Origin of the sequence: Janthinobacterium kochi, assembly GCF_051380715.1 — a bacterium.
Lineage (GTDB): Bacteria > Pseudomonadota > Gammaproteobacteria > Burkholderiales > Burkholderiaceae_D > Janthinobacterium.
Genome location: NZ_JBNYXO010000008.1, coordinates 1 through 230,686, shown reverse-complemented (window position 1 = coordinate 230,686; position 230,686 = coordinate 1). Strand labels below are relative to the sequence as shown.

Here is a 230,686-nt window from a genome sequence, read left to right as displayed (position 1 = left end):
GGGCAATTCGGCGCTCATCGGCAACGCGGCCGGATTAACAGTAAACACGACCACCTGTGGCGCTTGCTGCGCGCGAGGTGCTTCCTGTTTTTTACTGCAGCCGGCCATGATTACAGTGGCGCACAGAACGGCAATAGCGCCGCTCGTACGCGGCGACGTCAATGAAAAGGTTGGTTGCATCTTGGACTTTCTGAAAAAGAAGCTGGCTAGTGTCGTTAGAAATGACTAAATTTATTAACGCAGATCAAAGAATGAACGATCATTCTAAAATCGTCAAGCATCGTTACAATTGAAACATAGCAACTAACAAGCGAATTAAATTATCAATGAGGCAATAAAATGAAGACAGCGACAGCGTCGGCACGCCAGCTGGAACAAGAAGCTGGCGGGCGACGGCAAAACGGCAATGCGGAAAGTTGGATGGAGTGATTACTGTAGCAGGGTAATACGTTTTTTGCTGAAGCCGTGATCGCGCACGCAACACAGCCTTGCGTACAGACGCCCGAGGCCATGAATATTTACCAACGGTATCGAAAAGACATGGCGCGACGGACGCGCTAGTATATTGGCCACAGCGTGGCAAAGCGGGGGGGGGGCGCAACGATGACAGCACCGGTGCGAAACATAAACCAGCAGGATGGCGGGCGGCTTGCTGGCCGAGCGCCTGTACCTGGTCGAAGGCGTGCCCGGCACAGGCAAGACCACCCTGGCGCTGCAATTTCTGGCTGAAGGCGCGCGCAGCGGCGCGCCCGTGCAGTATATCGCCCTGCTCAAACACCTGTTCCCGGCATCCAAGCAGGTCGGCAAGGTGAGCGACGTGATCGAACGCCAGGTGACGCACCTGACACGGCTGGTGGATGACTTGCTTGACGTGGCGCGCATTACCAGCGGCAAGGTGTTGCTGCAACGCAAGGAGTTTAAGTTACAACAAGTGCTCGACCATGTGAGCGAACTGTGCCAGCCTGCGGCCAGCAAGCGGCACATCAGCATCGCCCACGATATGCCGACGCAGGCCGTGATGCTGCACGCCGACTATGCCAGGATGGTGCAGATCTTTGCCAATATCGTCTCGAATGCCGTGAAGTTCAGGCCGGACGGCGGCCACATCCACATTTCGGCACGTCAGGCGCAGGGGCAGCTGCAGGTGGCGGTCGAAGACAATGGCATCGGCATCGAGCCGGACGCCATCGCGCGCATCTTTTCCATGTTTGAACAGGGACGCACGCTGGCGGGCCAGATGACCAGCGGCCTGGGCATCGGCCTCAGCCTGGCGCGCCAATTAGCCGAACTGCACGGTGGCGGCATCGACGCCTACAGCTGCCGGGAGCGAGCCGCCCGCCAGCGCGCACCAGCCCGTGCAAGTACTGGTGGTGGACGACAACCACGATGCGGCCGATTCATTGCAAAGCCTGTTCCAGCTCGAGGGCTATGCCGCCAAGGTCGCGTATGGCGGCGTGCAGGCGCTGGCGGCCGTCGATATGGCGTGACCACAACTGGTCGTGATGGACCTGGGGATGCCGGACATGGATGGCTATGAAGCGGCACGCCAGATACGCCAGCGCGCGCAGGGACGCGAGGTGTTGATGATCGCCTTGACGGGCTGGGGCCAGGTCGAGGCCCGCTCGCGCACGGAGCAAGCCGGTTTCGAGCATCACCTGACGAAACCGGTGGATTTCGCCGCCATTGCCGCCCTGCTCGACGCGCACCTGGCACAACGGGCGCGAGCCGTTACGCGAGAGGAATGACGCTTATTTCCACTTGCCGCGCAATTCCTGCACCTTTTGCTGCAGCAACTCCGGCGTGGCAGCCTCGGGCGCCACGGGCATGCCCACGGCCAGCGACAAACGCGAGCGCAAGCCCGCCTTGAAGGCGCGCTCGAACAGATGGCCATTGCGGTGACTCAACAGATGGCCCCACAAGCCGCGCAGCGCCAGCGGAATCACAGGCACCTTGCTGCGTTCGATAATCTTGGCGATGCCGCCTTTGAATTCACTGATCTGGCCCGTGCGTGTCAGCTTGCCTTCGGGGAAGATGCACACAAGCTCGCCTTCATGCAGCGCTTGCGCGATATCGATGAAGGCTCGTTCCATCAGGAAAGGATCTTCCTTGGCGGGCGCGATGGGGATGGCCTTGGCCGTGCGGAAAATCCAGCCCATCAGCGGCATCTTGAAGATGCGGTGGTCCATGACGAAACGGATGGGGCGCGGGCTGGCCGCCATGATGACGATGGCGTCCACATAGCTGACGTGGTTGCACACCAGCACCGCCGCGCCTTCCGTGGGGATGCGTTCGCCATCGACGACTTTGACCCTGTGCACGGTCTGGATGAGTATCCACGCCAGGAAGCGCATGAGGAATTCCGGCACCAGCGAGAAGATGTAGGCCGCCACCAGCGCATTCAAGATGGCCGTGACGAGGAACAACTGGGGTATGGTAAAGCCTTTTCCCAACAGCACGATGGCCACGCCGGCCGCCGCCACCATGAACAGCGCGTTCAAAATATTCATGCCGGCGATCGTGCGCGAAATGTGTTTCGGGTCGCAACGCGTCTGGATCAGGGCGAACAGGGGCACGATGAAGAAACCGCCGAACACGCCGATCATGACGATGTCGAGCAAAATGCGCGGCACGCCCGCCTGGCTGACAAACGCCAGTGCGTCGACCACTTGCGTATTCGCATACGCATTGCTGGCGAAATACAGGTCGATGCCGAACAGCGACAAGCCGATGGAGCCGAACGGCACCAGGCCGATCTCGATCTTGTGGCCAGACATCCGTTCGCACAGCAGCGAACCGGTGCCGATGCCGACGGAAAACACGGTCAGCAGCAGTACGAACACGCTGTGGTCGCCATGCAGGAAATCCTTCGAATACACGGGGAACTGTGCCAGGATCAGGGCACCGTAAAACCAGAACCAGGAATTGCCCAGCATGGCCAGAAACACGGGACGGTTCTTGCGCGAGAAATTCAGGTTGCGGAACGATTCGGCGACAAAGTTCAGGCTCACTTTCAACTCCGGCTCGGGCGCGGGCGTGCGCGGCACGCGGTAGCTGGCGACCAGGCCGAACAGCGCCACGGCAATCGTCGCGCCGGCTACCAGCTCCACGCCCAACGGCTTGTGCACGATCAAGACAGCACCGAGGATTTCGCCCAGCAGGATACCAACGAAGGTGCCCATCTCGATCAGACCATTGCCACCGACCAATTCCTCGGGTTTCAGCTGCTGCGGCAGATACGCATACTTGACGGGGCCAAACAGAGTCGAATGCACGCCCATGCCCACCACGGCGGCCACCAGCAGCCACAGGGTATGCGTCATCCAGCCGGCGGCAGCGATCGCCATGATGGCCAGTTCCATCCATTTGACGAAACGGGCCAGGCCCGCCTTTTCAAACTTGTCGGCCAGCTGGCCCGCCGTGGCCGAAAACACGACGTAGGGCAGGATGAACAGGCCGGGAATCAGGTTGGTGATGGTGGACGGGTCGAACGTGGTCCAGCTCAACGCATCGTAGGCAAGGATCACCATCAGGGCCGTCTTGAACAGATTGTCGTTGAAGGCGCCAAAGAACTGGGTCCAGAAAAAGGGCCCGAAACGGCGCTGCGACAATAAGGAAAACTGGCTGCTTTGACTCATGGCATGGGGAACCGGCAATTAAGGAATTGCTAAAATACAGCACTATCTTGCGCACGACAATCTGAATGTCGTCATCTTGCTTGGCGTCAATACGGAAAACGGCCTGCCGCGTCATGCTCGCCTTGCCGCTGCACGCGCTTCCTGGCACTTGCCCTGACACAACAGAAATCGCTTGTTTCTTAATAATAAGGTAATGTGCGCATACCGCTGGCGCCCTTGCCCGCCCCTCCCGGAAAGCTGCCTCCATGTTTGGAATGACATCATTGACCATCCTGGCCTTGCTGGTCACCGCCTTCGTGCTGGTGCTGCAGCACCGCAGGAAAGTAGCGGATCTGGAGTTGCTGACGGCGCGCCTGCGCAAGGAAGTCGACGGCATGCAGCAGCGCCTGCGAGCGCTGGAAGGCCATGCCGAAGCGCCGGCGGCCACGCCAGTCGTGCCTACCGTATCCGCCGTGCCCGATAGCGCGGCGCCAGTGACAGTGCCGGCCCCCATGCCGCCGCCCACACCCGTGCCGCAAGCGGCCTCGATCAAGGTGGCCGAGGTGGAGCAGCTCGCGCCGGCAGCAGAGCCCGCACCCGCAGCACCCTTGCCGCCGAAACCAGCCCCACCGGTTCCCGCCAAGCCAGCCCCTGCCGTACCCAACACCCCTTCCTGGATCGCGCACCCGGACGGCCTCGTTGCCAAGGCGAAGAACTGGCTATTTACCGGCAACCTGGTTGCCAAGCTGGGCTTGCTGATCCTCTTCCTCGGCGTCAGCTTCCTCCTCAAATACGTGTCGGCGCAGGTCACGCTGCCAATCGAACTGCGCCTGGCCGCCATCGTGCTGGCCGACATCGCGCTGCTGGCCTGGGCCTGGCGCATCCGCATCAAACGTCCCGGCATCAGTTTGCCGCTGGAAGGCACGGCACTGGCGATATTGATGCTGGTGACGTTCGGCGCCTTCCGCCTGTATGAACTGATCCCGGCCGGCCTGGCTTTTGCCGTGCTGTTCGTGCTGACGGCGTTCACCTGCCTGCTGGCCGTGCTGCAAAACGCCGTCTGGCTGGCCGTCTTCGGCATCGTCGGCGGCTTTGCCGTACCCCTGCTCGTGTCGACGGGCAGCGGCAACCATATCGGCCTGTTCAGCTATTACGCGCTGCTCAATGCGGGCGTCTTCGCCATCGCCCTGAAACGCGCCTGGCGCGTGCTGAATGTGCTGAGCTTTGGCTTCACCTTCGTCGTCGCCACCACCTGGGGACTGCTGCGCTACACACCCGAGCACTACCTGTCGACGCAGCTGTTCCTGATCCTGTTCGTGCTGTTCTATATCGGCATCGCGATTGCCTACTGCGCGCGCCAGGCGCCGCGCCTCAAGCATTACGTGGACGGCACGCTCGTCTTCGGCACGCCGCTGGCGGCCATGGGCTTGCAATACGGCCTGGTCCGGCACTTCGAGTTCGGCCTGGCGTTTTCCGCGCTGCTTGCCGGCCTGTGCTACACGGGTCTGGCCGTGGCCCTCTGGCGCAGGAACGGCTTCCGCCTGCTGGCCGAAGCCTTCCTGGCGCTGGGCATCGTCTTTGGCACCCTGGCCATCCCGTTCGCCCTCGACGGCCGCTGGACGTCGGCCGCCTGGGCGCTGGAAGGCGCGGGCATCGTCTGGGTCGGCTTGCGCCAGCGCCAGACCCTGGCCTGGGCCTTCGGCCTGCTGGTGCAGGGGGCCGCCTGGATCTCCTTCCTCATCGCCATGCAGGAACTCAATACGGCAGCGGCCCTGCACGCCAACATCTGGCTCGGCTGCGCGCTGCTGGCCGCCGCCGCGCTGGTGATGGCCTACAATTTCCGCCGCCACGGCAGCCACTTGCATCCGGAGTTCATGAGCAGCCTGTCCGTGCTGTTTCTGACCGCCGCTGCGGCCTGGCTGCTGGGTGGTATCTGGAGCGAAATCCTGCTGCGCACGGATGCCGCCACGCAACTCAACCTGCTGACCGTCAGCGCCCTGGGCGTGGCCGCCTTGCTGGCGGCGCTGGCGCGGCGCGAACAATGGCATGCGCCGCGCGCCCTGCTGCTGGCCGTGCAGGTGCTGGCCGGCATGGTCATGCTGAGCCGCGCCAGCTGGGCCTGGGACCAGCATCCGGCCAATCTGTTCGACGGTTCCTTCCTCAGCGCCCTGCTGCTGGGCGCCGCCGCCTTTGCCAGCGCCCGTTTCCTGGCGCTGCGCGCGCGCGGCGGCGACGCGCTACTGGCCCTGGTCGCGCGGCCCCTGCTGGTCTGGAGCGGCTTGCTGTGGTTTGCCGCCATCCTCGTGCCGCTCGTCAGCTGGCTGCTGCACCTGATCGACGGCGACCTCGCCATGCAGCCGCATGCGGGCGAGCACTGGCTGGCGTTGTACCTGATTGCCGTGTGCGTCACGACGCCCGTGTTCGCCATCCTGGCGCGGCGCCTCGATTGGCCGCAGTTGCGCTGGTTCAGCGTGGCCGCCTGGCTCGGCCTTGGCTTGTGGAGCGCCAACCTGCTGCTGGCCTTGTACCTGCACGATTATCTGCCGACGGGCTTGAGCTGGCTGGCCCTGGCTGGCGCGCTGGCGGCCGGCGAATACCTGCTGCTGGCGTGGCCGCAAGCGGGCTGGCAACTCGATGTGCGGGCGCTGCGTTTCTTGCATACGCTGCGCACGGCCGCGCCATGGCTGATGCTGTGGCCCGTGGGCGCCATGCACGTCAACGCCTGGCTGGCACAGCATGAAGAGCGCGTCAGCCCCGCCTGGGCCCGCTACTTGCCGGCCTGGGCCATGATGCTGGCGCTGGCCTGGCTGATCCGCCGCTGCAGAACAGGGGCCTGGCCGGTGACGCCGATTGCCGCGTGGTACCAGCGCACCCTGATACCGCTGGGCGCGCTATGGTCGCTGCTGCTGATCGCCGCGTGGAATATTGTCGACGATGGCGCCATGGCGCCCCTGCCCTATGTACCACTGCTCAATCCGCTGGACTTGAGCACGGGCTTTGTCATCTTGCTGGCCATTGCCAGCTACCGCTTGCTGCCAGCGAAACAAGTGCCGCTGCCGGGCCTGTGGCAAGCGCGTTTGCCGGCCGTGGCCGCCTGCTGCGCGTATGTCTGGTTCAACCTGATGCTGCTGCGCACGGTGTCGAATTACCTGGGCGTGCCCTACCGCTTCGATGACATGCTGGCCTCGCAATTCGTGCAAGCCATGCTATCGCTGGTGTGGAGCATCACGGCCCTGCTGCTGATGCGCCACGCGGCGCGCCAGCAACGGCGCCAGCAATGGGGCATGGGTGCCGTGCTGCTGGGGCTGGTCGTTCTGAAACTGTTCCTGATCGACCTGTCGAACGTGGGCGGCATCGAACGCATCATCTCCTTTGTCGGTGTCGGCTTGCTGATGGTCTTGATCGGCTACCTGGCGCCTTTCCCCAAGGCTGCCGCGCCAGCGCCAGCCGAACCCCAACCGGGAGCAGCATGAAAACCACACTCATGTTCGGCATCGTGTTGATGGCAGGCGCCGCGCTGGCAGCGCCTGGCCAGGACCGGCCGCAGGACTATCGCTGGAGCATCGCGTTGACGCCGCAGCCCGGTACCGGCCTGAGCCGCATAAGCGTCCCCACCGACGTGTACCTGCATGCGCGCTCGGCCAGCCTGGCCGACGTACGCCTGTTCGACAGTACCGGCAAGCCGCTGGCCTTCGCCCTGACGGCCCCGCCCGCGCAATCGCGCACGCAGCGCGACACGCTTGCCATGCGCATCTTTCCCGTCACCGGCAAAAACATCGGCTACTACGAACTGGACAACGTGGATATCCGTACCGGCAATGACGGCCGCCTGCTGTCGGTCACGGCGCGTGGAGGCAGTACGCTCGATGCGGCGCCAGGCTTGCAAGGGTTGATCCTCGATGCGGGCCCGCCCGCCAAGGATAGCCGCATCGGCGCCCTGCATTTTACCTTGCCGCCAGGAACCGATAACTACAATGCGCAGGTACTGCTGGAGGTAAGCGACGACCTGAAACAATGGGATGCCATCGCCACCACCACCCTGAATTGGCTGCGCAACAGCGACACGCAAACCCTGGCCAACGACCGCATCGAATTCGCGCCGCGCGCTTTCCGCTACGCGCGCCTGAGCTGGCAGTACGGCGATCCCATCACCTTCGCCGGCATCGCCGCGCAGCAGGTCAGTGTCACGGCCGTTGCCTCGCCGCGCGCCACCATCGCATTGAAAGGGACGGCGGGCAAGAACGTCGACGAGCGCCTGTATGCCACGCCAATCGCCATTCCCGCCGACAGCATCGGCTTGCAGTTGGCTGAGGGCAACACGTCCATGCCTGTCACCTTGGGCGTGTATCACCCGGCAAGCGAGGCGCCGCGCCAGCGCCAGCGCCTGCATCTGGGTCCGCGAGCACGCGCCACGCAGGCGGCCGATTTCGAACCACTGCTCAACACGACGTTCTATCGTATCAACATGGATGGCAAGGAACGGGTCTCCGGCGACCTGGCCATGCCCGTCGTACAAACGGCGCAATGGGTGCTGCGACCGCAGTATTACAGCGGCACGAACCCGAACCTCAACTCCGTCTTGCGCCTGAGCTGGACACCGGCCAGCCTGGTATTCCTGGCCAGCGGCAAGGGGCCGTATCAACTGGTCTTCGGCAGGAATGGCGCAACGCCGGCAGCGCTGCCGCTGTCGCAGGTCGCGCCCGGCTTCACGCAGGAGGAATTGCTGGCGTTGCCTGTCGCCACGGCGGCCAGGGTGGTGACGCTGACCAGTGACGCCCCCGTCGAGAAGACGCCGGACGGCGCAGGCTTGCGCCTGGCCGCACTGTGGGCCGCACTGCTGCTGGGCGTGGCCGTGCTGGGCTTTTTTGCCTGGCGCTTGCTGTCGCAGATGAAAGAGGAACAAGGCAGTACCGACAAGCACGAGCATTAGCCTGGCCGCGACATCGCTGCCGCTACTGCCGCAGCAGCGCCTTGAACGTCTGCGGCATCCACGGCCGCGCCGCCAGCATGAAGCTGATGGCCAGGCGCTCATCGCCAGGCAGGCGCGCGTCTTCCTGGTGTTGCTGCGAGAATTCCACGGCCACTTGCTTCAGGCGTTCCAGCAAGGCGGCCGTGGATTTCTTCGACAGCATCACGTTCACCAGACGCAGCAGTTCGGTTTCGCCATCGAATTGCGAATTCAAATAGTCGCCATACGCTTCCTTTTTGAAATACGTGTGGATGGGGCCATTCGGTATCCACGCAAACGTGCGCGCCACCAGCAGTTTGACCCGGTTATTCGGCAGCAGTTCCAGAAAACCGATCTTGTCGAGGCGCAGCAGGTATTTCACGGCTTGCGCCTCGCTGATGTCGTAGATGGCGACGATCTGTTCCAGCGGCAACAGGTTCAGGGCGGACACGGCCACCACGAACAGCCGGGTGTCTTCGATGATTTCCTTTTCCTGCGCATACGTCAGCCCGGTGATCAGGGTGGGCGCGGCCTGCGATGCCTGCACGGCCAGCGCCAGCTGTTGGAAATCGCTGCCGATGGCCACCAGGATCTGGTCCAGGCGCTGCAGCGTAAATTGCTTTTGCGAAAACATCCGCTTGACGCTGGCTTCGGATACGCCGATGCGCTGGGCCAGCTCGGCATACGTGACGGCGCGCGCTTTCAACAGGCGTTTCAAGGCTTCGATCAAGGCGTGGGTTTGCGGCATGCACTTCCTTTATAAAAAATAGCATCGGTTCCGGCGGCAGTAGCGCAATACGCTACCTGCAGTATGCCTGCCCGCTACGAGTAGCGTTTTCATTGACCAATTGCCCACAGTCTACAATGATGGCGCTGCCACTTGGCACACTTGAAGGAGAAACACATGAAACGCTTGCTGCCCCTCTGCCTGTCCCTGTCGCTGTTGACGCTCTCCGTGGCCGCTCCCGGCCTGGTCCATGCCGCCGCCTCGGAGAACCTGTCGAAAGGCTCGCAGAACCTCAGCCAGGGTTCCGCCGTCGTCGTCGCAGGTTCCATGTCGATGCTGGTCGCTTCCGGCCAGGTGGTCGTCGCCAGCGTGGAAACGGTGGGTGAAGGCATCGTCATCGTCTTGAAAGGGGCCTCCGAAGCGGGCGGCGCGTCCATCCAGATGAGCGCGCAAGCGGCCAGGGGCCTGTCGCTGGCCGCCGGCACGGTGGTCAATGTGGTGGCGCTGTCCACCGGCCATATGCTGGTTCTTTCCGGCAAGGCCATCGCCTTCATCCCGAACGAACTGGGCAAGGCCCTGCTGCACCACTCCAAAGTGTAATGCCCCCATCAAGAAGAACAGGACCACCATGAAACACGTATTCGCCATTACCCTGCTATGTGCCGCCAGCCTGACGGTCCAGGCCGCCAACTCCGACACCACCAACGCCTCCGACAACGCCAGCATGGCCTCGGCCATCGTACTGGTCGGCTCCATGTCGGTGCTGGCCGCCGCCGGTGAAATCGTCATCGACAAGGTGGAAGACGTGGCCGACGGCAGCGTCCTCGTGCTGAAAAGCGCAGCCAGGGGCGCATCTTCCGCCGCCACGGCCTCCGTCAAGCTGAGCCAGAAAGCCACGCAAGGCCTGTCGCTGGCAGCCGGCACGGTGGTCAAGGTGGTGGCCGTCTCGACGGGCCACATGCTGCTGCTGTCGGGCAAGGCCATCGCGTATGTGCCGAACGCGGCCGGCAATGCCATCCTCCACCATTCGAAAGCGTGAACCCATGAAACGCCTGACTGCCATGATCATCAGCCTGGCCCTGGCCGGCACCGCCCATGCGGGGCGCTCGTGCGAGGAAAAACCAACGGATGCGAGCACCCTCGTCAAATCGATGGAGCTGGCGCAAAAGACCTTGCTGGCGCTCGATGGGTCCGGCGCGCAAGTGGCGCTGGTGGCACGCGCCGGGCAAGACCTGTCGAAGTACCATTTGCGCTATTCGCACATGGCGCTGGCCTGGCGCGACCACCCGAAAGGGCGCTGGCTGGTGGTGCATGAACTCAATGAGTGCGGCACGGCCCAATCGTCGCTGTACAACGAGGGACTCGGCAATTTCTTCATGGATGATGTGTTCATGTATGAAACCCTGATCCTGATTCCCGGCCAGGATACGCAGCAGCAACTGGTGCGCCTGCTGACCAGCAACACCCCCAAGCGCCTGCATGAGGCGCACTACAATATGCTGGCCTACCCGTTTTCCACCAAGTACCAGAATTCGAACCAGTGGGTGCTGGAAACCCTGGCCGCTGCCAGCAACGAGCCTGGCAAGATCGAAACGCGCGCCGAAGCGCAAGGCTGGCTGCGCAGCGCCAGCTACGCGCCGCAAACGCTCAGCATACCCGCCGCCACGCGCCTGGGCGCGCGCATGTTCCGTGCCAATATCGCTTTCGACGATCACCCGTTCGAGCGCCGCATGACGCGCCAGATCGATGTCGTCACCGTCGACTCCATCGTGCGCTTCATGCGCCAGCGCGAACCGAAGGTGCAGGAAATCGTGGTGCGGGGCAATTAAGGACGCGGCAGCACGGACGAGATGGCCACGATGGCCACCTCGTCACCGTTAAAACACCCAGAGCTTATCGGCCGGCATGTGCAGCCAGTACTTGCCCGCTTCGAGCTTGTGGCGCGAATACGCGCGCAGGCTGATGTTCTCGGCGCCAGCGCGCTCAAACAGGCATTCCCAGCGGTCGCCCAGGTACATGCACGTCAGCAGCGGCAGTTCGATGGCGTTGTCCACCTGCGTGGCGCTGATCTTCACTTCCTCGACGCGGATCATGGTCGTCACGTCCGTGCCCACGTTGGCGCCGCGCGCCACGCCCTGCATGGACGCGCCGTCGACCAGCAGGCGCACCTGGTTGCCATCGCGCTGTACCACCTTGCCTGGCAGGCGGTTGTTACTGCCCATGAATTCGGCCGTAAACAGGGTGTCCGGCGTTTCATACATGCTTTGCGGCGTGCCCTGCTGCTCGATCTTGCCGTTATTGAGCAGCAAAATACGGTCAGAAATGGCCATCGCCTCGCCCTGGTCGTGCGTCACCATCAGGGCCGACAGGCCAAGGCGCACGATCAGTTCACGCAGGAAGGCGCGCGCTTCCTCGCGCAGCTTGGCGTCCAGGTTCGACAGCGGTTCGTCGAGCAGGATCACGGGCGGGTTGTACACCAGTGCACGGGCGATCGCCACGCGCTGCTGCTGGCCGCCGGACAGCTGATGCGGATAGCGTTCGCCCAGGTGCCCCAGGCCCAGCTGCGTCAGCACTTCCTTGATGCGCGCGGCGATTTCCGTGCTGCCCATCTTGCGCAATTTGAGGCCGTAGGCGACGTTGTCGAACACGGTCTTGTGCGGCCACAGTGCGTACGACTGGAACACCAGGCCCAGGTTGCGGTGCTCAGCCGGCATCTCGAAGTGTTTCGCGCCATCGTAGACATTGCGCTCGCCGATCTGGATGGTGCCCGCCTTCGGGCTTTCCAGCCCGGCGACGGCGCGCAGCAAGGTGGTCTTGCCGCTGCCCGAAGGCCCCAGCAAGGCGACCACTTCGCCTTTTTTCAGGTGCATCGAAACACCCTTCAGTATCTGGTTGGCGGCAGCGCCGGTACCGTAGTCCAGGTGCAACTCATTGACGGTCAATTCATTCATGATGTGGTCTCACTCTATTTTTAGTTATGCAGCTCAGTTATGTAACTTGACGCCGAAGCGCAGCGCGATGCCCAGGCCGATGGCCACCAGGGTGATATTGATGAAGGACAGCGCCGCCACTAGGTCGGTCGAGCCGCCGGCCCACAGCGATACCAGCATGGCACCGATCACTTCCGTACCCGGCGAAAGCAGGTACACGCCCGTCGAATATTCGCGCTCGAAGATCAGGAAGACCATCAGCCAGGCGCCCAGCAAGCCGTATTTGATCAGCGGCAGAGTCACGTCGCGCGTCACCTGGCCGCGGCTGGCGCCGACGGCGCGCGCCGCCTCTTCCAGTTCCGGCCCCACCTGCAGCAGCGCGGTGGAAATGAGGCGCATGCCATAGGCCATCCACACCACCGAATACGCCAGCCACAGGGCGAAGATGGTCGAGCGCACTTCGCGCAACACGGGGATCACATGGCCGCTCAGCCACAGGGCCACGCCGTTGTCCATGCCCTTGAGCATGCCGTCGAGCCAGGCCGGCACGAACAGGAACACCCACAGGAAGGACAGGCCGGCCAGGAGACCCGGCACGGCGCGCGGCACCAGTACGCTGTAGTCGAGCAGGCGCGTGATGCCGTCCTGCTTGCGGTGCATGGCCAGCGCGATGAAGCTGTAGCAGCCCACGGCCAGCGCGCCGCCGACGACGCCGATCAGGATGGTGTTGACGATGCCGCGCACCAGCGAGGGCTGGTCGAAAATGTCGCGGAAATGCTGCAGGGTCAGCACGTCGGCCAAATGCACGCCTTCGCCCCAGTACTGCACGAAGGAGCGCAGCACGATGCCCGTCAACGGCAGGATGATGGTGAAGATCAGCCAGCCCGCCAGCAAGGCAAACGCCAGCCACTTCCAGCGGCCCAGCGGCATGGCCTTGCTGCGCGCGCCCTTGCCCTTGATCGACACATACTTGTTGGCCGACTTGAGCAGCCAGCGCTGTATCATCACCAGCGGCATGGTCACCATCACCAGGCAGACGGCGACGGCGGCCATCAGGTGATACGACGGCGTACCGAGCTTGTTCGTCAGCTTGTACAGATAGGTCGGCAGCACCAGATGGCCTTCCGGATCACCGAGCACCAGCACCAGGCCGAATACTTCGAAGCCGAGGAAGAACACCAGCACGCCCGCATACGCCAGCGCCGGCATGATCATCGGCAGCGATACATTCAGCATCACCTGGATCGGCGAGGCGCCCGCCACGCGGGCCGCTTCTTCGACGTCCGAGCCCAGGCTTTTCAGCGCTGACGAGGCATACAGATAGACGTGCGGCACGTGCGTCAGGCCGGCGATGATGACGATGCTGGTGAAGGAATAAATATTCCAGGGCACGAAGCCGAGCAGCTCCTTGGCCCATATCGAGTAAAAGCCCACAGGCCCCATCGACACGACGTAGCCAAAGCCCATCACCATCGGCGAGACAAAAATGGGGACCAGCAGCATGGGCGCCACCCAGCCGCGGCCCGGCAAATCGGTGCGCACCATCAGGAAGGCCAGCATGCCGCCCAGCGGCACGGCGATGACGGTCAGGCCGAAGGCCAGCATCAGGCCATTCTTGAAGGCCATCGAGAAATCGGGATCATCGAAGATGAAACGATAGGAGTCAAAGCCGAATTCGCGCACAGGCATGAAAAACGGCGCGTTCAAAAAGCTCTGATAAAAAATCAGGAACAGCGGCAGGAAAATGGCGATCAGCGTGATCGTCACAACCACGCCGCGCGACCAGTTCAGGCGCGACAAGGGAGAGCGCGACCGTGCAGGCAGCGGCAAGATGGCAGTTTGCATGATGAATCCAATGAATGAAGGGTGCGGCGTGCGCCCGCAAGCCAGGCTCGCGGGCGGCCAAGACGGCGTTGGCTATTCCTACTTCTTGCCGGCGGTCTCTTTCCATTGTTTCAGGAACGCCATGCGCTTGGCAGGTCCCAAAAATTGCAGAATGATCGGGTGCACGGGGATCGGCTTGACGTTGGCCGCGCCGATGACCTTGATCAAGTCGGCCGACGTGGTTTCGCCCGTGACATCGGCGCGGATCGCGAACAGCTTGGCGCCGTTGGCGATGATGGTCTGGCCGCGGTGCGACAAGATGTAATCGAGCCACAGCTTGCTGGCGTTGACATTCTTCGCATTCTTGTTGATGAACTGCACGCGCGACAAAATCAGGGTGTAATCCTTGGGCAGCACCACGCCGATCGACGGGTCGGTCTTGGCGCGCACCAGGGCGTAGGAGCCCAGCACGTTGTAGCCGATCAGGTTTTCACCCGAGGAGATACGCTCCATCATGGTGCCCGTCGACGACTGCACGCGGACCTTGGCCGCACCAAACGCGTTTTCCAGCGCCAGGAATTGCGGGTATTCCTTGGCATCCTGCGCCATGAACATGAAGCCCACGCCCGATTTTTCGATGTCGTAGGTGGTGACCTTGTCCTTGAATTTCGGCGTGGCGATCAGCTTGACAAAGTCATCGTGGTTCTTCGGCACTTCCTTGGCATCGAGCAAACGCTTGTTGTAGACGATGGCAGCCGGCTCGAACGTGGTGCCGTAAGCCTGGTCGTCCCACATGGCCCAGCCGGGAATCTTCGCCGCTTCGACCGACTTGTATTTCAGGGCGTAGCCGTCCGAGGCCAGGCGCATCTGCAAGTCCATCGCCGACGACCACATCACGTCGGCCGTATTGCCGCCTGCGGCCACTTCGGAAATGAAGCGGTTATACACTTCGGTGGAATTCATGTCGTTGTATTCGACCGAGATGCCCGGATACAGGGCGCTGAAATCCTTGATCAGCGGCGCGGCGGCCTTGCTGTCGGTGGCACTGTAGATCACCACCTTGCCTTCCTTCTTGGCCGCGTCAATGATCTTCTGGTAGTCGGCTGGATAGCCGGTCGGCACTTGCGCGAAAGCGGCGCCGGCCAGGCTGGCAAACGCGGTGGCAAGGGCGGCTTGAAGCAGTGTCTTGGTTTGCATGGGGTTGTCTCCGTCTATGAATAGGTTTTTTAATAGGATGTCGTTCAGCGCATCAGGCCAAGCTCATTCGCCTGCCTGGCATACTCGTCGACCGCCTTCTTGACATACGCGGTCAGCTTCGGCCCCGTCAGGGCGAATGGGTACAAGCCAGCCTGCGCGCGCCACTCGGCAAACTGCGGCGTGGCCATGGCGCGCTCGAACGTGGCCACCCAGCGCTGGTAGTCCGCCTCCGGCACCTGGGGTCCCATCCACACGCCGCGGATGATGGGCCAGACCACGTCGAAGCCCTGCTCGCGCGCCGTCGGCACGTTCGCCAGCACGCCGGGCAGGCGTTTTTCCGACAGCACAGCCAGTACGCGCGCATGGTTGGCGCTGGCGTTCAGCGTGGCCTCCGACGTGTCGCCCGAGACCACCTGCACGTAATCGGCCTGCATCGCCGTAAACACTTCGCCGCCGCCTTCGAGTGCGACAAAACGCAGCACTTTCGGATCGATGCCGGCATGGCGCGCCAGCAGCGCCATCTTCAGCCAGTCCTGGCTGCCGATAGTGCCGGAGACACCGATCAGCACCTTGTCCGGATGCTGGCGCAGCGCGGCGATCAGGTCGGCCAGGGTCTTGTAGGGCGAATCGCTGCGCACGGCGATCATGCCGTAGTCGGCGCCCAACGCCGCCACCCAGCGCACATCGCCCGCCTTGGCATTGCCGAACTTGCCCTGCGCCAGATTGAGCAGCGAGCCGCCCGAAAAGGCCACCAGGGTGTTGGGCTCCGCGCGGCGCCGTTGCGATGCCATCGAATGCCAGGCCACGGCGCCGATGCCGCCAGGCAGATAGCTGATGCGCATCGCCGATCCTGCAGACGTGGCTGCCACGCCCTCCTGCGCCAGGCCTTTTTTCGCCAGCTTGCAGGTCAGGTCCATGGCGCCGCCCGGCTTGGAAGGCACCACGCACTCGGCCGGCGTGGACACCTGCGCCGCCACAAGGGCAGGCAGCAGGCACAGCAGCGACAGGAACAGGGAGCGCAGCATCGTCATGGCTTAGAAGCGGTGCTGGATACCGGCGATCAGGCCGCGCTGCGTGTCGCCGAAACCGGCATCGTCACGCGACAGGCTGACCAGCTGATTGTGCTTGGCCTTGGCGTAGGCGCCGGCCACGTACAGGTCAGTGCGTTTGGACAGCGCATAGCGCACGCGCGCCACGTACATGATCGGGTCGGCATCGAGATTGGCGGCCACGTTTTTCACGTCCTGGTAGTAAATCACGCCCGTCAGGGTGATGACCGGCGTGGTCTTGTAGCTGACGCCGCCCCAGTACAGGGTGCCGCGCACGTCGGCCTTGCCGGAGGCAACCGGATCGAGCTTGTAGTCGCGCGCCGCCGCCTGCACTTTCCACGGGCCGTCGTCATACATGGCGCCCAGGTGGTACACGGTGGTCTTGTCGCGCGCGCCGCCGGCGATGGCAATGCCGTTCACCTGTTCATACGTGGCCAGCAGGCTGACAGGACCGGTCTTGTAGGTGACGGCCGTCGACAGCTTGGCGCTGTCCGAATTACCCGTCGTCTGCTCGCCGAAACCGTACGACGCGCCGTAGCTGAAGCCGCCCGTCTTGCCCGAGTACTTGACCATATTGTCGAAGGCCGTCGTCATGCCGTACTGACCTTGCACAGCCTTGCCGCCCGCTGTCGCCCACGAATAGAAAGGCGCGTAGCCCATCGGATCGAACGGCAGCACGAAGTCATACACGGTGGTAAACGAGCGCCCCAGCACGACGCGGCCAAACGCGCCTTCCAGGCCCACGTTGGCCTGGCGCTTGAACAGCGCGCCATCGGCGGCGCCCGTGTCGACCAGAATGCCGCCTTCCAGATTGAACACGGCCTTCAGGCCGCCACCCAGGTCTTCGCTGCCCAGGATGCCCCAGCGCGACGTGTTCATGCCACCCGAACTGACTTGCGTCATCGAGCTTTTGTTCGGACCGGCGTTGCTGGTGTTGCTGATACCGGCGTCCAGGCGACCGTACAGGGTGACGTTCGACTGGGCGTGGGCACTGCCGGCTGCGGCGAGCACCGCCATGGCGGCCAGCGAGAATGCAGTTTTGTTCATGTAACGTGTCTCCCTTAGATATATTTATTGGTGATATGCCTGATCCATTTCATGAATCAGGATCACACTATATGAGTGCCATCCTTTCAATTCGCTTTCAGACTGACAGGTGTCGCCCGCCAGCCACAAGGGATATCAACATATTCATCGCCTCCCCTGCCGGCAGGCTTACACTGCATCATTTCAACGAATGGCGGAGACCATGCGCATATTATTAGTGGAAGACCATCTGGAGCTGTCGCACTGGCTGGCAAAGGCCCTGCGCGACGCGCACCTGACGGTGGAGACCGCCCACAATGGCGCCGATGCCGACGCCCTGCTGCATACGCAGGAATACTCGTTGGTGCTGCTCGACCTGACACTGCCGAAGATGGACGGCCTGGACGTGCTGCGCCGCCTGCGCGCGCGTGGCGGCACGCGTGGCAAGACTCCCGTCATGATACTCACGGCGCGCGGCGGCCTCGATGACAAGGTACAGGGCCTGAACCTGGGCGCCGACGACTACATGGCCAAGCCGTTCGAACTGGCCGAACTGGAAGCGCGCGTAAAAGCCCTGCTGCGCCGCAGCCAGGGCAACGAAGCGCTGGTGCACACCTGCGGTACGCTCAGTTTCGACACCGTCACGCGCATGTTCAGCTATGCCGGCGCCCCGTTCCCCCTGACGCCGCGCGAACACGCGGTGCTCGAGGCGCTGATCACGCGCTCCGGGCGCGCCGTATCCAAGGAAAAGCTGTTCGACGAAGTCTTCGCGCTGGCCGACGACGTCAACCTGGACGCCATTGAACTATATATCCACCGCGTGCGCAAGAAGTTGGAAAACAGCGTGGAAAACGGCGTGGAAAACGGCACGCCCGACGGCGCCGTCATCACCACCCTGCGCGGCATCGGCTACCTGCTGCAGCCGCGCAGCGCCACGGCGCCGGCCACGCCAAAATGAGCGTACGCGCCCCACGCCTGCCCCTGTTCGAGCGCCTGCGCCGGCGCTGGGCGCTGGGCCGGCCGCTGGGCAGCCTGCGCAGCCAGTTGCTGCGCTGGCTGCTCATCCCGCTGGTGATGCTGGTGCTGCTCGATGCCGTCTTTGTCTACCGCAACGCGCTCGACGCGGCCGACATGGCCTACGACCGCTCCTTGCTGGCGTCGACGCGGGCGCTGGCCGAGCGCGTCTCCATCGTCGGCGGCAAGGTGGTGGCCGAAGTGCCCTACGTGGCGCTCGACAGCTTCGAGACCGACACCCTTGGCCGCATCTACTACAAGGTCACGGGCATCAATGGCGAACTGGTCTCGGGCTATGGCGATTTGCCGCCCGTGCCGAAAAACGTGCCCCGCTCGCAGAATTATCCGGCTCTGGTGCGCTTTTACCACGCCGATTACCACGGCAAGCCGATCCGCATCGCCGCCCTGCTGCAACCCGTCTACGACGACTCGATGCGCGGCATCGCCCTGATCCAGGTGGCCGAAACGCTCGATGCGCGGCGAGGATTGTCGAACCAGATCCTGTTCGATACCCTGAGCTGGCAGGCAGCGATGATACTGGTGATGGGCGCCCTCGTGTGGTTTGCCGTGCGCCTGGTGCTGCGGCCGCTGATGCGCTTGAAAACGGAAGTCGAGACGCGCACCCTGTCGGACCTTTCCGACGTCGATCCCACGCTGGTGCACAAGGAAATGCGCCCGCTGGTGAGCGCCATGAACGGCGCCATGTCGCGCCTGCAGCAGCTGATCGCCAGCCAGCGCCGTTTCATCGCCGACGCCTCGCACCAGCTGCGCACGCCGTTGACGGTGCTGAAAACCCAGGCCGAACTGGCCATGCGCGAATGCGACCGCCAGGCCGGCACGCCGTCCGACATGGCCGCCCTGCGCGACATCGTGCGCTCGATCGCCGCCACCACCGATTCGACCGTGCTGCTGGCCAACCGCCTGCTGACCCTGGCGCGCATCGAGCATGGCGGCGACAGCCTGACCATGGATACCGTCTCGCTGCGCGACGTGGCGCAGCAGGTAGGACTGGAAATGGCCATGGCTGCCGTCGGCAAGCATATCGACCTGTCGCTGGAAGCGCCGGACGACGCGCCCGTGCATGGCCAGGCGTTGCTGCTGCACGAACTGCTGGCGAATCTGGTCGACAACGCCCTGCGCTACACGCCGCAGGGCGGCAGCGTGATCCTGCGCGTGCGCGCGGGCGGCCATGGAAACGAAACGGTGCTGGAGGTAGAAGACAGCGGCAAGGGCATCCCGCCGGCCGAGCGCGAACGCGTGCTTACACCGTTCTACCGGGTCGGCGCGGCGCTCGAGAGCAACCCGGGCGGCGCCGGGCTGGGCCTGGCCATCGTGCGCGACATCGCCGCCCTGCACGGCGCGCGTCTGGAACTGGCCACGGCGGCCAACGGACGCGGATTGAAGGTCAGCGTGCATTTCGCTGCAGCGCAAGTCGATGCTAAGATCACGCCCTGAGATTTTAATGAAGGCCAACCGCCATGATGACCAAAGAAGACGTAACCGAACTGTTCGCCAATATCGCCGAGAACGCGCCCTGGGACCTGTCCCAGCCGCTGCTGTGGGGCTATTACTTCACCAACCCGACTTCCGAACCGCTGGAGCAGGCCGCCACCCTGCTGGCGCTGCAGGGCTACCGCCCCGTGGAACTGTACCAGCCGGAACTCGACGACCCGGCCGCCGCTCCCGTGTGGGTGCTGCACGTGGAAAAAGCGGAAGTGCACAGCGTCGACAGCCTGCATGCGCGCAATGGCGAACTGATGACGTTTGCCCAGGAAAACCAGCTGGCCAGCTATGACGGCATGGATGTCGGCCCGGTCGGCGCGCCCGACGTGCCGCAGCTGTAAGACAGTCTGCCCATGAAAAAACGGCGCCCGCGGGCGCCGTTTTGCATGCAGCCTTGTGAAAATCAGCTCAGGTTTTCCAGGCGGATCTTGGTGACCGTGCCCACGACGCTATTCAACGCTTCCATCTTTTCGATGGCGGCGGTGACGTTCTTTTCCTGCGTCTGGTGCGTCAGCATGATGATGTCCGTATGCGTCTCGCCCTCGGCCGGCTCTTTTTGCAGCATGGCGTCGATCGAGATGCCGCGTTCGGCCAGGATGCGCGTCAGGTCGGCCAGCACGCCCGGCTGGTCGGCCACGTGCATGCGCAGGTAGTAGCTGGTGGTGATTTCCGACATCGGCAAAATGGCGATATCGGTCATCGCGTTCGGCTGGAACGCCAGGTGCGGCACGCGGTGTTCCGGGTCGGCCGTGGCCAGGCGCGTGATGTCGACCAGGTCGGCGATCACCGACGAGGCGGTCGGCTCGGCACCCGCGCCGCGGCCCGAGTACAGGCTGGCGCCGACGGCGTCGCCGTGCACCAGCACCGCATTCATGGCACCTTCCACATTGGCGATCAGGCGCTTGGCCGGGATCAGGGTCGGATGCACGCGCAGCTCGATACCTTCCACGCCATTCACGGTGGCGCGCTTGGTGATGCCCAGCAGCTTGATGCGGTAGCCCAGCTGCTCGGCATAGCGGATGTCGACGGCATTGAGGTTGCTGATGCCTTCCACGTAGGCCTTGTCGAACTGCACCGGGATGCCGAAGGCGATGGCCGACATGATGGTGGCCTTGTGCGCGGCGTCGACGCCCTCGATGTCGAAGGTGGGGTCGGCTTCGGCGTAACCGAGTTCCTGCGCCTGTTTCAGCACGGTGGCGAAATCGAGGCCCTTGTCGCGCATCTCGGACAGGATGAAATTGGTGGTGCCGTTGATGATGCCGGCGATCCATTCGATGCGGTTGGCCGTCAAGCCTTCGCGCAGCGCCTTGATGATGGGGATGCCGCCGGCAACGGCCGCTTCGAAGGCCACCATCACGCCCTTGTCCTGGGCGGCAGCAAAGATTTCGTTGCCATGCACGGCCAGCAGGGCCTTGTTGGCCGTGACCACGTGCTTGCCGTTGGCAATCGCCTGCAGCACCAGGGTTTTTGACAGGTCGTAGCCGCCGATCAGTTCGACAACGATATCGATCTCGGGATCGTTGACGATCAGGTGCGGGTCATTGACGACCTTGCAGGCACCGGCGACCAGCGCTTCGGCGCGCGCCACGTCGCGCACGGCGACGGCGACGACTTCAATGCCGCGTCCCGCGCGGCGCTTGATTTCTTCCTGGTTGCGTTTCAGGACGCTGAACGTGCCGTAACCGACATTACCCAGGCCCAGCAGGCCGATCTTGATGGATTTCATAGTTGTGCTTGACTGCTCATAAGTGGCGCCCCCTTGGGCGGCGCCAGGTTGATCGGTATGGTTGATCGAGATTGCTGCTGGCGGCTTTAGCCCCGGCCGTGACGCTTGCGGTAACCTTCGAGGAAGCGCGCAATGCGTCCCATGGCATCGGTCAGGTCATCGGAGTTGGGCAGGAAGACGACGCGAAAATGGTCGGGCGCGATCCAGTTGAACCCCGTGCCCTGCACGATCAGGACCTTGGCCTCGGCCAGCAATTCATAGGCAAACTGCTGGTCGTCGGCGATCGGATAGATCTCCGGGTCCAGGCGCGGGAACATGTACAGCGCGGCCTTCGGCTTGACGCAGGTGACGCCCGGGATATCGGTCAGCAGCTTGTGCGCCAGGTCGCGCTGTTTCAACAGGCGACCGCCAGGCCCCACCAGGTCTTGTATGCTCTGGTAGCCGCCTAGCGCCGTCTGGATGGCAAATTGCCCCGGTGCATTGGCGCATAGCCGCATCGAGGCCAGCATGTTGAGGCCCTCGATGTAATCTTTTGCGTGGCGCTTTTCGCCCGACACCACCATCCAGCCGGAACGGTAGCCGCAGGAGCGGTAATTCTTCGACAGGCCGTTCATGGTAATGAACAGCACGTCGTCGGCCAGCGAGGCGATCGACACGTGCTCGGCTTCGTCGTACAGCACCTTGTCGTAGATCTCGTCGGCGAAAATGATCAATTGGTGCTGGCGCGCCAGTTCGACGATCTGCAGCAGCACGGAAACCGGGTACAGCGCGCCGGTGGGATTGTTCGGGTTGATGACGACGATGGCTTTCGTTTGCGGCGTGATCTTGCGGCGCATGTCCTCGATATCGGGATACCACTCGTTCTGCTCGTCGCACACATAATGCACGGGATTGCCGCCCGACAAGCTGACGGCGGCCGTCCATAATGGATAGTCGGGCGCCGGTACCAGCACTTCGTCGCCACTGTTGAGCAGCGCATTCATCGCCATGACGATCAGCTCCGAGGCGCCGTTGCCCAGGTAAATGTCATCGATGGTCACGCCGGCGATATTCTTGCTCTGCGTGTAGTGCATGACGGCCTTGCGCGGCGCGAACATGCCTTTCGAATCCGTATAGCCGGCCGCATTCTGCAGATTGAGCATCATGTCGCGCACGATTTCATCGGGCGGATCGAAGCCGAATACGGCCAGATTGCCGATATTGAGCTTGGTGATCTTGTGGCCTTCTTCTTCCATTTGCCTGGATTTTTCCAGGACCGGGCCGCGGATGTCGTAGCAGACGTCCGCCAATTTATTCGATTTCTGAATCGGTCGCAAAATAAATCCCTGTCGTGATGCGGCGCGGCCGGCCTACGCTTGCAGCATGAAAGCCGCGCCAGAACTGTGAACCCGTGAAACTCCAATGCGAAAGACTGCAAGGCGAAAACAATCATTCTCGCCGAAAACAGGCCATTTTATCAAATTAAACATGGCGAAGCCCGGCATTTGACGCCGATTCTGCCACGCCGGACCATCCGGACGACAATCCGGCAGGCGCCATCTTCATCTTCCCTTAATCTTGCAGCATTACCATGGCGCAAGCATGCACCGCCACTGTGGCGCCGAACATTGCAATTTGGAAAGGATATTGCTTTTCAATCGCTCTTTTCTGTCATTTATGGCATGCTTACGCCCTTGGCCGCGGCACGCAGTTTTGGCCGCGCGCGTACCGATCAACCGACACGACCAGCCCCCCGATATCGCCATGAAACTCCATGCCAGCAGCACCCAACAATACCAGACTGTCACCGGCTATGACGAAAACGGCGTCGAGATCAATGCCCAGCCCTACAACTACAGCCTGATCGTCATGCCGGAAATGCCGCCACGGGCGTGGGAAGTGGGCAGTTTCGAACAGCTGAGCGAGGCGCATTTCGCGCAAATCCTGGCCGATGCTCCCGACGTGGTCATCCTCGGCACGGGCGAGCGCCAGCGTTTCGTGCATCCGAAGCTGACGGCCGCGCTGACCATGCGCCGCATCGGCGTCGAATGCATGGATAGCCAGGCCGCCTGCCGCACCTACAACATCCTGATGGGCGAAGGCCGCAAAGTCACCCTGGCCCTGATCCTGGCTCCGGGCGCAGGCAGCGCTGCATGAAAATCAATGTCAACGAACTGCACAGCTCGCGGCTGCTGATGTGGTCCCTGCTGGGCATCTTCATCGTCGTCACCCTGTATGCGCTGGGCGTACGCACCCTGGTCCCGCCCGACGAGGGCCGCTATGCCGAGATGGCGCGCGAAATGTTCGTCACGGGCGACTGGATCACCACGCGCCTGAACGGTATCAAGTACTTTGAAAAACCGCCGCTGCAAACGTGGATGAATGCGCTGACCTTCGCCGCCTTCGGCCTGGGCGAATGGCAGGCACGCCTGTGGACTGGCCTGTGCGGCATCATCGGCGTGTGCATGACGGCGTACGCAGGCAAGAAAGTGTTCGGTCCGCGCGTGGGTTTGTATGCGGGCCTGGTGCTGGCGTCGAGCCTGTTCTGGCTCGCCTCCGGCCAGATCAATTCGCTGGACATGGGCCTGTCGGGCATGATGACCCTGACCTTGACCAGCCTGTTGATTGCCCAGCGCGACGACGCCACGGCGCGTGAGCGCCGCAACTGGATGCTGGTATGCTGGGCAGGCATGGCGCTGGCCGTGCTGGCCAAGGGCTTGATCGGCATCGTCTTGCCGGGCGCCGTGCTGGTACTGTATTCGTTGTGCGCACGCGACTGGCGCATCTGGACGCGTTTGCACCTGGTCAAGGGCTTGCTGGTGTTCTTTGCCATTGCCACGCCCTGGTTCGTGCTGGTCGCCTTGCGCAATCCGGAGCAACCGCACTTCTTCTTCATCCACGAACATTTCCAGCGTTTCCTGATGAAGGGCCACAAGCGCGAAGGCGCCTGGTACTACTTCCTGGTGCTGCTGATTCCCGGCATGCTGCCATGGATAGGCGTGCTGCCGCAAAGCCTGGCCGCCGCTTTCCAGCGCCAGGAAGGCGCCTTCCAGCCCCGTTTGATGCTGCTGGTCTGGGCCGTCTTCATTTTCTTCTTCTTCAGCTATTCGACCTCGAAGCTGCCTGGCTATATCGTGCCCATCTTCCCGGCGCTGGCATTGCTGGTGGGGCTGTACCTGGAATCGGCATCGCGCCGCCAGCGCATGCTGGCCGCCGGCCTGCTGTGCGTGCTGGGCGCGGCCATCCTGATCGGCGGACCGATCGCGTTCGGCAAGGCCAGCGCACGCGACGCGGAAGCCTTGATCGCGCTCAAGGGCTACCAGCCATGGCTGATGGCGGCCGGCTTCTTCGTTCTGGCCGGCGGCGCACTGGCCTTGCTGCACGCGCGCCAGTTGCGCCGCGACATGACCGTGCTGACGATCGCCGGCGCCGGCTTCCTGGCCACGCATTGCATCCTGGCCGGTTCCGAACTGTATGGCCAGAACCGCGCAGGCTCCGACATGCTGCCGCAGATCCAGGCCGAACTGACAGCCGATACCAAGCTCTATTCGGTAGGCATTTATGAACAGTCGCTGACATACTATCTGCAGCGGCCGGTGATCCTCGTCGATTACTGGGATGAGTTCACGTTTGGCCTGAAACAGCAACCTGAACTGTCTATTCCGACCATCGAGCCTTTCATCACACAGTGGACGAACGATGCCAACGCCGGCGTGCGCGACATGGCCATTATCAGCCTGAATCGTTACAAGGACTTGCAACAACGTGGCGTGCCCATGCGTGTCATTGCCGAAGATGCGCGCCGCATGGTCATTGCCAACAAGTAAATATTTAAAGGGCGCGGGACAGCACGGATCGCCCCCCGGTCAGCGTGCCCCGCCCCCGCACCAGCAGGATTTTTCACCGTTGAAGGGGCTGCGCCGTCATACTGACGATATAAAATAGCCATGCCTGCCGGCGGCCTTTGACCGCATTGGCAACCTCGGCAACGCCGATACCCTGACACAATACAGACCCAAGAACCGCGCCCATGACCTCTACCCTGCCCTTTTTGCCTTTTTCCAAACCCACCATCGATGAAGCGACCATCGCCGCCGTCGGCGAGGTGCTGCGCTCGGGCTGGATCACCAGCGGCCCGAAAGTGCAAGCCTTCGAAGCCCAGCTGTCCGAGTATTTCGGCGGGCGCCCCGTGCGCACCTTCAATTCGGGTACTTGCACCATGGAAATCGCGCTGCGCATCGCCGGCATTGGCCCCGGTGACGAAGTCATCACCACACCCGTGTCGTGGGTAGCGACGGCCAACGTCATCATCGAAGTGGGCGCCACGCCCGTGTTTGCCGACATCGACCCCGTCACCCGGAATATCGACCTCGACAAGCTCGAAGCGGCCATCACGCCACGCACCCGCGCCATCATCCCCGTCTACCTGTCGGGCCTGCCTGTCGACATGGACCGCCTGTACGCGATTGCTGAAAAGTACAATTTAAGGGTCGTGGAAGACGCGGCGCAAGCGTTCGGCTCCACCTGGAAGGGCAAGCGCATCGGCGCGTTTGGCGACTTCGTCTCGTTCAGCTTCCAGGCCAACAAGAATATCACCACGGGCGAAGGCGGCTGCCTCGTCCTCAACAACCTGGAAGAAGCCAGGCTGGCCGAGAAATACCGGCTGCAAGGCGTGACGCGTAGCGGTGTCGACGGCATCGACGTCGATGTGCTCGGTGGCAAATACAATATGAGCGACATCATGGCCGCCATCGGCCTGGGCCAGTTCGCCAATATCGACGCCATCACGGCCCACCGCCGCGCCTTGGCACGCCACTATTTCGCGCAATTCGGCAGCGATTTCGAAGCTGCCAGCGGCGCCCAGTTGCCAGTGCAGGACTTTGAAAACAGCAACTGGCATTTGTTCCAGATCATCCTGCCCGACAACGGCCCCGGCACGCGCGCCGCCTTCATGCAGCAAATGGCGCAGCAAAACGTGGGAACGGGCTATCATTACGCACCGATCCACTTGTTTACCATGTACCGCGAACGCGGCTTTACCGAGGGCATGTTCCCCGTCTCGGAAAAGATCGGCCGCCTGACCGTGACCTTGCCGATGTTTTACGCCATGACGACACAGGACGTGGAACGCGCCGTCGCCACCGTCAAATCCATTCTCATCAAATGAGCAGCGCGCCGATGAAACCTGAACTGTCCATTATCATTCCGATCTATAACGAACAGGATGGCCTGGCCAGCCTGTTCGCCCGCCTGTATCCTGCCCTCGATGCCCTGCAGACGAGCTACGAGATCATCTTCGTCAACGATGGCAGCCGCGACAATTCGGTGGCCATCCTGGCGGAACAGTTCCGCCAGCGCCCCGACGTCACGCGCGTGGTCTTGTTCAACGGCAATTATGGCCAGCACATGGCCATCCTGGCCGGCTTTGAAGCTTCGCGCGGGCAAATCATGGTCACGCTCGACGCCGACCTGCAGAACCCGCCCGAAGAAATCGGCAACCTGGTGGCAAAGATGCGCGAAGGCTACGATTACGTGGGTTCGATCCGGCGCAAGCGGCAAGATTCGGCCTGGCGCACGCTGGCCTCGAAAATGATGAACCGCCTGCGCGAAAAGATCACGAATATCAAAATCACCGACCAGGGCAACATGCTGCGCGCCTATGGCCGCAATGTGATCGACCTGGTCAACCAGTGCGCCGAAGTCAACACCTTCGTGCCTGCCCTGGCCTACACGTTCTCCCGCAAGCCCACGGAAATAACCGTCGAGCACGAGGAACGCTCGGCCGGCGAGTCGAAATATTCGCTGTACAGCCTGATCCGCCTCAATTTCGACCTGGTCACGGGCTTTTCGCTGATTCCCCTGCAAATCTTTTCGATGCTGGGCATGCTGCTGTCATTCAGTTCCGCCGTACTGGTGATCTACCTGCTGGCGCGCCGCTTCCTGTTCGGCGCCGAGGCGCAAGGCGTGTTCACCCTGTTCGCCATCGCCTTCTTCCTGATGGGCGTGATCCTGTTCGGCATCGGCCTGGTGGGCGAATACGTGGGACGCATCTTCCAGCAAGTGCGGGCCCGTCCCCGCTACGTGGTGCAAACCATCTTGCAGGACGGCATGGTCCAGGCGGAAGCCGAGGCGACATCGTACGTGCGCCTGGAGAAGCGCCAGGTGGGCCGCTGATGGGCGCCCCGCGCGCCGTCGTCTTCGGCTACCACAATGTCGGTGTGCGCTGCATCAAGGTGCTGCTGGCCGGTGGCGTCGATATCGCCCTGGTCGTCACGCACGAAGACAGCCCCACGGAAAACCTGTGGTTCGAATCGGTCGCCAGCCTGTGCCAGGCTGAAGGCATCCCCTGCATCACGCCCGGCGACGCGCACGCGCCGGAACTGCTGGCGCAAGTGCAAGCCGCGCGGCCGGACATGCTGTTCAGCTTTTACTACCGGCACATGTTGCCCGCTAGCATCTTGGAAGTCGCGCCCGCCTACAATATGCACGGCTCGCTGCTGCCGCAGTTCCGTGGACGCGCGCCCGTCAACTGGGCTGTGCTGCATGGCGCCACGGAGACCGGCGCCACCCTGCATGAAATGACGGTCAAGCCCGACGCCGGCGCCATCGTGGCGCAAACGGCCGTGCCCATCCTGCCCGACGACACGGCCTTTGAAGTCTTCGGCAAGGTCACCGTGGCGGCGGAACAAACCCTGTGGGGCGTGCTGCCAGCCTTGCTGGACGGCACGGCGCCACGCCATTTGAACGATTTGCGCCAGGGCGGCTACTTTGGCGGCCGCAAGCCGGAAGATGGCCGCATCGACTGGAAGTTACCTGCGCAACAGGTATACAACCTGCACCGCGCCGTCGCGCCGCCCTATCCCGGCGCCTTCACCGAAGTCAATAATGTCATTTACACCATCGAACAAGCCCGTTTGAGCAAGCATTCGGCAGGAAGTTTGCCACCGGGCTTGGCGGTAGTGGATAATTGCATCTTTGGCGTCTGCGGAGACGGCCGCATGCTGGCCATTTCCGCGCTGAGGGCTGCCGGGGAGCCGATTTCGGCTCAGCAATTGCAAGCAAGTCTGACCACCCGCGTCAGCACACACTGATATCACTCAAGAGAATCTCACATGAAAAAAGTCCTCATCTTAGGCGTCAACGGCTTCATCGGCCACCACCTGTCCAAGCGCATCCTGGAAACCACCGACTGGCATGTCTACGGCATGGACATGAACACGGACCGCATCACGGAATTGCTGGAAGATGACAACTACAAGTCGCGCATGCACTTCTTTGAAGGCGACATCACGATCAACAAGGAATGGGTCGAGTACCACGTCAAGAAATGCGACGTGATCCTGCCGCTGGTGGCCATCGCCACGCCGTCGACCTATGTCAAGCAGCCGCTACGCGTGTTCGAACTGGACTTCGAAGCCAACCTGCCCATCGTGCGCTCGGCCGCCAAGTACGGCAAGCACCTGGTCTTCCCGTCGACCTCGGAAGTGTATGGCATGTGCCATGACGAGGAATTCGATCCGGAAAACTCGGAACTGATCTGCGGCCCGATCAACAAGCCGCGCTGGATCTATTCGAACGCCAAGCAGCTGATGGACCGCGTGATCTGGGGCTACGGCATGGAAGGCTTGAACTTCACCCTGTTCCGTCCCTTCAACTGGATCGGCGCCGGCCTGGACTCGATCCACACGCCAAAAGAAGGTTCCTCGCGGGTGGTGACGCAATTCTTCGGCCATATCGTGCGCGGCGAAAACATCTCGCTGGTCGACGGCGGCGCGCAAAAACGCGCGTTCACCTACATCGACGACGGCATCGATGCGCTGATGCGCATCATCGCCAACAAGAATGGCATCGCCAGTGGCAAGATCTACAACATTGGCAATCCGACCAATAACTACTCGATCCGCGACCTGGCCGGCATGATGCTGACCCTGGCCACCGAGTATCCGGAATACGCCGAAGGCGCGAAACACGTGAAAATCGTGGAAACGACCTCGGGCGCCTACTACGGTGCCGGCTACCAGGACGTGCAAAACCGCGTGCCGAAAATCACGAATACCTGCGAAGAACTGGGCTGGGCGCCAAGCACCACCATGGCCGATTCCCTGCGCAATATTTTCGACGCCTACCGCAGCCAGGTAGCCCAAGCCAAAGCCTTGATGGATTAATGTTGAGCAAGCCGTTCCTGACCCTAAAGATCGACGTCGATACCTATCGCGGCACCCGTGCAGGCATGGGCAATCTGGTGCGCATGCTGGCCGCGCACCAGGCCAAGGCCACCTTTCTGTTCTCGCTCGGCCCCGACCACACGGGTTGGGCCCTGCGGCGTGCCTTGCGGCCCGGCTTTTTCAGCAAGGTGTCGCGTACTTCGGTGGTCGAGCACTACGGCTTGAAAACATTGATGTATGGCACCTTGCTGCCGGGACCCGATATCGGCAAGCAATGCGCGGCGCAATTGCGCGCCGTGCGCGATGCCGGTTTCGAGTGCGGCATCCACACCTGGGATCACACCCTGTGGCAAGACAACGTGGCCAAGCGCAACGCTGCCTGGACCATCAACATGATGCGCAAGGCCGCCAAGCGCTATGAACAGGTGCTTGGCGTAGCGCCGCACACGCATGGCGCGGCGGGCTGGCAAATGAATGTCAGCGCCTTTGTCGAACACGACACAGCTGGCTACCGCTTTGCGTCCGATGGCCGCGCCATGCTCGACGCGCGCGGCGCCATGCTGGATCCGAGCAATGGCCCGCACCGCGTGCGCAATGGCAACACCATCCTGCAATGCGTGCAATTGCCCACCACCCTGCCCACCCTGGATGAGTTGCTGGGCTGCGAAATCGACGGCAAACTGATCACGACCGGCAATGTTGCCGCACATATATTGTCGCTGACGGCGGACAATCCGCGCGATCACGTGTATACCTTGCATGCGGAACTTGAAGGACAGAAACTCGCCCCCATTTTCGAACAACTGCTGGCTGGCTGGAAAGCCCAGGGCTACCAGTTTGCGGCGATGGGCGATTATTATGAAAAGATAAAAGAGTCAGACTTGCCCGTTTGCCCCATCACCTGGGATGAGTTGCCCGGGCGTTCGGGACGTCTGATTGTGCAGGGCAAAGCGGCCTGAATGCTGTATCGTTGCACCTGGATGCGTTGCCAGATAAAAAAACAGCGCTGATGATCACCGTTCAGGAGAAAACCTGTGGCTGATAGCCAATCCCTCGTTAGCATACCCGACTTTAGCGCTGCCATGACCAGCGGCAAGACCTTTCAGTTGCTGGGCCGACCGGCCAAGGCCACGGTGCTGTTTTTCTACCCGAAGGACAACACCCCCGGCTGCACCACGGAAAACATCGCCTTCCGTGACGCGTATGCGCAATTCGTTGCTGCCGGCGTGGAAATCTACGGCATCAGCCGCGATTCCCTGCGCTCGCACGAAAGCTTCAAAGCCAAGCTGGAACTGCCATTCGAGCTCATTTCCGACCCGGATGAAGCCGTATGCCTGCTGTTTAACGTCATGAAGATGAAACAGATGTACGGCAAGACGGTCCGTGGCGTCGAACGCAGCACGTTTGTGATTGACGCCCAGGGCCGATTGGTGAAAGAATGGAGAGGCGTGAAGGTCGCAACTCACGTGGAAGAAGTGCTGGAATTCGTAGCGCATCTGAATTGATCGTCCATTTTGATCCAATGCGCGTTGTCGGCTTCCAGCGAGCCTGGTTCAACCGCAGTTCAGTTCACGGTACCTATCGCCATTTTGAGTCAACGAAGCGCCTCCACCCACTCCGCCAGGCGGGCCTGCAGCCCACCGATGGCGTCCATGACCGGCCATGCTGCCGGCCTTCCGGCAGTTTCTCGTCCTGTAGCATTGTTGTTCCCCCGCATCCCCCCCATGAGAAGTGCCGCCAGAAGCTGGCTGCCCATGGGCGATTCATTCCAGAAATTTTTTGATTGAGATCCTGATGCCACTGCCAAAATTACCGAGCAAGCCAGCCACCATCCTGGCCACCCAAGATTACCCAACCGCAGGCGCAGTGCGCCCGGCGACGAAAACCCCGGCAGCCAAGAAAGTGGCTGCACCCATTATTGAAGCGGCGATCGCCGAAGTTGCCAAGCCGGTCCGCAATGCGGCCACGAAGATCAAGCAAGTGGCGGCCCTGATGGTTGCCAAGCCGGCGCCGGCGCCAGCCGTTGCCGCGCTGGCGTCCGCCCCCGCTGCCCCTGCCAAAGCCGCGCCAGCGGCAAAAGGCAAGGTCACGCCGATCAAATCCGTCAAGCAGGTCGAGCAGCCACATCCGGCCAAGCACAAGGCGGTCGAAGTGCAGCTCAAGTCGTCGGCCAGCCGCGCCGCCGACCAGCGCGGCATCAGCAAGCTGTTCGTGCTCGACACGAACGTGCTGATGCACGATCCATCGTCGCTGTTCCGCTTCGAGGAACACGATGTGTACCTGCCGATGATGACACTGGAAGAGCTGGACAACCACAAAAAGGGCATGACGGAAGTGGCGCGCAATGCACGCCAGGTCTCGCGTACCCTCGATGCGCTGATCAGCAATACGGATGACGACGCCATCGAACACGGTATCTTGCTGTCCAAGCTGGGCAACAAGGATGCCAAGGGCCGCTTGTTCTTCCAGACGCGCTTGCAAAGCGCGGACTTGCCCGCTGGTTTGCCAGTCGGCAAGGCCGACAACCAGATCCTGGCCGTCGTGCGCTCGCTGGAGTCGGAACAGGAAGGCCGCCCCGTCGTGCTGGTGTCGAAAGACATCAACATGCGCATCAAGGCGCGCGCCCTGGGCTTGCCAGCCGAAGATTACTTCAACGACCATGTGCTGGAAGACACGGACTTGCTGTACTCGGGCATCGTGCAATTGCCGGACGACTTCTGGAACAAGCACGGCAAGGACATGGAGTCGTGGCAGGAAAGCAAGAACGGCTACAGTTCCACCTTCTACCGCGTGACGGGCCCCTTCATTCCATCGCTGCTGGTCAACCAGTTCATCTATTTGGAACCGAAAAACGGCGAAACGCCGTTCTACGGCCAGGTCAAGCAGATCAACGGCAAGACGGCCGTGCTGCAAACCCTGCGCGACTTCAGCCACACGAAGAACAATGTGTGGGGCGTGACGGCACGCAACCGCGAGCAGAACTTCGCGCTGAACTTGCTGATGAATCCGGAATGCGACTTCGTCACGCTGCTGGGCCAGGCCGGTACCGGCAAGACCCTGCTGGCCCTGGCCGCCGGCCTGGCGCAAGTGCTGGAAACCAAGCTCTACAACGAAATCATCGTGACCCGCGTGACGGTGCCGGTGGGCGAAGACATCGGTTTCCTGCCAGGCACGGAAGAGGAAAAAATGTCGCCATGGATGGGTGCCTTCGACGACAATCTGGAAGTGCTGAACAAGTCCGACTCCGATGGCGGCGAATGGGGCCGTGCGGCAACGCAAGACCTGATACGCTCGCGTATCAAGATCAAGTCGCTCAACTTCATGCGCGGTCGCACGTTCGTGAACAAGTTCCTGATCATCGATGAAGCGCAAAACTTGACACCGAAACAAGTCAAGACCCTGGTCACGCGCGCCGGTCCCGGCACGAAGATCCTGTGCCTGGGCAACATCGCCCAGATCGACACGCCGTACCTGACGGAAGGCTCCAGCGGCCTGACCTACGTGGTCGACCGCTTCAAGGGCTGGACCCACAGCGGCCACGTCACCCTGGCGCGCGGCGAACGTTCGCGCCTGGCCGACCACGCCAGCGAAGTGCTGTAATTTGATCGGGCGGCGCAAGCTGCCTCAGTCATTCGAAGCCCCGGCTGCAGCGATGCAGGCGGGGCTTTTTCATGTGCGCGACTTTTCACTGCGACATGTTCTAATACCGCTCTCTTTCTTCCTGGACACTTCGCACCATGCATCCCGCCATTCAGTTGCTGCTCTGCCTTATCCTTTTCATGCTCATCCACATTTCCGTCATGGCCGTGTGCGCTCGCGCATGTGGCATCACCGTACGCAGCATCAGCTACGGCGTAGGCCCCACCTTGCTGACCTGGGGGAAAGTGCGCGCCAAACTGCTGCCGCTGGCCGGCAATGTGGCGTTAAAGGATACACGCGAGGAAACGCTGTATGACGACGACCCCTGCCTTGACAGCTACAACTTCCAGCCGTTGTGGAAGCAGGTGCTGCTGCCTCTGAGCGGCGTGGGGGTGCTGCTGGCCCTGGCGTTCGGGATACAGGGCGCACCGGGCTGGGAGCACTTTGTCGCTGCCTTCGGGCAAATCATCCACGGTGCGCTGGCACCGCTGTCGACGGCGCAGGAATTGCTGGGTGAAGGGGAAACGTTTGCCCGTACGCACGGCTTTGCACTGGTGTTCGCCCTGTTCTCATTGAAACTGTGCGCGTTTAACCTGCTGCCGTTTGCCGGCTTGAACGGGGGACAGGCACTGCTGGCCATCGCACGCGGCGGACGACCTTTTGTGGCGTGGGAAGAAGCGCTGACGAAGTGGATGCTGTTGCCGGGGCTGGCGATCTTGCTGGCGTGGGTGGCAGCGTTCGGCTGGTATATATGGCAAGCGCTGGCAACGTAAGGCGGCGCCTGCAGCTTGGCCAGTTTGACCTAGTCGACAGTTCGGGGAGAAACATGGCGAGGGGACAAGTGAAGAATAAAGCAATTGCCCTGCAACTGATGATTGCATATCACAAATGAAATATTCATTCATGAAATGAATAACACCTATCGCCACTGTGAATTGGCTGGAAACGGGTCTGCGGCCTATACTCAAGCCGTCTCCCCTACATTGTTTCCCATGCACACCCTGCTCAGCCCGCATACATCGCGGGCTTTTTGTTCCCGGCATTTGCCATTCCGTCTTTCCACCCTTACCGATCATCAGGCGCGCGTTTCCCCGCCAGCCCAACCCCCGACAGGGAGCACCGCATGATCGTGCGCGAACGTCCGTCGGCGCTACGACTGTTCCTGGTGGTGCGCGGCTCCGTCCTGCCGCGCATCCGCACCACCCTCATCGTCAACACCCTGATCGCCACCCTCGTCACCTGGTGCCACGGCACCCTGTTCGACCACAAGATCATCCTCACCACCATCCCGTTTACCCTGATTGGCTTGCCGCTGGCCATCTTCTTGGGCTTTCGCAACACGGCCGCCTATGACCGTTACTGGGAAGCGCGCAAGCTGTGGGGAGAACTGGTGTTGCGTAGCCGTAATTTCTCGCGCCAGTGCCAGACCATGATACGCAGCGATACGCCTGCCCACGCCCGGCTGGGCTTGGACGATGTACGCGTGCGCATGATCTACCGCGCCATCGCCTTTTGCCACGCCCTGCGCCACCAGTTGCGCGACACGCGCGGACCGGCCGACTTGCAGCCGCTGCTGCGCCCGGCCGAATGGGAAGCGGCCTGCAAGGCCGCGAACCCGTCCGACTACCTGATGCTGCAGATGGGCCACGACCTGGCCGACTGCGTCCAGCAGGGCCGTATCGACAGCATCCTCACCGCACAGATCGATAACACGGTCTCGGCCATGGTATCGGCGGGCGCCTCGTGCGAACGCATCCGCAGCACGCCGATTCCCTTCTCGTATTCGCTGCTGCTGCACCGCACGGCTTATCTGTACTGTTTTCTGCTGCCCTTCGGCCTGGTCGACTCGCTGGGCTTCATGACGCCCTTTGTCGTCGCCATCGTCGCCTATACCTTCTTTGGCCTCGATGCCCTGGGCGACGAAATCGAGGAACCGTTCGGCGAAGATGCCAACGACCTGCCCCTGTCGGCCATGTGCCGCGCCATCGAAATCAGCTTGCGCGAATCCGTGCAGGATGAGAACGTGCCACCGCCCATGCAAGCCGACGACTTTCTGCTGAATTGATCGGCTCGCCAGCTTTTCCCTTGACCTTACCATCGGGGGAAGGCTTACAGTGGGTGCACTTAATCATTCAAGGAGTGCTTGCCATGTATCAGTTACAAGTTGAAAACATGAGCTGCGGCCATTGCGTCGGCTCGGTCACGAAAGCGGTGCAAGGTATCGATCCACAAGCCCAGGTGCAGATCGACCTGGCCAGCAAGCGCGTCACGGTGGAGTCGCCCGCCGATCTGGGCGCCATCAGCGCCGCCATCGTGGAAGCCGGCTACCCCGTCACCAGCGCGCAGTAACAGTAGCAGCATCAACAGGGCAGCCGGCCTTCGCGCCGGCTGTTTTTTGTTTACCCATCGAGCTCGGGGTAGTGGCGGAAGATGCCTTCCTGATTGAAGGCAATCCGGCGTGTCGACTTCAGGTAGCGGGCGATGTTCGGCCGCGCCGCCACGGCGTCGTGCAGCGCAAACAAGGCGGGATACTGGGGCGCCAGGCGCGCCATGGCTTGCGGAAACGCATAGCGCAGGCCGGCCAGCATCTGGAACAGCGACAGGTCGCCATACGTGAGTTTTGCGCCCAGCAGATACTGGCCGCGGCTGTTCAGCAATACCTGCGTGAAATAATCGAGGTATTTGGGCAAACGTGTTTCGCGGAAATCCGCGCTGCGCAGCAAGGCCGCCTGTTTCTGCTCGTCATAATATTGGTTCATCGACAGCGGGTGGTGCGTGTCGTGCACTTCCGTGAGCCAGTCGGCCATCGTCAGCTGCAACTGGTTCAGCCACAGGCGGCCGCTTTCCGCGCGCGGCGCCAGGCCCAGGCGCCGGCCCAGGTACAGCAGGATATTCGTGGTCTGGCCGATCAGCACCTCGCCATCGCGCAGCACGGGCGGCGCGTAGGCGGCCTGTGGCGTGCTGTCGCCATCGAGGCAGGCCAGCACGGCGGGAACGCCTTGCCCCTTGCGTGCAGGCAAACGGGCGACATCGCGATAGTCGGCGCCCGCCTCTTCCAAGGCCAGCCGGATGAATTCTCCGCGTCCCTGTATCGTGGGCCAGTAATACAGTGCATACGCCATGCCAGCTCCTTGGATTTATATCAATGGCAACAGGCTTTCGCTTCCGTGTCACCGGCCAGCCCCAGGCTTTGCAGGATGGGACAATCGGGCTTGTCATCGCCGTGGCACGATTGCGCCAGGTGAGCCAGGGTATCGCGCATTTCCGTCAGTTCGGCGATGCGTGTATTCAGATCGGCGACGTGCGCCAAGGCGATGCCTTTCACGTCCGCACTGGCACGCTGGTCGTTTTGCCACAGCGACAGCAGTTCGCGGATTTGCTCCAGCGAAAAACCCAGCCCCCGCCCGCGCTTGATAAAACGCAAGGCGTGCAAGTCGTTCGGCGTGTAGATGCGGTAACCCGCGTCGCTGCGCGCGCTGGGTTTTAGTAAGGCAATGCTTTCGTAGTAGCGTATCATTTTTGCCGATACGCCCGTTTCACTGGCTGCCTGGCCGATATTCATCCTATGACTCCTTGGTATGCGCACTGCGGGCTTTCCACCGGCGCAGCAACAGGGCATTGCTGATCACGCTGACGGAACTGAAGGCCATCGCCGCGCCCGCCACCATGGGGTTGAGCAAGCCGAAGGCGGCCAGCGGAATGCCGATCATATTGTAGATAAAAGCCCAGAACAGATTCTGCCGTATTTTGCCGTAGGTGCGGCGCGAGATATCGATGGCGTCCGCCACCAGGGCCGGATCGCCGCGCATCAGGGTAATGCCGGCCGCGTGCATGGCCACGTCCGTGCCCGTCGACATGGCGATGCCCACGTCGGCAGCGGCCAGCGCGGGCGCATCGTTGATGCCGTCGCCCACCATGGCGACTTTCGCGCCCGCGCCTTTCAGCGCGACAATTTTAGCGGTTTTATCAGCCGGCAGCATTTTCGCCGCCACCGTGTCGATGCCCAAGAGCTTGCCGACGGCATCGGCGCTACCCTGGTTATCTCCCGTCAACATCACCGTGCGGATGCCCAGGCTGTGCAGATGGGCAATGGCCGCCTGCGCATTCGGCTTGACCTGGTCGCTGAAGGCGAACAAACCCAGCAGTTGTGTTCCCGAAGCCAGCCACGAGATCGTGTTGCCCGTATTTTCCAGAGACAAAGCCTGGGCCGCCAGCGGCGCCATGTCCACCTGCAACTCCTGCATCAGCCGTGTGCTGCCCAGTTTCAGTTCCAGGCCATCGACGTGGGCCGCCAGGCCGCGGCCCGGCAAGGCCGACAGGGCCGTGGCTGGCAAGGGTTCGATGTGGCGCGCGCTGGCCGCATCCAGCACGGCGGTGGCCAGGCTGTGCTCGCTGCCGCGCTGGATGCTGGCCGCCAGTTGCAGCAGCCGTGCGTCCTCGATGCCGTGCGCATGCAGGGCCGCCAGCGCAGGTTTGCCGATGGTCAAGGTGCCCGTCTTGTCAAACACGACGGTATTGACGGCGTGCGCCACTTCCAGCGCTTCCGCATCCTTGATCAGAATGCCGTAGCGGGCGGCCACGCCCGTGCCGGCCATGATGGCCGTCGGCGTGGCCAGGCCCAGCGCGCATGGACAGGCGATGACCAGCACGGCCACGGCATTGATGATGGCGTTCTCCAGCTCGCCGGTAGCGAACCACCAGCCCAGCATGGTCAGCAGCGCCAGCACCAGCACCACGGGCACGAAGATGGCGCTGACCTTGTCGACCAAGTGCTGGATGGGCGCCTTGGCCGCCTGCGCATCTTCCACCAGACGGATGATGCGCGACAGGGTCGTCTCGCCACCCACGGCTTGCGTGCGTACCAGCAACAAGCCATCGGCATTGATGGCGCCGCCCGTGACCTTGTCGCCCACATGCTTATCCACGGGCAAGCTTTCACCCGTGATCAGCGATTCATTGATCTGGCTGGCGCCTTCCACCACCACGCCATCGACGGCCACCCGTTCACCAGGGCGGATGAGCACCAGGTCGCCCACTTTTACCTGTGCCACAGGCAAGTCGATCTCGACGCCGTCGCGGCGCACGCGGGCCGATTCCGGACGCAGCACTTGCAGCGCGCGGATGGCCGAGGTCGTCTGGCGCTTGGCGCGGCTTTCCAGCCATTTGCCCAGCAACACCAGGGTGATGACGACAGCCGACGCCTCGAAATACAGGTGCGGCAGCATCTCACCCGCCGTCAACCATTGATAGACGGACAAGCCATACGCGGCGCTCGTTCCCAGCGCCACCAACAAGTCCATATTGCCGCTGCCGGCGCGCGCCGCTTTCCAGCCCGCCTTGTAAAATCGCGCGCCAAAGTAAAACTGCACGGGCGTGGCCAGGGCGAATTGCAGCCAGCCGGGCAGCATCAAATGGATGCCGGCCCACTCTAGCAGCATGGGCAACATCAATGGGAAAGCCAGCACGGCTGCAAAAGCCACTTTCATGCCATCACGGTTGGGCGCGGCAACAGGCGCGCTGGCCTGACTGACGGCGGGCACCGTGGCGGCATAGCCAGCCTTGTCGATGGCGGCGATCAGGGTGCCTGTCTCCAGGCCGCCCGTCACCTTGATGCGCGCGCTTTCCGTAGCCAGGTTGACGCTGGCGGCCAGCACGCCCGGCACCTTCAGCAAGGCTTTTTCCACCCTGCCCACGCACGAGGCGCAGGTCATGCCGGCAATGTTCAGGTCAATCTCGCGCTGCGCTACCGTATAGCCAGCCTTTTCCACGGCCGCCTGCAAGGTGGCCAGCGGAATTGGCGTGCTGGACGTGACCTTGGCCACTTCGGTGGCCAGGTTGACGCTGGCCTGGGTCACGCCGGGCACGGCGACCAGGGCCTTTTCCACGCGGCCCACGCACGAGGCGCAACTCATGCCTTCGATGGCCAGTGCCTGAGCATGCGCGGCGGCGAGATGAGATGCGGCGGGAGCGAGTGCACTCTGGTTCATGGCAGATCCTGTACGAAAGATTAACGAATAGGGTCAGGATCTGCTATCCCATGATGGGAAGGTCAAGCCCTATTTGTCAGGTGTGCCGGATTTGCTGGAAACAGCTTAGCGCACCACGCAGTCGATGGCGGCAGGCTTGCTGCCGCCTGCAGCGCTGCCTGAGCTCGATGGTGAGGCTGAAAAGACTGGCGGCGGCGTGAACTTGATGCCGGGATTGACGGGCAGCAACACGGGCGGCTGCCTGATGTTGGGCGTGAAACCGAACTGGCCGGCGGCGATATCGAGCGTGCCGCCTGGATTGCTCACCACGATTTGTCCGGTGGTCACCGACGTGTACAGCCCTGGCGCAAGGGTCGGCCCTGCCGGTGATCCCGTTTTGGGTAGCGACGAGCCTGGTGCCGCATAGCCACCGGCGCTGACATACTCGGCAGTGAAATACGTGCCGCGGATGCCGATGGTGGCGACCGGCGTCTTCATCTCGAAGCGCTCCTTGTTGCGCTTGCCCAGCAGGCCCGACAGCGAACGCAAGCCTCCCTTGACCAGGTTGAACGAGGCCCGGTCGCCGTCGGGCTGATCGGCCTGGTAGGCGAACTGCTCGACCACGAAGGTGGTACCAGGCTTCAGGGTGATCTCGCTGTTGTCGATGAATTTCACCAGGGCATAGGTGTTTTTCTCCGTCACCAGCGTATCGCCAGCCTCCACCTCGGACTTGAGCGACAATATCTTGACCTTGCCGTCGGCCTTTTTCGCCATCATCGGCCCGCTCAACTGCGTCACCGTGCCCGCCACTTGGGCGAACGCATGCAGGCTGATGCTCATCAGCACCAGCCACAGCATGGCGCCGGCCAGCATCGACCTAGTTGCAATAATTCTTCTTGATACCATTTTGAGGATCATCTGTTGCTTTCTTCGTCGATTCTTTGGAGGTGGCGCTCGCCAGCAGTGGCGTGGTCACGTTGTTGGGCGTAGTGAGCTGGTTGAGCGGGTTGTATTGCTCGCTGAACGCAGGCACGGTATTGCCGGCGCGGATGATGGTGCTTGGCGGCACCACCGGCGTCGTCACCGGCTGGGCCACCAGCACCGAGGCCGGCACGTTGACCCGGCCATTCGGCGCCAGCAGCGACACGGGCGCGCCGCGGCTGTTGATGCGCACGGTCTCGGCGGCGGTCAGGTCGCCGTTTTTCGCCAGCACGGCGATGCGGCCCGTGGCCTGCACATCGAGTCTGGCTGCGCCGGCAAAGGTGACGCCGGTACCGGCCGTGACCGCGATGGCGCGCGCCGCATTGACGTGCGCGCCGTCGCCGAAGGCCACGTCCGTGCTGGCGTCGACGGTGACGTCGTTGCCGCTGATGGCACCCTGCACATTGACGGTGCTGTGTGCGATCAAGCTCACATTGCCACCATTCGCAACGATATTGCCAGCCGTGATGCCGCCGGTGTTGTCGATGACGATATTGCCCGCGCCAGTGGTCAGCGTTCCCAGGGTCAAGGTGCCGGGCGCCGAGGTATTGTTCAGCGCAATGCCGCCCCCTGCACTATTGCTGGCAGTAAAACTGCTTAGCTGGTTACCCGCATGGTCCAGCACGATGCCATTTTTCGCCTGCGCCGTCAGGCTGCTGGCGAGCAGCGCACCGTCCTGGCCGATGGCGCCGTTCAGGGCGCTCAGCCGCACATCGTTCGCCGCCAGGCTGGCGAAGCGCAAGTCGCCATTCGCTTGCGTGATGGCCAGCTGGCCCGCCAGCCGGATGGCGCCGGCCGCCTGGCTGAAGCTGTTGGCGACGAGCAAGTTACCGTTGCCGCTCAGCATACCGCCGCCTTGCGCATAGCGCTGCGCCGACAGGCTGCCGTTCAGCAGCAAGCTGCCGCCGCTGATTTCCAGGCCGGCCAGGCCGCTCAGCGCGGAGAGGTCGAGCGCACTTTCACCGAGGGTCAGGCTGCCGCCCGTCAGCAGCAAGCCCGTTGCGGCATTCAAGTTTTTCAGGATGGTGTTGCCGGCCGCCGCACTGTAGGTGACGATGCCCTTGCTGTTGCTAAAGTCGACAGCCAGCACGTTCGCGCCTTCCGGCACCACGCCGCCGTCCCAGTTGGCGGCATCGCTCCACAAGCCGTTGCCACTGCCGATCCAGGTGGACAATTGCTTTTGCGCAATCGTTGCCTGCGCCGTGCCGCCCGTCGTCTCCAGCGTGTAGTTGCCCGCATCGGCGCCGGCCAGACGGAAACCGCTGGCCGTCACCAGCTTGCCCGCGCCCGCGTTCTTGTCGGCAAAGCTGCCGCTGCCGCCCACCACGCTGACCACATCCTGGCCCAGCACGCCGTTCGCCGATGCGCTGACGGCTGCACTGGCAGTGCCGTCATACACTTTGCCGGCGGCGCTCAGGCCTGCCAGCGTCAGGCTGGCGGGCGTAATGCTGGCCAGCAAGCCTGTGGGCAAGACGATGAAGTAATTGCCCGCATCGGCGCCCGTCAGCGTCGCGCCGCTCAGCTGCACAGCCTTGGCCGCGCCCACGTTTTTGTCCGCAAAGCTGGCAACGACCGAGGCCGTCAAGCTGTCGCCGGCGAGGCGGTCATCGCCCAGAAGGCTCAACTGCGCGCCCGTCGTGCCATCGTAGACCTTGTTGCCGGCCACGCCGGACAGGTTCAGCGCGCGCGCGCCGATATCGGCCGTGGTACTGCCAGCGTAGTCGTAAAGCACATAATTGCCCGCATCGGCGCCCGCCAGGTGCCCCGTCGCCACCTGGTAATCGACGCTCTTGCCGCTGCCCGCATGCTTGTCACGGAAGCTGCCCAGCAAACCGGCCATGCTGACCTGGTCGCCAGTCACCAGGCCTTCAAAATACCCATTCAGGGCCGCTTGCAAGCTGCCGTCATAGACGCGGCTCTGCGCGCCCGTGACGCTATAGTTCAGCAGACGCGGCGTGATGTCCGCCGTGCCGTCCAGCGTACTTGCGGCCAGGCTGTAGTTGCCCAGGTCATTGCCGCCCAGGACCAAGCCGCTGGCATGCACGGCCTTGCCGCTGCCGGCGTTCTTATCGAGGAAGGCGGTGCTGCCGCTGATGCTGAGGTTGTCGCCCGCCACCACGTTACCCAGCACAAAACTGGCGCCGTCGTAGCCCAGCGTGCCGTCATACACCTTGCCATTGCCGCCCATGCTCACCGTCAGCGCGCGCGGCGTGATGGCGAAGGTCGTCGTGCCGCCCAGGCTGATGTCGTACTTGGTCGACCACAGGCCCGTCGCTGCATAGTTGCCCACATTGCGCGCGTTGCCATACCCGAGGCTGCCATTCACGCCGGCATCGCCATCGAGCAGTCCCACATAGGCGATCGAACCGAGGAAGGCGGCCAGCTGGCCATCGTAGACCTTGCCCGTGGCATTGCCCGAGAGGTTCACTTGCAGCTGCTTCAGGAAAACCTTCAGCATCGGCGTCGTATAGCCTTCATAGATGCGCCATACGCTGCTGAAATTGTAGTCATTGAAGCTGCCTTGCTGTTGCATCTGCGCCGTGCTGCGGCCGCTGGAGCCGCCACCACCGGTCTGCACCAGCGACGTTTCGTAGTTGAAAAAACCAAAGCTGAACGGGGAACCGGCAGACACGCGGCCCACTACCGCGCCGACTGTCGCGTAGCCGTCACCGGTCACGGCGCCACTGCTGAAGACATGGCTGACGCTGCCCGTACTTTCACCGACCAGTCCGCCCATGTTTTCCCTGACCAGGATGGAATCGGCAATGCCTGCCCGGCCCACGGCGCCGCTGGCATAGGCGTCATTGATGCGGCCGCCGTTCAGGCCCACCAGGCCGCCGATGCTGCGCGCGCCACTGACATTGCCGGTGGCATACGATTGGCTCAGCGCGCCCTGGTTGTTGCCCACCAGGCCACCGATCATTTCACGCGCGCCCGTCACCACGCCGGTGGCGTACGAGGTCGCGATGCTGGCGCCAGACACATTCCATCCCGCCAGGCCGCCGATGGCGCCGCCGTTGTCGGCATTCACGCCGGTGACGGCGCCGCTGCTGGCCGACAGCGTGATGGCGCCGCCGTTGCTGCCCACCAGACCGCCGACATTGCGCTGGCCGCTGACGGCCATGCTGCTGTTCACGTTGTCGATCGTGCCGGTGACGACCTCACCCGCCAGCGCGCCCACGTTGGCCCTGCCGGCGACGCTGCCGCCGCTCAGGGTCAGGTTGCGCAAGGTGCCGCCCTGCACGCTGCCGAACAGGCCTGCCGCCGAACTTGGCGCCAGGCTGCGGTCGATTTTCAAATTACTGAGCGTAAATCCGCCGCCATCGAACACGCCGGAAAAACCGTTGCCGCCGCCGGCGATCGGCACAAAACCCTGGCCATTGTTCCAATTCACGGTGTCGCTGGCGTCGATATTGCCGGCCAGGCGATAGCTATTGCCAAGGCCAAGGCTGGCGATGCCTTGCAAACCATAGATATCGGCGATCAGATAGGGGGAGGACGTGCCGCCGTTGCCACCGGCCACGCGCAGGAAACTGGCGCCGCTACCGATGGAAAAGTTTCTGGCGCTCAATCCTGGCAGGGCCGCCGCGTTTTGCACCCAGCTGCCGCCGTCCAGCACAAAGCTGCCGCCCACCGTCACGGCGCCCGTGGCCGTAATGGCGGAACCTGAATTGATGCGCAGGTCGCCCGCCGTAGCGAGCGCATCCGAGATGCCGATGCCGCCCGTATTCGTGCCGTCGCCGATGGTCAGTTTTGAGGCCGAGATACCAGCCAGCTCCATCGCGTTCAAACTCAGGGTCGTGCCAGATTTGGTACCCAGGTCGATGCTGCGCGCACCGCTCAAGGGCTTGATGATGACATTCGCGCCGCCCGCCGTGCCGCCGACATCGATGCCGCCGGCTAGGGTAATATTGTCGGCCTGCAAGGTCACCGTCTGGCCGGCGATGCCGCTGCCGGTGAGCTGCTTGGCGCCGCCCGACAGGCTGATGCCGCCCAGCGCAACATTTGCGCGCAAGCTCAGATTACCATTGCCGACATTGACCGCAGCGGCCCCCGCCACACTGGCACCGGATAGCGAAATATTGCCGCCATTGCTGGTGATGGACGCGCTCAGGTTGACGTTCGATCCCGGGCCATAGTTGGCGCCGCTGCTGGCATCGTTGGCGGACAAGGTCACATTGCCGCCGTTGGTGGTGATGGCCGCATACACATTGATCGTCTCGCCGGCCGTGGCACTCAGGCCAATGCCGGGATTGAGCATATTCACGGCACTGCTGAAATTGATGCGGTGCTGGGCCTGCAAGATTACATTGCTGCTGGCGGCGGAAATGGTATCGGCGCCGATGCTGGTGCTGCTGGCGGGCAGGCCCTCCATGAACTGATCTACGTCTTCGAGGCTGCCGCCACTACCCTGCACGACATCGATATCGAATGGGTCTAGCAGCCAGCTACCGCGCTTGCCTCTGCCGGAGCGGGCGCTGGTATCGACGCGGATGCCTTCGACCGCCAGGTGATAGCCCGAAGTTTCCACGAAGCCGCCGTCGCCGCCCTGCGCACCGCCGCGCGCGGAAATGCTACCGTGCGCCTGGGCCGATTCATTGCCCCAGGCGATGACTTTGCCGCCGTTGCCGCTGTTGACGGCATCGGCGGCCACGCTGGCGTCCTTGCCGATGAGCACCTGGCGCGCATTCTGCACGGCCGCGTTCTTGCCCTGGTATTCACCGCCCAGCAAGACCGTGCCGCCGCCCGTGGCGCCGCTGGCGTCGATTGTCGCATTGCCCAGCAAACCTACCTGCTCGCCCAGCACCATGACCTCGCCGCCCTTGCCAGCCGCGCCCGTGGCGCTGGTGACGCTGCCCGCTTCGAGCAGCGTCTTGCCGCTGGCCTTGAGCACGATCTTGCCGTGCTCGCCGACGACGGCGCTATTCGCGTCGAGCACGCCGCGCTGGCTGACCAGCGCGCCGGCCATGCCGATGCTGCCGCCCTGGGCGATGATCTGCCCCAGGTTCAGGGCGTGGTCGTTGGGTGCCGAGACCAGCACGCGCAATTGCGGATTGCCGGGGTCGGCCAGCTGCACACTGCGCCCGGCCGCCAGGATCACCTCGCCGTTCGGCGCCGTGATCAGCCCAGTGTTTTCCACATTCGGCGCGATCAGCAGTACTTGCCCGCCCTTGCCCGCATTGATCACGCCCGCATTGCTGACGCCACCGGACACGCTGCCGGCCATAAACTGGCGCTTGCCGGCCAGGAAGTCCTCGTTCGTCATGCCCAGGCTGGAGGCCACCAACCCATTCACGTCCACTTTCGCCCCCTGGCCAAAGACGATGCCGTTCGGGTTGATCAGGAAGACCTTGCCATTCGATTCGAGCGCTCCCAGGATCTTGCTGGGGTCTTGTCCCGTGATGCGGTTGAGCACGGCACTATTGCCGTTTTGCTGGATGAAGCGCGTGATTTCGCCCGCATGGATGGAAAAGCTTTGCCAGTTGATGATGGTGTTGGGCGTATTCGTGATCGAGAATACATTGCCCTGCTGGTTGAACGTCGCCTGTCCATGGACTACCTGCGGCAAGGCGGGATTGGCTTGCGCCACGCCGAAACAGCCGGCCAGCAGCAGCGCCAGCGCCGTGCGGCGCAAGGGCGGCGAATGAGGCTGCGTCAGGACGAAAACGGAGGCGTGCTGGACGTGATTGTGCATGGTGTTCATCCTGATGCTAGTAGGCCAAGGCGAGGCGGAAATGCAGGCGGTTGGCGCCCCGCTGTCCCGTGTCGCCGCCATTGACGACATGGGCGTAATCGAGTTGCAGATTGGCGTAACGGCTGAGCAGCAACCGCAGGCCGAGGCCGCCGCTGCTGATGCCTTGCGAAGCGCTTTCGCCGGGCAGCGCATGGTTGCGGCGCAGCCAGGCCGTGTCATAGAACGCCAGCGCGCGGCATTGGTAAGCGAGCGCCTGGCCGCACCAGTTCGGCGTGTACAGTTCCAGGTTCAGGTTGACGCCCGAGTCATTGGCCACCTCGCGCTCGGCAAAGCCGCGCACGGACGCGGCGCCGCCGGCGCCGAACTGCTCGCCCGGCACCAGCGCGTCCGGCGTGACCTGCGCATTGACCAGCGCGCGCCATTGCCAGTCGCCGGCCAATACACGCCCCGAGCTGGCGCTCAGGCGCACGGTGTTGTAGGCCGCCTTGGCGTGCGCACGCACGCGATCGAAATCGGCTTGCGCACCGTGTTTGCCACCTGGAATGTTATGCGCGAACGTGACCGCCACGCTGGTCTCGCCCGTGGGCAAGGTCCAGTTGCCGATGTAGCTGACGCTGAGCGGGTGCACGCTGACGTCGGCGCCCAGTTCCATGCCAAACAGCTGCACGCTGTTGCGGTAAGCCTTGTAATCGATGCCATACACGAGCTTGGGTTCGAAATCGCCGCGGCGGGCAAAGTTCTGGTTGTAGCGGATGCCGGCCATGCTGCCCTGGCCGCTCACGGCCAGATCGAAAATACCGGCCGAAATGCTGCCCGAATCGACGTTCGAGTAGCTGGCAAAAAAATCCATCGAGTCGCCCAGCGCATACAGCGGCAAGTGGTAGCCGGCGCCATATACGCCCACCTTGTCCGGCTTTTCCAGGCTGCTCGTGTATTGCAGGCTGGCGACCTGATCGCGCCCGAACAGGTTGGCATGCTGCAGCACCACGCCCACGTGCGTCTTGCCCGTCTGCGCATTGCCCGTGTTGTCCACGTTGAGCATGGCTTTCCAGGGCTTTTCATCGGCCACCGTGACGATGGCGTCGATGGCGCCCGCCGGCTCGTCGGCCTGCAGGCGCACTTCAATCTTGCGCGCCGGGTTTTCATTGGCCAGCTTCAGGCTTTGCGACAGGGCCGGCAAGTTCGGCGTCTCGCCCTCGCGCAGGGACGGCAAGGCGCGCCGCACGTTGGCCTCGTCTACATGCGCGTTGCCGCTGATGGCGAGCTTGCCAAGCGGCGTTTGCAGCACGCTCAGGCGCACCACGCCCCGTTCCAGCTCCTGCTCGGGCAATTGCACCTGCACGGCGCTGTAACCACGCGCGCGGTAGGCCCCCTCCAGCGCCTCGACGGCGCGGGCAATGTCGGAAAAATCGCGCTGTGCTCCCGTAAAGGGCGCCAGCAGGGCTTGCACCTGCGCTTGCGTGAGCAGGGTGTTGCCCTGGACGTCGAAGCGACGGATCTCGAAGCGCGGCACGCCGTCCTCCTGCATGGCAGGAGCAGCATCATCCATGGAAATGGAAACGGCAGCGCCCGCGGCGCCGACAGCGAACAGCAGCGCGGAACCCGCAAGCAGGTGCACCAAACGATATGTCATGTGTAGGATTTCTTGTGTAACCGGACAAGCGCGCGGCCCGCAGGCGCCTGCATATCCGGCAATGGATTGAAGGCAAATTTTAGACGGCTTTTAGTATCCAGTCAGAAATTTCTAACATTTCTCCCTGATTTTTATCGCAGCGCAGCAATCAGTGTGCCCACAATGCTGAAAAATGCCCCCATTGCGTGCATTTCCCGCCACCACGGCAGGCTTACTTGCTATTTAATACGGTCACGCCGTCCCAGTCGGCAGGCGGTGGCAGGCTGCGATAGCGCTCCAGGCGTGCCGCGTACAGGTGGTACAGGCTGTCGTCGGGAAAGTCCGCCTGCAAGCGTGCGAGCTGCGCGCCAGCGGCCGCCCAGTCGCGCACGCGCAGCCAGGCCAGCACCGCGTGCCAGCGCTCGAGCTGCGCCAGCTCTGCCACGTCGGCGTCGACCAGCAGGCAGCGCGGCTCGAAGATGGCCACCGCTTCCTGCTTGCCCAGCACGCGTATGCGATCGAGTTCGCGATAGACAAAGTCCGGCGCGGCGGCGCGCGTGGCGGCGCCCACGACGATGCCCACACCATACAGCTTGCTGGCGCCTTCCAGGCGCGCGGCCAGGTTGACGCTATCGCCCATCACCGTATAGGCGCGGCGGATGCGCGAGCCCATGTCGCCCACATGCATGGCTCCCGTATTGATGCCGATGCCGATGCGCAGCGCCGGCCAGCCGCGCGCGCAAAACTGCTGGTTCAGCCGCGCCGCGCTACCCTGCATCAGCAAGGCGCTGGCCACGGCCCGGCTGGCGTGATCGCGAAAGGCGACGGGCGCGCCCCAGAACGCCATCACGGCGTCACCGATGTATTTGTCCAGGGTGCCGCCATGGCTGTCGCGGATATCTTCCGACATGGCCGTCAGGTATTCGTTGATGTACTCGCGCAGCGCGGCCGGCGCCAGCTGCTCGGAAATGGCCGTGAAACCGCGTACGTCGGCAAACAGCACCGTCAGTTCGCGGTTCTCGCCCTCCATGGTGTAGCGGCGCGGATTGTCGGCCATCTCGGCCACCAGCTCGGGCGCCACATATTCGCCGAAGCGCGCCACCAGCGCGCGGCCCTTGCGCACCTCGAAAAAATAGCCCCACGCCAGGTTGACGATGAACAGCGCGACGATCAGCAACAGCAGCACGGCGCCGCCCAGCACCAGGTCGTGCACGGCGTACAGGTACAGGTTGATGGCGATGACAGCCGCCAGCGCGCCCAGGGTAGCGAGCATCACCCCGGCTGGAGGCAGCACGGCCAGGGCGCCCGCCAGCAGCAGGCCAAACAGCACGATCTGCACCAGTTCGAGCGCCAGCGCGTAGTCGGGCCGCGCCTTGAAGCGCCCGTCGAGCATGGACTTGATCAGGTTGGCGTGCACCTCCACTCCCGGATACTCGGCATTCACGGGCGTGGCGCGGATATCGTTCAAGCCGGGCGCCGTAGTACCCACCAGCACGATGGCCCCCTTCAGCAGTGCGGGCGCAACGCTGCCGGCCAGCACATCGGACGCCGACACATAGCGGAAGGCGCCGCCAGCGGGGCCGCCAGCGCCGCGGTACTGCACCGTGGTGCTCAGGGCTTCGCCCACCGGTATCGCCAGCGCGCCGCGCGGCGTGAACAGCATGATGTGTTCGAGTCCGCCGTTGGCCAGTTCGCGCGCCGACAGGGTATCGGCCGTACCCGCAAAACGGGGGGCGATGGCGCGCGCCTGCAGGTAGACGGCCACGGTGGCCAGCGACAGCGAAGGGTAATAGCCGTCGCCGATGCGCTGCAACAGGGTCGAGGAACGCACCACCCCATCGGCATCGGTCAACGCCGTGAAGATACCGGCGCCTTGCGCGGCCGCCTGCAGGGGCGCGATATTGGCTTCGTAGCCATGCGCCACGTAGGCCGTGACGCTGCGCCCGTTCAAATCGGCCACGGTGAAGGCCGGCTTGGGCAGCACGCCCTTTCTTTGATGCTCCGACACGCTGTAGCCCAGCACGACGGGTTGGCCGCGCATGGCCTCGGCAAACAGGCCGTCGTAGTCCATGGCCGGGCGCAGTTTTTCCAGCTGCGCCGGCAAGCCGGCCACGCCGGCCAGTTCGCCGCGCGCCAGGCCTTGCAGCACGGCGTAGCCGGAACTGGTGTCGGCTTCGGGAAACGAGATATCGAAGCCCAGCGCGGCCACGCCGTAATGGCCGGTGAGCTGGCGCACCAGGCGCGCCTGAATGTCGCGGCTCCAGGGAAAGCGGCCCACGCGGGCCAGGCTTTGCTCGTCGATGTCGACGATGACGATGCGGCGCTCGAGCTGCGGCTTTTCCGCGCGCATGCGCCAGTCGCCCAGCATGGCGTCAAGGCGCGCGATTGTGTCGTTGCCGGCCAGGCACAGGATGGCGGCGCTGATGGTCAGCACCACGCCCAGCAGCGACCGCGCCCCATGCTTGCGCAAGGCCAGTAAAGGTTTCAAGGGGTATAGCCTGGAATGGCCGCCTCGTCGATGGCATCGATCTGGCTCGGATGCAGGTGCTTTTCAGCGAAGGCCATATAGACTTTGCTGCGGATGAAAACGTCGAACAGCTCGGGGTCGATATGCCCGTTCAGGCTGAAGTTGCCGAGGATGCGCAAGGATTCGGACAGCGACTTGCCCTTTTTGTAGGGCCGGTCGCGCGCCGTCAGGGCCTCGAAAATGTCGGCGATCGCCATCAGCCGCGCCGGCACCGACATCTGCTCTTTCGTCAGCCCGCGCGGGTAGCCCTTGCCATCCATGCGCTCGTGGTGGCCGCCCGCATATTCGGGCACCTTCTGCAGGTGCTTGGGCCAAGGCAGCGCTTCGAGCATGCGGATCGAGACGCTGATATGGTTGTTGACGATGGCCCGCTCGGCCGCCGTCAGGGTGCCGGCGCGGATCGTCAGGTTTTCCATCTCGTCGGCGTCGAGAAAATCGCGCAGTTCGCCATCGGCCGCGCGCCAGCGGCGCCTGGCGATCTGCCGCACGCGCTCCTGGTCGGCCTGCGCCATGCTCTCGCCGCCGATGTTCACCGTGCGGATGAAGTCGCGCTCTTCGCGCAGCGCCGCCTGCTCCTGCGCCAGCGCGCGGGCAATCGCATCCTTGCGTTCCGGCTGCGCCGCCTGCAGGCGCAGGGCGGCAATTTCGGCGTCGCGCAGCAGCACTTCGTAGCGCGTGTCGATCAGGGCGATGCGATCAAAAATGGTTTCCAGCTTGGTGGCCTTGTCGACTACGTGCACGGGCGTGGTGATCTTGCCGCAATCGTGCAGCAAACCGGCCAGCCACAGCTGCTTGCGCTCGTTGTCGCTGAGCCGGAAATCGGCCAGCGGGCCGCTTTCGGTCGCATGTGCGGCGTCGGCCAGCAGCATCGTCAGCTCGGGCACAAACTGGCAGTGCCGCCCCGTGTAGGGCGACTTTTCATCGATGCCGATATTGATCAGGGTAACCAGCGATTCGAGCAGCTCTTCCAGCTGCGCAATGAGCAGCTGATTCGTCAGCGCCACGCCCGCCTGCGCGGCCAGCGCCTCGATGAAGCGCTGGTCGGTGGAAGAAAAGGCGCGCACCTGGCCAGTTTCCCCATCCTTGGCATTGACCAGCTGCAGCACGCCGATCAAATCGCCTTCATGATCGCTCATGGGCACCGTCAGGATCGATTGCGTGTGGTAGCCATGGTGACGGTCAAACTCGCGCATGCCGGAAAAATTGAAGCCCTCGTCGCGGTAGACGTCGGCGATATTCACGCTGCGGCGCATGTTCGCCGCGTACGCGGCCACCGACGCCAGGTTGGGCTGGCCCGCGCCATCGAACAGGGGCACGCCCGGCAAGCCCATGTCGCCCCCCTGCACGATGCCCAGACTGTCGTTGACACTGATGTAGAACGCCAGCTGGCGGCCCTCGGCCATGGGCCGGTACAGGGTGGCGCCATCGGCGCCGCTCATGCTTTTTGCCAGCAGCACGATGCGCTGCAACAAGGCGCCGATATCGTGCCCCTCGCCGCCCAGGCCGTGGCCAAGCGCGACACTGAGTTCGGTCAATTGCTCCAGTCTGTGGGCGATTTTCTCAGGGTGCAACTGAGGCATGTTGATGGCAATCAGGTAATGGGCAAGCAAAAAAAGGGGAAGTCGGCAAGCGCCAGTGTAACGGCCACCCTGCGCACTGTACATTACTTAGTTACAACAAAATGAAATAACTTTCCGTATCGCAACACACATAAATGTTGCCGCCAATTTCATTAATTAGAATAGAATCAACAATAATTACACAGTAACAAGGTACTGAATGAAATTCACGTTCAGGGGCGTGCGCGGCTCCATCCCCTCCCCCGGCCCGCGCACGGCGCGCTATGGCGGCAACACCACGTGCATCGAAGTACGCACCGACAACGATAGCCTGATCATTCTCGATGCGGGCAGCGGCATCTTCTCGCTGGCGCAGCAACTGCCGCCCGGCCTGCCGGTCGACGCGCACGTCTTCATCACGCACAGCCACTGGGACCACATCCACGGCCTGCCCATGTTTAGCCCCCTGTTCGTGGCAGGCAACCGCATGCGCCTGCATGGCGCGCACGATGCCGTCGCCGGACGGGGCATCGAGCACGTGATGGCGGTGCAGCTGCAAGACAGCTATTTTCCCGTCAGCGAAGCGGCCATGGCGGCCAGCATCGAGTACCGTACCCTGGCGCCCGGCGAAACCGTCGAGGTGGGAGGTGCATGCGTGCGCGGCGTGGAAATGAACCATCCGGTGATCAACCTCGGCTACCGCATCGACTGCGGCGGCGCCTCGCTGTTTTTCAGCGGCGACCATGAACCGTTCTACAACCAGCATCCGCCCGGCCATGCCGACCATGCGGCCTGCGCGCAGCGCAATGTGCAGCGCCAGGGCGGCATCGACGCCATGGTCGCCGGCGTCGATGCCCTGATCATGGACTGCTCGTACACGCGCGAGGAGTACCCGGCCAAGCAGGGCTGGGGCCACGGCACCTTCGACGCCGCCTTCGACCTGGCCCTGCGCTGCCGCGCGCGGCGCCTGTACTGCACCCACCACGAGCCGACCCGCAGCGACGAGCAGCTCGAAGCCGTCTTTGCCGACGTGATGGGCCGCTATGCTAGCCGCCTGGACGGCCTGCAGGTGTTCCTCGCCTGCGAGGGACTGACGGTGGAACTGGCCGGCGCATAAAAAAAAGGAACCTCGCGGTTCCTTTTTTTTACATGCGCTCAGTTGGCCCAAGGCCACCTTACATGATGTGGCGGCCAATCCACCAGGCAACTGCGGCGACAAACGCGGAAGCGGGAATCGTGAAGATCCAGGCCCAGACGATGTTGCCCGCCACGCCCCAGCGCACGGCCGACATTTTTTGTGCCGAGCCGACACCGACGATGGCGCCCGTAATGGTGTGCGTGGTCGACACGGGAATGCCCAGCGCCGTCGAGACGAACAGGGTGATCGCGCCACCCGTTTCGGCGCAGAAGCCGCCGACGGGTTTCAACTTGGTGATCTTCTGGCCCATGGTCTTGACGATGCGCCAGCCACCGAACAGGGTGCCGAAGCTGATGGCCGTGTAGCACGAGATGATGACCCACAGCGGCGGCATGGCGTCAGCCGCGTTCGAGTAGCCGGCGGCGATCAACAGCATCCAGATGATGCCGATGGTTTTTTGCGCATCATTGCCGCCGTGGCCCAGGCTGTAAGCCGCCGCCGATACCAGTTGCAGGCGGCGGAACCACTTGTCGACCTTGCGCGGCGTCGAGCGCACGAATATCCACGACACCATCAGCATCATGATGGAGCCGAACACGAAGCCCAAGACGGGTGCGATCACGATGAAGGCCACGGTTTTCCACAGGCCGGCCGCGACCAGCGCGCCCGTGCCGGACTTGGCGACAGCGGCGCCCACCAGGCCGCCGATCAGCGCGTGCGAGGACGACGAGGGAATGCCGTAGTACCAGGTAAACAAATTCCAGAAGATGGCGCCCATCAGCGCGCCGAAGATCACGTACTGGTCGATCACTGCCGGGTCAATCGTGCCCTTGCCCACCGTGGCGGCCACGGTCAGCTGGTGGAACACGAAAATGGCGACGAAGTTGAAGGTGGCGGCCATGGCAACCGCGGTCTGCGGTTTCAATACACCCGTCGAGACCACCGTGGCGATCGCGTTGGCGGCATCGTGGAAGCCGTTCATGAAGTCAAACAGCAGCGCGAGGACGATCAACAGGCCTAGCACGTAGATGCTGATTTGTATGGTCATTATAGTTTCTTTTCTGATTCTGGTTCAGGACAGGCCCAACGCTTACGCGTTTTCGACGATGATGCCTTCGATAATATTGGACACATCTTCGCAACGGTCGGTCACGGTTTCCAGAATTTCGTAGATCGCTTTCAGCTTGATCAGGTTGCGCACGTCCGGTTCGTCGCGGAACAGTTTGGACATCGCGGCGCGCATCACGTGATCGGCATCCGATTCCAGGCGGTCGATCTCTTCGCAGATGGCGACGATCTTGCGCGAGTTGTCCATGTTATGCAGCATGGCGACGGCGTCGCGCACTTTTTCGGTACAGGCCAGCACCAGTTCGGCCAGGCGTTTGGCTTCCGGCGTGACGGCTTTCAGATCGTACAGCGAGACGGTTTGCGCCGCGTCTTCCAGCAGGTCGAGGATGTCGTCCTGGCGCGTGATCAGTTGATGGATGTCGTCGCGGTCGATCGGCGTGATAAAGGTCTTGTGCAGCATTTCCACGGTGGCGTAGGTAACTTTGTCCGCCTGTTTCTCGATGCTTTCGATCGCATGCACGCGGTTTTCCAGGTCGTCGAAATTGGTCATCAGGCCCAGCATTTCTTTAGCGCCCTTGACGCACAGTTCCGCGTGCTGGTTAAACAATTCAAAAAACTTGCCCTCAGTGGGCATCAAGCGTCCAAACATGTCATTCTCCGTTAAGCATTGAGTCGTGTTATTTACTACAGAAAGCCGCCCCGTATGAGGGGGCGGCCAATGGAATATCAGTGCTGCTGAGTCTTAATCGCCTTGGTAAAGCGCCAGGCCACCACTGTAATTGCCAAATTTGGTGTACTGCCCCATGAAGGTGAGGCGGATGCTGCCGATCGGACCGTTACGCTGTTTACCGATGATGATTTCGGCCGTCCCCTTGTCTGGCGAGTCGGGGTTATACACCTCGTCACGGTAAATGAACAGGATCACGTCGGCATCCTGCTCAATAGCGCCCGATTCGCGCAAGTCCGACATCACGGGACGCTTGTTCGGGCGTTGCTCGAGCGAGCGGTTCAGCTGGGACAGCGCGATCACGGGACAACCGAGTTCTTTCGCCAGCCCTTTCAAGCCCCGCGAAATCTCGGAAATCTCCGTGGCGCGGTTATCGCCAGGGGAGTTGGCCGACATCAGTTGCAAGTAATCGACGATGATCAGGCCCAGCTTGCCGCACTGACGCGACAAACGGCGCGAGCGGGCGCGCAACTCGATCGAGTTCAACGCGGGCGTTTCATCGATGTACAACTGCGCGTCGTTCATCTTTTGAATCGCATTCGTCAGGCGCGGCCAGTCTTCGTCGTTCAGGCGGCCCGTGCGCAGGCGGTGCTGGTCGAGCTGGCCGACCGAGCCCAGCATACGCATGGCCAGCTGGGCGCCGCCCATCTCCATCGAGAACACGGCCACGGGCAAGCCGCTGTCGATGGCCACGTTTTCGCCAATGTTGACGGAAAACGCCGTCTTGCCCATCGAAGGACGGCCCGCCACGATCACCAGGTCGCCCGGCTGCAGACCGGAGGTCATGCGGTCCAGGTCGATGAAACCGGTGGGCACGCCCGTGATTTCACTCTGGTTGTCGCGGCTGTACAGCTCGTCAATACGCTCGACCACCTGCGTCAGCAGGGGCTGGATAGCGGTCCAGCCTTGGGCGCCGCGCGCGCCTTCTTCGGCGATGGCGAAAATCTTCGATTCGGCTTCGTCAAGCATCTGCTTGACTTCCTTGCCTTGCGGGCTGAAGGCCGTTCCGGAGATATCGTCGGCGACGGTGATAAGTTTGCGCAGCACGCCGCGGTCGCGCACGATCTCGGCATAACGCCGGATGTTCGCGGCCGATGGCGTGTTTTGCGCCATGGCGTTCAGGTAAGCGAGTCCGCCCACATCATCGGCCTTGCCGAGCTGGGTCAGGGTTTCAAAAACAGTAATGACATCGGCTGGCCTGGAGCCGTTAATCATCTTGACGATTTGTTCGAAGATGATCCGATGGTCATAGCGATAGAAATCCTCCGCATGCATGAAGTCGGCGATGCGGTCATACGCTGCATTGTCGCGCAGCAGACCACCGATAACGGATTGTTCTGCTTCGATCGAATGCGGCGGAATACGGAGGGAATCCAGTTGCGGATCAGAGGGGGCGTTCATGGCGCGAATTATACCCGCTTCGGCGTGCTGGCAAAAATAAAGGGCTGAAATTGAGCGAAAAAAAGGGCACAAAAAAGCCGGGCGAACCCGGCTTTTCATACTGCGGCAGCGCTTGCGGGCCAGGCCCGCAGACGATTACGCGTTCGCGTCTGGAACGACAGCGATAACAACTTCCACGACCACGTCGGTGTGCAGAGCAACCGAAACGTTGTGCTCGCCAACGATCTTCAGCGGGCCGGTAGGCATGCGGATTTGTGCTTTTTCAACAGCAAAACCTTGCTTGGTCAGCGCTTCAGCGATGTCGAAGTTGGTGACGGAACCGAACAGACGGCCATCGACGCCAGCTTTTTGAGCAACTTGAACGGTCAGACCGCTCAGTTTTTCGCCCTGGGCTTGCGATGCGGCCAGTTTGGCGGCAGCAGCTTTTTCCAGTTCGGCGCGCTTGACTTCGAATTCAGCCACAGCGGTAGCCGTAGCACGACGTGCCAGGCGTTGCGGGATCAGGAAGTTACGTGCGTAACCGTCTTTGACTTTGACGACTTCGCCGAGGTTACCGACGTTAACAACTTTTTCTAACAGAATGATTTGCATAGTTCTTCTCCAGGAATATCTGACCGATTAAGCGTGGTGCAGATCGGTGTATGGCAGCAGCGCGAGGAAGCGAGCGCGCTTGATTGCGGTGTCGACTTGGCGCTGGTAGTGCGCTTTGGTACCGGTCAGGCGTGCTGGCATGATCTTGCCGTTTTCTTGGACGAAGTCTTTCAGCGTGTCGACGTCTTTGTAGTCGACTTGCTCAACGTGAGCTGCGGTGAAGCGGCAGAACTTCTTGCGTTTGAACAACGGATTTTGCTGTTTGCGTTTTTCTTTAAGCTTGAGCTTATTTTTGTCGAACTTTTTACCGAATGCCATGTCAGGCTCCTGTATCTAAAATGCGCTAGTCGGGGTGACTGCACTAAAATCAATGATGTGAAACACCAAACTCTTGCTGTTGCGGCTCTTCCTCGCCAGGAAACCCGTGAACTGATAGACCCCGCCCAAGCTTGCCTGACTGAACCGGCCTGAAATTTCGCCAGCGGCTAGCGCGGCAACATCAAACTCGGTCAAACGGGCAATCCCTGCTTCCATCTGCTGCGAACTGTGTTGCAATACTGCATTCACAATCGGCAGCCCTGCCGGGGTATAGCGCAATATTTCGCGCTCGGCAATGATGGCGGTAACTTGTAGCTGGTTCAGCGCACGATCCTGGTCAAGAATTAAGCTGCTGCTGCGGCTGGAGCGGCTGCTGGTGCTTCGGTGCGGTGGCTTTTGGCCGCGTCTTCGCGTTGTACCGATTTCATCATCGGCGAAGGAGCTGTTTCAGCTTTCTTCATTTTAACGGTCAGGTGACGCAACACGGCATCATTGAATTTGAATGCTGTTTCCAACTCGACCAGGGTCTCGTTGTCGCATTCGATGTTCAGGCAGATGTAGTGTGCTTTAGGCAGCTTTTGGATCGAGTAAGCCATTTGACGGCGGCCCCAATCTTCCACGCGGTGAACCGAACCGCCGCGGGTGGTTACGCTGGCTTTGTAGCGTTCGATCATCGCGGGCACTTGCTCGCTTTGGTCCGGATGGACGATAAAGACTATTTCATAATGACGCATGCAAACTCCTTCAGGTCGGATTGATAATCGCCCACCCCGGCGTCAAGACGGGTGTGGGAAGGTCAGCCGAAGATTATAACCGCCTTTTGCAAACGTTTCAATCATTCCTTCAACAAGCGGCCCATGCACGGGCCTGGCCAGGCGCTTTTTCCTGTGCATTCCAGTATTTCGCACGAAATTCACGCAAATAAGGCAAATCCCCTTGCATAGTGGGCGATACTGTACAAAAATACAGACTGTTCATATAGACAGCATTTTAGTATGCACCCACCGCTCATGATCAAGCTGACAGCACGACAAGAACAAATCCTGAACCTGATCAAGGACGCGATTGAAAACACGGGTTTTCCTCCCACCCGTGCCGAAATCGCCAATGAACTGGGTTTCAAATCGGCCAATGCGGCCGAAGAGCATTTGCAGGCCCTGGCCCGCAAGGGCGCGATCGAGATTTCGCCCGGCACCTCGCGCGGCATCCGCCTGATCGGCACCGCAGCCGAAGCGGCGCCATCGAAGGTGCCTGCAGCACTGCTGATGTCGCTGCCCCTGATCGGCCGCGTGGCTGCCGGTTCACCCATCCTGGCACAGGAAAACCTGGAAGCGAGCTACAACGTGGACCCGGCCCTGTTCTCGGCCAAGCCCGACTTCCTGCTGAAGGTGCGCGGCTGGTCCATGCGCGACGCCGGCATCATGGATGGCGATTTATTGGCCGTCAAGAAAGTCGACAGCGCCAAGAACGGCCAGATCGTCGTCGCCCGTATCGGCGACGAAGTCACCGTCAAGCGCTACAAGAAGACGGGTTCCGTCATCGAACTGCTGCCGGAAAACCCCGACTTCAAGGTCATCACCGTATCGCCGGAAGATGAATTCGCACTGGAAGGACTTGCAGTGGGCTTGATGCGCAGTTGGCATTAAGTTGCATGCCGGGGTCAGACCCGGCGGGGGAATACGTCCCAATGGGACGTATTCCGATCGCGAAGCGACTGACCCCAGTTTTTAGTTGCGGTCCCCTCTCATGCCTGACACGCAAGTTTCGATGCCCGACAAAACCGTAGCGAGCGGAAGGGAGAGGTGGCCGAGAAGCGGAACCGTACTCTAGTACGGTGAGCATCGCAAGCCGCCTATACCGACGCGCAGTAGGTTTGGTTGGGCATCATTCCTCAAGCGCGCTGCGGAAGTCTTCAAGCAGATCCGCTTCATCCTCGATGCCGACTGACACGCGGATCAAGGACTCGGCAATGCCCATGTTGGCGCGGCGTTCGGCACCCATCTCGTAGAAAATCGTATGCGCGACGGGAATGACCAGGGTGCGCGTGTCGCCGAGGTTGCTCGCTGGAATGGCCAAGTTCAGGCGATTGAGGAAATCGAAGCAGTCGATGCCGTCCTTCAATTCAAAGCTGAACAGCGAGCCATAGCTGCGGAACAAGTCCGTCGCCAGCGCGTGCTGCGGGTGCGACGCCAAGCCGGGATAGTGCACGGCAGCCACGCGCGGGTCGGCGGCCAGCATGCTGGCCAGCGCCAGGGCGTTCGAGCAGGTGCGGTCCATGCGCAAGGCCATGGTTTCCGCGCCGACGGCGATATGGTGCGCCGCCTCCGGGCCCAGCGATGCGCCGAAATCGCGCAAGGCCTTGGCCCGGATTTGCGCGATGCCCCACTGCGCTGGCGCCGCCTTCTTATAATTGTCGAAAATGTTCGGGTACTGCGTCCAGTCGAACACGCCCGTGTCCGTCAAGCTGCCGCCCAGCGCATTGCCGTGGCCGCCGATGGATTTCGTCAAGGCATTGACCACCAGGCCAGCACCCACCGCTTTCGGGCGGAACAGGTAAGGCGTCGTCATGGTGTTGTCGACGATATACAGAATGCCCTTCTCGCGGCACAAGGCGCCGATCTTTGCCAGGTCGGCGATCTGCGTGCGCGGATTGGCGATGGTTTCCACGAAAACAATCCGCGTTTGCGGCGTGATGGCGGCCGCCACGTTGGCCACCTCGGTGGCATCGACGAAGGAGACGGCGATGCCCTGCCCCGTCACCGTTTGCCACAGGCTGTTGGTGTTGCCAAACAAAAAGGCCGACGACACCACATGGTCGCCCGCGCGCAGCAGCGACTGCACCACGGCGCCGATGGCGCCCATGCCGGTGGCGAAACACAAGGTCGCCACGCCATCTTCCATCTTGTTGACCTTGTCTTCCAGCGCGGAAACGGTCGGATTGCCCTGGCGGCCGTAGCGAAAGCCCGGCTCCTTGCCCTGGAACACGGAAGCGAGCTGGCGCGCGTCGCTGTAGCCGAAAGCGACGGAGGTATGCACAGGCTTGTGCAGCGAGCCGTGCTCGATGCCCTTGCGGCGGTCGTTGTGCAGAATGGTGGTGGTAAAGCCGTAGTTTTTTTTATCGTTCATGATCGCGGAGAAAAAAATGCCCGGCATCGGCCGGGCAAGTTACCTATGCTTCTGTCGTCGCCAGGTTCAGGTTCAGCTGGGAACGCGGCGTATCTTCCGGCGCTGTCGCCTTCGGATGGTGGCGCGCATATTCCAGGCGGTCCAGGTATTCCTGCGACACGTCGCCCGTCACGTACACGCCATCGAAGCACGACGCCTCGAAGTTCGTCAGGGCCGGGTTGACGTCGGCGATCGCCTGCTTCAGGTCGTCGATATCCTGGTACACCAGGTAGTCGGCCGTGATTTCGCGGCACACTTCTTCCGTCGTGCGCCCGTAGGCGATCAGTTCGTCGCGCGTCGGCATGTCGATGCCATACACGTTCGGGTAGATGACCGGTGGCGCGGCCGAGGCGAAGATGACTTTCGTCGCGCCCGCTTCGCGTGCCATCTGCACGATTTCACGGCTGGTGGTGCCGCGCACGATGGAATCGTCGACCAGCAACACGACTTTATCCTTGAATTCGGACGGGATCGCGTTGAGCTTCTGGCGCACGGATTTCTTGCGCGCCGCCTGGCCCGGCATGATGAAGGTACGGCCGATGTAGCGGTTCTTGATGAAGCCTTCGCGGTATTCCAGGTTCAGCGCCAGTGCCAGCTGGATGGCGGCCGGACGCGAGGAATCGGGAATCGGCATGACCACGTCAATATGTACGTCAGGCAATTCGGCACGGATCTTTTCAGCCAGGTATTCGCCCATTTTCAGGCGCGTGGCGTACACCGAGGCGCCGTCGATGACGGAATCGGGACGGGCCAGGTAGACGAATTCAAACACGCAGGGATTCAGGCTGGCATTGTCGGCGCACTGGGCGCTGTGCAATTTCTTGTCGGCATCGATGAAGACGGCTTCGCCGGGACCGATATCGCGCACGAAGCGGAAGCCCATGCCTTCCAGGGCCACGGATTCGGAGGCGATCAGGTATTCAGGACCCAGCTCCGTTTCATTGATGCCCAGGCACAGCGGACGGATGCCGTGCGGGTCACGGAAGGCCAGCAAGCCCACGCCGGCGATTTGCGCGACGGCAGCGTAGCCGCCCTTGACGCGGCGGTTCAGCACGGTGATAGCCTTGAAGATGGCTTCCGGGTCCAGGTTCAGGCCCGTCGTCGCTTCCTGGATTTCATGCGCCAGCACGTTGAGCAGCACTTCCGAATCGGAATCGGTATTGATGTGGCGGCGGTCGTTCTTGAACATTTCCTGTTTCAACTGTTCCCAGTTGGTCAGGTTGCCATTGTGCGCCAGGGTGATGCCGAACGGTGCATTCACATAAAACGGCTGTGCTTCCTCTTCGCTCGACGAACCGGCCGTCGGGTAGCGGCAATGGCCGATGCCCGTCGTGCCTTGCAGCGAACGCATGTTACGCGTACGGAAGACGTCACGCACGAGGCCATTGGCTTTGTGCATGGAAAACATACTGCTGTGATTGGTCGCAATCCCTGCCGCGTCCTGACCGCGATGTTGCAAGAGCAACAATGCATCATAGAGCAATTGATTGACAGGTTGATGGGAAACGACGCCGACGATGCCACACATGGTGTGCTCCTAAACTGTGCTACTGATTTTAAAAAAATTCAAAATTTCACATGCTGCGCGTAAGCGGCTGGCAGATAAGGCTTGATGGCGCGCGCGCCCTGCTCCGCGAACGGGCTGAGCAGCGCGTTTTTCCAGAATGACTGCTGCGGTATGGAAGTCATGCCACACAAGATGACGGCGGTCAGCACGATCACAAGGCCCCGCGCCACGCCGAACAGGCTGCCCAGGGTGCGGTCGGCCAGGCTCAGGCCCGTCACCTTGACCAGTGCGTCGACCGTCATGGAAAGCAATCCCATCAAAATACGCACGCCGATGAACAGCACCACGAAAGCCAGCAACAGACGGACGGCTTCGCCCGGCACGGCTTCCGGCAGGAATTTCGCCAGGGTGGCGCCATACGCGTTGGCAATGACGAATGCCACGATCCAGCTGACCAATGACAGTATTTCCTTGACCAGGCCGCGCATCATGCTGATCAGCACGGAAGTCACCAGCACAAACAGCACCAGATAATCGAAGATCGTCACGCGCGTTCAGCCTTGCAACATCACGCCGGCACCAGCGAACCGCCCAGGCCCAGCTTTTGCAGCTTGGCGCGGGTCTTTTCGGCATCTTCGCGGTTGCCGAACGGACCCACGCGCACGCGGATACGCTCGCCCGCCGGGCTGGAGACTCTCTGCGTATAGGATTTGATGCCCGCTTCGCGCAGCTTGTCCTGCAATTCATCGACCTTGTCCTGCGTCGCCAGGGCTGCCACCTGCACCACGAACTTGCCGTTGCCGGCGTCGTGTGCCTTGTCTTGTGCTTTCTCTTGCGGCTTGTCGAGTGGCTTGCCTTCCAGAATCGCCATGGCGCGCGCCGCATCGTCGGCCGATTGCGCCGGCTTGGCCGGCTTGGTCTCAGGCTTGGCTTCCGCTTTTACCTCATGCTTGGGTTCAGGCTTGGGCTCATGCTTCGGTTCCGGTTTCGGTTCCGGCTTGGTTTCGTGCTTCGGCTCCGGTTTTGGATCCACCTTGACCGGCTTGGGCTCGGGCTTCGGTTCCACATAGGCCGGCTTGGCAGGCGCAGGCTGGACGGCCGCCAGCACGGGTGCCGGAGCCTGTGCCGGCGAGGGGCTGGCCGCTGGCGGCAGGGGCGCGTCGATGATTTCCTCGGACTGGTCCAGGCCATTCGATGCGGCCTGGGCCGGGACGGCCGGCACGGGCGCCGGTGCAGGCGCGACGGCCTTTTCCTTCGACGGAATGTCGATGGCGATATCGTTGAAAGGTGCCTTCGGCTCGGAATCGAGCAGCATCGGCAAGCCGACAGCGACGCCCAGGGCCAGGGCAATGGCCCCGACCAGGCGACGGCGGGCGCGCTTTTTTTCAGGCAAGACCGGGTCCGGCGCTTCCTTGCCGCCCCGACGCGAACCGCCGCCACCGGAGGTGTTGGCGGCGCGTTTGCGGGTCGGCGACTGTGCTTCGCCAGGGACATAAAAGCCGCTGTCTTCGCCAGAGGATTCTTGCTTGTTTTTAAACAGTTTCGAGAACAAGCCCATGCGTGATTTTCAGTCGAGTGCGTTTCAGTGAAGTGAGGATTTTCGGGCCTTCATCACGCCGGCGACGGTGAGGAAAGAACCAAAGACCACAATTCTATCATTCTCACCGGCCCGGCTCATTGCATTTGCAAAAGCTTGTGCCGGATCATCGAAAAGAGACACAGTATGCTCGCCGCTGTCGGGCTTAACTTCGAGCATGATCTGCACCTTGGCGGCCAGCTCGGAAGCCGTGGCCGCGCGCGGCGAGGGCAAGCCCGTCAGGCACCAGTGGTCGACGTGTTCGCTCATCGCGGCCAGCACGCCATCGATATCCTTGTCCTGCATGGAACCGAACACGGCATAGGTGTATGGGTGGTAGCCCATATTGCCCAGGTTCTGGTTCAGCGCCGCGGCCGCGTGCGGGTTGTGCGCCACGTCGAGGATCACGCTGGGGCGGCCAGGCAAGACCTGGAAGCGGCCCGGCAGCTCCACCGTCACGAGGCCCGTGCGCACTTCCTGCGCGCCCACGGGCAGCGTCAATTTCAGCACTTCCAGCGCGGCCAGCACGGCCGTCGCATTGAGGATCTGGTTGGCGCCGCGCAAGCTCGGGTAGGCCAGCGAATTGCGGCGCTGCTCGCGCCCGCCGTAGTTCCACTGCTGCTTGTCGCCCGAATAGTTGAAATCACGGCCCATCAGCCACAGGTCGGCGCCGATGGCGGTCGCATGGTCGATCAGCGACTGCGGCGGCACGGGGTCGCTGCAGATGGCCGCCTTGCCCGGACGGAAGATGCCGGCCTTTTCAAAGCCGATCGCTTCGCGCGTGTCGCCCAGGTAATCTGTATGGTCGATGTCGACGCTGGTGACGATGGCCACATCGGCATCGATCACATTGACGGCATCGAGGCGCCCGCCCAGGCCCACTTCCAGGATGGCCACGTCCAGCTTCGCCTGCGACAGCAAATGCAGGATGGCCAGGGTGGTGAATTCGAAATACGTCAGCGGCGTATCGCCGCGTACGGCTTCGACGGCATGGAAGCTGGCGACGAGCTGTTCGTCGCTGGCCATCTCGCCCAGCACGCGGGCGCGCTCATTGAAGTCGAGGAAATGCGGCTTGATGTACAACCCCACTTTATAGCCGGCGCGCAACAGCACGGATTCCAGCATGGCGCAGGTGGAACCCTTGCCATTCGTGCCCGCTACCATGATCACGGGGCAAGTAAACGCCAGCTGCATGCGCGCCTTGACGGCTTGCACGCGATCCAGGCCCATATTGATCTGGGTTTCCGAATGGCGGGTTTCCAGCATGGCGAGCCAGTCCGGCAAGGTGGTGGGTAGGTTTTGCATGGGAGACTTCTTGAAAAGAGTGCGCGAAGCAGAAAGACAGATACACCAAAACAACATCGGGGTCAGACCCGTCGGGTCTGACCCCAGCATCTACGGGGTTGGCTACTACGCCAAGACTTCAACAGCCTGGTTTTGCAACAAGGCCAGCAAGCGCGCGATTTCTTCGCGCATCTTGCGGCGGTCGACGATCATGTCGACGGCGCCCTTGGTGACGAGGAACTCGGCGCGCTGGAAACCTTCCGGCAGCTTTTCGCGCACGGTGTTTTCAATCACGCGCGGGCCGGCAAAGCCGATCAGCGCTTTCGGCTCGGCAATGACGACGTCGCCCATGAAGGCGAACGAGGCGGACACGCCGCCCATGGTCGGGTCGGTCAGCACGCTGATGAATGGCAGTTTCTTTTCCGACAGCTTGGTCAGCATGGCCGTAGTTTTCGCCATCTGCATCAGGGAGAGCAAGCCTTCCTGCATGCGCGCGCCACCGGTGGCGGTGATGCAAATGAACGGCACTTTCTGTTCCAGCGCGGTCTGCGCGCCGCGTACGAAGCGCTCGCCCACGACGGAACCCATGGAGCCGCCCATGAATTCGAATTCGAAGCACGCCACGACAACGGGCAGGCTCATGATGGCGCCACCCAAGACGACCATCGCATCCGTCTCGCCCGTCGCTTCCATGGCGGACTTCAGGCGGTCCGGATACTTCTTGCTATCCTTGAACTTCAGGGTGTCGACGGGCAGGATTTCCTGGCCGATTTCATAGCGACCACCCGCGTCGAGCAGGCTGTCGAGGCGTTCACGCGCGCGGATGCGCATGTGATGGTCGCATTTCGGACACACGTGCAAATTCGATTCCAGGTCCGTACGGTACAGCACGGCTTCGCACGACGGACACTTGACCCACAGGCCTTCCGGCATGGTCTTGCGCGCGGCAGCATCAGAACGCTGGATGCGCGGTGGCAGCAGTTTTTCCAACCAACTCATATTTTCTCCTTGGGCCCTTGTAGGGGTAGCGTCGGTGGACGCCCCCGGCAGACGGTAAACGGCGACGCCCCGCAGGGCGCCACCAAAAATTTTATCTATTGCACAATGACAGGCATTCAGTGGCCGAAGTGTAGCCGTTTATCGCCGGGCTGTCGAACTTTGCCGTCAACGCAAATGCGTAAACGGCAAGCTTGCTCAGGCGTCCAGTGCAGCGCGGATGCCTGCCGTAAAGCTGCGCACGGCGTCCACGGCGCCCCCTGCAGGCGCATTTTCTATCTCCTGGATGATGCGGCTGCCGATCACGACGGCATCGGCCACCTTGGCAACGGCCCTGGCCGTGGCGCCATCGCGGATGCCGAAGCCCACGCCGATGGGTAATTTTACATGCTGGCGGATGGCTGCGAGGCGCTCTGCCACCTGTTCCGTATCAATGTTGCCTGCACCCGTGACACCCTTGAGCGACACATAATAGCTGAAGCCGCCGCCAACCTTGGCCACTTGCGCGATGCGCTCTTCGGTCGAGGTAGGCGCCAGCAGGAAGATCAGGTCGAGGCCGGCAGCGCGCATGGCAGCGGCAAATTGCTCGCACTCTTCCGGCGGATAGTCGACGACGATGGCGCCATCGGCGCCGGCCGCTTGCGCTGCATCAATAAACGCGGCGCTGCCGATGCGCTCGATCGGATTCGCATAGCCCATCAGTACCACGGGCGTCGTCTGGTTCGTTTCGCGGAACTGGCGCACATAGCCGAATACATCGTGAATGCCGACATTGAATTTCAAGGCCCGCTCGCAGGCGCGCTGGATGACGGGGCCTTCAGCCATGGGGTCGGAAAACGGCACGCCCAGTTCCAGCACGTCGGCGCCGCCCTCGACGAGCGCGTGCATCAGGGGCACGGTGGCGTCAGGACCGGGATCGCCGGCGGTAATGAAGGTGACCAGGCCGGTCTTGTTGTTGGATTTTAAATTGGCAAAGGTGGTGGCGATACGGGACATGGATATCTCTTTTCTGAGGGAAATTGAAGGCTGGGGTCAGTCCCTGCGGGATCGGAATGCGCACCACTGGCGCGCATTCCCCCGGCGGGTCTGACCCCGGTAGTCAACAGCTAACGATCAGCTAAAGTTGAGTCCCATGCGTTCCGCCACGGTATGCATGTCCTTGTCGCCACGCCCCGACAGGTTGGCCAGCACGATCTGGTCTTTCGGCAAGGTGGCCGCCAGCTTGGCCGCGTAGGCCAGCGCGTGCGACGATTCCAGGGCCGGGATGATGCCTTCGATATGGCAGCAGTCGTGGAATGCCTGCAAAGCCTCGTCGTCGGTGATGGACACGTATTGCGCGCGGCCCGAATCTTTCAGCCACGCATGTTCCGGACCCACGCCGGGATAGTCGAGGCCGGCCGAGACGGAGTGCGTCTCGATGATCTGGCCGTTTTCATCCTGCAGCAGATAGGTGCGGTTGCCGTGCAGCACGCCCGGGAAGCCGGCCGCGAGCGAGGCCGAGTGCTTGCCCGTATCCAATCCTTCACCGGCCGCTTCCACGCCGATCAGTTTCACATCCTTCTGGTCGATATACGGGTAAAAGATGCCCATGGCGTTCGAACCGCCACCGATGCAGGCCACCACATAGTCGGGCTGGCGGCCCGTCATTTCCGGCATCTGCACCAGGCATTCCTCGCCGATCACGGACTGGAAGTCGCGCACCATCATCGGGTAAGGATGGGGGCCGGCCACGGTGCCGATGATGTAAAAGGTGTTTTCGATGTTGGTGACCCAGTCGCGCATGGCTTCGTTCAGCGCATCCTTGAGGGTCTTGGAGCCGGATTCGACGGGCACGACGGTGGCGCCCAGCAATTTCATGCGGTACACGTTCTGCGCTTGGCGCTTGACGTCTTCGCTGCCCATGTAGACCACGCATTCGAGGCCGAAGCGGGCGCAGATGGTGGCCGTGGCCACGCCATGCTGGCCGGCGCCCGTCTCGGCGATGATGCGCGGCTTGCCCATGCGCTTGGCCAGCAAGGCCTGGCCGATCACGTTATTGATCTTGTGCGCGCCCGTGTGGTTCAAGTCTTCGCGCTTGAAATAGATTTGCGCGCCGCCCGCCATTTCGGACCAGCGCTTGGCGTGGTAGATCGGTGATGGACGGCCGACGAAGTGCTTGAGCTCATAGCGGAACTCTTCCAGAAATTCCGGGTCTGCGCTGTAGCGGGCGTAGGCGTCTTTCAGCTCGGCCAGCGCCTGCGTGAGCGTTTCGGCAACAAATGCGCCGCCGTACGGGCCGAAGTGGCCGCGCAGGTCAGGAAAAGGGTAATCGGTGGCGTGGAACAATGCGGCGGCTGCGCCGGGCGCGGTGCTGTGGTCATGCATGTGGTCATTCATGGTGGTTTCCTCTGGCAATGATGGCATCGGCATCCTGCACCGCAGCGATAAACGCGCGGACTCTGGATGCGTCCTTGATGCCCTTGGACGCTTCGACACCACTGCTGATGTCGACGGCGTAAGGGCGCACGCGCACCACTGCGTCAGTCGCGTTTTGTACGCTCAAGCCACCACTTAAAACGACCCGAGGCGCGAGTTCTTTTGGAATGAGGGACCAATCAAATACCTTTCCTGCACCGCCATAGGCATCCACATAGGTATCGAGCAAGAGGCTCGAGAACAAGGGACTGGCGGCGCGATAGCGCTGTTCGTATTCTAGCAAATCTTCGAAGGAGGTGTCGGGTTTGACGCGGAACACTTGCGTAAACGGCGTATTGACGGCGCCAGCGAGCGCGGCGCTCTGTTCCGGCGTCTCGTCGCCATGAAATTGCAACAGCGACAAGGGGGCCACGGCCTTGGTTGCCAGCACTTCTTCCACCGTGGCATTGACGAACAGGCCCACCGTCGTCACGTACGGCGGCATGGCCGCGATCAGGCTGGCAGCCTGCCGGGGCGTCACGTAACGCGGGCTTTTCGGATAAAACACGAAACCGATGGCGTCGGCGCCTGCCGCCACGACCGCCTGGATGTCTTCAAAGCGGGTCAGGCCGCAGATCTTGATACGTGTGCGCGGCATGTTATTCCTTGAAACAAGTGAATGAAAATGTCAGAACCAGGGCAAGGCGCTGCTGCTGTCTTGCGGCAACTCCCACTTGGGATCGTAATCGATCTGCGCCAGGTACAGGCCGTCCGGCATGAAAGTGGGCGCGGCCGCGTGGCGATCCTTGCTTTCCAGCAAATGTCCGAGCCATTCCGGCTTTTCCCGTCCCGTTCCGATGTAGACGAGCGAACCGACCAGGTTGCGTACCATGTGGTGCAAAAAGGCATTCGCCGTAATCGTAAAAATGACGCAATCGCCGCGCCGCTCGATGCGGATGTCATGCATGAGCTTGACGGGCGACTTGGCCTGACATTGCGCAGCGCGAAAGGCCGTGAAGTCGTGCCAGCCCAAGAGCGGCTGCACGGCCTGACGCATCAATGCCACGTCGAGCGGACGGAAAAAGAAGCCGGCGCGCCCTTCCACCAGCGGCGAACGGGTGGCGTTGTTGTACAACACATAATGATAGGTGCGCGCGCGGGCACTGAAGCGGGCGTGGAAGAAATCGTTGACGGTGGGGTCGCCTTCCAGTTCCTTGGCCCAGCGCACGGCGATGGATTTCGGCAGGAAGGCATTGACGCCGCGCACCCACGAGTGCACGTCGCGATTGAGTTCGGTATCGAAATGCACGACTTGCTCGAGCGCATGCACGCCCGTATCCGTGCGCCCGGCGCAGGTGGTGGCCAGGCGCACGCGGGCAAACTGCTCCAGCGCGTTTTCCAGCTGGTCCTGCACCGTCTGCCCATCTTCCTGTTTCTGGTATCCATGCCAGGCCGTGCCGTCATACTGCAGACCGAGGACGATACGCTTGAATGGCGTTGCTGTCGTAATATTTTGCATCGAAGCATTATACCGGCGCAAAGGCGGCCCCGCCTTCCGGCCACGCAAGCGCCTGAGACGGCGTTCAGGGCAAGGCGCGCGGTCGAAGACAGTACGACCAGTACGACGAGACCGTGCAACGCCGCCATGGACGTCGTACCTGGTGCTTGAAAGCGAGCGAGACGGCGTTCAGGGCCAGGCGCGCGGTCGAAGACAGTACGACCAGTACGACGAGACCGTGCAACGCCGCCATGGACGTCGTATCTGGTGCTTGAAAGCGAGCGAGACGGCGTTCAGGGCCAGGCGCACGGTCGAAGACAGTACGAATAGTACAAGGTGAACGCCATGACCGTGCAACGCAGCCATGGACGTCGTATCGACGCTTAGGTTAGCTGAGCAGCGCGCGCATGGTATTAGCCTTGGCAACCTGCTCTTCGCTGCCGCCCTTGATGACCTCATCGATCAGCTCGCGCGCGCCTTCCTTGTCGCCGATTTCCTGGTAAGCGATGGCCAAGTCCAGCTTGGTATCCATTTCCATGTGGATGGCCGACAGCGGGTCGTCCACGCCCACGCTGGCCGTCTTGCCATCGTTGAGGTCCAGGTCGATGCCGGACAGGTCGAATTCTTGCGCGGGTGGTATGGCTTCCGGCAAGGTCGCTGGCGTTTGCGCGTCGTCAAACAGGCTGTCGATGGAAGGCTCGGCCGCCGCCAGCGGCGCGGCAGCCGGCGCCACCGGCTCGTCGAGGTCGAAATGGGCCAGGTCGACATCCTTCAACGGATCAGGCAAAGGCGTCAAACCGGCGCCCACGCCATTCACAGGACCGGCTGGCGGTTCCAGGTCGAGGCCAAAATCCATGCTGGCGTCATACTGCGCCTCTTGCGGAGTGGATTGCGGCTTGCTGTCCGGTCCCGGCATGACGATCGGGTCGCTGGTCGAGACGGGCTCGAAATCGAGGCTGTCGAGATCAAAATCGAGAGGATCGCGCGCATCGCGGGCGCTCACGGAGGAAACCGGCTCTGCCGGCGCCAGGTCGGCCGCTGGGGAAGGCAGGTCGTCGGGCAAGTCCATGCTCTGGCCGCGCAAGTCGTCGCCGGCCCCCTTGCTGAGGCTGACGACGGCATCGTCTTCCGTATCGCCATACAAGGGGTTGGTGGGATCGAGCGCCAGGCCCAGCGCGGCCGCCTGCGGCCACTCTTCGCCCTGGCCCCGCGTCAGGCTGTAGAGCTCACTAGCCTGGTCTTCAAACGCGCGCACATCGTTGCGGGCCGAATAGATTTCCAACAACTTCAAACGGGCCGCATGGCGCTCGGGGTGGATGCGCAAAGCTTCCTTGAGGATATCTTCCGCCTGGCCATCGCGGCCGTAGGCGATATACACGTCCGCTTCGGCGACCGGGTCCGTTTCATTCGCATCGAGCATGCTGGCGCCCGCTGCGGCAGCCACGCCGGCTGCGGCGGCGCCCGTACCGAACAGGTGGTTGCTCGCTTCGGACTGCTGGTCTTCCGGCGCCAGGCCGGCCGGCGGCGCCACGGGCGCTTCCGGCTCGAACACGGGGGCGAGATTTTCGGCCGGCGGCGGCGCGTCCTTGCGGCGGCGCGCGATCACCAGCGCCGCCACGGCGGCCAGCAATGCAGCCAGGCCGATGCCGATGGCCCCCAGGTGGTCGCTGATCTTGTCGGCAAAGGTGGGCTCCAGCGGCGACGGTTTTTTCACCAGCGGCACCGGCTTGGCCTTCGGTGCGGCCGGCTGCGCCTCGGACGGCGCACTGGCGACGGCGCTGGCCTCGGCCGGCTTGGCAGGGGCGGGAGCACTCTTGTCGGCCATGGCCTTGCTCTTGACCGCCATCAACTTTTCCAGGTCGCTGACGTTCTTTTCCAGCTCTTTGACGCGCGCGGCCGCTTCATCGACCTGCTTCGCCTTGGCGATCTTGTCTTCCTCGCTGGCGACGGCGCTCTTGCCGGCCGACTTGGCCGCCGGCTCCGCCTTCGACAGTTTCAGCTTGTCTTGCGACTCGCTCACGGCCGTCGGCTTTTCCTGCACGCGGGTAGGCCCGATCTTGCCGGCCGTGCTTTGCGTCGCTTGCGCCGCCTTGGCCGGCTTGCTTTGCGACACCTGGCCCGCCAGTTTGTTACGGTAGGCCTCGAAATCGATGGCGTGCGCCGTCACGACACCCTTCGCTTCGGCCGCATCGGTGGCGCGCACGGCGTCCGCGCCCGGCACGGCCAGGATGCGTCCGGCCTGCATGCGGTTCATGTTTTCGCCCATGAAGGCATCGGGGTTGGCGCGGTACAGAGCGACGAGCATCATGTCGAGCGAGACGCCCGACGGTTTCAGTTCGCTGGCGATGCGGCTCAGGGTGTCGCCCGCCTTGACCTTGTATTCCCCTGCCGCCTTTTTCGGCGCTTGCGGCGCAGTCGCCTGGCCCTTGCCAGGTTCCGCTGGCGCCATCACTTGCGCGCCGCGCGTCCGGCGCGCTTCGGGTGTGTCGAGCACGAACGCATATTCGCGCACTTGCCGGCCATGCTTGCCGCTCAACTCCAGCAGCAAATCGACCAACGGCTCGGTCAGCGGCTGGGCCGAACTGACGCGCACGAAGGGCTTGCCATTGCGCGTCTCGATGGAGAAGGTCAGCGCGTTCAAGGCCGGATTAAAATCCACCACGGCCTGGTGGTAGGCATCGGGCGGGGCCAGCTTGGCCAGCAGCGACGACGCTTCATCTGGCTTGACCGCCGTCAATTCGATTTCGGCGCGCAATGGCTGGCCGGCGGCGGACAGCACCGTGATCTTGCCCAGCTCGGCTGCGGATACCGCCGGTGACAATAACACCGCACAGGCGACAGCGCTGCTGAGTGTTTTAATGGCAAGGGAGGCGACCCGGGGACGAGTATGTACAGGCATAGTTGGCGGCATCTTAGTTGACATGGGAAAACTGTTACTTTTCCAGAGGTATCAACATATCATCATGCCCAGAGCTATGCAAGCTCCGCATGGTTGCGCCTTGACGGACTCAGGGCGAAAAAAAACCGGGGAAACAGCCCCGGCTTGATCTTGATCAGCAATTAATTGCCATTACGCGTCGAGCAAAATGCGCAGCATGCGGCGCAGCGGCTCGGCCGCGCCCCACAGCAATTGGTCGCCCACGGTGAAGGCGGACAGGTATTCTCCGCCCATGCTCATCTTGCGCACGCGTCCGACAGGAATCGTCAGGCTGCCCGTGACGGCTGCCGGCGACAGGTCGCGCACGGACGCTTCGCGCGTGTTCGGCACGAATTTCACCCATTGATTATTGCTGGCGATGATGTCGTTGATTTCATCGAGCGGCACATCTTTTTTGAGCTTGATGGTCAGCGCTTGCGAATGGCAGCGCATGGCGCCGATGCGTACGCACAGGCCGTCGACAGGGATTTCCTTGGTGCCAAAGTCGATGCCGCGGCCCAGAATCTTGTTCGTTTCCGCGCCCGCTTTCCACTCTTCCTTCGACTGGCCGTTGCCCAGATCCTTGTCGATCCACGGGATCAGGTTGCCGGCCAGCGGCGCGCCGAACTGCTTGATTTCATCCGGAGAATAGCCGTGCTGGGTGGCCAGCACCTGGCGGTCGATTTCCAGGATCGCCGAGGCCGGGTTTTCCAGCAGCGCCTTGACGGAGCTGTTGATGGTGCCAAACTGCGTCAGCAGCTCGCGCATGTGCTGCGCGCCGCCGCCCGATGCCGCCTGGTAGGTCATCGACGTCATCCAGTCGATCAAATCGTGCTGGAACAGGCCGCCCAGGCCCATCATCATGCACGAGACGGTGCAATTGCCGCCAATGTAATTCTTGACGCCCTTGCCCAGCGCATCCTTGATGACGTGCAGGTTGACGGGGTCGAGCACGATGACGGCGTCTTTTTCCATGCGCAAGGTCGAGGCCGCATCGATCCAGTAGCCATTCCAGCCCGCTGCGCGCAACTGCGGGAAGACAGCGCTCGTGTAGTCGCCGCCCTGGCAGGAAATGATGATGTCGCACTTGGACAGTTCGGCGATGTTGTTGGCATCCTTGAGGATGGTTTCATTCTTCGCCATGGCCGGCGCCGCGCCGCCCGTGTTCGAGGTGGTGAAAAACACCGGTTCGATATGGGCGAAATCGCCCTCTTCCTGCATGCGCTGCATCAGGACCGAACCGACCATACCGCGCCAACCTACCAAGCCAACTAATTTCATTACCATTCCTCAAGATGAGACGGCGAATGCCGTCATTAGACTATTTTATCCCAGTGCTTTTACAACTGCATCGCCCATGGCCTCGGTACCGACCAAGGTGGTGCCCGCTTCGTGGATATCGGCCGTGCGCAGCCCCTGCGCCAACACTTTCTTCACGGCCGCCTCGACCCGGTCCGCCTGCTCTTCGCGGTTCAGCGAATAGCGCAGCATCATGGCCGCCGACAAGATCGTCGCCAGCGGATTGGCGATGCCCTTGCCCGCAATATCGGGCGCCGAGCCGTGCGATGGCTCGTACAAGCCCTTGTTGTTGGCGTCCAGCGAAGCGGAAGGCAACATGCCGATCGAGCCCGTCAGCATGGCGGCCGCGTCCGACAAGATGTCGCCGAACATGTTACCCGTCACCATGACGTCGAATTTCCTCGGCGCCCGCACCAGTTGCATGGCCGCGTTATCGACATACATATGATCGAGCGCCACATCCGGGTATTCCTTGTGCACGTCGATGACGATGTCTTTCCAGAACTGGAAGGTTTCCAGCACGTTCGCCTTGTCCACGCTGGTGAGCCGCTTGTCGCGCTTTTGCGCCGCCTGGAAAGCCACGTGGGCGATGCGGCGGATTTCGCCTTCCGCATAGCGCATGGTGTCGAAGCCTTCGCGCTGGCCCTTGAACGGACCGTCCGGGCACTCGCGCACGCCGCGCGGCTGGCCGAAATAGATGTCACCCGTCAATTCGCGGATGATCAGGATATCCAGGCCGGAGACCACTTCCGGCTTCAGGGTCGAGGCGCCCGCCAGTTCCGGGTACAAAATGGCCGGACGCAGGTTGGCGAACAAGCCCAGGTTCTTGCGCAAGCCCAAAATAGCCTGCTCGGGACGGAACTGACGCTCCAGGTTATCGTACTGATAATCGCCAACGGCGCCAAACAGCACGGCATCGGCCGCCTTGGCCAGGGCCAGCGTGCCTTCCGGCAAAGGGTGGCCATGGGCCGCATAGCCGGCGCCGCCCACGGGCGCCGTTTCCAGCTCAAACGATTCGCCCAGCACATGCAAGACCTTGACGGCTTGCGCGACGATTTCAGGACCGATGCCGTCGCCGGGTAAGATTGCAATTTTCATATTTTTATCGATCAGATGACGTTGGCGAGCCAGGGTTGATTGGTCAAATGCCGTTCTTCGAAGGCGCGGATATCGTCGGCGTGGCGCAGGGTCAGGCCGATATCGTCGAGGCCATTCATCAGGCAATATTTGCGGAAGGCGTCGATCTCGAATGGATACGAGATGGAACCGTTGCTGGTGCGCACGCACTGCTGTTCCAGGTCCACCACCAGCTTGTAGCCGGGGAAGGCCTTGACTTCATTGAACAGGTGCTCGACCTGGCTTTCCGACAGCACGATGGGCAGCAAGCCGTTCTTGTAGCAGTTATTGAAAAAGATGTCGGCAAACGAGGGCGCGATGATGGCGCGGAAACCATATTGATCGAGCGCCCACGGCGCGTGTTCGCGCGAGGAGCCGCAGCCGAAGTTCTTGCGGGTCAGCAAAATCGACGCGCCCTGGTAGCGCGCCTCGTTGAGCACGAAATCTGGGTTCAGCGGGCGACGGCTGTTGTCCTGGCCCGGTTCGCCATGGTCGAGGTAGCGCCATTCGTCGAACAGGTTGGGGCCGAAACCGCTGCGGTGGATCGATTTCAGGAATTGCTTCGGGATAATCGCGTCGGTGTCGACGTTGGCGCGGTCCAGCGGGGCCACCAGGCCTTCGTAAATCGTAAATTTATCCATGCTGTTTCTACTCGGTAAGACGGGCGGCGCAGGGCACCGGCACGTCACGGTTTATTTTCCGCCGGCGCCAGTGACGACCTGGCCGACTTTCTGCACATCGCGGCCAATGCCCGAGACGGTGTTGCAGCCAGACAGGATGACGGTGGCGATGAGGAGGGCGAAGAGTTTTTTCATGATGATTTTTATGCGTATATTTGAGAAAGCCGGAAGCATCAGTGTAACCCAGCGGCTTAAAGCTGGGGTCAGACCCGGCGGGTCTGACCCCTGATTTCGGCTGCGTTACCACGCAAATTTCAGCTTATCGCAATCCCCGCACGTCGACAAAGTGGCCGGCGATGCCCGCCGCCGCCGCCATCGCGGGCGACACCAGGTGAGTACGTCCGCCCTGCCCTTGGCGGCCTTCGAAATTGCGGTTCGAGGTCGAGGCGCAGCGTTCGCCCGGTTCCAGACGGTCCGCATTCATGGCCAGGCACATGGAACAGCCAGGCTCACGCCATTCGAAACCGGCATCCTTGAAGATGCGGTCCAGGCCTTCGCGCTCGGCCTGGTCCTTGACGAGACCGGAACCGGGCACCACCAGCGCCAGGGTGACGTTCGAGGCGCGGTGCTTGCCGCGCACCACGGCAGCGGCCGCCCGCAAGTCTTCGATGCGCGAATTGGTGCAGGAACCGATGAAGACCTTGTCGATGCGGATATCTTCGATGGCGGTATTCGGTTTCAGGGCCATGTAGACCAGCGCCTTTTCCATCGCATCGCGCTTGACGCTGTCTTTTTCCTGGTCAGGATCAGGCACGCGGCCATCGATGCCGACCACCATCTCGGGCGACGTGCCCCAGGTCACTTGCGGCACGATGTCAGCGGCGTTGAGGGTGACGACCAGGTCGAAGCGGGCGCCCGGCTCCGAATGCAGGGTGCGCCAATAGGCGACGGCGCGTTCCCAGTGCGGACCGGCCGGCGAAAACGGGCGGCCCTTGACGTAATTGATGGTGGTGTCGTCCACGCCGATGATGCCGGCGCGCGCGCCTGCCTCGATGGCCATGTTGCACACCGTCATGCGTCCTTCCATCGACAGGGCGCGGATGGCCGAGCCGCCAAATTCGATACAGTAGCCCGTGCCGCCGGCCGTGCCGATCTTGCCGATGATGGCCAGTACGATATCTTTCGCCGTCACGCCGGCCGGCAAGGCGCCGTCGACTTGCACCAGCATGGATTTGGATTTCTTTTGCAGCAGGGTTTGCGTGGCCAGCACGTGTTCCACTTCGGATGTGCCGATGCCGTGCGCCAGCGCGCCGAAGGCGCCGTGCGTGGACGTGTGCGAGTCGCCGCAGACCACCGTCATGCCGGGCAAGGTCGCGCCCTGTTCAGGACCGATCACATGCACGATACCCTGGCGCTTGTCGTTCATGTTGAAGTAGGTCAAGCCGTAGTGCTTGGCGTTCTTGTCCAGCGTTTCCACCTGCAGGCGTGAAACCGGGTCGGCAATGCCGTCGACGCGGCTGGTAGTGGGCACGTTATGGTCGGCCACGGCCAGGTTGGCGGAAATGCGCCACGGCTGGCGGCCTGCCACGCTGAGCCCATCGAAGGCTTGCGGGCTGGTAACTTCGTGCAGCAAGTGCCGGTCGATGTACAAAATTGTCGTGCCATCATCTTCGGCCCGAACAACGTGGGATTCCCAGAGTTTGTCGTAAAGCGTCTTCATCATGATTTATGCAGCGTTGCCACAGCCTGTTTAAGTGATCTGTCGTACTGATCGAAGGGATCGGCAATGATTATGCCATATATTGTGCAATGCAGAAGCAAAAGCCGCCCCAGCGTGGAATGGGCGATACAAAATTTGGCCTGCCCTGCGGATATGGTTAAAAAATTGCTGATACGAAAATCCGCCAAAATGCCGGCGGGGCGAATAAAAATCGAAAAAAATCGAAAAAAAAGCCCGCTGCAGAGGTCTGCAGCGGGCTGGTTGTGAACTGGCCTGTGTTTCTAGGCAGCCATGCGCACACTTCCCCTGCAACCATCCATCAGGAACGATAGGCCCACGACCAGCACCAGCTCGCCTTCAGCCGAGCGGGCCGTACCGGTAATGCCTTCCACGGTGATGGCCGTCATCGGCTTGATCACCAGGTCGGCCGTGCCATCGACGGCTGCCACGGCGAGAATGTACGGCTGTGGCGCAGCGACAACAATGCCCACGCGCTCGCTGCACGATTCGTAGCCCAGGGCGCCGGCCAGCGACCGCACGGGCAATGGACGGCCCTGGTCTTTCAGCACGGGTGCGCCGCCCACTTCCATGAAGGTTTCCGGCAATTCGACGACACGCTGCACCACCGCCATCGGCAGCGCCAGCGCGGCGCCCGACGTCGACACGAGCATGGTCGGCACGATGGACAGCTCGATCGGCAGGCGAATGGCAAACTTCGTGCCCTTGCCCAGCGTCGACTCGATGTGGATGGCGCCGCGGTTTTTCTCCACGGCCGTCTTGACCACGTCCATGCCCACGCCGCGCCCGGAGACGCTGGACGCCACTTCCTTGGTCGAGAAGCCCGGCAGGAACACCAGCTGGAAGCATTCGTCGTTGCTCAATTGCGCGTTTTCGCTGATCAAGCCCTTTTGCTGGGCCTTGCTGCGCAGGAAGGCCGGGTCCATGCCCTTGCCATCATCCTGCAGCACAATCATGACACTGTTCGCTTCCTGCCAGGCCTTCAGCGAAATATACGACTTGGCGGGCTTGCCGGCAGCTAAGCGCGCTTCCGGCGATTCGACGCCATGGTCGAGCGAGTTGCGCAGCATGTGCACCAGCGGATCGTACAGGCTGTCGACCACCACGCGGTCGACTTCCGTCTCCGCGCCTTCGATGGTCAGCTCGACATCCTTGCCCAAATCCTTGGCCAGTTCGCGCACCAGGCGCGGGAATTTCTGGAACAGTCGGCCGACAGGCTGCATGCGCGTGGCCAGGGTGGCCCGCTGCAGTTCGGTCGAGTAGCGCGAAGCGCGTTCCAGGGTTTCCGCCAGGGTCGCCATCAGGGTGGCGGCCTGGCCTTCGAATTTAAATTGCAGCAAGCGTTCGAGCAGCACGGCAGCCTGGTTGGCGGCCTGTACCGACTCGCCGGCCACTTCCAGCAGTGCGTCGAGCTTGACGGCATCGACGCGGATACTGTCTTCCTTGACGGGCGCGGCATGGCGCACTTCCGGACGATCTTCGCGGCGTTCCGCGCCATCCCAGGCCTTGGCGGCCGGCTTGGCAGCGGCAGCAGAGGCAGGCGCGGCGGCCACGACGGCAGGCGCAGCGGCGACGGCGGAGGCCGGTGCGGCAGCGACCTGGCTACCGGCCGGCACGACGGCGTTATACATGCCTTCCCAGTCCAGGCCATCGGCACTGGCGGTGGAAACAGCGGCGGCTGGCGCCACCGCGACCACTTCGGCAACGGGCGCGGCGGCTTGCGCCACCACGGCAGCGGCAGGCGCAGGCACGTCCATGCCCTTGCCTTCGATGGCGTTCGTCAGGATGTGTTCCAGCTCTTCCGGCATGGCCGGCAAGCTTTCCGGCGCGGCACCGTTGGCCAGTTCCGTCAGCTGGTCGGCCACGAAACCGGACGCTTGCAGCGCCGCCTCGATGGCGATCGGAGTCACCGGCGCGGCGCCCGTGCGCAAGGCGTCGAACAGGTTTTCCGTCAGATGGCAGGCTGCCACCAGTGCAGGCAAGCCCATGAAACCGGCGCCACCCTTGATGGTGTGGAAGGAACGAAACACGGCATTCAGTGTTTCCTTGTTATCAGGATCACGCTCGAGGCGCAATAAGTGCTCTTCAACATTAACCGCAAGATCCATCGCCTCAACGACGAAATCCTTGAGCATATCGTCCATTAGAATCCCAAATCCGCAAGAAGGTCGTCTACATTATCCTGGTCCAGCGCCACCGACGGCACGGACGGGCCCTGCATCAGCGGCACTGGCTTTTGCGCCAGTTTTTCGCGCACTTCGGCCGGCGCGTTGTCGCGCAGCAGCTGGGCAAGCTCGTGCTCCACCGTCTTGGTGATGTTGACCACTTTTTTGATCAACTGGCCCGTGATGTCCTGGAAGTCCTGCGCCATCATGATTTCCAGCAAGCGCGCTTTTTCCGCTTCCGTTGCCTCGGCAACGGCTTGTGCGAACTGGCGTGAATCGCCGGCCAGGGCCTTGAATTCTTCCAGGCTCAGCTTGCCATCGAACAGGGCCGTCCAGCGGCTGTCCATGTCCTTGGCTTTCTTCGACAGCACGTCTTGCGCCGGCATGCCTTCGTCGAGCGTATTCAGGACCTTGTTGGCGGCCTGTTCCGTCAGGGTGGCGACATATTCCAGGCGGTCCTGGGCATCGACGATCTGCGACGACGCTTCCGTCAACGCCTTGTCGTAGCCCAGTTCGCGCAGCGAATCGTGCAGCAGGCGCACGATGCCACCCAGGCGTTCGAACATCGGCTTGTCGGACTGGTCGACCGGATCGGCCGCTTCGCCAGGCACGCCTGCGGCAGCCGCCGGTGGCGCTTCCGGTTCGGCGGCTGGCGCTTCCGCTGCGGCTGACGGCACGGCGGCGCTGGCCGACACCGAATCGAACAGCGCGTCAAAATCATCGTCCGCGATCACGGCTGCGGGCGCTGCGGCAGGCGCGGGCTTGGGAGCGGCCGCACTTTGTGCAGACACTTCATCGAATAATGCATCAAAATCATCAGCGGCGTTGGTCATATCCCTGCTTCTCCATAATTTGTCAAAATTCCGCCTGAACTGTGCGTTTTACAGACTGATACCCACAATTTCTCGATTAAGATGATTTGAGGCAATACCGCTGCGATGGTGCGAGTGTAGCAGGGCGCCGCCCTGTTGGTAAATCTCAAAACGCGCTTCCTGGTGTAAAGCTGGCTCATAAGAGCTTTTCCGCCAGGAAATAAGTGTTCCTGCCGTTGTATTTTGAAATACTACCATTGGCGTGCCTGCAAGACCACGCGCCGCACAAGAAATCCTGCGCGCGGGCGCCTGCGCAACAGTACGCCATGGATATCGTTGCAACTAAAACACGATCTTCTGCCAATGTTGTCTATACTGAAGGTGCAATAGTATTGATAATTATCAAGTCTTTACATGAATACCATGCTGCTGCCGCGCCTACAATAAGGGGCGTTGCACGCGCTGAGTCACCGCCAAAGGATCTGCCATGTATAAGAAAATTCTGATCGCCACGGACGGCTCCACCGTCTCCAACCTGACGGCCTGTGCCGGCGTTGCCTTTGCCGAACAGATGCAAGCCGACATCCTTGCCTTATACGTGGCGCCCGAATACCAGTACCCGGTGTACATCGAAATCATTCCACCAAGCTATCCCAGCGAGGAGGAATACCGCATCGCCATGCGCAAGGCGGGCGCCGACCACTGGCAGCCCATCCTCGACGCGGCCGCCAAGCGGGGCCTGGAAGCGACGGGCCTGACCGCCTTTTCCGACAGCCCCGCCCTGAAAATCGTGGAAGTGGCGCAATTGCAGCAGTGCGACCTGATTTTCATGGGCTCGCATGGCCGCAGCGGCTGGGGGCAATTGCTGCTCGGCAGCGTGACCAACAAAGTGCTGTCGCACTCGACATTGCCGGTGCTCGTGCATAGGCTGATCAAGGAACCCCCATCGAAATAAGGGGTCACATGGCCACGCAGGCCGCCGCCCCCCCTATATCGGGTAAAAGGTAATACTGCGGCCATTTCAGTTAAAATGACAACGTTTCTCGTTTCTTAACACCTGGCCAGCCGCCACAAACCGGCAAGGGCAAATTACACGCTTCCAGATTGCGCGCCTATGATACGTATTGTGATTGCCGACGACCACACCATCATGCGAGAAGGATTGAAGCGCATCCTTGACGGCGCGCCGGACATCGACATCGTGGGCGAAGCCATCGATGGCTTTGAGGTACTCAACCACGTACGCCAGGGCGGCTTCGACCTGTTGCTGCTCGACCTGTCGATGCCGGGCCGCAGCGGCGTCGACCTGATCCGGCAAATCCGCAGCGAGGCGCCCAAGCTGGCCATCCTGATCCTCACCATGCACGAGGAAGAGCAATATGCGGTGCGCGCCATCCGCGCCGGCGCGCAAGGCTATCTGACCAAGGAAAGCGCGGGCACCCAGTTGGTGGGCGCCATCCACAAGGTGGCGTCGGGGCGCCCCTACATCAGCGCCGAGGTGGCAGAGCAGCTTGTGCTCAACATCATGATGCCGAATGAAAGCTTGCTGCACAAACAGCTGTCGGACCGCGAGTTCGAAGTCTTTTCCCTGCTGGTGGCGGGCAAGTCGATCACGGAGATCGCCAACAATCTGCACCTGAGCGTGAAGACGGTGAGTACGCACAAGACGCGCATCATGCAAAAGATGGGCATGAGTTCGCTGTCGGAAATGGTCCAGTATGCCGTGGCGCACCGTCTGCTATCCCCCTTCAAGACCTGACTATGCGCGCCAGCGCGTAGGAACAATCCTACATCAATTGCCAGAGCTCCTACTGCCATATTCAGCCACTGCTGATATTAATTGGATACGGTTGTTGGCATACTGAAACCAGTAATCAAGTTGCTGGGAAGTTACTTCATCACACAGCAAGTCTTCAGCGAATTGAGATTTACCAGCCTGGACGCGCGCCGCCGGCCCTTGCCCGCCCGCCGTTCTGCGCACCTTGTCATTCAACTCTGAACTACCTGTCACCAGGAGATGAACATGCTGTCCACGCAAACGCCTGAAACCCGCGCTGCCGCTCCATCGCTGGCCCCCTCCTCTCCGATGGAAGCAGGGCGCCAGCGCCAAGGGCGGCTTTGGTCGAACCTGAAAGAGGTGTGCGACCTGCTGCATATCTCCAGCGCCTGCACCATCGCCGCCGACGAACTGCTGTTCCAGCACGTGCAATTCAAGACGGGCCAGCGCGTGCACACCATCGGCCAGCCCTTCGACACCCTGTATATCGTCAATTCGGGCTTCCTGAAAACCGTGCTCATCGACGAATTCGGCAATGAGCAGGTACTCAGCTTTCCCATGAAGGGTGACATGCTGGGCGTCGATGGCATTCACTCGCGCCATTACTCCTCGGAAGCGGTGGCCCTGTCCGACTGCGACCTGATCTTGCTGCCATTCAAGAAGCTGACGGCGCTGGGCCGCGTGCACCTGGAACTGGAAAATGTCATGTACGGCGTGATGAGCCGCGAACTGGTGCGCGAACAGGCGATGATCGGCATGCTGGGGGCCCTTAGCGCCGAAGCCCGCGTGGCGCGTTTCCTCGTCTCGCTGGCCGACCGCTTCGCGCAGATGGGCTACTCGAGCAAGCTGTTCAACCTGCGCATGACGCGCCATGAAATCGGCAGCTACCTGGGCCTGACCCTCGAAACGGTCAGCCGCACCCTGTCCGCCTTCAATGAAATCGGCCTGATCACGGTCGACCAGCGCACCATCGGCATCAAGGATCCGGACGCCCTGAAAACCCTGCGCCGTCTGCCGCCTTCGCGTTCGCGCGCCAAGCAGCTGGCCGCCGCCAAGCTCAAGGCCGACACCGCTGCCGCCGCCACTGCCTCGGCGCAATTGCTGGCCACTATTTAAGTAATCCCGATTCCTTCAAGCTTGGCACAGGCTTGACCCGGCCAAGGCGCGCACCGCCTTGCCGGGTCTTTTTTGCTGCCGCTCCCCTTCCTCGCCGCGCCTGCGGCCGCCTTTGCGCAGCCCCCTCATCCAAGCTGCCCTGGCGCCGTAAAAAAGCGCAGATTTCGCACAAATAAGCCTTGCTTTTCGGGCCACATTCAACAATAATGCAAATACGAATCATTCTCAACTGAGACAAAGAAAGCCCAACATGCAAAGCTCAAAACCAGCCTTGATCCAGGATGCCGCTACCGCCCACGTCAGTCCGCCCGTCAGCATGGCGCAACCGGCGCGCCGCATCACCAGCGAAGCGCTGCTGCAGCAGGGCCGCGAAGTGGAAATTGAGCACAGCGGCAAGATCTATCGCCTGCGCGTCACCCAATTGAACAAGCTGATCCTGACTGCCTGAAGCAGCACGGCAGCCAGTCACCACACTCGCCAGCCAGTCGCGCTCCGTGCGCGCAGCCAGCCAAACCACCGCACAGGAGTGTTTGATGGCGAACGACCGACCTTCCCCGATGTTTCCGTCCCCGCAGGGCCAACAGCCTGAATTGCTGCTGTCGGCCGTGCTGCACCTGATGTCGCACTACCATGCTGGCAGTCCCTGCGAGAAACTGGCGGGTGTCATCGAACGCCATCTGCAAGTGCTATCCAATTCGCCTGGCCTGGGCCCGGTGCTGCAAGCGACCTGCCAGCAATTGTCGCAGCAATGGGCCACGCTGGTGGCGCTGCACCGTCCCGCGCCGCCGAAGGCCACCTTGTTTGAGCGCCTGGCACGCCTGCTGAGCGCCAAGCACCCTGCCTCTCCCCTGCCGCAATAATTTTTCTTCGACACCCCACCGCCTAACAGGATATCGCCATGTGTGACAAAGACAAGTCCCTGCCCGTCATCAGCAATTGTTCCAGCGGCGAGGCCGAAACGGCCGCGCTCACTTCGCGCCGCCGGCGGCTGTGGGAACTGTCGCACACCTGTCATTGCCCGCTGGTCGGCGTGGGTTTGCCGCTGGGCTACCTGCGCAAGCTGGTGGGCAAGATGACGGGCGGGCGCGTGCTGGCCGACGACTACGAAGTGCATGTGGGCGCCGTGACCGAATGCGGTGCGCGCAACCGCCTGTCCGAAGCCCTGCAAAAGGAACTCGAACGCCGCTACGCCCCTGTGATCCTGCGCTTTCGCGGCGCCAAGACCACGCAACAAGTGGCCGAGCTGTGGCGTACGGCCGTCGCCAACGGCGACGTGTCGGGCGCCTTCTGGGCCGGCCTGACGCACCCGCGCTGCGATGCCGAACTGGAAGAGCAGATGTGCCGCGACTTGCACATGATCCAGCACCAGGCCGGCGCCTGCGTACGTGCCGACATGGGAAAATTTACGGCCTTGCAGGAAGAAAATGCGCGCCTGACGCACGAACTGGCCAAGCTGCAACAGCGCAGCCAAGCCATGCTGATGGAAAAAACGGGCGAACTGGAACGCCAGGAAGCGGTGCTGCTGCGCACGCGGTTTGACTCGATCAGCAAGGACAGCGTCATCGAGGAGTTGCGCCTTGATCTGGCGCAATTGCAGGCCGCCATCCCGGCGCTGGAATCGCGCACGCGCCTGGTCGAGCGCCTGGCGCAAATGGATGAGCGCGAAAAGGAATTGCGCCAGCAAATCACGGAATTGAAGCAAGCCCAGCCACGTCCGACCGCCGCCGTGCCGCCACCGGCGACTAAGCTGGAAGTGCCGACGGGCGGCAAGCTGAAAATGCCGATCCGCCTGGTCGATCAAAGCGTCTTGTGCGTGGGCGGGCGCAGCGGCAATGTCGCCACCTACCGCGCCCTGATCGAGCGGGTCGGCGCGCAGTTTGCCCACCACGACGGCGGCCTGGAAGACAATGCCAACCTGCTCGACTCAAGCCTGGCGGCGGCCGACCTGGTGATTTGCCAAACGGGCTGCATCAGCCACAGCGCCTACTGGCGCGTAAAAGATTATTGCAAGCGCACGGGCAAGCGCTGCGTCTTCATCGACAACCCCAGCATTTCCAGCCTGGCGCGCGGCTTGCAGGAAGTGAGCGGGGAGATGGAACCTCCCGTGCTGAACACGGCAGAGTAATACGGCACAGGGCGGCGTACTTACGCCGCCAACTCGCGGTCGATGGCCTCGCGCAGGATGGCATCGTCGACCGTCGTGTCGGGCGAGAAACGCCCCACCACCCTGCCATCCTTGCTGATCAAAAACTTCTCGAAATTCCACAGCACATCGCCGGGCTGCTCCTGCGTGATGCCGTAGCCGGCCAGCTTGGCGCGGAAATCGCTGCCCGGCTTTTCCTGCGCCCGCGGCTGCTGCTCGACCAGGCGCTGGTACAGCGGATGCTGGCCCGGGCCCTTGACGACGATTTTTTCAAACAGGGGAAATTGCACGCCGTAGGTGCCGCGGCAAAAGTCGGCGATCTCGGCATTGCTGCCCGGCTCCTGCGCGCCGAATTCATTCGCGGGAAAACCGGCCACCACCAGGCCTTCAGCTTGCTTGTCGGCGTAGAGTTTTTCCAGTCCTTCGTACTGCGGCGTCAAGCCGCAGGCGGAGGCGACATTGACCACCAGCACAACCTTGCCGCGATACGCGTCCAGGCTGGCGGGTTCGCCATTGATGCGGCGCAAGGGAATGTCGTAGATGCTGTCGCTCATGCTGTGTCTCCTCGGCGGATAAAACATTCATGATAGCCGTGTGTGCGCGAACGCGCTGGCGGCGTCAAAAAATCAGTAGACGTCGCGCCGGTAGCGCCCTTCGGCCGCCAGCGCATCGAGCGCGGGCCGGCCCAGCATCTCTTGCAGGGCCTGGTCGACGCCGCCCGCCATGCCGGCCAGGCTACCGCAGATGTAGATGGCGGCGCCCTGCTCCAGCCACAGCCTGACTTCGTCGGCATTGCCGCGCAGGCGGTCCTGCACGTAGGTGCGCTCGGCCTGGTCGCGCGAAAAAGCCAGGTCCAGGCGCGGCAGGTCGCCGCTGGCATGCCAGCCTTCAATTTCTTCGCGATAATGGAAATCGTGGGTCGCGTTGCGTTCGCCAAAGATCAGCCAGTTACGCCGCTGCCCCGCCAGCACGCGGCTTTTCAGGTGGCCGCGCAAGCCGGCGATGCCGCTACCGTTGCCGATCAGAATTAATGGCCGTTGGGCATTGTCTTCCAGGCGGAAACGCCGATGCTGGCGCAAGCGCAGCTGCACCACGTCGCCGACAGCGGCCTGTGCCGTGAGCCAGCCCGAGGCCAGTCCCAGGCTGCCATCGGGATGCGCATGCTGGCGCACCAGCAAGTGCACGCCGCCATCGCGCGGAATCGAGGCGATTGAATATTCGCGCGGCTGCGCAGGGTCAAGCGGCGCAGCCACCTGCACCAGGTCGCCCGACTGCCAGTCAGGCAAGCTGCCGGCCAGCGGTGCCAGCTCCACGTGATAAATGGCACCGCCCGCGCTGCCAGGGTTGAGCAGTTGCCTGTGCGTCAAACGCCAGTCGCCAAACGCAGGCGCGCTCCAGTCCGGTGCGTCGCTGGTACCGGCCAGGTGGCTCAGGTGCTGGAACCATTGCTCGATGGCGGCGCTGGCGCTGCGGTCGACTTCGATGCGCTGGAACAGGCGCGAGGCGCCCTGCGCGGCCAGCCAGGCGTCCAATGCACGGCCAAAGCCGCAGAACTGGCCATAGCTGCGGTCGCCCAGAGCCAGCACGCAATAATGCAATTGCGGCAGCGCCTGCTCGCCCGTCATGAAGCGGCCCATGAAGGCGGCCGCATTGTCGGGCGCGTCGCCTTCGCCATACGTGCTGACCAGGAACAAGGCCCGTTCGGCTTGCTGCAGATCAATGGCCGTGAGTTCGGCCAGCACGCACAGGCGCACGGGGATGCTGGCCAGTTGCAAATTGCGCGCCGTTTGCGCGGCCAGTTCCTCGGCATTGCCCGTCTGGCTCGCATACGCCACCAGCCAGGCGGGACTATTGGCCAGCGCAGCCTTGGCGGCGTCGGACGCGCGGCGCCTGGCGCGCGCGCGCAGCCAGGGCGACAGGCACACGCCCACATAACTGAGGAACAGGGCGGCCAGCAAGGCCAGCCGTGTCGTATCGTGCGTAAAAATCATGGAATTAATCGTTCATTCGTCGAGCATGGACAGCATGTGGCTGCTCAGCGTTTCGTGGTAGCCAAGGCCGTCGCGCTGCAGGAAGCGCGCGGCCAGGCCACGCTCTTCGGCCAGCGCCATGCCGGCATCCAAGCCCAGCACGGTCAGGGCCGTCGACCAGGCGTCGGCCGCCATGCATTCGGCGTGCACGACGGTGACGGAAGCGAGTTGATTGGCGATCGGCATGCCGCTGCGCGGATCAATGGTGTGTGAGAAACGAACTGTGCCATCGTGGAAAAAACGACGATAGTCGCCCGAAGTGGCCACGGACAAGCCGTGCAGCGCCAGCAACATTTCTGCCGGATGCTGTGCATGATCGGCACTATCGGCGCCATCGACCTGCTCCAGCATGACCCACCATGGCTGGCCATCGGGCTTGCTGCCGGCGCCTCGCAGCTCGCCACCCACTTCGACCAGGTAATGGTGGATGCCCTGGCTGTCCAGGTAGCGGGCCAGGCGGTCCACGCCATAGCCCTTGGCCACGGCGGACAAATCGAGTTGCAAGCCACCGGGCTGGCGCGCGCGGCGGGCCGGCAAGTCCAGTTCCAGGCGGTTGCGCTGGCGCTGCGACAGCAGCAGTGCCACGGTATCGTCTTTCGGCGGCAGGAAGCCGGGCTCATCGTAGCGGTTGCGGGGACCGAAGCCCCACAGGTTGACGAGCGCCCCCGCGCACGGGTCGTATGCGCCGCCAGATGCCTGCGCTACGTGCATGGCAAAGCCCAGCACCTCGCAAAAGGCGGCGGGCAGGCTGTGCCAGCTACCGGGCTCGGCCCGGTTGAAGCGGCCCAGATCGGACGCGTCGCTCCAGTGGCTCATTTGCGCTACGACAAGGTCCAGTTGCTGCTGCAAGCCCTGCTGCAAATCGGCGCTGCCCGCGCGTCCCGGCATGGCGGCCTCCAGCAAGCGCACCGACCAGCTGGTGCCCATAGTCAGGCCGCGCAAGTCCCGGATCGCGGCGCCGGGCGGCGCGACCTGATCGGAAATATGCTGGGGCAGCAGGATCCGGCGCATCGGCGAGCTCGTGAAGACGCCGCCGCTTACTGCGGCAGCACTTCCACGGTCGCCGCGTACGTCATGCGGCGCTCGGGCATGGCTGGCGGCTGGCCGGCCACGGCCGGTGCGGTCGCTGGCCAGGTGCTGCTCAGGTAATACATGCCGGCCGCTGGCACCGTAAACGTAATCTCTCCCTTGGCATCGGTGCTCTGGCGGATTTCACCGAGCACGCCACGGTAGCGCACGCCACCAGGCACCAGGCTGAAGGCCTGGTTCGCCGCCGGCTTGCCATCGACCAGGAAACGCCAGGTGGCTTTTTCGCCCGCGCGCAAGTCGTTCGGGTGCGTCACGGGCACGAATTCCAGGCCTACGCCTGTCGGCTTGAACACTTCCGTGCTGGTTTCGCCATTGCTGAAGAAGGTTTCCAGGCGGCTGGCCGTGCGCGTGACTTTCACGTCTTGCGCATCGGCCGGCATGTCTTTCTTGAAGGTTTCCTCGTTGCCGCGGAAACGTTTCTGCTCGCCATTTTGCTTGTAGCTGGCCATCACGTTTTGCGACACGATGGCCGCCTTGTACGTGCCCGGCTTTTCCATCTTCACATCGAAGACGCTGCGCAAACGGCCCGTGACGGTATTCGCCGGCGCCACTTTCGCGCCATCCGGGCCGGTCACTTGCAGCGCGTCAAGGCGCAGCGGCTGGTGGTCGATCTCGAACAGGCCGTCGGAGACGGCCGCATCCACCGTCACCCAGGCGTCCTTGCTTTCCACCATTGTGCTCGAAGGCACCATCCAGCCGCGGTGGGCGTGGGCGTTCATGGCCAGGCCGGCCAGGGCCAGGGCGATCAGCGGTTTATTGAGTTGCTTCAACATGGTAGAGGCGCCTTAAGGTTTGAGTTGGACGACGACGTTGCCGAGTTCTTCCTTGCCCTTGGCAGGCACGGACTGGGCCGATTTCAACGGCCACTGGAACGGCACGCGCACCAGTTCGCGTCCGCCCGCTTCGCGCGCCGCTTCCACCACCACCTGGTATTCGCCGGCCGGCAGCTTGTCGAGCAAGGCCTTGGCGCCGGGGAAAGTCAGGGTATGTTCGCCCGGCGCACGCGTGGCGCCGCTGACGCCGTCAACCGGCATGGCCAGGTCGCGGCCGCTCTTGCGCCACCATTGGCGCATGTCCTTCAGCCACTTCTCGCCTGCCTTGTCCTTCTTTTTCAGGTCATACAGCACCGTCAGGTTGCCGACGACCTTTTGATCGGCCGTTTCCAGCCACGCCGCCACGTAGGGACGGTGATATTCCGCCACGTTCAGTTGCGGGATTTCAAGCTTGAGGGCCAGGTCGGCTGCCATCGCCGAAGTGCCGATCAGAGGAAGGCCAAGCGCCAGGGAGTAGCGTAATTTCATGGTGTGCCTGTAAAAAAGAAAAGTAAAAACGATCAGTGGATAAACAGCAAGGCGATCACGCAGGGTATCAAGATACCGAGGCCAACCATCGGCCAGGTAAATGGCCGGTTGGCCGCGTGGAACTTCAAAATCAATAGCCCCGTCAGGCAAAACACGATGCAGGCGCCGGCAAAAATGTCGATGAACCAGCTCCAGGCCACGCCCGTGTTGCGGCCCTTGTGGACATCGTTGAGCCAGGACACCCAGCCCCGGTCCGTCAATTCGTATTCGGCGGCCCCGTCTTCCAGGCCGATGCGCACCCAGGCGTCACCACCCGCCTTGGGCAGCGGCAGATACACTTCGTCGACGCTCCATTCGGCGGGACGCCCGCCCGCATTGAGCGACCATTGCTGCTTGAGCCAGGTCTCGGCAGCGGCCGGCATGGGAGCATTGGCGCCATCATGCTGGGCCGCATATGCGGCCAGTTGCGTGACGAGGGGTGCCGGCAACTGCGCCTGCTGGCGCGTGATCGCCGGCTTGGCCTCGATCTGGCCAGCGTGATTCAGGGTGATGCCGGTGATGGCGAACAGAAACATGCCCAGCAGGCAAAGTGCTGAGCTGATCCAGTGCCATTGATGCAAGTTCTTCAGCCAGACGGCGCGACTGGCATTGTTCTTGGCCTTGTCTGCGGCGCCCGCATTACCCATCGAGGGCTCCCGGCAAGGAGCGAGCCAGGTGGCGCGACAAGTCAGTGTGCTTCATTCCCATCCTTCAATCAAAGTTCATGCCCATAGCTTCAAACAAATGATAATGATTATCATTTATTAAGTCAATACGTGGGGCGCCCGCCAGGCCAGCGTTTTGTAACAGTTTTGAAACAAAGCACCCCACTACGTAAGCTGCCGTACAGAGCCGCATGCAGCACCCGCCTATGCTGTTGTTCAGGACAACCATCAAGGGAGCACCCCATGCAATCGTATTCCAGCGAACAACTGGCCGCCATCGCGGCCAAGATCAAGGACGTCAAATTCGGCATGCTGACCACCAGCGACGACATGCGCACCCTCACCAGCCGGCCCCTGACGCAGCAGCAGGTCGACAACGCAGGGCAAATCTGGTTTTTTGTCTCGGACGAGGCCGCCTACACGCGCGATTTGCTGAACAATCCGCAAGTCAATGTCAGCTTTGTCGACACGGGCGACAGCCTGTATGTGTCCGTCTGCGGCCATGCGCAGCTGCTGAAGGACCGCGCCAAGGCGGAAGAACTGTGGAATCCGCTGATGAAAGCCTGGTTCCCGGGCGGGCTCGACGACCCGAAGCTGTCGCTGATCAAGGTGACGATCCAGTCGGCCGAGTATTGGGACAGCAGCGCCAGCAAGATGATGCAATTCTATGAAATGGCCAAGGCCGCCATCACGGGCGAGCCGCCGAAAGACCTGGGTGAACACGGCCGGGTCGATCTGTAGCAGAATCGCCAATTTTATCCTGGTGCGCGCCGGCAAGCAGCTGGCGTTCAGGCGTATGCGCGGGAATGACCAGCCGGCGTGCGCGAACACATCCTGCGGCTGGCCCTGCGGGGATTGTCAGACAGTCAGAAGGAAGCTCAGACGCCGGTACTGCCCGTGGTATCTGGCGCATCGTCGGCGCTCTGCCGACTCTGCCCGGCGGAGCCGGACTGATGATGGGGCAAGCGGTCGGCACGCCGCACTTCGCCAATGGAAAACAGATCGTCGCCAATATCGAGTCCTTGCTCGCTATCGACCAGCACAAAGCTCTCGGCCGACTCGGCCGTGCTTTGCTTGCTGCCTGCCGTGGACGGCGTGCCGCCCTGGCTATTGCCGGGCTGCGGCGTAGTGGACTTGCCCATCATCTTCTCCCTGATCGTGCGTGCGAGTTGATTGTAAATTGACTGCGCACAGGCCGTGACCGGCGCAGCTATTTCATCATAGTCCATGCCTGCTGCGTTGCATCAAAATTTTGCGGCTGGACGAAAAGTGCCGCGACTGGCCAGCGGCAATGCGTGACTGCCGCCGGTCAGACCTGCCTTGCTACGGCTTGCGCTTACTTGTTGCGCGAACCGGACGAGCCCGCCCCTGAACCTGAACCTGAGCCACCGCTTTGCTTGTTGCCACTGTCGCGGTTGCCATCCTGCGACATGCCGGGATTTTCACGCGTACCACCGGAGCTGGAAGCGCTTTGCCGGCTGGCATCGTTCTTGTGGCTTTGGCTGCCTGCGCGGCGCGCTTCTTCCGACGTGAATTCATGGGCCGTGCCCTTTTCATGCGCCGCACGTCCGCCTTCGCTGGCGATTTCGCGCTGCTGGGCGGGGTCCATGGAAGCGAAGCCACGCTTGCTGGTATCGCTTTGCTTGCTGCCGCCGCCGCTTCCGCTGGCGCTGCTGGTTTTACTACCTTGCTGTTTATTGTCGCTCGATGTGGCCATGATGATCTCCTTGATCGATGGAATCGGAAAACAGTGCAAACCATGCAATTCTTCCCCTCGCATGGCAAGGGAACCATCATCTTAGTGCGCACATGGGGCGCAAGAAATAGGAGGATGGCAAGAGCGCATGTAGGATGAGTCCCGCCCACGGTAGCGCAGTTACTTTCAGTTTTTCACCAAAAGTACCAAACACTCAGCAGTTAGCAGATAGCGGGAAAACCGCCGCGTCGGCCTTCATGTACACGCGCTCGCCAACGGCTGGCCGCACCGCATGGCCACCCGTAAAGGCGCCAGACGAGGGCAAAGCAGCACGCTGCTGGCCCAGCCGGAAACATGGCGCGCGTAATGATGGCGCGCTCGACGGGGCGCCACGGGTCGATGCAGAACTGACCCGGCACACAATACACGCCTTCCTTGCGCACCATCACCATGTCTGCCATGCCCTGCTCCCTGCGTGAAAAAAGCGCGTTGGCATGGGCTGAACCTCGCGCTCTTGCACCAGATCACCGTTCGACAGCGCACCATGGATTCAAGCCGGTGCGACAAACTCGGCCATGAAGGTGCGCGTGGTGTTCTCCGGAAACGCAATCGTGACCTGGTCGCCTGCCAGCGACAGCACGGTGCCGATCTGGTAGCGGGGTACGCACACGCAGCAGCCCACGGCGGGCAGGGGCGACGACGGCTCGGCGGGGGCTTGCGGCGGAGTCGGTGCTTGCGGCACAGCGTCCAGGTCAATCGGCGCGGCCAGCTTGCCGTCACTTTACGGCCGGGGCTGGCGCAGGACGTCAGGAAGCGAACAGGATGGCCCAGAAGACCATCAGCAAGCCGGCAATCGACACGCACCACACCAGCGTGCGCACGACCGGCACGCCAAACGCGTACAGCGGCAGGTAGAGCACGCGGGCGGCCAGGTACAGGGCCGCGCCGTACAGGGTCAGCGCGCTTTCCTGCGCCGTCACGTGGGCGATCAGTACGGCGGCAGCGAACAGGGGCAGGGTTTCAAACAAGTTCGCCTGGGCCCGCTGCAAGCGGCCCGTGATCTTGCCCACGGGCGGCCCGTCGCCGTCGCGCGCGCTCACGTTATACGCCGTGCCTGTTTCGCGCGTGCGGAACAGCGCGGGCAACAGGATTTGCACCAGCGCCAGCACCAAAGTACAGCCTAGCATGGCCAGTTCAGGAGTCATGTGTGCCTCTGCAGGGTGAGACAGGCAGGCCGTGCCGGCGCGTGCCCGTCAGGGTTGGTCGAGTGCTGCTTGCAACTCTGTCAAATCATAGGGTTTACGCAAGACACTGGCGGAAAAGCCCAGTTCATCCATCGACTCCTTGCCATAGCCGGTGGAAAAGATGATGCGCATGTCCGGTTTATCGCGCAGCACCATGCGTGCCAGCGCGATGCCGGACATGCCTGGCAGGCTGACATCGGTAAACAGGATATCGAAGTCTTGCTCATTGAGCAATTCCCACGCCGCCTCGCCATCGGAGACGCCGCTGACCGTGTGGCCCAGCATGCCCACCAGCTCGCACACCATCAGCTGGGAATCGAGATTATCTTCCACCACGAGAATTTTCATCGATGTCGGCATGTCACCCTGCGGTACCAAAGCATGGCCCGTCAAGTCCAGCCCCGGCGTACCGCCCCCCAGCACGCTGGCCGCCGTGCTGCCGCTCGCCGGAGTGCCGGCCATCGGCGCGCCGGAGCGTTCAAACTGGCGCGCGCGCATTTGCTGCTGGCGGTTGGCCAACACATGGCGCAGCTTGCGTGCCAGCTCTTCGCGCCGGTACGGCTTGCTGAGCAATTCCACACCCGCGTCGAGCCTGCCCTCATGCACGATGATGTCTTGCGCATAGCCCGAGGTAAACAAGACGGCGATATCGGGCTGCAACGCGCGCGCCTGGCGCGCCATCTCCGTGCTGCTGACGGGGCCCGGCATGATCACGTCCGTAAACAGCAAGTCGATCTGCGCGCCGCTGTGCAGCACGGCCAGCGCGCTTTCGCCATCTTCAGCCTTGAGCACCTTGTAACCGAGCGCACCGAGCATGTCGACCACGGTGGTGCGCACGCCCACGTCGTCTTCCACCACCAGCACCGTTTCCGTGCCGCCCGTGACGACGCCGCTCAATTCCAGTTCCTCGTCCGCTTCGGCCATCAGGGAACGGGGCAAATAGATTTTGACTCCCGTGCCCACGCCAGGTTCACTGTAAATGCGAATATGGCCGCGGCTTTGCGTAACGAATCCATACGCCATCGACAGGCCCAGGCCCGTGCCCGCGCCTTCCGGCTTGGTGGTGAAAAACGGCTCGAACGCGCGCTGCAGCACAGGCCCGCTCATGCCACGGCCCGTGTCCGTCACCGACAGCATCACGTACTGGCCGGCCGGCACATCGACCAGCTTGTGCACATACTGCTCGTCGAGCACCACATTGCCCAGCTCGATGGTCAGCTTGCCCACGCCATCCATGGCATCGCGCGCATTGATGGCCAGGTTGAGGATGACGTTCTCGATCTGGCTGCGGTCAACCAGGGTATTCCACAGCCCGCCGCCGCCCACCAGCACGATGTCGATCGCTTCGCCCAGGGCACGCCGCAGCAGCGCATCCATGTTGCGCACCACGCGCGCCAGGTCGGCCACCACGGGTTGCAAGGGCTGGCGCCGCGCAAACGCCAGCAGGTGCGACGACAGCTTGGCGCCCCGCTCGACGGCGGCAATCGCCGTGTCCAGGCGCTGGCGCATCACGCCATCCGTGCCCGTCAGGTGCTGCAGCAAATGCAAATTGCCGGAGATAATTTGCAGCACATTGTTAAAGTCGTGTGCGATCCCGCCTGTCAGCTGGCCCACGGCTTCCATCTTTTGCGCCTGGCGCAAGGCATCCTCGGCCTTGGTGCGCTCAACCACTTCCTGTTCGACACGGTGCTCCAGCGTTTCGTTCAATTCATGCAGCGCTTTTTCCACACGGCGCCGGTCCGTGATGTCCGTCTTGACGGCGATCAGGGAACGCGTCTGACCCTGCTCATCGACCAAGCGACTGACATTGCTCGATACCCACACTTGCGAGCCATCGGGCTTCAGGTAGCGCTTTTCCAGCGAGAACGACTCGCCCGTTTCCACCAGGCGCTGGAACAGCACGCTGTTGCCAGGCACGTCCGCCGGATGCATGATGTCGTTCATGTTCAGGCTCAGCAGCTCTTCGGCGGAACGGCCCAGCATGCGGCACAGGGCGCCGTTGACGCGCTGGAAACTGCCATCGAGACCCAGCTCGGACAAGCCCACCGAGGCCTGGCCGAAAATGGCGGCCATGCGCTCCTGGCTGGCGTTGAGTTCATCTTCGATCTGGCGCCGGTCCGTCACGTCGAACGACACGCCCACGTAGCGGCGCTGGCCCGGCACGCGGCTGGCCACCACCTCGCCCTGGCGCGCGATCCAGCGCAGCGCGCCATCGGCGGGACGGCGGATGCGGTATTCCACATATTCGAGGGGATTGGGCGCCAGATCAAGCTTGCTGGGTCCGACTTTTTGCCGGTCGCGCGCATCGACCAGGCTCACCAGCAGGCGTTCCGTCACTTCTTCCTCGTCGGCAATGCCCCACAGGCGGCGGAAGGTCGGCGACACCAGCATCGCGCCCGTCTCGGGGAACCATTCGAAGGTGCCGATGCCGCCCGCCTGCTGGGCCAGGCGCAAGCGCTCCTCGCCTTCCATGCGCTCGGTGACGTCGATGCCTTCGACGAGGATGCCCGTGACCACGCCCCCGTCATCCTTGATGGGCTGGTAGACAAAGTCGATCTGGCGCTGCCCCGTCTGCCCGTCCGCCGTCTGCAAATCCACCTTCACCTGGCGCCCTTCGAAAGGTTCGCCCGTGCGGTAGACCTGGTCGAGCAGTTCGATGAAGCCCTGCGCCTTGATTTCGGGCAAGGCCACTTCGACTGTCTTGCCCAGTAAATCGCGGTGCCCCACCAGGCGCAGATAATGTTCATTCGCCAATTCGAACACGTGCTGCGGCCCGCGCAGCAGGGCCATGAAGCTGGGCGCCTGCTGGAACAGGGCACGCAGCAGCGCGCGCTCTTCGCCCAGGCGGCGGTTGGCCGCGCGCACGGCCTCGCTCTCCGTCTGCAAGGTGGTGTTGAGTTCGCCCAGCTCGGCCGTGGCCAACTTCAGCTGGCGCCCCTCTTCCATGCGCGCCGTCAATTCCAGCGCCGTGCACAGCACGCCGTCCACCTGACCGTCGGCACCATGTACGGGCGTGTAAAACAGGTCGAAATAGACATCCGTGCGCTGTCCGCCGCGCAACAGCGGCAAACAGCATTCGCGGTGCACCTGCGTCTCGCCGCGCAGTCCCGCTTCGAGGATGCGCGCGTTCCAGTCCCATATTTCGGGCCAGACGGCGGGCACCGTGCCGCCCAGCGCCGCCGGATGGCGCCCCCCGGCGATCGGAATGTAGTCGTCGTTGTAAATCATCACGTGCTGCGGGCCCCACATCAGCACCATCGCCATCGGCGAATGGAGCACGATATCGACGCTGGTACGCAAATGGGCCGGCCAGCCATCGAGTGCGCCCAGGCTGGTCGCGGACCAGTCGCGCTGGCGCACCAGCTCACCCATGCCGCCGCCGCCGCGCGGCCAGGTTGGCGCGCTCATGTGGCCAGTCCCGCTTGCACGCGCACCTGGCACTGGCGCGGGATGCGCACGGTCGCAACCGTGCCCTGCGCGGCCGTGGAACTGAGCTCGACCGTACCGCCGTGGGCCTTGACAAACATGCTCACCGTGTACAGGCCCAGTCCCAGGCCCTGCCCCGTCCTGCGCTTTTCGCCCGCCTGCTGGAATGGTTCGAACAGGGTCGGCAGCAAGGCGGCGGGGATGACGCCACGATTGGCGATGCGCAATTCAATGCTGTCGGCGGCGCGCCCGTCGAGGGCCAGTTGCACCGGCGTGCCCGCCTCGCCATGCGTGATGGCATTGCATAACAGATTCGAAATGACTTGCGACAGCAAGCCCGCATCGCATTGCCCGTGCAGCTCGCCGACACTGCTAAGCTCGACATGCGTGGCCTGGCCCGCCGTCTCGCATTCCTCGACGATGGCGCGCGCCAGCGCCAGGTAGTCGTGCGTGCTGCTGCGCAACTCCATCGTGCCGCAACGGATGCGCGCCAGGTCCAGCAGCTGGTCGACCATGCGCGCCATGCGCTTGGCGCTGCTTTCGATGCGCTGCGCCGTGACGATCACCTTCGGGTGGTCGCTCATCATCGGCAACAGCATGGCGCCATTCATCACCACCGACAAGGGTGTGCGCAAATCGTGGCCCAGCACGGCCGTGAACAGTTCATTGAGGTGCAGCGCATGCTTGAGTTCATCGAGCTGGGCTGACAATTCGCGTTTCTGCTGGTACAGCTGGACCAGCACTGCCACTTTGCTTTGCAAGGCTTTCACGTCGATGGGCTTGTAGAGAAAATCGACGGCGCCCGCCTCGTAACCACGGAAGCTGTAGCTCGGTTCGCGCGACGCGGCCGTGAGGAAAATCAGGGGAATGCTGCGCGTGCGTTCGCTGCCGCGTATCAGCTCGGCCAGTTCGAAACCATCCATCTGCGGCATTTGCACATCGATCAGGGCCAGTGCCACCTCATGCGTCAACAGCAATTCCAGCGCTTGCGCGCCCGAGCTTGCCTTAAGGATGAGAATACCGGGCCCTGCCAGCACGGCTTCGGCGGCGACCAGGTTTTGCGCGATGTCGTCAACGACGAGGATATGGATAGGTGCGGTCACGGAGTCATCTTCAGGCATCGCAACGGCAAGACGCCATCGTGTTTCGATATGGTCATAAACATTGTTTCAATTCTCACATATATTACACGCACTGCTCCACTCCCATTCACTTGTGTTCGCCATCGCCGAGCAAGGCCAGGCTGGCGGCCATCTGCGGCAAATCAAGCACACGGTCGGCGCCGGCCAGCTTGAGCGCGGCGGCCGGCATGATGCCACAACTGGCCCGCGTTGGCTCCTGCACCCAGGCGCTGCCGCCCAGCTGCCGCACGCGCGCCAGTCCCGCCGCGCCGTCGGCCGAGGCACCCGTCAAGATGATGGCCAGCATGGCGCGCCGGTAGACGTACGCGGCCGTTTCCAGCAGGACATCGATGGACGGGCGCGAAAAATACACGGGCGCTTCCTGCGACAGGGAAAAACAGCCATCGGGTTCGATTTGCAGGTGGTAATCGGGCGGGGCGAAGTAGACGGTGCCGCCTTGCAGCGGTTCCTTGTCCTGCGCTTCGCGCAAGGGCAGCGCGCAGCGCGCCGCATACAGCTGCGGCAACTGGCTGGAGCGGCCCGGCGCCAGGTGCAGCACCACCACCACGGTCGCGCCGCAGGTGGCGGGCAAGGCGCGCAGCACGATGCCCAGCGCCTCCACGCCGCCGGCCGAGGCGCCGATGGCGATCAGGCGCAGGCCGGCGGGCGGTGGCGCGACGTCGCTGGTCGGCAACATGTCAGGCACGCTGGAAGATGCGTACAGCCGGGCTCAGCTCGTTGAAGCTGGCCGCATGGCGGCTGAAGTGCAGGCTTTCCTTCATGCCCAGGCCCAGGAAGCCCCGGTTCACCAGCGCTTCGTGGAACAGGCCCAGACTGCGGTCTTGCAAGTCTTTATTGAAGTAAATCATGACGTTACGGCAGGAAACCATGTGCACCTCCGAAAACACGCTGTCCGTCGCCAGGCTATGGTCGGCGAAGACGAACTGGCGCCGCAGGCGCCGGTCAAAGATGGCGCCCTTGTAGGCGGCCGTGTAATAGTCGGACAGCGAGCGCTTGCCGCCCGCCAGCTGGTAATTTGCGCTGAACTGGGCGATGCGCTCGACCGGATAGATGCCCGCTTCGGCGGCGGCCAGCGCCTCGACATTGATGTCGGTCGCATAAATCATGCTGCGCTCGAGCAAGCCTTCCTCTTCCAGCAAGATAGCCAGCGACCACACCTCTTCGCCGCTGCTGCAGCCGGCCACCCAGATCTTGATGGAGGGATAGGTATGCAGCATGGGCACGACTTTTTCGCGCAAGGCGCGGAAATATGCGGGATCGCGGAACATTTCGCTCACTTGCACCGTGAAAAACTGCAGCATCTGCGCGAACATGGCTGGCTCGTGCAAGATGCGGTCCTGCAACTGCGACAGGCTGGCGCAGCCAAAGCGCTCCATGGCCTGGCGCATGCGCCGGCGCAACGACGCCACCGAATAATCGCGGAAATCGTGCTGGTATCTCAACAAGATTCCTTCCAGCAATAACTTCAATTCAATATCGAAAATATCATCATCTAGCAATTTGACATCCACCCTTCTATTCATGCTGCCTCCCCCGGCCCCGCAGCGCCGCGCGGGTGCCTGGAGCCAGCGGGAATGCTAGCAGATCGTCGGGGATTATCCCGCAGCGAAAGCGTCAGTTAGGTACGCTGGCGTACGCTCGGCTCATCTTTTTCAGGCATCCACACCCTTCATGCCTTCCGCCGTATAGCGCGCGCCCGCCGCCATGCCCAAGGGAAAGGCTGCGCTCATCGCCGCCAATTCGGCCCCGTCCAGCTGCACGTCCAGCGCACCGAGGTTGTCGTGCAGGTAGGCGATGCGCTTGGTGCCGGGAATGGGGATGATGTCGTCGCCTTGCGCCAGCAGCCAGGCCAGCGCCAGCTGGGCCGGCGTGCAGCCTTTTGCGCGCGCCAGCACTTGCACCTGTGCGACGATGGCCTGGTTGCGCGCCAGGTTATCGGCCGCGAAACGGGGGTTGAACTGGCGAAAATCCCCGGCCTCGAGGCTGGCAGCGCCGGCAATGGCGCCCGTGAGAAAACCGCGCCCCAGCGGACTGTAGGCAAAGAAACTGGCCCCCACATCGCGGCAGGCGGCCAGCACGCCCTGCTCCGGCTCGCGCGTCCACAGCGAGTATTCGCTCTGCACGGCGGCCACGGGGCAGATCGCCGCCGCGCGCCGCAAGGTGGCGGCGCTCACTTCGCACAGGCCCACGGCGCGAATCTTGCCCTCTTGCCGCAATTGCGCCAGCGTTCCCATCGAATCGGCCAAAGGCGTATCGAGGTTCAGGCGGTGCAGGTAAAACAGGTCGATGGCCTCCACGCCCAGGCGCGCCAGCGACGCCTCGCATGCCTGACGGATATAGGCGGGAGAGTTGTCGACGCGGCGCGCATAACTGCCCGCCTCGCGCGCCAGGCCGCACTTGGTGGCGACCAGGGCCTGGCCGCGATGGCTGGCCAGGAAACGGCCCAGCAATTGCTCGTTGTGGCCAAAGCCATAGGCGTCGGCCGTGTCGAACAGGGTCACGCCTGCCGCCAGGGCCGCTTCCAGCGTGGCCATCGATTGCGCCTCGTCCGTGGCGCCATAAAATTCCGACATGCCCATGCAGCCCAGGCCCAGTGCCGAGCTGTGCAGGCCGCTATGTCCGATGCGTCGTTGTTGCAGTTGCATGTTGATCTCCCTCAAGTGTCAATACGGCCAGTCTGCGCCGCGCCAGCGAGCAAGGGAATGCGCAATTTCGTGATACCTTTCTGGTATGAGAACCCTCGATACCCATGCCTTGAGCCTGTTTTGCGCCGTCGCCCGCTGCCTGAACTTCCGCCAGGCGGCGGAGCAGCTGCACATGACCCAGCCGCCCCTGTCGCGCGCCATCCGGCTGCTGGAAGAGCGGCTGGGCGCGCGATTGTTCGAGCGCGACACGCAGGGCGTGGCCCTGACGCAGGCGGGCCGTACCCTGCTGCCACAGGCGCTGCACATCCTCGATTTGCTGGAGTTGGCGCAAGCGTCGCTGCGGCAAGACAGCGCGCCCGCGCGCCTGCGCCTGGGCCTGACCAGTTCGGTGGAAGCAGGTCTGTTCCGGCCCCTGCTGGCGGCCTTGGACAAGCAATTGGGCACCATGCGCCTGGAACTGACGGCGGCCCCCTCGCCGCGCCTGGTGGCTGCCGTACGCAAGGGCCAGCTCGACGCGGCCCTGCTTGCCCTGCCCAGCGCCACCTTCGAGCTGGCCGTGCAGCCGCTGGCGCGCCAGCCCATGATGCTGGCCCTGCCCGCCGGCCACCGCCTGGCGAGGAAGCGTAAGCTCAGCCTGTTTGATATCGCAGATGAATCTGTCTACTGGTTCGAACGGGCGCGCCAACCCGCCTTCTTCGACCATTGCCAGCAGGTATTTCGCCGCCATGGTTTTGCGCCCGTTTTTTTGCGCGAGGCGTCCGACCACCATGTGCTGCTCAGCGATGTGGCGGCCGGCAAGGGCATGGCCCTGCTGGTCGACTCGTTCCGCGCGCTGCGCCTCGCTGGCGTGGTCTACCGGCAACTGTTGGAGGGAGAGGAGCTGGCGGCCGGCATCGGCCTGGCCTGGCGGGAAGAGCACGGCCATGCGGCCCTGCCCCTGCTGCGCCAGCTGGCGGCAGACCAATTGAAAAGCTGACGCCGCACGCGGGCGCGCCAGACGCGCTACCATAACGCCTTCCCCATTTTGCGCGCCACCACGACCATGACGTTTACCATCAGCGACGCCGCCTACGGCACCGATACCCCAGCAGCCAAACACGCCATGTATGCGGACCTGCGTTCGCAGCTGCAAGGCTTGCTGGCGGGCGAGAGCGATTTCATCGCCAATACGGCCAACTTCAGCTCACTGGTCTTCAACACCATGCCCGGCCTCAACTGGGCCGGCTTTTATTTCCTCAAGGGTGATGAACTGGTGCTGGGACCGTTCCAGGGCAAGCCGGCCTGCATCCGCATCAAGAAGGGACGCGGCGTGTGCGGCACCACCGTGGTCGAAGGCAAGTCCATCGTCGTGCAGGATGTGCACGCGTTTCCCGGCCACATCGCCTGCGATGTCAATTCACGCTCGGAACTGGTGGTGCCCGTCTTTGCGCAGGGCCACATCATCGGCGTGTTCGACCTCGACAGTCCCCTGGTCGGCCGCTTCGACGAGGTCGACGCGCAAGGCGTCGAATCGCTGGTACGCGTGCTGGAAGCGGCCATCGTTGCAGCGTAGTCAGTTGCCCGCCTTGACGGCGATGAATTCACCCTTGCCCACGGTCGCCAGGCACGTCGTGTAGCGGCTGTCGGCGCCGATGGCGTCAAGGAACGCCGCCATGTCCGCGTAGTGCGAACTGGCATTGTCCACCACCAGCACGCCGCCGGCCGCCAGCACGCGGTCCAGCTGCGGCCACCATTGTTCGTACTGCTGGCGCGCGGAATCGAGGAAGATGAAATCGTAGGCGCCATCCGCCGCATCGCGCAGCACGTCGCCCGCGTCCGCCAGCAGCTGGCCTATCACGCCCTGCAATTGCGCGCGCGCAAAGTTGGCATGCGCCATGTCGAACTTGTCCTGCGCCTTTTCCACCGTCACCACGCTGCCGCCCAGCGAACGCGCTGCGCGCGCCAGCCAAAGGGTGGAATAACCGTTCGAGGTGCCGATCTCCAGCACCCGGCGCGCACCGCGCGCGTGCACCAGCACGGACAGCAATTCGCCCGTGTCGCGCGTGATGTTGAGCATGCGGCTGGCGCGCTCCGTGTGCGCCGCATCGTTGCTGCTACCGAATGCTTCGAGTTCGCTCAACAGGGTATCGATATCAGGCATGATGGCTCCTTGTCAAAGCTTCAGCATAGCAAAAAAACTAGGCGATAGCACGGCGCAGCGGGCGTTTCAGGGTTTGCACCATCACCACGCCCAGCAAGGTCACGCCGCCGCCGATCACATCGTAGCTGTGCAAGGTTTCCCCCAAGAACAACATGGCGATGATCACCGTGAACACGGGCAATAGATTCATCAATGTCGTCGCGCGGCTGGGCCCCAGCTTGGCCAGGCCGTGCATCCACAAAAACGGCGCGATGATGGAGGCGGGGATGCCGGCAAACAGCACCAGCGGCAAGCCGGCACTGGTGACGGGCGGCGCGGACTGGCTCAGGTAATACACGAACAGCACGGGCACGGCGCACCAGACCTGGATCAGCAGGGAGTGCCAGTTATTCAGGGGAATCTTCCAGCGCTTGAGCAGCACGCCGTAACCGGCATACGATAAACACGCCAGCAGCATCAGAACGTCGCCCACGGCCGCGCCGTGGGCGATCAGGGCGGCCGGCTCACCATGGCTGAGCAAGTAGCCCAGTCCCAGCAGCGACACCAGGCCGCCAAACACGCCGCCCACGGTGGGCGCCTCTTTCAACAGCAGCACGGACAGGCCCACGGCCAGCAGCGGCATCATGGACGCCAAAATACCCATATTGGTGGCCGTCGTCGTTTGCGCGGCAATGTACGCGAGGCATTGGTACATGACCATGCCCAACATGCCCAACACAAACAGTTTGCCCAAATACGGTTTTACGATGGCCCGCTGCTTCCACACGGCGCGCCCAAACACGAGCGCCAGCAGCACGCCGGCCAGCAGCCAGCGGTAAAACGAGATGGCGGCCGGATCGATCACGCCGACAGCCATCTTGCTGACGATGGTATTGATGGCCCAGATCAGCACGGCGATCACGGGAAACAGATAATGCTTGGGTTTCATGCAAAGAACTCCACTATTCGATACCGCCATTTTCGCATAGTCCGATTCCATGGATATAATGCATACCGGACAAACGATGCAAAGAACCGGACAAAGACACCATGGCCAGCAACCAGCATTTCCCCGCCGTTTCCGACGCCCTGCCCTACCCCGTGTATTTCCGCTTCGACGATTATCACGCGCACCAGCAATTCGATTACCAGAGTCATCCGTGGGGCCAGCTCACGTATTGCTCCACGGGCGTGATGGAAATCATGGTGGCGGGCCAGCGCTACCTGTCGCCGCCCCAGTATGCCGTGTGGATACCACCCGAGACTTTGCACGACGGCTATATCCGCCAAGATGTCGTGTTTCACTCGGCGTATATCGACGCCAGCTTGTGCGCGCAGTTGCCCACCCGGCCATGCGCGCTGGTATTGAGTCCCTTGCTCAAAGCCATCCTCGGCGACTTTGCCGCACGGGGCGTCACCACGCCCGCCACCCTGGCCGACCAGCGCCTGGCGCAAGTGCTGGTCGACCAGTTGCAACTGGCGCCGTGCAGCCGCAACTACCTGCCGGGCAGCGACGAGCCCGTCATCGCGGCGCTGCTCGCGGCCCTGCAGGCGGAGCCGGGCAGTAACCGCTCACTGGCCGAGTGGGCCTCGCACTTGCATGTGACCGAACGCACGCTGGCGCGCCGCTGCCAGCGCGAACTGGGCATGCCGTTTGGCGAATGGCGCCAGCGCCAGCGTTTCCTGGCGGCCCTGCCCCTGCTGGAACGGGGCGACACCGTGCAGGCCATCGCACTGGAACTGGGCTATAGCACGGCCTCGGCCTTCATCGCCATGTTTCGCCGACAAAGCGGCGGCACGCCCGACCAGTTCCGCCGCGGCCTGCGCTGAAAAAGCCAAACCTGGCCTCCGCTTTGTCATGGTTTGTCATATTGGGATGCTAAAATCCAAACATCTTTCCAGAGAGCAAAAGGACGCGCGCATGAATTCCAGCACTGAAACGGCCCATGACACCCCAGGCAGCGAGGATGCGCCGCAGGTGACAGAGACGACCGTGACGGCGCCAGCGCCCATCCGCCTCGACAAGGAAGATATCCCCACCGTACTGAGCAAGCTGCGCACCCTGGTGCAGGACAAGACGCGTTTCGAGCCGCAGGACATCACGCCGCTGGACGAGGAAGACGTGCTGCAGGATTTTTCCTTGCAAGCCAACTACACGCTCGAGGCACGCTTCGAGCAGCGCGTCATCAATGGCTACTTCGCGCCGTCCGGCAATGACTGCCACTGTGGCTCGCACGAGGTGGGAGCACTCGCTCACGCGCAGGAGAAGGAACGCCTGCGCTGTGCTGCAGGCAAGCTCGACAATGCCTTGCGCCAGGCGGGCCAGGCCTACAACGGCGTCGAGGCGGGCGTCTACCTGCCGCACGCCGTCAAGTACTGGCACCTGGACACCTGCAGCAACTGCACCGGCAAAGGCCGCATCAGCTGCCACACCTGCCACGGTGCAACCACGGAAACCTGCTGGAACTGCCATGGCGGGCGCACCGTCAGCTGCGACGCGTATGGCTGCTACGGCAGCGGCAAGGTGTCGTGTTCGTATTGCAGCGGCAACGGCACGGTGGCCGAGCAAGTCACCGATTACGTCACGGTGCAAGTACCCACTACCACCTACAGCAACGGCAGCTCGCACACCAGCTACCACAGCGAAACGCGCACGCAATACCGCACCGAGCATCGCAATTGCTACCATTGCAGCTTTGGCAAGGTCACGTGCAACAGCTGCCACGGTTCCGGCAACATCAATTGCGGCACGTGCCGCGCCAGCGGCAGCGTCACCTGCCGTACCTGCAGCGGCGTGGGCGACTTGCGCTGCAACCCGTGCGACGGCTCCGGCAAGGTGGGCAAGGCGGCCTGGATCGACGTGCATGTGGCGCCCGGCTACAGCGTCAGCCTGCCCAAGCAGGCGCCCGACGATGCGCGCCGCATCCGCGACAAGGAGAGCGTGCACTCACTGGCCGCCATCGCCAGCAGCCTGGCCCTGGCGAAAGTGAGCATTTACAATGAGGACCAGCCGCAGGAAGTCGACGCCCTGTACGGAGGCAAGCTGCGCATCGTGCGCCTGGACGCCTCGTGCAACGCCGAAAAGCACCACCTGGTGGCATACGGCACGGATCTGCGCTGGCTGACCCTGGACGACATCGTGGAAAAGCTGCTGCGCGGCGACCTCAAGGCGCTCAGCGACGCGCTGGCCGGCAGTGCCGACGACGGCCTGTTCTCGGCCCACGTGCAAGGCTTGTTGACGCCACTGCGCGACGTGGCCGCCTCGGAACTGAATGCGGACGTGATCGAGTCTGTCCTCAGCGGTGACGCTGACCACGCGCACGTCGATGTCGTCTCCGCCGAGTATGCACAGAATGTGCGCACCTGCGTGCTCGGCGCCTTGCGCCAGGTCTACACGCGGCTGGCCAAGCAATTCTGGTGGAAAAGCGCGCTGGCCGCGCTGGCCGCCGCCATCGCCACCTGGTTCTTTGCCGGGCGCGGGGCCGCCGCCGTGGCCGGCCTGCTCGTCACGGCCGCAGGCTACTGGCTGTTCAACCGCAAGGTGAAAACCGTGCTCAGCGAAGCGCTGGGCGGCGAGCAGCAGGCCGAACGCGCCATGGGCATCGCCGGCAAGGGCCGCCGCAACCAGCTGGCGCAGGTGCTGATCCTCGCCCCCGCCGGCCTGGCCGTACTGGCCGCCAGCTATGGCTTGCCCGTGCGCTTGCGCCCGGTTTCTGCGCCGCCGCAAACGGCCATGGCGTCGGCTCCCGTCGCGCCCCATGCGCCGGCTCCAGTGCCGCCGGATGCGAGTAGCGCCAAAGCCGTCAAGCTGTATGAAAATGGCGACAAGGTGCAGGCGCTGGCCATGCTGGAAAGCCTGATCGGCAAAGGCGACGCCGGCGCGTATGGCTTATATGGCTGGATGCTGCTGATGGGCGAAGGCCGGCCCGGCCCCGCCGTCGCGCCAACGGCGCAGCAACGCGAAGCGCGCCAGGTCGCCGCCAAGCCCCTGGTCGGCAAGGGCTTGCTGAAAAACGACAGCTATGCGCTGACGGCGAAGGGCGTGATGCTGGCCGAAGGCTGGCAGGAGCCGCGCAACATGGCGCGCGGGCTCGACCTGCTGAAACAGGCCGCGAACAAGGGCAATGCGCAAGCCATGCATTTGCTGGGCCTGTACCACGTGCGCGGCTACCAGATCCCCGTCAACCACAAGGAAGCGCGCAAATGGTTCACCCTGGCCGCCGACAAGGGCAGCGCGGGCGACATCTACAACCTGGGCCTGATGGACTGGGAAGGCGCGGGCTTGAAGCGCCCTGACCGCGCCAGCGCCATGCAGCGCTGGAAGATCGCCGCCGCCATGGGAGAGGAGCGCGCGATCAAGGCGGTAGCCCAGGGACAGCCTTAAGGAGCACCTGAAAAAATGCCCATGGCGTTGTTGCGTTGCCTGGCCGTACGTTCGTACTGCCTGCGGCAACGCGCCTAGCCCTGAGCATTTTTCAGGCGCTCCAGCAGAGCGGCGGCAAAAGTCGCCGCTTTTTGATTTTTACACCGCCGCCAGCGCCTGCAAGGCCATCGGGTTCGGCGTCGGCTCGCCGATTTTTGTCAGCAGGTTGCGGTCCGTGTGGTGGAACGGTTCATCCTTGCCGCGGATCAGCATGACCGTGTCTTCGTCGTAGCCCCAGGTGCCGTCGGCGTGGATATCGACCTTGATACGGTATTCGACGGTGGTGAACGCGTGTTCGAGGAAAGGGTTCGAGCAGATGCCGTAGGCCGTCGAATCGCGCTTGGCCACCAGTTCGAAACTGGTGGCATCAGACGTCGTCGTGCCCGACGCCATGGCGATCTGGCCGCGCGGGATGGCCAGGGTCTGGATCACGGCGCCCGTGGCCGGCTCCCACAGCCAGTAGCCCACCTGCTCATGGTAGGTTTTCACTTGATCCGGCTTGGTGATGTGGATGTAGTAGCGCAAGCCGTAGAATAGTTGCGGGCCGTTGGTGACGGGGTCGATCGGCTGCAGTTCGATACGCTCGACAAACGCCTGCTTGCGCGGGCCGTCCGCTTTCGGCTTGACGTCCAGGCCGCGCGTGCCCGTCCAGATGCCGGCCATGCCTGTCAGGGGGCCCAGGTTGTTCAGGGTATGCACGTCGGCGGACGGCTCGGTGTAGATATCTTCGGGAAAATCGCTCATGCGGAAGTCTTCAAAATGGGGCAACAGTGCTTGCCGCCATTGTAAGACGCAGGCTGCTATCTGGGAAAGAGCGCGATGTGGCGCTCGATGAACAGCAAGGCGGCTGTCGCCAGCGCGGGGCGCAGCATTTCAAACACGGCGGCATCGCGCGCCTGCAGCAAGTTGGCGGCCACCTCGGGCAAACACAGCTCGCCGGCGATGAACGCCGCCACCGCGTCGATATTCAGGTACAGGGCGCTGTCAAACCCTTCCCAGTCCACATAGGCCAGCCACTCGGCCAGGGTCACCACGCTTGCGACTTGCGGCGCCAGGGCCGCGATGCGCTCCAGGCGCAACACGCTGTCGTTGCGGATGCCTTCCTGCTGCAGCACGGCCAGCGCCACGTGCTGCAGCGCGTCTTCCGGGTCGCGCCGGTACTTGTTCAGCAAGCGCTGCGTCAGCGTATAGCGCTCGGCGTCGATGCCGCGCAAGGCGGCCGCCACGTCGTAGTCATGCAGCGCCAGGTGGCGCACCGCGCAAGCGACATCCACGCCGGCTTTCGCGGCGACGATCTCGGTGAGCTGCTGCCGGCGCGCGTCATCCATGCTTACACCAGCGGGTCGGTCAAACCGGTCAGGGTGAAGATTTCAAAGCCCGTTTCCGTCACGGCCAGCGAGTGCTCGAACTGCGCCGACAGGGAACGGTCTTTCGTCACCGTCGTCCATTTGTCCGGCAAGACCTTGACCTGGTAGCTGCCCACGTTGAGCATCGGTTCGATGGTAAAGATCATGCCTGGCTCGAGCACGATGCCCGTGCCGGCGCGGCCATAGTGCAGCACCTGCGGCGTGTCGTGGAAGACCTGGCCCACGCCATGGCCGCAGAAGTCGCGCACGGAAGAAAAGCCCTGCGCCTTGGCCACCGCTTCGATGGCGGCGCCCACGTCGCCCAGGGTGGCGCCCGGGCGCACGGTGTGGATGCCGGCCATCATGGCGTCATACGCCGTGTTCACCAGGCGGTTGGCGAGGATGGAGACGGCGCCCACCTTGAAGGTGCGGCTGGTGTCGCCAAACCAGCCCTGGAACTTCGGCGTCACGTCGATATTGAGGATGTCGCCCACTTTGAGGATCTTGGTCTCGGACGGGATGCCGTGCGTGACCACGTGATTGACGGAGATGCAGCTGGCGTGCTTGTAGCCGTGGTAGTCGATGGTGCCAGGGATGGCGCCGGCGGCGCGCATGAATTCTTCGCATAGGGCGTCGAGCTTGGCCGTCGAGACGCCCGGTTTCACGAAGGGCGCGATGTAGTCGAGCGTGTCGGCGGCGATGCGGCCGGCCGCGCGCATGCCGATGAACCCTTCTTCGTCGTGCAGGGGGATTTTCTTGCCGTGTTCAAGCTGGGTGGAATAGCGCATGTTTTCTTCTTTGTTAATGTGATGTGGTATGTAAGGCCCAGCCGCGCACGGCGTCGTGCGAGGCGCGCAGCATGGCGTCGACACTGGCCGGTATCGGCCGCTCCTGGGTCAGGTAAGGCTTGACGACGGCCACGGGCGCGTCGATCAGCACGAATTTGAGCAGCATGTGATCCAGATCGAGCTCCGTGGTGGCAGGCATGGCTTCGGCGCAGCGGACAAAGCAGGCGTCGAGCGCGGCCTGCTCTTCTTCCACGGCGGCCAGCAATTGCTCGCTGAGACCACTGCTGAAATCGGGGCTGTCCGCGCATTGCAGCAGGAAGCGCGCGTACACGGGCTTGCGCCGGCACCAGTCCAGCAAGCCGTGCACGCCGGCCCAGGTATCGCCGCCGAGCCAGCGGCTGGCCACCTCCTCGCGGAAGTCGCTTTTCACACGCAGCCAGGCGCGCGCCAGGATGGCGTTGCGCGAATCGAAGCGGTGATACACGGAGCCGATGGGCGCACCGGCCTTGACGGCGATGGCGGCCATCGAGACGGCGGCCACGCCGCATTGGGCGGCGACGGCGATCGCGCTGTCGATGAAGTTGTTTTCGTTGAATTTGGCTAGTCTGACCATTCAAATAGAATACAGATTCTATTTGAATCCGTCAAGCGGTCCAGCCAGGCAAGAAACGCGTCCAACGCGAGTTGCCCCACTGCCTTACAATGGTATGCACGAACCGCTAAAGGAGAATCCGCTTGCTTACGCCCCCCTTCATCGCCTCCTCCCGCTTCGACGATCCACGCCTGGCGTTGGAACAAGTGCAAGCCATTTACCGCAGCAGCATCGAACACTTGCGCGATGCGCTGCAGCGCTTTGTCGCCGGCGAAGACATGCACGAACGCGTGCGCGCCTGCTACCCCTTCGTGCGCATCCAGACGGACACCGTGGCGCGCGCCGACTCGCCGCTGGCCTACGGTTTTGTCGCCGGCCCCGGCGTGTTTGAAACCACCCTGACGCGCCCCGACCTGTTCGGCGATTATTACCTCGACCAGTTCACCCTGCTGCTGAAAAACCATAACAGCGGCCAGAAAGTACACCTGGAAGTGGGCGTGAGCGCCCAGCCCATCCCCGTGCATTTCTCGTTCGCCGAGCATGACCATATCGAGGGCAATATGGATGCGGGCCGCCGCCTGGCCATGCGCGACCTGTTCGACCTGCCCGACCTGTCGGCCATGGACGATGGCATCGCCAACGGCACGCACGAACCGGCGCATGGCGAAGCGCAACCGCTGTCGCTGTTCACGGGCCCGCGCGTCGATTACTCGCTGCAGCGCCTGCGCCACTACAGCGGCACCTCGCCGCAGCATTTCCAGAACTTCGTCCTGTTTACCAATTACCAGTTCTATATCGACGAATTCATCCGCCTGGGCCACGCCATGATGGACCGCGCGCCCGATGCGGCAGCGCCCTCGGACGACGACGGCTACATCGCCTTTGTCGAACCGGGCAACGTGGTCACGCGCCGCGTGGAACAGACGGTCGAAAGCGAAGATGCGCTGGGCGCCGCGCCGCCGCGCCTGCCGCAGATGCCCGCCTACCACCTGCTGCGCGCCGATGGCAGCGGCATCACCATGGTCAATATCGGCGTCGGTCCCGCCAACGCGAAAACCATCACCGACCATATCGCCGTGCTGCGCCCGCACGCCTGGCTGATGCTCGGTCATTGCGCCGGCTTGCGCACCACGCAAAGCCTGGGCGACTACGTGCTGGCGCATGCGTATGTGCGCGAAGACCACGTGCTCGACGAAGACTTGCCGCTGTGGGTGCCAATCCCGCCGCTGGCGGAAATCCAGCAGGCGCTGCAAACGGCGGTGGCGGAAATCACCCAGCTGACGGGGCATGACTTGAAACACATCATGCGCACCGGGACCGTGGCCAGCACCGACAACCGCAACTGGGAACTGCTGCCGCAACGCACGCCGGAGCGCCGTTTCAGCCAGAGCCGCGCCATCGCGCTGGACATGGAAAGCGCGACGATTGCCGCCAACGGCTTCCGCTTCCGCGTCCCGTACGGCACCTTGCTGTGCGTGAGCGACAAGCCGCTGCACGGCGAAATCAAGCTGCCCGGCATGGCCAACCACTTCTACCGCGAACGGGTCGACCAGCACCTGCGCATCGGCATCCGCGCCGTGGAACTGCTGCGCCGCCAGGGCGTGGACCGGCTGCACAGCCGCAAATTGCGCAGCTTTGCGGAAGTGGCGTTTCAGTAAGAGCGCTTCAGGGGAAAAACCGGGGATCGTAGCTCCACCGCCTGACAGTACTGGCAGTGATCGCTACGGCATCGGCATGCCCGGGATTGAGCAAGACATTGTATTCGTCGGGCACGATCACGGAAGGCACCAGCAGCAAGGCGGTTTTTCCCGCAGCAATCCAGCCATCGCCGGCAAACTTGCCCGACAAGCCGGCCGGTATGGCGTCCCAGCCGCCGGGAAATGGATCGAGTACCTGGCGCGCATCCCATACGACATCGGGAATGGCCATACGCACCAGGTAACGGTTGAACGGAAGGCCACCACCACGCAGGTAATGGACGGTTTCCAGGGTGGCCAGTGCGATACTCGTCGAGCAGTACACGACGGGCGCGCCCTTGCTGTTCCAGCGACCGCCCGTAATCCTGGCGCCGGTGCCGCTCAGGTCACTCGCAGGATAGGCTGGCGTCTCGACGGCAATACGCCAGAGCACATTCATGCATAGGCTCCGCTCTGCGTCATGGACAGCAATTCCGCCACCAGTTTTTGTCCCTCGAAGGTGTCCATGTAGCTGGCCGGCGTTGCGCCCGCCAGCGCAGGTAGCGGCTTGCTCAGCCAATCTGAGACCCAGCGCGCGGCATCAAAGCCGGCAGGATCACCGGATTGTTCGACCATCGCCTGCACCATGCCGATCAGAGTTTCAATGCCCAGCACGCGTTCCGATTCGTCCTTCGACAGCAAACTGGCGTCTTTCTCCTTGCGGCTGATGGTGGCACGCGACAACCCCAGGCTAGACAACAGAAATTCCTTGCTCATGCCCATGCGCGCGGACAGGCGGCTGATCGTCGAAGCTGGAATGCCTCGCCGTATCAGCGCAATGCGCGCATCAGTATCGAAACCGTACAGCGCCATGCCCTCGTACAGCGACCTCGTTTGCTGGGCAGGGACGGGAGCGTCAACTTGCTGTGCCATAATCACCTCGTTTAAGACATCAGTATAGCTCAAATGAGGCGCAACGCAAGGAACGCACAGAATCAAAAAAAAACCGTTCAGCGCCAGCTGAACGGCATGAACGGCGGCAATGCGCCGCATTCCAGGGCTGCGCTTACAGGAAGCGGTCGAGTATCTTGCGTGTCGTCTTGTCGATATTGAACATGTCGCGTATCAAGAAGTGGATGCCGTGGTTGTCGGCGATCAAGAGCGACGTGGCACCGATGCGGCGGATGTCTTCCTCGCCTTTCAGCACGAACTGCGTCTCGCCCCGGTCCGTGTCCACATGCCAGGTGCATGGCGTGGCAAAGCTGGAAACGCTTTTCACGCGCGCAATTTCCGGCATGAATTCGCGCCCTTCCAGTTCTTCCTGCAGCAGGCTGCGCGCCGGCTCCGGCAAGGCGTCGAGGCGGTCGATCCACGCCACTTCCTTGCCATTGCCCAGCACCAGCGAAATGCCTTCGTCGGGCGACTGGATGGGAAAGGCGCGCACGGGCGCCACGCCTTCGAACACCTGGCCGTCTTCGTCCGTCATCACCAGCTTGCCGAAGGTGTCGCGGCTTAATGTAAAAGTTGTACTGGCCATGCTTATTCCTTGTCATCCAGGGCGAGTTCGTTGTTGCGCGCCTGTGCTTCGTAGAGGCGGAAGTAGGCGCCCTCTTTCGCCATCAGTTCATCGTGACTGCCCACTTCGACCACCTGACCGCGGTCCAGCACCACCAGGCGGTCTGCCCGGTGCAGGGTCGACAGCCTGTGCGCGATGGCGATCGTCGTGCGGCCCTGCACCAGATTGTCCAGCGCCTTTTGAATCTCTTTTTCCGTTTCCGAGTCGACCGACGATGTCGCTTCATCCATGATCAGGATGCGCGGGTCGATCAGCAGGGCGCGGGCAATCGAGATGCGCTGGCGTTCGCCGCCGGACAGGCCCTGGCCACGCTCGCCCACCATCGAGTCGTAGCCTTGCGGCAGGCGCAGGATGAATTCGTGCGCATGCGCGGCGCGCGCGGCGGCGATGATCTCCTGGCGCGTCGCGTGCGGCTTGCCGTAGGCGATATTTTCGGCGATGGTGCCGAAGAACAGGAACGGTTCCTGCAGCACCAGGCCGATATTGCGGCGATAGTCAGACACGGCGAACGAACGGATGTCGACGCCGTCGAGCAAAATCGCCCCTTCCGACACGTCATAGAAACGGCAGATCAGGTTGACCAGGGTGCTCTTGCCCGAACCGCTGTGACCCACCAGGCCGATCATTTCGCCCGCCTTGATATTCAGGGTGATGCCGCGGTTGACGGCCCGGTTGCCATAGCGGAAACCGACTTCGCGCAAATCGATCCTGCCTTCGATCTTCTCCAGTTTGACCGGTTGCGCCGGCTCCGGCACGCTCGACACGTGGTCGAGGATGTCAAAGATGCGCTTGGCGGCGGACGCCGATTTCTGCGTTACGGAAACGATGCGGCTCATGGAATCGAGGCGGCCATAGAAACGCGTGCTGTAGGCGATGAAGGCGGTCAGCACGCCGACGGTGATTTCGCCGCGCGACAATTGCCAGATGCCGAAGCACCAGATGACCAGCAAACCCATCTCCGTCAGGAAGGAGACGGTCGGCGAGAACAGCGACCAGACCTTGTTCAATTTGTCATTGACGGCCAGGTTATGCGCGTTGGCGTCGCGGAAACGGGCCGCTTCGCGTTTTTCCTGCGCAAACGCCTTCACCACACGGATGCCGGGGATGGTATCGGCCAGCACGTTGGTCACTTCGCTCCACACGCGGTCGATCTTTTCAAAGCCCGTGCGCAGGCGGTCGCGCACCAGGTGGATCATCCAGGCGATGAAAGGCAGCGGCGCCAGGGTCATGATGGCCAGCCAGGGGTTCATCGACCACAGGATGGCGCCGGTCATGATGATCATCAGCACGTCGGAAGCGAAATCGAGCAAGTGCAGCGAGAGGAAGACGCAGATGCGGTCGCTGCCACTGCCGATACGCGACATCAGGTCGCCCGTGCGCTTGCCGCCGAAAAATTCCAGCGACAGTTTCATCAGGTGTTCATACGTGGCCGAGCGCAGGTCGGCGCCCATGCGTTCGGACACCAGGGCCAATACATAGGTCTTGCCCCAGCCCAGCAGCCAGGCCAGCAAGGCCGAACCCAGCAAACCACTCATGTAGTACACCACCAGCCACGGGTCAATATGCTTGCCGTTTTGATACGGGATCAGCACATTGTCCATCAGCGGCGCCGTCAGATACGGTGGAATCATGTGCGCGGCAGTGCTCAGCAGCATCAGCATGAAGCCCAGGGCCAGCTGGCCACGGTAAGGGTGGGCGAAGCGCCACAGGCGGAACAGGGTCCAGGTCGATGGCGGTGTGTGCAGCACCTTGGCGCAGATCGGGCATTCTTCCTGCTCGGGGGCCAAAGGCGCCTTGCAGCTCGGACACACTTCCTGCTCCGCTTCCAGCACGGGCTGGCCCGTCAGGTGGCTGTCGAGGCGTTCGACAAACTGCTCCAGCACGCGGATGGCGTGCAGATTCTGGCCCAAAGTAAAACGCCACGAAGCCAGTCGGCCTTGGTCGTCGAACAATTCCAGGTGGCCGACACCGGCGTGATCATGGTGCGTCAGGCGCAGTCCAGGGCGGAAAGACCAGCTTTTCCAGGCGGTATCGCCCGGTGAACGGGCCAGCAAACGCTTCTCGGTGACAACAATTATGCCTTTTGTGAAACGTAATCGCGCATCGAGGTCAACCTCAACGCTACTTAAAACGTTCTCCCCTGGAGAAAGGTTGCTCTCGACTTCCGCCAGCCAGTGTTCCGGCAGCGAAGTGAGGGGAATAGTTGTTGCAGGAACACTCAGTTCAGTTGTCATCGTAAAGCATACTCCGGCTCGAGGCCAAGCCCTTCAGGGCGGGATTTGGGGGATGGGGCAGACGCCCGATCAATGTTTGTGTACTGCGCGATGGCGAGGTAGATGCACCAGTGGCAATTTCCTGTATTGTATCGAATGGATGCCTGCAGGTAAGGAATGATGGTAAAACGGCGCAAAAAAATGAGCGGCCATCGACCAGCGACAAGTATACAACAGCCCGCTGTTGCGCAAATGCTCCAGCTTGGACCAGAGTCGGTATCTTTATAACAAGCATAGCAACAATTAGTAACAATTAGAATGACAACACCAGCAGAATAAGGGAAGCAAACGCGACAGGACGCCGCTAAAAGTGGCACACTGCGCATACCCGGGATAGAGAACCAAGCACGAGCCTGAAAAGACTCTGTAGAGCCAACATAAAGTATCTGGCGCCCAGACGCCTGGCCTGTTATCAAGAAACCACTTACATGATCAAGAAGAAGAACATCGAATTTGCCCGCGTCACCCACTTGCGCGGCCCCAACATCTGGACGTATCGCCCGGTGATTGAAGCCTGGGTCGACATCGGCGAACTGGAAGACTATCCATCCAATACCCTGCCCGGCCTGTACGAGCGTCTGGTGGCATGGCTGCCTGGCATGATCGAGCACCGCTGCGGCGTGGGCGAACGGGGCGGCTTTTTCGAGCGTCTGCGCGAAGGCACCTGGTCGGCCCACATCCTCGAACACGTGGTGCTGGAATTGCAAAACCTGGCAGGCATGCGCACGGGCTTCGGCCAGACGCGCTCGACCAGCCAGCGCGGCATCTACAAGATGGCCTTCCGCACGCGCGAAGAGCACGTGGGCCGCGCCGCCCTGGCCGCCGCGCGCGAACTGCTGATGGCCGCCATCAACGATGAAGCCTACGACCTGGAAGCGGCCCTGGCGCCCCTGCGCGACATGGTCGACGCGCGCTGCCTGGGCCCGAGCACGGCCAGCATCGTCGATGCGGCCACCGAGCGCGGCATCCCTTCGCTGCGCCTGAACGACGGCAACCTGGTGCAACTGGGCCACGGCGCCGCGCAGCGCCGCATCTGGACGGCCGAAACGGACCGCACCAGCGCGATTGCCGAAGGCATCGCCAGCGACAAGGACCTGACCAAATTCCTGCTCAAATCGTGCGGCGTGCGCGTCCCTGAAGGCAGCCTGGTGCGCAGCGCCGAAGCGGCCTGGGAAGAAGCACAGGACATTGGCGTGCCCGTCGTGGTGAAACCGTATGACGGCAACCATGGCCGCGGCGTGTCGCTGAACCTGATGACGGAAGCGGACGTGAAAGCGGCCTACGAACTGGCCGCGCGCAAGGGCGACAGCTCGGCCGTGCTGGTGGAAAGCTTCATCACGGGCGACGAACACCGCCTGCTCGTTGTCGGCAACAAGCTGATCGCGGCCGCCAAGGGCGAATCGCTGTGGGTCGATGGCGACGGCGTCTCGAGCGTGCTGGAACTGGTCAACACACAGATCAATACCGATCCGCGCCGCGGCGAAGGCGAAGATTTTCCATTGGGTACCGTCAAGCCGCATGAATCGGGCGAAATCATTCTCGAACTGCAGCGCCAGGGCATGACCGCCCTGTCCGTGCCGCAGGCGGGCCAGAAAGTGCTGATCCAGCCGAACGGCAACGTGGCCATCGACGTCACGGACGACGTGCATCCGTCCGTCGTGCATGCGGCCCTGCTGGCCGCGCGCGTGGTCGGCCTCGATATCGCCGGCATCGACCTGGTCACCACCGACATCACGCGTCCGCTGGAAGAGCAGCGCGGCGCCATCATCGAAGTCAATGCCAGCCCCGGCCTGCTGGCGCACATCAAGCCGGGCGTGGGCCAGAGCCGCCCTGTCGGCGCGGCCATCGTCGACCACCTGTTCGCGCCCGAGGAAACGGGCCGCATTCCGCTGATCGGCGTGACGGGCACGCGCGGCGCCAGCCTGATCGTGCGCATGCTGTGCAAGCTGCTCAACCTGTCGGGCCTGCACACGGGCGCCGTCTGCAGCGAAGGCATGTACCTGGACCAGCGCCGCGTCGTCAGCAGCGATTGCGTGAATTGGGATGCGGGCCAGCGCCTGCTGCTCAACCGCACCGTGCAGACCGCCCTGTTCGAAACCAATCCGCGCATGATCCTGGCCGAAGGCCTGGCCTACGACAAGTGCCAGATCGGCATCGTCACGGACATGGGCAGCCTCGATAGCGTCAAGGATTTCGACGTGCTCGACGAAGCGGGCCTGTACAAGGCCGTACGCAGCCAGGTCGACGTGGTGGTGCCGACGGGCGTGGCCGTGCTGAACGCCGCCAACGCCCACGTGCTGGAACTGGCCGAACTGTGCGACGGCAGCGTGACCCTGTATGCGCAGGATGGCAGCTTGAGCGCCATCGCGGCGCAACTGGCCGCCGGCCAGCGCGCCGTGTTCGTGCGCGGCAACCACATCGTGCTGGCCGAAGGCGGCAGCGAAACGGTCTTGCTGTGCCTGGACCTGCTGAAACCGGCCACGGCCGGCAATGTCGACAGCGTGCTGGCCGTCGCCGCCGCCGCCTGGGCCATGAACCTGCCCGTCGACCTGATCTGCGCGGGACTGCGCACCTTTGACGCTGCACCCGGCTGCATCGGCAACTAAGACTCAAGCGAAGACTCAAGCCCGGCTACGGCCGGGCCCACAAGAACACAACAGGATTACGGTTTAATTATGGAAGTATCTCGCGTACGGGCCTTGCGGGGCCCTAACCTCTGGAGCCACGACACCGCCGTGGAAGCCATTGTTTCCTGCACCACGCAGGAACTCGACATCGCCCAGTTGCCTGGCTTCGAAGCCCGCCTGCGCGCGCGCTTTCCGCAACTGAGCCCGCTACAACCGCTGGGCAACTACAACGCCGCGCCGATGGCGCAGGTGCTGGAACTGGCGGCGCTGGGCCTGCAGGCGCACGCCGGCTGCCCCGTCACCTTTAGCCGCACCACGCCGACCCTGGAAACGGGCATCTTCCAGGTCGTCGTCGAATACTCGGAAGAAGCCGTCGGCCGCCTGGCTTTGGCCCTGGCGCAGCAGCTGTGCCAGGCCGCGCTGGACGATGCGCCGTTCGACCTGGCCGGCGCCCTGCACCAGTTGCAGGAACTCGATGAAGACGTGCGCCTGGGCCCCTCCACCGGCGCCATCGTCAACGCCGCCTTGGCGCGCAACATCCCGTTCCGCCGCCTGACCGAAGGCAGCCTGGTGACGTTCGGCTGGGGCAGCCGCCAGCGCAAGATCCAGGCCGCCGAAATGGACGGCACCAGCGCGATTGCCGAAGCCATCGCGCAAGACAAGGAACTGACCAAGAAGCTGCTGGACTCGGCCGGCGTGCCGGTGCCGCACGGCCGTGTCGCCGTCGATGCAGACGACGCCTGGGCCGCCGCCTGCGAGATCGGCCTGCCCGTCGTCGTCAAGCCGAAGGATGGCAACCAGGGCAAGGGCGTCACCGTGAATGTCACCACGCGCGAACAACTGACGGCCGCCTTCCTCGCGGCGCAGGAATTCCGCGACGATATCCTCGTCGAGCGCTATCTGCCGGGCCACGATTTCCGCTTGCTCGTCATCGGCAACAAGATGGTGGCAGCTGCCCGCCGCGACCCGCCGCAAGTGGTGGGCGACGGCCAGCACACGGTGCGCGAACTGGTCGACCAGGTCAACCTGGACCCGCGTCGCGGCAGCGGCCACGCCACCTCGCTGACGAAAATCCGCTTTGACGACATCGCCCTGGCCAGCCTGGCCAAGCAGGGTTATGTGGCCGAATCCGTGCCGCCCGTGGGCCAGCGCGTGATTTTGCGCAATAACGCCAACCTGTCGACGGGCGGCTCGGCCACCGACGTCACCGTCGACGTGCATCCGGAAGTGGCGGCGCGCGCCGTCGCGGCCGCGCACATGGTGGGCCTGGACATCTGCGGCGTGGACGTGGTCTCCGAAAGCATTTTGAAACCGCTGGAAGAGCAGAACGCCGGCATCGTCGAAGTGAACGCCGCACCGGGCCTGCGCATGCACCTGGCGCCATCGTTCGGCAAGCCGCGCCCCGTGGGTGAAGCCATCATCGCCGCCATGTTCGCCGAAGGAGACGATGGCCGCATCCCCGTCGTTGCCGTGACAGGCACCAACGGCAAGACCACCACCGTGCGCCTGATCGCCCACCTGCTGACGGCTTCCGGCCTGCGCACGGGCATGACCAATACCGATGGCGTGTACATCGAAGGACGCCAGATCGACAGCGGCGACTGCAGCGGCCCGCGCAGCGCGCGCAACGTGCTGCTGCACCCGGACGTGGACGCGGCAGTGTTCGAGACGGCGCGCGGCGGCATGCTGCGCGAAGGCCTGGCCTTCGACCGTTGCCAGGTCGCCGTGGTGACAAATATCGGCGCCGGGGATCACCTGGGTCTGAACTACATCACCACCGTGGAAGACCTGGCAGTGCTGAAACGCGTGATCGTGCAGAACGTGGCCGACAGCGGCGTGGCCGTCCTGAACGCCACCGACCCCGCCGTCGCTCGCATGGCCAAGAATTGCAGCGGCACGGTGACCTTCTTCGCCGCCGACAAAACGCATCCCGTGATGGCCACGCACCGTGCGCAAGGCAACCGCGTGGTGTACGTGGAAGACGGCAATCTGGTCGCCGCACAGGGCAAGGAACGCCACGAAATCGCCCTGTCGCAGGTGCCGATCACGCGCAACGGCGCCATCGGCTTCCAGGTCGACAACGTCATGGCATCGCTGGCCGCCGCCTGGGCCGTGGGCCTGGACTGGAAAACCATCGCGCTGGGCCTGAAAACCTTTGCCAATGAAGCCGACAACGCGCCCGGCCGCTTCAATGTGTTCGACTACAAGGGCGCCACCTTGATCGCCGACTACGGCCACAATCCGGACGCCATCCTGGCGCTGGTGCAAGCCGTGGAAAGCATGCCGGCCAAGCGCCGTTCGGTGGTCATCAGCGGCGCTGGCGACCGCCGCGACGAAGACATCCGCCAGCAGACGGAAATCCTCGGCGCCGCCTTCGACGACGTGCTGCTGTACCAGGATCAATGCCAGCGCGGCCGCGCCGACGGCGAAGTGGTGGCATTGCTGCGCCAGGGCTTGAACGGCGCCAAGCGCACCAGCCATATCGATGAAATCAACGGCGAATTCGTCGCCATCGACAAGGCCCTGGCGCGCCTCGGCGAAGGCGATCTGTGCCTGATCCTGATCGACCAGGTGGAAGAAGCGCTGGCGCACATCGCCAAGCGCGTCGCCGAAGCATAAGCGCAGCCTGACTGCACGCAAGGGCGGCCTTCGGGCCGCCCTTTTTATTGGCGCTCGCCGTATCCAGCCACGCACCGGCATGGTGCAAAAGCCCCCTTGCAAGCTTGTAAATTCGGGCATGAAAATTGCTCATAAGAAAACACAAACTTGGCTGACGAGAAGGTGGTACACGCATGGTGGGCAGAATCTCGCGCATGATCGGGAAATTGACGGTAGGGCGCAAACTGGCGCTGATCTATTTGCTCGATCTGTCCGCCGTCATCTTCATTTCCAGCATCCTCATCAACGAAAAATACATCGCCATCGATTTCTCGCGCAAGGAAATGGCCGGCAATGCCTACATCGCCGCCATCCGCGATGCCCTGCTACCGCTGACGCGGACTACGCTGCAACCGGGCGCGCAAGCGGCGGCCGTGGAGCAGGCCGAACGCCGCTTCGGCGCGGGCATGCGTAGCGCCGAACTGAATGCGCAATTTGCCGCCCTGCTGCGCCAGGCCGGTAGCACTCCCGCTGCGCCAGACGACAGCATCGCGCCCTCGCCCGTCTTCGTTGCCGGGCGCGCACTGCTCACGCGGGTGGGCAATCAGTCGAACCTGATCCTCGACCCGGACCTGGACAGCTACTACACCATGTCGCTGGTGATACTGCGCTTTCCCGAGCTGCTGGAAGTAATCAACAGCACGCGCGCCCTGGCCCTGCAACTGGCCACGGCACAAGGCATGCAGCACCAGCGCCTGCAGACCCAGTTCCTGATCCTGGAAGGGCGCATGGACGCCACCATGGGCGGTATCGGCAGCGACTACACGGAGGCGTTCGCGGCCAGCACGCCGCTGCTGCACCAGCACCTGGACGGCTCGCGCGCGGCCCTGCAGCAGGCCGTGGCGCAGTTACGCGCCAGTACCCAGGCGCTGGCCGGCGCGCCTGTCCATGCGGCGGGCAGCGCGGCGTTGGCAAGGCATGATGCGGCGGCCGTCGCAGCCCTGCAACGTGCCTGGCGCGCGGCGGAGAACGAATTGCACCGCCTGATCCAGCTGCGCGTGGACGGCTTTTTCACGCGCATGTGGCTGCACCTGGGCACGGCCGTGCTGCTGCTGGTGATGATCTTGGGCCTGGTGTTTTTCGTCGCGCGGCAGATCGCCCTGCCCATCCGCCGCCTCGCGCGCGTGGCGCAGGAAGTGCGCGAAACGGGCGACCATAGCCTGCGCGCCATCTGGGACAGCGAGGACGAAACGGGTCGCCTGGTGCGCGCCTTCAATACCATGCTGCAGCAGCTCGACTTCCAGCGCATGGCGCAGCAGGAACTCGTGGCGCGCGCCAGCGCGGCCGATGCGCAGCGCCAGCTGGTTGACGCCATTCCCATCCCGCTGATGGTGACCTCAATCCCGCATCACCAGGTGCTGCACGCGAACCAGGCCGCGCACGCGTGGCAGGGTGGCCTGGAATTGGACCCGTGGGTGGGCGGCATGCATCCGCAAGCCCGTTCGCGCTTTTTTCAGCGCTTGAGCGACCTGGGCGCCGTCGATGAATTCGAGGTGTGCTGGAGCGGCGGCGGCACGCCCACCTGGGCCTTGATTTCGGCGCGCCTGATCGACTACCAGGGCCAGAGCGCCGTGCTGTCGACCTTCACGCCGATCAACAAGATGAAGCTGATGGAATCGCGCCTGGAACTGTGGGCCAAGGTTTTCGAGGCATCGGCCGAAAGCCTGATCGTGATGGATGCCGACATGCGCATCATCACTGTCAACCAGGCCTTCCGCCGCCATTCGCTGTACGACATGGTGGAGCTGATCGGCAAGCGCCCGACCTTTCTGCTGTCGCCGCAAAACAGCCATGAGCAGCTCGACAGCCTGCGCCAGACCCTGGCGCGGCGCGGCTACTGGCAGGGCGAGATCTGGGTGCAGCGCAAGTCGATGGAAAGCTATCCGGCCTGGCTGGTGATGAACGCCGTGCGCGACCTCGATGGCGTCACCACGCATTTCATCGCCAGCTCGCTCGACATCAGCGAACGCAAGGCCAGCGAGCGGCAGATCGAGCACATGGCCCACCACGACGCGCTGACGGGCCTGACGAACCGCCACGTGTCGAAACTGCGCCTGGCGGCCGCCATCGCGCAGGCGCGTCGCAGCGGAGAAAAAGTGGGCGTGCTGTTCGTCGACCTGGACCGCTTCAAGCACGTCAACGACGCGCTGGGCCACCACGTGGGCGACGCGCTGCTGCAATCGGTCTCGGCGCGCTTGCTGCAGCTGGTGCGCGAGGGCGATACCGTCAGCCGCCTGGGCGGCGACGAATTCGTCGTCATCCTCAACGGCATCGGCGACGCCGCATCCATCGCCGCACTGCTCGACACGCGATTGATACCGGCCATGCGCCAGCCGCACCAGGTGGAGGGCAGCGCGCTGTATGTCTCGTGCAGCGTGGGCGTGGCCATCTATCCGGACCACGGCGACGACATGGATACCCTGATGCGCCACGCCGATGCGGCCATGTACCAGGCCAAGAGCGGCGGGCGTGACCATGCGCGCATGTTCACGCCGCAAATGCAGGAGCAGCAATTGCAGCAGCTGCACCTGGAAAGCGATCTGCGCCACGCCATCGAGCGGCAGGAACTGGTGCTGTATTACCAGCCGCGCATCGATGCAAAGAGCAGCCGCCTGAATGGCGTGGAAAGCCTGATCCGCTGGCAGCATCCGCAGCACGGCCTGATCGCGCCCGACAGCTTCATACCCGCCGCCGAAGAATCGGGCCTGATCGTCTCCATCGGCACGTGGGTCATCCGCGAAGCATGCCGCCAGCAGCTGGCCTGGCGCGAGTCAGGCACGGGCGATATCGCCGTGTCGATCAACCTGTCGGCCATCCAGTTGAAAAGCGGTACCCTGGTGGCCACCTTGCGCGAAGTGCTGCGCGACTTTCCCGTCACGCCAGGACAGATCGAATTCGAACTGACCGAATCGATCCTGATGGACAACGTGGACGACACCATCGCCACCCTGCATGCCATCAAGGCGCTGGGGTTTGCGCTGTCGATCGACGACTTCGGCACCGGCTATTCGAGCCTGAACTACCTGTGCCGCTTCCCGCTCGACAAGCTGAAAATCGACATGAGCTTCGTGCAGGACATCCACGGTTCGCCGCAAAACCTGGCGGTGACGAAAACCATCATCGGCCTGGGCCATACCCTCGGCCTGACGGTGACCGCCGAGGGCGTGGAAAGCGCGGCCGATGCCGACGTGCTGCGCCACGCCGGCTGCGATGAATTGCAGGGCTACTATTTTGCCCGCCCCATGCCGCAGGCGCACTTCCTGACCTGGCTGGCGCACAGCGCCGCGCCCTGCGCCGCCTGACACCTCTTGTGAAGCGCCCGCAACGCGCGCGCCGGATTCAACAACGCGCGGTGCACCGCCAGGGCGCATGAATGCAGCAGGGATACCGGAATTGGTATTGACATCGCAAAAGAAGTCATTTGTGGGGCAAAGTCATTCCCATCTACCATGTTTCTGAGCAAGTTCCAGCTCTGGCGGCGACTGCCGCAGCGTTCTCAACATAACTAAAATACAGGTAGAGACAAGATGAAACAATTGATGGAAACGGGTACCCGCACGCCCAAGCAAAACACACGGCTGACTTTGAAGGCCACGGTGGCCGCGCTGGCCGGCGCGGGCCTGCTGAGCAGCGCTTCCGTCTGGGCGCAACAGGCGCCCGCCGTGGAGACACCGGCGGCAGAAGTGACAGAAACAGCGCCGGCGGCGGCACCAGCCGACAGCGGCATCGCCGTGGTGGCCGTCACGGGCGTACGCCGCGCCGCGCAAAGCGCACAGACGATCAAGAAAAACAACGATCAGGTGGTCGACTCCATCGTCGCCGATGAAATCGGCAAATTCCCCGACAAGAACGTGGCTGAAATCCTCGGCCGCGTGACGGGCGTGCAGATTCGCCGCGAAGGCGGCGAGGCCGGTACTGTCATCATCCGCGGCCTGCCTGGCGTCGTGACCCTGCTCAACGGCCGTGAAATGTTCACCTCCGTGGGCCGCAGCCTGTACCTGGCCGACATTCCGACGGCCATGCTGCAGCGCGTGGACGTATACAAATCGCAGGGCGCCGACATGGTCGAAGGCGGCACGGCCGGCGTGATCGACGTGCGCACCAACCGCCCGTTCGACTTCAAGGGCTTCACGGCATCGGGCAACGTGCGCGCCGAGCACCGCGACAAGTCCGGCTCGACGGACCCGAACGTCAGCGGCATGCTCTCGAACCGCTGGAAGACGCAGTACGGCGAATTCGGCGCCCTGCTCGGCCTGTCCTACCAGCGCGGCAGATACTATGACGAGACGATCTGGAACGCCGAACCCGTCAAGCGCCCGGAAGCGGGCAACATCACGGGCCCCGATTCCGTCGGCATGATCCCGACCGTGGGCGACCGCAAGCGCTACGCGGCAAATGCCGCCTTCCAGTGGCGCCCGAACTCGCAGGTGGAAGTGTATGCGGAAGGCATGTCGACCCTGATCAAGCACGCTTTCGACAGCCAGTTCTTCGTCGGTTCGCTGCCTTGGGGCCAGAATCCGGACATCACCCTGATCCCCGGCACCACCCAGGCGGCCACGGTGGGCAAGATCGATGGCCCATGGTCGCCATTCACGCTCGGTTCGACCCAGGCGCGGCGCGACCGCTCGATCGGCTCGCAAGGCGCCATCGGCGCGCGCTGGGATATCACGCCGCAGCTGCGCGCCACGACGGAACTGGCGCGCACGGTCAGCAACTTCGAGCGCGAATTCCCCATCCTCGACTTCCTCGCCCATCCGACCAGCATCATCGGCAGCACCAACGTCAACGGCGGCGCGCAAATCAGCTACCCCGGTTACAACATGCTGGACCCGAAGAACTACACCCTGCTCGGCTTCTACGATAACCACAGCCACGACGAAGGCAGCTCGACCGACTGGCGCGCCGATGCCACGTACGACATGGATAGCACGGGCTTCTTCCGCGAATTTTCGGGTGGCGTGCGCATGGCCAAGCGCAAGGCCGAATCGATCCGCGAAAAAAATGGCCAGGGCGGGCTGACGTCGACCATGACCGCCGATGCCCTGCCCGGCCTGGCATGCACCTCGCACGACAACACGGGCAACTTCGGCCTGCAAAGCTGGCTCACGCCATGCCGCGACTTCATGCTCAATAACACGGGCGTGCTGCGCCAGCTGTTCACGGGCAGCAGCGAACGCAGCCCGGACGATCCGATGACCCACTACAAGGATGTGGAAAAAACCAATGCCGTGTATGGCAAGATGCGCATCGGCTTTGACCTGGCGCAAGTGCCGGTCGACGGCACCCTGGGTGTGCGCGTGGTGCAGACCAAGCAGGACTTGCAAGGCAATTCCTCGCAAAACGGCATCGTCACGCCGGTGCGCGTGAAAACCTCGGATACGGACGTGCTGCCCAGCATGACCCTGAAAGCCATGCTGCGCCAGGACCTGATCGCCCGCATGACGGCTGGCAAGGCCGTGCAGCGCCCCAACTTCGCCGACTTCAACCCGGGCGTGAGCCTGGGCCAGAGTCTGGAAATGGTGCGCCCGACGGGCAGCGGCGGCAATCCCGACCTGAAACCCGTGGAAGGCAAGAACCTCGACGTGGCGCTGGAATGGTATTTCGCGCAGACAGGCTCCGTCACGGCCACCGTGTTCCGCCACAACTTCAAGAATTACATTTTGTCCGGTTCGGCCAAGGAAACCTATGGCGGCATCGTGTACGACATCACGCGTCCGCGCAACACCTCGAAGGGCCACCTGCAAGGCCTGGAAATGGCGTACCAGCAGTTCTACGACAAGCTGCCCGGCTGGCTGGGCGGCCTGGGCCTGCAAGCCAACGCCACCTACATGACGGGCGAGCTGGAAGAATTGAATGGCAGCGCACATCCGTTCACGGGCATGTCGAAGTGGTCGGCCAATCTCGTCGGCCTGTACGAACAGGGAGCGTGGTCGGCGCGCCTGGCCTATAGCTGGCGCGACAAGTACGTCGACGACTACAACTACCGCGGCAAGGGCATCCACCTGACCGTGGCGCCGACGAAAACCCTGGACGCGTCGGTGTCGTACAAACTCAATCCGCACACCACGGTGACTTTAGACGCCAACAACCTGCTCGACTCGACCTACCGCGACTACCACGACACGCCGGACTATGTGCGCGATGTGCGGCGCTATGACAAGGTCGTCGGTTTGTCGGTACGCTGGAGTTACTAGCCTATCCCCCTTTCTTCCTTGCGAGGGTTTCAGCGCCCGCCGGCAACGGTTGGCGCTTTTTTTGCATTGAGGAATCTATCCGACATTGGAGTGATCTGGCGCAAAGTGGCGCAACCGGGGCGCTTTTATGCTGGCAGCTTGACTAGCGAACCCGGCGGGGACAGCATGCGCGATGCACGGCACGTCGATGCACAATTATTTCAACCCGATATCCCCGTGCGGCTCGACATGCGCACGGCGGCGCTGGTCGAACATGCGCTAGCCTTGCAGGAAATGGCCGGCACGGGCGCCGCCGCCCTGTTTTTGCATTGCCACGACGTGCCGCTGCCCACCGCCTTGCGCGTGCTGACGACGGGTCCGCGCCGCAAAGCAGCCGGGCCGCACCTGTTTGCCCGCCTGCGTCCGCGCACGGCCGCGCTGGCGCAGGGCTTGCCGCTACCGGCGCGCTGACGAATCCTGTACCATCGCCGCAACCTATTAACTGAGGCACGGCGATGCAGGCAGCGACACCCCACTCCTATGCGGCACTGATGGACCTGATCAAGGCGCGCCATGCGGAACTGAGCCCGCAATTCCAGGCCGGCGCGCGCTACCTGGCCGACCATCCGGACGAGGTGGCCGTGTCGTCGATGCGCAGCATCGCCGCGCGCGCCCAGGTGCAATCGGCCGCCCTGGTACGCCTGGCGCAGCAACTGGGCTTTGCCGGCTGGCCGGAACTCAAAGCCATCTTCGTCGAGCGCCTGCGCGCGGGGCCAAGCGGCTACGCGGCAAAGGCGGGCGCGCTGGCCGGCAAGGACGGTGACCTGGTCACCGAAGTATTCACGGTGCAGCAGCGCAACCTGGCCGCCACGGAAAGCGCCAACCACGCCGCCCTGGATGCGGCAGCCAGCCTGCTGCAGGCAGCGCCCCGCGTCCACGTGGCGGGCTTTCGCGCCGCCCACCCCATCGCCTACACCCTGCACTACCTGTACCGGCTGCTGCGCCCCAGCGTGCAGCTGCTGAGCGGCCAGGGCGGCACGCTGGAAATGGATTTGCGCGCCCTGCAGGCCGGGGAGGCCGTCGTCGTGGTCAGCTTCGCGCCATATTCGAGCGAAGCAGTGCTGGTGGCGCAGGCGGCGCGCCAGGCTGGTTGCCAGGTGGTCGCCGTCAGCGACAGCGCCATGTCGCCGCTGGCCCTGCAGGCCGACGCCAGCATCGTCATCGCCATCGACAGCCCCTCTTTCTTCCCTTCCATCGTGGCCGGCATCGCGGCCGTGGAAAGCCTGGTGGAATTGCTGGTGGCGCGCGCGGGGCCCGATGCCGTTACGGCCATCGGCGCGGCGGAAAAACAATTACGGGCGCTGGGCGCTTACGCAAAAACATCAAATGATGTAAGTTAAAAGCAAATACATCAAACGTTGCATTGCAGCGCGGCGCATCCTATACTCGGCCATCCCCCTTGCCGACAAGAAAGCGATGCCCATGAGCCATGTCTTCCACCGCAGCCTGACCGCCAATTACCCTGTCGCCACGGGCGGCGATGGCCCTTACCTGATCGATGCAAACGGCAAACGCTACCTGGACGCCTGCGGCGGCGCCGCGGTGTCCTGCCTCGGCCATGCGGATGCGGCCGTCATTGCCGCCGTGCAGCAGCAGATTGCCACGCTGGCGTACGCGCACAGCGCGTTTTTCACCACCGAGCCGATGGAGCAGCTGGCCGATTTCCTCGTCGCCCGGGCACCAGCCGGCATCGACAGCGTGTATTTCGTCTCAGGTGGCTCGGAAGCGATGGAAAGCGCGTTGAAAATGGCGCGCCAGTATTTCGTCGAGCGGGGCCAGCCGCAGCGCCGCCACGTCATCGCGCGCCGCCAGAGCTACCACGGCAATACCTTGGGCGCGCTGGCCACGGGCGGCAATGCCTGGCGCCGCCAGCAGTTCGAGCCGCTACTGATTGGCGTCACCCATGTGTCGCCCTGCTATGCCTGGCGCGACCAGCAGGCGCATGAAACGGATGGCGACTACGTGGCGCGCCTGGGCCAGGAGCTGGAAGACCATATCGCCGAGCTGGGCGCGGACAACGTCATGGCCTTCATCGCCGAACCCGTCGTCGGCGCCACGGCCGGCGCCCTGCCCGCCGTGGCCGGCTATTTTGCGCGCATGCGCGCCATCTGCCAGCGCCACGGCATCCTGTTGATTCTCGACGAAGTCATGTGCGGCATGGGCCGCACGGGCAGCCTGTTCGCCTGCGAGCAGGAAGCCATCACCGCCGACCTGATCTGCATCGCCAAGGGCCTGGGCGCCGGCTACCAGCCTATCGGCGCCGTGATGGTGTCAAAAGACATCCGCGAGACCATCCGCGCCGGCACGGGCTTCTTCCAGCATGGCCACACGTATATCGGCCACGCCACGGCCTGCGCCGCCGCGCTGGCCGTGCAGCGGCAGATCGAGGAACGCGATTTGCTGGCCAATGTGCGCGCCATGGGCGACTTGCTGCAGGAGCAGCTGCATGCGCGTTTCGACAGCCATCCGCACGTGGGCGACATCCGCGGCCGCGGCCTGTTCCTGGGCCTGGAACTGGTGCAGGAGCGCGCCAGCAAACGGCCGTTCGACCCGGCCCGCCGCCTGCACGCGCGCATCAAGGCGCAAGCCATGCAAAATGGACTAATGTGCTATCCCATGGGCGGCACCATCGACGGCCTGCACGGCGACCACATCCTGCTGGCGCCGCCCTACATCATAGCCGCCAGCCACGTCGATGAAATCGTCGACAAGCTGGGCACGGCCATCGACGCCAGCCTGGCCTAACCGCGCCCGCTGTTGCCCACGGTAGACATCAGGCTGGCGCCGCAGCTGGTCTTGTGACCATCAAAGGCCACGGGCACGCCATCGATCAGCACCTGCGGATCGCCCTCGGCGATCACGCAGCGCACATGGCCTTTTATCGGGCAAACGCAAGGGTCGCCCTTGCGCGCCACGGCCACGCCCAGCACCGTACTGTTCGGCGCCGCCCCCACCACCTTGCCGCCATGGCTGGTGGGGTCGTTCAAACGGATCACGCCACGCATGCCCTTCTCCTTGAATAGGTAAAACGCCTCATTGCGAAAACCCCTGGTAATACTCGCGCGCATCGTGGCGCAAGCCCCACCAGGGCAGATACGCATGGTTGCCGCTGCGCGCGCGGAACCACGGTTTGTCGGGCTGGATCGGCCGCACCACGGCCGGCGGCGCCACCACCAGCGCCACGGGGGCAAGCAGGTCGCTGGTGCCGGCCACCAGCACGGGTTTACCGAAATGGTGCGCGTAGGCGATGCCCAGTGCCACGTTCGTCAGGGCCGTGCCCGCGCCCGTCTCGCCCAGCACGGCGGTCAAATTAAAGCTTTGCTTGAGGAAATCGAATTCCGGCAATTGCAGGGTAAGCGTCTGCGCCAGCGCGCCCAGCCGTGCGGACGAATCCTGGTGCGTATTGCCGGCGTCGTGGATCAGATAGCCGATCTCGCTATCGCGCCTGTTCGCCTTCGCTGCAGCCTCTTCGATGGCCGCCGTCCACGCCTGCACCAGGCGCGGCGGTTCACCCTTTTTGGTTTCAAAATCCGCCACAGCCTTGCTGCTTGGATAGCCTAGCCACGCCAGCGGCGCCCGCTCCGTCTTGTAGTCGGGGCCGGCCAGCACCAGCAATACCAGGTTTTCGTTGATCTGCCGGTCCAGGGGACGGCTGGGCGCATCCCAGTTCATGGCCCAGACGGTTTCCTTGGGATGGCTTTGCAGGTAATCGAGCGCGGCAGCCAAGGAGGTAAAACCGGCGTTGGGGCCGCCCATGGTGACGCGGACGTCGGGTGGGGTGGAGCGGGTCCAGAGGGTGGGAGAGTGGATGTTGCCGATGCTAAAAGTATCGGCAACATATTCCCGGACGAAATTGGCTGCTTCCACAGGGTCGAGCTTGCCATCAGGTAGCGCATACTCAATGTGAATGCCTGCAAGCTCGCGCCAACGGGACTTGTTTTTAGTCGAGTGGACATTGTAGAAATACTCTGGATCGGAGTAGTACACGTCATGAATTAAATTAAGAGTCTTCGCTATGTATTTTTCATGGTAACCATCGAACGTTTCAGAACCATCATTTCCAACCGCGACAGAGGCAATACTTTGTAGCCGGGTATATTTCTCGGGTTTTTCCCTGACCATCTCATCGCCTGGATTCTGCTGCACCAGCCCCAAGGTCCATAGCAATTGCCATTCAGTAGGGTAATCCTTGCGTTGTAATGGGTTTAGCCATTGCAGCCCCACCACCTGCGCCATAAACGGACCGCTGCGTGGAACTGTTGTCTCCGGCAATGGCGGCGTCGCGCACGCGCCCAGCAAAAGCGACATGAGAACCGCGATCAGCGCCCTCATTGCGAGAACCCCTGGTAATACTCGCGCGCATCGTGGCGCAAGCCCCACCAGGGCAGATACGCATGGTTGCCGCTGCGCGCGCGGAACCATGGCTTGCCGGGCTGGATCGGCCGCACCACGGCCGGCGGCGCCACCACCAGCGCCACGGGCGCGGACAGGTCGCTGGTGCCGGCCACCAGCACGGGTTTCCCGAAATGGTGCGCGTAGGCGATGCCCAGCGCCACGTTCGTCAGGGCCGTGCCCGCGCCTGTCTCGCCCAGCACGGCGGTCAGATTGAAGCTTTGCTTGAGGAAATCGAATTCCGGCAATTGCAGGGTGAGCGTCTGCGCCAGCGCACCGAGCCGAGCGGACGAATCCTGGTGCGTATTGCCCGCGTCGTGAATCAGATAGCCGATCCCGGTCTCGGCTTGATTGGCCTTCGCCGCAGCCTCTTCGATGGCCGCCATCCACGCCTGCACCAGGCGCGGCGGTTCGCCCTTTTTGGCTTCAAAATCCGCCGCCTGTTTCGTGCTCGGATACCCTAGCCACGCCAGCGGCGCCCGCTCCGTTTTAAAGTCGGGGCCGGCCAGCACCAGCAGCACCAGGTTTTCGTTGATCTGTCTGTCCAGGGGCCGGCTGGGCGCATCCCAGTTCATGACCCAGACGGTTTCCTTGGGGTGAGTTTGCAGATAGTCGAGCGCGGCGGAAAGTGAAGTAAAACCGGCGTTGGGGCCGCCCGTGGTGACGCGGACGTCAGGTGGGGTGGAGCGGGTCCAGAGGGTGGGGAAGTTCGGGTTGCCGATGCTAAAAATATCGGCAACATATTCCCGGACGAAATTGGCTGCTTCCACAGGGTCGAGCTTGCCTTCAGGTAGCGCATACTCAATGTGAATGCCTGCAAGCTCGCGCCAGCGCGATCTATTTTCAGCAGAGTGAACGTTGTAGAAGTACTCTGGGTCGGAGTAATACACTCCATGAAAACGATCATACATATCTTCGATATATTTATGGTGGTAGCCGCGGAAGGTTTCAGAACCATTATTTCCAACAGCAATAGACGCAATGCTTTGCAGTTTGGAATATTTTTCAGGCTTTTCCCTGACCATCTCATCGTTCGGATTTGGTTGTGCCAGCCCCAAAGTCCACAGCAATTGCCATTGCGTCGGATAGTCCTTCCGCTGTAGTGGATTAAGCCATTGCAAGCCAACTACTTGAGCCATGTAAGGCCGCTTATCAACCTCAGGTACGGTGCTAACGGTACTGCTCAAGGTAGCAGGCGACGAACGAAAATGGGAACAGGCGGCCAGCAGGAATACGACCAGAAATCCGAGGGACGCATAAAGAAAAATAGTTTTGAACATGCTCAATGCTCCATCTATAAAAAGGCTGTTGCAGAAGGATCTGCTCTATACAAACCGGTAAATCGCATGACATCAATCGTGAGCCAGTTCTCCAGACGTAGGCCGGGGATCCCGCGCAGGGTTTTCACGTATGTCGATAATTTTTTCATGAAGACTGGCTTCTTCAGACTCTTTTACCCACACTGAGGCAGTCATCTTGTTACGTGTCGCTTTGGCAAAGTACTCTTTAAAAGTCTTTGCAGAGTCACTATCATCAAGCGCCTTCAACAACCTCCAATCCGCCGCCACCCGCAACTTGCGCAACTGGTCGGCCTTGATGCGGCACACGCCCACCGCCACGTCATACGCGAGCGCCCGCTCCGCGTGCATGGGGTTGGTCAAGATGGTGGAATGGTCGGTGGCATAGGCGCCGGCCTGGCAGGACATCATTTCCTCTACCCGCGTGCTGCGCCATGCTTGGTATTCGGCGTCGGGCGTGGCGTTGGGCATTTCCTGCTGCACTTTTTGGCCCGCGGGACTTTTCCCTTCCCGTACGGCCTGGGCGCGTATCACCGCGCGCTGCTCGAATCGCAGGCGCGCCTCGTCATCGGCCGTGCCCCTCGCGCTGTCCATGCGTTTGGCTTCGCTTTTCGCCGCCTGCCCCTGCAGGCCGCCGGGCGGAATGGCATGATCGGCAAAGAAATCGTCGCCGGCAGCGCGCTGCTTGCCGGCCTGGCGCGATTCGCCGGGCGGCTCGTAGCCTTCGTCGAATTGCTCGCTTGTCTGGCCAAAGCGCAAGGACTGCGGCTTGAAGGGCAGAGCCAAGTCGGGGGCGCTCAGTTCGATTTTCCAGTCTTTGTGGGGCGAGGCATTGCAAGGGCTGCGGGCCAGGCCCGTTGCCACGATAAACAAAGGCGCAAACCCGACCGTCAGGATGGTGGAAAAGGCGCCCTCGCTGGCCTCGACGCCCTGCTTGATGGAATACGACGCATATTTCTGCGCCGGAAACCAGAAGTCCTTGCCGCCCGGCGCAGGCTTGCGCCAGTGATCGCTCCAGTAGTGATAGCTGCCCTGCTTGCCTACCTCAAACCCCTGGGCAAACACGCGCTGCACGCACACGCCTGCGGCCTCGGTGGCCGCCAGCTCGCCACCGTCCTTGCTGTCCTTGGCCAGCGAACCCGACAGGCCGCGCCAGCCGATGCCCTCGATGGCCACGGACGACACCACCACGTCGTGCGGATTGCAATAGATGGTCACCCTGCCATACGATGATTTCTTGCCGCCCCGGGCGGCGCCGGCAATCCCGTATTGTTCACGATCCTTGGCGGCGGAAAAACCGTGCTGCGCGTTGGCCATGCAGCGGTCGATTTCCTCGTCTGTCTGCGCCTCGCCCAAGCTGGCGCGCTGGCCGATGATGGCAAAGAAGTTTTTCAAGGTGGCTATGCGCGCCTGCACCGTCACCCTGCCCGTGCTGCCGTCAGCCGCACGCAGATTGCTGGCCACCCAGTTCTCGGCGCTATTGCTTTTCGCCAAGCTGTACGGTGAATTACAAATCACATAGTTGTCGGCCACGCAGGGAAAATTGTCCTTCACCTTGGGCAGGTTTGCGCCCAGAAAGGCGGCCGCCATCGCCACCATCGTACCCTGGCTGTGGCACACGATGGTGACGGGCACGTCGGCCTGCTGCTGGCGGATGGCTTCGACCAGCCTGGCCAAACGATAGGCGGCCAGCACGAAATACGCTCGCGGCGGGCAGCTGTACACTTGCCGTTCCGGGAAGGGATTCATGTGCTGGATGGTGTTCCACAAGAATAAACCCTCGCTCAGCCCGTCCTTCCACAAGTCGGCCAGCGCGCTGCAGCCATTGGCAAACGGGCCGCCGCCCCAGTAATCCTGTTCGTTCAGGTAGATGCCCTTGCCGTATTGCTGCAGTTCCTCGCCGGAAGCCTTGTAGCCCCAGCGAAAACGGATCACAGGAGAAAAAGTGCCGGCATCGCGGATCAAGGTATCGGCCGACATTTCCGGGTTGAGAAAGCCTTCGGCCGAGATCTCGTCGCCATAATTGACCGCTGTCAGTTCGCCGCCTTCCACGCCGTGATGCATGATGTGCTCGCAGTTGCGCTTGAGGCGCTGGTTCAGTCCCTGACACAAGCCTTTTTCGGCCGCCGCATACCACTCGCCATCGGAATTGACGCCGTGCACGAAGATGATGACGCCGGGCAGCGGCAACTGTTGCAGCGTGTCCCGGTCGCTGCTCTGGAAATCGGCGTTGCAGGAGAACTGGCCGAGGATATCGATTTTGGGGTCGTCGCACAGCGGCGGATGGGGGTCGAACAGCATGGTGTGCTCTCCAGTGACGGGGGTTCAGGAATGGCGGCGAAAGAAAAATCCCTTCAGGCGCTGCAGATGATCGGTTTCCACCTTCGGCCCGCGCCCGTCGGCACCGCTGACGCCCGTCAGCGGACTGTCGCCTTCGCGCTCGATGTGCACTTCCACGCCTTCGACGGGCAAGCCATCGGTGGGACGCAACAAGCGCGGCACGCGGCCCAGCTCGCCCTCGCCGAAGGTGGGCAGCTCGCCTTTCATGCTGGCCGGGCCGTTCCAGTGGTGACCGTCGGTTTTGACCGTCAGCGCGCCCGGTCCGCCCAGCTCGACCGCACCGCCAGACAGTTTCAGGTAAGCGCCGCCCGCCGTCATCAAGGTGATCTCGTCCTGCGCCACGCCGACCAGGCGCGTGCCGGCCGTCAGGCGGATTTCCTTGGCGGCGTCCGCCTGCAGAAGATCGTGCTGGCTTTGCAGCAAAAATTTGCCGAAATGGGCCACCTGCACGATGCCGTCCTTGTGCGCGAACAGGGAAATGCCCTTGCCCGCGTTGACGTTGCAGCGCTGGGCCGCGCTCAGTTGCAAATGCTGCTGGGCCACCAGGTCGATATTCGCGCCCGCATTGCCGGCGATGGTTCTGGGCGTACTCAGCGCCACGCCCTCGGGCGACGTGATGCTGACGACGGGCTGGTCGGCGGCAATGGCCGCCCCCAGCGCCTTGCTGCCGGCCGCGTCCAGCGCCAGCGCCTGGTGCCGGGCGGCAAACTCGCCCAGGGAACTAAACAATTCCAGGCACTCTTTCATCACGGCGGCATGCTCGCTGCTATCGAGTTGCTTGCCGCTGGCGCCCAGCTGTTTCCAGGCCGAGATCAACAGCGAGCGGGCCGTGCGCACGCTGCCGCTGGCGTCGCTGCGCAATTCAAAGCCGTCGCCGCGCTGCCGCCCTGCCCCGTCGCTGCGCGGCTCGGTCAGATAGCCGAGGTTCAATTGCGTGGCCGCCTGATCGCTGGCCAGCTGCGCGCTGATTTGCGACGGCGTGTCGTCAAAGCACAGCTGGTTGCCGCGCCCGCCGCGCACTTCGCGGCTGCGCATGCCGGACAGGTAACGGTTGCCCGGCAAGGCACCGCGCGCGCTCAAACCGGGCGGCACGCCCACGGCGTTGTACAGCTGGCCGACGATGATGGGCCGGTCCGGGTCGCCGCCGAGAAAGTCGATCAGCACTTCCGCGCCGATGCGTGGCAAGCTCACCGTGCCGCATTGTTTGCCGCTGCCCGGGCCATTACCGGTCCAGCTCGATGCCACGCGCACCCAGGCCGAATCGCGCTCCGTATCGGAAGCGCCGGAACCGTTGGCATGCGCGTGGTCTTGCGCGCGCGTCGCAACAAAACGCACCTTGACACGCCCCAGCGCATCGCAATGCACTTCTTCGCCGGCAGGGCCGACAACCAGCGCGCTTTGCAGGCGGACGGCGGGAAAATCACCGCGCGGGTCAAAAGCGGGCACGATGGCGATGCCGTGCCGCACGCAGGTAAAACGGTTGCGGTAGCGCAAAGCAGACTTTCCATCCGCGCCTGTGCCATGTGCCGGGCCGGCATCGCACTGCCAACCGCTCTGTGCAAACAAGCGTCCGACACGGGCATCTAGCCCTGTCGGCAAGTTATTGCTGGCCGCAACGCTCAAGGCCGTGATGACGAAACTGCGCTCGGCCGCCGGGTGGCTGTCGATGTCGGCATGCCCTTCCAGGCTGAACCACTGGCCCGCGCAAAAGTCGCGCACGCAGCCTTCGCCCTGGAAACACTTGCTGTCCATGTCGTGGCGCGCCATCGCCAGCTGGCCCAGTTGCCGCAATTCGTCGTGGCTAGCAGCGGCCAGCGGCGGTTCCACGATATAGTCGTCGAGACTGGCCGCCAGAAGATTGCCATTACCGCCCTGATCTACGCCGCCGGGTGACTGCGTTGCCATGAACTGCGGGCTGTGCGGGTGACCATCGTCCCAGCTGTAGCGTTCTGACTTTCCCGCTTGCAAGCGACGCACCGCACTCCAGGCCGTCACAGTGTCCCTTTCCTCGGTGGCGTCATCGCGGTGGTAGCGCACCGTGCCGGCCGCGTTTTGCACCAGGCGGCTGGCGTCGTCGAACAGCAGCAGCGCATGCACGGGCGTGGAGGTGGCGTTCGGACTGGACGGCGCTCCCGCCTGGAAACACCAGGCGATGCCGCGGCGCCTGAGCAGGCGGCGGATGAAGGCGGCATCGGATTCATTATGCTGCATCGTGAATTCGCGCACGGGCAAGCTGCGCGCCGCCAGCGCCGCATCGATGGCGAGATCCAGGCTGGCGGCGAGCACGCTATTCCCCTGCCGCCACTCCTCAAACAGGAGCTGCACGATCTGCAATTCGTGCTTGTTGCGAAACACCCGCGTATTGATGCGCTTTTCCATCAACGCCAGGCCGTCGCGCAGCACCAGTTGATAGGTCGCCAGGCCACCATCGCTTTGCCCCGCGCTCGCTTCGGCGACGATGCCGCAGACCCTGCGCAGCTGCCCGCGGTCGGTCACGATCTGCAATTCGGCTGGCACGGCGATGAACTGTTTCAGCGGCAGTTGCGCCTCGGTGGCCACGCACAGGATACGGTACTCAATCCCGCCGCAGATGGCCTCGCTGCCGTTGACGCGCTGCGGCAGCAAGACATCCTCATTGATGCCTTCCGGGTAAGCGAGGCGCAGCCGCAGAGCACGCTTGTCGGCGGTCAAGGCCTTGTCCACGGCCAGCCATTGCGCGAAGTCTTCCATGGTTTTCTTCCTTCCAGCAGTCAGCGGGGTCCATCAATAAGGCGGTCTCAGGCGGAACCATCGAATCGAATGTCGTAATGCATGTCGTCACGCTCACGGGTCGGTAACTTGTCGGCCAAAAAGGCATCCTCCGCCAGCCAGGCGCCCATGCCCAGCACGCAGGTGCGCACATCTTCCCGGCGCAGCACCAGGCGTATCTCAAAACTCACACCGGGCAAGCCAAACAGCGCCAGCATCTGACGCAGGGCCAGCGCGCCTGGCCGGCCGGGCAAGAAATCCTCGTAGACACGGCGCGCCAGCGGTCCCAGCACCAGACGCACGCGCAAGTCGGCGCGCCGGCAGCGCTCTCCCAGCATGGCACCCTGCCCCAGCCGGGTATGCGCGGTGGCCAGCAAGGTGCGCTCTTGCGGCGCGCGCCGGAACCACGTGCCAACAAAACGCTGCACGCGCACGGGCACGCCGAAATACTCGGCCAGCAGCGCCTGCATCACGTCGGCCGACACGGGCCGGTGGCGCAACAAGGCCGCGAAATGGGCCAGCGCATGCGCAGGCAAGCCATCTTCCTGCCTGGCCACCTCGGCAGGCAAGGCGCCCGCCAGCGCCAGTTGCAAGGGCAGGAAGTCGCCGCCGTCGGCATCGTGCTGGCATTCGATGCGGTAGCGGGCCCAGGCCTGGTAAAACAGGGCCAGCGCGCGTTGCGAGAGCGTGTCGAGCCAGGCACGGGGACCACCATCACCCGTTTGCCGCTCGTGGCGGGCGAGCGTTTCCGTGTAATGCAGCGGCAAGCTGCCATGCACGCCTAAAAAACCCAGCATGGCCGCCTGCACATGCACCTGCGTCTCGCCATCTGCTCCCTGCTCCAGCCACAGCTGTTCGATTTCGCCCGGCGCAAACGACAGCGATGCGCTGCCATGCAGGCGCAGGTAATCCTCAAACACCTGCTCCTGCGAAATGCCCTGCTGCATCAGCCCGGCAGACAGCAGGCGCACCGCCTGAAAGAAGTCCGTGCCGGACGGATCGGCCAGCAGGCGCGCGACTACACCAGCGTCTGGTTTCCATTGCGTGGCAGGCAGCACAGCAACTCCTTTCCAGTCTTCTGCGACAAGACGATCAGGCGGGTAAACGAGGCCAGGTGCACATACAGCCCGAGAAAGCGTTCGATCACCTGGGCAAAGGCATGCAAGCCGCTGCCGACAAAGGCTTCTTCATCGACGGACAGCAGGACGTCGATGCCGAAGACCAGGCTGCCGCCCGCCTCGTCCTGCAGCCAGGTACTCGCGGCGCGCTGGCGCAGTCCCGTCAAGCCCGCGATCTGGCGCGCGGCGCTGGCCGAACCGGGCAAGTTGTACAACTCGAGTATTTGCTTAAAGAGCGGCAAGCCCTGTTCATTCAGCGACTGATGGTTCAGGGACAATTGCGCGATCAGCCGCCAATGCGACGCCGCGCCCGCAGGGAAGCGGCACGGCGCGCCGGGTTTGCGCAGCAGGCGCACCGGCAAGGCGCTGGCCACGCCGTCATGGTGCAGGTCGCCCGCGGCATTGCCGAACACCAGGCGGCCTGGCAAATCGCGGTTGCTGCAGGTCAGCATGATGGACACCGTTTGCGTCGCGTCGTGCAGCGGCTGCATGGCGCCGTCGACAAAGGCGATGCGCATGTCGTAGCCGGGATTGCTCAACGCCATGTCTTCGTCGCGCCGCGTCACCCAGTAGCGCCCCTGGCGCCCGCCCGCCTCGCCATGGCGCATCGAATAGAACGGGTGAAACGCATCGAGTGCGCCACCGCTCTGCGTTTCACTGAGCACCTGCACGCTATCGACGCTGTAAATATCGTAGCAATGCGCCTGCCGCACCGACGGCAGCAGCACATGCTCGGCGCTCGCGTGCGTCAGACGAATGGGAGTGGCCGCCTGGCGAAACAGGTTGACGACGGGCGTGCATCCCGTCACCAGATGCCTGGCGGACAGGGGCCGCAAGATGCGCGCAATATCCGCATCGGCCTGCACGTCGGCCAGCAGCAGGTGCACGGTGCAGCGCCGGCAGGCCAGCGGCAACAGCGGGCGCAGCGCGGCCAGATCCAGGTCGACGAAATTGAATTTATCCGGAAAGGCAAACCATTCGCCCAGCAGGCGGTAAGCGCGATGCGAGGCGGCCATGGCCGGCATCAAGGCATCCTCGGCGGCAAAGCCGACCGGATGCAAGGGCACTGCGTCCAGCGCATGCCATACGCCATCGACTTCCACATAGGCACTGCGCGCACGCAGGAACAGGCTGTCGCGCAAGGTGGCGCAAAAGGAAGGCTCGCCGTCGAGGAACAGGCGCAGCGCCGGCAGCGCGAGCCCGTCCAGCGTGGACGTGGCGCCCGTCGCTTCGAGCGTGATGCTGATCGCTGCCCCCAGATCCGGTGGCAGGCGCACTGCGGGCGGCGCCGCCACGATGGACTGGAAGCGCACCTCGGACAGGCGCAGCGGCGCCACGGCGACATCGTAGGTGGTGCTGAACTTGCAGGCGACGCCCTGATGTTCCGCAGCATGCATGAGCGTGCCGCGCGCAATGGTGGCCAGCTCGGTCACCGTGGCAAGGTCGTTATCGATGCGGGCAATGGCGCAGGCAGGAAACGGGCGCAAATAATGGGGGAAATTGACTTCCAGCAAGGTTTCACTAAAGGTGCCGAAGCCATCGGCCAGCCGCTTCGCCGTGCGCGCATTGAACATGGCAAACGCCTGCAGCATGCGCGCCAGGTGCGGATCGTCGGTGGTGCCCAAGTCACTGCCCACGATGCCCAGCGCGCCGGCGATGGCCGGATAGCGCCGGGCAAACGCCTGATTGTGCGCATGCAAGGTGCCCAGTTCGCGCTCGTAATACTGCAGCAACTCATCCATGCCCGCTCCCATCGCCTGATCCACACATGCCGGTATCACCCCCTCTGCATTATTGAGGAAGCGGGAACGAGGAAAGTTGAGTTTGGACAAGATTGCATGCATCAGCAAGGAATGCCATTCCAGCGCTGGCACAGCACTTTTGTTCACTTCTTGCCAATATTAATTGACTTATCCGAAACAATCGTTTTAAATCAGGAGGTTACTCAAAATCAATCATCTTGGGCATTCAAACATCGCATTGACCCTCTCGATGCTTGACGTCCACGCTGATGCACTCTGAAGCCAAGGTATATGGAACTGCTCGACTCCCTGCGTCAGACCCCGTCGCAAGACGACACGATCAGCGGGCACTATGAAGTGCGCCGCTTGCTGGGCGAAGGCGGTTTCGGCCATGTATTCGAAGCCTGGGATGCCAAGCTGTGCCGTAGCGTGGCGCTGAAACGCCTGAAACCGCAAGCCGACGTGCTGCATCCGGAAAAACTCATCAATGAAGCGCGCCTGGCCGCCTCGCTCAAGCATGCGGCCTTCGTGCGCATCTTCGCCATCGAGGGCCAGGGCACGAGCCAGTCCATCGTCATGGAACTGGTCGAAGGCCAGACCCTGGGACAGTTCATGCACAGCGGCAAGGCTGACCTGCAAGCCGCGCTCGACATCGCCTACCAGATCGCCGACGCCATGGACGAGGCGCACGCCATGGACCTCGTCCATGGCGACCTGAAACCGTCGAACCTGATGCTGGAAGCGAACGGCAAGGTGCGCATCCTCGACTTCGGCCTGGCGCGCCACATCGACCCGCAAGCGACGCAGACGACCACCCTGTGCGACTTGCAGGGCACGATCGCCTACATGGCGCCCGAGCGCCTGATGGGCCGCCTGCCCGACACGCGCGGCGACGTGTATGCCTTGGGCGCCATGCTGTACGAAATGCTGGCCGGCCAGCGCCACTTCGCCCACCTGAACGGCCTGGCCCTGGCCGCCGCCCACATGCAGGCGACGGAACCTTGGCCCGACCTGCCCGACTCCGTCCCGCCCGCCATCAACGCCCTAGTGCGCGCGATGACGGCGCACGACCCGGCCGAGCGGCCACGCACCATGCGCGATGTGCGCGAGGCAATTGATAAGCACCGCACATCGAACGGCACTGAATCCCGTCCTGCTGAGGAAATCGAATCCGTTAAATCCATCAAACCTCCGGTATCGATTGCCATTCGGCTGCAAGTACCGGTCAAGCGCGCCGTGCTGGCTGGAAGCGCTATCGTTCTGCTGGCTCTGGCCGCCTGGCAAGGGCCGGATCTACTAGCGAGGCTGCGTGGCCATGCGGCTGCACCATTTTCTGAAATGGCATCCATGAAAACAGGCATGGATGCCTTACGCGTGTTTGACCGTGATACCAGTCAGAAAACGGCTATAGAACAGTTCACCTTGGTGCTACAGCACAACCCACACAATGCAGCGGCAGCAGCAGGCCTGTCATTGGCATCAACCTTGCGCTATATCGGCAATGGTCGCGATGACACCTGGTTGCAAAGGGCAGACGTCAGCGCGAAACAGGCACTGGAGGCGGACAACAATCTGGCCCTAGCCCATGTGGCGCAAGCCTGGGTATACGAAGTACAGGGAAAAAGTGAAGATGCGCTGCGCGAAGCAACTATTTCGCTCAACCTGGAGCCGAACAACATACTGGGCCTACACTCCAAGGCGCGCCTATATATTTTTGGCCAAAAATTCGACCAGGCAAAAGCGACATTAGAGCAAGGCATAGCCGCCCATCCGCAAGAACCCTTGTTCAACACTCAGCTCGGCTACATGTATTTCAAGATGGGCGAATATGTCAAAGCGGAGCAAGTGTATCGTAAGAGCATTCGCGTGGAGCCTGATTCTCCCAGCGCATACGCCTATCTGAACGCAACTTTGCTAAGGCAAAATCGCAATGACGAGGCATTGGAAGTACTGCAGCAAGGACTGCAGGTCAGACCGCACTGGGAACTGTATACGAATCTGGGTACGTCTCTGTTTGCCAAAGGCGATTATCTGGGGGCCGTGCAAGCATTTGAAAATGCTGTCTCCGAAAAAAAAGGCAGTCCCGGCATTTACCTCTTATGGGCGAATCTGGCCGACGCCCAACGCTGGATTCCGGCACAAGTGCAGGCATCTAAGCAATCGTACTTGCGCGCCATCGCCTTGCTGCGTCCCATGCTGGAACGCACGCCCAACAATGTCACGATGATATCGCGCATGGCGCTCTATGAAGCATATGCGGGTGAAAAACAGCAGGCCCTGGCCAGGGTCAGCCATGTACTCCGTCTTGCGCCCCAAGTAGCGGACGTGCAATTTCGTGCAACCCTGACCCATGAGCTGAGCGGCAACCGCCCAGCTGCCTTTGAAGCATTACAGCAAGCGGTCAAGCTTGGCTACCCCCTCAACCTGATCGAATCAGCCCCCGATCTGTTGGACTTGCGGCGCGATGCCCGCTATCAGCAATTTCTTATCAACTTGGAAAGAGACAGTAAAAAATGACGCCTGTAAGCCCTTGGATGAAGTTATCCGTACATTTCGATGCCGACCAGATCACCAACCAGCTCGACTACAGCTTTACTTCGTGCGACGGCACGGCCGATCCACGCCACGGTCCATACATGGGTGGCGTGCACTTCCAGAAAGGCCAGCACGTCTATCTGGACGTAACCTGCTGCGGCAGCAAGGCAAGCGGTTTTACGGCTTTTCAGATCATCGATTGCTGCATCATCAGCGTACCGCAACTGACGCAGATCGGACCCAAGATAGCGACAGTTTATTCGCCGCCGTCGCCATTCCTGCAAGCTGTGGGGGCAACTTACAGCCTGCCATTGGATTTTGAATCTCAGTTACTGCCACAAGACCCAGATTTTCCTGACCTGCGCCGCATCCGCCAGGAATGGAAACATAATCTTGACGTGGGTCATGCGAACGGCCGCTGGGAACTGTCCTTTGTCATGACCGTGCGCGTCACGCGCGGCGAAGGAGAACAACCTGAGCTACGCGTATTCTCGTTCGACCCAGAAAGTTCGGTTGGTGGTGATATTAACTGGTAATAACTCAGCAACAATTTTGCCTGATGTTTTGTAAGGGCAACACATCGGGCAAGCAGTTATCCCTACCCATCAAGCGGCGGCAGAGGCCGCCCTGACTGAGCCCGCGGCAAGTGATACAGCCGCGCATCTACAGCTTCCAAGAAAATAGGAATACACGTCTGCAACGCAAAGGGCGCGCTCCCTGCTTACAGTACAGGTTGGCGCTCCACTCCTGCAGCGCGCCACTACCCATCCGCGCGGCTTTTTCACACCCGCACGCAATACGCCGCCCCGCCCGCCGAAAGCGGTAAAATGACGGCCTTGAACCCAAGCTCCGCCCACTGGCGCGGTCTTGAATGCACACAGCACCACCCACAGCCCGGCAGGCACGCATTTTCCGGCCGCCGGACCAACGACAAAGAACACATGACCACCGTCCCAAAAGAAATCAACGCCGCCGCGGCAAAGAAAAATTCCGCTGAAAAGCTTACTCCGATGATGCAGCAATATTTAGGCATCAAGGAAAACCATCCGACGATGTTGGTCTTCTATCGCATGGGCGATTTCTACGAGCTGTTTTTCGAGGATGCGGAAAAAGCGTCGCGCCTGCTGGGCATTACCTTGACGGCGCGCGGCGTGGCCAGTGGCAATCCCATCAAGATGTGCGGCGTGCCGTTTCATTCGCTCGATGGTTACCTGGCCAAGCTGGTCAAGCTGGGCGAGTCGGTGGCCATTTGCGAACAGATCGGCGATCCGGCCACCAGCAAGGGTCCCGTCGAGCGCAAGGTCATGCGCGTCGTCACGCCCGGTACGCTGACCGATGCCGACTTGCTGCCAGAGAAGGCCGAGCGCCCGCTGCTGGCCATGTGCAGCATCACGCAGCGCAAGACAGTCACCACTGGCCTGGCCTGGCTGTCGCTGGCCAGCGGTGCTTTGAAACTGATGGAGTTTTCCGGCGACAGCGCCACCGTGGCCGTGCGATTGCAGCAGGAACTCGAGCGCATCGTGCCTGCCGAAATCTTGAGCGGCGACAACGGCAACCTGTTCGACGACTACGCGGGCACGCACATCAACCGCGTGCCGGACTGGCATTTCGACGTGGTCGGCGGCCACAAGGCCCTGCTCGACCAGCTGGGCGTGGCGACCCTGACGGGTTTTGGCGCCGATGGCCTCGGCGCCGCGTTTGGCGCGGCCGGCGCGCTGCTGCGCTATGCGCAATCGACGCAGGGTCGCGGCTTGCAGCACGTGCGTTCGTTGACGACGGAAACGGAAAGCGAATTCATCGGCCTGGACGCGGCCACGCGGCGCAACCTGGAATTGACGGAAACCATCCGGGGCCAGGAATCTCCTACGCTGTTCTCCCTGCTCGATCATTGCCGCACGGCCATGGGTTCGCGCATGCTGCGCCACTGGCTGCACCATGCGCGGCGCGACCAGAACGTGGCGCGCGCGCGCCATGAAGCGATCGCCGCGCTGGCGCAAAGCGAAGCGGCGGCGCCCTTGGCCGCCACGCTGGCTCAAGTGCCCGATATCGAACGCATCACCACGCGCATCGCCCTGCTGTCGGCGCGTCCACGCGACCTGGCCGCCCTGCGCGACGGCTTGCTGCAACTGCCGGCCCTGCGCGGCGACGTCGTGCGTTGTTATGGCCCTGGCCAGGGCGGCGAAAGCGGTTTGCTGGCCGCCATCCATACTGCCCTTGCCACGCCAACGGCCTGCCTGGACTTGCTGGTGCGCGCCGTGGCGCAGGAACCGGCTGCCATGGTGCGCGACGGCGGCGTGTTTGCCACCGGCTTCGATGCGGAGCTGGACGAACTGCGCGCCCTGTCGGAAAACGCGGGCCAGTTCCTGCTCGACCTGGAAACGCGCGAACGCGCACGCACCGGCATCGCCAACCTGCGCGTCGAATACAACAAGGTGCACGGCTTCTATATTGAAGTCACGCACGGCCAGACGGACAAGGTGCCGGACGATTACCGCCGCCGCCAGACCCTGAAAAACGCCGAGCGCTACATCACGCCCGAACTCAAGGTATTCGAAGACAAGGCCCTGTCGGCGCAAGACAAGGCCCTGGTGCGCGAAAAACTGCTGTACGACCTGCTGCTGGCCGACCTGGCGCCGCATATCGGCACCCTGCAGACGATTTCGCAGGGCCTGGCCCAGCTCGATACCCTGAACGCGCTGACGGAACATGCGCAGCAGCACAACTGGGCCGCGCCGCAACTGGTCGACGAGCCGTGCATCAACATCGTCGAAGGCCGCCACCCGGTGGTGGAAAAGCAGATCGAACGCTTCATCGCCAACGATTGCCGCCTCGTCAACGAGCGTCGCCTGCTGCTGATTACCGGTCCGAACATGGGCGGTAAATCGACCTTCATGCGCCAGGTGGCACTCATCACCTTGCTGGCCTACGTGGGCAGCTACGTGCCGGCCGCGTCCGCCACCATCGGCCCCATCGACCGTATCTTCACGCGCATCGGCGCCACCGACGACCTGGCGGGCGGACGCTCGACCTTCATGGTGGAAATGACGGAATCGGCCGCCATTTTGAACGGCGCCACCGAACACTCGCTGGTGCTGATGGATGAAGTGGGCCGCGGCACCTCGACCTTCGACGGCCTGGCCCTGGCGTGGGCCATCGCGCGCCATCTGATCGACAGCAGCCGCAGCTTCACTCTGTTCGCCACGCACTACTTTGAGCTGACGCAACTGCCGGACAGTCACCCGAGCGCCGCCAACGTGCATTTGTCGGCCGTCGAACACAAGGACAGCATCGTCTTCCTGCACGCCGTGCAAGCCGGTCCCGCCTCGCAAAGCTATGGCTTGCAGGTGGCGCAACTGGCCGGCGTGCCGCAGCCGGTAATCAAGGCCGCGCGCAAGCACCTGGCGCGCCTGGAAGCGCAGGCGCTCGACGCCACGCCGCAGCGCGACCTGTTCGCGCTGCCATGCGCCGATCCGTATGCGCAAGAGGAAGAAGAGGAAGCAGCGCCGCTGGCCGCGCTGAATGCAGCGCAGCAAGCCTTGCTCGATGCCATCGCCGACCTCGATCCCGATGCGCTCACGCCGCGCGACGCGCTGGAGCAGCTGTACCAGTTGAAACGGCTGGCCGCCGCATGACCACGCGGCGCAGCATCGCCAGCCTGCGCCTGCTGGCCGCCGGCCTGCTGGCCGCCAGCCTGCCATGGCAAGTGGCGCTGGCCGCACCAAGCGACCAGGCCGGCTTCGAGTTTGCCGTGCTGGGCCATTCCTTCAACGCGGGGCCGGACGATGGCCCCCTGAAAAAAGCCATCGCGGAAACGAGCGCCTTCAATGCGTCGTTCGTGGTGGCCACCGGTATCAAGGCCGCCAGCGAATCGTGCAGCGACAAGCTGTACAGCCAGCGCAAGGATGTGCTGGACGCCAGCGGGCCGCCGCTGATCGTCTCGCTGTCGGCCAGCGACTGGGCCAACTGCCGCAATTCGCGCGGCAGGGTCAACGCCATCGAACGCCTGAACCGCTTGCGCGACGTGTATTTTGCCGACGACCAGAGCCTGGGCCAGCGCAAGCTGACCCTGTCGCGGCTGTCCTCGACGGCGAAGTTCCGCAGCTATGCGGAAAATGCCCACTGGGAATACGGCGGCGTGCTGTTTGCCACCATCAACCTGCCCGCGAATAACAACCATTTCCTGCCAGAAGCGGGACGCAACAGCGAATTCGAAGATCGCCTGGTCGCCAACCGCTCCTGGCTGCAGCGCCTGTTCGCCATGGCACAGCGCAAGAAACTCGACGGCATCGTGCTGTTTTCCGATGGCGACGTGGGCGTACTGGACGAAGACGACAATTCGCTGCTGCCCAGCTTCAGTTCGAAACAGGATGGCTTTGCCGGACCGCGCAAGCAGATCCGTACCCTGGCGAAGAAATTCAGCGGCAAGGTCTTATTGGTCGATACGCAGCGCGATGGCGACGCGGACGGCAAGGAGGGGAAAAGTAACAAGGCTGCGGCCAGGGCTGGCGGGCCGAAAATCAGCTGGAAAGGCAACCTGGGCCACGTCAGCATCAACAACGACTGGTCCGCCATCGCCGTACGGCCGGGCAAGACGCCATTCTTTGAGGTGCGTCAACGGGCCGTCAGGCCATCGGCGCAGGCACGGGCCAAGGCGTCGACTGTGCGCAGATAAACGTGCGCCGCAATAGATAAAGGCCGACGCAAAGCCAGCCTTTATCTATCCAATCCACCAGCGTCACGGCGCCTGACAAAACCGTAGCGAGCAGCTGCGCGGCGTGGCCGAGAAGCGCAACCGTACTAGAGTACGGTGAGCATCGCCGGCCGCGCCCCGCTGCGCGCAGTAGGTTTGGTCAGGCGCCCCAGATTAGTGAATCGGATGCGAACGGAAATGATCGCCTTCGTCACCTTCATCTTCATCATCGCCATGGTCATGGCCGTGTGCGCCATGCACGTGGCCATGGGCGATTTCTTCGTCGGTGGCTTCGCGCACGTCAGCGACGGTCAGCGAGAAGCGCAGCGCGATGCCGGCCAGTGGATGGTTACCGTCCAGCACGACCTTGTCGTCGGCGATATCGGTGACCGTGAAGATCATCGCTTCTTCGTCCGGCGAATCGCTTTCCGGCATGCCTTCGAACTGCATGCCCACTTCCAGCGGCTCAGGCAGGCGATTGCGCGGCTCGACCTTCACCAGGGCTGGATCGTATTCACCGAAAGCATCATCCGGTTCGATCTGGATCGTGTTGGAATAGCCAACTTCCTTGCCGTCGAGCTCTTCTTCGATCTTCGGCAGGGTGTTTTCATAATCACCGTGCAGGTAGACCATTGGCTGACGGCCGTCTTCGATCAGATTGTCTTGCGCGTCTGACAGTTTGTAGTTGACAGTCACGACCGTATTTTTGGCAATCTTCATTATGCTTCCTTTCATTGTATAAGCTGGCAAATTATACCTTCACGCCGCCAACGGCAGGCGCATTCCTGCATTTCCGGTTGTTATAATGGGCGCATGAAAAAATTAACTCTCCTCGGCGATATCACGCCGGCGCAATTCCTGCGCGACTACTGGCATAAAAAACCCTTGTTGATCCGTCAAGCCGTGCCTGGCTTCAAGGCGCTGTTCGACATCAAGGCCCTGGCCGAGCTGGCCACCCTGGACCACGTCGAATCGCGCCTGGTCAGCCATACGGATGGCCACTGGAACATGCAGCAAGGCCCGCTGACCAGCCTGCCCTCGCTGAAACAGAAGGAATGGACCTTGCTGGTGCAGGGCGCCAACCTGCACAGCGCCAAGGCCGATGCCCTGCTGCGCCAGTTCCGTTTCCTGCCGGACGCGCGCCTGGACGACCTGATGGTCAGCTTCGCCACCGATGGCGGCGGTGTGGGCCCGCATTTCGATTCCTACGACGTGTTCCTGCTGCAAGGCCAGGGCAAGCGCCACTGGCGCATCGGCGCGCAGAAGGACCTGAGCCTGATCGACGGCTTGCCACTGAAAATCCTCAGCAACTTCACGCCCAACGAAGAATTCACGCTGGAACCGGGCGACATGCTGTACCTGCCACCCCACTACGCGCACGACGGCGTGGCCATCGGCGATTGCCAGACGTATTCGATCGGCTTCCGCTCACCCACGTTCCAGGAACTGGGCGAAGCTTTCCTGCAATTCATGGCCGACTCGATCGACTTGCCGGGCATCTACAGCGATCCCGACTTGAAAGCGTCGGGCAAACCGGCAGAGATCCCCCGTGAAATGCTCAGCATCATCACGGAAGAAATTAACAAGGTGCGCTTCACGGAAGAAGACGTGACCATCTTCCTGGGCGAACACCTGTCGGAACCGAAACACAATGTGTTTTTCACGCCGCTGTCCAAGCCGTTGACAGTGGGCCGCTTCGCGGACGCCGCACAGAAAAAGGGTGTCGTGTTGTCGCGCAAGACGCTGATGCTGTATCGTGGCAAGAATGTCTTCATCAATGGCGAATCGTTTGCCATTGGCAAGGCCGACAAAGCGGCCCTGGAAACCCTAGCCAACGAACGCGCGCTCGATGGCGCCGCCGTGGCCCAGGCTTCCGATGACGTGATGGATGCGTTATATACCTGGTATCAGGATGGCTGGATCGAACTGGCCTGAATGATCGTGGTGTAGCAAAGTGGTATGACAACAGGTGAAAAGACAACATCTGCGCGAGCACAATGGGACATAATATTTTTACATCGTTTTGTCGCGCTTTCGCAAATCGCTTACACTTGCTTGCAATTTGCTTCGGCAAATATTGCGATATCACAAAATAGTTGCGAATTTGCCTCTTGCTCCTATTGCGACGCACCAAAAATCGCTATAATATTCGGTTAGGAAGTTTCCGTTGTCTGGCAGGCACCACCTGGTACGAAAAGCCTTCGAAGACGACCTAACGAGCGATAATTACCGGTAATTATTCATCGCAACAATATTGATTTATTTTTTGAAATAATTAAGGAAAACAAATGAAAAAATCCCTGCTGATCGCCTCCCTGATGGTTGTTGCTCTGGCTGCTTGCAGCAAAAAAGAAGAAGCTCCTGCACCAGCACCAGTAGTTGAAACCCCAGCACCAGCACCAGTAGTTGAAGCTGCTCCAGCTGCTGCTGCTGACGCTGCTGCTTCGGCCGCTACCGACGCTGCTGCTGCTGCTTCGGCTGCCGCTTCGGCCGCTACCGACGCTGCTTCGGCTGCTTCGGCTGCTGCATCGGCTGCTAAGTAATTTAGCACCCCGCAGGAAAGAAAGCCGGCCTTCGGGCCGGCTTTTTTACGTCCGCAGTTTTATCCGCAAGATAAAACGCTGACCATCGGCAATTAAAAAGGCTGACCCGGTTTCCCGGGCCAGCCTTTTTAATGCGCGGCAGGTTTTCAAACCTGCCGCTGTCACACCACTTATTTCAATTGCTCGTTCAGCAAGCCCAGGATCTTCTCGGCCACTGGCGAGGTATCGGGTTTGCCTTCGTTGCTGAAGATGCTGACCAGGCTGGTCGAGCCATTGCCGGCCTTGACCAGGACGCGGTAACGCTGCGCTTCCTTGTCCTTGTCGGACGAGGAGCCCCAGCTGAACAGTTTCGAGAAGAAACCATCTTTCTTGACAGCATCCGGATCGACGTAACGCACGAAATACGTGCCTTGCGTGCGGTCGCGGTCTTCCACCGTAAAGCCGACGCGGTCCAGCGCCAGGCCGACACGGCGCCAGGCGCGGTCGAAGCCTTCATCGACTTCGATGCCGCGCGCCGGCGTGGCGGCGTCGCCGACCAGCTTGGCGTGCAGCGGCTGCACGATGGCGGCGTCGACGGCCGTCTTCGCTTGCGCTTCGTCGCTGGCCGCGCCCAGGCGCGTCATCAGCTTGGCCAGGAATTGCGCTTCCAGGCCAGGATCGTTGGGACGCGCGGTCCAGGTAGTGGTTTCCTTGTCGCGGCCCGTAACGACCTCTTCCACGCCACGGTGGCTGATGTAGATCTCGGTCGAACCATCGGCCAGACGCTCCACGCGGGTGCGGAACTTGTCTTTTTCACCTGTCGAGTACATCGAATCGAAGGCCTTGCCAATGGTGTTGCGGATAAAGTCTTGCGGCAACTTGGCGCGGTTTTCATTCCACTCGGTTTCCATGATGCCAGCCGTCGGTTGGTCGATGGCAACGGTAAAGCCGGAATCTTCCCAGAACTGCTTGAGTTGCGGCCACAGCACTTCAGGTGACTGCTTGACGACCAGCCAGCGCTGGTTGCCCGCGCGCTCGACCTTCACGCCACCGGCCGTGACCGGCACGACGCCCACCACGCCGTCGGCGCCCACGATGAGCGGCGTGCCGGCCGTGGCATTGCGCTGCGCGTTGTAGCCGGAAGCCGTGGCCACACCGTTTTTCGAATCTGGCAGGGAGTAGCGGTTGTCCTGCTGCAATTGCGTCAGGTCAGGCGGCACGTCCAGGGTGCCGGCTTTCTTGACCGACTTATAGTCGACCTTGTCGCCGCCGACTACCGAACTGATCATGCCGCAGCCCGCGAGGCTGGCTGCGATGGCGCCGATGACGATGCCGCGGACGGCGATGGTGGCAGGCGCCGATTGGTTTTTCTTGCAATTAGTCATGTCGTAACTGGATAAGAAGCTAAGTAGCAGCTGGAATCAGGGAAGGTCCGGACTGGTCAAGTCCGGGCTTGAAGTTCGGCCTTAAGACAAGATGCCGGCGTCGCGCAAGGCATCGCGCACGATAGCATGGCAATTTTCAGCCAGTGGCACCAGTGGCAAGCGTATGCCAGCTGGCATCAGGCCCATTTCGGCCAGCGCCCATTTGACGGGCACCGGGTTAGGCTCGACAAACAATTTCTGGTGCAGAGGAAATACTTTGTTATTGATGGCGATCGCCGTGGCACGCTCGCCCGCCATGGCCGCGACGCACAGTTCGTGCATGGCGCGCGGCGCCACGTTGGCCGTCACGGAGATATTGCCGTGGCCGCCGCAGAACATCAGCGCCATGGCCGTCGGATCGTCGCCCGAGTACACGGCGAAGTCGGCCGGCACGAGGCGCAGCAAGTCGATGCCGCGGCCGATATTGCCGGTCGCATCTTTCACGCCGACGATATTCGGGATGGCGGACAGGCGCACGATGGTCTCATTGCTCATGTCGGCGACCGTGCGGCCAGGCACGTTGTACAGGATGACGGGAATGTCGACGGCTTCGGCGATGGCCTTGAAGTGCTGGTACATGCCTTCCTGGGTAGGACGGTTGTAGTACGGCACGACTTGCAGGACAGCATCGGCGCCCGCTTCTTTCGCATAGCGCGTCAGTTTGATGGCCTCGGCCGTGGAGTTGCCTCCGGCGCCGGCGATGATAGGAATGCGTCCCTTGGCATGTTCGACGGTCAACCGGATCAGTTCGCAGTGTTCTTCCACGCTGACTGTTGCCGATTCGCCCGTCGTGCCAACGATGACGATGCCGTCCGTACCCTCGGCGATATGCCAGTCGATCAGCTTGCGCAGACCTGGAAAGTCCAGACTGCCGTCTGCGTGCATCGGGGTGACGATTGCTACAATGCTGCCCTTGATCATAGTAAGTTTATAGCGCCGATAAATAAAACAACGATTGTAGCGGATAGCCCGCGCCTGTGGTGCATTCTGACATAGTATGGCCGCTCAAAACGTCGGCAGCAGGGCTGCCAGCCGTGGAAAATCCGGCCGGACGGCACAAATTCGTTGCACCAGAGCAGCTTTTGGCTGTTCCACGCGTCCATCCTCATACGCTACCACACGCAAGCCGTGCTGCACCGCCCAGCTCAGCATTTCGCCTTCCTTGAGCAGGAATTTCGGATTCGACGGCTTGCCGAACTGCTCATTGCCTTCCGCAAAGGTTTCATACAGCAACACGCCATCGGGCGCCAGACTGGCCACCATGGCTTCCAGCAGGGGCCGGTGCAGATAATTGGTGACGACGATACCGGCAAAGCGGCCGGGGGCGAAGGGCCACACGGCGCCTGGCGCCTCCAGGTCCACCAGCGAGGTGGTGATGCCCGTGCCGGCCGCCTTTTCCAGCATTTCCGGATCGTGGTCGAGCGCGATGACGGGGTGGCCCAGGCTGACCAGGTGGCGCGCATGGCGGCCGGCGCCGCAGGCCAGGTCCAGCACCTCGCCGCCGGGGATCAGGGGCGCCCAGCGGCGCAGCCAGCCGGAAATCGCTTCGGTTTCTATGGTTGGTTCAGTTACTTGCATCGGTACTTCCATCAATTATTTGCGACCATCCAGTTGCGTGCATCAAGTCAATATCGCCGTCAGGGGCGTGACCAGGGTGACAAAAATGCCAATGACAAATTCGATCGCCGCCAGCAAGGCGCGGTTCAATATGCCCGTGTACATCAGCAGCACCAGGGCGCCGAACACATACAGGCTGTAGCGCTCGATGCTGGCGTAAGGACGCGCCAGCTGCATCGGCAGCAAGCCCGTCATGATGCGCCCGCCATCGAGGGGCGGCACGGGAATCAGGTTAAAGACAAACATGGCAGCATTGACGCTGACGCCGGCGCCGGCCATCTTGCGGAAAAACATGCCCATTTCCGTCGGTGGCAGGACGCTGAGCACGACAAAGGCGATCATCCAGCCCAGGCCCATGACGAAATTGGCACCAGGACCGGCAAACGCCACCCACGCCATCTGCTTCTTCGGATTGCGCAGGCGGCTGAAATCGACGGGCACCGGCTTGGCATAGCCAAACGGCACCTGGATCGTGAAATACAGTATCAAGGGCAGCAATATCGTGCCGAAAGGATCGATATGCCGGATGGGATTGAGGCTCAGCCTGCCCTCGTTCGAGGCCGTGGGATCGCCAAAATAGCGGGCCGCGTAGCCGTGCGCCGCCTCATGCAGGGAAATGGCAAACAGCACCGGCACCAGGTACACCGCAACGGTCTGGACTATCGTATTGAAATCGCTCATGACCGCGATTCTACCAGAGGCGTCCCAGGCACTTTCTTATGCGGCAATTAAAGGCAGGTAAATTCGCGCTCGGCGGCGCTCACCTTACAGGCCCAGCACAGCCGGGTCGCCGCGTCCCACGCGCACCACTTCCGGCTCCGCGCCCGTCAAGTCGATCACGGTGCTGGGGCCATGCGCGCAAACGCCGCCATCGATGATCAGGTCGACCAGTTTTTCCAGGCGTTCGCGGATGGTGTCGGCATCCGTCAGGCTGTCTTCGTCACCGGGCAGGGTCAGGGTGGCGCCCAGCAGCGGCTGGCCCAGCTCTTCCAGCAGGCTTTGCACGATGCGGTGCTGCGGCACGCGCAGGCCGATGGTCTTGCGCGAAGGATGGCTCAGGCGGCGCGGTACTTCCTTGGTCGCTTCCAGGATGAAGGTATAGGCGCCCGGCGTGCCCGCCTTGAGCAGGCGGAACTGGCGGTTGTCCACGCGGGCATACACACCCAGTTCGCTCAAATCGCGGCACAGCAGGGTCAGGTGATGCTTTTCATCCACGCCTCGGATGCGCCGCAGGCGCTCGACGGCGCCCTTGTCGTCGAGCTGGCACACCAGCGCGTAGCAGGAGTCCGTGGGCAATGCCACCACGCCGCCGGACTGGATGATTTGCGCCGCCTGCTTGATCAGGCGTAATTGTGGATTCTCTGGGTGAATCTGAAAAAATTGACTCATGGTCTGGACATTCTGGCGAACCAGCTTATTAAAATGATCATTATTGTACGCCGCGCAAGGCGGCGATGCGTTGTTCGAGAGGCGGATGGGTGGCAAACAGTGCGCCCCAGCCGCCATTGCCGCCGCTGATGCCCAGCGCCTGCATCGATTGCGGCAGCTCGCCCGGCGGTACGCCACCCAGGCGGGCCAGCGCATGCATCATCGGCGTGGGGCTGCCCAGCAGCTTGGCCGAACCGGCATCGGCGCGAAATTCGCGCTGGCGCGAGAACCAGGCCACGATGATGGAAGCGAGCAAGCCGAAGATGACTTCGCACACCATCACGGTAACAAAGTAACCGATGCCGCGTCCGCCGCCTTCGCGGTTATTATTTTTCAACAGCACATTGTCGACAAAGAAACCCACCACTCTAGCCATGAAGACGACAAAGGTATTCACCACGCCCTGGATCAGGGTGAGCGTCACCATGTCGCCATTGGCGACGTGGGCGATTTCATGCCCAAGCACGGCTTCGACTTCATCGCGGTTCATGCTTTGCAGCAAGCCCGTCGAAACGGCCACCAGCGCCGAATTCTTGAAGGCACCCGTGGCAAACGCATTCGCGTCGCCGTCGTACACGGCCACTTCCGGCATGCCGATGCCGGCCCGCTCGGACAGCGCGCGCACGGTATTGACCAGCCACAACTCGGTCGACGAGGTCGGGTTATCGATGACGCGCGCGCCCGTGCTCCACTTGGCCATGGGTTTGCTGATCAACAAGGAAAAGATCGATCCCGTGAAGCCCACCACCAGCGAAAACACCAGCAGGCTGCCCAGGTTCAGGGTACTGCCCCGTGCCGGATTGCCCACGCCTAGCAAACTGAGCACGAGCGACAGCACCAGCATCACGGCCAGGTTGGTGGCAATAAAGAGGACGATACGTTTCATGGGCGATGGCTCCGGAAAACAAGAATAACTAAAAGATAAGTATGCGGTCGTGACTTTTCAAGCCCCGCGCGGCAGGCGCAGGCCTGCCGTGCCCTAGAACCAGTCGTGCCAGATCGGGGTTACGTTTGATGGCAGCGGCGGCAGCTTGGCAAAATCCACGCGCGATTCGCCCGGCGCATGGAAATCCGTGCCGCGCGAAGCGAGGAAGCCGTAGGCGTTGGCCAGCTGCGCGTATTCGGGATACTGGTCCGGACTGTGGCTGCCCGTGACGACTTCGATGGCCACGCCGCCGAGCTGCTTGAATTCATCGAACAGCACGCCTTGCGCCATGTCGCTGAAACGGTAGCGGCCCGGATGGGCAATGACCGCCACGCCGCCCGCGCCGCGTATCCAGCCCACCGCTTCGGCCAGGGTCGCCCAGCGGTGCTCGACGTAACCCGGTTTGCCTTCCGACAGGTATTTCTTGAACACGTCAGGGATATTCGCGCATTTCCCCGTTTCCACGATGTAGCGGGCAAAGTGCGTGCGCGACATCAGATCCGGATTGCCGACAAATTTCAAGGCCCCTTCATAGGCGTCGGAAATGCCGGCCAGGTCCAGCTGGCGGGCGATTTCGCGACCGCGCGCGTCGCGCCCCGAGCGCGTCTGGTGTAAACCCTGCACCAGACCCGGATTGTTTTCATCGACTTGCAAGCCCACAATGTGCACGGTCTGGCCGGCCCAGGTGATGGAAATTTCCACGCCGGCCACGAAGCGCATGCCCAGGTCCAGCGCGGCCGTGCGCGCGGCGGCGACGCCGGACACTTCATCGTGGTCCGTCAGCGCCCACACATCGACGCCAGCCTTGCGAGCGTACGTAGCCACGGCGGCGGGAGACAGCACGCCGTCGGAGATATTCGAATGACAATGCAGGTCGACTTTAAGCATGTGAAAACAATACCCTGCACGGGCTCAGCATGGAAGAAGTTTTCATTGTACGCTGCTTGCCCGATAAGGAAGTCGCGTTAGCGACACAGTGGCGCCAGCGCATTATTGCGCCAGGAAGGTTTCCACCAGGCGCGCCAGCTCCGCCGGCTGGTCATGGTGCAGCATGTGGCCCGCGTCGGCCATCATCTCGCAGCGCACATCCTTGATACAGGCCAAACGCCGGTCGATTTCGATGCGCGCCTCTTCCTTCGGCCCCATCCATTGCCACATATTCGTATCATCGGCTTCCACCCACAGCACCGGCGCCGTGATGCCGCGCCAGCACGCCATCACTTCTTCCACCTGGTACAGGATGGGATTGACCCGCTTGTGCTGCGGATCGCCCAGGATGTCCCACTCGCCCGCCTCGTTCTGTGCCGACCAGTGCTCGGCCAGGAAGGCGGCGCGCGCGTCCGGCAGGCGCGGATTGGTCTTTTGCAGTCGCTCGGCCACGGCGCGCTGCGAAGGATAGCTGCGCATGGCGGGCGGCTCGCGCAATTCAGCTAGCCATTTGGCGTAGCGGCCCGGCGCCTGCTCCGGCTGCGTCGCCATCATGCCGAAGCCTTCGAGGTTGATGAAACGGCTGATGCGCTCGGGCCGCACGCCCGCGTACAGGCCGGCCACGTTGGCGCCCATGCTGTGACCGAGCAGATTGACGGGGGCATCCGGCAAATAGTGCAGCAGCATGGCATCCAGGTCGGCCAGATAGTCGGGGAACCAGTAGGTGTCCGATTGCGTGTAATCGCTCAGGCCAAAGCCGCGCCAGTCGGGCGCGATCACGTGCCAGTCGCCGGCAAGCTCGTCGACGACGAACTGGAACGAGGCGGCCACGTCCATCCAGCCGTGCACCATGAACAGGATGGGCGCGCCTTCGCGGCCCCAGTGGCGCACATGCGTGCGGGCGCCGCGGATGTTGATGAATTCGGAACGGGAAAGTTTCATGGGTTTCATCTGATTGCCTGCCTTGAAAGTGGCGCGGATGGCGCCACATGCTGTGTCTGTAGATAGGGTGCACATAAAAGTACGACCGTTCGATTATTATACCGGATTAGCGCCGGGCGCCAGGACTTGTCCTGCAACAGCGTAAAATAGCGTACGCAACACAGTAAAACTTCAGCGTCCGGCCATGCCCGGCGCTTCCACCACCGCCACAGGCTAATGATGACACTCTACCAATTGGGCGCCGATGCGCCACAGATTGACGCTTCCGCTTTTGTTGCCGACACGGCCAACGTGATTGGCAAGGTGACGCTGGAAGCGAATACCTCCGTATGGTTCGGCGCCACCATCCGCGGCGACAATGAACGCATCACCGTGGGCGCCAACAGCAATGTACAGGAAGGCGCCGTGCTGCACACGGACCCGGGCTACCCGCTGGACATCGGCCAGAACGTGACCATCGGCCACCAAGCCATGTTGCATGGGTGCACGATTGGCGATGGCGCCCTGATCGGCATCCAGGCCGTGATCCTGAATGGCGCGAAGATCGGCAAGGGCTGCCTGGTCGGCGCAGGTGCCCTGGTCACGGAAGGCAAGGAATTTCCCGACAATATGCTGATCATCGGCTCACCGGCGAAAGCCGTGCGGGCCCTGACGGCAGACGATATCACCAAGCTACAAGGCAACGCCGTGAACTATGTGCAACGCGGCCAGCTATTTAATACGCAACTCAAGAAGATTGGATAAAAGAATGACGACTGAAACCATCGGCGCCGTCAGCGCAACCGTTACCGGCCAGGATACCCTGCAAAAATTTATTTTCGACAACGCCGCCGTGCGCGGCCAGTTCATCGACGTCTCCCACACCTGGCAGGAAGTGGTGTCGCGCCACGCCTACCCGACGGCCGTGAAAAAAGTGCTGGGTGAAATGGTCGCCGCCGCCGCCCTGCTGTCGGCCAACCTGAAATTCAACGGCTCCATCATCATGCAAATCCACGGTGACGGTCCCGTACGCCTGATGGTGGTCGAGTGCGATTCGGACCTGCGCCTGCGCGCCACAGCCAAGCTGGACCCGGACGCCACCATCCCCGACGTCACCAGCGTGCCGCAATTGCTCAACGCCACGGGCAAGGGCCGCTTCATCATCACCCTGGACCCGGCCGACAAGGTGCCAGGCCAGCAACCGTACCAGGGCATCGTGCCGCTCGACGGCGACGACATGGCCACCGTGATTGAAAACTATATGCTGCGCTCGGAACAGCTCGACACACGCCTGTGGCTGGCCACGGACGACAGCGTCTCGCGCGGCCTGCTGCTGCAAAAGCTGCCGCACCATGGCGGCAAGGCCGAAGCGACGCCTGTCTCGGAAGAAGTTGCACTGGACACATGGCACCGCGCCGTGATGCTGGCGTCGACCCTGAAAGAGGAAGAAATCCTCGCTACCGACATCGAGACCCTGATGCAGCGCTTGTTCTGGGAAGAAACCATCCGCGTCTTCGACCCGCTGCACCCGAGCTTCCATTGCAGCTGCACGCGCGAAAAAGTGGGCAATATGCTCAAGATGCTGGGCGAGGAAGAAGTCAACGGCACCCTGGACGAAGTGGGCCAAGTGGGCGTGAACTGCGATTTCTGCGGCCAGCACTACGAATTCGACAAGGTCGATTGCGCGCAGCTGTTCCTCACGGATGCGCCGGCCGAAGTCTTGATTCCTCCCGCAGCGAGCATCAACTAAGCTCAAGCAAGCATTACAGTTTCGCCATCATCCTTCCGCGCCGCCCCTCAGGCGGCGCAATTGTTTCCACGGTCATCGTTCCGTCATCAGCCCGTCATCAGCCCGTCACGCGCCGCCGTTACGCTGCGCAGCTTGTATTAACCACACTACTTTCCACAGGCTGATGATGACCACCCACTTGACGCTGGCCCTGCGCCGCCATTCCTTTCATGTTTTGCTGGGCGCCTGCGCCGCAGGCCTCTCCCTGCCGGCCCTGGCCCAAACGGCCGTCGCCGCCGCCGTGGCGTCCGCCGCCACCGACATGGCCGCGCCCGTTGATGACAACGCACCGATGGCCACGGTGGAAATTTCCTCGCGCAAGACGCGCTCTTCGGTTGCCCTGAGCAAGAATGAAATCCAGAAAATCCTGCCCGGCACGAATCCTCTGAAAGCCTTGCAAACCTTGCCTGGCGTCAGCTTCCAGACGGCCGATCCATGGGGCAACAACGAGCAAAACCTGTCGCTGTTCGTGCATGGCTTTTCCGGTCAGCAACTGGGCTACACCATGGATGGCGTGCCGCTGGGCGACCAGCAGTACGGCAACTACAACGGCCTGTCGCCGCAGCGCGCCGTGATCAGCGAAAACGTGCGCAGCGTGGTGCTGTCCTCGGGCGCGGGCGACCTGGCGACGGCCTCGACCAGCAACCTGGGCGGCACCGTCGAAACCTATTCCAGCGACCCGTTGGCCACGCAAGGCGCCAGCGTGCAGCAAACGGTGGGCAGCCACCGCACTTCGCGCACGTTTGCCCGCTACGATACGGGCGCCTTTGGCGATGGCAGCAGCGCTTACTTTTCCATCCTGCACCACGAAGCGCGCGCCTGGGATTTCGACGCGCGCCAGGGCGGCGACCAGTTCAATGCCAAATACGTCAACCGCAGCGAGGCGGGCAAGCTGACCCTGTTCTTCAATTACTCGGACAAGATCGAACCGAACGAAGACAGCACCGTGCACGTGGCCGGGGAGACGAGCGCACCGTACACGCGCCCCTTCCTGTACCCGGACTTCAAGGCGGCCCTGAACTACCTGTCGCCGACGGGCGCCACGCCGGCTGCGGACGGCAACAATTACCGCAATTACTACAGCGATGCGCAGCGTACCGATTACCTGGCCTACGCCAAGTTCGACGCCAACCTGGGTGAAGGCACGACGTGGGCTAACCAGGTGTATTACCACAAGGATGACGGTGCGGGCGTGGTGGCCGGCCCCATCGGCGTGGCCGGCTTGCCTGGCCTGTTCAGCGTGTACTACCCGAAACAGAACCTGAAACAGGTGTTCGGCAACTCGGGCTACGCCGTGCGCACCACGGAATACGACATCAAGCGCGGCGGCTTCCTTTCCACGCTGCGCAAGGAAATCGGCAATCACCAGCTGGAAGCGGGCCTGTGGCTGGAGCAGAACCGGTCCTCCGCCTACCGCCGCTGGTATGCGCTGGACGTCAACAACCCGACCTCGCCGTATGACCGCCCAGCAATCCTTTGATCACGCAGTACGGCAGCGAGATCGACAACAAGGTGGTGCAACTGCACTTGCAGGATGAATGGCGCATCCGTCCCGATATCGCCCTGCAGGCCGGCTTCAAGTCCAGCCTGCAGTTTGCCGACGGCCAATTCCCCGTGCAGCCGGCCAAGGGCGCCATTTCCGGTGGCTCGACGGCCTTGCCGGTCGGCACCATCAACACGAAAAAATGGTTCTTGCCGCAAGTGGGCGCGCGCTGGGATGTCACGCCGCAAGACCAGCTGTACTTCAATATCCAGAAAAACATGCGCCAGTTCGTCACCTACGGCGGCGGCGGTGCCTCGCCATGGAGCTTGTCGAGCCAGGCCGCTTTTGATTTGTTCAAGCGCGATGCCAAGCCGGAAACGGCACTCACCTATGAAGTGGGCGTGCGCGGCAGCCATGCGCTGAATCTGGGCGCCATCACTTCCATCGATGGCCAGGTCAACGTCTACCACGTCGATTTCAGCAACCGCTTGCTGCAGATCAGCCCGACGCCCGTGATTTCCTCCATCATTGGCGGCAACCCCGTGCTGGCCAACGTGGGCAGCGTGCGCACGGACGGCATCGATATCGCCGGCACCGTTCACTTTGGCAACAATTTTTCGTTCTACAATGCCCTGTCGTACAACCGCTCGCAATATGCGGACAATTACAACAATGGCGCCGCGCTGGTATTGACGGCCGGCAAGAACGTGCCCGGCTCGCCGGAATGGTTGAACAAGTTCGTGGCTTCGGCTACCTTTGGCGATATCGAAGTGCAACTGACGGGTGACTATGTGGGCAAGCGCTACGCGACGTACACCAACGATTTATCGGTCCCCAGCTATTTCCTGATGGGCCTGGGCGTGTCGGGCAAGCTGCCGGCCATGGCCAGCTGGCTGAAAAACCCGCGCTGGCGTGTCAACGTCAGCAACCTAGCCAACCGCGAAGGATCGCTGAACGTGGTGGTGGGTGCGGCCGACAAGACCTACAACACCTTCCCCATCGCCCCGCGCCAGGGCTTCCTCACCTTGACGGCGGACTTCTGATGCGCGCGCCTATCCTCCCGCAACGGCACTTTTCGCGCCGCAGCTTCGTCCAGGCGGCCGTGGGCGGCCTGGCCCTGGCCAGCGCGCCCGGCTTTGCCGCCGGCCTGCTGGAAACAAAGCCTAGCCGTCCGCTGGTGTTCGCCCACCGCGGCGCCAGCGCCCTGCGCCCCGAGCACACCCTGGCATCGTATGCCAAGGCCATCGCCGACGGCGCCGACTACGTCGAGCCGGACCTAGTCGCCACGCGCGACGGCATCCTCGTGGCGCGCCACGAAAGCAATCTGATCGACACCAGCGACGTGGCGCGCCGGCCTGAATTTGCCAACCGGCGCGGCAAGAAGCTGGTCGACGGCGAATGGCACGAGGGCTGGTTTGTCGACGACTTCACCCTGGCGGAACTCAAAACCCTGCGCGCCATCGAACGGCTGCCGAAAGTACGCACCGGCAACACCTTGTACGATGGACAATTCCAGATCCCGACGTGGGAAGAAATCATCGATTTTGTTGCAGCGCAATCTGCCGCCAGTGGCCGCATCATCGGCCTCGTGCCGGAGCTGAAAAGCTCGACGTACTTCCGCGATGCAGGCCTGGCGCTGGAAGACCGTTTCCTGTCGACCATGCTGGCGCACGAGTACACGCGCCGCGCGCCGATCGAAATCCAGTCCTTCGAAGTGGCCAATTTGAAGTACTTGCGCGAAAAACTGGGACGGCGCGCCAACGTGCGCCTGATGCAACTGGTGGTGGGCGGCGATGTGCGCCCCATGGATGTCGTCAAGGCGGGCGGCAAGCTGACGTTCGGGCAGATGACGACGCCGGCCGGCCTGCGCGACATCGCCGCCTATGCGGACGTGGTGGCGCCGCCCACGCGAGGCGTCATCGCGCTGGGCACCGACCAGCGCCTGGCCAAGCCCTCGTCCATCGTCGACGATGCGCACCAGGCGGGCCTGCTGTTGCACACGTGGACCTTCCGTCCGGAAAACCGTTTCCTGGCGGCCGACTTCCGTGACGGCAATGGCGAAAACGCGCGCAACGAAGCGGGATCCGTGGCGGAAATGCGGCGCTATATCGCAACGGGACTGGACGGCTTTTTCAGCGACGATCCGGGCCTGGGACGCATCGCCGCAGGATAAACATTTCGTAACAAATTCATTTTCAGGGCGTGGCCAGCGGCTACGCCCTTATTATTCATTTCTTGAATTACTGAAATTGGAATTTGAAATTAGACATATATCGCCAACTCCACTATTGTGCAATGCAACAACAGACCATTCATGGAGGGCATATGTCCACTTTTACCAACACCTACAGCAACGACGACAACTACTTCAGCAACCTGGGCCGCGCCACGCGCGCCTTCCTGGGCGCCCTGCTCGCTTCCAAGCCATACAGCGAACTGGCGCAAAAGGAAGTCATCGCCAGCAACGCCGCCAGCAACGAAGAGCAACGCTATGTGCGACCAAGCAAGCGCGACATCGCCCTGCTGAACTCGGAAGCGGCCCGTTATGAGCACCTGATGCCGAATCTGGCTTCGGAATTGCGTTTCCTGGCCTCGCGCGGATAACTAAACACTGAAGGGATTTTTATATGATATTTCTCGAAACCGTGCTGGTAAGCGTGGCCGTCGTGGTCACCAGCATCCATTTCTACCTGATCTCGACCGGCAAAGCCCGTTTCTGATCAGTCAGCAGCAAGACAGTAACAGCACGCCGCGCCATGCGGCCAGTCGTGTACAGAAGTACAAGGTAGTAAATACAAGGTAGTAATGTGACATGTCAGCCTGGCAATCGGTCCAGGCTGGCAAGCGGGAAGTAGACCTGTCTTAGTGCGGCGCAGCAGCGTCCACTGGCGTTTCCAGCAGTGGCGGGGTTTGTCCCTTGCGCACGATCTGCACGAAAATCTCATTCTGCTTGACCATGCCCAGCTCATAGCGGGCACGCTCCTCGACGGCGCCCGTACCATCTTTCAAGTCGCGCACTTCGGATTCGAGCTTGGCGTTGCGCGCCTTCAATTCCATGTTCTTCTTGTTGGCCACCGCCACTTGGGCTTCCATGTCGGCAACACGCAGCCAGCCACCTTTACCCAGCCAGAGGGGAAATTGGATCAACAGCAGCAGGGCTGCCAGGGCGAGCGTAATCAGGCGCATGGGGCATTCAGTTAACAAACCGGCCGGATATCTCCGGCCGGCCAGTGGGTTTTACATCAGCTTACTTCAGATTATAGAACGCATCGCGGCCAGGGTAGCTGGCGATGTCGCCCAGGTCTTCTTCGATACGCAGCAGCTGGTTGTACTTGGCCATGCGGTCCGAGCGCGACATCGAGCCGGTCTTGATCTGCAGGGCGTTCGTGGCAACGGCGATATCGGCGATGGTCGAGTCTTCCGTTTCACCCGAGCGGTGCGAAATGACGGCCGTGTAACCGGCGCGCTTGGCCATTTCGATGGCGGCGAAGGTTTCCGTCAGGGTGCCGATCTGGTTGATCTTGATCAGGATCGAATTGGCGATGCCTTTCGAGATGCCTTCTTTCAGGATCTTGGTGTTGGTGACATACAGATCGTCGCCGACCAGTTGTACTTTCTTGCCCAGTTCCGCCGTCAGAATCGCCCAGCCGTCCCAGTCGCCTTCGTGCATTGCGTCTTCGATCGAGATGATCGGGTACTTGTCGCACCAGGTCGCCAGCAGGTTGGTGAACTCGGTGGCCGTCAGGCTCAGGCCTTCGCCTTCCATTTCGTACTTGCCGTTCTTGTAGAACTCGGACGCGGCGCAATCGAGGCCGATGGCGATCTGCGTGCCTGGCTCGTAGCCCGCTTCTTCGATGGCCTGGATGATCAGCTTGATGGCTTCTTCATGGTTGGCCAAGGATGGCGCGAAACCGCCTTCGTCGCCCACGTTGGTGTTCAGGCCCTTCTTGTGCAGGATCTTTTTCAGCGTGTGGAACACTTCCGCGCCGTAGCGGACAGCTTCCTTGAACGACGGAGCGCCCACGGGAATGATCATGAATTCCTGGATGTCCAGGTTGTTGTCGGCGTGTGCGCCGCCGTTGATGACGTTCATCATCGGCACTGGCATCTGCATGGCGCCCGAACCGCCGAAATAGCGGTACAGCGGCAAGCCCGCTTCTTCGGCGGCAGCCTTGGCGACCGCCATCGAGACGGCCAGGATGGCGTTGGCGCCAAGGCGCGATTTGTTTTCCGTGCCGTCCAGGTCGATCAGGGTACGGTCCAGGAATGCCTGTTCATTGGCGTCCAGGCCCATGATGGCTTCGGAGATTTCGGTGTTGATGTTTTCGCATGCTTGCAGCACGCCCTTGCCGAAGTAGCGCTTGGCGTCGCCATCGCGCAATTCCACGGCTTCGCGCGAACCGGTCGAGGCACCCGACGGCACGGCCGCGCGGCCCATCACGCCCGATTCCAGCAACACATCGCATTCGACGGTCGGGTTACCGCGCGAGTCCAGGATTTCGCGACCGATAATATCAACAATAGCACTCATGTCATTCTCCAAAGTTAAGCGTAACAGGGGCTGCACACTGCGTTCTGATGCGCAATTGCACAAAGGGGGCAAAGAAACTCCCGGCGGGAACCATCTGGCCGGGAGCTGTCTTACGGGTAATACTGTCGCAATTGACCGCGTTATTGCGCGGCGGCGTTGGCTTCTTTGTGCGCCAGCGCTGCCTTGATGAACGAGGTAAACAAGGGATGGCCGGTGCGTGGCGTCGACTTGAACTCGGGATGGTATTGCACGCCCATATACCATGGGTGGGAATTTTCACCCGTGCGTGGCAATTCCATGATTTCGCACAAATCTTCGCTCGGCGTGCGGGCCGAGACGATCATGCCAGCCGCTTCGACACGGGCCAGGTAATGATTGTTGGCTTCGTAGCGATGACGGTGACGCTCGGTCACCACGCTGCCGTAGATCTCGGCAGCGAGAGTGCCCGGATTGACGGCGCAGGTCTGCGCGCCCAGGCGCATGGTACCGCCCAGGTCCGAGTTTTCATCGCGCAACTCGACTTTACCATCGTGGTTTTGCCACTCATTGATCAGTGCAACGACAGGTTGATCCGTATCAAGGTCGAACTCGGTCGAATTCGCGTTCGGCATGCCAGCCTTGTTGCGCGCATATTCGATCAAGGCCACTTGCATGCCCAGGCAGATGCCCAGGTAAGGGATCTTGTGCTCACGGGCGAACTGGGCCGCCTTGATCTTGCCTTCCACGCCGCGCTTGCCGAAGCCGCCCGGTACCAGGATGGCATCGTACTTGGCCAGGTTCTCGCAACCGGTCGTTTCGATTTCTTCCGAATCGATGTACTCGATGTTGACGCGGCTTTCCGTGTGGATGCCAGCGTGGCGCAGCGCTTCGATCAGCGACTTGTACGACTCGGTCAACTCGACATACTTGCCGACCATGCCGACGGTGACTTCCGCCTTCGGGTGTTCCATCGTGTAGATCAGCTTGCTCCAGATCGACAGGTCGGCCGGCGCAGGATCGAGGTCCAGCGCTTCGCAGATGATCTTGTCGAGGCCCTGGTCGTGCAGCATTTGCGGCACTTTATAGATGGTGTCGACGTCCCACACGGAAATGACGGCATGCTCTTCGATATTCGAGAACAGCGAGATTTTCGCGCGCTCGTCTTCCGGGATGGCGCGGTCGGCACGGCACAGCAGCGCGTTCGGCATGATGCCGATTTCACGCAGTTTTTGCACCGAGTGCTGGGTCGGCTTGGTTTTCAGTTCACCGGCCGAGGCGATGTAAGGCACCAAGGTCAGGTGGACGAAGGCCGTGTTCTTGCGGCCGGCACGCAGGCTCAGCTGGCGTGCCGCTTCCAGGAATGGCAACGATTCGATATCGCCGACGGTGCCGCCGATTTCGCACAGGGCCACGTCGTAGCCTTCGGCGCCACGGCGGATGTAATCCTGGATTTCATTGGTGATATGCGGAATCACCTGCACGGTCTTGCCCAGATATTCGCCCCGGCGTTCCTTGCGGATCACCGATTCATAAATCTGGCCAGTGGTGAAGTTATTCACCTTTTTCATGCGGGTGGAAATGAAGCGCTCGTAGTGACCGAGGTCGAGGTCGGTTTCGGCCCCGTCGTCGGTAACAAAAACTTCACCGTGTTGCATGGGGCTCATCGTGCCAGGATCGACGTTGATATACGGGTCGAGCTTGAGCATGGTGACTTTAAGGCCGCGCGATTCGAGGATCGCGGCGAGGGAGGCGGCGGCAATCCCTTTTCCAAGGGAAGACACAACGCCACCAGTGACGAAGACAAATTTGGTCATTGCAGATGGTGCCGAACGGCACGTGCGGGAAATTGAAATTATACACTAAAGCCCACCTTCGGCGCTCTCCACACGTGGAAATTTGCGCCAAATGGCGACGATCGCCCCCGCTCCTGCGGTCTACACACAACAAAATTACCCAATAGTAATAATTAAAATATTTTCAATTCCTTAATTTGTGTGGGCGAGCGAACAGACCCTGCCGCGCTCCGGCCGCAGACTGGGATTTTTCAACGGAGGTACATCATGAGCTACGAAGAACGCGACGCCTACGGCATGTATGTCAACCGCGGCCACAAAGGCCCCGGTCCTGAACTGATGGGTGCAGATACTCTGATCGGCGACCATGTGCACAACGCCAAGGATGAACATCTGGGCGAAATCAAGGAAATCATGATCGACATGCGCAGCGGCAAGATCGCCTACGCCGTCATGTCGCACGGCGGTGTGTTTACCATCGGCGAAAAGCTGTTCGCGGTACCGTGGGAAGCGCTGCTGCTCGATACCGTCAACAAGCGCTTCACCCTCAACGTCGACAAGGAGCGCATCGAAAACGCGCCCGGCTTCGACACGGATAACTGGCCGGACATGGCCGATACCACGTGGGCGCAGTCCATCCACAGCTACTATGGCACCACGCCACGCGAGTATTAATTAAGCCAAAGCGCGGGGCGGGTGTCTGCTTTAAAAGCGGTACTCCAGCCCCGCCACATATGTCCGCCCTCTCGCCGTGCTCATCGGCGTATTGTCGTTCGACTGCGACGGCATCGAATTCAAGCGGTTCAACGCTTCCGAATAATTCTTGTCCATGGCGTTTTGCACCGACAGGCGCAGGAACAGGTTTTTTGACACCTGGTAGCTGGCGTACAGGTCGATCACGGCCGGAATCTTCGGATTGTCCACTTTCGTCACTTCACCCGTTACTTCATTGGCTTCATTGTCCGGCGACAGGCGGCGGTTCGATCCCGTGTGCTTGACGATGGCGCCGATCTCCATTTTATTGTCCAGCAAGCGCGTGCCCACGTCGAGGTTGTAGTAAGTGCTGGGCAATTCGCTGATGTCGGACGCGCCGAACCACGCGCTGGCGATCGAGGTCGGCTGGCTGGTCTTTTCACGCGTGTACGACAGGCGTGCATAGGCCGGTCCCAGCTGGTACTGCGCTTCCAGTTCCCATCCCCGCGTGTGCACGGGCGTGGCCGAGTTGATGTAGATATACATGTTCGTCACGTACTCATCGACCGTTTCCCAGTCCGTGGCGAGCACTTCCGACATATTGCACTTGCGCCCGTTATCGCAGACGAGGAAAGATTGGCTGGTGATATAGCCGTCGATCTTGCTTTTGAAATACAGGGCCTTGAAATGGAGCGCATCGTTGGCGCTCAGCAGACCGTGCAGGCTGGAATTGAAGCCCAGCTGATAAGTCGTCGCTTTCTCGCCCTTCAGGAAGGGATTCATCGAGGCGCCGCCATCGTTGGAAAAGAATACTTCCTGAGGGTTCGGTCCGCGCATGGTGCGCTCGGCGCTGGCAAACGGCTGGAACCACGGCGTCACTTGCGCGGAAACGAGCAGCGAAGGGTTGATGCCATGTTCCTTCAGCGCGATATGCGCCGCCCCTTGCGGGAAACATTTCACCCGCTCGTCGCAGGCCGGCTTGTAGCCCGTCAGCTCGAAGCGGGTGTAGTTCAGACCCGCATTGACTTGAACAATGCCGCGGTTGTATTGCAGGCCCGCGTACAGGCTGTCGATCTTTTGCTTGCCGGCGGGGCCAAAGGTATTATTTTCTATCGATTGCGCGTTGGCGTCCGGGTTGTCCGGATCATCGACGAGGCTTTCCACGTGCTTGCTGTATTCATTGCGCATCAGCTTGCCGCCCACGCTCACCAGCGCGTCGCCGCCCGCCAGCTTGAAGCTGCTGGTGTTGTTGATGTCAAAGGCATCGGCGCGGTTGGCCGTGCTGGTGTTGACAAAATTAATCAAGGCTTCCGGCATGTATTTCTGCTTGCCACGACTGCTGCTGGCGACCACATTGAGGTCGATCAATTCCGAAAACGGCGTGTAGTGATATTTCACATAGTAATCATCGCTCTGGATATCGCGGCGCGTGAACGTATTGCGGTAATCGCGCGCCGACAGTTCCAGCGCATGGAAGTCGCTCAATGTGAGGTCCAGCTTGAGCAGTTGCGACTTGGGCTTCTGCTTGTAAAAGCGGTTGTAGCCGAAGCCGAATTCCTCGCTGTCCGTGCCATTGCCGTTCTTGTAGTTGTTGCCGATCACGCTCGCGCTGGTGGCCGCCATGAAACCCACGCTGCCGCCATCGAAGGCGGGGTTTTTCATGCCGACGGCCAGCATGGCGCTGCGTCCCACGCCATTGGTGCCGGCGGACATCTTCGTGCGCGCGCCCACCTTTTCGCCCTTGAATACCACGTCATCGACGCCGATGGTGCGGAAATTGGCACTGCCGCCGAGCGCATTGACGCCATCGCCGCCGACCGCATTGCCGCGCGACACGTCCACGCCGATGATGAAGTTCGGATCGATCAGCGCGCCGAACTGGCTGCTGGGCACGCTCCCATGCGCCACTTCCGACGGTGCGCTGCCATAGTAATTTTGCGTCACGCCATCAATCATGGTGTTGACCCGGCCAAAGCCGGACAGGCCGCGGATATTCACGCTGACGGCCCCTTGCGCCGGATCGATCTGCGTAAACGTGCCCGGCATGCCGCGCAGGATCTGGTCGACGCTCTGCAAGCGCGTGTCCGACCCGCGCGCGCTGACGGCGCCCGCTTTTTCCAGCGCCTGCTGCTCCACTGGCACCGATTCACCCGACACATTCAGTGGAGAGAATTCCACCTTGCCCGCAGTACTATCCTGCGCCTCTTGCGCCCATCCCTGCTGCGCCAGCAACGCCATGCAGACGCCCACGGCGCGTGCCATTGTCTTGATATGCATACACCCTCGATTTGTTATGGTGAGATTTTTAATGAACAACAATCGGCATCCTCATGCCTTGTCCTGTCCTGGTTCCAGCCTGAACGAGACGGGCAAGGTGACCGTCACCGTGCCCTGGTGTAAGACGTTGTCGGGCGGCGCCGGCAACGGTTGCGCGCGCTGCAGCACTTGCAGCGCTTCGCGGTCGAGCAGCACCGTGCCCGATGACGTGATCAATTCGCTGGCCAGCAATTTGCCGTCGCGGTCCACCTGGAAACGCACCCAGGCGGCGCCGGCCCGCTTGCGCTGGCGCGCATCACCCGGATAGCGCTTGAACTGGGCCAGGTGGCTGAGCACGCGGCTTTGCCAGCTGGCCGGCGCCGCGCTGGCGGGCGGCGTATCGCTGTTGAAGGGCGCTGCCTGCGGACCGCGCACGGCGGCCGGTGCCGGTGTGGCGCTGCTGCTGGCCTGCGCGGGCATGGACGCTTCCTTGGCGGCATCCTTGCCCGGTTCCGTCGAGGGGCTGGCGGCCGCCTTTTCCTCTTTTTCCGCCGCGACGATCTCCGGCGCGGCGGCGCGCGCCAGTACCGGCAGCGCTTCCTGCCGGATGGCGCTCTTTGGCGGCCGGGCGGCGCTGGAGGCGGCCGACTGGCGCGCGCCCACGGCATGCGCGACCTGTGTTTCCGGCGACATGGCTTGCGCGGCAAACACCAGCATCACGCTGGCGGCCGGATTGGCCGGCGCCACGGCGACAGGCTGCCAGCTGGCCCACAGCAGCAGCGCCAGGGAAGCCAGCAGCACCAGCGACGTGGCGATGCCCCAGCTCAATATCGGACGCGGATTCACCCGCCCCCCTCCCGGCCCACCAGGCCCACTTTCAGGTAGCCGGCCTGGCGCAAGGCATCCATCACGCCCAACACGTCTTCATACCCGGCTTGCTTGTCGGCCTGGAAAAACAGCGTGCGCTGGCGGTCGCCGCCCGTCTGCGCATCGAGCAAACTGCCCAGCTGCTCGCGCGCCACGGGCGATTCCCCCAGGTACAGGCTGTGGTCGGCTTTCAGGGAAACGAACAATGGTTTCTCGGGACGCGGTTCGGGCTGGGCCGTAGCGGCCGGCAAGTCGATTTTCAAGTCGACGGTGGCCAGCGGCGAGACCACCATGAAAATGATCAACAGCACCAGCATCACGTCGATGAAGGGCGTGACATTGATCTCGCAGAGCTCCGGCATGTCGGCCGTATCGTCGTCCGGCGCAGGAAACAGGGGAGCCATGGTTCAGGCCTGCTTGCGCGTGTCGAGGTCACGGCTGAGCATCAGCAGCACTTGCGCCGACGCGGCGCGCAGCTGCGCCTTGTACTGGTTGATGCCACGGCTCAAGACGTTATAGATGACGACGGCGGGAATCGCCGCCACCAGGCCCAGGGCCGTTGCCAGCAAGGCTTCCGCGATGCCCGGTGCCACGGTGGCCAAATTCGTGCTCTGGCTGACGGCGATGCCGATAAAACTGTTCATGATGCCCCACACGGTGCCGAACAGGCCGACAAACGGCGCCACTGCGCCGATGCTGGCAAGCAGGCCTATGCCTTGCGTCATGGCGCGCACCTGCTGCGCGGTGAACTGTTCCTGGCGAAAACCGGCCCGTTCTTTCAACGCCGCCGCCGTCGCATAGGCGTGCGACAAGCTCAGTTCCTGCTGCACATCATCGAGCAACCGTTGCGCCAGCAAAGACGCCCCGCTCTTTACTGCCGCATCCGGCAAGGACGTGGCAGTCTTCAGTAAGGCAACGGCTTGCGCCGCCGCACGCCGGGCTTGCAGCAAACTGGCGCCCTTCACCAGCAAGACCACCCAGGTGGCCAGCGCAGCGATCAATAAACCGATGAGCACGCTTTTGACGACCTGGTCGGCGGCGAAAAACATGCCCAGCGGCGACATGTCGTGCGGCAGCGCGGACGCTTGCGCCGTGGCATGGAAGAGGGAAAGAACGATGCCGCAGGTGGCGGCCTTGATATACAACAAAGGGAGTCGCATGGAAGCTTCAACAGGTAACAGGCATGGCTGCGCCAACGGCGCGCACGCGCATGCAAAAAATCGGACGGACTACCTGGCTGCTATGGATGAGCTTGCTGGGGGAGAGTGCCGGGCAGAACACCCGGCGGCAATACAAGGAATTATTTGGCGCTGGCGATGGCGGGTGCCGCAACCGGCGTGAACCAGACGAAGTCCGCCTGCGGCGCCAGTACCGTGGCGCCGCGCTGCGCCAGCACCAGTACCAGCGGCGCCGGGCCGCCCGTCAAATCCTGCACGTGCAGCGGCACGCCCAGGTCCTTTTGCGCATGGTAGGCGCCGGCGATCAGCACGGCTGGCGCGGGCGCGGCCAGCAGGCGCTCGGCCATGCGGCGGTCGCGCTGCTGCTGCACCGACAGCATGGCGGCCAGGCGCGGCGCGTCGATCTGGTTGTCATGCATGACGCGGATGATGTCTTTCAGTTTGTCATGCACCTTGCCATCGTTGGCCAGGTTGGAATGGGTGCCCTGCACGGATGGCTTGTCGGCAAACATTTGCTTGATTTCGCTGCGGTCCAGGTTGGCCGACCAGACAGGGTATGGCGCGCGCATCGCGGTCATTACCAGGTCGCCATATTGCACCCACTTCCAGCTGGGTTGCCAGGCCAGCAGCTCGGCCACGTGTTCGGGGCGCACGACGGGATCCGTCTGCAGCCACGGCTTGACCTTGTCCACCTTGGCTTGCTGGTCCTGATTCAGCATTTCCAGCAGCACGCTGCCTTGCGGACGCTGGCCCTGCAATTGCTGCAGCAGCCATTGCTCGATCTGGTGATGGCTGAGCTGGTCATGCTGTTCGCCGATGATCACGCGCGGGGCGGCAGCCAGCTGGGCCAGCAATTGCTCGGCGCTCAGGCGCTGGCCGCTGCGCAGGTCGACGATCTCGCCCAACTGGCGCACATCTTGCGCAGAAGCGGACGCGGTCATCGCAGCGACCGCCGTGCCGGTGGCGGGTGCGACGCTGCCGCAGGCGCTCAGCGCCAGCACGCAGGCGGGCAGGACGGCACCGAGGGACAGGGAGAATTTCATGGGCAGGGCCTTTCGGGTAAAGCGCACATTGCAAATAGGGACAGGCGGGCATTTTAATGGAAATGATTCTCATTTACAACCAGTACACGACACACCATGCAGATTTTTTTACAACTGGCAAGAAATCAATATGCTGCTTCGGTGAAATTCCCGGGCGCGGAGTAGAATAAAAAAAACGGAGGACTCGCGTGAATCAAACTGACCAGTTGGCGGTACTGAAAAAACCGCTGCCCGCATCCCTTGCTGCCGTACTTTCCCTGATCTTTGCCGACCGCTTTTCCATGACGCAAGCCATGCGCGAACACCATGGCCGCGACGAGTCGAGCTATCCCCCCATGTTACCGGACGCCGTCATCTTCGCCCATTCCACCGAGGAAGTAGCGGCCGCCGTGAAGCTGTGCAGCGCACACGACGTGCCCATCATCGCCTATGGCAGCGGCACTTCGCTCGAAGGCCACGTGCTGGCCCTGCATGGTGGCGTCACGATTGATCTGTCGCAAATGAACGCCATGGTAGCCGTGCATGCTGAAGACTTGACGGCCACCGTGCAGGCTGGCGTGACGCGCAAGCAACTCAATGAAGAAATCCGCGACACGGGCCTGTTCTTCCCCATCGACCCTGGCGCCAATGCATCGCTGGGCGGCATGGCGGCCACGCGCGCCTCGGGCACGAATGCCGTGCGCTACGGCACCATGCGTGAAAACGTGCTGGCCCTGACGGTGGTGACGGCCGATGGCCGCATCATCAAGACGGGCACGCGGGCGAAAAAATCCTCGGCCGGCTACGACCTGACGCGCTTGTTTGTCGGCAGCGAGGGGACCTTAGGCATCATCACGGAAGTGACGGTCAAACTGTATCCCCTGCCCGAAGCGATCTCGGCCGCCGTCTGTTCGTTCCCCGGCACGGGCGAAGCCGTCAACGCCGTGATCCAGACCATCCAGATGGGCGTGCCCGTGGCGCGAGTCGAGTTTCTCGATGAAAACGGCGTCAAAGCCATCAACGCCTACGACAAGATGGCGCTGCCGGAAAAACCTTTGTTGCTATTTGAATTCCACGGTACGCCGGCCAGCGTGGCTGAGCAGGCGCAGCTGGTGCAAGCCATCACGGCAGAACACGGCGCCAGCGATTTCGAATGGGCCAGCCGCCCCGAAGAGCGCTCGCGCCTGTGGGCAGCGCGCCACAACGCGTATTTCGCCCTGCTGCAGATGCGCCCCGGCAGCCGCGCCATTTCCACCGATTGCTGCGTGCCCATTTCCCGCCTGGCCGAATGCATCCTCGCCACCAAGGCCGATTGCGAGGCGCAGGGCCTGGTCTACGCCATCATCGGCCACGTGGGCGACGGCAATTTCCATGTGCAGATGCTGGTCGACCCCGATGATCCGGCCGACATCGCCCGCGCGGAAAAGGTCAACAGCGACATGGTCACGCGCGCCATCGGCATGGACGGCACCTGTACGGGCGAGCACGGCGTGGGCATGCACAAGATGAATTTCCTCGTGGAAGAACATGGCGAAGGCGCCATCGACACCATGCGCGCCTTGAAACACGCGCTCGATCCGAAGAACCTCATGAATCCGGGCAAGATCGTGCGCTGGTAAATAAGCGCCATAAGCCTGCAAGCAAAAACTGGGGTCAGACCCGCCGGGTCTGACCCCGGTCCTTGCCGTTGGGTTATTTTTACAGCGCCATGCGCATCGGCACGAAAGCGATGCCATCCATTTCCACCTTCGGCCCCGTAGCGACAAAACCCAGGCGTTCATACAGTGGCAATGCATACAAGGAGGCGTTCACCGTGAAGCCCGTCGTGTTGCCCCTGGCCAGCGACGCATCGCGGGCAGCCTGCCACAAACGGCGCGCCATGCCGCGCCGGTGCAGGGCGCGCGGCACGAACATGTGGAACAGATGCGTGTTGTCGCGCATGGCCACCACGCCGGCCAGTTCGCCGCCGATATGCGCCAGCTGATACGCGTAGCGCGACTGCGACAGATAGCCTTCGATGGCCGGCTGGCGGCAATGTTCGATAAACTTTTCCGCCCCCGCGCCATCGGGGTGCAGGGTCAAAAAGGGCATCAGGTCTTCGATCAGGGCGACGATGGCGGGCGCGTCGGCGACCAGGGCGGGACGCAGTGTCGGTTCGGGCAAGGTTGTCATATTCAAATAATGCCATGCCCTCCTCCCCGCCGGCAACTCTCAACAGAAATCCCGGCTGCTGGTCTGCAAGCGTCCCAGCAAATGCGACATGTCGACCAGGCGCTTGGCCACCAGGTTGCATACCTGCCCCTCGCGCTGCCATACGCCATACACACCCAGCAGGGGTGCGCTCAGCACTTCGCGCCGCTGGCTTTCCACCAGGTCGGGCCAGACGATGACGTTGACGGTGCCCGTTTCGTCTTCCAGGGTCATGAAGATGACGCCCTTGGCCGTGCCCGGACGCTGGCGCACGGTGACGATGCCGCAGGCGCGCGCCAGTTGGCCATCCGTGTAGCTGGCAAGCGTGGCGGCGGGCAGAAAACGTTGTTCCAGCAATTGCTTGCGCAACAGCGCCAGCGGGTGGCGGCCCAGGGTCAGGCCTTGCGCGCGGTAATCGCTGACGATGCTTTCGCCTTCCGTCGGCGCGGCCAGCACGGGCAAGTCTTCCTCTTGCGTGGTGATGCGCAACAAATCCCTGTCGGGCACGGCGCCGGCCGCCTGCCACAGCGCCTCGCGCCGGTGGCCAGCCAGCGCGTGCAGGGCGTTGCCGGCGGCCAGCACCTGCAAGTCATGACGATCCAGGCCGCCACGCCGCGCCAGGTCGGCCACGTCGACAAAGGCGGCGATGGCGCGCGCATCCTCGATGCGCTGGGCCGCCTCGGCGCGCATGCCAAACAGGCTGTTCAAGCCCAGGCGCACGGCCGGCCCGTCGCCCTGCCCTTCTTCCAATGTCGCTTCCCAAGCGCTGACGGCAACGTCGACGGGCAGCACTTGCACGCCATGCCGGCGACCATCCTGCACCAGTTGCGAGGGACTGTAAAAGCCCATGGGCTGGCTGTTGAGCAAGGCGCACAGGAAGGCGGCCGGTTCATGGCATTTCAGCCAGGAACTGGCGTACGTCAGCAGGGCGAAACTGGCCGCGTGCGACTCGGGAAAGCCGTATTCGCCAAAGCCCTCGATCTGGCTGAAGATAGCCTCGGCAAACTCCTTGTCATAACCATTGTCGACCATGGCATCGACGATGCGGTCATGGTAATTGTTCATGCCGCCCTTGCGTTTCCAGGCCGCCATGGCGCGCCGCAACTGGTCCGCTTCGCCGGGCGTAAAATCGGCCGCGATGATGGCCACCTGCATTACCTGCTCCTGGAAGATCGGGATGCCCAGGGTGCGTCCCAGTGCCTTTTCCAGGCCCTTCGGATACTCGACCGGCTCCTTCTGCTGGCGCCGCTGCAGATACGGATGCACCATGCCGCCCTGGATGGGGCCAGGACGCACCAGCGCCACCTCGATGACGAGGTCGTAGAATTGGCGGGGGCGCAGACGCGGCAGCATGCTCATCTGCGCGCGCGACTCGATCTGGAACACGCCGATGGTGTCCGCCTGGCACATCATGTCGTAGGTGGCCGGGTCTTCGGCGGGAATATCCTGCAGGCGGAATTGCTCGCCGCGCCGCGCACTCACCAGTTCGAGGGCGCGGCGCAGGGCCGACAGCATCCCCAGCGCCAGTACGTCGACCTTCATCAAGCCAAGCTCCTCCAGGTCGTTCTTGTCCCACTCGATGACGCTGCGCTCGGCCATGCTGGCGTTTTCAATCGGCACCAGGCGCGACAATTTTCCTTGCGCGATGACAAAGCCGCCCGGATGCTGCGACAAATGGCGGGGAAAGCCCAGCAACTGCTGCGCCAGGCCGGCCCACTGCTGCGACAATGCCGCTTCCGGGTCGAGCCCGCATTCGGCCAGGCGGCTCAATAAATCGCGCTTGCCATCGAACCAGCGATGCGCCTTGGCCACTTTTTCCACGATGGCCAGGTCGATCCCCAGCGCCCGGCCGCTGTCGCGCAAGGCGCTCTTCGGCCGGTAGCTGATCACCACGGCCGCCAGCGCGGCCCGTTCACGGCCATATTTCCCGTAGATATATTGAATCACTTCTTCGCGCCGCTGGTGCTCGAAATCGACGTCGATGTCGGGCGGCTCGTTGCGCTCGCGCGACATGAAGCGCTCGACCAGGCAATTGCCGCGCGCCGGATCCACTTCCGTGATGTGCAGGCAATAGCAGACGGCCGAATTGGCGGCCGAGCCCCGGCCCTGGCACAGGATGTTTTGCGAACGGGCAAAGCGCACGATGTCGTAGACGGTCAAAAAATACGGCTCGTAGGAAAGGTCGGCGATCAGTTCCAGCTCATGCTCGATCTGCTGTTGCACGTTGGCCGGAATACCCAGTGGAAAGCGCACGCGCGCGCCCGCATACGTTTCTTCGCGCAGATAGCTGGCCGGCGTGTGACCGTGCGGGACCAGCTCGTCGGGATAGTCATAGCGCAAGCTGTCGAGGGAAAATTTGCACCGGCCCGCGATGCGCACGGTTTCCGCCAGCGCTTGCGGCGAATACACATTGGCCAGGCGCAAGCGCGCGCGCAGATGCTGCTCCGCGTTTTGCGCCAGCGCATAGCCGCACTCATCCACCGGCTTGCCCACGCGTATCGCGCACAGGGTATCGAGCAGAGGCTTGCGCGAACGCACGTGCATGCACACATGGCCGACGGCCACCACGGGCAAGCCCAGCGCCTGCGCGGCGTCCTGCACGGCGCTGCGGTGGGCGTCATCCTGCGCCCGCTGCAGCAGGTTCAGGCCGATCCAGCTGCGCTCGCTGCCAAAGGTGGACACCATCCACGCGCCCTGCGCGCGCAGCGTCTCGGGCCGGGCCGGATAGCCGGGCAGCAAGATCATCAGACAACCGGGTAAGCCCTGCAAATGGGCAAACTGCGCCGCAGGCGCGGCGAAATCGTCGGGCGTCAGCAAATAGCTGCCCTTGGCCGCCCGCGTGCGCGCCATGGTGATCAGTTCCGACAAGTTGCCGTAACCGTCGCGGTCCTGCACCAGCGCCAGCAGGGACAGCGCCGCGCTGCCATCGGCTGGCGTCAAATGAAAATGCGCGCCGATGATCAGGGGGAAATCGGCCCGCTTGGCCACCGCATGGGCGCGCACGACGCCGGCCAGCGAGCACTCGTCGGCAATGGCCAGCCCCTTGTAGCCGAGCTGGACTGCGCGCGCCACCAGCTCTTCCGCATGCGAAGCCCCCTGCAGGAAGCTGAAATTGCTCAGGCAGTACAACTCAGCATACTCGGGTAAGACTGCGCCCAACATGATCCACCTCAATACTGTATATAAACACAGTATATTATACGCATCTGAAATCGGGCTTATCGTTTATGCTGGTGTTTTACCTTATGCCTCGACCGCCATGATCGTCCACTTATTAAAATGTTTCGGCGCCGCACCCGGTGGCGGCAATGCGGCGCTGGTCGTGGAAAACGACCACGGCAGCGAAACGGCGCGCCAGACCTTCGCCCGCGAACGGCAAGTGAGCGCCTGCGTCTTCATCGACAGGCAAGCGGACGGCGGCATCGTGCTCGACTATTTTTATCCACACACGCGTAGCCCCCTGTGCCTGCATGCCACCCTGGCGGCCGCGCATGTGCTGTTGACGGCGCCTGGCGCCCCGGCAACGCTGACGGTGACCACCGCGATGCGCGGGCAAGCCTTGCAACTGGTGCGCAGCGCAGCCGGTCTATTCATCGGCCTGGCGCCACAGCCGGCGCCTGCCGTCTTGGTGGAAAAGTATATTCCGTCGGAATTGATGGGCCAGCACATGCACCTGGCCTCGCCGCCCGTGATCGCCTCGGTCGGCAGCCCGAAGCTGCTGCTGGAAGTGGCCGACCGCACCATTCTGCGCGCGTTGCGGCCGAACCTGGAACTGATTGCCGACTGGAGCGCTTTACATAAAGTCAACGGCTGCTATGCGTATTGCCGCACGGGCGAGAGCGAATACGAGGGGCGCAACTTCAACCACCTCGACCCGGCACTGGAAGACAGCGCCACGGGCGTGGCGGCGGGCGCGCTGGCAGCGCATGTACAACAGTCACTGTGTCTGCATCAGGGCCACGTGACGCAGCAGCCCTGTTTGATCGACGTGCATTACAGCCCCGGTGAAATCCTGGTAGGCGGCATGGTGCAAGCGAGCACCTGAACGGGGCATCACGCACCAGCGCAAGGCAAGCCAGTGATGAACAAAAAGATAGTCAACCAGGAAACAACAGTTACAGTCGATTTGTAATCACAAAATAAATTATCGCTGGTGGAGGATGAAATGATGGCACTAGAATCAAGTCACGAATATTGCTCATCAGCCACTTGGAGATACTGCGTGCCGACCCTCACCACCTTGCGTAAAGCCATCCTCATCAGCCTGTACGGCAGCGCCGCCATGGCCGCCTTCAGTCCCGCCGCCATGGCCCAGACCACGGAAACTGGCGCCACGGACGGCCCCGTGCAAACGGTCAGCGTGGTCGGCTCGCGCAGGGTCGCCAGTTCCGCCACCGATACCATGGTGCCAGTCGATATCATTCCGATTTCCAGGGTCGCCGAGCAAGGCGGTCAGTTTGACCTGGCGCAATCGCTGCAATACATCTCGCCCTCGTTCAACTCGACGCGCCAGACGGGCGCCGACGGGGCCGACCTGGTCGATTCGGCCGCCCTGCGCGGCCTCGGCTCCGACCAGACGCTGGTGCTGGTGAACGGCAAGCGGCGCCACACGACGGCCCTGGTCAACCTGTTCGGCGCGCGCAACCGCGGCAACACGGGCACGGACATGAATGCGATTCCTTTGTTGGCGATCAAGAACGTGCAAGTGCTGCGCGATGGCGCCGCCGCCCAGTACGGCTCGGATGCCATTGCCGGCGTGATCGACATCGAACTGAAGAAAAGCCTGGGTTGCGAAGCGGTGGCCGGCTACAGCCAGTATTCGGCAGGCGATGGCAAGAATTACATGACGTCCGCGTATTGCGGCATCGCGCTGGGCGACAAGGGCGTCATCGCCATCACGGGCGAATACCTGGACCGGGGCCGCTCGAACCGGGCCGACGCGGACAGCATGCGCATCATCGGTGACACCAAGTCCAAGAACAAGACCCTGTACCTGAATGGCGACTACGCCACCAGCGGCACGGGCAAGCTGTACTTCACGGCCGGCGCGCAGACGCGCGATGCGTCGAGCGCCGCGTTTGGCCGCGGCGGCATCGGCAGCGAAGACATCCCTGCGCGCAATTCGGCCGCCATGTACCCGGACGGTTTCGTACCATTTATTAACGGCAAGATCGACGACCAGTACGCCACCGTCGGCCACCGCAGCCAGATCGGCGAATGGCATGCTGACTTTTCGCAAACCTATGGCTACAACAAGATGCGCTATGACATCAGCCATACCTTGAACGCGTCGATCGCCAATCTCGACTTGATGAACGGCGGCAAGGGCGTCAGCGCCAGCAGCTATGACGCGGGCGGCTTCTCGTTTCAGCAACTGACCAGCAACGCCGATTTCAGCCGCTATTACGACACGGTGATGCGTGGCATGAACGTGGCCTTCGGCGCCGAATACCGCAGCGAGGAATACAAGATCATGGCCGGCGAACCGGGCTCCTACAGCGACGTCGACGGCGTGGGCGTGGGTGGCAATGGCCGCAGCCAGGGCTTTCCCGGCTTCCAGCCCGGCGACGTGACCAAGGCCAAACGCCACAGTATCGCCGCGTATGGCGACGTGGAATTGGACTGGACGGAACGCCTGAAAACCCAGGCGGCTTTGCGCTATGAAAAATTCAGCGACTTCGGCTCCACCGTGACGGGCAAGCTGGCCGCCAGCTACAAGGTGGCGCCCAACGTGCTGCTGCGCGGTTCGGCCAGCACGGGCTTCCGCGCGCCGTCGCTGCAGCAAGTGTATTTCTCGTCCACCTTCACCGACTTCGTCGGCCTCGTCGCCACCGACGTGGTACTGGCGCCGAATGGCGGCGCCGTCGCCAATGCGGCCGGCATCCCGAAGTTGAAAGAGGAAAAGTCCACCAGCTTTACGTTCGGTACCACCTGGACGCCGACGCAGGCCATTTCCATCACGGCCGACCTGTATGACATCAAGATCAAGGACCGCATCGTCCTGTCGGGCCGTTTCAATGCCGGCAATTACCCGGACCTGGCGGCACGTCTGTCCCTCCTGGGCGTGACGGAAGCGCAATTTTTCGTCAATTCCGTCGACACGCGTACGCGCGGCCTGGACTTGACGGCGTCGCACAAGGGCGAACTGGCCGGCAACCGCCTGAACACCTTCCTGGCCTTGAACCTGAGCAAGACGGAAGTGACGAAAGTCAAGACGCCCGCCTCGCTGACGGGCTTCGAAGATGTCTTGCTGTCCGAGCGCGAGCGCCTGTTCATCGAACAGGGCGGCCCCCGTTCGAAAGCCACCCTGGGGTTCGACTACATCACGGGCAAGCTGGAATCGGACTTGCGCATCATTTATTTCGGCCCGCAAACCCTGGGCACCTACAGCGGCACGGCCAAGGGCGTGCCCAACGCTCATTACGCGGCCAAGACCTCTGCCGACCTGAGCTTTACTTATAGCATCAACAAAAACACCAAGCTCACTTTCGGTGGCAACAACATCTTCAACGTCAAGCCCACCACGCAGAACGCGGGCGAGACGGACAACGGCTTCAAGTACGACAGCGTGCAGTTCGGCCTGAACGGCGCGTCCTACTTTGGCCGCTTGTGGGTGAAATTCTGATCTGAACTGACTCTTCGCATAAAAACAGCGGCTGCGCCAGCATGGGCAGCCGCTGTTTTTTATGTCGGCATCACCATTCAGTGCTCATCGCCCGGCTGCCGCATTCGTCACAGGCTTTCACTGCTCGTACACTCCCATGCTCCAGTACCGGCTGCCTTGCCTGCTGCGGGCAAGCCAACCCAATGCCTGCAGCTCTTTGCCGATCAGGCGATTCATGATGCCATGTCCGACCAGTAGCACCGGCCCCTTGGCGGCCAGCGCAACAAGCCGCTCGGCGGCAATCCTCGCGCGCCGCCGGCTTAGCGTCAGCGAATCGGCTCCGCGCGCATAACCGAATAACCAGAGCAGGCGAAAAATCGCTGCCCAGGCTGCAGGCGGCAGCCAAGGTGCTCTCCAGAGCGCAAAAGGCAGCCCGGCCTCGGTGAAAATCGCCTCTTGCATGAACGGCAAGTCACCCAGTGCCCTGGCCGACGAGGATGCCCTCGGTGCGGTGCTGGCCACGATAGTTGACGCCGATAGCGCTGCCATGGCGCACTCTGCAGGTATGCCATTGTCTTTGATGAGCGATTGGTTGTAGAGATCAATCCACGCTCCCATTTGCATGGGCGCTATCCAGCCCCCCTTGGCGAGGCTAGGCTCGCCGTGACGCATCAGTGTTATTCGCATGTAGTCAGATCGCCTCGCACATTTATCAGTCTGTTTCATTGCCCCAGCGGCTCCCAGCCAGCACGGCCGCCGTGAACAACCTTTGCCCTGCGGCGGAAAGCACGGATAATAGCGGCTAACTCATAAGCACAGTATTGGATTACCTCATGGAAATTAAAGTCAACTTTCTCGACAAGCTGCGTCTCGAAGCCAAGTTCGACGATTTTACCGTCGTCGCCGACCAGCCCATCCGCTACAAGGGCGATGGCTCGGCACCGGGCCCGTTCGATTACTTTTTGGCATCATCGGCACTGTGCGCGGCGTATTTCGTGAAGTTGTATTGCGATACGCGCAATATTTCCACTGAGAATATCCGCCTGTCGCAAAACAATATCGTCGATCCGGAAAACCGTTACCAGCAAATTTTCAAGATCCAGGTCGAGTTGCCGGCCGATATCTCGGCCAAGGACCGCCAGGGCATCCTGCGCTCGATCGACCGTTGCACGGTGAAAAAAGTAGTGCAAGCGGGGCCAGAATTCGTCATCGAAGAGGTGGAGAACCTCGATGCCGATGCCCAGGGCTTGCTGATATTGAATCCCGATGCCGAGGCTAGCACCTATATTCTGGGCAAGGACCTGCCGCTGGAACAGACCATCGCCAATATGTCTGGCCTCCTGGCGGGCCTGGGCATCAAGATTGAAATCGCCTCGTGGCGCAATATCATTCCCAACGTGTGGTCGCTGCATATCCGCGATGCGCATTCGCCCATGTGCTTTACCAACGGCAAGGGCGCGACCAAGGAAAGCGCGCTGGCGTCGGCCCTGGGCGAGTATATCGAACGGCTCAGCAACAACCATTTCTACGCCGGATCGTTCTGGGGCGAGGATATTGCCAACGCGGACTTTGTCCATTACCCGAACGAGCGCTGGTTCAAGCCGGGCCGCAAGGATGCGCTGCCGAAGGAGATTCTCGATGCCTACTGCCGCGACATCTACGATGCCGATGGCGAGCTGCGCGCCTCGCACCTGGTCGACACCAACTCCGGCAATGCCGAGCGCGGCATCTGCTCGCTGCCGTATGTGCGCCAGTCCGATGGCGAGGTCGTATATTTCCCATCGAACCTGATTGAAAACCTGTACGTCAGCAATGGCATGAGTGCCGGCAATACCTTGGTGGAAGCGCAGGTGCAATGTCTGTCGGAAATTTTTGAGCGGGCCGTCAAGCGCGAAATCCTCGAAGGCGAAATCGCCCTGCCCGACGTGCCGCAGGAAGTGCTGGCGAAATACCCTGGCATCCTGGCCGGCATACAGGGGCTGGAAGAGCAAGGCTTTCCCGTATTGGTCAAAGATGCGTCGCTGGGCGGCGTGTACCCGGTGATGTGCGTCACCCTGATGAACCCGCGCACGGGCGGCGTGTTTGCCTCGTTCGGCGCGCACCCGAGCCTGGAAGTGGCGCTCGAGCGCAGCCTGACGGAATTGCTGCAAGGGCGCAGTTTTGAAGGTTTGAACGACTTGCCGCAACCGACATTCGCCAGCGAAGCCGTCACCGAGCCGAATAACTTCGTCGAACACTTCATCGATTCGAGCGGCATCGTCTCGTGGCGCTTCTTCAGCGCCAAAGCCGATTTCGATTTTGTCGAGTGGGATTTTTCCGGCCACGGCGAAAACTCGAATGCCGAAGAAGCGGCGACCCTGTTCGGCATCCTCGCCGACATGGGCAAGGAAGTGTACACGGCCGAATATGACCAGCTGGGCGCCACCGCCTGCCGTATCCTCGTGCCCGGTTATTCGGAGGTGTACCCGGTCGAGGATTTGATCTGGGACAACACCAACAAGGCGTTGCTGTTCCGCGCCGACATCCTGAACTTGCATGGCCTGGACGATGCCAGCCTGGAAGACTTGCTCGAGCGCCTGGAAAACAGCGAGCTCGACGAGTACGGCGACATCGCCACCCTGATCGGCATCGAGTTTGACGAAAATACGGTGTGGGGCCAGCTGACGACGCTGGAACTGAAGCTGCTGATTCATCTCGCCTTGCAGCAATTCGAGGAAGCGAAGGAGCTGGTGGAAACCTTCCTGCAGTACAACGACAACACGCTCGAACGCAAGCTGTTCTATCAAGCCTTGAACGTGGTGCTGGAAGTGGAACTCGATGACGCGCTGGAACTGGACGATTACGTGGTCAATTTCCGCCGCATGTTTGGCGACGCCCGCATGGACGCGGTGCTGGGCTCGGTAGACGGCAGCGTGCGCTTCTTCGGCCTGACGCCGACCAGCATGCAACTGGAAGGCCTCGACCGGCACCAGCGCCTGATCGACAGCTTCAAGAAACTGCACGCGGCGCGCGCCAAGGCGGCTGCCGCCTGACTTGGGAGCGCTACCATGGCCACACTGGAATTCTGGTTCGATTTCGGCAGCAACTACAGCTACCTGAGCGCCATGCGCATCGAAGCGCTGGCGCGTGAAAAGAAGGTGCAGGTCATCTGGAAACCCTTCCTGCTGGGCGTCGTCTTCAAGGCACTGGGCTGGGAGACATCGCCCTTCATCTTGCAAAAACTCAAGGGCGATTACACGTGGCGCGATATGGCGCGCCAGTGCGAAAAGTACGCATTGCCGTGGCAGCAACCGAGTTCCTTCCCCCGCACGGCCCTGCTGCCCATGCGCGTGGCGCTGGTCGGCGCGGACCAGGGCTGGATCGCGCCGTTTGCGCGCCGCATGATGACGCTGAATTTTGCCACAGACCGCGATATCGACAACATCGAGGCCGTCAGCGAGGTGTTGGAGGAACTGGGCCTCGATGCACGCGCCATCCTGGCGCTGGCTTTGACACCGGACAACAAGCTGCGTCTGCGCCGCCAGACGGAACAGGCGCAAGCGCTGCACCTGTTCGGCGCGCCCAGCTTCATCAGTGACGGCGAACTATTCTGGGGCAACGACCGGCTGGACGATGCGCTGGCGCATGCGGCCGCCAGCGCCTGACGACCATCAGCCGGCCAGCGCCGCAATCTCTTTCCGCATGTTTTCAATCGCCCGCTCGTTGTACTGGTCGGCAAAGTACGCATCGCCAAACAGCTGGCCGGCCTGCGCCTTGGCGCACAGGTGCTGCAGCGCCAGTCCCCGCTGCTGCTTGAAGCGCACGGGGTCCACATGCGCGTATTCGCGGCCGATGGCTTGCGTGTAGGCGTGATATACCTCTTCATCTTGCCCCAGGATGGCCAGGTCGGCGCTGAGCATGGCATCCTTCAGCGCGTGGCTGATGCCCGGCCCCTGGAAATGGTCGGTGACGCGTATCAATTGCGCCACATCGCCGTTGTCCCCGGCATCGAGGCCGCTGGACAGCCACAGCTGGGCGCTCGCTTCTTCGCTGGAATACAGGGCATCTTCGTCGTGGCTATAGACGGCGTCATGGAACCAGAAGGCTTTCTTGACCAGCGCGCTGTCACACCCGGGCGCAAAGGTATTGTCGGCCCACACGCGGATTTCCGACAGGCCGTGCACCAGGTGGTCGAGGTTGTGATAGTGGCGGTCCGTGCCGCCATATGCCTGCGGCCCCGTCAGGTGCGCGAACCAGTGATCCGCCAGCGCGATGTCGGCTTGCGTGGCGGTAGTGTAATTCCACAGCGCTTCCCACTCCTTGCGCAGGCAGTCGAGGATCCACGCCTGATACGCCGGGCCGGGGACGAATTTCTTCATGGTCCAGTTCCAGCCGACGGGCCCTTCCAGCGCCTTGACGAAGCTCGAGCTGACGGACCCGAGGTCGCGCGGCGGCATGACGAAAATCGTCTTGGCGCCCTGTAGCACGTCCACATTGGTTTGCTGGATCAGGTTTTCATAGTCAAAATCGGCCGTCGTGCGGATGCCGCGGATCAGGTAGTCGCAGCCATGCTTTTTCGCCGCACGCGCCGTGTAGTCGCCCTTGACGATGACCACCTGCACATTGTCCCAGCCGCACTCGCGCGCGCTCTGCTCGATGATGCGCTTGCGGTCTTCGGCGGGAAATTGCGGTTTCTTGGCGGGGTTTTGCGACAGGAAGACGATCACCTCGTCGGCGAGCGAACGCGCTTCGCCGATCACCCACATATGGCCGTTGGTGATGGGGTCGAGGGTTCCTGAAAATCCGATTCTCTGCATGTGCGCTCCGTGGTCTGGTTCTGCTTGTTTCGCAGACAATATAGGGCCACGGCGCGCACGTCAATGCACCAGGTTAAAGATCCGCCTCATCCCGCCTCGATCTGGAGGGAAATCTGCCTCATTTTTTCGCCGCCTGGGGGAATTCCACGCGCACGCACAGGCCGCCCAGGCGCTCGGATTTATCCAGCACCAGGCGCGCGCCATGGCGTTCGGCGATGGCCTTGATGATGGCCAGCCCCAGGCCGCTGCCGTTGGCGTCCGTGCCGGGCACGCGGTAAAAACGGCTGAAGACGCGTTCGCGCTCCTCGGGCGCGATGCCGGGGCCGTTGTCTTCCACCGATAACGTCACGCCGACGGGGCTGGCGCGCAAGTCGATATCGACCGTGCCGCCCTGCGGCGTGTACTTGATGGCATTGTCGACCAGATTGCGCAGCATGATGTTGAGCGCATCGGCCTGACCCGCCACCTTGGCCGGGTCCATGTGGTGCAGGCCCAGGTCGATCTTGCGCGCTTGCGCGATGCCGGCCATGTCGCCCAGCGCGCGCTTGACGACATCGTTCAAGTCCACCGCCTGCAACTGGTCGCCGCTGGCGGCACTGGCCTCCTGACGCGCCAGCACCAGCAACTGCTCGACCAGGCGCGTGGCCCGCTCGATGCCGGCGCTGACGCGGGAAATCGCCAGGCTGCGTTTTTCTTCCGATTCGGCCCGTTCCAGGCTGAGTACCTGCAGCTTCAGGGCTGCCAGCGGCGTGCGCAATTCATGCGCGGCGTCGGCAACAAAATGCTGCTGCGCGTCGAACGCCGTCTTGACGCGCCCGAACAGCAGATTCAATTCATGTACAAGCGGGCGCACTTCGTCGGGCAAGCCCGCTTCCGAGACGGGCGACAGATCGTCCGCCTGGCGCGCCGCCACCTGCTTGCGCACGCGCGAAACGGGCGCCAGCGAACCGCTGACGACCCACCACACGACCAGCATCAATATCGGCGCCATCAGCGCGATGGGGCCCACCGTGCGCAGCGCCAGGCTACCGGCCATGCGCTTCCTGACGGCCATGTCCTGGGCAATCTGCACGGTCTGGGAACTGGTTTGCACGGAAAAGATGCGGTAGGTGGTGCCGTTGGCTTTCACATTCGAAAACCCCAGCACGGCGCGCTGTGGCAATTCCGCGCGCGTGATCGAGCGGAACACCTGCACGCCGTCCGGCGTCCACACCTGCACCACCATGTCGTTGTTGACGGGGTCGGCCGGCAAGGCTTGCGCGTGATTGGCCAGCGGCGCGCCGGAGCGCAGCGACAGGGCCATCTGCTGCATGTGATAGTCAAAAATCTGGTCGGCGTCGTACAGGGCGCTGCGGTAAGCGATCGAGGCCTGCGCAAGGGCCGCCATGATGATGGCCGCCAGCAAAAACCACAGCAGGCGGCCGCGCAGCGAGTGCGTCACCGTGACCTTCATCCTCATGCCTTGGGCACCATGTAACCGAGGCCGCGCACATTCTGGATCAAATCGCTGCCGAGCTTTTTGCGCAAGCCATGGATATACACTTCCACGGCATTGCTGTTGACTTCATCCTTCCAGCTGTACAGTTTTTCTTCCAGCTGCGCGCGCGACAGCACGATGCCGGGACGCGCGATCAGCGCTTCCAGCACGGCCCATTCGCGCGCCGACAGGTTGACCGGGTGGCCCTCGGCGATCACTTCGCGCGTCAACGGATTGATGGAAACGCCCTGGTGCTCGAAGATCGGCTCCGGCCGCCCCGAGGCGCGCCGCAGCAGGGCGCGGATGCGCGCCAGCAATTCATCGAGGTCATACGGCTTCAAGACGTAGTCGTCGGCGCCCGCGTCGAGGCCGGCGATGCGCTGCTCGACGGCGTCGCGCGCCGTGGCCACGAGCACCGGGGTATCGAGCTTGCGCAAACGCATCGAGCGCAGCACGTCGAGGCCATCCTTGCGCGGCAAGCCCAGGTCCAGCAGCACCAGGTCATAGGTCTGCGTCTGCAGGGCCGTGTCGGCCATGTCGCCATCCTTGACCCAGTCCACCGCGTAGTGCTCGGCGCGCAGCAAATCGAGCACCACCTCGCCGATCATCGTGTCGTCTTCTACCAGCAATAAGCGCATGGCTTGCCTCTCTATCTCGTTATTCTCGTTTTCAACCCAAACGCACGGGGATGAAGATCTTATCGGGGCCGCGCTGTATCAGCAAGGCCACCGACTTGGCGGATTTTTCCACCACGTCGCGCACCTGCTCGACCGTGTTGACGGGACGGCCATTGACCGACAAGAGCACGTCGCCCGGCTGCACTCCGGCATTCGCCGCCGCGCCGCCGGCGTCTTCCACCAGCAGGCCGGCACTGATGCCCGCTTCGCGTTTTTCATCCGATTGTAACGGACGCAGGGCCAGGCCCAGCTTTACTTTACCTGCCGCACTGTCGCTTTTCGCCACCTCGGCCACCTTGTCGGCCGCATTGCCCAGGGTCGCCGTCAGGCTGACGATCTTGCCGTCACGCCAGACATCCATGCTGATCTTGTCGCCTGGCAAGGACGTGCCCACCAGCGCGGGCAAGTCGGCCGAGCCGATGATGCGCTGGCCATTCACCTTGCGCACCACGTCGCCCGATTTCAGGCCCGCCTTGTCGGCCGGGCTGCCGCGCTCGACGTTGGCGACCAGCGCGCCTTCCGGCGTGGCCAGCTTGAACGAATCGGCAAAGCCCTGGTTAACTTCCTGCACCGTCACGCCCAGCTTGGCGTGGCTGGCCTTGCCCGTGGCGACGATCTGGTCCTTGATGCGGCCGGCCAGGTCAATGGGAATGGCGAACGACAAGCCCTGGAAGCCGCCCGTCTGGCTGTAGATCTGCGAATTGATGCCCACCACTTCGCCGCGCGTATTGAACAGGGGACCGCCCGAGTTGCCGGGGTTCACTGCCACGTCGGTCTGGATGAACGGCACATTGCTGTCATCGGGCAGGGAACGGCCCTTGGCGCTGACCACGCCGGCCGTTACCGTACTGTCGAAACCGTACGGCGAACCGATGGCCAGTACCCACTCGCCCACTTTCAGGTCGCTCGAATGGCCGAGCGGCACGATGGGCAGGTTGTTGGCGTCGATTTTCAATACGGCGATATCGGTCTTCGGATCCGTGCCCAGCACCTTGGCGCGAAATTCGCGGCGGTCGTTGAGCTTGACGGTCACTTCGCGCGCATCGCGCACTACGTGGGCATTCGTCATGATGATGCCGTCCGGGCTGACGATGAAGCCGGAACCGAGGCCGTGCGTGGGCACGTCGCGGCCACCGCGCTGCCCGCCTTGCGGCCCCTGAAAGCGGCGGAAGAATTCGAAGAAGGGGTCGTTGCCGAAATCGTCGTTGCCAGCCTGGGCCGAAGGATCGTACGCCACCTTGGTGCTGCCCGTGACGCTGATATTGACGACGGCCGGGCTGTTGCGCGAAGCGATCTGGCTAAAGTCGGGCAAGGCCACCAGCGGCGCGCTGGCTGCGGGTGCCACGGCAGCGACCACGGGGGCGGCGGCGGCCGCTGCGGCATTCGCGCCGGCATTGTTCTGATGCACCACCATGGCGCCACCGGCGCCCAGCACACCGATCGCGGCCAGCGCGGCTACGGTGCGTTTGATTTTCAGGGATGCGGTATTCGTTTGCTGTTCCATGAATTGCTCCTCATTCAATGAGATTTTGATGTATGCAATAGTGGGCCACGAGTCTTAGGCGGTGCTTAACATTTTTCCATTTGGAAACAGGCGTTGGCGCCTTTAAGCAGGGTTTAATCTTGCGTGCTGCGCACACCTCGCATGGCGGGCGATGAAGCGCCCGAACGGGCTCCAGACGTGACACTGGCCGGATCAACCGGCCAGTATTTTACTGCATGGGGAGGGGCCAGCCCCTCCCGGCTATGCCAGCGCGTGGCGCCGAAATCAGCTCAGCTCAGGCTGCCTGGCGCTGTTCCAGCGCATTCACGTTAGCGGCGGTGGCGATGGTGTCGCTGCCGGTGCCGATCTCGATCTTGCGCGGTTTCAGCGCTTCCGGCACTTCGCGCACCAGGTCGATGGTCAGCATGCCGTTTTCAAACGTGGCGCCCGTGACCTTCACATGGTTGGCCAGCTGGAAACGCTGTTCGAAATCGCGGGCAGCGATGCCGCGGTGCAAGAACGTGCGCTCGACGCCATCTTTCTGCTTGCGGCCCGTGACGTGCAGCGAGTCGCGTTCGGTGATGATGTCGATCTCTTCGCGCGAAAAGCCGGCCAATGCCATCACGATGCGGTACTTGTCTTCCGACACCAGTTCGATGTTGTACGGTGGATAGCTCGGTTGCGCATCGGCGCGCTGTTCGTTGAGCAGCTGTGCCAGGCGGTCAAAGCCAATGGCGGAACGGTACAGGGGAGCAAGGTCAAAAGTTCGCATGATAAATATCCTTTTCAAATGAAGCGATAAGAGGGGCGGACCTCACCGTGAGCATCCGCTTGCTACCCAATCTAAGGACGATCAAGCCGCCTTCAAGGCCTTGAAAAAGACGATTTTTGCCCCAGTGCCGAAAATATTTTTGCGGCTTGCCGCGCGGCGGGCTAGTCGCCGCTGCGCAAGGCGCAAGCCAGCGCCGTTCGGTTGCTCACGCCGAGCTTGTGGTAAATCATATGCAGCTGGTTGCGCACGGTGGCTGGCGACTTGTCGAGCGCGCGGGCGATGGATTTGTAGGGCGTGCCGCGCATGGCCATGGCCGCCACCAGCCGCTCGGCCGGCGTCAGGCGCTGCATGGCAACGTTGCCGGAGAGCATATTTTCATGCATGGGCTGGCTCCCCGCCCCTGCTGGCATCGCGCAAGGTCTTGCCGCGTTTTCTCATGATGGGACTATCCTTTTCGGCTTGGCGGACCAGCTGCAATGCGGCCCTTCATGCTCTTGTTCGCAGCTCGCCGCCATCTGGTTCAATCTTTTTGCAATGAAATTGCGCCACCCCCTGCGTCCACGCCTTTGCAGACCTCGCCCTTACCAATACTGCACTATTTCCCCGATGCTATAATTGCCACGACGCAATTGCCTGCCGCCCCATTCAACCCGCCCCTCGCCCGCGACCATGAGCGCATTACCTGTCAACCCTGCCGAACTGCTCGCTGCCATGGCAGCGGGCGACCAGCGCGCACTGGACGCCCTGTACCGCGCCTGGTCGCCGCGCGTGCGCGTGTTTGCGCGCCTGCAGCTATCGGGCTCGGGGCTCGATGTGCACGCGGTCGCCGACGAAGTCACGGTGGACGTGTTCCACGATATCTGGCGCGCGCCCATGCGCTACGACGGCCGAGTGGCGTTCGGCACCTGGCTGCTGACACTGGCCCGCAACAAGGCCATCGACCAGATCCGCCGCCACGGCAAGCGCCTGGCCCGCGAAACGCCGCTCGACGGCGATGACGACGGGCAAGAGCCAGCAGAGCACGATCCGGGACCGCAGGCGCAAACGGAAACCGTGCAGCGGCGCCGTGCCGTGCTGAAATGCCTGCAGCGCCTGCGCAACCCGATGCAGCGCGAAAGCCTGACCCTGTGGGCGATCGACGACCTGTCGGTAGCCGACATCGCGCATATCCAGCAGGCGCCGGCCGGCACCGTCAAGACGCGCCTGTTTCATGGCCGCATTAACTTACGCCAGTGCATGGAGCGCTGGTTTGTCCAGGAAGGCGGACGCCATGGCTGATCCCCTCGATCCCCTCGATCCCCACGAGCAGGCGCTGCGCGCCATGCTGCCCGATTACCTGAATGGCCATGCGCCGGCGGCCGACGCCAGCCGCATCGCCGCCCGGCTGCACGATGATGCGGCATTGGCCGCCGACGCCGACTGGCTGCGCGAGATCCGCACCGCTATCGGCGACGAAGCGGCCGGCCTGGATCCGGACGCAGGCCTGGCGCAACTGCGCGGCCGCCTGGAACGCCCCAACCCGTGGCGCCGCCTGCTGCGGCGTCTGTTGCTGCCGGCCCTGGCACCAATGGCGATCACGGCGCTGGCCAGCGTCTGCATGGTCCAGGCCTGGCTGCTGTGGCAGGCGCCGGCCGCGCCGGTGGAGCTGAGCTGGCGCGGCGCGCCCGGGGCAGCGGCGCCGCCGGCCAGCCTGCGCGTGCAATTCTTGCCCGATGCCAGCATGCAACAAGTGGCGACGGCATTGGAGCAGGCGCAGGCGGGCATCGTCGCCGGCCCCCTGCCCGACCGCAGCTACCTGCTCGATGCGGCCGACCCGCAGGCGGCCCTGCGCAGCCTGCAAGCGAGCGGCGTGGCGGGCGAGGCATCGCGCGTCGACGCGCACACCGCACCATGAGACGAATACGGCGCCGGCAAGCATGGCTGCTGCTGTCCTGCCTGCTGGGCGGCACGGCGCTGGCGAGCGAACGCCATGCCTTGCTGATCGGCGTGGCGGACCTGCCCGCCATGCCGCGCGCCAGCTGGCTGGCCGGCCCCACGGCCGACGTGAACGCCATGCGCGCGGCGTTGCGGCATCAGGGTTTCGCCGATGAACATATCTACCGTCTGGCCGATGATGCGGGCGCCAGCCAGGCGCCCACGCGCGCGGCCATCCTGGCGCGCCTGGCGCAGCTGGAAAAGACGCTGGGCAAGGACGATGTCCTGCTGCTGTACTGGTCGGGCCACAGCGTGCTGCTGCCCGTCTATCCGGGTCAGGCAGCCGCGCCGCAAGGACGGCGCACGCGCTTGCTGACGCGCGACAGCCAGGTCAGCCACCAGGGGCGGCAGCTCGATGGCGGCGTCGGGAGCAGCGAACTGGGGCGCGCCATCGATGCGTTTGCCGCGCGGCAAACACAGGTCGTGGCCATATTCGATACCTGCCATGCAGCGGCCGGCACGCGCAGCGGCGACGGCCTGGCGTGGCGGGGGCTGGCGGCGGCCGACATCGGCTGGCGCCCCGCGCCCGGCGCGCCGGCAGCCAGCCATGACGCAGCAGCCGACGCGCCACGCGCACGGCCACGCTTTGTCGCTTTCTACGCGTCCGAAGCCCAGCAGCGCACGCCGGAAGCCGCTGCGGCCGCCACGCCGGGCCAGGCGGCCGGCCTGTTTACGCAGGCCGTGATCGCCGCCCTGCAAAGCCGGCCGCAAACGTATGCCATGTGGGCCGGCGCCGCCACGCAGCAATACCGGTCCGCCTTGCGCGCCTACCAGTTGCCACGCTCCGCCTGGCCATCGCCCGTGTATGCGGGCGCACTCGACGCACCGCTGTGGCAGGGCGGCGGCAGCGGCGCGGCGCCGCTGTGGCCCGTGCAGCGCGATGCGCGGGGCTGGCAAGTGCCGTATGGCCTGCTCGACGGCATACGCGAGGGCGACCTGTTCCGGCAGGCCGGCGCGCGCTGGCGCGCCGCCAAGGTCGGCTGGGGAGAAACGCGGCTGGCGCTGCTGCCCGGCGATGGCGGCGACATTGCCGCGCCAGGCTGGGCCAGCCGCACGCCTGCGCCGCTGCCTGCGGGATCGCTACGTCCGGGCCGTCTCGCCGCCCTGCTGGCGCTGCCCGCCACGCCGGGCCCGCCCCTGCTCGACGCGCGCATCGAACTGACCCTGCCGGGCAAGGCGCCGCGCCAGCTGGCATTCGCCGATGGCGACCTCGGCGTGCTGCCGGCCGGCACGCGCATCCGCCTCAGCGTGGAAAACCGCAGCGCCGCTTCCGTCGACCTGGGCATCGCGCACTTGCCGCTGGACGGCCGCGCCGCGCGCATCTATCCTGCCCTGGACGGCGACAGCAACCGCATGCCGCCCGCCATCGGCGCCGGCATCAGCCGCATCGAGCGCAGCTTCGTCGTCAGCGGCCCCCACTATGGCGTGGAATGGCTGGCGTTGGTGGCGGCACCGGCGGCAAATGGCACCCAGCCGCGCCGCTTCGCCATCATCGAAGCGTTGCCGGACCTGCTACCCACGCGCGGCGCGGCCAACGTTGAAGTCCCCGTGGCGGAAGCGGGCAAGCCCGACCAGGCGCAGGTGGCCCGGCTGTCCTGGCGCTCCATCCAATGAAGCGCCTCGTCCTCGGCCTGCTGCTGGCCGCGCCGGCGTGGCTGCAAACGGCATCGGCCGGCACCTGCCAGGCCGTCATCGCGCCATGGCTGGCGCAAGCGAACGACGCCAACGACAAGGAGCAGCCGGCCGTCTCGCTGCCCCTGTTCCAGCGCAGCGTGGCCGCCTGCCGCGCGGCGGACGACCGGGCCGGCATTGCCACCGGACTGCTGGGCGTGGGCCAGAGCCTGCACATGCTCAACCGCTACGCCGAGAGCGAACAGGCCTTGCTGGAAGGCTGGGCCATCCGCCAGGCGCTGGACGACGGCGATCCCGGACGCGAAAGCATGTACTACCCGAGCGAACTGATGTACCTGTACCGCCAGTGGAGCCGCTTCGACCTGGCCTGGCAATGGGGCGACATCGCGCTGGCGGCGAAAGCCCGCCTGATCGGCAAGGACACGGTATCGTATGGCACCAGCCTGTCCAACCTGTCCGGCGTGGCGCTGCAGACCAAGGAATATGCGCGCGGCCTGCCGTATGCGCGGCAAGCCATGCAGACGTGGGCCCGCACCTCGGGCGAGAACAGCACCGACCATGCGTGGGGCATGCGCGACGTGGGCGTGCTGCTGCTGCGCATGGGCCGCATGGAAGAAGCCTACGGCTACCTGGAGCGCGCCTACCGGATACGCCTGGCGGCCTTCGGCGAAAACCGCACCGAGACGCAAACGAGCGTGACCGACATGGCCAACTGGTACACCCTGAGCGGCAACGACCGCCAGGCGCTGGCGTTCGCCCAGCGCGCGCTGGCCATGGCGGTGCAGCGCTCGGGGGCCGACTCGATGCAGGCCAGCGTGGCCCTGAACCGCCTTAGTGGCATCCACCTGCGCCTGGGTGAAAGCGGCAAGGCATGGCAGGAAGCGGAGGACGGGCTGCGCATCCGCCGCGCCCTGTTCGGCGACCGCCATGCCAACACCGTCAGCGCCTGGCAGGACGTGGCGCTGACGGCGCTGGCGGACAATCAGCTGGGCCGCGCGGAAGTGGCAGCCGCCGCCGCGCTCGAACATTGCCGCGCCGTGTATGGCGAGGCCGCCGCCACCTGCGCCGCGCAGCAGCTCGCGCATGGCAGTGCGCGCATGGCATTGGGGCAGTACCGGCAGGCGCTGGAAGCGGCGCAGGCGGCGGCGCGGCTGGCCATGTCCGGCGGCCAGGCGCTGCCGGCCGACGAAGCCGATGCGCTGCTGCTGGCGGCGCAGGCACAGGCCGCGCTGGGACTCCAGGACGAGGCGGAAACGGCACTGGCCGGCCTGGAGGCGCGGCTGCTGCAAATGCCTCCAGCCACGGCCGGCATGCTCGACACGGTGCGCCAAGCGCGCCTGCTGGCGCGCGCGGAGCACGCCGGCATCGGCGCGGCAGAACTGCAAGCGCTGGCGCGCGAGGCGGGCGCCATGGCGCAGCAGCTGGCCGCCACGCGCGGCGCGGCCCATCCCGCCCATGCACAGGCCTTGCTGGACGCGGCCGGACTCAATGCGCGCGCGGGCGATACCGCCACGGCGCGGTCGCAGTCGGCACGCGCACTGGCCATCGGCATGGCGAATGAACAGAGCATGCTCGAAGCGCGGGCGGCGGCGCAGCTGGGCGCGCTGGAACCGGACGCGGCCGGCATTTTCCTCGGCAAGCAGGCGGTCAATGCGCTGCAAGCCACGCGCGCCGGCACGGCCAGCTTGCCTGTGCCGCTGCGGCAGGGCTTTGTGCGGCAAAAACGCGCCGCCTACGGCAAGCTGGCGGACCGCCTGCTCGACCAGCGCCGCATCCACGAAGCGGAAAACGTGCTGGCCATGGTACGCGAGGACGAATTCCACAGCCTGGTGCGCAGCGCCCCCGATCCGCGCGCCACGCGCCTCGGCTACACGGGCGCGGAGGGCGAATGGCAGCGCCAGTTCGAAGCGCGCGCCGCCGCCCTGCGCGCGGGCGCCCAGGCGCTGGCCGCGGCGCGCGAACGCCAGGCGCAGGGCGTGGCGCAAGCCGACGACGCATGGCGGCGGGCAAACGACGCCATGGCGCTGTTGCTTGATGGCGCCACCGAGGCGCTGACGGCGCTGACGGCCGGCAGCGTGGCCACGCCCGCACCGGCAGGCAAGGCTGGCATGGCGCGGGCCGAACCGCTCAAGCGGGGCGTGCTGCACCTGACTTACCTGGTTACCGACACGCGCCTGCGCATCGTCGCGCAGCGCGGCGGACGGACCGGCAGCACCATCCACGACGTGGCCATCGACGAGCGCGCGCTGGCGCAGCGCATCGCCCGCCTGCGCCGCAGCGCGCAAGACCCGGCACAGGACGCGCGCGCCGATGCGCAGGCGCTGTATGCGCTGCTGCTGGCGCCAGCCAGCCGGGAACTGGACGGCGCCACCTCGCTGTCGCTGTCGCTGGGCGGCGTCTTGCGCTACCTGCCATTCGCCATGCTGCATGACGGGCGCCGCTGGCTGGTCGAACGGCTGCCCGTCTCGCTGCATGCCAGCGGCGGCGAACAGGCTGGCGCACAAGAAGCGCCGCGCCGTGCACCATCGCTTGCCCTGTTCGGCCAGACGCGCGCCAGCGGCGAACTGCCGGCCCTGCCCTTCGTGCAGCGCGAACTGCGCGCCGTGCAGGCGATCGGACACGCGGCGCGCATCCCCAGCCAGGTCTACCTTGATGGAGACTTCACCGGCGCGGCGCTGCAGCGCGCGCTGCCCGCCAACAGCAGTGTGCATATCGCCAGCCATTTCGTGCTGCGCTCGGGCGCGGGCGAGGACTCCTACCTTCTGCTGGGCGATGGCGGCAAACTCAGCCTGGCGGAACTGGCGCAGGACAGCTACCGCTTCGCCGGCCTGGACCTGCTCACCCTGTCGGCCTGCGAAACGGCCGTGCCGGCCGGCACCGATGCCACGGGACGCGAACTGGAAGGCCTGGCCTGGCTGGCCCGCCAGCGCGGCGCGCGCAATGTGCTGGCCAGCCTGTGGCGCGTGTCGGACCAGTCGACGGCCACCCTGATGGGCGATTTTTATGCGGCGCTGGCGCAAGGCAAGGGCAAGCCGCAAGCCTTGCGCCAGGCGCAGTTGCGGCAGATCCGCGCCGCCCGGCACGCCATCACGGCGACGCGGGGCCTGACGCCGCTCGACTCCGCCGGCGACAGCGGCGAGACGCGCGGCCATCCCTTCTACTGGGCCGGTTTCATCCTGCTCGGCTCCTGAGCGCCATACGACGGAAAGCCGTTTTTGGTGTATGCTGGCGGCATGAACAATGACACCGACATCCAGCTCAGCGGCCCCTTCAAGGCCACCGACGGCTCCGGCCGTGCCCACGACATCAAGGCCATCCGCATCTTTGACGAAGGCTACGGCATCATCGACGTCTACGTCGATTTCGCCGCTCCGCTCGAAGCGGGCGCCTACAAGGACAAGACCCTGGTCGGTCACATCCTGACCCGCTTGCGCAGCCTCGGCTATGTAGGCCCCGACTTCGGCCATGGCGACCTGGGCTTGCAAGACAAGAAACTGATCGTCCTGGAAGCACCGGAAGAGTTTTCCGCCTTTGCCGTCAGCAAGGGCTGGAAAGATCTTTCCGCCGAGTTCGACGAGGACTGATCCGTTTCCTCCCCCCGATCTGCGCCGCGCCAGCTTCTGCTGACGCGGCGTTTTTCATGCGCGACCGCTTAGTTCAGCTTAGTTGATATAGCGCGCGCTCCAGGCGGCAATCACATTGGCGACATACGCTGCGTCATTGCGCCCCGTCAACAAGTGATCGGCATCGTCGAGCGAGACGAAGCTTTTCGGGTGCTTCGCGGCCATAAATATCTCCATCGCGTTCGACAGGCTCACCGTCGTGTCGTTCGGCGCGTGCATCACCAGCAGGGCGCGGCGCAGGCCGGCGATGTGCTCCTTCAGGCTGTGGCTGCCCGCGTCGTCGACGAATTGCTGGCGGATGCGAAATGGCCGCCCTTCCAGTTGCACCAGTGCCTCGCCCTCGGCGGCGATTTGCTCCAGGTGCGCGCTGAACATGCGCGTGACATACGCGGGCGTGCTGGGGGCGGCCAGGGTCACCACGGCGGTCGCTTCCGGCACTTGCGCGGCAGCGGCCAGCACGGCGGCGCCGCCCAGGCTGTGGCCGATCAGCAATTGCGGCGCAGCATGTTTTGCCCGCAGGAAATCGGCAGCGGCCAGCAAATCGTCGACATTCGACGAAAAATTCGTGGCGGCAAACTCGCCCTCGCTGGCGCCCAGCCCCGTGAAGTCGAAGCGCAGCACGGCGATGCCGTGCTCCGTCAAGCCTTGCGCGATGCGCCGCGCGGCCAGCACGTCCTTGCCGCAGGTAAAACAGTGGGCGAACAGCGCGTACGCGCGGACGGTGTCGTCGGGTGCGTCGAGGCGCGCCGCCAGCACATGGCCATGCGCACCGGGAAAATCTTGCCGGGTGGATTTCATTGTCTCAGATCAAAGCTGCCGCGCAGGGCGGCCGATGGCGCATTGTAGCGCCGCCCGGCCACCGCCGCAGTTGGCCAACCTTAATCGCGCTTCGGTATATCCAGGCCCTTGATGACGGCAGGCCGGGCCAGAAACGCGTCCAGCACGCGCTGCACATTCGGGAAGTTATTAAAACCGACCAGCTCGCCCGCACCATAAAAACCCACCAGGCAGCGCACCCACGGGAAGATGGCGATGTCGGCAATCGTGTACTGACTACCCATGATCCAGTCGCGGCCCTGCAGGCGCTGCTCGAGCACGCCCAGCAGGCGCTTGGCCTCGCCGAGATAGCGGTCAAGGGGGCGCTTGTCTGCGTAGTCCTTGCCGGCGAATTTATGGAAGAAGCCCACCTGGCCAAACATGGGGCCGATACCGCCCATCTGAAACATCAGCCACTGTATCGTTGCATAGCGCAGGCCCGCGTCCTGCGGCAGGAACTTGCCCGTCTTTTCCGCCAGGTACAGCAGGATGGCGCCCGACTCGAACAGGGCCAGCGGCTTGCCGTCGGGACCGTGCGGATCGAGGATGGCGGGAATCTTGTTGTTCGGATTGAGCGACAGGAAGGCGGGCGACAGCTGGTCGTTTTGCTCGAAGCTGACCAGGTGCGGCTCGTACGCCAGGCCCAGCTCTTCCAGCAGGATCGAGACCTTGATGCCGTTCGGCGTGGGCAGCGAGTACAGCTGCAGGCGCTCGGGATGCCGGGCAGGCCATTTCTCGGTGATGGGAAAGTCGGAGAGTTGGGACATGGGAATCCTTATTGAAGTGGTTGACGCGGTGCGAGCAAGTATAGCCAAGCATGGCCGTTTCAGCAGGACAGCACATTCAGCCAAACAAGCCATGCAGGAACCAGCGCGGCGCGGTGTCTTCTCCGCTGCCGGCGATGCGTTCGCGGTAGACCCAGTAGTGGGCGTGGTCGAGGCCTTCGGCGATGAAATAATCGCGCGCCTGCGACTGGCCCCACCAGCCCGCCTCGATGCGCTCGGCGACAGACACCATCTTCAGGGGCGAGCCATAAAAGGGCCGGTGCTCGCGCATCAAGAGGGCGATGGGCTGGGCCAGCAGCCAGCCGGGACGGGGCATGCCGGGCAAGCCGGGCGGCAAATCCGGTAGCGCGCTTCTTGAAACGGGCTTGGCCGGCAACGGCAGCCACTGGTTGGCCGCTTCGGGCCGGTAATCGGCGCGCGGGGATGCCTGCAAGACATTCTCCGCGCCCAGGCGCGCCACCAGCAATTCCATCAGGCGCTGGCGCTCCTGCGGCGTGCCGCCCGGTTCGGGAAACAGGCTCTCGCTGGGTGGCGCCATGGGCTGCACCTGCAGTGCTTCCAGGGTCAAGCCGATCACGGGCGCGTCCAGTACCAGCTGTGCCAGGCGCTCCTTGAGCAAACGCACCAGATGCTCGTCGCGCCAGACGGCCTCGCCCAGCGCCAGGTCGATGACGGTGGGCGGGCGCGCCACCCTGCCCCGCTCGTGCGCCAGCAGCAGTTGTATGCGCTCGACGGCAAATTGCCGCGCGCACAGCCAGCCCGTCATTTGCTGCAGCAGGCGGCGCGCGCCGAACAGTAAGGCGTCCGCATGCTCCACGCGGTCGAACAATTCCAGGCTGGCGCGGAACGTGGGCGGCGCTTCGAGCCACACGAACAATTCCGTGCTGTGGCCATGCGCATCGTCGAGCATGTCCAGCAAGGCCCCGCCGCAACGGCGCTGCAAGCCGGGCCGCGGCAACTGGCGCAGCTGCCCCAGGGTGCGGCAACCGATGCCCTCGAACCAGTCGAGATAGGGGCGCGCGGGTGGCAGCAAGGCGCACGGCAGGCGGTCGAGGCGGCGCACGAGACTATCCATGCCCAGCACGCGGCCCCGGCGCGTAGCGGCGCGCGCCAGCAACCAGGCGCCGCGCGCCGTGGGCGCGCACGACAGCTGGGCCGTGTAGCCGAGCGCGCGCAAACTGGCCGCAATCTGCCGGCACAGGGCGCGCACGCCGCCGAACAGGCGCAGGCTGGCGCCCGCATCGACCAGCAGGGTCGCTTCCTCGCCCTGCGCCACCAGCGGCGAGTATTGCAGCAGCGCCAGCGCCACCGCTTGCAGGGCCTGCGCTTCCAGCTCGGGCGAGCGTTCATGCAGGCGCGCCTGCGGCGCCAGCATCAGCGCGCCCGCGCGGCGCATGCCCGGCCGGATGCCGGCCGCCCGTGCCAGCGGCGACAGGGCCATCACTTGCTCCTGCTCCAGCACCACGCCGAGAATGTCAGCCGACCAGCGCGGGCAAAACACTTCGAGCGGGAGCCGGGGCAGGCACAGGCCGATCCAGAGTCGCATGGCGCAGCAGTAAAGAAGGAGGTTGCAGGGGCAGGAACAGGGGCGCGTCGCGCTGCGGTCCCCGGCGCTTGATGAAGCCGATCTCGATGCCGCCGGCGGCCGGGCGCACGGACAGGCGCAGCGGCGCCGGCGACGCATCCTGCGCGCCGTGCAGCGGGCGCAGCATGCAGAACAGGGTGTTGCCGCTTTGCGCGGCCAGGTGCAGGCGGCGCAGGCTGTCGGCGCGCACGTGCGACTGCCAGAACAACAAGGCGCCGCAACTGCCACTGCGCAAGATGTTTTCCGCCGCCCACAAGGCATCCTTGCTGCCGGCGCTTTTGAGCCACAGCAGCTGTGATGGTGCCAGACCCTGCGCGGCCAAGGCCAGCGCCTGCGGCGGATGGGGCGGCTGCAACAGCACGATGGGCAAGCCCGGCAGCTGCGCCAGCGCGGGCGCCAGCAAACGCAATTCGCCGCTGCCCGGCTGCTGCACCAGCAGATCGATGAGGCTGCCGCTGGGCCAGCCACCGCCGGGCAGTTGCGCGGACAGGGCGGCGAAGCCCGTGTCCAGGCAGCGCACGGCGCCCTGTCCCAGCTGCGATGCACGCCATAAAGACGGGTGCAAGGCTTCAGGCGAGGCCATCAATTGTGAATGTTGCATAATTAAATATAAAGATAAATACTGTATGCATATACAGTACTATCCGCGCCCACTTTTGGCAAGGCTTATCTGTTCGCACTCCCTCCGGCAGCGCTCCCACGATGTCCGAAAAACCCCGTTTCTGGCATCGATTGCTGTACCATAAGCACTCTCCTTACCGCCCGGCGATGCACCGGGCGGCTTCCTCCGTCCATAAGGAAACGCATTTGACTACCATCCAACTCATCAGCGCAATCGTCTTCGGCCTTGCGCTCATCCACACCTTCGCCGCCAAGTCGTTTGAAACATTATCGCAGCGCCACCCCCGTCATGCTGGCTTGCTGCACCTGCTGGGCGAAGTGGAAGTCGTGTTCGGCTTCTGGGCCTTCATTCTGATCATCATCATGGCCTTTGTCTCGGGCGGCGATGCGGCCATCGAGTATGCCGAATCGCGCCAGTACACGGAACCGCTGTTCGTCTTCGTCGTCATGGTGGTGGCCGCCTCGCGCCCCGTGCTCGACGCCGTGCAGCGCCTGCTCAAAGGCGTGGCGCGCGTGATGCCGCTGCGCACGGAACTGGCCCTCGTCTGGCTGGGCCTGGCGCTCGTACCCCTGACGGGTTCGATGATCACGGAACCGGCCGCCATGACCCTGGCCGCGCTGATGCTGGCGCCGCAAATCTTCCGCCCGGGCATTCCTGAATGGCTGAAATACGGCGCGCTGGGCGTGCTGTTCGTCAACGTTTCCATCGGCGGCACCCTGACTTCGTACGCGGCGCCGCCCGTGCTGATGGTGGCCACCACGTGGAACTGGGACAGCGCCTACATGGCCAGCCATTTCGGTTGGAAGGCCGCCATCGCCGTGCTGGTCAACGCCACGGGCGTGAGCATATTGCTGCGCAAATACCTGCACAGCAACACCTCCGATATCAAGCCGAAGGCCGGCGAAGTCGAAGCGCCGAAAGTGCCGCTGGCCGTCAGCGTGGTGCACATGATCGTGCTGGGCGGCGTGGTGGCACTGGCACACCATCCCGTGCTGTTCTTCGGTCTGTTCCTGTTCTTCCTCGGCTTCGTGCAGGCATATGAGCGCTATCAAAGCCCGCTGATCCTGAAAGAGGGTTTATTGGTCGGCTTCTTCCTGGGCGGCCTGGTGGTACTGGGCGGCATGCAGCAATGGTGGTTGCAGCCCATCGTCTCGAGCCTGAAGCCGCTGGCCCTGTTCTTCGGCGCCCTGGGCTTGACGGCGATCACCGACAATGCGGCCCTGACTTACCTCGGTTCGCTGATCGTCGGCATGACGGACGAAGCGAAATACATGCTGGTGGCCGGTGCCGTGGCCGGTGGCGGTCTGACCGTCATCGCCAACGCGCCGAACCCGGCCGGCGTATCCCTGCTGCGCCGCGGCTTCCAGGATGAATCGATCGGCGCTGTCGGCCTGCTGGCCGGCGCCCTGCTGCCGACGGCCGTGGCGGCCCTGGCTTTCCTGGCTTTGTAAGCATGCACGGGGCGGCTGCCGGCCGCCCCCGCTTCCTTCAGTTTCCCGCCTCCGTTCCCCTCCTCAGTTTCCTTCATACACCAGGAAGTGCAAACGGTCATAAAACAGGCTGTAAGCATAGTCGAACGTGCCCACGCTGCGAAAGCCCTTGTGCAGATACACTTGCAGCGCTTCGCTCTTTTCCCATACCGTCAAGGTGATGCGCGCGCACCCCTTGCGGCTGGCCAGGTCACGGATTTCATGGAACATCTGCCTGAATAAACCCTGGCCCCGGTATTTCTCGTCGATGGCCAGGCTGCTGACGAAACAGTCGTCGGCGCGCGCATGCGCGAGCACGAAGGCATCATACGCATCGTCGAGCGCCTTCATGTCATCGCGGTAATACGAGACGGCGCCGCAAGCCTGGAACTCGGCCATCGTCGCGGCCGTGAAGAAGCCGATGAAACGCTCGTCCTCGTCATGCAGGCCGTGAATGTGCGCCAGGTAGGGGTCGATGTTCTGCCGCCGCTGCAGTTCGACAAATTGCAGATTGAGTTTATTGCCGAACGAACAGTATTCGAGGTAACTGGTGGCAAACAGCAATTTGGCCATGCGGTTCTTCGCCTCGTCGCCCAGCAGTTCGCCCGCCACCAGCTTGAGCGGCGCATGCGACAGCAGGCCCGCCTGCACTTCGTTGCCGGACGGGGCGGCATCGCCGGCGGCCGGCATGCGGCTTCCGTGGCGGCCCACGGTGGGGCGCCAGAAATTACCGGCAGCAATCTGCTGCGAGCGGTGGGCCAGCAAGTAGCGGCAAAAGACGGCATTCACGCGGTCCAGCTGCGGGTCGTCCGACAGCACCGAGTAATAGTGAAAATGATCGATTTCCGCCCGCAACTGGGCCGCATACGCCATGCGCGGCACTTCCTCGATATCGAACACATCGACGATGTCGGGCAGGCGCAAAGGATCATCGAGTTGCCAGTCGATTTCGGCTAGCCGCGCCACGCAGCGCGCATACGCGCGCCGCTCCTCGTCGCTGAGCGGGATATGTATGTCGGTAATGATATCGTCCAGCAAGCGCATGCCGCGGATGCCGCCCGCCACCGCTTCCCGCGCGCCGTCATACAGCACGCAATAGCGCTGGTAAAACTCGGCATGGCTGAGCAGGGTCACGCCCAGGTTTTTCTTCCATTCGGCATAGAACTGGCCAAACAGCTGCGCCTCGAATTGCGGGCAGGAGCGGGGAATCTCCCCATTGATGCCCGCATAGGCGAGATTCACATTGCGCTGGATCACACGCAGCGCGGCATCGTTCTTCTTGGCGATCAGCATGCCCGTTTCATCGAGGAACAGATTCATCCAGCTGACATGCCGGCGCTCTTCGCTGTCACCATCCTTGCGCTGGAAATAATCGGGCACTTCCGGCTTCATCAGGAAAATCGTCGCCGGATTGTGCGGGATCGTATCGACATCCATATACATGCCGCCGTATTCGCACAGGATGAGGATGCGGAAATAATCGGACAAGGTGGCAAAGTAGCGCTGCGCATGCAGGGTATTGAGGATATCGAAGCGGGCCGGCGCAAAGTCCAGCGCCAGCGCGCGCAGCGAGTTGATATGCAGCGTCGTGCCGCCGATGGCATAGCGCCCTATCGTGTAGCGCCCGGCGCCGCCCGTGGGACTGAAACGCGCGTCATGGCGCAATTGCTGCGCATCCCACACCCACAGGATCGAGACATACGGCGCGCCGCCATTCTGCCGCACCTCGTCGAGCGCCGCGCCCCACTGCTGAATCGCCGCATAAGCGATGGCCGGCAACGGCCCGCCCATCCAGATGCGATGCAGGTAGCGCTCGTCATCGCCCAGCGCCCGCGTGGGGATGCAGCTGAGCGAGGAACAGCTCGCGGCATTGAAATGCGTAAAATTGGCGGCGACGAAGCTGCGCAGGCCGGCGATGCCCGCCTGGTGCTCCACGGCCAGTTGTTCCAGGTCGCTGCCGGCCGGCCGGACATCGGCCAGGGTGATGTAATCGAGTTTCAGCCGGTGGATGCGAAACTCGTACTCCAGGTTGAAAATCTTTGCTTGATCGTGTTTCGATGCCAGGTCATCTATTTTCATGGGCGCACCATTTTCCGCAGGAGAGTGTCAATAAACGTCGCAGGAGGTAAAACAAGGTCGGGAACATGCGCAGCGTTGCGCCATCAGTGCCGGGCCAGCAGCACCTCGTTTTCCCGGCGCCCCGCCATGCCCCGTGTAAACAGCAGCAGGCAGGCGGCGATGACCACGATGACGGGGATATTGAGCAGCGCATACGTTTCCAGCACATAGCCGAAGCGCTGGCACAGCACGTTGTACAGCTGCAGCCAGGCAGACAAATAAATGCAATACAACAAGCTCATGGCGGCCGTCGTCAGTGTCATCGATTCCCTGCTGGCCGTAATCGCGCTGCGGATCAGGGCGCCGTTGAACAGGCCGAAGCCGATGGAATAGACAAACATGCAGGCGGCAAACACGTCGACATGGTGGCGGCCCGCGCCAGCGCCCAGCATGCCGGCGGCCGCGATCAGCCCACCCAGGCGCAGCAGATGCGCGAGCGGGAAATCCTGGCGCAGGCGCTGGATGGCGATGCTGCTGAACACAAAACCGGACAAAATCACGCATTGCAGCGCAATATAGGTAGCGTAAGAGGCGCCCATCTCCTGCAGCACGAAGAGGGGCGAAAAGCCGATCCAGGCCGTCAGGGGCACGGTGGCCAGCCCGGCCGTAAACATGCCGAACATGAAGCGCCCGTTGCTGAAAATGGCGACATAGCTGCGCACGATGGCGCGGCCATCCAGGCGCGGCTGTGTCGGCGCCGCGCGCGGCATGGTCTTGAACAGGCCCAGCAAGGACAGCAGCGCCAGCAGGCCGGAAAGGAAAAACACGTAGCGCCAGTCCAGCCGGCTGATGATGGCGCTGCCGAGGATGGGGCCGGCCAGGGGCGCGAGGATGGTGGTGCTCGACAGAATGCTGCTCAACTTGACGGCCGCCATGTCATCGAACAGTTCATGGATCATGGCATAGCCGACGAAGATGAAGCAGCAGCCCATGCCCTGGAGGAAGCGCGCGGCGAGAAATTGCTCAATGGAAGTGGCAAACGGCACCGCCAAGGTGGCCAGCAAGAACAAGGTATTGCCGGTCAGCACCAGCTTGCGCTTGCCGATGGTGTCGGCCAGGGGCCCCAGGAAAATCTGCAGCGAGCTGCCGCCCAGCAGATACAGGCTGAGGGACAGGGGGACGAATTTTGCCTCCGCCTGGAACTCGCCGACGATGCCCAGCATGGCCGGCATGATCATGTCGTTCGACAGATAGATATTCAGTTCAAAGACGAGGAAAAACGCAAAAAACCACAGCAACTGCCTGGACTTGATGGACATGGTGCGTTCCGTAACGTGGGTGGCTGCCGTCAGTGCCTGCCGGTCGTCGGGGCATGGGACGGCGGACACGGATTACACTGAAAACGTGTACCAATTGTATACCAATTAGTATTTTCAGCACCTGTTTTGTTATTTTTAAATACCGCAGCAATACCACTTAAGCAAAACCCATGCTGCTGTGGCATTTAAAATCTGCGCTGAAAAGGGCGTGGCCAGCGTGCCGGCGCGCGGCAGCGGCCCTGCGGAGGAAGGGAAGAACGATGCGTACCAGTGCCTGCGTGCCGTTGCGGCGCGCAGGCACGCTGGCTTACCGGCGGTAATGGCTGGCGAAGAAATCGAGCAGCATCTTGCTGGCGTCGGGCTTGGCCTTGTCATTGAAAGGCAGGCTGGCATCGCCGCCGCTCCAGGCGTGCTCGAGGTGCTCGACCTGGGCCACGCGCAGCAGCACATCCTTGCCCACCTGATAATCGTGCAGCGCATACGCATGGGCCGGATTGCGCCCGCCCGCCGCACCGCCAGGCAGGCGCTGCGCCGTCACAACGGTGTCGGCTGGCAGGCGGTTGACGCGCACGCTCTGGCGCACCAGCTGCGTCTGGTTAATGGGCCGCACCACCTTGTCGGCCAGCCCTTGCAGCAGGATGGTGGGCAGGCGGGGAAACGCGGGCTGGCGCGCCAGCACTTCATCGATGGCCGCCTCGGCACGGGCGGCAGCGCCATGCTGCATCACGCCCAGCGCGCCGATCAGGTTATGCCCGGCGCCAAACACGGGCCCGGAATGCAGGCCCAGCGCGGCAAACAGATGGGGATGGTTCAGGGCCACGATATGCGCCATGCCGGCACCGGCAGAAATGCCGCAGATATAAATGCGCGCGCGGTCAATCGCATAGCGGGCCGCCACCTGCTCGATGGCGCCGACGATCAGGCGCACGTCGCCGCCGCCCTCCTGCGTCAGCTTGTCGTACCACTTCCAGCAACGGCGCGCATGCGAGCGCAACGACTGCTGCGGATACAGCACGGCATAGCCCTTGCGTTCTGCAAGGCGGTTCATGCGCGTGCCTTCGGCAAACTGCGTGGCGCTCTGCTCGCAGCCATGCAGCATCACCAGCAGTGGCCGGCCCCGGCTGCGCATGGCGGCGCTCGGCGCCTTCTCGGGTAAGTACAGGAAATACGGCAGGCGCCGGCCCGGCAACTGCCCCAGTTCCGGCAGGGGCGCATAGTGGGCGGCCAGCCACTTGCCCGGCGGGGGCGCCGTTCGCTTGCGCACGCGCGGGGGCGACAGGGGCGTGGCAAAGGGTGCCAGGGCGGGCACGGCGTTGCTGGCGGGCCTGGCGCGCGGCTTGGGACTCGCCTTCGTGGTCTTGGCCGCCGCCTTGCGGACCCTGGGCTTGGCTGGCACGGGCCCGAACAGCACCTTGGCCAGTTTGGTCGCCGTGCGCTGCTGCGCCTTACCGGCGCGCAATAGCCCGCGCAGCCATTTGGTGGCGGGCTTCACCATGGCAAGCGGCACGCGTGTCGTTGTGGAGCGTACCGCAAGTTCATCCCTCTGCATCGTTGCATCGTCAGCATGTGCGGCCTCCTCCGTAGAACGCATAGAGTACCGCAATTGGCGGACAACACCGTACGTTTGCACACCGATAAAAGTGCCGCAGACACCATTGAGGCAGATCAAGCGCGACCTTGTGCGCATGCGTAGTCTGGGGATTCGATCAGCACTTCACAGAGGAGAGAACACCATGAGCTATCTGGACCGCGACATCCTGGGCATGTACCGCAACCACGACGGCCCGGGGCCGGCCCTGATGGGGGCCGACACCCTGCTCGGCGACGATGTCTACAATCACAGCGACGAGGAACTGGGCGACATCAAGGAAATCATGCTCGACATGCGCTCCGGTCAGATCGCCTATGCCGTGCTGTCCTTCGGCGGCATCCTGGGCATGGGCGACAAGCTGTTTGCCGTCCCTTGGGAGCGCCTGACCCTGGACCCCGTCAACAAGCGCTTTTTGCTCAACGTGGAAAAAAACCAGCTGAAAGACGCACCCGGCTTCGACAAGAACAACTGGCCCGACATGGGCAGCGATGCGTGGAACCAGCAGATGGAAGCGTTCTATGGCAGCGCCACGCGCCACGGCAGCGGCGCCATGGCGGCGGGCCGCATGCCATCCGGCAGCGACCTGCGTGGGGGCGCCAGTCTGCAATCAGGCAGCGACAGCAGCATGTCCGGCACCTCCATGAGCGGCAGCCGCGCCGGCACGGGCGGCAGCCAGGGCGGCTCGCGCTCCCCGCTCAGCGATGATGAGAGGTAGAACCTGGGTCGGGTAGGTCGGGTAGGTCGGATTAGCGGCGCAGCCGCGTAATCCGACACCACCAGCGGCATGATTAACACCGCCAAACCGCCAAACCGTTAACCCGGCTGACACCACTAACACCGCACCACCGTCGCGCCACCGTCGCGCCAACGATGGCGTCGGATTACGCGTGGCTTCGCCTCGCTAATCCGACCTACCGCTGCATCGATTCCCATACCTTTTGCAACCGTTTCGCCGACACCGGCATCGGCGTCCTCAACTCCTGCGCAAACAGCGACACGCGCAGCTCTTCCAGCATCCAGCGGAACTCGACCAGTTTCGGGTCGGTGTTCTTGCCCGCTTGGCGGTCCTTGCTCTGGCGCAGGTAGGGTGCCGCCGCCGATTGCCATTCGGCCATCAACTTGGTGTCGCGCGCGGGGTCGGCGCGCAGCTTTTCCAGGCGCACGTTGATCGCCTTCAAATAACGGGGGAAGTGCGCCAGCTGCGTGTACTCGCTTTCCGTCAGGAAGCGCTTGTGCACGAGTCCCTGCAGCTGCGACTGGATATCGGCCGCAGCCGCTGCAGGAATATTCTGCAGGCGCTTGGGCAAGCCGTGGAATTCCGTCAGCACTTGCGACAGCAGCCGGGCGATTTCATTCACCAGTAACACCAGGCGCGACTTGCCTTCCGTCTGGCGCTTGGCGAATGAGGCGGCGTCCAGCGGCAGCGGATCTTGCAAGCAAGCAATATCGAGCGCCTTGTTGATGATTTGCTCGCGCAGCTCTTCCTGCGAACCGAGGGCCATGAATTGCATGCCCATCTGCTGTAAACCAGGGATGCTTTTCTCGACGTACTTGATCTGCTCTTTCATTTGCAGCGCGAACAAACGGCGCAAACCGACCTTGTGCGTGCGGGAGGCCACGGTCGGGTCGTCAAACACTTCCAGGTCGCAATGCGTGCCCTTGTCGACCAGCGCGGGGAAACCGATCAGTGTCAGCTTGCCCTGCACGATTTCGAGTAATTCCGGCAATTCGCCAAAGGTCCAGGCCGTCAAACCCATGTGTTGCGAGACGGTGGCATTTGCCGGTGCCGGCGCGGCAGGGGCGGACGCGCCCTTGCCTGCTGCAACTGTAGCACTCTGCGCCTGCAGCCGCGACGCCACTTGCGCGCCCGCCACCTTGGCACCGGGCGTGCCCGTGCCGGAGACGCCCGACACTTCAGCCAGCTTCTGGAAACTCTGGCGCGCCTGGCCGCCGAATTCCGCCTGCAGGGTGGCCAGGTTGCGGCCCATGTCCAGCTGGCGGCCATGCTCGTCGATCACCTTGAAATTCATGAAGTGATGGGCAGGCAGGGTTTCCGGCTTGAAGTCCGTCGTCAGCACATTGATCGTGATTTGCGTGCGGATGTCTGCGATGATGGCGTCGATCAGGTCACCGCGACCAAACACGCCCGCCTCATGCACACGCTCGCAGAACTTGGCCGCGTAATCGGGCAGCGGCACGCAGTGGCGGCGCAGCTTTTGCGGCAAGGATTTCAGCAGCAGATGCACTTTTTCCTTCAGCATGCCCGGCACCAGCCATTCGCAGCGCTCGCGCGGCAACTGGTTCAGCGCATACAGCGGCACGCTCAACGTCACGCCATCGCGCACGCTGCCCGGCTCGAAGTGGTACGTGAGACCCATTTCCAGGCCCGTCACGGACATGGTTTTCGGGAACAGGTCGGTGGTCACGCCGGCCGCCTCGTGGCGCATCAGCTCTTCGCGGTTCAAATACAGCAACTTCGGGTTCTCGCGCGAGACGTCCTTGTGCCATTTTTCGAAACCGGCGCCATTGCACACGTCCGCCGGCAGCAGCTTGTCGTAGAAGGCGGCGATCAGTTCATCGTCGACCAGCACGTCCAGGCGGCGCGATTTGTGTTCGAGGTTTTCGATATCCTTGATCAGCTTGTGGTTGTGCGCAAAGAATGGCGCGCGCGTGTCGAAGTCGCCGCCGACGAGGGCGTCGCGGATGAAGATTTCGCGCGCTTCCGGCAAGTTGAAATTGCCATAGTTGATGCGGCGCTGGCTGTACACCACCAGGCCATATAAAGTCGCGCGTTCCGAGGCCGTCACTTGCGCCGAGCGTTTTTCCCAGCGCGGCTCGCCCCACGATTTTTTCAGCAAATGTTCGCCGACTTTTTCCAGCCACTCGGGCTGGATCTGCGCCACGCAGCGCGCATACAAACGCGTCGTGTCGACCAGTTCGGCCGCCATGATCCACTTGCCCGGCTTTTTCAGCAGCGAGGAACCGGGCCAGATATGGAACTTGATGCCGCGTGCGCCCAGGTAGCCGGCACCCGGCTCGTCCTCGCCCTTGAAACCGATATTGCCCAGCAAGCCAGTCAGCAAGGCCATGTGCAGATTGTCGTAAGTAGCCGGTGCCTCATTCAGGCGCCAGCCCTGCTCCTTGACGATGGTCAGCAGCTGCGAATGCACGTCGCGCCATTCGCGCAGGCGCATCTGCGACAAGAAATTCGTGCGGCAATTGTCCTGCAACTGGCGGTTGGTTTTCTTGTGCTCGATGGCGGACTCGAACCAGCGCCAGATTTTCAGGTAGCTGAGGAATTCCGACTTTTCATCGGCAAACTTCTTGTGCGCTTCGTCGGCCGCCTGCTGGTGTTCCATCGGGCGGTCGCGCGGATCTTGCACGGACAGGGCCGAGGCGACGATCAGCACTTCCGTCAGGCAGGCGTTATCGAGCGCGGCCAGGATCATGCGGCCTACGCGCGGGTCGAGCGGCAGCTTGGCCAGCTTGTTGCCCAGCGGCGTGAGTTGGTTGACCTCGTCGACGGCGCCCAGTTCCTGCAGCAATTGATAACCGTCGGCCACCGCGCGCGCCAGCGGCGGCTCGATGAAGGGGAAGGTTTCCACGTCCGTCAGGTGCAAGGATTTCATGCGCAGAATGACGGCCGCCAGCGAAGAGCGCAGGATTTCCGGCTCGGTGAACTTTGGCCGCAGCAAATAATCCTGCTCTTCGTACAAACGGATGCACACGCCATCGGCCACGCGGCCGCAGCGCCCGGCGCGCTGGTTGGCGGCCGACTGGGCGATCGGCTCGACCTGCAGCTGCTCGACCTTGTTGCGGTAACTGTAGCGTTTCACGCGCGCCAGGCCCGCGTCGACCACGTAGCGGATGCCGGGCACGGTCAGCGAGGTTTCCGCCACGTTGGTGGCCAGCACGATGCGGCGCGCATTGCTGGTCTTGAAGACGCGTTCCTGCTCTTCGGCGGACAAACGGGCGAACAGGGGCAGGATTTCCACGTGCGGCGGATGGTGCTTGCGCAGCGCTTCGGCGCAGTCGCGGATTTCGCGCTCGCCCGGCAAGAACACCAGCACATCGCCCGAGCCGATGCGGCACAGCTCTTCCACGCCATCGACGACGGCATCCATCAGGTCACGCTTTTCGCGCGCGGCGGCAGTCCTCTGTCCCGGTTTGTCGGCGCTGTTGCTACCCGCGCCCGAACCTGGCATGGCGACCTGCTCGCGCTCCACGGGACGATAACGCACTTCCACCTGGTACAGGCGGCCCGACACTTCGATCACGGGCGCGGGTTTCTCCGGCGTGCCGAAATGGCGCGAAAAGCGTTCCGCATCGATGGTGGCCGAGGTGATGATGATTTTCAGATCAGGCCGGCGCGGCAGCAGCTGTTTCAGATAACCGAGCAGGAAATCGATGTTCAGGCTGCGTTCATGTGCTTCATCGATGATGATGGTGTCGTAATTTTTCAACAACGGGTCGGTCTGCGTCTCGGCCAGCAAGATACCGTCCGTCATCAGCTTGACGGAGGCGCCACGGCTCAGGGTGTCGGTAAAGCGCACCTTGAAGCCCACGGTTTCGCCCAGCGGCGTACCGAGTTCCTGCGCGATGCGCTTGGCCGTCGAGGAAGCGGCGATGCGGCGCGGCTGCGTATGGCCGATCATGCCCTTCTGGCCACGTCCCAGTTCCAGGCAAATCTTCGGCAACTGCGTCGTCTTGCCGGAACCCGTCTCGCCCGAGACGATGATCACCTGGTTTTCCATCAGGGCCTTGGCGATTTCGGCGCGCCGGCCCGAGACGGGCAAGTCTTCCGGATACGTAATCGGTGGCAGCGGATTGCGGAAGGCCTTTTCCGCCTCGCGCGCGGCGCGCGCTGCGTCTCGGCTCTCGCGACTCTCGCGCTCTGCGCGGCTGGCCTGCTCATTGCGCGGCGCCTGCCCCTCGCGCGGCGGGCGCGGGGCGCGCTGCTGCTGTTGCTGTTTCTGCTGTTCCGTGCGCGGCGGCTGCTGCCTTTGCTGGCTCACGGGCGGGCGCTGGCGGCCCTGCGCAGGCGCGGCGGCAGGCGTGGCAATATCCGCGCTGGCGGGCACATTTGCAACGGTGGAAGGAGGGGAAGACTTATTGCTGGCTGAAGACATTGTTTTTTACAGGTATTTTAAGCGCGCACATCGCGCAGCGAATTATAATGCGCTTAATGGAAAACCCTACCCAATTCGTCCAATGGCTGCGCTCCGTCGCGCCCTACATCCACGCCTTTCGCGGCAAGACCTTCGTGGTCGCCTTCCCCGGTGAACTCGTCAGCGCCGGGGCGCTGCAGGTGCTGGCCCATGATTTGTCCCTGCTGCATGCGCTGGACATCAACGTCACCGTCGTCTACGGCTCACGGCCGCAGGTGGCGGAACAACTGGCCTTGCGCAACGTCGAAGGCCGCTTCCACAACGGCGTGCGCATCACGGACATCGCCGCGCTGGAATGCGCGAAGGAAGCTGCCGGCGAGCTGCGCCTCGATATCGAGGCCGCGTTCAGCCAGGGCTTGCCGAACACGCCCATGTCGCATGCGGCCATCCGTATCATTTCCGGCAACTTCATCACGGCGCGCCCGCTGGGCGTGATCGATGGCGTGGACCTGGAACTGACGGGCATCACGCGCAAGGTCGACGCCGAAACCATCCATTCCATCCTCGGTTCGGACGGCCTGGTGCTGCTCTCGCCGCTGGGTTTCTCGCCGACCGGCGAGGCCTTCAATCTGACCATGGAAGACGTCGCATGCAGCGCCGCCATCGCCCTGCACGCGGACAAACTGATTTTCATCACGGAAACGCCGATGATGGAAGACGCCACGGGCGTGGAAATCCGTGAACTGTCGTCGCACCAGGCCGAAGCCGTGCTGATGGCGGGCTTCTTGCCCGACGCCACGGCGTTCTACCTGAAACATTGCGTCAAGGCATGCCACAACGGTGTCGAGCGCTCGCACATCGTGCCCTTCTCGATGGACGGTTCGGCCCTGCTGGAATTGTTCACCCATGATGGCGTGGGCACCATGATCAGCCACGAAAACCTGGAAAGCCTGCGCCAGGCCACCATCGAAGACGTGGGCGGTATCATCAAACTGATCGAACCGCTGGAAGCGGACGGCACTTTGGTGAAGCGGGGCCGCGAGCTGATCGAACGCGAGATCGATTATTTCTCCGTCATCGAGCATGATGGCGTGATCTTCGGCTGCGCCGCCCTGTACCCGTTCCCCGCGCAAAAAATGGCGGAAATGGCATGCTTGACGGTCAACCCGGAAGTGCAAGCCCAGGGCGACGGCGAGCGCATCCTGAAACACATGGAAAACCGCGCGCGCGCCGCCGGCCTGAACAAACTGTTCGTGCTGACCACGCGCACCTCGCACTGGTTCAAGAAACGCGGCTTCGTGCCGGCCACCGTCGACGATTTGCCGAAGGACCGCCAGCATATGTATAACTGGCAACGTAAATCCCAGGTGCTCATCAAGACACTGTAAAAAATGAAAAATCCCGGCATGCCGGGATTTTTTACATTGAGATCATTATTTGATATTCAATGGCGCAAACGATTTGACCAGGTCGTCCAGCGCCTTCAATTGCGCCAGGAACGGTTCCAGCTGGTCCAGCGGCAAAGCGCTGGGGCCGTCGCAACGGGCGTTGTCGGGGTCAGGATGGGCTTCCAGGAACAAGCCGGCGATGCCGACCGCCAGGCCGGCGCGGGCCAGGTCCGCCACTTGCTGGCGGCGGCCACCCGAGGCGGCGCCACCGGGATCGCGCTGCTGCAGCGCATGCGTGACATCGAAGATGATCGGCAAGTCGTCGCACGTCTTTTTCATGACACCAAAGCCCAGCATGTCGACCACCAGGTTGTCGTAGCCCAGGCACGTGCCGCGGTCGCACAGGATCAATTGATCGTTGCCCGCTTCCTTGAATTTTTCGACGATATTGGCCATCTGGCCAGGGCTCAAAAATTGCGGCTTCTTGATGTTGATGACTTTACCCGTTTTCGCCAGGGCCACGACGAGGTCCGTCTGGCGCGCCAGGAAGGCGGGCAATTGCAGCACGTCGACCACTTCGGCCACCTGCTGCGCCTGCCATGGCTCATGCACATCGGTAATCACCGGCACGCCGAACGCCGCCTTGACATCCTGGAAGATGCGCATGCCTTCTTCCAGGCCCGGGCCGCGGTAAGAATGGATCGACGAGCGGTTGGCCTTGTCGAAGCTGGCCTTGAACACATAGGGAATGCCCAGTTTTTGCGTGACGCGCACATATTCTTCGCAAGCGCGCATGGCGAGATCGCGCGATTCGAGCACGTTGATGCCGCCAAACAGCACGAAACTGCCGGTATTGCTGACGTCGATGCCATGGACTTTCACTGAGGTCATAGGGATTCCATATTGGTTAATTATTACTACTTGCTTGGAAGAGGCGCCGCCAGCGGCTGGCGCGATAAGGCATCTTACTAGCTGGGGCGGCGCAGATCAAATTTGATCCAGCACAAGGGCACGGCAAACGGCGTGTCGCCAGGCTGCGACGGCCCCGCGAGGGCAGGCGCAAAGTGCCTTATAATCACGCTTTATCTCTACACTGATTCAGGAGCACTGATGGCCCGCACGATCCACTGCATCAAACTCAACAAGGAAGCCGAAGGACTGGATTTCCCACCGTACCCGGGCGAACTGGGCAAGAAGATTTACGAATCGGTGTCGAAAGAAGCGTGGGCCGCCTGGCTCAAGCACCAGACCATGCTGGTCAATGAAAACCGCCTGAACCTGGCCGACGCACGCGCCCGCAAATACCTGGCCACGCAAATGGAAAAACATTTCTTCGGCGATGGCGCCGATGCGGCCATGGGCTACGTTCCACCAACGGAATAAGTTTTATCGCTTGCCCGTGACCACGTCACGGGCAGTTTTACCTTCGTTTCACGCCCTGCCCCGCCGTTTCACGGTACCTCCTCCCCGTTTCGTCGCACACTGCTCGCCGCCCACGCCGCCGGCTGGCACAGTACGTCCATCGACAACCTCACACCAAGGCGGACACCATGTTGCAGCAAATCTTCAGCCACACTCCCCTCTACGTCTGGGCCATCCTGGCCTTCCTTGTGTACCGCGGCGTGCTGGCCAGCCGCGCGCGTGAAGTGACCTTGCGCAAGCTGTGCATCATTCCCCTGGTCATGCTGGCCCTGTCCCTGAGCGGCATGTACGGCAGTTTCGGCTTGGCCGGCATCGCGCCATTCGCCTGGGCCGCTGGCGCCCTGGCCGGTGCGGCGCTGGCCTGGACGCTGAGCGATGCGCGCAAGATAACCGCCATTCCCGAGCGGGCCAGCGTGCAGCGTCCCGGCAGCTGGGTGCCGTTGATCCTGATGATGAGTATTTTTTGCATGAAATATGCGGTCGCCGTGACCCTGTCCATCGCCCCGGCGACTGCCCATGTGCCCAGCTTCAGCGTGCCGGTCTGCCTCGCCTATGGTTGCTTCAGCGGCATCTTCCTCGGTGGCCTGCTGCGCACCGTGGCCGTGTACCGCCAGGCGCACATGACAAGCGGCCCGCAAGGGGCCGCCGTGTAAGACAGGTGCGGACGCCGGCGAATGCCGGCTATCACCTTAGTAGGCCAGGGTACGCACGCCTTCCGGCATGCCCAGCAGGCAAACATTGGCGCCGCGCACAGCGAACAGGCCGACGGCGATGACGCCGACGATCTGGTTGATCTGCTGTTCCAGCGCCACCGGATCGGCGATCTGCAAGCCCAGCACGTCGATGATTTCGCCACCATTGTCGGTAATGAAGGCTTCCGTGCTGCCAGCCTTCAGGCGCAAGCGGGGCGTGCCGCCCAGCGCGGCCAGCTGGCGCGATACGGCGGCGCGGGCCATCGGCACCACTTCCACCGGCAGCGGGAAAGCGCCCAACGTGCCCACCAGCTTGGAGCCATCGGCGATGCAAACGAATTGTTTCGCTACGGAAGCAACGATCTTTTCACGCGTCAATGCTGCACCGCCGCCCTTGATCATGGCGCCGCTGGCCGTGATTTCATCGGCGCCGTCGATGTAGACGGCGATCGACTCGACGTCGTTCAAGTCGAAGACGGCAATGCCATGGCCTGCCAGGCGCGCGGACGTCGCTTCGGACGATGCGACCGTGCCTTTGATGCGGTCCTTGATCTTGGCCAGTTCATCGATGAAAAAATTGGCGGTGGAACCGGTGCCGACACCGATGATTTCACCATCGACTACGTAATCAATGGCGGCACGGGCTACAGCTTGCTTCAATTCGTCTTGGGTCATGAGATTCAGGCTAAAGTGGGGAATGGCGCTATTTTAACGGATTGCCAGCCCGGCCAGCCGGCCATGATGACCGCCCATTCGATTTGATACAACAGGCAAATGGAGAAACCTTGCCCCAAGGCAATTCGCCACCCAATTACTCTCTATGCCCTTTAAAATATGCGAAAATGGAACAATAGCCCGATATGACGTTTCAGGAATAGCACATGAATCACAGTAAACAGGTACTTGTTGTCGATGACAGCCGGGTTTCACGTTTGATGTCGCATCAGTTCATCCTCAGCAAACATGCCGACTGGCAAGTGATTGAGGCGGCGACGGGTGAAGAAGCCCTGGAAAAAGTCAAGACAGTCAACCCTGTCCTGATATTACTGGATGTCAACATGCCCGGCATGGGCGGCGTGGCGGCAGCGGAACAATTGCGTGTGCTGTGTCCGCAAACGCACATCATTCTTGTCACGGCGAATGTACAAAACGCCATCCGCAACCGCGCCAGCGAGATGAAAGTCGGCTTCATGGAAAAACCCATCACGGAAACCCGCATCCATCAGCTGATCGAATCGCTGGGACTGTGAGCATGATCAATCTCTCCGAACTCGAAAACGATGCCCTGGTAGAGATATTCAACATCGGGGTGGGCCACGCCGCCGCCGCGATGAGCGAAATCGTCAATGAAGAAGTGACCATGTCGGTGCCGTCGATCACGTTCCTGAACCGTGCCGACGCGGCCGCCCTGCTGGGCAGCAAGAAGGATGGCGAACGCATCTGCGGCGTCAGCCAGCACTACGATGGCGCCTTCGCCACCGAAGCCATCCTGATGTTCCCGGAAGACAAGAGCCTGGAAATCGTGCGCCTGATGGTGGGCGACGCCATGCCGCTGCAGGAACTGACGGAGATGGAACAGGAGGCGATGAGCGAAATCGGCAACATCATCCTCAACTCCTGCGTGGGCACGCTGGCCAACCTGTTCGACAGCGAACTGCATGGCTCGCTGCCCCTGTACCACGTGGGCACCAGCGCGGAAATCCTGTCCTCGTTCGGCGGCCACGATGACGAGGCCGTCGTGCTGATGCTGCATATCGACTTCGTGCTGTCCAAGCACCAGATCCATGGTTATGTCGCCTTCGTGCTCGACCTGTCCGCCTTGCACGACCTGAAACAGCAGGTCAGCCACTATCTGGCCAAGGTCCTGGGACAGGCGTGACGATCATGCCGGATGCCTTACACCGACTCGCCCTGCTCGAAAGCATCCTCGGTGCCGTCAACCTGGGCGCCATCGTGCTCGATGAGCAGCACCGCATCGTGCTGTGGAACCACTGGATGGCGCGCCACTCGGCGTACCAGGGCGACGCCGTGCTGGGCCAGGACTTCTTCGCCGTCTATCCGGAACTGCGCCACAAGCGCATCGATTCGGCCATCACCCAGGCCCTGCGCGACAATTTCCAGTCGCTGCTGTCGCAAACGCTGCACAAGGCGCCGTTTGCCCTATACACGCATGGCGCGGCCGCTGGCGCGGTGGAAGGCCTGGAACGCATGCAGCAGGCTATCGCCGTCACGCCGATCAATCTGCCCGGTTCGCCGCGCCACTGCCTGATACAGATCAATGATGTCACCATCGCCGTGGGCCGCGAAAAGCTGCTGCGCGAACAAACCATGGTCTTGCGCTCGCAAACCTTTTCCGACGGCTTGACGGGCATCGCCAACCGCCGCCACTTCGACGTGGCGATCGAGAAAGAAATGCGGCGCGCCATGCGTACGGGCAGCCCCCTGTCGCTGCTGATGATCGACATTGACCATTTCAAGGATTACAACGACCATTACGGCCACCAGCAGGGCGACGACTGCCTGATACGCGTGGCAGCCGAACTGGCCGCCATGCTGCAGCGCCCCACCGACCTGCTGGCGCGCTATGGCGGCGAGGAATTTGCCGCCATCCTGCCCGACACGGACGCGGCGCAGGCGCTGCGCATGGCCGAGGCGATCCGCCTGCGGGCGGCCGAACTGCGCATTGCGCATGCCAAGACGGGCAATGACGTCAAGCACATCACGGTCAGCATCGGCATCGCCACGCAGCACCAGCAACAGCCGCTGGCCATCTCCGCCCTGATTGGCGCCGCCGACCGCGCCCTGTACCTGGCCAAGGGCGCCGGGCGCAACCGGGTGATGGTACAGCCGCTGTAAAAAAGCAACGCAGGGAAAAGGATGTATGCGCTGCCCGTCCTGGGCCTTAGCAGGGTGTTCAATGTCTGCACCACCAACCTAATCCTGTGGAACAAGAGCAACGACGCCACCTGGCCGCCGGCATCGACAGTCTGCAGGCACGCATGGCCGAACTGCTGCAGAACGAAAAAATCCACGTCACGGTGGCAGGCGATACCCTGATCCTGCCGGGCATGCTCAGCGATGCCGTCAAGGCCGACCGGGCCCTGCCGGCGGCCAACGCCTATGTGCGGCGCAGCGCGCGCCGGACGTACACCTGGCCTCGAACACGACACCGTGACGGCGGCATCAGCGCGGCAGCAAGCGGCGGTCGGCAGGGTCGAGCAGGAAGCCCTGCAATATCTCTTGCAGTTGCGGCAGCTTGGCCACATAGGCGGGAATACCCAGCTGGCACGCGCCGAAGTAGTGGGCGATGATGTCGCCCTGCTGTTCCATGTTGAAGTCGGACAGGATGCCGCCGGCCTGCGCGTCGTAGCGGTAGGCGCGTTGCCGGATGTAGCCGCCGCACAGCGCCAGCAGCACGCCATGCAGCAGCACGCTGTAGCCGAGCTGGTACTGCCACACGTGCACCATCTCGTGGATGAAGAACAGCTTGCCGCTGTTGCCTTCGCGGGAAAAGTCGTCGCGGTACTGGGCCGGCATGAAGTACAGGCTGCCGTGCGGCGTCATGGCCGTGTTCTGATCCTGCAAGCCAAACGGTAGAAAGGAGCCGCGCACGACGCGCACGCGCGCGTAGTCGATGGCGCCCTGAAAGACGCTGCGGGCCATGGCGGTTTCGCCGATGGTGAGGGGGCGGCGCAAGACGCGCATGAGCAGTAAGTGAAAAAAGCGCGGCCGGCGGGAAGCCTGCCGCGCGAGTACCGCTTACGCTGAACGCAGGCCGCTGGCCGCCTTGGCGATTTCCGTGATGCGGTCCCAGTTGCCGGCCGCGATCGCGTCCTTCGGCGTCAGCCACGAACCGCCCACACAGGCGACGTTCTTGCACGCGAGGAACTGCGACGCCGTCTCTTGCGAGATGCCGCCCGTCGGGCAGAAGGTGATGTCCGGCAGCGGGCCGTAAATCGCGTTGAGCATGCCGATGCCGCCCGCCGGCACGGCCGGGAACAGTTTCAGCTGCTGGAAGCCGTTTTCGCGCGCCGCCATCACTTCGCCTGGCGTCATCACGCCTGGCAGCAACGGCAAGCCGCTGCTTTTCGCCGCCGCCACCAGGGCCGACGTCAGGCCAGGCGACACGCCAAACACGGCGCCCGCATCGCGCGCCTGGACGAATTCCTCGGGCCGGGTCAAGGTACCGACGCCGACGATGGCGCCCGGCACGGCCGACATGGCGCGGATCGCTTCCAGGCCATGCTTGGTGCGCAGGGTCACTTCCAGCACGCGGATGCCGCCCGCCACCAGCGCGCGCGCCAGCGGTACGGCATGTTCAGGATCGTCGATCGCAATCACGGGGATCACGCTCGATGTGCGCATAATTTCCAGTAGTGTCATGGTCATCTCTTATTTCCTAGCCAAAAAGTCTTCATCGGAACCCGGTACGGTATCACCGACATTGTCGGCGTCGTGCAAGGCGACGGTGGTGGGAATCGGCGACGGCAGGCCGAAGGTGGTGGCACCCTCTTCCGCCGCGCTGACGGTGGAACGGAACATGGAAAACAGCTCGCGGCCCATGCCGACGTGGTTCGGCGACAGGTCGGCCGTAACCAGCGAACGGGCATGCCAGACGTCGGCCGGCACCAGCGCTTCGAGCACGCCGGTGAAGGCGTCGAGGCGGATGATGTCGCCATCGCGCACCAGGCCCAGGGGGCCGCCGGCGAGGATTTCTGGCGATACGTGGATGGCGGCCGGCACCTTGCCCGACGCGCCCGACATGCGGCCATCGGTAACCAGCGCCACGTGGCGGCCCGCATCCTGCAGGTTGGCCAGCGCCGGCGTCAGCGCATGCAGTTCCGGCATGCCGTTGGCGCGCGGACCCTGGAAGCGCAGCACGGCGACGAAGTCGCGGTCCAGCGTGCCAGCCTTGTAGGCGGTCATGAACTCTTCCTGCGAATTGAACACCAGCGCAGGCGCTTCCACCGTGCGGTGCTGCGGCTTGACGGCCGAGACCTTCATCACGGCGCGGCCCAGGTTACCCGCGACGAGGACCATGCCGCCGTCCGGCGCGAACGGGTTCGAGGCCGGGCGCAGCACGTTTTCATCGGCGCTGATAGCCGGTGCATCTTTCCAGAAGACCTTGCCGTCTTCGCCCAGGAACGGTTCCATGCAGTGCGCGCGCAAGCCGTGGCCCAGGATGGTGTTGACGTCCTCGTGCAGCAAACCCGCATCCAGCAGTTCGCGGATCAGGTAACCGGTGCCGCCGGCCGCGTGAAAATGGTTCACGTCGGCGTCGCCGTTCGGATAGATGCGCGTGAGCATTGGCACGATGGCCGACAGTTCATTGAAATCGTTCCAGTCGATGACGATGCCGGCCGCCTTGGCGATCGCCACCAGGTGCAAGGTGTGGTTGGTCGAACCGCCTGTGGCCAGCAAGCCCACGACGGCATTGACGATACATTTCTCGTCGACGATATGGCCAACTGGCAAGTAATTGGCGCTTTGCGCCGTGATGCCGGCGGCACGCTGGGCGGCGGCGGCGGTCAGCGCATCGCGCAGTGGCGTGTTCGGCGTGATGAAGGCGGCGCCCGGCAAGTGCAGGCCCATCACTTCCATCAGCATCTGGTTGCTGTTCGCTGTACCATAAAAAGTACAGGTACCGGCGCCATGGTAGGCTTTCGATTCGCCTTCGAGCAAGTCTTCGCGCGTCGCCTTGCCTTGCGCATACAGCTGGCGCACCTTGGCTTTTTCCTGGTTCGACAGGCCCGACGTCATCGGACCGGCCGGCACGAAGACGGCTGGCAAATGGCCGAAGTGCAGCGCGCCAATCAACAGGCCCGGCACGATCTTGTCGCACACGCCCAGGTACAGGGCCGCATCGAACATATTGTGCGACAGCGCCACGGCCGTCGACATGGCGATGGTGTCGCGCGAGAACAGCGACAATTCCATGCCCGGCTGGCCTTGCGTCACGCCATCGCACATCGCGGGCACGCCGCCGGCGAACTGGGCCACGGCGCCCACTTCGCGCACGGCTTGCTTGATGATCTGCGGGAAGCCGTCGAAGGGCTGGTGCGCCGACAGCATGTCGTTGTACGAGGAAACGATGGCCACGGAAGGCTTCTTGTATTCTTTCAGCGACAGCTTGTCGTTGGCGGGAAAGGCGGCAAAGCCGTGCGCCAGGTTGGTGCACGACAGGGCGCCGCGCTGCACGCCCTGGATGCGCGCCGCATCCAGATGCGCCAGGTAGGCGCCGCGCGATGGCCGGCTGCGCGCGATGATGCGCGCTGTTACGGATTCGACTACTGGATGCAGCGCCATATGGATTTCCTTAAAAATGAGTATTTCGTGAAATTTTACTACAAAATGGTCGCGCAGAAGCACTCTTGCAGTGGCCAGTGACAGAAATATTCCATTTTTCCACGACCTTTCAAGGCAAAACAACAATGTGCCACATCCAATCGTCTTGCTTGCCTATCTATTGCAGCACGGATAAAAACGCTAAAAAAAACGCTGAAAATCCTATGCGCCTGCACAAACTGTAGTGAAATTACGTTTTTCTGATGTATTATTCTCATACCAACGCCGGACCCGCTGTTCGCCACCACGAACGCGCCGCGCTCCTTTCAACCGAGACAAGCACCCAAGCCGACCGCCATGCGCCTGCCAGTACCTACTCCTGCCATCACCGCCACCGCCAGTTTCCAGTCCCTGCAAGCGCATAGCGCCAGCCTGCGCGAAGTGCATCTGCGCCAGCTGTTCGCTCTTGACCCCGCGCGTTTTTCCAGCATGACAGTCGATGCGGCAGGACTGCTGCTCGATTACTCGAAAAACCGCGTCGACGCCACCGCCATGGCCCTGCTGATGGACCTGGCCCGCGAGCGCGGCGTGGAAGCGCAGCGCGAAGCGATGTTTACGGGCGAGAAAATCAATCTTACCGAACATCGGGCCGTTCTGCATACCGCCTTGCGCGCGCCACGCGGCACCAAGCTGGTGGTCGATGGCCAGGATATCGATGCCGACGTGCAAGATGTGCTGCAGCGCGTGAAGGCATTTACGGACAAGGTACGCAATGGCAGCTGGCTCGGCCACACGGGCAAGCCGATTTGCGACATCGTCAACATCGGCATCGGCGGCTCGGACCTGGGCCCGAAAATGGCCTGCCTGGCGCTGCGGTCCTACGCCAACCCGGGCCTGGAAATACACTTTGTGTCCAACGTCGACGGCCACGACATGGAAGCGACCCTGTCCAAAGTCGATCCGGAAACCACGCTCTTCATCGTGGCCTCGAAAACCTTCGTCACGGCGGAAACCATGCTCAACGCCAACACGGCGCGCGCCTGGTTCCTGCTCGAAGGCGAAGAAAAGGATCTGGCCCAACATTTTGTGGCCGTCTCGACCAACACGCAAGCCATCGTCGACTTCGGCATTTCGCCAGACAACATGTTCCCGTTCTGGGACTGGGTCGGCGGCCGCTATTCCGTCTGGTCCTCGATCGGCCTGGCCGTGGCGCTATCGGTCGGCTTTGAATACTTCAGCGATTTCCTCGCCGGCGCACATGCGATGGACCAGCACTTCCGCCAGGCACCGCTGGAGCAGAACATGCCCGTGGTGCTGGCCATGGTGGGCTTCTGGAACCGTCAGTTCCTCGACTGCGGTTCCGTTTCCATCGCGCCCTACCACCAGGACCTGAGCCGCTTTGCCGCCTATTTGCAACAGCTGGACATGGAAAGCAACGGCAAGCGCGTCACCAAGGATGGCGTGCTCGTCGACGTGCCGACCGGCCCCGTCATCTGGGGCGATTGCGGCACGAATGCGCAGCACGCGTATTTCCAGCTGCTGCACCAGGGCACCGACATCACGCCCATCGATTTCATCGCCGCCCTGCGCGCCACGCACGATTTGCCTGGCCACCACGACGCCCTGCTGGCGAACTGCTTCGCCCAGTCGGAAGCCTTCATGACGGGCAAGACGGGCGAGGAAGTGCGCATGGACCTGCAGGCGCAAGGCTTGCCGGAGAACGAGATCGAAGCGCTGGTGCCGCACAAGACCTTCCCCGGCAACCGCCCCAGCAACACCATTTTGATGGACCAGCTGACCCCGACCACCCTGGGCGCCCTGATCGCGCTGTACGAGCACAAGACCTTCGTGCAAGGCGTCTTGTGGAACGTCAACAGTTTTGATCAATGGGGCGTGGAACTGGGCAAGGTGCTGGCGAAGAAAATCCAGGCCGAACTGACGGGCGAAGCCCGTCCCGACCACCACGACAGCTCCACCAATGGCTTGATTGCCCTGGCGAAGGCAGCCAAGGCGGCGTACTAACTGAATTGAGGTTTATGAATATTTACGAAATCAAAGTAGTCAGCGACAAGCCCATGCAAGTGGGCGAATGCCCGCTGTGGCATGGCAAGGAAGCGGCCCTGTACTGGGTCGATATCGATGGCTGTGCCGTGCACCGTTTGCACCCGGCCAGCGGCAAGCATGAGCAGTGGAGCATGCCGACGGAGCCGTCGGCGCTGGCCATCAACGCCGGTGGCGGTCTGATCGTGGCCTTGCGCAGCGGCTTTGCCCACCTCGACACCAAGACGGGTAGCCTGGCGGAAATCGCCCCGGCGCCGTTCGACATGGCCACCACACGTTTTAACGATGGCAAGGTCGATCCAGCCGGCCGCTTCTGGGTCGGCACGATTTTCGAGCCGCGCAGCGCCGATGCGGCGGAAATGTTCGTGCTGGAAAAGGGACAAGTGCGCAAGGTCTGGTCCGGCGGCATGACGGTGTCGAACGGCCTGGGATTCAGCCCGGACGGGCGCACCATGTACCACGCGGATACCACCACACACCGCATCGACCGCTACGATTTCGACGCGGCCACGGGTGCCATTTCCGCGCCACAACCATTCCAGCGCTTCTCCACCGATAAAAAAGCGGCGGACTACGGCGGACGCCCGGACGGAGCCGCCGTCGACAGCGAAGGTAATTACTGGTCGGCCATGTTTGAAGGCGGCAGGATTGTACGCTTCGCCCCCGATGGCCATGTGCTGGGCGAAATTACCGTGCCCGTGCGCTGCCCCACCATGCTGACCTTTGGCGGCCCCGACCTGCGCACCCTATACATCACCAGCGCCAGCCACAACCGGTCAAACGCCGAGATCGCCGAATACCCGTTGACGGGCCACGTGCTGTCCGTGCGCGTGGACGTGGCGGGCCAGCCGGAAACGCCGTACCAGGCGTAACACGGCCAGACATGAAAAAGCGCCGGCACCCGCGAGGGTCCGGCGCTTTTTTAACGCTCACGTAGGTCGGATTAGCGGGGCAAGGCCCCGCGTAATCCGACAACAGTATTGGCCATGGTGGCGTCGGATTACGCGGCGTACGCCGCTAATCCGACCTACAGTTGCTTCAGCTTACCGCGCCAGCACCTTGCGTATCGTCTCGGCCAGTTCGGCCGCCACAAACTTGGCCACATAACCATCGGCGCCCACGCCTTTGACGTGGTCTTCGTTGGTCGAGCCCGTCAGCGACGAGTGGATCACCACGGGGATGTTGGCGAAGCGGCCATCGTTCTTGATGTTGCGCGTCAGGGTGAAGCCATCCATTTCCGGCATTTCCAGGTCGGTCAGCACCAGCGCGACCTTGTCTTTCGCCGTCTTGCCTTCGGTGGCCGCCTGGGCCGAGATCGCCTGCAGGCGTTCCCACGCTTCCTTGCCCGTCTTGGTCATGATGAACGGCACGCCCATCGCTTCGAGGCCCTTTTCGATCAGCGAGCGGGCCAGCGAGGAATCGTCGGCCGCGAGGATCACGGCGCCGGCAGGCAGGCGCACTTGCGGGCCGATGCTGTTCTGGTCCACGTCGGGGTCGCCCGACGGCAGCACGTTGCGCAGGATTTGCTCCACGTCCAGCACTTGGGCCAGGCGCGTCTTGTCCGTGTCGCCATCGAGGCGCGCGATACTGGTGACGAGACCGCCACCGACGCTCGATTCGGCCGACAGGACCTGATTCCATTCCAGGCGCACGATTTCATCGACCTCTTCCACGGCGAACGCCTGGGTCGAGCGGGCAAATTCCGTCACCATCAAAATTTTCAAGCCGCTGCTCTTGCAGCCGACGGCCATCGGCAAGTCGATCACGGGCACGATCTGGCCGCGGATATTGACCACGCCCAGCATGTGGGGGTGCGAACCGGCCACCGCCGTGATGGCCGGCATTTCCATGATTTCACGGACTTTGAACACGTTGATGCCGAAGAGCTCGCGGCTGGTCGAGTGATCACTGGTGCCCAGCTTGAACAGGAACAATTCGAATTTGTTATTGCCTGTCAGGCTGGTGCGTTCATCGACATCTTGCTGCATTGAATTCATTGTGTCCCCTTGAGCCGTCTTGTAAAGTTAGGTCTGCCTACCCATGCTGCTGCGGGCAGTGCGGACTGCACGTCGCACGGACGTCGGATGGCGGGTTCGGGGCATGGCCGGCGCTAACGGTGCAGTGTAGTACAACCAATAGTTGCTATCGATTTCAACTTGGATTATACGGTTTTTTACTTTCTTCAAGGCTACTTTACGCTGCCAACGGCGATCCTGACAGCATTTCTTGATTTGCTTGTTGCTACAGCGCAAATGATGATGGAGAGAATCGAAAATTTCCCTGGCAACCATGGTTGCTTTGAAAAGTCCTGTGCAAAACGTGACGGCGTACCCGCGCCAACGAACGGCATATAATGGCCCTGCCAGCATGGCTGGCAAGCATACCGGGCAAAACTGCGACGCCAGGGAATGGAATGTAGTAAAATTTCTTGCAATTGCCTGTTCTACGTAGTAAATTTACACCACCGAATATAGTAACGACAGACTGGCACTTCCGGTCGGCCTCCTCCCCGCTCCGGCTCTTTTACTTTTGCGACGACACTCACTTATGGCACTTACCGATTTTGACCTGGTCCTGTTTGGCGGCAGCGGCGATTTAGCAATGCGCAAGTTGCTGCCTGCAATGTATGCGCGCGACGTCGCGAACGATTTGCCGCCGACGGCGCGCATCATCTGTGTGGGCCGCCAGGACAGCGGCCAGGATGCCTTCCTGAAGATGGTAGAGACCAACTCGCGCCCCCATATCAAGGCCAGCACCCTGAATGCCGCCACCTGGAGCAAATTCTGCGCGCGCATCGTGTATGTGTCGCTCAACGCCAGCGATGCGGCCACGTACGCGCCGCTGGTCGAAGCGCTGCGCGGCGATGCCGAGCTGACGCGCGTGTACTACCTGGCCACGCCGCCGCACTTGTTTGCCCTGATCTGCGACAACCTGGAAGACAACGGCCTGGTGACGCCGAATTCGCGCGTGGTGCTGGAAAAGCCGCTGGGCCGCGACCTGGCCAGCGCCAAGCAGATCAATGCCGAAGTGGGCAAGGTCTTCCAGGAATCGCAGATCTACCGTATCGACCATTACCTGGGCAAGGAAACCGTGCAGAACTTGCTGGCTCTGCGTTTCGGCAACATTCTGTTCGAGCCGCTGTGGCGCCGCGAATGGATTTCCGACGTGCAGATCACCATCGCCGAGAAGCTGGGCGTGGGCAACCGCATGGGTTACTACGACACCTCGGGCGCGCTGCGCGACATGCTGCAAAACCATCTGCTGCAACTGCTGTGCATCGTCGCCATGGAACCGCCGACCTCGATCGCGCCGGATGCCGTGCGCGATGAGAAACTGCAAGTGCTGCGCTCGCTGAAAAAATTCACGCCCACCACCTTGGCGCAAAACATCGTGCGCGGCCAATACCGCGCCGGCCACGTCGATGGCGTCACCGTGCCGAGCTATCGCGACGAACCGGACGCGCCCGAGCATTCGCGCACCGAGACCTTCGTCGCGTTGAAGGCGGAAATCGATACCTGGCGCTGGGCCGGCGTGCCGTTCTACCTGCGCACGGGCAAGCGCATGGCTGACAGCCTGGCCGAGATCGTCGTGCGCTTCAAGCAGATTCCGCACTCGATCTTCAACCAGCCCACGTCCAGCTTCCAGCCGAACTGCCTGGTGATCCGTTTGCAGCCGGACGAAGGCTTGCGCATGAATTTGATGGCGAAAACCCCGGGCGACGGCATGCGTTTGAAACCGGCGGAACTGGAACTCGATTTCCGCGAATCGTTCAAGACCCCGCGCATGGACGCCTACGAGCGCCTGCTGCTCGACGTCCTGCGCGGCCAACTGACCCTGTTCATGCGCGGCGACGAACTGGAAGCGGCCTGGGAATGGGTCGAACCGATTCTCGACAACTGGGAACAGAACGACAGCGCGCCGATTCCGTACACGGCCGGCACCTGGGGCCCTGCGGCCGCCAGTGCCCTGATCGGTCGCGATGGCTTGCAGTGGCGTGAAGAAGCATTACCTGAGGATTAACAGGCAAGACAAGGGCCTGCCCGCAGATGGGCAGGCCTTTTACCTGTTATCCCTACACTCCTGAACACCTACCAGAAGACTACCCTGATGCTGCTTGATTCCATCCGCACCCAGCTCGATTCGCTCTCCAAGTCGGAGAAGAAGGTCGCGCTGGCCGTGCTTGACCAGCCGAACCAGACGGTCAGCCAGAACATCACGGCGCTGGCGAAAAGCGCGCAGGTGTCGGAACCGACCGTGGTGCGCTTTTGCCGCACGCTGGGCTACGACGGCTGGCATGAATTCAAGCTGAAGCTGGCCCAGGGCCTGGCCCTGGCCATGCCGGGCGCGAACGAGCAGCCGGCGCAGGACGACCTGGCTGCCGACCTGGTGAATAAAATCTGCAGCCGTTCGATCAACACCCTGCTCGACCTGCGCAACAACCTGAACCCGGAAGCGATCCAGCGCGCGCTCGACATCCTGTCGCGCGCCAGCAAGATCGAATTCTATGGCCAGGGCACCTCCGGCATAGTGGCGGCCGACGCACAGCACAAGTTCTTCCGCTCGGGCGTGCCGACGGTGGCCTACAGCGATCCGAACATCCACAGCATCGCGGCAGCCCTGCTGCGCGGCGGCGACTGCCTGGTGGCCATCTCGCAGCGCGGCAACAGCCCCGCCCTCGTGCGCTCCGTGAAACTGGCGCGCCGCGGCGGCGCCGACGTCGTCGTGCTGGCCCCATCGGGCACGCCGCTGGCCGACCTGGCGACCGTGCTGATCCCGATCGACCTGGTCTTCAACACCGACCCCTACACCCCGATTTCCGCCCGCCTGGCCTACCTGGTGGTGATCGACGTGCTGGCCGTGGGCCTGGCCCTGCAACGGGGACCGGAGTTCCGCAAGAAGATGCAGAACGCGCAGAAAGCGCTGCAGGAATTCGACATGCAATTCGATTCCTTCATCGGCTGATCCCCCCATAGGCGCCAGCCTCGCTGGTGCCGCTCCTTATCCAAACGTCTCCATTGAACCAGGATGTCTCTTCCTTGATCTCACATGAGGAACCGATACACGCGCAGCCTTTGCAGCGAAAGATCAGCCCACCATCCGTGTCTAAGAATTGGGATCCTTTGGTTTCCCAGTGTGGCGTATCGGATGAGCAGTGCTATATCCGGGATAAATTGAAACCACAACCCGAACTTCGTCGTTTGGAAAAAAATGGATATAAATACTTCCTGTTTCATCGTATTTTTCCACTTCCACCATTTTTTCTTTGACAATATGCGTATGTTCTTCTGGCATATCCCACCGCACCCGAACCATCATTCCCGGATACCACACTCTCGGGATAGAGGTGCAACAGATTTCTGCTCCCCCCGCTCCCCATCTGGCCATATTGGCGCCTCCCGCCCCA

General features: G+C 62.8%; 195 protein-coding genes and 1 pseudogene (1 of these 196 cut by a window edge). 78 read left to right on the top strand and 118 right to left on the bottom strand.

Going from position 1 to position 230,686, the window contains the following annotated elements:
- On the bottom strand, nt 1-180 hold the 5' end (the start) of the coding sequence (locus tag ACQ4WL_RS18655; protein ID WP_436511074.1) for an efflux RND transporter periplasmic adaptor subunit. Its footprint begins 1,029 nt before the window's first position; the window shows 180 of its 1,209 coding nt (coding positions 1-180); it begins with the start codon at nt 178-180; its stop codon lies off the left edge, out of view.
- 469 nt (nt 181-649) lie between these two features.
- Between ACQ4WL_RS18655 and ACQ4WL_RS18650 the strand changes: the two genes are divergently transcribed.
- Together ACQ4WL_RS18650 and ACQ4WL_RS18645 are read left to right on the top strand one after the other, a co-directional pair.
- On the top strand, nt 650-1,537 hold the full coding sequence (locus ACQ4WL_RS18650; protein ID WP_436511073.1) for a sensor histidine kinase: 888 nt from the start codon (nt 650-652) through the stop codon (nt 1,535-1,537).
- Complete coding sequence (locus ACQ4WL_RS18645) at nt 1,515-1,745, top strand: response regulator (protein ID WP_436511072.1); 231 nt, start codon at nt 1,515-1,517, stop codon at nt 1,743-1,745. The genes ACQ4WL_RS18650 and ACQ4WL_RS18645 overlap by 23 nt, the downstream gene beginning before the upstream one ends.
- A gap of 3 nt (nt 1,746-1,748) precedes the next feature.
- Here the strand turns inward: ACQ4WL_RS18645 and ACQ4WL_RS18640 are convergent, their stop codons facing one another.
- Nucleotides 1,749-3,635 carry an MFS transporter gene (locus ACQ4WL_RS18640; RefSeq protein ID WP_436511071.1) on the bottom strand — a complete coding sequence of 629 codons (1,887 nt, stop codon included), beginning with the start codon at nt 3,633-3,635 and terminating at the stop codon, nt 1,749-1,751.
- A gap of 254 nt (nt 3,636-3,889) precedes the next feature.
- On the opposite strand from ACQ4WL_RS18640, the gene ACQ4WL_RS18635 reads away from it, so the two are divergent.
- Nucleotides 3,890-7,087, top strand: a complete 3,198-nt coding sequence (locus tag ACQ4WL_RS18635) for a DUF2339 domain-containing protein (RefSeq protein ID WP_436511070.1) — start codon at nt 3,890-3,892, stop codon at nt 7,085-7,087.
- Nucleotides 7,084-8,544 carry a DUF3999 family protein gene (locus ACQ4WL_RS18630; RefSeq protein WP_436511069.1) on the top strand — a complete coding sequence of 487 codons (1,461 nt, stop codon included), beginning with the start codon at nt 7,084-7,086 and terminating at the stop codon, nt 8,542-8,544. Before ACQ4WL_RS18635 ends, ACQ4WL_RS18630 begins: the two co-directional genes overlap by 4 nt.
- Before the next feature lie 22 nt (nt 8,545-8,566).
- Here the strand turns inward: ACQ4WL_RS18630 and ACQ4WL_RS18625 are convergent, their stop codons facing one another.
- Nucleotides 8,567-9,310: a helix-turn-helix domain-containing protein gene (locus ACQ4WL_RS18625; RefSeq protein WP_251374034.1), complete on the bottom strand. Its 744-nt coding sequence runs from the start codon at nt 9,308-9,310 to the stop codon at nt 8,567-8,569.
- A gap of 156 nt (nt 9,311-9,466) precedes the next feature.
- Here ACQ4WL_RS18625 and ACQ4WL_RS18620 point away from each other — a divergent pair, with 156 nt between their 5' ends.
- The 3 genes from ACQ4WL_RS18620 to ACQ4WL_RS18610 are packed head-to-tail and all read left to right on the top strand — an operon-like array spanning nt 9,467 to nt 11,118.
- On the top strand, nt 9,467-9,889 hold the full coding sequence (locus tag ACQ4WL_RS18620) for a hypothetical protein (RefSeq protein WP_436511068.1): 423 nt from the start codon (nt 9,467-9,469) through the stop codon (nt 9,887-9,889).
- 28 nt (nt 9,890-9,917) lie between these two features.
- Nucleotides 9,918-10,328, top strand: coding sequence for a hypothetical protein (locus tag ACQ4WL_RS18615; protein ID WP_436511067.1), 411 nt, complete (start codon nt 9,918-9,920; stop codon nt 10,326-10,328).
- A 4-nt stretch (nt 10,329-10,332) separates the two neighbouring features.
- Nucleotides 10,333-11,118 (top strand): DUF2145 domain-containing protein, encoded by a 786-nt coding sequence (locus ACQ4WL_RS18610; RefSeq protein WP_436511066.1) that lies wholly within the window; start codon nt 10,333-10,335, stop codon nt 11,116-11,118.
- Nucleotides 11,119-11,166: 48 nt separating this feature from the next.
- On the opposite strand, the gene ACQ4WL_RS18605 is transcribed toward ACQ4WL_RS18610, so the two are convergent.
- From ACQ4WL_RS18605 to ACQ4WL_RS18585, 5 genes are all read right to left on the bottom strand, one after another.
- On the bottom strand, nt 11,167-12,240 hold the full coding sequence (locus tag ACQ4WL_RS18605; protein ID WP_436511065.1) for an ABC transporter ATP-binding protein: 1,074 nt from the start codon (nt 12,238-12,240) through the stop codon (nt 11,167-11,169).
- Nucleotides 12,241-12,273: 33 nt separating this feature from the next.
- The gene (locus tag ACQ4WL_RS18600) at nt 12,274-14,064 is read right to left on the bottom strand and encodes an ABC transporter permease (RefSeq protein WP_436511064.1); all 1,791 of its coding nucleotides are present in this window, start codon (nt 14,062-14,064) and stop codon (nt 12,274-12,276) included.
- Between the two features lie 78 nt (nt 14,065-14,142).
- Nucleotides 14,143-15,240, bottom strand: a complete 1,098-nt coding sequence (locus ACQ4WL_RS18595) for an ABC transporter substrate-binding protein (protein ID WP_436511063.1) — start codon at nt 15,238-15,240, stop codon at nt 14,143-14,145.
- Between the two features lie 44 nt (nt 15,241-15,284).
- Entirely contained in the window at nt 15,285-16,271 is a 987-nt protein-coding gene (locus ACQ4WL_RS18590) for a Bug family tripartite tricarboxylate transporter substrate binding protein (protein ID WP_436511062.1), read from the bottom strand.
- Nucleotides 16,272-16,274: 3 nt separating this feature from the next.
- Nucleotides 16,275-17,336: a porin gene (locus ACQ4WL_RS18585; protein WP_436511061.1), complete on the bottom strand. Its 1,062-nt coding sequence runs from the start codon at nt 17,334-17,336 to the stop codon at nt 16,275-16,277.
- Nucleotides 17,337-17,538: 202 nt separating this feature from the next.
- Between ACQ4WL_RS18585 and ACQ4WL_RS18580 the strand changes: the two genes are divergently transcribed.
- From ACQ4WL_RS18580 to ACQ4WL_RS18570, 3 genes are read left to right on the top strand one after another with little or no spacing between them, the layout of a single operon-like run.
- Entirely contained in the window at nt 17,539-18,273 is a 735-nt protein-coding gene (locus ACQ4WL_RS18580; RefSeq protein WP_436511060.1) for a response regulator, read from the top strand.
- Nucleotides 18,270-19,784, top strand: a complete 1,515-nt coding sequence (locus ACQ4WL_RS18575; RefSeq protein ID WP_436511059.1) for a sensor histidine kinase — start codon at nt 18,270-18,272, stop codon at nt 19,782-19,784. The genes ACQ4WL_RS18580 and ACQ4WL_RS18575 overlap by 4 nt, the downstream gene beginning before the upstream one ends.
- A gap of 23 nt (nt 19,785-19,807) precedes the next feature.
- Nucleotides 19,808-20,173: a ribonuclease E inhibitor RraB gene (locus ACQ4WL_RS18570; RefSeq protein ID WP_436511058.1), complete on the top strand. Its 366-nt coding sequence runs from the start codon at nt 19,808-19,810 to the stop codon at nt 20,171-20,173.
- 62 nt (nt 20,174-20,235) lie between these two features.
- On the opposite strand, the gene ACQ4WL_RS18565 is transcribed toward ACQ4WL_RS18570, so the two are convergent.
- On the bottom strand, nt 20,236-21,558 hold the full coding sequence (locus ACQ4WL_RS18565) for a homoserine dehydrogenase (RefSeq protein WP_436511057.1): 1,323 nt from the start codon (nt 21,556-21,558) through the stop codon (nt 20,236-20,238).
- Nucleotides 21,559-21,644: 86 nt separating this feature from the next.
- Nucleotides 21,645-22,874, bottom strand: a complete 1,230-nt coding sequence (locus tag ACQ4WL_RS18560) for a pyridoxal phosphate-dependent aminotransferase (protein ID WP_436511056.1) — start codon at nt 22,872-22,874, stop codon at nt 21,645-21,647.
- A gap of 427 nt (nt 22,875-23,301) precedes the next feature.
- On the opposite strand from ACQ4WL_RS18560, the gene ACQ4WL_RS18555 reads away from it, so the two are divergent.
- From ACQ4WL_RS18555 to ACQ4WL_RS18500, 12 genes are all read left to right on the top strand, one after another.
- Nucleotides 23,302-23,694, top strand: a complete 393-nt coding sequence (locus ACQ4WL_RS18555) for an Mth938-like domain-containing protein (protein WP_436511055.1) — start codon at nt 23,302-23,304, stop codon at nt 23,692-23,694.
- On the top strand, nt 23,691-25,364 hold the full coding sequence (locus tag ACQ4WL_RS18550; protein ID WP_436511054.1) for a glycosyltransferase family 39 protein: 1,674 nt from the start codon (nt 23,691-23,693) through the stop codon (nt 25,362-25,364). Before ACQ4WL_RS18555 ends, ACQ4WL_RS18550 begins: the two co-directional genes overlap by 4 nt.
- A 203-nt stretch (nt 25,365-25,567) precedes the next feature.
- Nucleotides 25,568-26,704 (top strand): DegT/DnrJ/EryC1/StrS family aminotransferase, encoded by a 1,137-nt coding sequence (locus tag ACQ4WL_RS18545; protein ID WP_436511053.1) that lies wholly within the window; start codon nt 25,568-25,570, stop codon nt 26,702-26,704.
- An 11-nt stretch (nt 26,705-26,715) separates the two neighbouring features.
- Nucleotides 26,716-27,711 (top strand): glycosyltransferase, encoded by a 996-nt coding sequence (locus tag ACQ4WL_RS18540; RefSeq protein WP_436511052.1) that lies wholly within the window; start codon nt 26,716-26,718, stop codon nt 27,709-27,711.
- A complete protein-coding gene (locus ACQ4WL_RS18535; RefSeq protein WP_436511051.1) occupies nt 27,711-28,628 on the top strand; it encodes a formyltransferase in 918 nt (305 codons plus the stop codon). The genes ACQ4WL_RS18540 and ACQ4WL_RS18535 overlap by 1 nt, the downstream gene beginning before the upstream one ends.
- Before the next feature lie 21 nt (nt 28,629-28,649).
- Nucleotides 28,650-29,702 (top strand): bifunctional UDP-4-keto-pentose/UDP-xylose synthase, encoded by a 1,053-nt coding sequence (locus ACQ4WL_RS18530; protein ID WP_436511050.1) that lies wholly within the window; start codon nt 28,650-28,652, stop codon nt 29,700-29,702.
- Nucleotides 29,702-30,661, top strand: coding sequence for a polysaccharide deacetylase family protein (locus ACQ4WL_RS18525; RefSeq protein ID WP_436511049.1), 960 nt, complete (start codon nt 29,702-29,704; stop codon nt 30,659-30,661). Before ACQ4WL_RS18530 ends, ACQ4WL_RS18525 begins: the two co-directional genes overlap by 1 nt.
- A gap of 75 nt (nt 30,662-30,736) precedes the next feature.
- Entirely contained in the window at nt 30,737-31,207 is a 471-nt protein-coding gene (locus ACQ4WL_RS18520; RefSeq protein ID WP_353660553.1) for a peroxiredoxin, read from the top strand.
- A 289-nt stretch (nt 31,208-31,496) separates the two neighbouring features.
- Nucleotides 31,497-33,302, top strand: coding sequence for a PhoH family protein (locus ACQ4WL_RS18515; protein ID WP_436511048.1), 1,806 nt, complete (start codon nt 31,497-31,499; stop codon nt 33,300-33,302).
- A 137-nt stretch (nt 33,303-33,439) separates the two neighbouring features.
- Nucleotides 33,440-34,114 (top strand): site-2 protease family protein, encoded by a 675-nt coding sequence (locus ACQ4WL_RS18510; RefSeq protein ID WP_436511047.1) that lies wholly within the window; start codon nt 33,440-33,442, stop codon nt 34,112-34,114.
- Nucleotides 34,115-34,464: 350 nt separating this feature from the next.
- Complete coding sequence (locus ACQ4WL_RS18505) at nt 34,465-35,406, top strand: bestrophin family protein (RefSeq protein ID WP_436511046.1); 942 nt, start codon at nt 34,465-34,467, stop codon at nt 35,404-35,406.
- Between the two features lie 83 nt (nt 35,407-35,489).
- Nucleotides 35,490-35,690 carry a heavy-metal-associated domain-containing protein gene (locus ACQ4WL_RS18500; protein WP_436503436.1) on the top strand — a complete coding sequence of 67 codons (201 nt, stop codon included), beginning with the start codon at nt 35,490-35,492 and terminating at the stop codon, nt 35,688-35,690.
- 50 nt (nt 35,691-35,740) lie between these two features.
- Here the strand turns inward: ACQ4WL_RS18500 and ACQ4WL_RS18495 are convergent, their stop codons facing one another.
- The 8 genes from ACQ4WL_RS18495 to ACQ4WL_RS18460 all read right to left on the bottom strand — a co-directional run bounded on the left by ACQ4WL_RS18495 (nt 35,741) and on the right by ACQ4WL_RS18460 (nt 51,702).
- On the bottom strand, nt 35,741-36,463 hold the full coding sequence (locus ACQ4WL_RS18495; protein ID WP_436511045.1) for a glutathione S-transferase: 723 nt from the start codon (nt 36,461-36,463) through the stop codon (nt 35,741-35,743).
- Nucleotides 36,464-36,483: 20 nt separating this feature from the next.
- Entirely contained in the window at nt 36,484-36,903 is a 420-nt protein-coding gene (gene cueR, locus ACQ4WL_RS18490) for a Cu(I)-responsive transcriptional regulator (protein WP_436511044.1), read from the bottom strand.
- A 1-nt stretch (nt 36,904) separates the two neighbouring features.
- Nucleotides 36,905-39,328, bottom strand: a complete 2,424-nt coding sequence (locus ACQ4WL_RS18485; RefSeq protein ID WP_436511043.1) for a heavy metal translocating P-type ATPase — start codon at nt 39,326-39,328, stop codon at nt 36,905-36,907.
- A gap of 105 nt (nt 39,329-39,433) precedes the next feature.
- Complete coding sequence (locus ACQ4WL_RS18480; protein ID WP_436511123.1) at nt 39,434-40,180, bottom strand: FecR family protein; 747 nt, start codon at nt 40,178-40,180, stop codon at nt 39,434-39,436.
- A gap of 4 nt (nt 40,181-40,184) precedes the next feature.
- Nucleotides 40,185-45,983: a YDG domain-containing protein gene (locus ACQ4WL_RS18475; RefSeq protein ID WP_436511042.1), complete on the bottom strand. Its 5,799-nt coding sequence runs from the start codon at nt 45,981-45,983 to the stop codon at nt 40,185-40,187.
- Nucleotides 45,984-45,999: 16 nt separating this feature from the next.
- Nucleotides 46,000-47,616 (bottom strand): ShlB/FhaC/HecB family hemolysin secretion/activation protein, encoded by a 1,617-nt coding sequence (locus ACQ4WL_RS18470; protein ID WP_436511041.1) that lies wholly within the window; start codon nt 47,614-47,616, stop codon nt 46,000-46,002.
- Nucleotides 47,617-47,827: 211 nt separating this feature from the next.
- A complete protein-coding gene (locus ACQ4WL_RS18465) occupies nt 47,828-50,083 on the bottom strand; it encodes a CHASE2 domain-containing protein (RefSeq protein ID WP_436511040.1) in 2,256 nt (751 codons plus the stop codon).
- Nucleotides 50,080-51,702: a GAF and HD-GYP domain-containing protein gene (locus ACQ4WL_RS18460; RefSeq protein ID WP_436511039.1), complete on the bottom strand. Its 1,623-nt coding sequence runs from the start codon at nt 51,700-51,702 to the stop codon at nt 50,080-50,082. The genes ACQ4WL_RS18465 and ACQ4WL_RS18460 overlap by 4 nt, the downstream gene beginning before the upstream one ends.
- Before the next feature lie 199 nt (nt 51,703-51,901).
- Between ACQ4WL_RS18460 and ACQ4WL_RS18455 the strand changes: the two genes are divergently transcribed.
- Nucleotides 51,902-52,798 carry an MBL fold metallo-hydrolase gene (locus tag ACQ4WL_RS18455; RefSeq protein WP_436511038.1) on the top strand — a complete coding sequence of 299 codons (897 nt, stop codon included), beginning with the start codon at nt 51,902-51,904 and terminating at the stop codon, nt 52,796-52,798.
- A 58-nt stretch (nt 52,799-52,856) separates the two neighbouring features.
- Here the strand turns inward: ACQ4WL_RS18455 and ACQ4WL_RS18450 are convergent, their stop codons facing one another.
- The 7 genes from ACQ4WL_RS18450 to rpsF all read right to left on the bottom strand — a co-directional run bounded on the left by ACQ4WL_RS18450 (nt 52,857) and on the right by rpsF (nt 57,658).
- A complete protein-coding gene (locus ACQ4WL_RS18450) occupies nt 52,857-53,870 on the bottom strand; it encodes an inorganic phosphate transporter (RefSeq protein WP_436511122.1) in 1,014 nt (337 codons plus the stop codon).
- Nucleotides 53,871-53,909: 39 nt separating this feature from the next.
- Complete coding sequence (locus ACQ4WL_RS18445; protein ID WP_010400015.1) at nt 53,910-54,536, bottom strand: DUF47 domain-containing protein; 627 nt, start codon at nt 54,534-54,536, stop codon at nt 53,910-53,912.
- Between the two features lie 93 nt (nt 54,537-54,629).
- On the bottom strand, nt 54,630-56,015 hold the full coding sequence (locus tag ACQ4WL_RS18440) for a replicative DNA helicase (protein ID WP_071076107.1): 1,386 nt from the start codon (nt 56,013-56,015) through the stop codon (nt 54,630-54,632).
- 135 nt (nt 56,016-56,150) lie between these two features.
- Nucleotides 56,151-56,606, bottom strand: coding sequence for a 50S ribosomal protein L9 (gene rplI, locus ACQ4WL_RS18435; protein WP_034783456.1), 456 nt, complete (start codon nt 56,604-56,606; stop codon nt 56,151-56,153).
- Nucleotides 56,607-56,633: 27 nt separating this feature from the next.
- Nucleotides 56,634-56,924: a 30S ribosomal protein S18 gene (gene rpsR, locus ACQ4WL_RS18430; RefSeq protein ID WP_010400024.1), complete on the bottom strand. Its 291-nt coding sequence runs from the start codon at nt 56,922-56,924 to the stop codon at nt 56,634-56,636.
- A 15-nt stretch (nt 56,925-56,939) separates the two neighbouring features.
- The gene (gene priB, locus ACQ4WL_RS18425) at nt 56,940-57,248 is read right to left on the bottom strand and encodes a primosomal replication protein N (RefSeq protein WP_071322552.1); all 309 of its coding nucleotides are present in this window, start codon (nt 57,246-57,248) and stop codon (nt 56,940-56,942) included.
- 20 nt (nt 57,249-57,268) lie between these two features.
- The gene (gene rpsF / locus ACQ4WL_RS18420) at nt 57,269-57,658 is read right to left on the bottom strand and encodes a 30S ribosomal protein S6 (RefSeq protein ID WP_034750499.1); all 390 of its coding nucleotides are present in this window, start codon (nt 57,656-57,658) and stop codon (nt 57,269-57,271) included.
- A 276-nt stretch (nt 57,659-57,934) separates the two neighbouring features.
- Between rpsF and lexA the strand changes: the two genes are divergently transcribed.
- Nucleotides 57,935-58,570 (top strand): transcriptional repressor LexA, encoded by a 636-nt coding sequence (gene lexA, locus ACQ4WL_RS18415; RefSeq protein WP_436511121.1) that lies wholly within the window; start codon nt 57,935-57,937, stop codon nt 58,568-58,570.
- A 238-nt stretch (nt 58,571-58,808) separates the two neighbouring features.
- Here the strand turns inward: lexA and ACQ4WL_RS18410 are convergent, their stop codons facing one another.
- The 19 genes from ACQ4WL_RS18410 to ACQ4WL_RS18320 all read right to left on the bottom strand — a co-directional run bounded on the left by ACQ4WL_RS18410 (nt 58,809) and on the right by ACQ4WL_RS18320 (nt 80,032).
- Complete coding sequence (locus ACQ4WL_RS18410) at nt 58,809-60,050, bottom strand: cystathionine gamma-synthase family protein (RefSeq protein ID WP_436511037.1); 1,242 nt, start codon at nt 60,048-60,050, stop codon at nt 58,809-58,811.
- A 43-nt stretch (nt 60,051-60,093) separates the two neighbouring features.
- A complete protein-coding gene (gene purF / locus ACQ4WL_RS18405; protein WP_436511036.1) occupies nt 60,094-61,617 on the bottom strand; it encodes an amidophosphoribosyltransferase in 1,524 nt (507 codons plus the stop codon).
- Between the two features lie 38 nt (nt 61,618-61,655).
- Entirely contained in the window at nt 61,656-62,144 is a 489-nt protein-coding gene (locus ACQ4WL_RS18400) for a CvpA family protein (protein WP_071076104.1), read from the bottom strand.
- Nucleotides 62,145-62,164: 20 nt separating this feature from the next.
- Nucleotides 62,165-63,154 carry an SPOR domain-containing protein gene (locus tag ACQ4WL_RS18395; protein ID WP_436511035.1) on the bottom strand — a complete coding sequence of 330 codons (990 nt, stop codon included), beginning with the start codon at nt 63,152-63,154 and terminating at the stop codon, nt 62,165-62,167.
- 24 nt (nt 63,155-63,178) lie between these two features.
- Nucleotides 63,179-64,477: a bifunctional tetrahydrofolate synthase/dihydrofolate synthase gene (gene folC / locus ACQ4WL_RS18390; protein WP_436511034.1), complete on the bottom strand. Its 1,299-nt coding sequence runs from the start codon at nt 64,475-64,477 to the stop codon at nt 63,179-63,181.
- A gap of 105 nt (nt 64,478-64,582) precedes the next feature.
- Nucleotides 64,583-65,455, bottom strand: coding sequence for an acetyl-CoA carboxylase, carboxyltransferase subunit beta (gene accD, locus ACQ4WL_RS18385; RefSeq protein ID WP_426070812.1), 873 nt, complete (start codon nt 65,453-65,455; stop codon nt 64,583-64,585).
- A gap of 195 nt (nt 65,456-65,650) precedes the next feature.
- Complete coding sequence (trpA, locus tag ACQ4WL_RS18380) at nt 65,651-66,448, bottom strand: tryptophan synthase subunit alpha (protein WP_436511033.1); 798 nt, start codon at nt 66,446-66,448, stop codon at nt 65,651-65,653.
- A gap of 117 nt (nt 66,449-66,565) precedes the next feature.
- Nucleotides 66,566-67,816, bottom strand: a complete 1,251-nt coding sequence (gene trpB, locus ACQ4WL_RS18375; protein ID WP_436511120.1) for a tryptophan synthase subunit beta — start codon at nt 67,814-67,816, stop codon at nt 66,566-66,568.
- Between the two features lie 4 nt (nt 67,817-67,820).
- Nucleotides 67,821-68,504, bottom strand: coding sequence for a phosphoribosylanthranilate isomerase (locus ACQ4WL_RS18370; RefSeq protein ID WP_436511032.1), 684 nt, complete (start codon nt 68,502-68,504; stop codon nt 67,821-67,823).
- A gap of 30 nt (nt 68,505-68,534) precedes the next feature.
- Entirely contained in the window at nt 68,535-69,365 is an 831-nt protein-coding gene (gene truA / locus ACQ4WL_RS18365) for a tRNA pseudouridine(38-40) synthase TruA (RefSeq protein WP_436511031.1), read from the bottom strand.
- Nucleotides 69,366-69,429: 64 nt separating this feature from the next.
- On the bottom strand, nt 69,430-69,597 hold the full coding sequence (locus tag ACQ4WL_RS18360) for a hypothetical protein (protein ID WP_436511030.1): 168 nt from the start codon (nt 69,595-69,597) through the stop codon (nt 69,430-69,432).
- Between the two features lie 135 nt (nt 69,598-69,732).
- Nucleotides 69,733-72,165, bottom strand: coding sequence for a motility hub landmark protein FimV (locus tag ACQ4WL_RS18355; protein WP_436511029.1), 2,433 nt, complete (start codon nt 72,163-72,165; stop codon nt 69,733-69,735).
- Between the two features lie 249 nt (nt 72,166-72,414).
- Nucleotides 72,415-73,542, bottom strand: coding sequence for an aspartate-semialdehyde dehydrogenase (gene asd / locus ACQ4WL_RS18350; RefSeq protein ID WP_071650193.1), 1,128 nt, complete (start codon nt 73,540-73,542; stop codon nt 72,415-72,417).
- Between the two features lie 45 nt (nt 73,543-73,587).
- Nucleotides 73,588-74,658 (bottom strand): 3-isopropylmalate dehydrogenase, encoded by a 1,071-nt coding sequence (leuB, locus tag ACQ4WL_RS18345; protein ID WP_436511028.1) that lies wholly within the window; start codon nt 74,656-74,658, stop codon nt 73,588-73,590.
- An 11-nt stretch (nt 74,659-74,669) separates the two neighbouring features.
- Entirely contained in the window at nt 74,670-75,317 is a 648-nt protein-coding gene (gene leuD / locus ACQ4WL_RS18340; RefSeq protein WP_436511027.1) for a 3-isopropylmalate dehydratase small subunit, read from the bottom strand.
- A gap of 51 nt (nt 75,318-75,368) precedes the next feature.
- Entirely contained in the window at nt 75,369-75,491 is a 123-nt protein-coding gene (locus tag ACQ4WL_RS18335) for an entericidin A/B family lipoprotein (RefSeq protein WP_010400408.1), read from the bottom strand.
- 124 nt (nt 75,492-75,615) lie between these two features.
- Entirely contained in the window at nt 75,616-77,019 is a 1,404-nt protein-coding gene (gene leuC, locus ACQ4WL_RS18330) for a 3-isopropylmalate dehydratase large subunit (RefSeq protein WP_436511026.1), read from the bottom strand.
- Between the two features lie 278 nt (nt 77,020-77,297).
- The gene (locus tag ACQ4WL_RS18325; RefSeq protein ID WP_436511025.1) at nt 77,298-79,178 is read right to left on the bottom strand and encodes a chemotaxis protein CheA; all 1,881 of its coding nucleotides are present in this window, start codon (nt 79,176-79,178) and stop codon (nt 77,298-77,300) included.
- Entirely contained in the window at nt 79,178-80,032 is an 855-nt protein-coding gene (locus ACQ4WL_RS18320) for a protein phosphatase CheZ (RefSeq protein WP_436511024.1), read from the bottom strand. Before ACQ4WL_RS18320 ends, ACQ4WL_RS18325 begins: the two co-directional genes overlap by 1 nt.
- Nucleotides 80,033-80,498: 466 nt before the next feature.
- Between ACQ4WL_RS18320 and ACQ4WL_RS18315 the strand changes: the two genes are divergently transcribed.
- The 6 genes from ACQ4WL_RS18315 (at nt 80,499) to ACQ4WL_RS18290 (ending at nt 85,029) form a co-directional block, all read left to right on the top strand.
- The gene (locus tag ACQ4WL_RS18315; protein WP_436511023.1) at nt 80,499-80,966 is read left to right on the top strand and encodes a universal stress protein; all 468 of its coding nucleotides are present in this window, start codon (nt 80,499-80,501) and stop codon (nt 80,964-80,966) included.
- Between the two features lie 159 nt (nt 80,967-81,125).
- Nucleotides 81,126-81,770: a response regulator gene (locus tag ACQ4WL_RS18310; RefSeq protein ID WP_034750556.1), complete on the top strand. Its 645-nt coding sequence runs from the start codon at nt 81,126-81,128 to the stop codon at nt 81,768-81,770.
- 327 nt (nt 81,771-82,097) lie between these two features.
- Complete coding sequence (locus ACQ4WL_RS18305) at nt 82,098-82,904, top strand: Crp/Fnr family transcriptional regulator (RefSeq protein ID WP_092797003.1); 807 nt, start codon at nt 82,098-82,100, stop codon at nt 82,902-82,904.
- Between the two features lie 250 nt (nt 82,905-83,154).
- Entirely contained in the window at nt 83,155-83,352 is a 198-nt protein-coding gene (gene hemP / locus ACQ4WL_RS18300) for a hemin uptake protein HemP (RefSeq protein ID WP_436511022.1), read from the top strand.
- A gap of 85 nt (nt 83,353-83,437) precedes the next feature.
- The gene (locus ACQ4WL_RS18295) at nt 83,438-83,764 is read left to right on the top strand and encodes a hypothetical protein (protein WP_436511021.1); all 327 of its coding nucleotides are present in this window, start codon (nt 83,438-83,440) and stop codon (nt 83,762-83,764) included.
- A 38-nt stretch (nt 83,765-83,802) separates the two neighbouring features.
- Nucleotides 83,803-85,029, top strand: coding sequence for a DUF2325 domain-containing protein (locus ACQ4WL_RS18290; protein WP_436511020.1), 1,227 nt, complete (start codon nt 83,803-83,805; stop codon nt 85,027-85,029).
- 20 nt (nt 85,030-85,049) lie between these two features.
- On the opposite strand, the gene ACQ4WL_RS18285 is transcribed toward ACQ4WL_RS18290, so the two are convergent.
- The 6 genes from ACQ4WL_RS18285 to ACQ4WL_RS18260 all read right to left on the bottom strand — a co-directional run bounded on the left by ACQ4WL_RS18285 (nt 85,050) and on the right by ACQ4WL_RS18260 (nt 90,153).
- The gene (locus ACQ4WL_RS18285) at nt 85,050-85,601 is read right to left on the bottom strand and encodes a glutathione peroxidase (protein ID WP_436511019.1); all 552 of its coding nucleotides are present in this window, start codon (nt 85,599-85,601) and stop codon (nt 85,050-85,052) included.
- Nucleotides 85,602-85,673: 72 nt separating this feature from the next.
- Nucleotides 85,674-87,038, bottom strand: a complete 1,365-nt coding sequence (locus tag ACQ4WL_RS18280) for a sulfite reductase subunit alpha (protein ID WP_436511018.1) — start codon at nt 87,036-87,038, stop codon at nt 85,674-85,676.
- A 12-nt stretch (nt 87,039-87,050) separates the two neighbouring features.
- Nucleotides 87,051-88,088, bottom strand: coding sequence for an FAD:protein FMN transferase (locus tag ACQ4WL_RS18275; protein ID WP_436511017.1), 1,038 nt, complete (start codon nt 88,086-88,088; stop codon nt 87,051-87,053).
- A gap of 26 nt (nt 88,089-88,114) precedes the next feature.
- A complete protein-coding gene (locus tag ACQ4WL_RS18270; RefSeq protein WP_436511016.1) occupies nt 88,115-88,939 on the bottom strand; it encodes a DUF4198 domain-containing protein in 825 nt (274 codons plus the stop codon).
- A gap of 12 nt (nt 88,940-88,951) precedes the next feature.
- Entirely contained in the window at nt 88,952-89,467 is a 516-nt protein-coding gene (locus ACQ4WL_RS18265) for a DUF2271 domain-containing protein (RefSeq protein WP_436511015.1), read from the bottom strand.
- 32 nt (nt 89,468-89,499) lie between these two features.
- Nucleotides 89,500-90,153 (bottom strand): PepSY-associated TM helix domain-containing protein, encoded by a 654-nt coding sequence (locus ACQ4WL_RS18260; protein WP_436511014.1) that lies wholly within the window; start codon nt 90,151-90,153, stop codon nt 89,500-89,502.
- Nucleotides 90,154-90,414: 261 nt separating this feature from the next.
- On the opposite strand from ACQ4WL_RS18260, the gene ACQ4WL_RS18255 reads away from it, so the two are divergent.
- Nucleotides 90,415-90,912 carry a pyridoxamine 5'-phosphate oxidase family protein gene (locus tag ACQ4WL_RS18255; RefSeq protein ID WP_436511013.1) on the top strand — a complete coding sequence of 166 codons (498 nt, stop codon included), beginning with the start codon at nt 90,415-90,417 and terminating at the stop codon, nt 90,910-90,912.
- 137 nt (nt 90,913-91,049) lie between these two features.
- On the opposite strand, the gene ACQ4WL_RS18250 is transcribed toward ACQ4WL_RS18255, so the two are convergent.
- The 10 genes and pseudogenes from ACQ4WL_RS18250 to ACQ4WL_RS18205 form a co-directional block, all read right to left on the bottom strand.
- A complete protein-coding gene (locus ACQ4WL_RS18250) occupies nt 91,050-91,313 on the bottom strand; it encodes a hypothetical protein (RefSeq protein ID WP_436511012.1) in 264 nt (87 codons plus the stop codon).
- 194 nt (nt 91,314-91,507) lie between these two features.
- Nucleotides 91,508-91,888 (bottom strand): KGG domain-containing protein, encoded by a 381-nt coding sequence (locus ACQ4WL_RS18245; protein ID WP_436511011.1) that lies wholly within the window; start codon nt 91,886-91,888, stop codon nt 91,508-91,510.
- Nucleotides 91,889-92,223: 335 nt separating this feature from the next.
- A pseudogene (locus ACQ4WL_RS18240) lies at nt 92,224-92,328 on the bottom strand (DNA ligase-associated DEXH box helicase); the annotation flags it as partial.
- Nucleotides 92,329-92,417: 89 nt separating this feature from the next.
- Nucleotides 92,418-92,609 carry a hypothetical protein gene (locus ACQ4WL_RS18235; RefSeq protein ID WP_436511010.1) on the bottom strand — a complete coding sequence of 64 codons (192 nt, stop codon included), beginning with the start codon at nt 92,607-92,609 and terminating at the stop codon, nt 92,418-92,420.
- A 64-nt stretch (nt 92,610-92,673) separates the two neighbouring features.
- On the bottom strand, nt 92,674-93,072 hold the full coding sequence (locus tag ACQ4WL_RS18230) for an MAPEG family protein (protein WP_436511009.1): 399 nt from the start codon (nt 93,070-93,072) through the stop codon (nt 92,674-92,676).
- A gap of 48 nt (nt 93,073-93,120) precedes the next feature.
- Nucleotides 93,121-96,519 carry a hybrid sensor histidine kinase/response regulator gene (locus ACQ4WL_RS18225; RefSeq protein ID WP_436511008.1) on the bottom strand — a complete coding sequence of 1,133 codons (3,399 nt, stop codon included), beginning with the start codon at nt 96,517-96,519 and terminating at the stop codon, nt 93,121-93,123.
- Entirely contained in the window at nt 96,516-97,640 is a 1,125-nt protein-coding gene (locus ACQ4WL_RS18220; protein ID WP_436511007.1) for a hybrid sensor histidine kinase/response regulator, read from the bottom strand. Before ACQ4WL_RS18220 ends, ACQ4WL_RS18225 begins: the two co-directional genes overlap by 4 nt.
- A 106-nt stretch (nt 97,641-97,746) precedes the next feature.
- Complete coding sequence (locus ACQ4WL_RS18215; RefSeq protein WP_436511006.1) at nt 97,747-98,355, bottom strand: chemotaxis protein CheB; 609 nt, start codon at nt 98,353-98,355, stop codon at nt 97,747-97,749.
- Between the two features lies 1 nt (nt 98,356).
- A complete protein-coding gene (locus ACQ4WL_RS18210; protein WP_436511005.1) occupies nt 98,357-99,202 on the bottom strand; it encodes a CheR family methyltransferase in 846 nt (281 codons plus the stop codon).
- A gap of 129 nt (nt 99,203-99,331) precedes the next feature.
- Entirely contained in the window at nt 99,332-100,318 is a 987-nt protein-coding gene (locus ACQ4WL_RS18205; RefSeq protein ID WP_436511119.1) for an aldo/keto reductase, read from the bottom strand.
- A 91-nt stretch (nt 100,319-100,409) separates the two neighbouring features.
- Between ACQ4WL_RS18205 and ACQ4WL_RS18200 the strand changes: the two genes are divergently transcribed.
- Both ACQ4WL_RS18200 and ACQ4WL_RS18195 read left to right on the top strand, forming a co-directional pair.
- On the top strand, nt 100,410-101,300 hold the full coding sequence (locus ACQ4WL_RS18200) for a LysR family transcriptional regulator (protein WP_436511004.1): 891 nt from the start codon (nt 100,410-100,412) through the stop codon (nt 101,298-101,300).
- 66 nt (nt 101,301-101,366) lie between these two features.
- Nucleotides 101,367-101,876, top strand: a complete 510-nt coding sequence (locus tag ACQ4WL_RS18195; RefSeq protein ID WP_436511003.1) for a GAF domain-containing protein — start codon at nt 101,367-101,369, stop codon at nt 101,874-101,876.
- On the opposite strand, the gene ACQ4WL_RS18190 is transcribed toward ACQ4WL_RS18195, so the two are convergent.
- Nucleotides 101,877-102,464 carry an O-methyltransferase gene (locus ACQ4WL_RS18190; protein WP_436511002.1) on the bottom strand — a complete coding sequence of 196 codons (588 nt, stop codon included), beginning with the start codon at nt 102,462-102,464 and terminating at the stop codon, nt 101,877-101,879.
- Nucleotides 102,465-102,501: 37 nt separating this feature from the next.
- A complete protein-coding gene (locus tag ACQ4WL_RS18185; RefSeq protein ID WP_436511001.1) occupies nt 102,502-103,392 on the bottom strand; it encodes a DMT family transporter in 891 nt (296 codons plus the stop codon).
- A 101-nt stretch (nt 103,393-103,493) separates the two neighbouring features.
- On the opposite strand from ACQ4WL_RS18185, the gene ACQ4WL_RS18180 reads away from it, so the two are divergent.
- Both ACQ4WL_RS18180 and ACQ4WL_RS18175 read left to right on the top strand, forming a co-directional pair.
- Nucleotides 103,494-104,273, top strand: a complete 780-nt coding sequence (locus tag ACQ4WL_RS18180; RefSeq protein ID WP_436511000.1) for an AraC family transcriptional regulator — start codon at nt 103,494-103,496, stop codon at nt 104,271-104,273.
- 91 nt (nt 104,274-104,364) lie between these two features.
- Nucleotides 104,365-106,827 carry a tetratricopeptide repeat protein gene (locus ACQ4WL_RS18175; RefSeq protein WP_436510999.1) on the top strand — a complete coding sequence of 821 codons (2,463 nt, stop codon included), beginning with the start codon at nt 104,365-104,367 and terminating at the stop codon, nt 106,825-106,827.
- A gap of 138 nt (nt 106,828-106,965) precedes the next feature.
- Here the strand turns inward: ACQ4WL_RS18175 and ACQ4WL_RS18170 are convergent, their stop codons facing one another.
- Genes ACQ4WL_RS18170 through ACQ4WL_RS18155 form a run of 4 tightly spaced genes read right to left on the bottom strand, consistent with a single transcriptional unit; the run spans nt 106,966 to nt 109,613 of the window.
- Nucleotides 106,966-107,610, bottom strand: coding sequence for an FABP family protein (locus ACQ4WL_RS18170; protein WP_436510998.1), 645 nt, complete (start codon nt 107,608-107,610; stop codon nt 106,966-106,968).
- A gap of 56 nt (nt 107,611-107,666) precedes the next feature.
- Nucleotides 107,667-108,194, bottom strand: coding sequence for a hypothetical protein (locus ACQ4WL_RS18165; RefSeq protein ID WP_436510997.1), 528 nt, complete (start codon nt 108,192-108,194; stop codon nt 107,667-107,669).
- Between the two features lie 2 nt (nt 108,195-108,196).
- Nucleotides 108,197-109,000, bottom strand: coding sequence for a type I methionyl aminopeptidase (gene map, locus ACQ4WL_RS18160; protein WP_436510996.1), 804 nt, complete (start codon nt 108,998-109,000; stop codon nt 108,197-108,199).
- A gap of 13 nt (nt 109,001-109,013) precedes the next feature.
- Nucleotides 109,014-109,613 (bottom strand): TetR/AcrR family transcriptional regulator, encoded by a 600-nt coding sequence (locus ACQ4WL_RS18155; RefSeq protein ID WP_436510995.1) that lies wholly within the window; start codon nt 109,611-109,613, stop codon nt 109,014-109,016.
- Between the two features lie 122 nt (nt 109,614-109,735).
- Here ACQ4WL_RS18155 and ACQ4WL_RS18150 point away from each other — a divergent pair, with 122 nt between their 5' ends.
- Entirely contained in the window at nt 109,736-111,250 is a 1,515-nt protein-coding gene (locus ACQ4WL_RS18150) for an AMP nucleosidase (RefSeq protein ID WP_436510994.1), read from the top strand.
- Between the two features lie 7 nt (nt 111,251-111,257).
- Here ACQ4WL_RS18150 and ACQ4WL_RS18145 read toward each other — a convergent pair whose 3' ends face one another.
- Genes ACQ4WL_RS18145 through ACQ4WL_RS18130 form a run of 4 tightly spaced genes read right to left on the bottom strand, consistent with a single transcriptional unit; the run spans nt 111,258 to nt 115,078 of the window.
- Nucleotides 111,258-111,728 (bottom strand): RES family NAD+ phosphorylase, encoded by a 471-nt coding sequence (locus ACQ4WL_RS18145; protein ID WP_436510993.1) that lies wholly within the window; start codon nt 111,726-111,728, stop codon nt 111,258-111,260.
- The gene (locus ACQ4WL_RS18140) at nt 111,725-112,321 is read right to left on the bottom strand and encodes an Xre family toxin-antitoxin system antitoxin (protein WP_436510992.1); all 597 of its coding nucleotides are present in this window, start codon (nt 112,319-112,321) and stop codon (nt 111,725-111,727) included. The genes ACQ4WL_RS18145 and ACQ4WL_RS18140 overlap by 4 nt, the downstream gene beginning before the upstream one ends.
- 13 nt (nt 112,322-112,334) lie before the next feature.
- Nucleotides 112,335-112,805 (bottom strand): cyanophycin metabolism-associated DUF1854 family protein, encoded by a 471-nt coding sequence (locus ACQ4WL_RS18135; RefSeq protein WP_436510991.1) that lies wholly within the window; start codon nt 112,803-112,805, stop codon nt 112,335-112,337.
- Between the two features lie 2 nt (nt 112,806-112,807).
- Nucleotides 112,808-115,078 (bottom strand): cyanophycin metabolism-associated ABC transporter, encoded by a 2,271-nt coding sequence (locus ACQ4WL_RS18130; protein ID WP_436510990.1) that lies wholly within the window; start codon nt 115,076-115,078, stop codon nt 112,808-112,810.
- A 467-nt stretch (nt 115,079-115,545) separates the two neighbouring features.
- Here ACQ4WL_RS18130 and ACQ4WL_RS18125 point away from each other — a divergent pair, with 467 nt between their 5' ends.
- The 7 genes from ACQ4WL_RS18125 to ACQ4WL_RS18095 all read left to right on the top strand — a co-directional run bounded on the left by ACQ4WL_RS18125 (nt 115,546) and on the right by ACQ4WL_RS18095 (nt 129,380).
- Nucleotides 115,546-117,723 carry a cyanophycin synthetase gene (locus ACQ4WL_RS18125; protein ID WP_436510989.1) on the top strand — a complete coding sequence of 726 codons (2,178 nt, stop codon included), beginning with the start codon at nt 115,546-115,548 and terminating at the stop codon, nt 117,721-117,723.
- A 69-nt stretch (nt 117,724-117,792) separates the two neighbouring features.
- The gene (cphA, locus tag ACQ4WL_RS18120; protein ID WP_436510988.1) at nt 117,793-120,363 is read left to right on the top strand and encodes a cyanophycin synthetase; all 2,571 of its coding nucleotides are present in this window, start codon (nt 117,793-117,795) and stop codon (nt 120,361-120,363) included.
- A gap of 194 nt (nt 120,364-120,557) precedes the next feature.
- Entirely contained in the window at nt 120,558-123,704 is a 3,147-nt protein-coding gene (locus tag ACQ4WL_RS18115; RefSeq protein ID WP_436510987.1) for an EAL domain-containing protein, read from the top strand.
- A 225-nt stretch (nt 123,705-123,929) separates the two neighbouring features.
- Nucleotides 123,930-126,596 (top strand): TonB-dependent receptor, encoded by a 2,667-nt coding sequence (locus tag ACQ4WL_RS18110; protein ID WP_436510986.1) that lies wholly within the window; start codon nt 123,930-123,932, stop codon nt 126,594-126,596.
- 165 nt (nt 126,597-126,761) lie between these two features.
- A complete protein-coding gene (locus ACQ4WL_RS18105; protein WP_133250812.1) occupies nt 126,762-127,046 on the top strand; it encodes a hypothetical protein in 285 nt (94 codons plus the stop codon).
- A gap of 44 nt (nt 127,047-127,090) precedes the next feature.
- Complete coding sequence (locus tag ACQ4WL_RS18100) at nt 127,091-127,975, top strand: MurR/RpiR family transcriptional regulator (RefSeq protein ID WP_436510985.1); 885 nt, start codon at nt 127,091-127,093, stop codon at nt 127,973-127,975.
- Between the two features lie 82 nt (nt 127,976-128,057).
- A complete protein-coding gene (locus tag ACQ4WL_RS18095) occupies nt 128,058-129,380 on the top strand; it encodes an aspartate aminotransferase family protein (protein WP_436510984.1) in 1,323 nt (440 codons plus the stop codon).
- Here the strand turns inward: ACQ4WL_RS18095 and ACQ4WL_RS18090 are convergent.
- The 7 genes from ACQ4WL_RS18090 to tssF all read right to left on the bottom strand — a co-directional run bounded on the left by ACQ4WL_RS18090 (nt 129,377) and on the right by tssF (nt 140,273).
- On the bottom strand, nt 129,377-129,640 hold the full coding sequence (locus ACQ4WL_RS18090; RefSeq protein ID WP_099379104.1) for a PAAR domain-containing protein: 264 nt from the start codon (nt 129,638-129,640) through the stop codon (nt 129,377-129,379). The genes ACQ4WL_RS18095 and ACQ4WL_RS18090 overlap by 4 nt on opposite strands.
- Nucleotides 129,641-129,668: 28 nt before the next feature.
- Nucleotides 129,669-130,967, bottom strand: coding sequence for a hypothetical protein (locus tag ACQ4WL_RS18085; RefSeq protein ID WP_436510983.1), 1,299 nt, complete (start codon nt 130,965-130,967; stop codon nt 129,669-129,671).
- Nucleotides 130,964-132,307, bottom strand: a complete 1,344-nt coding sequence (locus ACQ4WL_RS18080) for a hypothetical protein (RefSeq protein WP_436510982.1) — start codon at nt 132,305-132,307, stop codon at nt 130,964-130,966. The genes ACQ4WL_RS18085 and ACQ4WL_RS18080 overlap by 4 nt, the downstream gene beginning before the upstream one ends.
- Nucleotides 132,308-132,379: 72 nt before the next feature.
- Complete coding sequence (locus ACQ4WL_RS18075) at nt 132,380-134,626, bottom strand: T6SS effector phospholipase Tle3 domain-containing protein (RefSeq protein WP_436510981.1); 2,247 nt, start codon at nt 134,624-134,626, stop codon at nt 132,380-132,382.
- Nucleotides 134,627-134,650: 24 nt separating this feature from the next.
- Nucleotides 134,651-137,395, bottom strand: a complete 2,745-nt coding sequence (locus ACQ4WL_RS18070; protein ID WP_436510980.1) for a type VI secretion system Vgr family protein — start codon at nt 137,393-137,395, stop codon at nt 134,651-134,653.
- A gap of 47 nt (nt 137,396-137,442) precedes the next feature.
- A complete protein-coding gene (tssG, locus tag ACQ4WL_RS18065; protein ID WP_436510979.1) occupies nt 137,443-138,471 on the bottom strand; it encodes a type VI secretion system baseplate subunit TssG in 1,029 nt (342 codons plus the stop codon).
- Nucleotides 138,432-140,273, bottom strand: a complete 1,842-nt coding sequence (tssF, locus tag ACQ4WL_RS18060; RefSeq protein WP_436510978.1) for a type VI secretion system baseplate subunit TssF — start codon at nt 140,271-140,273, stop codon at nt 138,432-138,434. The genes tssG and tssF overlap by 40 nt, the downstream gene beginning before the upstream one ends.
- A 291-nt stretch (nt 140,274-140,564) precedes the next feature.
- Between tssF and ACQ4WL_RS18055 the strand changes: the two genes are divergently transcribed.
- From ACQ4WL_RS18055 to ACQ4WL_RS18040, 4 genes are all read left to right on the top strand, one after another.
- Nucleotides 140,565-142,790: a protein kinase domain-containing protein gene (locus ACQ4WL_RS18055; protein WP_436510977.1), complete on the top strand. Its 2,226-nt coding sequence runs from the start codon at nt 140,565-140,567 to the stop codon at nt 142,788-142,790.
- Nucleotides 142,787-143,344, top strand: a complete 558-nt coding sequence (locus ACQ4WL_RS18050; protein ID WP_436510976.1) for a hypothetical protein — start codon at nt 142,787-142,789, stop codon at nt 143,342-143,344. Before ACQ4WL_RS18055 ends, ACQ4WL_RS18050 begins: the two co-directional genes overlap by 4 nt.
- Before the next feature lie 405 nt (nt 143,345-143,749).
- Nucleotides 143,750-146,440 carry a DNA mismatch repair protein MutS gene (gene mutS, locus ACQ4WL_RS18045; RefSeq protein ID WP_436510975.1) on the top strand — a complete coding sequence of 897 codons (2,691 nt, stop codon included), beginning with the start codon at nt 143,750-143,752 and terminating at the stop codon, nt 146,438-146,440.
- Nucleotides 146,437-147,480 (top strand): hypothetical protein, encoded by a 1,044-nt coding sequence (locus ACQ4WL_RS18040; RefSeq protein ID WP_436510974.1) that lies wholly within the window; start codon nt 146,437-146,439, stop codon nt 147,478-147,480. Before mutS ends, ACQ4WL_RS18040 begins: the two co-directional genes overlap by 4 nt.
- A 192-nt stretch (nt 147,481-147,672) precedes the next feature.
- Here the strand turns inward: ACQ4WL_RS18040 and ACQ4WL_RS18035 are convergent, their stop codons facing one another.
- Entirely contained in the window at nt 147,673-148,218 is a 546-nt protein-coding gene (locus ACQ4WL_RS18035; protein WP_436510973.1) for an FKBP-type peptidyl-prolyl cis-trans isomerase, read from the bottom strand.
- 93 nt (nt 148,219-148,311) lie between these two features.
- On the opposite strand from ACQ4WL_RS18035, the gene ACQ4WL_RS18030 reads away from it, so the two are divergent.
- Nucleotides 148,312-149,433: a ribosomal protein uL16 3-hydroxylase gene (locus ACQ4WL_RS18030; RefSeq protein WP_436510972.1), complete on the top strand. Its 1,122-nt coding sequence runs from the start codon at nt 148,312-148,314 to the stop codon at nt 149,431-149,433.
- Between the two features lie 353 nt (nt 149,434-149,786).
- On the top strand, nt 149,787-150,041 hold the full coding sequence (locus ACQ4WL_RS18025; protein WP_043462404.1) for a flagellar basal body L-ring protein FlgH: 255 nt from the start codon (nt 149,787-149,789) through the stop codon (nt 150,039-150,041).
- A 170-nt stretch (nt 150,042-150,211) separates the two neighbouring features.
- On the opposite strand, the gene bamC is transcribed toward ACQ4WL_RS18025, so the two are convergent.
- From bamC to ACQ4WL_RS17985, 8 genes are all read right to left on the bottom strand, one after another.
- Nucleotides 150,212-151,405 (bottom strand): NlpB/DapX family lipoprotein, encoded by a 1,194-nt coding sequence (gene bamC / locus ACQ4WL_RS18020; protein WP_436510971.1) that lies wholly within the window; start codon nt 151,403-151,405, stop codon nt 150,212-150,214.
- 81 nt (nt 151,406-151,486) lie between these two features.
- Nucleotides 151,487-152,365: a 4-hydroxy-tetrahydrodipicolinate synthase gene (gene dapA / locus ACQ4WL_RS18015; RefSeq protein ID WP_436510970.1), complete on the bottom strand. Its 879-nt coding sequence runs from the start codon at nt 152,363-152,365 to the stop codon at nt 151,487-151,489.
- 84 nt (nt 152,366-152,449) lie between these two features.
- Nucleotides 152,450-153,022 (bottom strand): class I SAM-dependent methyltransferase, encoded by a 573-nt coding sequence (locus ACQ4WL_RS18010; protein ID WP_436510969.1) that lies wholly within the window; start codon nt 153,020-153,022, stop codon nt 152,450-152,452.
- 42 nt (nt 153,023-153,064) lie between these two features.
- Nucleotides 153,065-153,742, bottom strand: a complete 678-nt coding sequence (locus tag ACQ4WL_RS18005; protein WP_436510968.1) for a site-2 protease family protein — start codon at nt 153,740-153,742, stop codon at nt 153,065-153,067.
- Between the two features lie 84 nt (nt 153,743-153,826).
- Nucleotides 153,827-154,450 (bottom strand): L-threonylcarbamoyladenylate synthase, encoded by a 624-nt coding sequence (locus ACQ4WL_RS18000; RefSeq protein ID WP_298402406.1) that lies wholly within the window; start codon nt 154,448-154,450, stop codon nt 153,827-153,829.
- A 40-nt stretch (nt 154,451-154,490) separates the two neighbouring features.
- Nucleotides 154,491-155,375, bottom strand: coding sequence for a protease HtpX (htpX, locus tag ACQ4WL_RS17995; protein ID WP_353660473.1), 885 nt, complete (start codon nt 155,373-155,375; stop codon nt 154,491-154,493).
- A 93-nt stretch (nt 155,376-155,468) separates the two neighbouring features.
- Nucleotides 155,469-156,302: a 3',5'-nucleoside bisphosphate phosphatase gene (locus tag ACQ4WL_RS17990; protein ID WP_436510967.1), complete on the bottom strand. Its 834-nt coding sequence runs from the start codon at nt 156,300-156,302 to the stop codon at nt 155,469-155,471.
- Between the two features lie 102 nt (nt 156,303-156,404).
- The gene (locus ACQ4WL_RS17985) at nt 156,405-157,283 is read right to left on the bottom strand and encodes an alpha/beta fold hydrolase (protein ID WP_436510966.1); all 879 of its coding nucleotides are present in this window, start codon (nt 157,281-157,283) and stop codon (nt 156,405-156,407) included.
- 219 nt (nt 157,284-157,502) lie between these two features.
- On the opposite strand from ACQ4WL_RS17985, the gene ACQ4WL_RS17980 reads away from it, so the two are divergent.
- The 6 genes from ACQ4WL_RS17980 to ACQ4WL_RS17955 all read left to right on the top strand — a co-directional run bounded on the left by ACQ4WL_RS17980 (nt 157,503) and on the right by ACQ4WL_RS17955 (nt 163,138).
- On the top strand, nt 157,503-158,027 hold the full coding sequence (locus ACQ4WL_RS17980) for a gamma carbonic anhydrase family protein (protein WP_133989878.1): 525 nt from the start codon (nt 157,503-157,505) through the stop codon (nt 158,025-158,027).
- A 4-nt stretch (nt 158,028-158,031) separates the two neighbouring features.
- A complete protein-coding gene (gene hslO / locus ACQ4WL_RS17975; protein ID WP_436510965.1) occupies nt 158,032-159,012 on the top strand; it encodes an Hsp33 family molecular chaperone HslO in 981 nt (326 codons plus the stop codon).
- Between the two features lie 163 nt (nt 159,013-159,175).
- A complete protein-coding gene (locus ACQ4WL_RS17970) occupies nt 159,176-160,531 on the top strand; it encodes a TonB-dependent receptor plug domain-containing protein (protein WP_436510964.1) in 1,356 nt (451 codons plus the stop codon).
- On the top strand, nt 160,528-161,577 hold the full coding sequence (locus ACQ4WL_RS17965) for a TonB-dependent receptor domain-containing protein (RefSeq protein WP_436510963.1): 1,050 nt from the start codon (nt 160,528-160,530) through the stop codon (nt 161,575-161,577). The genes ACQ4WL_RS17970 and ACQ4WL_RS17965 overlap by 4 nt, the downstream gene beginning before the upstream one ends.
- Nucleotides 161,577-162,707 carry a glycerophosphodiester phosphodiesterase gene (locus tag ACQ4WL_RS17960; RefSeq protein ID WP_436510962.1) on the top strand — a complete coding sequence of 377 codons (1,131 nt, stop codon included), beginning with the start codon at nt 161,577-161,579 and terminating at the stop codon, nt 162,705-162,707. The genes ACQ4WL_RS17965 and ACQ4WL_RS17960 overlap by 1 nt, the downstream gene beginning before the upstream one ends.
- A 152-nt stretch (nt 162,708-162,859) precedes the next feature.
- Nucleotides 162,860-163,138: a hypothetical protein gene (locus ACQ4WL_RS17955; protein WP_436510961.1), complete on the top strand. Its 279-nt coding sequence runs from the start codon at nt 162,860-162,862 to the stop codon at nt 163,136-163,138.
- Between the two features lie 258 nt (nt 163,139-163,396).
- Here the strand turns inward: ACQ4WL_RS17955 and ftsB are convergent, their stop codons facing one another.
- The 3 genes from ftsB to pyrG all read right to left on the bottom strand — a co-directional run bounded on the left by ftsB (nt 163,397) and on the right by pyrG (nt 166,858).
- Nucleotides 163,397-163,720 carry a cell division protein FtsB gene (ftsB, locus tag ACQ4WL_RS17950; RefSeq protein ID WP_035821182.1) on the bottom strand — a complete coding sequence of 108 codons (324 nt, stop codon included), beginning with the start codon at nt 163,718-163,720 and terminating at the stop codon, nt 163,397-163,399.
- A gap of 61 nt (nt 163,721-163,781) precedes the next feature.
- On the bottom strand, nt 163,782-165,065 hold the full coding sequence (eno, locus tag ACQ4WL_RS17945) for a phosphopyruvate hydratase (protein ID WP_034750709.1): 1,284 nt from the start codon (nt 165,063-165,065) through the stop codon (nt 163,782-163,784).
- Between the two features lie 140 nt (nt 165,066-165,205).
- Nucleotides 165,206-166,858, bottom strand: coding sequence for a CTP synthase (gene pyrG / locus ACQ4WL_RS17940; protein WP_099762759.1), 1,653 nt, complete (start codon nt 166,856-166,858; stop codon nt 165,206-165,208).
- A gap of 246 nt (nt 166,859-167,104) precedes the next feature.
- Between pyrG and ACQ4WL_RS17935 the strand changes: the two genes are divergently transcribed.
- Entirely contained in the window at nt 167,105-167,512 is a 408-nt protein-coding gene (locus ACQ4WL_RS17935) for a PRC-barrel domain-containing protein (RefSeq protein WP_436510960.1), read from the top strand.
- A 30-nt stretch (nt 167,513-167,542) separates the two neighbouring features.
- On the opposite strand, the gene ACQ4WL_RS17930 is transcribed toward ACQ4WL_RS17935, so the two are convergent.
- The 5 genes from ACQ4WL_RS17930 to ACQ4WL_RS17910 form a co-directional block, all read right to left on the bottom strand.
- Nucleotides 167,543-169,807: a TonB-dependent receptor domain-containing protein gene (locus ACQ4WL_RS17930; RefSeq protein ID WP_436510959.1), complete on the bottom strand. Its 2,265-nt coding sequence runs from the start codon at nt 169,805-169,807 to the stop codon at nt 167,543-167,545.
- Nucleotides 169,808-169,858: 51 nt separating this feature from the next.
- On the bottom strand, nt 169,859-170,632 hold the full coding sequence (locus ACQ4WL_RS17925; RefSeq protein ID WP_436510958.1) for an energy transducer TonB family protein: 774 nt from the start codon (nt 170,630-170,632) through the stop codon (nt 169,859-169,861).
- Nucleotides 170,629-171,057 (bottom strand): TonB system transport protein ExbD, encoded by a 429-nt coding sequence (exbD, locus tag ACQ4WL_RS17920; protein ID WP_436510957.1) that lies wholly within the window; start codon nt 171,055-171,057, stop codon nt 170,629-170,631. Before exbD ends, ACQ4WL_RS17925 begins: the two co-directional genes overlap by 4 nt.
- A 3-nt stretch (nt 171,058-171,060) precedes the next feature.
- A complete protein-coding gene (exbB, locus tag ACQ4WL_RS17915; protein ID WP_436510956.1) occupies nt 171,061-171,813 on the bottom strand; it encodes a tonB-system energizer ExbB in 753 nt (250 codons plus the stop codon).
- A gap of 140 nt (nt 171,814-171,953) precedes the next feature.
- Nucleotides 171,954-172,874 (bottom strand): ChaN family lipoprotein, encoded by a 921-nt coding sequence (locus ACQ4WL_RS17910; RefSeq protein WP_436510955.1) that lies wholly within the window; start codon nt 172,872-172,874, stop codon nt 171,954-171,956.
- A gap of 188 nt (nt 172,875-173,062) precedes the next feature.
- Here ACQ4WL_RS17910 and ACQ4WL_RS17905 point away from each other — a divergent pair, with 188 nt between their 5' ends.
- Nucleotides 173,063-174,472: an FAD-binding oxidoreductase gene (locus ACQ4WL_RS17905; protein ID WP_436510954.1), complete on the top strand. Its 1,410-nt coding sequence runs from the start codon at nt 173,063-173,065 to the stop codon at nt 174,470-174,472.
- A 79-nt stretch (nt 174,473-174,551) separates the two neighbouring features.
- Here ACQ4WL_RS17905 and ACQ4WL_RS17900 read toward each other — a convergent pair whose 3' ends face one another.
- Both ACQ4WL_RS17900 and ACQ4WL_RS17895 read right to left on the bottom strand, forming a co-directional pair.
- Nucleotides 174,552-175,025: a GNAT family N-acetyltransferase gene (locus tag ACQ4WL_RS17900; protein ID WP_436510953.1), complete on the bottom strand. Its 474-nt coding sequence runs from the start codon at nt 175,023-175,025 to the stop codon at nt 174,552-174,554.
- 39 nt (nt 175,026-175,064) lie between these two features.
- Nucleotides 175,065-178,205 (bottom strand): error-prone DNA polymerase, encoded by a 3,141-nt coding sequence (locus ACQ4WL_RS17895; RefSeq protein ID WP_436510952.1) that lies wholly within the window; start codon nt 178,203-178,205, stop codon nt 175,065-175,067.
- Nucleotides 178,206-178,302: 97 nt separating this feature from the next.
- Here ACQ4WL_RS17895 and ACQ4WL_RS17890 point away from each other — a divergent pair, with 97 nt between their 5' ends.
- Both ACQ4WL_RS17890 and ACQ4WL_RS17885 read left to right on the top strand, forming a co-directional pair.
- Nucleotides 178,303-179,088, top strand: a complete 786-nt coding sequence (locus ACQ4WL_RS17890; RefSeq protein ID WP_436510951.1) for a PhzF family phenazine biosynthesis protein — start codon at nt 178,303-178,305, stop codon at nt 179,086-179,088.
- Between the two features lie 237 nt (nt 179,089-179,325).
- Nucleotides 179,326-181,668: a TonB-dependent receptor plug domain-containing protein gene (locus ACQ4WL_RS17885; protein WP_436511118.1), complete on the top strand. Its 2,343-nt coding sequence runs from the start codon at nt 179,326-179,328 to the stop codon at nt 181,666-181,668.
- A 117-nt stretch (nt 181,669-181,785) separates the two neighbouring features.
- Here ACQ4WL_RS17885 and ACQ4WL_RS17880 read toward each other — a convergent pair whose 3' ends face one another.
- A complete protein-coding gene (locus ACQ4WL_RS17880) occupies nt 181,786-182,271 on the bottom strand; it encodes a hypothetical protein (RefSeq protein WP_436510950.1) in 486 nt (161 codons plus the stop codon).
- A 209-nt stretch (nt 182,272-182,480) separates the two neighbouring features.
- Between ACQ4WL_RS17880 and ACQ4WL_RS17875 the strand changes: the two genes are divergently transcribed.
- Together ACQ4WL_RS17875 and ACQ4WL_RS17870 are read left to right on the top strand one after the other, a co-directional pair.
- Complete coding sequence (locus ACQ4WL_RS17875) at nt 182,481-184,679, top strand: OsmC domain/YcaO domain-containing protein (protein WP_436510949.1); 2,199 nt, start codon at nt 182,481-182,483, stop codon at nt 184,677-184,679.
- A 15-nt stretch (nt 184,680-184,694) separates the two neighbouring features.
- Complete coding sequence (locus tag ACQ4WL_RS17870) at nt 184,695-185,291, top strand: 2-hydroxychromene-2-carboxylate isomerase (RefSeq protein WP_436510948.1); 597 nt, start codon at nt 184,695-184,697, stop codon at nt 185,289-185,291.
- Nucleotides 185,292-185,297: 6 nt separating this feature from the next.
- Here ACQ4WL_RS17870 and coaD read toward each other — a convergent pair whose 3' ends face one another.
- The 6 genes from coaD to ACQ4WL_RS17840 all read right to left on the bottom strand — a co-directional run bounded on the left by coaD (nt 185,298) and on the right by ACQ4WL_RS17840 (nt 191,235).
- Nucleotides 185,298-186,443, bottom strand: a complete 1,146-nt coding sequence (coaD, locus tag ACQ4WL_RS17865; RefSeq protein ID WP_436510947.1) for a pantetheine-phosphate adenylyltransferase — start codon at nt 186,441-186,443, stop codon at nt 185,298-185,300.
- Nucleotides 186,444-186,561: 118 nt separating this feature from the next.
- Nucleotides 186,562-187,896, bottom strand: coding sequence for an ATP-binding protein (locus tag ACQ4WL_RS17860; RefSeq protein WP_436511117.1), 1,335 nt, complete (start codon nt 187,894-187,896; stop codon nt 186,562-186,564).
- A gap of 2 nt (nt 187,897-187,898) precedes the next feature.
- Nucleotides 187,899-188,558 carry a response regulator gene (locus ACQ4WL_RS17855; RefSeq protein ID WP_010400558.1) on the bottom strand — a complete coding sequence of 220 codons (660 nt, stop codon included), beginning with the start codon at nt 188,556-188,558 and terminating at the stop codon, nt 187,899-187,901.
- 31 nt (nt 188,559-188,589) lie between these two features.
- On the bottom strand, nt 188,590-190,101 hold the full coding sequence (locus tag ACQ4WL_RS17850) for a Do family serine endopeptidase (protein ID WP_436510946.1): 1,512 nt from the start codon (nt 190,099-190,101) through the stop codon (nt 188,590-188,592).
- Between the two features lie 274 nt (nt 190,102-190,375).
- Nucleotides 190,376-190,852 carry an Hsp20 family protein gene (locus ACQ4WL_RS17845; RefSeq protein ID WP_282406839.1) on the bottom strand — a complete coding sequence of 159 codons (477 nt, stop codon included), beginning with the start codon at nt 190,850-190,852 and terminating at the stop codon, nt 190,376-190,378.
- 161 nt (nt 190,853-191,013) lie between these two features.
- Nucleotides 191,014-191,235, bottom strand: coding sequence for a helix-turn-helix domain-containing protein (locus ACQ4WL_RS17840; RefSeq protein ID WP_436510945.1), 222 nt, complete (start codon nt 191,233-191,235; stop codon nt 191,014-191,016).
- Nucleotides 191,236-191,521: 286 nt separating this feature from the next.
- Here ACQ4WL_RS17840 and ACQ4WL_RS17835 point away from each other — a divergent pair, with 286 nt between their 5' ends.
- Genes ACQ4WL_RS17835 through ACQ4WL_RS17815 form a run of 5 tightly spaced genes read left to right on the top strand, consistent with a single transcriptional unit; the run spans nt 191,522 to nt 198,042 of the window.
- Nucleotides 191,522-192,130, top strand: coding sequence for an RNA polymerase sigma factor (locus tag ACQ4WL_RS17835; RefSeq protein WP_436510944.1), 609 nt, complete (start codon nt 191,522-191,524; stop codon nt 192,128-192,130).
- Nucleotides 192,123-192,746 (top strand): hypothetical protein, encoded by a 624-nt coding sequence (locus ACQ4WL_RS17830; protein ID WP_436510943.1) that lies wholly within the window; start codon nt 192,123-192,125, stop codon nt 192,744-192,746. The genes ACQ4WL_RS17835 and ACQ4WL_RS17830 overlap by 8 nt, the downstream gene beginning before the upstream one ends.
- Complete coding sequence (locus tag ACQ4WL_RS17825) at nt 192,743-194,440, top strand: caspase family protein (protein ID WP_436510942.1); 1,698 nt, start codon at nt 192,743-192,745, stop codon at nt 194,438-194,440. The genes ACQ4WL_RS17830 and ACQ4WL_RS17825 overlap by 4 nt, the downstream gene beginning before the upstream one ends.
- Nucleotides 194,437-197,649, top strand: coding sequence for a CHAT domain-containing tetratricopeptide repeat protein (locus tag ACQ4WL_RS17820; RefSeq protein ID WP_436510941.1), 3,213 nt, complete (start codon nt 194,437-194,439; stop codon nt 197,647-197,649). Before ACQ4WL_RS17825 ends, ACQ4WL_RS17820 begins: the two co-directional genes overlap by 4 nt.
- A 42-nt stretch (nt 197,650-197,691) precedes the next feature.
- Complete coding sequence (locus ACQ4WL_RS17815) at nt 197,692-198,042, top strand: hypothetical protein (RefSeq protein WP_070221473.1); 351 nt, start codon at nt 197,692-197,694, stop codon at nt 198,040-198,042.
- A 78-nt stretch (nt 198,043-198,120) separates the two neighbouring features.
- Here ACQ4WL_RS17815 and ACQ4WL_RS17810 read toward each other — a convergent pair whose 3' ends face one another.
- The 4 genes from ACQ4WL_RS17810 to imuA all read right to left on the bottom strand — a co-directional run bounded on the left by ACQ4WL_RS17810 (nt 198,121) and on the right by imuA (nt 201,868).
- Nucleotides 198,121-198,879: an alpha/beta hydrolase family protein gene (locus ACQ4WL_RS17810; RefSeq protein WP_436510940.1), complete on the bottom strand. Its 759-nt coding sequence runs from the start codon at nt 198,877-198,879 to the stop codon at nt 198,121-198,123.
- Nucleotides 198,880-198,959: 80 nt separating this feature from the next.
- Nucleotides 198,960-199,664: a glutathione binding-like protein gene (locus ACQ4WL_RS17805; protein ID WP_436510939.1), complete on the bottom strand. Its 705-nt coding sequence runs from the start codon at nt 199,662-199,664 to the stop codon at nt 198,960-198,962.
- 76 nt (nt 199,665-199,740) lie between these two features.
- The gene (locus ACQ4WL_RS17800) at nt 199,741-201,228 is read right to left on the bottom strand and encodes a Y-family DNA polymerase (protein ID WP_436510938.1); all 1,488 of its coding nucleotides are present in this window, start codon (nt 201,226-201,228) and stop codon (nt 199,741-199,743) included.
- Entirely contained in the window at nt 201,158-201,868 is a 711-nt protein-coding gene (gene imuA, locus ACQ4WL_RS17795) for a translesion DNA synthesis-associated protein ImuA (protein ID WP_436510937.1), read from the bottom strand. The genes ACQ4WL_RS17800 and imuA overlap by 71 nt, the downstream gene beginning before the upstream one ends.
- A 206-nt stretch (nt 201,869-202,074) precedes the next feature.
- On the opposite strand from imuA, the gene ACQ4WL_RS17790 reads away from it, so the two are divergent.
- Complete coding sequence (locus ACQ4WL_RS17790; protein WP_436510936.1) at nt 202,075-203,340, top strand: putative Na+/H+ antiporter; 1,266 nt, start codon at nt 202,075-202,077, stop codon at nt 203,338-203,340.
- 63 nt (nt 203,341-203,403) lie between these two features.
- On the opposite strand, the gene ACQ4WL_RS17785 is transcribed toward ACQ4WL_RS17790, so the two are convergent.
- The 3 genes from ACQ4WL_RS17785 to ACQ4WL_RS17775 all read right to left on the bottom strand — a co-directional run bounded on the left by ACQ4WL_RS17785 (nt 203,404) and on the right by ACQ4WL_RS17775 (nt 208,230).
- The gene (locus ACQ4WL_RS17785; RefSeq protein ID WP_436510935.1) at nt 203,404-205,437 is read right to left on the bottom strand and encodes a GNAT family N-acetyltransferase; all 2,034 of its coding nucleotides are present in this window, start codon (nt 205,435-205,437) and stop codon (nt 203,404-203,406) included.
- Between the two features lie 83 nt (nt 205,438-205,520).
- Entirely contained in the window at nt 205,521-206,735 is a 1,215-nt protein-coding gene (locus ACQ4WL_RS17780) for an MFS transporter (protein WP_436510934.1), read from the bottom strand.
- A gap of 307 nt (nt 206,736-207,042) precedes the next feature.
- Complete coding sequence (locus ACQ4WL_RS17775; protein WP_436510933.1) at nt 207,043-208,230, bottom strand: extracellular catalytic domain type 1 short-chain-length polyhydroxyalkanoate depolymerase; 1,188 nt, start codon at nt 208,228-208,230, stop codon at nt 207,043-207,045.
- A gap of 238 nt (nt 208,231-208,468) precedes the next feature.
- Here ACQ4WL_RS17775 and ACQ4WL_RS17770 point away from each other — a divergent pair, with 238 nt between their 5' ends.
- Nucleotides 208,469-209,041 (top strand): PRC-barrel domain-containing protein, encoded by a 573-nt coding sequence (locus ACQ4WL_RS17770; RefSeq protein ID WP_436510932.1) that lies wholly within the window; start codon nt 208,469-208,471, stop codon nt 209,039-209,041.
- Nucleotides 209,042-209,237: 196 nt separating this feature from the next.
- Here ACQ4WL_RS17770 and hrpA read toward each other — a convergent pair whose 3' ends face one another.
- Nucleotides 209,238-213,455, bottom strand: coding sequence for an ATP-dependent RNA helicase HrpA (hrpA, locus tag ACQ4WL_RS17765; RefSeq protein ID WP_436510931.1), 4,218 nt, complete (start codon nt 213,453-213,455; stop codon nt 209,238-209,240).
- Between the two features lie 56 nt (nt 213,456-213,511).
- On the opposite strand from hrpA, the gene argA reads away from it, so the two are divergent.
- A complete protein-coding gene (argA, locus tag ACQ4WL_RS17760; RefSeq protein WP_046685875.1) occupies nt 213,512-214,822 on the top strand; it encodes an amino-acid N-acetyltransferase in 1,311 nt (436 codons plus the stop codon).
- 45 nt (nt 214,823-214,867) lie between these two features.
- Here argA and kdsA read toward each other — a convergent pair whose 3' ends face one another.
- Complete coding sequence (kdsA, locus tag ACQ4WL_RS17755) at nt 214,868-215,713, bottom strand: 3-deoxy-8-phosphooctulonate synthase (protein ID WP_071075913.1); 846 nt, start codon at nt 215,711-215,713, stop codon at nt 214,868-214,870.
- A 219-nt stretch (nt 215,714-215,932) separates the two neighbouring features.
- Here kdsA and ACQ4WL_RS17750 point away from each other — a divergent pair, with 219 nt between their 5' ends.
- A complete protein-coding gene (locus ACQ4WL_RS17750) occupies nt 215,933-216,205 on the top strand; it encodes an oxidative damage protection protein (RefSeq protein ID WP_034750797.1) in 273 nt (90 codons plus the stop codon).
- A 122-nt stretch (nt 216,206-216,327) separates the two neighbouring features.
- A complete protein-coding gene (locus ACQ4WL_RS17745; RefSeq protein WP_436511116.1) occupies nt 216,328-216,897 on the top strand; it encodes a DUF6622 family protein in 570 nt (189 codons plus the stop codon).
- A gap of 36 nt (nt 216,898-216,933) precedes the next feature.
- Here ACQ4WL_RS17745 and rpiA read toward each other — a convergent pair whose 3' ends face one another.
- Nucleotides 216,934-217,611: a ribose-5-phosphate isomerase RpiA gene (rpiA, locus tag ACQ4WL_RS17740; protein ID WP_436510930.1), complete on the bottom strand. Its 678-nt coding sequence runs from the start codon at nt 217,609-217,611 to the stop codon at nt 216,934-216,936.
- A 206-nt stretch (nt 217,612-217,817) separates the two neighbouring features.
- Between rpiA and ACQ4WL_RS17735 the strand changes: the two genes are divergently transcribed.
- The 3 genes from ACQ4WL_RS17735 to ACQ4WL_RS17725 are packed head-to-tail and all read left to right on the top strand — an operon-like array spanning nt 217,818 to nt 219,792.
- Nucleotides 217,818-218,186: a response regulator gene (locus tag ACQ4WL_RS17735; RefSeq protein ID WP_436510929.1), complete on the top strand. Its 369-nt coding sequence runs from the start codon at nt 217,818-217,820 to the stop codon at nt 218,184-218,186.
- 2 nt (nt 218,187-218,188) lie between these two features.
- Entirely contained in the window at nt 218,189-218,815 is a 627-nt protein-coding gene (locus ACQ4WL_RS17730; protein WP_436510928.1) for a chemotaxis protein CheC, read from the top strand.
- A 5-nt stretch (nt 218,816-218,820) separates the two neighbouring features.
- Entirely contained in the window at nt 218,821-219,792 is a 972-nt protein-coding gene (locus ACQ4WL_RS17725) for a diguanylate cyclase (protein WP_436510927.1), read from the top strand.
- A gap of 327 nt (nt 219,793-220,119) precedes the next feature.
- Here ACQ4WL_RS17725 and ACQ4WL_RS17720 read toward each other — a convergent pair whose 3' ends face one another.
- From ACQ4WL_RS17720 to edd, 3 genes are all read right to left on the bottom strand, one after another.
- Nucleotides 220,120-220,632 carry a Rhs element Vgr protein gene (locus ACQ4WL_RS17720; RefSeq protein ID WP_436510926.1) on the bottom strand — a complete coding sequence of 171 codons (513 nt, stop codon included), beginning with the start codon at nt 220,630-220,632 and terminating at the stop codon, nt 220,120-220,122.
- Between the two features lie 63 nt (nt 220,633-220,695).
- Nucleotides 220,696-221,325, bottom strand: a complete 630-nt coding sequence (eda, locus tag ACQ4WL_RS17715) for a bifunctional 4-hydroxy-2-oxoglutarate aldolase/2-dehydro-3-deoxy-phosphogluconate aldolase (RefSeq protein ID WP_010400696.1) — start codon at nt 221,323-221,325, stop codon at nt 220,696-220,698.
- 3 nt (nt 221,326-221,328) lie between these two features.
- Nucleotides 221,329-223,242, bottom strand: coding sequence for a phosphogluconate dehydratase (gene edd / locus ACQ4WL_RS17710; RefSeq protein ID WP_436510925.1), 1,914 nt, complete (start codon nt 223,240-223,242; stop codon nt 221,329-221,331).
- A gap of 336 nt (nt 223,243-223,578) precedes the next feature.
- Here edd and pgi point away from each other — a divergent pair, with 336 nt between their 5' ends.
- Nucleotides 223,579-225,243 (top strand): glucose-6-phosphate isomerase, encoded by a 1,665-nt coding sequence (gene pgi, locus ACQ4WL_RS17705; protein ID WP_436510924.1) that lies wholly within the window; start codon nt 223,579-223,581, stop codon nt 225,241-225,243.
- A gap of 14 nt (nt 225,244-225,257) precedes the next feature.
- Nucleotides 225,258-226,154: an SMP-30/gluconolactonase/LRE family protein gene (locus tag ACQ4WL_RS17700; RefSeq protein ID WP_436510923.1), complete on the top strand. Its 897-nt coding sequence runs from the start codon at nt 225,258-225,260 to the stop codon at nt 226,152-226,154.
- A 171-nt stretch (nt 226,155-226,325) separates the two neighbouring features.
- On the opposite strand, the gene ACQ4WL_RS17695 is transcribed toward ACQ4WL_RS17700, so the two are convergent.
- A complete protein-coding gene (locus ACQ4WL_RS17695; RefSeq protein WP_436510922.1) occupies nt 226,326-227,279 on the bottom strand; it encodes a chemotaxis protein in 954 nt (317 codons plus the stop codon).
- A 550-nt stretch (nt 227,280-227,829) separates the two neighbouring features.
- Between ACQ4WL_RS17695 and zwf the strand changes: the two genes are divergently transcribed.
- Both zwf and ACQ4WL_RS17685 read left to right on the top strand, forming a co-directional pair.
- On the top strand, nt 227,830-229,302 hold the full coding sequence (zwf, locus tag ACQ4WL_RS17690; protein ID WP_436510921.1) for a glucose-6-phosphate dehydrogenase: 1,473 nt from the start codon (nt 227,830-227,832) through the stop codon (nt 229,300-229,302).
- Between the two features lie 87 nt (nt 229,303-229,389).
- On the top strand, nt 229,390-230,244 hold the full coding sequence (locus ACQ4WL_RS17685; RefSeq protein WP_034750862.1) for an SIS domain-containing protein: 855 nt from the start codon (nt 229,390-229,392) through the stop codon (nt 230,242-230,244).
- Between the two features lie 141 nt (nt 230,245-230,385).
- On the opposite strand, the gene ACQ4WL_RS17680 is transcribed toward ACQ4WL_RS17685, so the two are convergent.
- Nucleotides 230,386-230,686, bottom strand: a 301-nt coding sequence (locus ACQ4WL_RS17680; RefSeq protein WP_436510920.1) for a DUF3304 domain-containing protein, incomplete at its 5' end; no start/stop codon positions are given.

Excerpts from the sequence above, each read along its gene's own strand:
- ACQ4WL_RS18645 (WP_436511072.1), top strand. The coding sequence starts at position 1,515 with ATGCCGGACATGGATGGCTATGAAGCGGCACGCCAGATACGCCAGCGC.
- ACQ4WL_RS18640 (WP_436511071.1), bottom strand. The coding sequence starts at position 3,635 with ATGAGTCAAAGCAGCCAGTTTTCCTTATTGTCGCAGCGCCGTTTCGGG.
- ACQ4WL_RS18635 (WP_436511070.1), top strand. The coding sequence starts at position 3,890 with ATGACATCATTGACCATCCTGGCCTTGCTGGTCACCGCCTTCGTGCTG.
- ACQ4WL_RS18630 (WP_436511069.1), top strand. The coding sequence starts at position 7,084 with ATGAAAACCACACTCATGTTCGGCATCGTGTTGATGGCAGGCGCCGCG.
- ACQ4WL_RS18625 (WP_251374034.1), bottom strand. The coding sequence starts at position 9,310 with ATGCCGCAAACCCACGCCTTGATCGAAGCCTTGAAACGCCTGTTGAAA.
- ACQ4WL_RS18620 (WP_436511068.1), top strand. The coding sequence starts at position 9,467 with ATGAAACGCTTGCTGCCCCTCTGCCTGTCCCTGTCGCTGTTGACGCTC.
- ACQ4WL_RS18615 (WP_436511067.1), top strand. The coding sequence starts at position 9,918 with ATGAAACACGTATTCGCCATTACCCTGCTATGTGCCGCCAGCCTGACG.
- ACQ4WL_RS18610 (WP_436511066.1), top strand. The coding sequence starts at position 10,333 with ATGAAACGCCTGACTGCCATGATCATCAGCCTGGCCCTGGCCGGCACC.
- ACQ4WL_RS18605 (WP_436511065.1), bottom strand. The coding sequence starts at position 12,240 with ATGAATGAATTGACCGTCAATGAGTTGCACCTGGACTACGGTACCGGC.
- ACQ4WL_RS18600 (WP_436511064.1), bottom strand. The coding sequence starts at position 14,064 with ATGCAAACTGCCATCTTGCCGCTGCCTGCACGGTCGCGCTCTCCCTTG.
- ACQ4WL_RS18595 (WP_436511063.1), bottom strand. The coding sequence starts at position 15,240 with ATGCAAACCAAGACACTGCTTCAAGCCGCCCTTGCCACCGCGTTTGCC.
- ACQ4WL_RS18590 (WP_436511062.1), bottom strand. The coding sequence starts at position 16,271 with ATGACGATGCTGCGCTCCCTGTTCCTGTCGCTGCTGTGCCTGCTGCCT.
- ACQ4WL_RS18585 (WP_436511061.1), bottom strand. The coding sequence starts at position 17,336 with ATGAACAAAACTGCATTCTCGCTGGCCGCCATGGCGGTGCTCGCCGCA.
- ACQ4WL_RS18580 (WP_436511060.1), top strand. The coding sequence starts at position 17,539 with ATGCGCATATTATTAGTGGAAGACCATCTGGAGCTGTCGCACTGGCTG.
- ACQ4WL_RS18575 (WP_436511059.1), top strand. The coding sequence starts at position 18,270 with ATGAGCGTACGCGCCCCACGCCTGCCCCTGTTCGAGCGCCTGCGCCGG.
- ACQ4WL_RS18570 (WP_436511058.1), top strand. The coding sequence starts at position 19,808 with ATGATGACCAAAGAAGACGTAACCGAACTGTTCGCCAATATCGCCGAG.
- ACQ4WL_RS18565 (WP_436511057.1), bottom strand. The coding sequence starts at position 21,558 with ATGAAATCCATCAAGATCGGCCTGCTGGGCCTGGGTAATGTCGGTTAC.
- ACQ4WL_RS18555 (WP_436511055.1), top strand. The coding sequence starts at position 23,302 with ATGAAACTCCATGCCAGCAGCACCCAACAATACCAGACTGTCACCGGC.
- ACQ4WL_RS18550 (WP_436511054.1), top strand. The coding sequence starts at position 23,691 with ATGAAAATCAATGTCAACGAACTGCACAGCTCGCGGCTGCTGATGTGG.
- ACQ4WL_RS18545 (WP_436511053.1), top strand. The coding sequence starts at position 25,568 with ATGACCTCTACCCTGCCCTTTTTGCCTTTTTCCAAACCCACCATCGAT.
- ACQ4WL_RS18540 (WP_436511052.1), top strand. The coding sequence starts at position 26,716 with ATGAAACCTGAACTGTCCATTATCATTCCGATCTATAACGAACAGGAT.
- ACQ4WL_RS18535 (WP_436511051.1), top strand. The coding sequence starts at position 27,711 with ATGGGCGCCCCGCGCGCCGTCGTCTTCGGCTACCACAATGTCGGTGTG.
- ACQ4WL_RS18530 (WP_436511050.1), top strand. The coding sequence starts at position 28,650 with ATGAAAAAAGTCCTCATCTTAGGCGTCAACGGCTTCATCGGCCACCAC.
- ACQ4WL_RS18525 (WP_436511049.1), top strand. The coding sequence starts at position 29,702 with ATGTTGAGCAAGCCGTTCCTGACCCTAAAGATCGACGTCGATACCTAT.
- ACQ4WL_RS18515 (WP_436511048.1), top strand. The coding sequence starts at position 31,497 with ATGCCACTGCCAAAATTACCGAGCAAGCCAGCCACCATCCTGGCCACC.
- ACQ4WL_RS18510 (WP_436511047.1), top strand. The coding sequence starts at position 33,440 with ATGCATCCCGCCATTCAGTTGCTGCTCTGCCTTATCCTTTTCATGCTC.
- ACQ4WL_RS18505 (WP_436511046.1), top strand. The coding sequence starts at position 34,465 with ATGATCGTGCGCGAACGTCCGTCGGCGCTACGACTGTTCCTGGTGGTG.
- ACQ4WL_RS18500 (WP_436503436.1), top strand. The coding sequence starts at position 35,490 with ATGTATCAGTTACAAGTTGAAAACATGAGCTGCGGCCATTGCGTCGGC.
- ACQ4WL_RS18495 (WP_436511045.1), bottom strand. The coding sequence starts at position 36,463 with ATGGCGTATGCACTGTATTACTGGCCCACGATACAGGGACGCGGAGAA.
- cueR (WP_436511044.1), bottom strand. The coding sequence starts at position 36,903 with ATGAATATCGGCCAGGCAGCCAGTGAAACGGGCGTATCGGCAAAAATG.
- ACQ4WL_RS18485 (WP_436511043.1), bottom strand. The coding sequence starts at position 39,328 with ATGAACCAGAGTGCACTCGCTCCCGCCGCATCTCATCTCGCCGCCGCG.
- ACQ4WL_RS18480 (WP_436511123.1), bottom strand. The coding sequence starts at position 40,180 with ATGCTGGCCGGCGCCATGCTGTGGCTGGTGCTGATGAGCATCAGCCTG.
- ACQ4WL_RS18475 (WP_436511042.1), bottom strand. The coding sequence starts at position 45,983 with ATGCACAATCACGTCCAGCACGCCTCCGTTTTCGTCCTGACGCAGCCT.
- ACQ4WL_RS18470 (WP_436511041.1), bottom strand. The coding sequence starts at position 47,616 with ATGACATATCGTTTGGTGCACCTGCTTGCGGGTTCCGCGCTGCTGTTC.
- ACQ4WL_RS18460 (WP_436511039.1), bottom strand. The coding sequence starts at position 51,702 with ATGCCTCAGTTGCACCCTGAGAAAATCGCCCACAGACTGGAGCAATTG.
- ACQ4WL_RS18455 (WP_436511038.1), top strand. The coding sequence starts at position 51,902 with ATGAAATTCACGTTCAGGGGCGTGCGCGGCTCCATCCCCTCCCCCGGC.
- ACQ4WL_RS18445 (WP_010400015.1), bottom strand. The coding sequence starts at position 54,536 with ATGTTTGGACGCTTGATGCCCACTGAGGGCAAGTTTTTTGAATTGTTT.
- ACQ4WL_RS18440 (WP_071076107.1), bottom strand. The coding sequence starts at position 56,015 with ATGAACGCCCCCTCTGATCCGCAACTGGATTCCCTCCGTATTCCGCCG.
- rplI (WP_034783456.1), bottom strand. The coding sequence starts at position 56,606 with ATGCAAATCATTCTGTTAGAAAAAGTTGTTAACGTCGGTAACCTCGGC.
- rpsR (WP_010400024.1), bottom strand. The coding sequence starts at position 56,924 with ATGGCATTCGGTAAAAAGTTCGACAAAAATAAGCTCAAGCTTAAAGAA.
- rpsF (WP_034750499.1), bottom strand. The coding sequence starts at position 57,658 with ATGCGTCATTATGAAATAGTCTTTATCGTCCATCCGGACCAAAGCGAG.
- lexA (WP_436511121.1), top strand. The coding sequence starts at position 57,935 with ATGATCAAGCTGACAGCACGACAAGAACAAATCCTGAACCTGATCAAG.
- ACQ4WL_RS18410 (WP_436511037.1), bottom strand. The coding sequence starts at position 60,050 with ATGAACGATAAAAAAAACTACGGCTTTACCACCACCATTCTGCACAAC.
- purF (WP_436511036.1), bottom strand. The coding sequence starts at position 61,617 with ATGTGTGGCATCGTCGGCGTCGTTTCCCATCAACCTGTCAATCAATTG.
- ACQ4WL_RS18395 (WP_436511035.1), bottom strand. The coding sequence starts at position 63,154 with ATGGGCTTGTTCTCGAAACTGTTTAAAAACAAGCAAGAATCCTCTGGC.
- folC (WP_436511034.1), bottom strand. The coding sequence starts at position 64,477 with ATGCAAAACCTACCCACCACCTTGCCGGACTGGCTCGCCATGCTGGAA.
- accD (WP_426070812.1), bottom strand. The coding sequence starts at position 65,455 with ATGAGTTGGTTGGAAAAACTGCTGCCACCGCGCATCCAGCGTTCTGAT.
- trpA (WP_436511033.1), bottom strand. The coding sequence starts at position 66,448 with ATGTCCCGTATCGCCACCACCTTTGCCAATTTAAAATCCAACAACAAG.
- trpB (WP_436511120.1), bottom strand. The coding sequence starts at position 67,816 with ATGCATGACCACAGCACCGCGCCCGGCGCAGCCGCCGCATTGTTCCAC.
- ACQ4WL_RS18370 (WP_436511032.1), bottom strand. The coding sequence starts at position 68,504 with ATGCCGCGCACACGTATCAAGATCTGCGGCCTGACCCGCTTTGAAGAC.
- truA (WP_436511031.1), bottom strand. The coding sequence starts at position 69,365 with ATGCAAAATATTACGACAGCAACGCCATTCAAGCGTATCGTCCTCGGT.
- ACQ4WL_RS18360 (WP_436511030.1), bottom strand. The coding sequence starts at position 69,597 with ATGGCGGCGTTGCACGGTCTCGTCGTACTGGTCGTACTGTCTTCGACC.
- asd (WP_071650193.1), bottom strand. The coding sequence starts at position 73,542 with ATGAAATTAGTTGGCTTGGTAGGTTGGCGCGGTATGGTCGGTTCGGTC.
- leuB (WP_436511028.1), bottom strand. The coding sequence starts at position 74,658 with ATGAAAATTGCAATCTTACCCGGCGACGGCATCGGTCCTGAAATCGTC.
- leuD (WP_436511027.1), bottom strand. The coding sequence starts at position 75,317 with ATGGATAAATTTACGATTTACGAAGGCCTGGTGGCCCCGCTGGACCGC.
- ACQ4WL_RS18335 (WP_010400408.1), bottom strand. The coding sequence starts at position 75,491 with ATGAAAAAACTCTTCGCCCTCCTCATCGCCACCGTCATCCTGTCTGGC.
- leuC (WP_436511026.1), bottom strand. The coding sequence starts at position 77,019 with ATGATGAAGACGCTTTACGACAAACTCTGGGAATCCCACGTTGTTCGG.
- ACQ4WL_RS18325 (WP_436511025.1), bottom strand. The coding sequence starts at position 79,178 with ATGGACGATATGCTCAAGGATTTCGTCGTTGAGGCGATGGATCTTGCG.
- ACQ4WL_RS18320 (WP_436511024.1), bottom strand. The coding sequence starts at position 80,032 with ATGACCAACGCCGCTGATGATTTTGATGCATTATTCGATGAAGTGTCT.
- ACQ4WL_RS18315 (WP_436511023.1), top strand. The coding sequence starts at position 80,499 with ATGTATAAGAAAATTCTGATCGCCACGGACGGCTCCACCGTCTCCAAC.
- ACQ4WL_RS18310 (WP_034750556.1), top strand. The coding sequence starts at position 81,126 with ATGATACGTATTGTGATTGCCGACGACCACACCATCATGCGAGAAGGA.
- ACQ4WL_RS18305 (WP_092797003.1), top strand. The coding sequence starts at position 82,098 with ATGGAAGCAGGGCGCCAGCGCCAAGGGCGGCTTTGGTCGAACCTGAAA.
- hemP (WP_436511022.1), top strand. The coding sequence starts at position 83,155 with ATGCAAAGCTCAAAACCAGCCTTGATCCAGGATGCCGCTACCGCCCAC.
- ACQ4WL_RS18295 (WP_436511021.1), top strand. The coding sequence starts at position 83,438 with ATGGCGAACGACCGACCTTCCCCGATGTTTCCGTCCCCGCAGGGCCAA.
- ACQ4WL_RS18290 (WP_436511020.1), top strand. The coding sequence starts at position 83,803 with ATGTGTGACAAAGACAAGTCCCTGCCCGTCATCAGCAATTGTTCCAGC.
- ACQ4WL_RS18285 (WP_436511019.1), bottom strand. The coding sequence starts at position 85,601 with ATGAGCGACAGCATCTACGACATTCCCTTGCGCCGCATCAATGGCGAA.
- ACQ4WL_RS18280 (WP_436511018.1), bottom strand. The coding sequence starts at position 87,038 with ATGATTTTTACGCACGATACGACACGGCTGGCCTTGCTGGCCGCCCTG.
- ACQ4WL_RS18275 (WP_436511017.1), bottom strand. The coding sequence starts at position 88,088 with ATGCGCCGGATCCTGCTGCCCCAGCATATTTCCGATCAGGTCGCGCCG.
- ACQ4WL_RS18270 (WP_436511016.1), bottom strand. The coding sequence starts at position 88,939 with ATGTTGAAGCAACTCAATAAACCGCTGATCGCCCTGGCCCTGGCCGGC.
- ACQ4WL_RS18265 (WP_436511015.1), bottom strand. The coding sequence starts at position 89,467 with ATGAAATTACGCTACTCCCTGGCGCTTGGCCTTCCTCTGATCGGCACT.
- ACQ4WL_RS18260 (WP_436511014.1), bottom strand. The coding sequence starts at position 90,153 with ATGGGTAATGCGGGCGCCGCAGACAAGGCCAAGAACAATGCCAGTCGC.
- ACQ4WL_RS18255 (WP_436511013.1), top strand. The coding sequence starts at position 90,415 with ATGCAATCGTATTCCAGCGAACAACTGGCCGCCATCGCGGCCAAGATC.
- ACQ4WL_RS18250 (WP_436511012.1), bottom strand. The coding sequence starts at position 91,313 with ATGGGCAAGTCCACTACGCCGCAGCCCGGCAATAGCCAGGGCGGCACG.
- ACQ4WL_RS18245 (WP_436511011.1), bottom strand. The coding sequence starts at position 91,888 with ATGGCCACATCGAGCGACAATAAACAGCAAGGTAGTAAAACCAGCAGC.
- ACQ4WL_RS18230 (WP_436511009.1), bottom strand. The coding sequence starts at position 93,072 with ATGACTCCTGAACTGGCCATGCTAGGCTGTACTTTGGTGCTGGCGCTG.
- ACQ4WL_RS18225 (WP_436511008.1), bottom strand. The coding sequence starts at position 96,519 with ATGAGCGCGCCAACCTGGCCGCGCGGCGGCGGCGGCATGGGTGAGCTG.
- ACQ4WL_RS18215 (WP_436511006.1), bottom strand. The coding sequence starts at position 98,355 with ATGTTGCCGACCAGCGACGTCGCGCCACCGCCCGCCGGCCTGCGCCTG.
- ACQ4WL_RS18210 (WP_436511005.1), bottom strand. The coding sequence starts at position 99,202 with ATGAATAGAAGGGTGGATGTCAAATTGCTAGATGATGATATTTTCGAT.
- ACQ4WL_RS18200 (WP_436511004.1), top strand. The coding sequence starts at position 100,410 with ATGAGAACCCTCGATACCCATGCCTTGAGCCTGTTTTGCGCCGTCGCC.
- ACQ4WL_RS18195 (WP_436511003.1), top strand. The coding sequence starts at position 101,367 with ATGACGTTTACCATCAGCGACGCCGCCTACGGCACCGATACCCCAGCA.
- ACQ4WL_RS18190 (WP_436511002.1), bottom strand. The coding sequence starts at position 102,464 with ATGCCTGATATCGATACCCTGTTGAGCGAACTCGAAGCATTCGGTAGC.
- ACQ4WL_RS18185 (WP_436511001.1), bottom strand. The coding sequence starts at position 103,392 with ATGAAACCCAAGCATTATCTGTTTCCCGTGATCGCCGTGCTGATCTGG.
- ACQ4WL_RS18180 (WP_436511000.1), top strand. The coding sequence starts at position 103,494 with ATGGCCAGCAACCAGCATTTCCCCGCCGTTTCCGACGCCCTGCCCTAC.
- ACQ4WL_RS18175 (WP_436510999.1), top strand. The coding sequence starts at position 104,365 with ATGAATTCCAGCACTGAAACGGCCCATGACACCCCAGGCAGCGAGGAT.
- ACQ4WL_RS18170 (WP_436510998.1), bottom strand. The coding sequence starts at position 107,610 with ATGAGCGATTTTCCCGAAGATATCTACACCGAGCCGTCCGCCGACGTG.
- ACQ4WL_RS18165 (WP_436510997.1), bottom strand. The coding sequence starts at position 108,194 with ATGGATGACGCGCGCCGGCAGCAGCTCACCGAGATCGTCGCCGCGAAA.
- map (WP_436510996.1), bottom strand. The coding sequence starts at position 109,000 with ATGCGCTATTCCACCCAGCTTGAACACGGCAAGAAAATCCCCCTGCAC.
- ACQ4WL_RS18155 (WP_436510995.1), bottom strand. The coding sequence starts at position 109,613 with ATGGTCAGACTAGCCAAATTCAACGAAAACAACTTCATCGACAGCGCG.
- ACQ4WL_RS18145 (WP_436510993.1), bottom strand. The coding sequence starts at position 111,728 with ATGAATGTGCTCTGGCGTATTGCCGTCGAGACGCCAGCCTATCCTGCG.
- ACQ4WL_RS18140 (WP_436510992.1), bottom strand. The coding sequence starts at position 112,321 with ATGCGGCGCATTGCCGCCGTTCATGCCGTTCAGCTGGCGCTGAACGGT.
- ACQ4WL_RS18135 (WP_436510991.1), bottom strand. The coding sequence starts at position 112,805 with ATGGCCAGTACAACTTTTACATTAAGCCGCGACACCTTCGGCAAGCTG.
- ACQ4WL_RS18130 (WP_436510990.1), bottom strand. The coding sequence starts at position 115,078 with ATGACAACTGAACTGAGTGTTCCTGCAACAACTATTCCCCTCACTTCG.
- ACQ4WL_RS18125 (WP_436510989.1), top strand. The coding sequence starts at position 115,546 with ATGATCAAGAAGAAGAACATCGAATTTGCCCGCGTCACCCACTTGCGC.
- cphA (WP_436510988.1), top strand. The coding sequence starts at position 117,793 with ATGGAAGTATCTCGCGTACGGGCCTTGCGGGGCCCTAACCTCTGGAGC.
- ACQ4WL_RS18115 (WP_436510987.1), top strand. The coding sequence starts at position 120,558 with ATGATCGGGAAATTGACGGTAGGGCGCAAACTGGCGCTGATCTATTTG.
- ACQ4WL_RS18110 (WP_436510986.1), top strand. The coding sequence starts at position 123,930 with ATGAAACAATTGATGGAAACGGGTACCCGCACGCCCAAGCAAAACACA.
- ACQ4WL_RS18105 (WP_133250812.1), top strand. The coding sequence starts at position 126,762 with ATGCGCGATGCACGGCACGTCGATGCACAATTATTTCAACCCGATATC.
- ACQ4WL_RS18100 (WP_436510985.1), top strand. The coding sequence starts at position 127,091 with ATGCAGGCAGCGACACCCCACTCCTATGCGGCACTGATGGACCTGATC.
- ACQ4WL_RS18095 (WP_436510984.1), top strand. The coding sequence starts at position 128,058 with ATGAGCCATGTCTTCCACCGCAGCCTGACCGCCAATTACCCTGTCGCC.
- ACQ4WL_RS18090 (WP_099379104.1), bottom strand. The coding sequence starts at position 129,640 with ATGCGTGGCGTGATCCGTTTGAACGACCCCACCAGCCATGGCGGCAAG.
- ACQ4WL_RS18085 (WP_436510983.1), bottom strand. The coding sequence starts at position 130,967 with ATGAGGGCGCTGATCGCGGTTCTCATGTCGCTTTTGCTGGGCGCGTGC.
- ACQ4WL_RS18080 (WP_436510982.1), bottom strand. The coding sequence starts at position 132,307 with ATGTTCAAAACTATTTTTCTTTATGCGTCCCTCGGATTTCTGGTCGTA.
- ACQ4WL_RS18075 (WP_436510981.1), bottom strand. The coding sequence starts at position 134,626 with ATGCTGTTCGACCCCCATCCGCCGCTGTGCGACGACCCCAAAATCGAT.
- ACQ4WL_RS18070 (WP_436510980.1), bottom strand. The coding sequence starts at position 137,395 with ATGGAAGACTTCGCGCAATGGCTGGCCGTGGACAAGGCCTTGACCGCC.
- tssF (WP_436510978.1), bottom strand. The coding sequence starts at position 140,273 with ATGGATGAGTTGCTGCAGTATTACGAGCGCGAACTGGGCACCTTGCAT.
- ACQ4WL_RS18055 (WP_436510977.1), top strand. The coding sequence starts at position 140,565 with ATGGAACTGCTCGACTCCCTGCGTCAGACCCCGTCGCAAGACGACACG.
- ACQ4WL_RS18050 (WP_436510976.1), top strand. The coding sequence starts at position 142,787 with ATGACGCCTGTAAGCCCTTGGATGAAGTTATCCGTACATTTCGATGCC.
- mutS (WP_436510975.1), top strand. The coding sequence starts at position 143,750 with ATGACCACCGTCCCAAAAGAAATCAACGCCGCCGCGGCAAAGAAAAAT.
- ACQ4WL_RS18040 (WP_436510974.1), top strand. The coding sequence starts at position 146,437 with ATGACCACGCGGCGCAGCATCGCCAGCCTGCGCCTGCTGGCCGCCGGC.
- ACQ4WL_RS18035 (WP_436510973.1), bottom strand. The coding sequence starts at position 148,218 with ATGAAGATTGCCAAAAATACGGTCGTGACTGTCAACTACAAACTGTCA.
- ACQ4WL_RS18030 (WP_436510972.1), top strand. The coding sequence starts at position 148,312 with ATGAAAAAATTAACTCTCCTCGGCGATATCACGCCGGCGCAATTCCTG.
- ACQ4WL_RS18025 (WP_043462404.1), top strand. The coding sequence starts at position 149,787 with ATGAAAAAATCCCTGCTGATCGCCTCCCTGATGGTTGTTGCTCTGGCT.
- bamC (WP_436510971.1), bottom strand. The coding sequence starts at position 151,405 with ATGACTAATTGCAAGAAAAACCAATCGGCGCCTGCCACCATCGCCGTC.
- dapA (WP_436510970.1), bottom strand. The coding sequence starts at position 152,365 with ATGATCAAGGGCAGCATTGTAGCAATCGTCACCCCGATGCACGCAGAC.
- ACQ4WL_RS18010 (WP_436510969.1), bottom strand. The coding sequence starts at position 153,022 with ATGCAAGTAACTGAACCAACCATAGAAACCGAAGCGATTTCCGGCTGG.
- ACQ4WL_RS18005 (WP_436510968.1), bottom strand. The coding sequence starts at position 153,742 with ATGAGCGATTTCAATACGATAGTCCAGACCGTTGCGGTGTACCTGGTG.
- ACQ4WL_RS18000 (WP_298402406.1), bottom strand. The coding sequence starts at position 154,450 with ATGAGTCAATTTTTTCAGATTCACCCAGAGAATCCACAATTACGCCTG.
- htpX (WP_353660473.1), bottom strand. The coding sequence starts at position 155,375 with ATGAAACGTATCGTCCTCTTTATTGCCACCAACCTGGCCGTGATGCTG.
- ACQ4WL_RS17990 (WP_436510967.1), bottom strand. The coding sequence starts at position 156,302 with ATGCTTAAAGTCGACCTGCATTGTCATTCGAATATCTCCGACGGCGTG.
- ACQ4WL_RS17985 (WP_436510966.1), bottom strand. The coding sequence starts at position 157,283 with ATGAAACTTTCCCGTTCCGAATTCATCAACATCCGCGGCGCCCGCACG.
- ACQ4WL_RS17980 (WP_133989878.1), top strand. The coding sequence starts at position 157,503 with ATGACACTCTACCAATTGGGCGCCGATGCGCCACAGATTGACGCTTCC.
- hslO (WP_436510965.1), top strand. The coding sequence starts at position 158,032 with ATGACGACTGAAACCATCGGCGCCGTCAGCGCAACCGTTACCGGCCAG.
- ACQ4WL_RS17970 (WP_436510964.1), top strand. The coding sequence starts at position 159,176 with ATGATGACCACCCACTTGACGCTGGCCCTGCGCCGCCATTCCTTTCAT.
- ACQ4WL_RS17960 (WP_436510962.1), top strand. The coding sequence starts at position 161,577 with ATGCGCGCGCCTATCCTCCCGCAACGGCACTTTTCGCGCCGCAGCTTC.
- ACQ4WL_RS17955 (WP_436510961.1), top strand. The coding sequence starts at position 162,860 with ATGTCCACTTTTACCAACACCTACAGCAACGACGACAACTACTTCAGC.
- ftsB (WP_035821182.1), bottom strand. The coding sequence starts at position 163,720 with ATGCGCCTGATTACGCTCGCCCTGGCAGCCCTGCTGCTGTTGATCCAA.
- eno (WP_034750709.1), bottom strand. The coding sequence starts at position 165,065 with ATGAGTGCTATTGTTGATATTATCGGTCGCGAAATCCTGGACTCGCGC.
- pyrG (WP_099762759.1), bottom strand. The coding sequence starts at position 166,858 with ATGACCAAATTTGTCTTCGTCACTGGTGGCGTTGTGTCTTCCCTTGGA.
- ACQ4WL_RS17935 (WP_436510960.1), top strand. The coding sequence starts at position 167,105 with ATGAGCTACGAAGAACGCGACGCCTACGGCATGTATGTCAACCGCGGC.
- ACQ4WL_RS17930 (WP_436510959.1), bottom strand. The coding sequence starts at position 169,807 with ATGCATATCAAGACAATGGCACGCGCCGTGGGCGTCTGCATGGCGTTG.
- exbD (WP_436510957.1), bottom strand. The coding sequence starts at position 171,057 with ATGGCTCCCCTGTTTCCTGCGCCGGACGACGATACGGCCGACATGCCG.
- exbB (WP_436510956.1), bottom strand. The coding sequence starts at position 171,813 with ATGCGACTCCCTTTGTTGTATATCAAGGCCGCCACCTGCGGCATCGTT.
- ACQ4WL_RS17910 (WP_436510955.1), bottom strand. The coding sequence starts at position 172,874 with ATGAAATTCTCCCTGTCCCTCGGTGCCGTCCTGCCCGCCTGCGTGCTG.
- ACQ4WL_RS17900 (WP_436510953.1), bottom strand. The coding sequence starts at position 175,025 with ATGACAACCTTGCCCGAACCGACACTGCGTCCCGCCCTGGTCGCCGAC.
- ACQ4WL_RS17895 (WP_436510952.1), bottom strand. The coding sequence starts at position 178,205 with ATGTTGGGCGCAGTCTTACCCGAGTATGCTGAGTTGTACTGCCTGAGC.
- ACQ4WL_RS17890 (WP_436510951.1), top strand. The coding sequence starts at position 178,303 with ATGATCGTCCACTTATTAAAATGTTTCGGCGCCGCACCCGGTGGCGGC.
- ACQ4WL_RS17885 (WP_436511118.1), top strand. The coding sequence starts at position 179,326 with ATGGCCGCCTTCAGTCCCGCCGCCATGGCCCAGACCACGGAAACTGGC.
- ACQ4WL_RS17880 (WP_436510950.1), bottom strand. The coding sequence starts at position 182,271 with ATGCAAATGGGAGCGTGGATTGATCTCTACAACCAATCGCTCATCAAA.
- ACQ4WL_RS17875 (WP_436510949.1), top strand. The coding sequence starts at position 182,481 with ATGGAAATTAAAGTCAACTTTCTCGACAAGCTGCGTCTCGAAGCCAAG.
- ACQ4WL_RS17870 (WP_436510948.1), top strand. The coding sequence starts at position 184,695 with ATGGCCACACTGGAATTCTGGTTCGATTTCGGCAGCAACTACAGCTAC.
- coaD (WP_436510947.1), bottom strand. The coding sequence starts at position 186,443 with ATGCAGAGAATCGGATTTTCAGGAACCCTCGACCCCATCACCAACGGC.
- ACQ4WL_RS17860 (WP_436511117.1), bottom strand. The coding sequence starts at position 187,896 with ATGAAGGTCACGGTGACGCACTCGCTGCGCGGCCGCCTGCTGTGGTTT.
- ACQ4WL_RS17855 (WP_010400558.1), bottom strand. The coding sequence starts at position 188,558 with ATGCGCTTATTGCTGGTAGAAGACGACACGATGATCGGCGAGGTGGTG.
- ACQ4WL_RS17850 (WP_436510946.1), bottom strand. The coding sequence starts at position 190,101 with ATGGAACAGCAAACGAATACCGCATCCCTGAAAATCAAACGCACCGTA.
- ACQ4WL_RS17845 (WP_282406839.1), bottom strand. The coding sequence starts at position 190,852 with ATGCGAACTTTTGACCTTGCTCCCCTGTACCGTTCCGCCATTGGCTTT.
- ACQ4WL_RS17840 (WP_436510945.1), bottom strand. The coding sequence starts at position 191,235 with ATGCATGAAAATATGCTCTCCGGCAACGTTGCCATGCAGCGCCTGACG.
- ACQ4WL_RS17835 (WP_436510944.1), top strand. The coding sequence starts at position 191,522 with ATGAGCGCATTACCTGTCAACCCTGCCGAACTGCTCGCTGCCATGGCA.
- ACQ4WL_RS17830 (WP_436510943.1), top strand. The coding sequence starts at position 192,123 with ATGGCTGATCCCCTCGATCCCCTCGATCCCCACGAGCAGGCGCTGCGC.
- ACQ4WL_RS17825 (WP_436510942.1), top strand. The coding sequence starts at position 192,743 with ATGAGACGAATACGGCGCCGGCAAGCATGGCTGCTGCTGTCCTGCCTG.
- ACQ4WL_RS17820 (WP_436510941.1), top strand. The coding sequence starts at position 194,437 with ATGAAGCGCCTCGTCCTCGGCCTGCTGCTGGCCGCGCCGGCGTGGCTG.
- ACQ4WL_RS17815 (WP_070221473.1), top strand. The coding sequence starts at position 197,692 with ATGAACAATGACACCGACATCCAGCTCAGCGGCCCCTTCAAGGCCACC.
- ACQ4WL_RS17810 (WP_436510940.1), bottom strand. The coding sequence starts at position 198,879 with ATGAAATCCACCCGGCAAGATTTTCCCGGTGCGCATGGCCATGTGCTG.
- ACQ4WL_RS17805 (WP_436510939.1), bottom strand. The coding sequence starts at position 199,664 with ATGTCCCAACTCTCCGACTTTCCCATCACCGAGAAATGGCCTGCCCGG.
- ACQ4WL_RS17800 (WP_436510938.1), bottom strand. The coding sequence starts at position 201,228 with ATGCGACTCTGGATCGGCCTGTGCCTGCCCCGGCTCCCGCTCGAAGTG.
- imuA (WP_436510937.1), bottom strand. The coding sequence starts at position 201,868 with ATGCAACATTCACAATTGATGGCCTCGCCTGAAGCCTTGCACCCGTCT.
- ACQ4WL_RS17785 (WP_436510935.1), bottom strand. The coding sequence starts at position 205,437 with ATGAAAATAGATGACCTGGCATCGAAACACGATCAAGCAAAGATTTTC.
- ACQ4WL_RS17780 (WP_436510934.1), bottom strand. The coding sequence starts at position 206,735 with ATGTCCATCAAGTCCAGGCAGTTGCTGTGGTTTTTTGCGTTTTTCCTC.
- ACQ4WL_RS17775 (WP_436510933.1), bottom strand. The coding sequence starts at position 208,230 with ATGGTGAAGCCCGCCACCAAATGGCTGCGCGGGCTATTGCGCGCCGGT.
- ACQ4WL_RS17770 (WP_436510932.1), top strand. The coding sequence starts at position 208,469 with ATGAGCTATCTGGACCGCGACATCCTGGGCATGTACCGCAACCACGAC.
- hrpA (WP_436510931.1), bottom strand. The coding sequence starts at position 213,455 with ATGTCTTCAGCCAGCAATAAGTCTTCCCCTCCTTCCACCGTTGCAAAT.
- argA (WP_046685875.1), top strand. The coding sequence starts at position 213,512 with ATGGAAAACCCTACCCAATTCGTCCAATGGCTGCGCTCCGTCGCGCCC.
- kdsA (WP_071075913.1), bottom strand. The coding sequence starts at position 215,713 with ATGACCTCAGTGAAAGTCCATGGCATCGACGTCAGCAATACCGGCAGT.
- ACQ4WL_RS17750 (WP_034750797.1), top strand. The coding sequence starts at position 215,933 with ATGGCCCGCACGATCCACTGCATCAAACTCAACAAGGAAGCCGAAGGA.
- rpiA (WP_436510930.1), bottom strand. The coding sequence starts at position 217,611 with ATGACCCAAGACGAATTGAAGCAAGCTGTAGCCCGTGCCGCCATTGAT.
- ACQ4WL_RS17735 (WP_436510929.1), top strand. The coding sequence starts at position 217,818 with ATGAATCACAGTAAACAGGTACTTGTTGTCGATGACAGCCGGGTTTCA.
- ACQ4WL_RS17730 (WP_436510928.1), top strand. The coding sequence starts at position 218,189 with ATGATCAATCTCTCCGAACTCGAAAACGATGCCCTGGTAGAGATATTC.
- ACQ4WL_RS17725 (WP_436510927.1), top strand. The coding sequence starts at position 218,821 with ATGCCGGATGCCTTACACCGACTCGCCCTGCTCGAAAGCATCCTCGGT.
- eda (WP_010400696.1), bottom strand. The coding sequence starts at position 221,325 with ATGACCATGACACTACTGGAAATTATGCGCACATCGAGCGTGATCCCC.
- edd (WP_436510925.1), bottom strand. The coding sequence starts at position 223,242 with ATGGCGCTGCATCCAGTAGTCGAATCCGTAACAGCGCGCATCATCGCG.
- pgi (WP_436510924.1), top strand. The coding sequence starts at position 223,579 with ATGCGCCTGCCAGTACCTACTCCTGCCATCACCGCCACCGCCAGTTTC.
- ACQ4WL_RS17700 (WP_436510923.1), top strand. The coding sequence starts at position 225,258 with ATGAATATTTACGAAATCAAAGTAGTCAGCGACAAGCCCATGCAAGTG.
- ACQ4WL_RS17695 (WP_436510922.1), bottom strand. The coding sequence starts at position 227,279 with ATGAATTCAATGCAGCAAGATGTCGATGAACGCACCAGCCTGACAGGC.
- zwf (WP_436510921.1), top strand. The coding sequence starts at position 227,830 with ATGGCACTTACCGATTTTGACCTGGTCCTGTTTGGCGGCAGCGGCGAT.
- ACQ4WL_RS17685 (WP_034750862.1), top strand. The coding sequence starts at position 229,390 with ATGCTGCTTGATTCCATCCGCACCCAGCTCGATTCGCTCTCCAAGTCG.